Origin of the sequence: Psychrobacter sp. 2Y5 (genome assembly GCF_051847375.1) — a bacterium.
GTDB lineage: Bacteria > Pseudomonadota > Gammaproteobacteria > Pseudomonadales > Moraxellaceae > Psychrobacter.
Genome location: NZ_JBPYDA010000003.1, coordinates 1 through 230,686, shown reverse-complemented (window position 1 = coordinate 230,686; position 230,686 = coordinate 1). Strand labels below are relative to the sequence as shown.

Here is a 230,686-nt window from a genome sequence, read left to right as displayed (position 1 = left end):
TCGCCGCTGTCAGCAAGTCAATACTTGATAAGACTCGCAATATAAACGATTTGGGACCACCTTATGAAAAACCAGCCTAATGATATCGCGGCGCTAGGATCATTGCTGCCTTTGTCAAAAGAGCAATTATCACAGCTGTCTGATGGCTGGCAGAGCAGCACGGATGCTACTGCTGAGCAAATCACCCAATTTTATAAGACGATCAGCTCTTTTTTGACTGAGGCTAATGCGCCTAACTATCTCCCTAAATACTCGCCAACTGAACCTCTAAAGCCGAAACACTATCAGCAGTTGTTGACCGGATGGCGTCAGCAAGTACAGCAACTATTAAATACCAACACCAACGAGCCTGCAGCCTTAGCCGCGCTCGCAAAAGCTTGTCATTACTTATGGCAAGGTGTGGACTTGTCTCAAGAGCATCATAGTAAACAGCAGCGCTTATGGTATTTAACGGAGCTTTGGCTACATAATTTAACTAACAATCAAGCGCCCTTACCACAAGACTACGTGCCACTATTATCAGGATTAGATCAGCTGCTTGAGACGAGCTATCAGCAGACTGCCGCCCAGCAAGAGAATGCGAAAAAGAAAGGTACTAGCGCAGTAGAAAGCTTAGACAATCGCTCTTTTGATGCTTTACTCGATAAGCTATTGGTGACGGTTTATATTAATATAAGTTCTCTTGCCACACTAGATGACTCATCGCGCGCACTGATTGACAAGTTGTCCGCGCAAATGACGATGATGCATAACGCTAAGAGCGATGATGCTGATATTAGTTTTGCTAATACTGATGTTACAAATGCTAATCAGGACCGCTTCGACGACGATGATTCAGTAGCCTTGACAGCTTGGCAAACGGCAAGAGCGCAAGTGCAGCCTGATGTTTTCGATATGAATGAAGAGATCCGCCAGATCTTTATCGAGGAGGCCACAGAAAGTGTGGCGGAGTTAACGAGCTTATTACCTGTTTGGCAACAAGATATCGATGACTTGACGCCATTAACAGCGATACATTATAACTTTTACACCCTCAAAGGCTCAGGACGGATGATTGGCGCTTTTAGCATCAGTGAGACGGCGTATGCTATCGAAAATCTACTGATTCATCTACTAGACCAGTCTTTGCCAGTGAACGATGAGGTCGTCAGCTTAGTGGCGCAGGTGGTAGAGCAGCTACCGACTTTGATTGCTAACTTTAGCGCCGCTCAGCCGCCGCAATTCGATCCTGCTTTGATTATTTTGCAAAGCCATAACTTACTTGCCGGCTTGCCGTTATCTCATGGTATGGAAGCGCAAGATGAGCTTAAAGAAGCCAATGTGACAGAGTCATCTGCTCTTGAGTCAGAGCTGCAATTTCAATCACAGCAACCAGTAACCACCGAGGCTGACCAGACTGCGGCGATAGAGATACCGGCTGTGCTTCTGCCTTTTGTAGAAAAAACAAAACAGTTGCCTGCGGACGCTGATGACGCTGACCCCGATATCAAAGAGATTTTTATAGAGGAAGCCTATGAGGTCTTAGAGGAGATTGTGCCACTTTATGATAATTGGCAACTAGACGATACAAATATCGCTAGCTTAACTGATATTAGACGCGGTTTTCATACTCTAAAAGGCTCAGGTCGCATGGTAGGTGCTAACTACAGCGCTGAGCTTGCTTGGGCATTAGAGTCTATGCTTAATCGATTCTTAGATAAGAGTCTGACACCATCGAAAGATATGAAGCAGTTGGTTGCTGATGTCTTAGCTGCTTATCCTGAGATCATTAACACTTTTGCGGAAGGCAAACAGGAATATCCGGCTATGGTGCCACTATGGATCGCTGCTGCAAACGCTTATAGTCAGCAGTTGGGCGATGAGTTCAGTTATAGTGCGCTATCTTCTAAAGGAGTGTCAGCGACAAGCGCTGCAGCTATAGACAATACTGCTACTGATGAGGTCGCGGCGGTAGACGGCCCTGTTGTTATGAATGATATTGATGATAAGAATATTCAAGATAAGCTGGCTATTCATGAGGTCAGTAGCGCTGAGACGATGTTAAAAAACATCCACTCTATCAACGATATGATGACCGAAACGCCTATCGTTATAGCGGCACAAAGCAGCGAAGAGCGCGAAATATTGGATATATTTGTAGAAGAAGCTAAAGAGTTATTGCAGCAAATTGATGACTTTATCAGCACTCATCAACACCAGCCGTGCGTACAGGTAAGTGAAGAGATCGTTAGGGCTTTTCATACGCTGCGTGCCGCTTCGGGTTCTAACGCATTAGCAGCCATTAGTGACGTTAGTGCAACTATTGAAAAAAGCTTAGAGCATTTGCAGCAGCATGACACCCCGCTCAATGCTCAGCATATAGAGGCATTAGCGCAGTCGGTAGCGCTAATTAAAGGTTATCTACAGGCTTATGAGGAAAATATTCAGCAGCATTCTTCGGCAGCGACTAGCCAAAGTAAGCAAGATGTAGAGTCTCTACAAGCGATGCTAGATATCTCAGAAGAGCCAAGCACACAAACCGATAACGAGTTGAGCATAGAGCAGCTACTAGCACTAGATATTGATACTTTGTTAGATGCGGAATGGCAATTAGAAGAGGCATTCACTGAGCTTAGCATAGAACCGCTTAAGGCTTATATCGAGCAAATAGCACAGCAGATTGCACGCTTAGCAAACCGTACCTCGGAGTCGCCAAAATTTACAGCGATACTAACCGCGCTAGCCGCCAGTTATAGCTATCTTACTAGCTCACCCCAAGCGAGTAATGATACCCATATTCAAGCTGCATTATTAGCCGCTCATACTCATTTAGTGGCTTTATTTGATTCGCTTGCGGGCCGTATGTCGTTTAAGGTGAATCACTCAATACTCGATGACTTACAAGCTGCTATCAGTGGTCATCGTCAGCATCATGCCGGTGATATCGCCGCTACTAGCGAGAATTTTACTGATAATAAAGCGCGGTTATCAGCAGCAAGTGAGACTTTGGATGTACAACCTGTCGTCGAAAGCATCTCGGTGGAAGAGTTACAATTAGAGGCAGTCAATACCGACGTCGAACTATTGGAAATCTTTTTAGAAGAGGCGCAGGAGCTTGATAGCGCTATTGCCCAAACCTTTAATCAATGGCGTCAAGACGTCACTGATATTAGCACGCTAAAAGTACTGCAGCGTCATTTGCACACCATAAAAGGCGGCGCACGGATGGCGGGTATCCGTAGTATTGGCGATCTGACGCACGCTGCTGAAAGTATCTATGAAGCATTTATCACTGATAAAGTAGCAGCGACGCTACAATGGGTCAATGTCATGCAAATGATACAAGATACCCTGTCATTGCAGCTCGAATACGTCGCGCGTTATCAGCAGTCATTTTGGACTCGTGAGCTCATCGAGCAGCTAAATGAGTTTGAGCAACATAGCGTGCTACCGCAAACAGTTACTCTAAAACTACCGATTCTCAAGAATCCTGCGCAGACGACAACGCCTGACAGTGAGGAACAGGTAGATCCAACCACCGCCGCTGAGTCTATCAGCTTAGAGTCGTTAATAGTCAAGTCTTGGTCAAAGGGCTTACCTGATGCTGATATTTTGGAGGTTTTCTTAGAAGAGGCAGAAGAGCTGGTCGAAAACAGTCAAAAATATCTGCAATTATTCTTAAATAACACTAGTGATGTGGCAGCCGTACAGACCCTACAGCGAGACTTGCACACCATCAAAGGTGGCGCGCGTATGGTAGCGGCCAATGGTATCGCTGATCTTGCGCATCAGATGGAAAGCGTCTATGAGTCTTTAGCGATTGGGCGTCGTCCAGCGACCAAGGTTATCTCTGAGCTGTTGATTAGCTGTCATGATTGGCTAAAAGATGCGGTATTTATCCTCAAACATCACGTCAATCCTCCTATGCCAACGGCGCTGATTGACGCGTTACAAGACTTTAGTAAAGACACACTGTCCTCTAGGCATATACCCGCCGAGTCGTTACAGACAGAAATTAGCGCGATATTAGCCGTGCAAGCCAAGCAGCGAGAGGTACGCGGCGACATAGATATCAGTCAGATGCCTGCTATGTCCGGTAGCTTTGCTGAGCCTGAGCGTAGTATGGATAGTAGTGATGAGATGATCCGTATCTCTGGTAGTCTAGTTGAGCATATGATTAACCTATCAGGGGAGTCTGCCATCAACCGCGCACGTATCGATATGGGTATGAGCAGCCTGACTGGAAGTATCGGCGAGATGAGCGCTACGGTCCAGCGTTTAGCTGATCAGCTGCGCCGTATGGAGATTGAGCTTGAGGCACAGATCTTATCGCAAATTGATGAAGAGTTAATCCAGTCTGAGGATTTTGACCCACTCGAGATGGATCAGTACTCCTCACTCAATCAGTTATCAAAATCATTGTCAGAGTCCGCTTCAGATTTAATCGATATTAATAATACATTGCTCGAAAAAACCCGAGATAACGAAAACTTGCTGCTGCAATTATCTCGTACCCAAACTGAGCTGCAAGATAGTCTTATGAACTCGCGAATGGTGCCGTTCCTACGCTTAAAACCACGCTTAGATTTAATTGTAAGGCAAACTGCAAATGAGCTGAATAAGTCGGTAGACCTATCGATTATTACTGCGGATGATGAGCTAGATAGAACCATCTTAGAACGTATTACCTCGCCTTTAGAGCACATGCTACGTAACGCGGTGGATCATGGCATTGAGAGCCCACAAGAGCGCTTAGCGACAGGTAAAGATCGTAGCGGTCATATTACCCTAGAGGTATTACGTGAAGGTAGCGAGGTGGTTATTCATCTCACCGATGATGGCCGCGGTATCGACGTTAATGAGGTTCGCGAAAAAGCAGTCTTAGAGGGTTTAATCAACCCAAGCGAGTATCAATATACTGATCTAGAGATTATGCAGTACGTCTTCAATGCTGGGGTAACGACCTCAAAACAAGTCACTCAAATCTCTGGACGCGGGGTCGGCATGGATGTAGTCGCCAGCGAAATTCGCCAGTTAGGCGGAGCCGTCTCTGTTAGCTCCAAGACCGGCGCGGGCACACGCTTCACTATGCGCATACCATTGACGGTAGCGGTCTCTGATGCCTTAGTCGTCCGAGCAGCGGATCGCTACTATGCTATCCCGCTGATTCAAATCGAGAGGGTAGTCCGGGTTAATCCAGAAGTGCTATACGACTATTATCACTCCGCTAAAGACACCATGCAGATTGAAGATAAAGACTACCGTGTTCGCTATCTCAATGAGCTAATATCAGGTAGTCAGTTCAATGAGCTGATGATGAACACTAACACTAGCTTACCGGTGATCATCGTAAAAAATAGCTCAGGTCAGAATTTAGCGTTACAAGTTGATCAGATTGCCGGCTCCCGTATCGAGGTGGTGGTTAAACCTATGGGTCAACAGCTGTCGCACTTAGCAGGAATCTCAGCCGCTACTATTATGGGTAATGGCTCAGTTATGCTGATATTAGATATTATTGCATTGTTACGTCAATCGAATATTAAAACAGTGACGACAACTAAAGCTGCTAAGCCAAAGGCTGATCTCGAGGCGGCAGAGCGCAAAGCGACTGTCTTAGTAGTCGATGACTCTGTAACGGTACGTAAGGTGACTTCTCGATTCTTAGAGCGCCAAGGTTTAAGCGCTGTAGTCGCCAAAGACGGGGTCGATGCTATGGAGATTCTGCAACAGTCTACGCCTGATCTGATATTGCTCGATATCGAGATGCCGCGCATGGATGGCTTTGAGGTGGCGACTCAAGTCCGCAATAATCAGCGTTTGCAGCAGATTCCTATTATCATGATTACCTCGCGTACTGGTGACAAGCATCGCACGCGAGCGTTCGAGACTGGCGTTAATGACTATATGGGTAAGCCTTTCCAAGAAAGCGAGCTGCTAGAAAAAATTCAGACATTGCTAAATATAAAAATCGATGACAAGCAACAGGTATAAGGCTTATATCTACAGCTTTAACGACTGATAATTAGCGATAATAACTGAAGAAAACCAGAGCCTTTGTTAAGCCTCCAAAGGCTTAATTTGACGCTTATTAAGTAACCTATCTACTGTGAGTGATGTATGAGTCAGATAAAGAAACATTCCTTCGAAGCGGTTAGTCTATTGACTGCCGCTAACGGTATGCTTGAAGCTACTATTATCCCGGCGATGAATCAACCAGACTGGATCGTACCAAGCTCACTGATACTAGATAGCGTAGATTATAATGAGGATCATAGTGATGCAGCTCAGAGCAGCAGCGAGGAGTCTGTTGAGACTTATGCTTGGCAGCAGCAGTCAGTTGCGGTATTTCATTTGCTCGCTAAAGATCAAGTGCCAGATAAGGTGGTTATATTGGAAGGTAATACGGCACAGGAGCGTTTAGCTTTATACACCAAAGGTGAGCTACGCCGTATTGAAGTCAGTATCTCCGAGGTTCAAGATAGCGAGTTACCCACAGAGTATGCAGAAGATAGCGTCATGGATAAAAGCGCAGAAGCAAAAGATGGGGAGGTAAGTGAAGAATCAATCACCTCTTATTTGTTTCAAGCGATTGTCATTGAAGAGACGGCCTATATCGTACCAGATCTAGACAAAATCGCGCATCAGCTTGTCACTGTCAGCCAGTAAGTCTTTTAAAAGTATCGTCTATTTTATTTAATCTATGTAGAGTGATGACAGTAACAACGCTAACAGAGAACCGAAAGGATGATAAGTCTGGAATTAATAAACTTAAAAATTGATAAAAACAGCGCTAACAATAAAGCCCTAAATACTTGTATTTAGGGCTTTATTGTTAGCGCTGTTATCGCTATTTACAGAATGCTTAGAGTAAGTCAGCTAACAAGATCAGCGCTTGTGTTCAGGCAAATTAATATTCATCTCTAAGACATCAAGGCTGTCTTCAGAGCGGTGATTGATATTGACATCATCTATCTGAACGCCATTGACGTATTTATTGACCACTTCTAGTATTTCACGTTTCATTTTTTCGATACGGTCTGTAGTCAACCGACTATTTAAGCGGTTTTCACTAGCAACGATTACTTTTAATCGTTCGGTGGCCATATTAGCACTGCCGGCATTGCGGTTGTCTTCTGTGCCAAATAAACTGCTCCAAAATCCTTTCTTTTTACTCATCCTTAACCCCCAAACCAGCGCTGTAATAAACTCTTCTTCTTCACATCAATATGACGTAGTGGTCGCTCTTCTCCTAAGAAGCGCGCAACAATATCGTCATAACATTGACCTGCTACCGAATCGGTGTAGTGAATGACCGGCTCGCCGTGGTTAGAAGCTTCAAGTACAGAATGACTCTCAGGAATAACGCCAAGTAAAGGCACTTTTAGAATGTCGTTTGAGATAGTATCAATGTCCATCATTTCATTGGCCGCCGCACGTTCAGCGTTATAGCGACTGATGATAAGATGCTCGCGCACTGTTCCTTGATTCTCTTCAACTTTCTTAGTGCGACTTTGCAATATACCGATGATGCGATCAGAGTCGCGTACTGATGAGATCTCAGGATTAGTGACGATGATGGCTTCATCGGCATAGTACATGGCTAACTGTGCTCCGCGCTCGATACCGGCGGGAGAGTCACAGATAATATAATCAAATTGTTTAGACAGCTCAGCCATCACCTCAGCGACGCCTTCATCAGTAAGCGCATCTTTGTCACGAGTTTGACTGGCAGGCAATATATATAAATTTTCAAGCTGCTTATCTTTGACCAAAGCTTGTGATAAGCGGGCGTTACCGTTAATGACATCAACGAAGTCATAAACGATGCGGTTTTCACAGCCCATGATTAAGTCTAAGTTGCGCAGGCCGACATCAAAATCAATGACCACTGTCTTATAGCCACGTAATGCTAAACCGGCGGAAAAAGAGGCGCTAGTCGTGGTTTTGCCGACACCGCCTTTGCCTGAAGTGATTACAACAATCTTTGCCACAGTGGCACACTCCTATGAATGAATGAAAGCTAGAGTCCACTCTAGACCCTAATAAAACAGCTATTGAATAAATTTTAACTCGCCACGCGCTTACAGTTATTGGAACCACTAATAATGTTTGAAACTTAAGATTTATTTACAGTCTGCGCTCGTAACCCTAACATAAATCGATAGAGAGTTACAGTTGCTACCGTTATTATCCTTTAAGCTATATTAATTCAATGTTTATAAATAGTATATAAAAACAACTAACTATAATGGCGGATTAATAAGGTTATGATAGCGCAATTTTGTTACTGTAAATTACCGTTATATTTCTTATGAGTCAATACTCTCTTCTAAACACTTACTGACAGTAGGAATTAGGCACCATCCATAACCGTAAATACTAAGCCTTCACCTTCTACAAAACGCACCTGCACTGATTTGTCGATGATATCTTGTGGTAGGTTGTCACGTAAACAATAAGTGCCGGCGACCGAGACTAACGATGGGTTAAATACTTGGCAGAATATACGAGCGTCTTTGTCGCCTGTTGCCCCAGCGACCAGGCGCCCTTGGGCACGGCCATACACGTGTAAGCTATTATCAGTGATAGCTTCAGCGCCACTGTTGATACTATTTGTCAAGATTAAGTCGCCACCAACGTGATTTAGGCTCTGACCTGAGCGTAGCATTTGATCATAAATCATACTGGTGATATGTTCAGTAGGCAGCCAAGATTCGGAGTCTGTCGCTGTTATAGAGTAACTAGCTTGAGGGTCAGGTGTTACCGAATCTGCATCATTGCTAGTGCTATTATTAGAATTATCAGTAGCTTCAACACTGCTGTCGGCTACTGGCTGCGTGACGGGCTTTTTAACAGGTAAAATCCGTTCAATACGCTTACCGTCAGCAGGAAATATGGCCAGACGCTGCGCGCGCGCTTGCTCTTCGAGTATGCCAGTGACTACGCCGATAGGCTGTAGCCCCCATGACCACAGAAACTCAACCAAAGCAGGCAAGTCTTGTTCGACACTACTATCGATAATCACGGGTATATTACTAGTCTTATTACTAAGCGTAGTAGCCAGTTGTGCGTCAATCAGGCTCAAGTCGTTAGTGTGTAGTTGTAAGCGCGAAAACGTCAGCATTTTGCCATACAAAGTCATAGCAGGAGCAGCCGTTTGACTATCAGTATCCGTCATGGTCATTATATAAATCCTTAAAAGACTAAGCTTAAAACACTACAGGGTAAGAGTAACAGAGTAAAATGACGTTTTTGATAATTGTCAGACATTTACTATTATTAAGCTGACAGTGTACTAAGGGTAGCTAGAGATTAACAAGCCTTTACGTATAAAAATTAGCAGGTTCAACAGATTCGATTATTCTTGCTATAAAAGCGCCCACTTCTGCATTTTTATAAAAGTATCAATCAAGAAACTACTAATAAAAAACAGCATTAATAAAAAAAGTACCCATCAAAACCTCAGCATATCCTGATGTTTCCATTGCTGTACTTTTACTTGTGCTTCAAAGGCGACTAAGCTGTCACTGATAATTTTTGCTATCAGGGTGTTTAGAGCGGGATGGTCAATATCAAGCTGTGCCACTCCTTTGGCAATAGCAACCATGAGAGGATCTAGGTTTTTATCAGCAAGCAGACGCGCATTGAGTGAAGCGGCTGTATTGACGCCAATATTGTGCCCGATACTTTGCAGCTGCGACTCGATAAGACTGCCAGCGATAGGAATTAAACGTAGCAAACGATGCAGCTCAGGAGTATTGGCGATGCCGTCTTGGATAGCATTACCGACCTCTTTGGCTATAATATCCTCACCAGTGGATTGGTTATTAATTTTGCGTAGCTGTGGTACCAGCTCAGAGCGCAGCAAATCTAGTAGTACCGCTTCGATATCATCGCGATTGCTGCCTAGGCTTGATTCGATAAGTGATTTTTGGGTAGTCGGGTTAGTGAGCTGTTGCCGATAGTTGTCAATAGCGGTCAGTATCACCCGATCTGACAACTCTTCTAATACTAAGTCGATATAAAACTTAATTCGATTCAACCAAGGCTGAGGCAATACTTGATAGCCAAGCTGATAGAGACGACGACCGATAATCACGACTCGAAACAAACGCAGCGCCCGCAATTGCGGGAAACAACCAAGCACTTCATACCAGTGAACAAAGGGGAAGAAAAACCAACGATAATAGATCTTTTCTTTGATAGCAATAGCCCAGCGCACTAGCAGCTCAAAAATCAAAAACAGCGTAAAAAATCCACCCAAAGTACGTAGTGGGTCGTGCAGCACTTCTTTATACCAGCTCAGCGCTTCCGTTAGTGACAGCCATCCTGCAACATTACTACTAAAACTACTCATCAAGATAGCATCGAGACTAATCAAAAACAGATCGATACTGATAACGATAATCATGATGATATCGTAAGTTAGCTTGAAGCGATTGGGCTTGGGACGATCTGGGGATAGCTTTGGGTCTATAGTTGGCTTTTCAGCGCTATGAAGTGCGGACACAGTTATCCCTTTTTGTTAAGTAGTGAGTGCATAAAATCTGCGATGGTTAAGACTTAGTATTGCCTTATAAAATCTAATCAAAGCAAGTTATGGATTAAGAGTTTAGCGTAGTTTGCGCCGCAGACACAAAATCATTTTCAGGGTTTTTTTCAAAATCGGCGAGCATATCAGTAATTCGCTGATCTTTTTGCTGCCAAGCCTGCTCAACCCAAGCAAAAAACTGCTCTTTTACCGCGGTGTTGGTTTGATAATCCTCGCTTTGCATATCGCTCAGTAGCTGTTTGGGTATGTCGATATAGCGCACATCGACTCCTAACCGCTTGATATTTCCTTTCCATAAATCACTATAAGTCGGTATGCCATCGGGATAAACAATGGTCATATCCAATATCCCATCAATCTCATCTCCTAAAGCATTGATAGCAAGTGATAGCCCTCCTGCACGCGGCTTGAGCAAATGCGTATAAGGAGCGTTTTGGGCATCGCGCTTCGCTAGAGTAAAGCGAGTGCCTTCTATGTAGTTGAGTAGGGTGAAGGGTTTGTTTTTTAGCAAAGCGCAAGCGCGTTTGGCCTCCTCAATGTCTTTACCTTTAAGTGCTGGGTTTTTGGCAATCGCCTCTTTAGAGTGCCGGCGCATCATAGGAAAGTCCAAAAAATAAAAGGCCTGACCGATAACTGGGATATAAATAAGTTCAAACTTGGTAAAAAAGCGCGTCAGTGGCAAACGGTTTTCACTAATATACTGCACAATGCTGGTATCGACCCACGACTGATGGTTACTAATCAGCAGATACTTACCCTCAGGGCTGACATCCTTAGGCAGGCTGATACGCCAATCTTTTTTAGGTAGGATATTATCTATCAGCGCGTTGTTACTATGGATCCAGCGATTGGTCACATTAATGACTGTCTTATCAGCTATCTTTGAGCCGGTAATGACTTTGGCGACCCCCATAAACCATACTGGTAAGCCTGCTGCCATACTAGTGCTAGTAATCACGCCAGTAGCAGTGGTCAAAGAAATCGCTTTACCAAGCTTTGGCGTGCGCTGATGGAGCTTTTGCATTAGTGTTGCTAATTTCATAAAGTATCCTTACTGCTCTTAAGTAGCGCCTACTCAGTGACGATGATTAAAAAATAGCATCGATTCTAGCAGTTTTTTCGCTGAGTGTACGAGTGTAAACGTAAATAATAATACAAAAACTGTCGGCACATTGACTCAATTACTACTATCGGTAACTATGCCAATAGTCGAGAAGTCATTAAGTTTGTATTATTTTATTGACTCTACGCGATGAATCTAGGTTTGTTCAGTAATAAGTGGAATCAATCAAAGACAATTCATGCAGTTCTTGTACAGAGGTATGACAAAATATTACACATAGAGAGCTCCGCCTGGTCATAATAGTATCGATTGTTATTGATAACTAGTAAGCTATTTTTTGTAATTGCTATGGTTTTTGCTTAAGGATAAGGTAAAAATATAATTAACTAGGAATATAGCTTTCAGAAAAGTTTAGCTGTTTGAACTAGCTTTTTAATCACTAGTTATCAGAATAAAATAGCAACGTTTTCAAGTGCTACTATATATTATATTATAACTATTCATTTAATTTGAGAGGAAACAATTATGCGTAACCAACTTATGATTGCAGCAGTAGCTTCAGGTCTAGCCTTAAGTGGTTGTACTACTGATCCAAATACTGGGCAACAGCGTTTGAATAAAACCGCTCTAGGTACTCTAGCCGGTGCAGCAGGCGGTGCGGTAGTTTCTAAAGCGACAGGCGGCGACAAAACAGGTCGTGACGCGGCTATCGGTGCAGCTTTAGGTGCAGGCGTGGGCTATTACATGGAACGTCAAGCCAAGCAGCTTGAGCAGCAAATGGCAGGGACTGGCGTGACTGTTGAGCAAAATCCAACGACAGGTAATATTGATTTAGTCATGCCAGGTAACATTACTTTTGGATTTGATGATGCGACTCTAAGCCCTTCATTCAAGCCTACGCTTGATAAACTTGCATCTACTATGAATCAATATAACCAAACTACTGTAAACATCGCAGGTCATACAGATAGTCGCGGTGCTGCTTCTTACAACATGGGTCTGTCAAAAGATCGCGCGTATTCAGTAGCGAACTATTTAAGCGCTCGTGGCGTATCTTCTAGCCGTATCAATGTAGTAGCTTATGGCGAATCGCGTCCAATCGCTAATAACAACACTGATTATGGCCGTCAGCAAAACCGCCGTGTTGAGTTAACTATTAACTCTCCACAGAGCATTAACTAAGCCATAAACTAAAGCTATAGCTAATATCATGGCTAGCGTATACAGTTAAAATCATTATTTAAAAGTCAGCTCACGCTGGCTTTTTTTTGTTTAAACAATATTCATAAAGAACATGGGCTTTGTATGAGATCAGCATAAGAGGAGATTGAAATCGAGCTAATTTATAGTTGATAATAGTTATCAATAACAATATAATTCGCAAACAGAATTATTTTATATTTACTAGGTCTTACTAAGGATGCCCATGACTATTAATACTGTGCCGAACCGTAGAATCCTGCCTACAACTTTAGCAGCGACTCTAGCTGGTTTATTGCTGCTATCGGGCTGCACAAAGCAGACCGATGAGGAAGCTGTAGCGACTGATGCGCAAACGACGCAGACAGAGACCACTAGCTCACAAGCAGCGACAGAGCAAGCGGGTATCGATAGACTACTTGTCAGCTATGCAGATATGGCGCATGCCGCTTATAAAGACTCGCTAGAGACTGCAAAAACCTTACAAAACGCAGTAAATACTTATGTTGAGACGCCAACTGAGGACAACCTAGAAGCGGCAAAAGCGGCCTATAAAGCAGCACGTCAACCTTACTCGCAGACGGAGATTTTTCGGTTCGATGAGGGCTTTGTCAGCGCTAATGATGAGCGTGAAATAGGTAGCGTCGATAGCTGGGAAGGGCAAGTCAATGCTTGGCCACTTGATGAAGCGCTAATCGATTATGTGAGCGACAGCTATCAAGGCGAGTACAATAGCAAAGACAATATTATTAATAGCGATAGCATCGCGGTAGGGAGTGTCAAACAAGATACTAGTACCATTACTCCTGAGTTGCTTGCTGAGCTGAGTGAAATTGGTGGTAGCGAAGCCAATGTGACTACCGGCTATCATGCGATAGAGTTTCTACTCTGGGGTCAAGATATCAATGGCGTTGGCGAAGGAGAAGGTATACGTCCTGTTAGCGACTATCTAACTGCGGAGGGTCAATGTACCAACGGTGATGCTGTCAATGCCGATGCTAGTGTATGCGAGCGCCGTGGTGAGTATCTAAAAGCAGCGACTCAGTTATTAGTTGATGATTTGAGTGCGATGGAAGCCGAATGGCAGCCTGAGAGCGAGAATACTTTACGCAGTGATTTACTAGAGCGCCGAGGCGACAATGCACTACGTCAAATCATGTATCAGATGGGCAGTTTAGCGCTTGGTGAGCTGGCTTCTGAGCGCATGCAAGTTGCCTTTGTCACTGGCTCCACCGAAGATGAGCATGAGTGTTTCAGTGATTTGACTCATTTGAGCTACGCCAATAACGCTCGTGGTATCCAAAATGTCTTCAATGGTAGCTATAAAACCGTCGCTGGCAAATCAGTTGGTGGTTATGGTGTCAAACAGTACCTCATTGATAAAGGTCATAAGTCCGAAGCAGACAAACTCACTGCTGACTTTAAGCGCGTAGAAGACGCCTTTAATGTATTAGTTGAAAAAGGCGAAAACGAAGGCATCAAAGTCGATCAAATGATAGCTACTGTTGGTCAAGCGACTAAACAGGGCGTCACTGCTGAAGAGCAAAACAAGCGCCGTGGTTGGATTGAGAATGGTATTAATAGCTTACAAGAGCTGACCGCTGGTATTGAAAGCGCGGCCAAAGCCGTCGGTATTGATAATTTAGATGCGGATGCAGGCTCACAGTTTTAGAGAGAAGATTTTGCTATACTTGTTTTATATATTTTGACGATACAACAAGCACGTTGTTAATGACTATTAGCAGCGTGTTTTTTTTTAAAGAAATTGTTAATCAAACAATTAGACAATCAGATAATTAAAGGTATTACCAATATCTCTATTATTCTTTTCTATCAAACGCTTATCAGCTATATCACAGTAAGCTTGTCCTGCTAAAGATAAATAGTACACAAGGTAACTCTATGAGTGTCATCCTCTCATCCTCTAAGCTTGGATCAGTACAGTCTCTGCGCTTTAAACGGCTCACTCTTAATGCTTTATCTCAGCAAACCGTATTAAAAATAGCGATAAGCTTAGTATCGGTAATGGTTTTGAATGCTTGCCAACCTATTGATAGCGTCTCAGATAAAGACGCTAATACCAAAGAATCAAAGCTAGAATCAGCGCTATCTGCTGAGCGCACGCAAACCATAGAAGCTATCGCTGGTGTACCGATGCAGACACTGGCTACTTTTGACCCACAAGAGATCAAGCAAGGCGGTGACACCGGTATCACTATCACCAGTAGCGAGAGCTATTCAAAACCGTCATCTAATTTGAGCGCCTCACGTAAAGGTGATTTTTTTATTGGTAATGCTTTTTTTAAACAGCCTTGGGTGATAGCGCCTGCTAGCACTGATAGCCGCGATGGTCTTGGGGCGCTATTCAATGTCGCCGCTTGTCAGTCTTGTCATGTTAAAGATGGCCGCGGTCACGCGCCGATGACTCGCGAAGATGACGCCGATAGTTTGCTGATACGCTTAGCTATGCCAGCGACTACTGATGAGGAGCGGCAACTTTTAGATCAATCCCTTATCGAAAAAGTTGCTCATCCTATGTACGGCGGTCAGCTGCAAGATCGCGGTATTCAAGGCGTGCCTGCTGAGGCGAGAGTATCGGTGAGTTGGGCGGATAAACCAGTCACCTTCGCCGATGGTCATATCGAGACTCTGCGTGCGCCAACCTTTAAGCTGACCCATCCAGGCTACGGTGATTTTGATGATGAGCTAATGGTCTCACCAAGGGTAGCTTTACCTATGATAGGGCTAGGATTGCTTGAGCAAATCCCTGATGCAGATATCAAAAAACAAGCCGATAGCGAGGACAAAAACAACGATGGTATTCGTGGCACTTTTAACTGGGTTATGGATCCGCAAACGGGCAAGACGGCACTAGGTCGCTTCGGCTGGAAAGCAGGGCAAACTAAGCTATTAACGCAAAACCAAAGCGCCTTTAATGAAGATATGGGTCTCACCTCAAGGATTCGTCCTACTGAGTCTTGTACACCGCTACAAACCGCCTGTCTTAATGCCACCACTGGCGCTGATGATCAAGGCGATGGTAAATCGCCTGTCGAAGTCAGTGATGAAGTGGCAAAATTCGTAGAGTTTTATACTCGCAACTTAGCCGTGCCGCATCGCCGTGATGCTGATAGCGAGCTAGTACTAGCGGGTAAAAAGCGCTTTTATGAGATGGGTTGTCAAAGCTGTCATACACCCAGATATAAGCTACCAAAAACGGACGATGATCATCTTGAGCAGCATGGACAAGTGATTTATCCTTATACCGATTTATTACTCCATGATATGGGCGATGATCTTGCCGATCGTACTATCGCCAGCAAGCTGCCACCAAAGGACTTACAAGTAGAATTCCTTGCCAACTCTTATCAATGGCGTACTCCAGCGCTATGGGGCATAGGTCTGGCACAAACTGTCGATCCGCAAGCAACATTTTTGCATGATGGGCGCGCGCGCACACTTATGGAGGCGGTGCTGTGGCATGGCGGTGAGGCACAAACGCAACAACAAAAAGTGCTGAAACTCGATAAACAAGGCCGAGCTGAACTTAATGCCTTTTTAAAATCGCTATAGTCGATAATAAATACAGTAAATTGAACTAAATATACCGAGAAAAATATGAAAAAAAACAAAGCTAATCCTACTTTAGTAATGGTTCTATCTGCTTTGAGCGCGGGTCTACTTATCAGCTGCGTTAAGCCTGCTGATGAAAAGCAAGCGACTGATAATGATAGTCAAAAAGTGGTAGAAGAAAATAGCGCGACTGCAGATACAACCGATGCAAATGCTATTGTTACAGCTGCCATTGTGCCTGTAAATATTAGCGTAGAGACCGAAAAAACCTATCTAACTCATGTCGCTGATGATCTTATCATTCCCGCTTACGCTAATGCCGCTAAGCAAAGTGCTATCTTGCATGATTTAGCCCAAAAGCATTGCAAAAGCGCTCCTGTTAGCGGTGAAGCATTACAGCAGCTTCGTGATCAGTGGTTAGTGTTAGCGCAAGCGTGGGCAGAGGCTGAGATGATCAACTTCGGCCCAGCAAGTGAGAGCATGAGTAACTTATATATCAACTACTACCCCGATGAGCGCGGCTTAGTGCATAGTGGCGTCGCCGATCTTATCGCTGCCAATCCTAATCTCACCAAAGAGCAGCTCGCTGACGAGAGTGCTATTGTGCAAGGCGTCCCTGGTCTAGAAGAAGCCTTGTATGCCAATGAGAGCTTAAATGCAGCGCAGTGCGCTTATGTATTGAGTGCCAGCGATGCTCTAAGCGCGCGCCTAACAGAAATTGAGAATAATTGGCAAAATAATGCGACTGAGCTGCTCGCTATTGATAAAACTGCAGATAGCGACCAAGGCCTCAATCAATGGTTTAACTCTTTACTATCAATGATTGAGACCACCAAATCGAGCGCTATTGACCAGCCGTTAGGTCTCACCGGTACAGCTAAAGGTCACGTACCTGCCGCTACGGCTGGACAAAGCCGCGCGATTATCAATGCTAAGCTTGCGACCTTAAACAAAGCACTGACAGATCCTGTGCTGAGTGCTATCTTAAATAGTAATCAGGAGAGCGTCGTCGGTAATAATTTATCGACTATACTAGCTCAGACGACGACCTTACTAGCGCAAATGCCGGAAGATATCACACAAGCGGATAAAGCCGAGCAACAGCAATTGCTTGAGCAAATGGCAGAGATTACCCGAGTTATCAAACGTCAATTAATTCCGACGCTGGGTATCCGTGTCGGCTTTAATAGTACCGATGGTGATTAAAAAGTTATTCTTGGTGTTTAGATAAGAAAATTATAGTTTGTATAAATGGTGACTCAAAGGCTTATGATGGCTGACCATAAAAAATACGAGAAAATATCGATGCAAAGTAAAACGTCAAACGATGTTTCTAGTGCTTTTTTAAGTACTCTATCAGCGACTGTGACTGCCACAGTCGCTTTAGTGTCTATTCATCATTATTACCGCAAGCAGCAACAGCCAGAAGCTCGTTTACAAGACTACGTGGTTGGCATCAACGCTAAGCTGAATTCATCAGCACCACTACCACGACTACAGCACGCTTATCAACAAGCTAAATTAGCTTATCAAAATTACCCTGAAGATAGTGTTCATGATGCGGTTGTTGATGCTGCTGTTATTCAGGGTAAAGTCAGTGGGGTAGCCGAGCGTCATACCACTACTATGTTACCGCGTGCGGTCTGCTGGGTGAGCGGGGTGGCGGCTATACCCAAGCGTTTGATCTCGAATGACGGTAACGAGAATGATTTTGGGGTAGTCGGTATCGATGCCGATCGGCAAATCGTTTGGCAAACGACCATGCCCGAGCGCGTGCATGACATCGTGGTGCAGCCTCTTTTTAGCAGTCGTGAGAAAACTGAAGCTCGCGATGTCGTGGTCATGGGTCGCCGTCCTAGTGAAAGGTTCTGGGTGCTAGATACCGCTACTGGTCAAGTAAAGTATGCTATCAAAGCCGCCACCGATCGCCATTTTTATGGTCATGCTTGCTATAGTTTGGACGGTACGAAACTATATATTACCGAAAACGATACTGTCAGTTTAGACGGTAAAATTGGTATATACGATGCGATTAATAACTACCAAAAAATTGCTGAATTCGACTCACATGGCATTGGTCCGCATGAGCTAATTATGCACCCTGATAGCGAGACTTTGATCGTTGCTAATGGCGGTATCAAAACCGAACAGGCCTCACGTGAGGAGCTGAATCTAGATAGCATGCGTCCATCTTTAGTTTATCTCAAGCGTCATACTGGAGAGCTACTAGAACAAATAACACCTGAGCATAATCAGATGAGTATTCGGCACTTGGCTATGCATGATGATGGTACGGTGATGATGGGAATTCAGTTCCAAGGCGAGAAGCATATTAATGTGCCATTAGTGCTGACGCATCAGCGCGGTGATATTGAATTTACCCCGCTAACTATGCCAAATAATCAATGGCAGCGTTTCCATCAATATATCGCAAGCGTCGCGGTCGATAGCGAGCGTGATCTACTTTGTGTAACCACGCCTATTGGGGGCTGCGCGGCTATCTACGACTTAAACACTTATGAGCTTATTGATTCGATTGCTTTGCTTGATTGTGCTGGAGCCTCAGTGAGTGTAGGCGAGCAAGGCGGTTTTATTGTTAGCGATGGGCAAGGGCAGTTAACAACTCTAAGTGTCGATAAGCAAAATAGAATGATTACCAGCGATCAGCGACACCATAAAATGTCTTTTGATAATCATTTGCAGGCGCTTTGATGAGAGCACTCTATGCCTAGCCAAAACCTTGCTGCTAAAAATATGAATATGACGCCTTTATTACAGAGCGCTATTGAGCGCTTGGCGGCAGCTAATATTAAGCTGCAGATCAGCAAAAAACGTGTTAAAAATATTAATTTCCGGCTAAAGCCCAATCTACTAACCGTTTCTGTTCCCACATCCATCAGTACCACTCAAATGGCGCAATTTGTCGATAGACGTGTCTCGTGGGCGCTGGCTCACCATCAGCAAGTGCTAGAGAATTATCAGCGTAAACAAAACCAGCACCCACAATCTAACTCAGTAAAAAAAGCTGAACCGCTTTGGTTATGGGGAGATAAGCAAACCTTTACGCTTAATCATGACAAAAAAATCGCTCTTTACCGTCAGCAGTTATTACAAGTTATGCCTGAGCTGTTTGAAAAATGGCAGCCGATAGTCGGGACTAAAGCGACAGAGACGCGTATCAAAAAGATGCACACGCGCTGGGGCAGTTGTAATATGCGCGTCGGCCGTGTTTGGCTATCGGTATACCTGCCTGCTTACCCTATCGAATGTACCGAGTACGTCATTGTCCATGAGCTATGTCATTTGCATCACGCCAATCACAGCTCGGCATTTTGGCAAACGGTAGAAACAGCGATGCCGGAGTATAAGCAGTGGCATGATAAGTTAGCGGGTAAAGATGGGAAGTTGGATTAATTTCCAAAACTTTTTTTAAATGAAAAAGGATAAGTTATGGACAACGTTAATCAAGCCAGGTTTTGGCAGCAGCGCTACGAGACCGATAGTATTCAATGGGATATGGGCGAGGTATCGCCGCCGCTCAAAGCTTATATCGATCAATTGCCTGAATCTGCCAAGCATGATGCTATCTTAGTGCCAGGAGCGGGCAATGCTTATGAAGTCGGCTATCTCTATCAGCAAGGCTTTACCAATGTCACGTTGGTTGATTTTGCGCCTGCGCCAATTAACGACTTTGCCGAGCGCTATCCTAGTTTTCCGTCTGAGCAGCTAGTCTGTGCGGACTTTTTTGCATTATCACCTGAGCGCTATCAGTTCGATTGGGTACTGGAGCAGACGTTTTTTTGTGCGATAAACCCGCAGCGCCGTAATGAGTATGTACAGCAGATGGCAAATTTATTAAAGCTAAAAGGCAAGTTAGTAGGTGTGCTGTTTGATAAGGATTTTGGCAATAGTCATCCACCGTTTGGTGGTGATAAGCAGGAGTATAAGCGACGCTTCGAGTCGCACTTTGATATCGAGATCATGGAGCCTTGTTATAATTCACATCCCGCGCGCCAAGGTAGTGAGCTATTTATCAAACTATCAGCGAAGTAATCTCCCGTCCAATATTCTCACGAGCCTGAACTTCTAACCGCTGATAGTAATAATCGCTGAAATACAGTCTTGGATGAGCGAGCAAGCCTGCTAATACCTCAGTGCGTCCCATGCGATACTTTGCTTCTGCAACCTGACTATACTCCTGCCTTACTGCTTTGGCATACTGTTCGTATTCAGACCAAGCCGCACCTAGAACAGATAAATCCATATCTAATAAGTAGGCGGCGTCGCTATTATTGCTACTATTAGGGTCACTAATATCAGCGTCATTTAATTGATGATCTGCAGTCATTATTATCAGCTTATAAATACCTTCAATTTGAGCATCTGTTAAATACTGACTTAATACCTTCTGTGCATAGTCAGCGCTTTTAAGCTCGTTATCTGCCCTTGTCGGCTCATAAATCACATCATGATAGAACAGCGCCAAGGCAATGATAGACGGCTGCTGTAGCTTATGCTTAATCTGCTCAAACTGACTAAAAAGCTGCTGTAAATGCTCTAGCGTATGATAAGCGCGCCTAAGCTCATTATAACGAATAGCGATATCTTGCCAAAGCCCGTTAACTTGCGCTGGCTTGATATCGCTATTCGTAACCGATAATAAATGCTGCTCAAAGCATTGACTAAGACGAGAGCTGGTTTGCAAGAGGTCGGTCATATTTGCTTAGCTCTTATTGGCCGCTTCTTCTAATGCTTGTTTAAACACATTACCCAACAAATTCACATCATCGACACGGGCATAATTTAGGCGAGTGACAAAGGCGATATGACGATGCGGACCTGCCTCGCTTAATGGAACAGCGACCGCATTTTGGTTGTGCAGATGCAGCTGATCTAGCGCCATCTCGGGGACTAGTGTTGTGCCCATATTAGCTAGCGCCATCTGAATAAGCGTGTTCAAGCTGGCATCAGAAAAGCTCGATTTCATCTGTTCACGATCGAAATGACAGACGGATAAAGTTTGGTCGGTTAGGCAGTGTCCTTCGCCCAATAGCATCAGATTAGCGGTCGCTAGCTCATCAGAATTAATGCTATCAAGCTTGGCATGTACATCGTCTTTGGGGAATACGGCAAAAAAATCTTCCGACCAAAATTCAAAACTATGTAAACCATCGACCGCATAAGGCAGCGCAATAATAGCGGTATCGATATGACCGTAGCGCACTTGTTCGAGTAAGCGCTCGGTCTGCTGCTCGACTATGGTCATGCGAAATTCAGGGTGGTGTGCTCGAAGCGCGGGCAAGACCTTAGGCAGCAAGTACGGCGCGATAGTCGGAATGATACCAACCGTCATCGGGTAAGCCAGCGGCGCTTGATGGCTATGAGCGCGAGTCGTGAGATCATTGACCTCAGAAAATATACGCTGTGCGCGAGTCAAGATATCTTGGCCAATAGGGGTGATCAGCACTTGCTTGTTATTGCGCTCAAAAATCTGTGTATCGAGTTGCTTTTCTAGCTCCGCTATACCTAAGCTCAAAGCTGATTGCGAGATATTGCAATCTTCAGCGGCGCGTTTGAAGTGACGATGCTTGGCAACAGCCAAGGCAAATTCGAGTTGACGTAAAGTAATCATAGAAGCTCTCTAATGCAATTTAGAAGTTTTGTAAAAGTATTGGTTTTATCTTATCGCTCGCAAATCGATAGAGATAGGCGCTTTACGTATTATTATTTAATGAGTAATAGCGATAGAATAGTTTAACAAGATTAATAAAACAAAACATCAAATTAAAAACTTTTAACTGGATTAACCATAGAATTCGCGTATAGTTTGTCTTGTAACCCAGATAGGTAAAGCCAATAGCAAGATTTATTGCACCATTAAAAACGGCAATTAATCGCAGTTAGCGTGGTAGGCAATATTAATGTAGACAGCTTCATTATTTTAGCTACTTTATAGTAACCTATCGATTTAATCACTATTATTTTTATAACCACAAACTTAACAAAAAAGGAGCCACTCATGGCCGCTATTATTAATCAAGAAATCCCAGAGTTTTCAACCGAAGCATATGTAAACGGTGAATTTAAAACCATCACTTCAGAAGACGTCAAAGGCAACTGGGCGATCTTTATGTTCTATCCACATGACTTTACGTTTGTTTGCCCAACTGAGCTTGAAGATATGGCAAACCATTACGAAGAGCTAAAAGGCCTTGGCGTAGAAGTATATTCAGTATCGACTGACACTCATTTCGTACACAAAGCTTGGCACGATTCTTCAGAAGCCATTGGCAAAGTACAATATCCAATGCTAGGTGATGGTACAGGTAAAATCACTCGCGGTTTCAACATCATGATCGAAGAAGACAACGCCGCTCTTCGTGGTACTTTCTTAGTGGATCCAGATGGTCTTATCAAAGTCGCTGAGATTCATGACCTTGGTATCGGTCGTAGCGCAAAAGACATGGTACGTAAAGTAAAAGCAGCTCAGTACGTTCGTGACAACGACGGCGAAGTATGCCCAGCCGCTTGGGAGCAAGGTCAAGCAACTCTAAAACCAAGCCTTGATTTAGTTGGTAAAATCTAAGTCATTGCTTGTTTAAAAGTAGCTGATTAGCTATTTAAAATAGTAAGCTACAAATAGTAAAGCCCTCATCAGCATTGTTTGATGAGGGCTTTTTTATCGTTATCTACTGTTCTTTATGTCTACATAAAAATCAATATTGGTTTTGAGTCATGATTAGGCATGTGACTGTAATTTGTTCTTATCAATGATTCTATAAATCTCATCTTTAAGCTGTAACTTTCGTCGTTTCATCTGTTCGATCTCATCGTCCCAGCTCGCTTGTGTAACGCGGTCTTTTTCTAGCCTATTAATTTGCTCATCAAGCTGAGTGTGTTCATCAAATATCACCGCGAAGTGGCTGTCTTTTTGTCTAAGCTCGTCAACAATCTCTCTATTATCTTGCAGGGTATCAGTCTTTCTCATGTTTTCATCCTTGTTAGTAAGCGTAAAGTCGTCATGAACGACTAGCGACGCATCGTGATTAAAACTATTAATGAATTTAAGACTCTAAAGCGCTAAGAGTTACGGTTATAAAAGCCTTTTATTTACCAGAGTAATTGCTCTTAAAACCAGTTGTTTTTCTTAGCACTTCTCTCGATTGTAGCGAAATAAAAGGCTAGGTTCTAGGGTGTTTTATTAATAATAGGTTTAAATTACTAGATTATATTGATTTTATGATTTGTTTTATAAAACATATAGTTTGGATTTATCCGCTTGTTCATAGCTCTGAAACGTCCGATAATAGCTCTATCAAAAGTTGGTAGCCTAAGGGCCACAGCGTATTAGCGAGCTAAAATTAAAGCTACATTAAGCCCGATACTCTAACTTAAACCGAATTTACTCTCTTAGTATTTTTTGTATTATAAAAATAAGGATTGATTATGATTGACCAAAGTTTATTAGACGCAGTAAAAAGCTATAGCGAAAACATGACTCGTCCTATTAGTTTCGTATTAGGGTCAGGCGAGCACGAAAAACGTAGCGAGCTAGTCAACTTTTTAACAAAGATTGCTGGAACGACAGATAAGATTAATTTTGAGCTGGACCAAGCGGACTATGTTGACAGCAGCTTACCAAGCCCAATCAGCTTTGCGGTGCGTAGCCATATCGATAACGAAGTCGTTGATAACGGTATTGTTTTTAGTGGTATTCCAGGCGGTCACGAATTTACTTCGCTTATCTTAGCTATTTTGCAGGCTGGCGGTCATACGCTCAAGCTCGATGAAGGCATCCAAAAATTAGTGAAGCGCTTTAATAAACCGCTTCAGTTTCAGACTTATGTGTCGTTATCTTGCCACAGCTGCCCAGAAGTGGTACAAGCCTTGAACCAGTTCGCCATACTGAACGACGATATCAGTAACGAGATGATCGATGGTGCGCTGTTCCAAGAACAAGTCGAAGCCAATAATATTCAGGGCGTGCCGGCGGTATTCTTAAACGGTAAGCCTTTTGCTAATGGTCTTATCGATACGGCTAAACTGATCGAAAAGTTACAAGAGCAGTTCCCTGATCTGTTAGCGGAAGGCGATGCTGATGCAGAACAACTAGAGCAGCAAGATGTCACTATTATAGGTGCCGGTCCTGCTGGGGTGGCAGCGGCGATTTATACCGCGCGTAAGGGTCTAAAAGTGACCATGGTTGCCGATCGTATTGGTGGTCAAGTCAAAGATACACAGGATATTGAAAACTTAATCTCGGTACCTTTGACCACAGGTACTCATCTATCAGCGGACTTTGAAAAGCACCTGCAAGAGTATAATATCACCCTTAAGCAGCATGTGACGGTCAAAGAGATTGATGAGACTAAGGAAGAAAACTACAGTATCCATCTCAATACTGGCGAGCAGTTTGAAACCCGTAGTATTATCCTTGCGACTGGCGCGCAGTGGCGTAAGCTTGGCGTCCCCGGCGAGGAAGAAAATATCGGTAAAGGCGTAGCTTACTGTGCGCACTGTGATGGTCCTTTCTTTAAAGATAAAGATATCTCAGTGATTGGTGGTGGTAACTCAGGTATCGAAGCGGCGCTTGATTTGGCCGGTATCGTCAAACACGTGACCGTTCTTGAATTTGCCGACGAATTAAAAGCCGATCAAGTGCTCATTAATAAAGCCAAAGAGAAATCAAATATCGAGTTCATCACTAGCGCGGCAACGCAAGAGATCAAAGCGACTGACGGTAAAGTAAGCTCTATCGTCTTTGAAGATCGCAGCACAGGTGAGACTCATGAGCGCGATTTGGCAGGGGTGTTTGTACAGATCGGCTTAGTACCGAACACGGAGTTTATCAAAGGCTTTGTCGATCTAAACCGTTTTGGCGAGATTGAAATCGATGAAAAATGCCGTACCGATCGCAAAGGTATTTTTGCTTGTGGTGATGTGACTACTGTGCCGTTTAAGCAGATTAATATTGCTATGGGCGAAGGGTCGAAAGCGGCGCTAAGTGCTTTTGAATATTTAGTAATGCAGTAAGAGTTTTATTCATTAAGCCTCAAAAAGACCATCTCACATATGAGGTGGTCTTTTTTTATGGAAGGTCGCTCTAGTACGATTTAAGCTAGTTTTTATTGCGAATAACCGCAATCACTGGAAGAGCAACTAAATACATCAGCACGCCATAGACAGCAGCAGGTAGCGCGATAGCAGGTAGACCCGCTGCTGCTCCCATAATAATGGGCGCTAAAGTAATAGCGGTAGTGCTGTTTTGAATACTGGTCTCTATCGAGATGGTCTTAGTATCGAACCAATTCAGTTTGAAGGCTCTAGCTATTACCATACTTAGCACAAATAATATAATAATAATTGAGATAAGCTCGAAGCCGATTGCCGTCGCTTGTGATTTGAGTAACTCCCAGTTAGACGCTACTGCCGCTAGGACAACCAGCACAAATAAGAGGCTAGCTATAGCGTTTAGAATATTACTTTTACGCTCCATAAAGCCTGTGAATTTGCGGCGAGCGAGCATACCCAAAGTCACAGGCAGCGCCGTCAATAAAAACATTACTAGACCTATTTTTACCGCGCTAACCGTGCCTGCTTGGTCCTGCATAAAGTGATCAAATGCTAAAGTAATTAAGATAGGCAAAGTGATGACTGAGAGCAGACTGACGACACCGGTCAATGCGATAGAGAGCGCCACATTACCTTTGGCATAAAAGGTCAGCATGTTACTGGTCACACCACCTGGACAGAAGCTGATTAGCATAATGCCGAAGGCGATAGTTGGCGGCGGCATAGTGATTAAGACTACTGCTAAAGCCACTAACGGCACTAAGATAACTTGATTTACTAACCCGACAAAAAAGGCTTTGGGATGGGCGACAATCACTTTAAAATCGCTTAATTTTAGTCCTGTACCCAAGGTGAACATAATATAGGCAAGCGCTAGAGGGAGTAGGGCTAAGGCGATACTATTCATAAAACAGTCCTTGTAAGATCACTTATCGTATGCGACTGAAGATAACACAAGCTAATGATATTTTACTAATACTATCCTTGTTTTATTAGTTGTTGAATTTTATAGCATGTATCAAATTTTATCTTAGGTACTATGAAAAGTGTGTGTGATCTTAAGTAGTCTTGCTTTGATTGTCTAATCTTTAATTACTTAAGGTTTATCAAACAATAAAATAGGTATCAAGTAATAAAAAACGCCCATTCAGATTTGAAAGGGCGTTTTGTTATCAGTAATAGAGTAAGGCTATCTTAATCATCAAACATTAGTCATCTAATAAATCCATCTGCTTAGCGGCTTCATAAATGCCTGTTGAGCGATTACCGGTACGGCAGAATATCAAGATCGGCTGCTCGGCTTGATTAAAGAAATCCGCGAATTCTTCGACGTGATTTTGACTGAGCTCATTACCGGCAAATAGCACTTCTTTATAAGCCAGTCCTGCCTCCTTTGCCGCGGCCTCGATATCAGCGTTGACGGGCTGGTTGGGTTCTTCGCCATCAGGACGATTGTTAATAATGGTCTTAAAGCCGTTTTCGGCGATCATTGGCACTTGGTCAGGGGTGATTTGACCGGTAATACTGATTTGATGGCTCATACGAGCTCCTTTTTTATTATTGATACAAAGGGTTTGGGAGGTGAAACATTCAATAAGTAGGGTAGGATGAAACGCTTTAGAATAAAAGATAAGCTATGTAAAGTTTATAGCAGACCTTGCATCAGGGCGCTTTGATATAAGAGTTTGGCGCGCGCGCCCGTTCCACAAAACATCAATATTGGTTTGGGGAAGGCGTGATAAAAGCTAGCGAATTGCTCAACCGTCATCTTACTTAGACGCTCATCATCGAATGGCAAATGCTGATAGGCCAAATTGGCTTGCTGACTAGCACTTGCCAAATCAAGGCTCGTCGGCTGTGTGATATGCTCATCATCAGGGCGAATATTGATGACTGAGCGATAGCCAAGCTCCGCAAGCTTCGCGCATTGCGATGGATATATTTGCTTATAAATTGTGAGGTTGTCAGTCATAAATTCAGTCGGTTATCTCAAGAAAGTTAAAAGGGTTTAAACGTGGTAAGTAACGGTTCATTGTAAAACGATATGCACTAGATACATAAGAGATAAGACTATAATAACAATAAAGTATCGTCATTACTAAAAAATTGAGTGGTTACAGATCTTTTAGAGCATTTACCGCCGCGTTGGTACTTAAAAACACTTGCCCTGATAGCTCCGTGATCAGCGGCGTATGCTCAATCTTATCCATCACCGGGCCTTTGATAAAGCTAAAATGCAAATGCTTACCATCGGCGGCAAGCTCTCTATTTAAGGTAATCAGCATCTCTTGCGCGGTGAGATCAATGTGATTGACCGCTGACATAATCAGGATGATCTCATGAGCGTCGCTATAGTCTTTGGTCGCTTGCAGAATGCGGCGATGAATAGAGTCAGTATTACCAAAGAACAAACTCTCATCGATACGTATCATTAACAGATGCTCATAAGTGACTACGCTATGGCGATGGATATTGCGGAAGTGCCCGGTCTCTGCCAGTTGACCGACAATAGCCACGTGTGGATGACTCGATTGCCAAATCAGGCTAGCAAAAGACACCATTAGACCGATGACTAGACCAGTATTGAGACCAAATATCAATACCCCTGCAAACGCAGCGATAAAGCTAGCGGCATCCAAGCGATCGCGCTGCCAAGCCGACTTCAAAGTTGCGATATCTATTAAACCGATGATAGAGGCCATGATGATTGCGCCAAGAATCGCGTAGGGTAGGGGCGCAAGTATATGACCAAAGAATATCAAAGCCGCGACCATGACTGCTACTGTGACGAAGCTTGCCAACTGCGTCTTAGCCCCTGAGTCGGCATTAATCGCCGTACGCGAAAAACCGCCAGCTACCGCAAAGCTCTGGAATAGACCGCCTGCAATATTCGCCAGTCCCAAGCCGGTCAGCTCGCGATTGGCATCGAAGCTCTCATCGCGCAGTCGGGCATAGGTACTAGCGACTGAACTACTAGAGACGAACACAATCAGCGCCATTAGTCCTGCGGTGGGTAGCAGGTTTGCCGCTTCGCGTAAGTCTGGCAGATGCGGTAGCGTCAAGCTGGGCAAGCCTTGTGGAATGCTACCGATAGTGGCGACGTTATGAGCGGACCAGTGGCTGACCACGCTGAGTAAAATAGCGATCATTAATAAAATAAGCGGAAACAGGCGCTCAGCCCACTTGGCATAAGCCGCCGATAGCCAAGAGCGCCAAAGCCATTTGCCGCCATAACGATTGGCGATTAGTAATAAAAAAGAGACGATACCGATAGCCAAGGTCAGCGGGTGCAGCTGCTGCGCGAACTGCTGTAAGCTGGACAAGTAACCTATCAAGCTATTACCAGTGACTGGGATAGCGGTGAGGTATTTGAGCTGACTGACAAAGATAAGTACGGCCGCGCCGCTGATGAAGCCTGCGGAGACCCCGCGACTGATAAACTGCATAATCCAGCCAAGCTTTAGCCCGCCTGCAAGCCATAATAACGCGCCTACCATTAGGGCAAGCAGGCTTGCCATCAGTACATATTGCTCAGCTCCTTGATCGCCATAAGTGCTCAAAGCACTAGCGGTCATAATCGCAGTGATCGCCACGGGGCCGACCGCTTGTACATTGCTCGAGCCGATCCACGCATAGACGATAACGGGCACAATAGCCGCGTACAAACCGTAAACAGGTGGTAGTCCTGCAAGCACCGCATAACCTAAGCTTTGCGGTATCACTAAGATACCGACTACTAGCCCAGCAATCACATCAGCAGGCAGAGCCGCCAACTGGTAGTGACGCAGCCAAGCCGGTATCAGACGAGTGGCAATAGAGGACATATCAGTACGTCTATCCTAATACAGTTTTGCTTGTTCAGTGGCAAATGAGAGCTATAAAGAGCTTAGAATTCATCAAGACTCTTAAAGCTATTTGACACAAAAGCGCTGATATAGCAGCTGCAACACTGCCAAGGCATCGTCGCTGGCGATGCTATAGTAAATCTGCTTACCTTCGCGGCGCGTCGCTACTAGCTCGTCTTTACGCAAGATGCCGAGCTGCTGCGATAGGCTCGGTTGACCGACACCGACTAAAGTCTCAAGCTCGCTTACGCAGTACTCGCCTTGGGTTAATTGACAAAGTAATAATAAGCGATCAGGATGCGATAGTGACTTGAGCAACTGGCTGGCTTGCTGTGAGGACTGTTGCATTTGCTTGGCTAAGTCAATAGCTGCCAAATCCTGCGTGGTGTCATCCCCTGTATGGGTCGATGACCTCTTATCTAAGGTAGAAGTAGTCAGAGTAATCTCCTTGGAATATCACGGTTATCTTATTGATATAAATTTTGGCCCTATTACTAGGGCACGCCCTAATAGTGGCTGGCAGTATTTGGCAATGACTAACCGCCTTCAAAGATTAATTATCAGTATTCTAACATTCAATAAGCTAAGACGCTTTATAATAAACTATATTATCATAAATTACATTATATAAATTTATAAATAGTAGTATAGATGTTATATTAGTGCTATAGAGTTAAGCGTTATAAAAACAATAAATTCTAAGCTTAGAATAACTGAATCATCAATAAAACGAGGTAAGCATGCAAGTACATTCTTTTTTACATCAGGATACCGAAACTTATACTCATATCTTAGCAGATAGCGATCAGCAGCTATGTGCGATTATCGACCCGGTATTGGACTTCGATGCCAAGTCGGGTAGGACGAGCACAGACAGTATCGATGAGGTGCTTGAGTTTGTGCGCGATAAGAGCTGGCAGCTGGTTTATATTATCGAAACTCATGCTCATGCCGATCATTTATCCGCAGCCATCCATGTCAAAGACGAGCTTGGCGGCCAGTTGGTCATCGGCAAATATATTACTGAAGTACAAAAGATATTTAAGCAAGTTTATAACTTCGATACCAGTTTTCGCACTGATGCCAGCCAATTCGATATCTTGACCGATGAAGATAGTGTTTTACAGTTGGGTGGTATCGAAATAAGCGTTCTACATGTACCAGGGCATACACCTGCAGATATGGCTTATGTGGCTACTGATAATGAAAAGAGCGTCGTGTTTGTCGGCGATACCATCTTTGCCCCAGACGTAGGCACGGCTCGTTGTGATTTCCCAGGCGGCGATGCCAAGACGCTCTACCGATCTATCCAAAAGCTCTTGTCTCTACCAGAAGATACGTTGATTTATCTGTGTCATGACTATCCTAGTCAAGGCCGCAAGCATTGCCCTAGTACCACCGTTGCTGCGCAAAAGCTAGGCAATATCCATGTCAAAGACGGGATCAATGAAGCGGAGTTTGTACAGATGCGTGAGCGCCGCGATGCGACCCTTGCCATGCCAAGACTGATTATTCCCTCAGTACAGGTCAATATTGATGCAGGGCAGTTGCCAAAGCCTGAGGCCAATGGCATTCGTTATCTAAAAGTGCCTATTAATGCGCTAGGCTAATCGCTAAAATGACAACTTGCCAAAGCTAAATTGAGGAAGAACGCCATGAATATCTATCAGCAATATGTACTACCGAAGATGATCGATATGGCGTGCGGTACCGGACAAGTGATGAAAGCACGTGCCAAAATTGTGCCGCAAGCGACAGGGGAGGTGCTAGAGATCGGCATAGGTAGCGGTCTTAATTTAGAGTTTTATGATGCCAGTCAAGTCAGCTCTATCATCGGTATTGACCCTGCCGCGCAAATGCAGGCATTAGCTTATAAACGTGCCGCGCAAATTGCTATTCCGATTGAGATCATCGCCGCTGATATATATGAGATTGATGCAGAAAGTGCGCGTTTCGATACCATCGTGATGACCTTTACGCTATGTAGCATTGATGATTCGATACCGGCGTTAATAGAGATGGCAAGGGTACTCAAGCCTGAGGGGCGGCTACTGTTTTGTGAGCATGGTCTCGCACCAGAGGCGAGCGTAGAGCGTTGGCAGCGCCGTCTGACACCGCTATGGAAACCTATGGCGGGCGGCTGTCATTTAGACCGTGACATTGCTGCGCTGATTAAAACGGGTGGTTTTAGTATCGAGGAGTTGAGCGAAGAATACTTACCTGGGCCAAAACCTATGAGCTACGTTTATAGCGGCTCGGCTAAGAAAAAGCTATAGAAGATACTGCTTAAACAACTTAGAATAATAAATTGAGCTAAGTTTTTGCATTGGTAATATAAACAAATCAATGAAAACATAATAAATAAAGAAGGACTAATTTTATGAGTACCGATAGTTTGCATATCATCTGTCCCAACTGCCAAGCGACCAATCGTCTGCCAAGCGATCGTCTCAGTGCCGCGCCTAACTGCGGCAAATGTGGACAGTCTTTATTGACAGCAAGTCCGCAAGAGCTGACGGCGCAAACCGTAGCTAAGACGATTCAAAAGAACGATGTGCTTACTATCGTAGACTTTTGGGCGAGCTGGTGTCAGCCGTGCTTGATGATGGCGCCGCAATTCAAAGAGGCGGCCAGTCAGCTGCCGCAAGTGGTGTTTGCCAAACTGCAAACCGATAAATACGAGCAAGCGGCCGCGCCTTATAATATTCGTAGTCTACCGACGATGGTGGCTTTCCGAGGGGGTAAAGAGGTCGCTCGGCAATCAGGAGCGCTGCCTAGGGATCAAATCGTGCAGTGGGTGAAAAGCTTGCAGTAATAAGGTTCATAATTAGATGAATAACAATAAAAAAGCCAATACGTTGATAGCGTATTGGCTTTTTAGCTTTAAAGCTCATTATGGAAGTAAAGCAGCTTTAGGGTTTTTTAATAAGTACTAGTACTACTCACCATAGATCTTAATACCATTCGCGAAGCTACAGCGTTTTATACGCGCGGTTTGAATGATAGCGTCCGCTTCGCCGTATAGACGCGATAGCTTGGCATCACGCGCTTTATTATCGTTACTTCTACCAACGCCAAAGCTGATATTAGGTGAGATACCCCAGCGTCCTGCAGAGACGCCAACGCCTACTCCTGAGGCAGATAAAGTCGACTGCTGCTTTTGCGTAGCGTTAACGTAGCGCTCAACGCGATTGTACTCTTGGCTCAGCGCTTGACAGTCGTAGCTTTGATAAGTGCTTGGCGGTACATATTGCGGGGTTAGGTTGCCACTGGTTGCACAGCCTGAAAGAGCAAAGATGCCAGCGGTTGCAAGTATAGCCGTTGCGGTAAAGGTTTTCATAAAAACTCCGTTGAACCAGTAGGAGGTATTTAAGATAGCAAATATAAAGCGTCTATGATATTAAAAATAGCGCACTCACTGATATTAAAACAAATTACTGGGTTTTGCGTAAGCTAAGATAACAATACCTATATAAGCGACACCGGCGATAAGAATACCGATTTTACTTTGACTTGGTGCAGCATTGACGTTGAAAGCTTTGACGCTAGCGCTGATCGCCGCGACTAACAATATAATTTTGGCAAATACCCACTGTACAGGCGCGTTAACACTCATCAGCTGTATCAGCATCCAAGCACCTGAGAGTATCACTAAGGCATATAAAATATGGTTGGCAATCTTCACCGGACGCGGGGCGCGACGATTAGCGCTTAACACCAAAAAGCTCTGGTAGATAAATAGCCCGATTAGTATAAATACCAGTAGCGTATGCAGATGTTTCATTTAATCCTATTCCTTGTAGAGTAACGCTCAGCACTAGTCAGTCTAAGCTCATTTATCACAGTGATAGCGTCTATTTATTTTGTCCTGCACACAGGGGACTCTCAGGGCTTTGGGTTTGCTGTTGCCACTCAGTAGGAGTATAAGCGTGAATCGCTAGCGCATGCACAGTGCCGCCTTGAGAGGTCAGTAGCGGATCTACTAGCTGATAGACCAGCTGATGACGCGCCACTAAACGCTTAGCTGTAAAGGCCTCACTAACTACCGTTAGCTTGAAGTGGCTTTCTTTACCCTCAAAGTAGCCGGCGTGATTCATAGATTCATTGATCAAGTCCAGATATTGCGGCTGTAAATCCTGCAAAACTTCTTTAAGCTCGATAGCAGTAGGTCCGGTAGTGGTCATAACAGTCCTTCAACAGTCAGTAATGTATAGACTTGATAAGTGGATAACAAAAAACAGAGAAAGCTATTATAACAGAGCCAAGCTAGCAAGTGCTAAACGCTGTCGTTGTCAGAGCCTTAGGATGCTTATCTTTATCACAAAAAACATTCGCCATAAAAAACAGGGCATGAATATATATCCAAACCCTGTTATTGAGGCTATTAATATTAGTAATTAGCGGCGCGCTTTTTGATACAGTGGCATCACTTTAGGCATTAACGCTTGCATCTGCGAGATTCGTGTACCACTAGTCGGGTGAGTGCTTAAGAACTGAGGTGGCTCGCCTTGGCTAGCGCGTTGCATCTTCTGCCATAGCGTAATAGCGGCTTGCGGGTTGTAGCCGGCACGTGCCATTAGCTCAAGCCCAATCTGATCCGCCTCAGACTCTTGGGTGCGGCTATGCGGACGGCTCAAACCTAGATCACCTGCGAGACCAGCTAGCTGTGCTTGACCTTGCGAAAGACCGAAGACACTGGCAGCAAGTCCGATACCTGTCTGCGTGGCATATTCCCGCGAGATACGTTCGCGCGAGTGCTCACGCAGCGCGTGCGATATCTCATGCCCCATAATGGCAGCAATCTCATCATCGGTTAAGTTGAGACGATCGATAATGCCAGAATAGAATAGGATTTTCCCACCTGGTAACACTGAAGCATTGAGCTGTTCTGACTTAATAGTATGAACCTCCCAGTTCCACTGAGCAGCGTCAGGACGATAAACACTCACTTGACCTACTAAACGATTGGCAATTCTTTTTAGACGTTGAAGTTGCGCTGGATTGGTATCCAAAACTCTCTCTTGACGCGCTTTTTGCAGCACTTGATTATAGCTTTTAGCAGAAAGTTGCAGAACCTCTTCATCAGATACTAATAACAACTGCTGACGATCGACGCCAACAGCGCCTGTACTAGTGGTACTCGTGCAACCGACAAGCCCAAGTGTTGATAATGAAACCGCCATCAGTGACGTAGTAAGCAATTTTTTCATGGTAAACATCCTCGCTGTTAATAATTAATACTAATGATTAAAATCAAAATAAAACAAATATAAAGCCAAGCATATCTAGTCTAAGATATGCAATAGTATAATAAGCCTACCGTAACAAGACCAGTGCAGTAAAAGTAACATTACTACGTGCAAATGTAAGTAAATCTCTAGCGTAAGCAATGTTTGACAGCAGAGCTTAAATTTATAAATTAAATCAAAGCCAAATCTCAATAGTACATGGTTCAATAAAAGCCAAATTATCAAATAGATAAACGAATACCTGATAGTTTTGCAGCGGCGAAAGCTATTAAATTGAGAAAAATTCAAAAAAATATATTGACACCGGCAGAATAGTTGCTAAAATAGCCAACCTATCGAGACGTAGTAATTAATATAAATTAATGATACGCTTTGATCTATGCGGGATTAGCTCAGTGGTAGAGCATAACCTTGCCAAGGTTGGGGTCGAGAGTTCGAATCTCTTATCCCGCTCCAAATATGGCTACTGTATCTTATAGATATTATCTATAAGATACATAGCAAAAACCCTCACTATTATATCGATAGTGAGGGTTTTTTTTGTCTGCATTTTTTGAGCGTTAATCATTGAGGTTGAGCATTAAGTAACGATTTGCAAGCGCTTAGCGAGGGGTAGCGTGTTTTTTTCAAAGTCCTCAACCATACGATTTAACTCCGCAATATTATCTTTTTCTTCTCTTAGAGTGTTACCGTCTTTGAGCAGCAGTTGGCCGTTTTTTTTCAGCGCTTGCCAAGCATAATCAACCCATTGTTCCCGCGTGTTTTTACCTCGAGTGTAAGCGTGCAAGAATATCAAAGGGAAGCGGCTATAAGTCAGCGCACTACCAGTCAATGGACTTACTAAGGCGTTGAGCTCGGGACTCACTAGACTTTGCTGCATGACATAGGCATTAAGCTTATTGCAGCGCTCTCGCACCTTGTCGATGGTATCGTCATCTTGTAGCAACACGATAGCGCCTTGGCTGTATAAAATCGCCAAAGACTCAAACAGCCAACTTTGCTGAAAGTCATCTGGCAGTTGCTGCTGTAGCGACGCTACTTGGTGAATTTGATAGTCACTAAGTAAGGTGATGATCTGTTTATAAATATCCTCACGTAGGCTGATATTACCAGCCGCGCCATTCACTTCATATTTGATATCTTCGGCGCTACTGATCATCATAAAGCGTAATTGGTGCCACGTTTGTTCTAATTTGGCCGTAGACACTTTACGCGCGCCTTTTACCCAATAATCGCGCCGAAACTGCTTATTGTGCATATAGTCTTTGACGCTTTGGGCGAACATAGGGTCGTCTAAGCTTTCTATAAAGTTGAGCTGCTCGCTGTTATAGCTACTAGGCTTATAGTCTTCCAAAAAATTGGCAGAACAAGCAAAGCTAGTCTTAGTCGGAGACAACCAATCTGCCATCTCAGAAAAATACATCGGCTGCCAATCGCGGTTGAAGTACTCATGAGCTAAATAATTGGGGTTTTGCTGGCTGATATCGTCTAAGCGCTTGGGTATAGAAGGCACTTGTTGAACGAGCGGCTGACAAAGCGTCAATAGCTCTTGGGTGAACTTAATGGAAGCTTCGACACGTTTTCCCATTCCTTGTCCGCGGCTACCATGCATATGATCGTGCTCGGTGAGCATATGACGTATAGGAGAAGCGGCTGACCAACCTGGCAAAGTGTTATAGCTGATATAGAGGACGCCGCCAACCTTTAATTTGCGGCGAATAAAATCAGCGATAACTTCGCGGTTCTCGTTAGAGACCCAGGACCAGATCCCATGCAGGCCAATAAAATCAAAATCGGGCAAATCCTCACGGTTGCAGAATTCGCTAAAAGACTGATCAAACAGATGCGCGTTGCTTGTTGAGATATTAGAGAGCTCTTTGGCAAAGCTGGCTTGTGAGGGATTGAAGTCGGTGCCATACCATTCGACGTCTGAGGCTGCGGCATGAGCATTAATAGACATACCTTGACCAAAACCTAGCTCGCAAGCAGTCGTGAACTTAGGTGCATCTAGTCCCGCCATTAGAAAGGGGATTTTGACACTATTAGGGTTGAGCTCTGAATAATAGCCATAAGTATAGTTGATATCGCTGATATAGCCTTCTGACCAGTTTGCCATTTTACATCCTTGTTTCATCGGTGAGTTTATGGAACGCTTGAAAATCTCATGCTAGAGCGTGTTGAACGCGCCCTAATTATCATACTGCCACAAATACTAGGGTACAAATCTAATATATCGCGTTTGCAGCATACTAAAAGGCTGCGCTGTGACGTAATAAGGTTACAAAAAGTCAGTCAACTTGCCATATCTACTTGAGGTTAGCACAGCATAATGAATTGTGTAATCTTTAAGCGATACTTAAAGTATAAGTTTTAGACTAATAAAATTAAGATAATCGTCACTGCAAGTTTACCCAAGCCTAATAACAAATCATAATTAAAATAGGAGCATTTTTTATGCCAGAATTTAAAGATAAAACGTTTAACGAGCTATTTGACCTATCAGGCAAGATCGCTATCGTCACCGGCGGCGCTAACGGTATCGGTAAAGCAAGCGCCCTACGACTGGCGCAAGCGGGCGCTAACATTGTCATCGCTGATCTAAAAATAGACGATGCCAAAGCCGCTGCCCAAGAGATTGAAGGCTTTGGCGTTAAAGCCCTAGCGATCGAGTGTAATATCTTAAAAGATGATGACCTAAAAGCCATGGTAGAGCAAGCGGTCAGTGAGTTTGGCACGGTCAATATCTTGATTAATAACGCGGGCGGCGGTGGTGGCGGTAAAGAAAATCCATTTAAGATTTCGGTAGATGACTTTCGCCGCGATTTTGAGCTAAATGTCTTTAGTGGCTGGCGCTTATGTCAGTTATGCGTGCCGCATATGAAAAAATCAGGCTATGGCTCTATTGTCATTACCACATCAATGTCGAGTGTCAATAAAGATCCTAATATGAGTGGTTATGCTGCCTCCAAAGCAGCGGTCAACCATATGGTTGCGAACTTAGCACATGACTTCGGCCCTGAGGTGCGTATTAATGCGGTCGGGCCAGGAGCCACGCGTACCGATGCGCTAAAATCAGTGCTGACGCCCGAAATTGAAGAAAAAATGCTCTCACATACGCCAATTAAGCGCTTAGGTGAAGCGGACGATATCGCAGGCGCTATGCTCTATTTTGCTGCGCCAATCTCAGAGTGGGTCAGCGGTCAGACCTTGTTTGTCAATGGCGGCGGCGTGCAGACTCTGAGTTAAATAAATGACACTTTATCAGCTCCTATATTTAAAACTACAGTAGCTGATGTTAAGGCAAATAAAAGCGCGATCTTGCTAGCAAGATCGCGCTTTTTTGCTTATTTAGCCGTAATAAAATCTTTGCAAAGATGAGACGCTGGGCTAAAGCAAAAGCCGTAGCTTTGTATCTAAGATAGAACGCTCTAAGCCGTTTGCTTATTCTTACCACCCATTAAGCTATTGACCACCCAAGCTGGGCCAATTAATAAGAACTGTAAGTCTTCAAAGAAAGAGGGCTTTTTACCTTCGATCTTATGACCGACAAACTGGCCGATCCAAGCGACCACGAAGATGCTGGCCCAAACCTTAAAGCCGATAGGTAGCGCTGCCATCACTGATAAGCAAATCAGGATAAACATGCCCATCGCTAAAAATAATGGCGTTGACAGCTGCATATAAAACAGCAGTACTAAAGCGCTTAGTACTAAGGTAATCCAAACCGATAGCGACATACCCATGCCTAAGATACTAACAAAAATAGTCGGTACTGCCATCCAGTGGATCTTCTTATTGATTAAGTTTTGATGGCTGACTGCATATTCGCTAAGCCATTGCTCAAGCGAGCGTTTTGACATTTTTTGCTGCTTATGAGATTTAGAGTTAAGAGACATACTAACCTCCTTGTTGTTGTCTATAAAATACCGTTGGTTTATGAGGTAAAACGATAACCATACCCTTAGTTTTAGCATTATTTAGCGCGCGCTACCACTTTATCGAGTAAACCCTAGCGTCATAAGGAGATGCTTTAAGCGTTATCATCTCAAAACTATCGCAAAGTGATGCACCACTTTCTAGCTCCAACAAGCTTTAGTTTTGGATTTAAGTTGATCCTATTTACGTTGTACTTTCACTAAGTCTTGCTCGCTGCGATACCATTCATAAAGCCCGACAAAGGAGTTGACTTGATAGACCATGGTTTGAATCGCAAAGATGTAATTGCCCGTCATGAGATTCACCGTGAGCCATACGAAGTTGGAGATAATCCATAACCACCAGTTAAAGGAGTAGCGCAAAATCATCGCTGCTTGCGCGGTGATAGAAAGAATAAAGGCGATAACGTTAATCCAGAAAAAAGAGATCACGCCCAAAAATAAACTACTATCGTTTTCGACAACTGCATAACCGTAGCTTGCCAGTAGCCTGTTGACAGTAGGGAAGAGCGCTAGGCCAATGACCATAAAGGTAATGGTAATGAGCCAGACCCACTTGTTCGCTGATTTGGGTATCATGTTGCCGTCAGCGTCGGTATTCTTTGACCAATAAAATAGGCCATAAAGGTGAGTGAAAAAGTTAAACAAAGGCGCTAGCATCAGCCCGACTGAACCTGCTGTGCCTTGTACCACCACTTCACCGGCGGTTGCCGCCATACCAAAACCATTACCGGCGACGTTTTTGCGAAACGATAAAGACACCACGCAGATCAGACCAATAAAAGAGACGCCCAAATAAAACCAATCTAGAGTGCTATGCTCAGTGGTGAGCCAAAACCCTGTACTTAGCGCTATGACCCCTGAGATAAACCAGATAATAATCCATTGTAGCGACCACTTGCCAGTGATGTCGTCTAGTAACTGAATGCGCATAGGGTAGTTATCCTTTAAGTCTTGCGTTTATTGGAGTTGTGGGGTTATCGATGTCTAAGCGTTATGCATGATACTTGCTGCTATTTTATTTATTCTAAAATGTTTTGCCGTAGATATGCTTATCGATAAACTCAACGGCCTGTCGATAACGCGTGTCATAATCTGGCGCGTCGATAAGGTGCGGCTCGATATTATGTCGAGCAAAAATATCTAAAAGACGCTGCTCGAAGCGACCGCGAGCCTCTGCGCTACCGAGCGTGCGCATACCGTCATCGACCCAAGGCGTATTATTATCGAGCATCACCGTATAGTCTAAACGAAACTCGTTAATACAAGCGCCAACGAAAGGGTGAGTACGGCCTTCATACTCTTCACAAAAAGCTTGGGTAGTCACAAAGTCAGTATCGACGATAGTCACAGGTGCGGACGCATTGATCTTAGCTTGGCGGATAGCCTCAGCATGATCGAGCGCGATAGGGCCATAATCGCTATATTGCAGGCCGATCTCACTACCGCCCAAATCGGTGCCGACATAAATTCTACCCATCTCTAAAGCAAAGCTAGCGCCGTAATAGTTAGCAAGCTTATGTACCAAAGTGGTCTTGCCTGAGCTCTCGCCGCCGACGATAGCGACAGTCTTGGTATAGTTGGCGCGCGCCTCTGGATGAATCGCGGCCCAATGCGCGATAGGGTTACTTGCGATGGTATGAGAGTCAAACTCTGGCTGTAGCGGTGTAGTTAATATGGGCATGTTGAGCTGGGATTTGACCTCGCTTTGCGCTATAGGGTGATTATCCGCGACGAATAACGCGGTATCGCTAGCAAGCTCTAACTCATTGACGATATGGGTGAGCTTGGCATTAGTTGTGGCTATATCGATAGCAACATCGGCAAAGCTATCATGAATAGGCAGCGCAATCTCTTGGCTAATATGCAGGTGAATAAAGGGCAAGTCAGCACAAGCTATCTGTAGCCAGCGTGCTTTATCTTTTAAGGTGATATCGAAATCTGGATGCGGCTCAGGATACTTTGTGATGACAATATGCAGACTTTTTGCTTGCCCCGCTGCAGCCAAGATACTGCGCATCTGACCTAAATGTAGCGGCTGAAAATGCCCAATCATTAAACCCGTATCAATCATAATCTCTCCTGCATGACTCCGTTATGCAAACGGTGCTGTTTGTGCGTTAAATTAATAGCATGGTATAAAGCTTTGGACGTAGATACAGGTGAGTTATTGTAAAAGTTTAAAAAAACAACAGCGGGAGGAGGCAAGTCATTGAAATCAATAATGATTGTCAGGGGTAAGGGTCTTAGTAAACTGAGCGAAAAGAACCAGTAACATCGCTTCCCTTGAAACATTTTGAAATAACTATTTAAAATCAGGCAGTTACCACACTTTACGACAGGTTACGGCAACTTTGATTATCATAAAGTCACAAAGCACGCTTAAAGCATCAACAGATAAAGAGTAAATACTTGTTATACTTATTTATAAGTTAAATCGCTCGAGAAGGAGTACAAACTTTGAGTAAGTTAGTTAAGTTACACCGCTCGCAAAATAATAAAATGATCGCTGGAGTTATGGGTGGTATCGCTCAGTATTTAGGATGGTCACCAACTTGGGTAAGAGTATTATTTGTTATTATCTCTTCACTAAGTGCTGCAGTCCCAGGGATTTTGATTTACATCATATTGTGGATCGTTATGCCAAAAGCAAATAGCCAGTCCTACCAGTAGTCAGCGGTGATAAATGAAGTATTAAATTTAAAATAATTTGTAAAGCTTAAATACATAATAATAAAAACAGTTTCTAGAAATAGTAGCTTATAAAAAACAAAAAGCCTGACGCAACAGGATACCGGTATCACACTTTTCCTCCTGCCCAAATGTTTACGCATTTGGGTATTTTTTTTGTTTTGTAGCGTCTGCTGAGGTATGAGCTTATTCTTTTTGGTCAAATATAGACAGCTTTGGCTCTGCATGCGCTAAATCTAGTCAGTATAAATATCTTTGTAAATATAGTTACTATAAATCAAATACTATAAATATAGTTACTGTATATATGGATAAAATGGCCATTTTTTAGTAAGGTAAGCAAGTTAATAGAGACGTAGCCCAACAAGCTAGCAGAGCTTAACTATTTTTAGTTAAGCTCGCTCTAATCCTACTTATTTCATAGTGATTTTTTTATGACCTCCCAAGATAGTACTTCTAATAATGAAAATTCCCCTAAAGACTCTAAACCTTTGAGCTTTCAAGATTTGATCTTAACCCTACAAAACTATTGGGCATCTAAAGGCTGCGTGGTATTGCAGCCTTATGATATGGAAGTCGGAGCAGGGACGTTTCATACCGCGACTTTTTTGCGCTCGTTAGGGCCTGAGCGCTGGAACGCCGCGTACGTACAGCCTTCACGTCGTCCAACCGATGGACGCTATGGCGATAACCCAAACCGTTTGCAGCATTATTATCAGTTTCAAGTGGTGCTCAAGCCCAATCCGCCCAATATCCAAGAGCTGTATTTGGACTCATTAAAGGCCATCGGTATCGATCCTTTAGTACACGATATTCGCTTTGTTGAAGATAACTGGGAGTCGCCTACTCTTGGTGCGTGGGGTTTAGGTTGGGAGATTTGGCTCAACGGTATGGAAGTCACTCAGTTTACCTACTTCCAGCAAGTTGGCGGTATCGAGTGCTTCCCAGTCACCGGCGAGATTACCTACGGGCTTGAGCGCCTAGCGATGTATGTGCAAGGCGTCGATAGCGTCTATGATTTGGTTTGGGCAGATGGTGAGTTTGGTCGCGTGACTTATGGCGATGTGTTTCATCAAAATGAGGTGGAGCAGTCGACTTATAACTTTGAGCATGCTGATGTGCCGAAGATGGGCGAGCTGTTTGATTTTTATGAAGCGCAAGCGGACAAACTGGTGGCTGCAGGCTTGCCATTGCCTGCTTATGAGATGGTGCTAAAAGCTTCGCATGCTTTTAACTTACTCGATGCACGCGGCGCGATTTCGGTCACTGAGCGTCAGCGCTTTATTTTGCGCGTACGTACGCTAGCGCGCAAGGTCGCTTTTGGTTATGTCGAAGCACGCGCTAAGTTAGGTTTCCCATTAGCAGACGCGGAGCACCGTCAAGCCGCTATTGATAAGTATTTGCCAAAAGAAGACATGGCAGTGGCTACTGAAAACTCTGCTGAAAATCAGCCTACCAGTACTAATAACAATGACAGTACTAATACTGACGCTAATAAATAGGAGCATCCCATGAGTACCATCTTATTTGAACTGGGGTGTGAAGAGCTGCCTCCCAAGAGCCTAAAACCGCTTCGCGATGCGCTGCAAGCTAGCGTTACTGAGCAACTAGATGAGGCTGATATTGGCTTCGATAGTATTAAAGCCTTCGCTGCACCGCGCCGTTTGGCGATTCAGATTCAAGGTATTAGCGATAAGCAGCCCGATCGCACCGAGCAAAAACGCGGCCCTGCAATAAAAGCGGCCTATGATAGCGAAGGCAATCCCACTCGTGCAGCTATGGGCTTTGCCAAAGGCTTAGGCATAGAGGCCAGCGAGCTGACGACTATCAATACTGATAAAGGCGATTACGTCGGCTATGAGCAAACCATTCACGGTCAAGCGACGACTGAGTTGTTACCTGATATTTTTCAAACGGCGCTCGATAATCTGCCGATTGCTAAACGTATGCGCTCCGGTAGCGGCCGAGAAGAGTTCGTGCGTCCGGTGCAGTGGGTGGTCTTGATGCAAGACGATCAAGTCATCGATGCGACCATTCAAGGCCATCAGACTGGCGCAAAAACCCGTGGTCATCGCTTTCATAGCCCTGACTATTATGAGCTAGATCATGCTGATAACTATGAGTCGCTGCTTGAGCGCTTAAAAGTGATCGCTGATTTTGATAAGCGCCGGATGCTGATCAACAATCAGGTTAAAACTTTAGCCGATCAAGTCAATGCCAATGCTATTGTTCCGGCAGAATTATTAGATGAAGTGACGGCGTTGGTTGATTTGCCAATTGCGCTAAGAGCGAGCTTTGAGCCCAGGTTTTTGCAAGTGCCGCAAGAAGCGCTTATCTCGACCATGCAAGCGGATCAGAAATATTTTTGTCTGACCGACAAAAATGGCAAGCTGCAACCGTACTTTATCTTTATCACTAACATCGAGTCCAAAGATCCCAATCAAATCATCGAAGGTAACGAGAAAGTCGTACGTCCGCGCTTAGCCGATGCAGAATTTTTCTTTTTGCAAGATCAAAAGCAGCCCTTATTTGCGATGACTGAGAGCCTGAAGACGCGCGTGTTCCAAGATCAGCTTGGGACGATTTGGGAGAAGTCTGAGCGTATTGCCAAGCTTGCTGGCTTTATCGCTGGGCTCATGCAAGAGCAAGGACAGAGTATTGACCTTGATGAGACGGTACGCGCAGCCATACTAGCCAAAGCCGATTTGGCAAGCTCTTTAGTCGGGGAATTTCCAGAATTGCAGGGTATCGCCGGGACTTATTATGCGCGTCTAAATGACGAGCCGGAGGCGGTCACCGCTAGTATCGAGGAGCAGTACTTACCTAAGTTTAGTGGTGACGTATTACCAAAAACGCCGATCGGTATTTGCTTAGCTTTGGCAGATCGTTTGGATACGCTAGTTGGTATTTTTGCGATCGATCAAGCGCCAACAGGCTCAAAAGATCCGTTTAGTTTACGCCGTTCGGCTATCGGTATTTTGCGGATTTTGATTGAAAAGCAGTTGCCTATTAATCTAGTGGCGCTGGTTGAGCAAGCGATTAAGAATTATAGCAGCAGCGAGGGCAGTAAGATTGCGAAGATGGGCGATACCTTCACCCAAGTGATGGCGTTCTTAAATTCGCGTTATCGCGCGATGTATACTGAAAAAGGCGTCAGCGTCGATACCATCCAAGCGGTGCAAGCTATCAATCCGCATATGCCGCTTGATTTTGATCAGCGTATCCGCGCGGTACAGACCTTTAGTGAGCTACCGCAGGCGCAAAAGCTCGCGGATTCTAATAAGCGCGTAGCTAATATCATTGCTAAGTCAGAAGGCGCAGTCGCTGATAATGTCGATGAGTCACTACTGACTGAAGCCGCTGAGAAAGACTTATACGCTAAAGTGCAGCAAGCGCAGCAGCAAATCGCGCCGCTGTTAGAGCAGGCGAATTATACTCAAGTCTTGCAAACCTTAGCCAGCTTAGATGAACCGCTAACGCAGTTTTTTGATAACGTCATGGTCAATAGTGAGGATGCCGCGCTAAAAGCTAATCGCTTAGCACTATTAAAGCAAGTCCGCGCGCTGTTTTTAACGGTTGCTGATATTAGCGAGCTACAACTCTAAAAGTCATCGTTTTACTTACTAAATCAATATAAACCAAAAACTGGCTTTATTAAGCCAGTTTTTTTGTGAATGATTCCTATGCGAAGCGCGTAACTTACCGTAAAATCTAGAGATGAAGATTTAAGACCCTAATATCCAGAGCGTTGCCCGCTACTCAAAGGAGCCTTGCCGTGTTCGCTGTTATTACCACTATTATTATCATTTGGATCTGTATGTGGCTGTTCTATAAAGTCATGTATCCGCGCCCGCCCAAAAGCATGATGCCGCAAGCAGGCGATATCACCACCCCGCGCACCTGTAACTTCTGTGGCCATAGTCTTGCTGAGTATCGCGGCGTGCTCGAAACTCAGCCTAATACCGAAGCTACGCTAGCTGCAGATGACATGACGGCTGATACGGCTACTAAAAAAAATCAACCGCTATTTTTCTGTAACTACGAACATCAGGCCGACTTTCATGCCGGTAAAGTCTATAAGGCTCACTCCTAGGCGTGCTTTGGTTTAGAGAACCGACTGCGCTTCTTGCAGGATTTTATTTAATAACTGCTCGTTTTGTTTGCTTTGCTGCTGACGCTCAGCTGCTGAGGTTTTATGAGCGTTGATTTGTTCATATAAATTCAAGCAAGACAAGACTAACAGGTTCTCTTGGTTCAGCTTAGGCGCGTCTTTTTTGATAGCAGTGGCAAAGTCATTGATAAACTTTTCAGCCGCTCTTAGCTCTTGCTCTTCATCAGCAGGACAAAAGATAGGGTAGCTGGCACCAGCGATCACGATATCTATCTTTTTGATTTCCTGTTTTTTGCTTTCCGGATTTTTATTCTCTGGTTTTTTGTTTTGCAGCTCTGTGGTTTTGTTGACGGATTCACTATTAGTCATATCATTACTTTTGCTATGGTCAGTTGTTTTAGTCAAGTTATTAGCATTAGCCGATGGGCGTGCCGCTTTGCTTTCAACTACTCGGCTTTGCGTGTTTGCGTCTTGAGGCTGAGTCGTCGGTATATTTGGGCTATTATCAGTTTTTACAGTACTATTCTTATTACTAGTGTCGCCACTTTTACTAATCGTTTCGAGCGCTGATTTTTGCGAGTCAGTACGGTTATCAGTCATAAAAAATCCTACAAAATAAAGGTTTGAAATTGACGTTAAAGCGCTTAGCTATCCATCTGATCAATACGGGTCAAGCGCTGCAGTACCACTTGAGTACGCTCAGCAGCCAGTTGGTTTTTTTGCTGTAAATCGCTATTTTGTTGCTTGATATCGTCGAGCTGCTGATGCGCTTCTTGGTTTTGCTGCTCTAAGCGCTGATTGATCTGTTCAAGCTCACTATTTTTTTGTTCTAAATCGCTCAGTTGCTGCTGTAGTTTGTCTTGCTCTTCTCCTATCATGTGATGAGCCTCGGCCAGACTTTGATAGCGTTTGTCTAGATCGCTCAGCTGCTTTTTGGCAGTATCGCGCTCATTGGTGCTACTACTGAGCTGGGTTTTTAGAGCGGACAGCTCTTTTGGATCAGGATGGGGCTGTTGTTTTAATTGACTGAGCTCGCGACTGACCAGTTGATGCTGTTTTTTTATATCTAGTATCATTTTTTCTAAATTTTTTAATTGATCATACATAGTCAGTTTTTATCCCTAATAAACGTTATGTGAATGAATTGTCTTTATGCGTTTAATAATGCCATAAGTGACCTCATAATATCTATATCAACAAAGTAATTGCCGCTGATTGTCTAAGCGGGCGTTTTTATGCAAATTTATACTTTGTAGCCATTATTTAACCTTAATTTATTTTGAATCAGGATGTATTTATGAATGATAATATCTCAGGCTGGAACACTTGGTCGGATGCGTTTGCAGATTGGACGGATGTGACTATCAGTGAGATACATGGCTTGATGACCGGCTTGATGACCGCCTGTAACGCGCCTGATGAGGCAGGTTGGGCGGCTATCTTGAGCGAGCTTAGCTTTGAAGCTCTGCCCGAAGAGGCGCTAACTTTATTGACCGAAGAAAGCGAAGACACGGTATTTCAGCTAAAAGATAAAGATGATGCTTACGCTTATACGCCTCTAGTTCCCGATGATGAACATGATTTGTACGAGCGTGTAATAGCGCTGAAACAGTGGGCAAATGGGTTTATGACCGGTTTTGGCATTACTGATTGTAGCCTCAGTTCTGAGGAAAATGAGATGCTCTCTGATTTGGCTAAGATCGGCGCGATTCGTTTGGCAGAAGATGACGAATTTGAGGGCGGTGAGGAATCCTATCTTTATATTTATGAGTTTGCACGTATGGTGCCCGTCAGCTTTGCCACGCGCAAACGTAAATCGGTAAAAGAGTTGGCGATAATTGCTGGCCTGCCGATAGATGCTAAAACCACTAAAGAGCTACAAGCTGAGGGTAAGCTGCCCAAGCCCATGCCACCGGTCATGGATGTTATGAATCAAAACAATCCTTCATAGGCAAAGTGAAGATTTGTTAATATTTTTATCGTTGATAAGATAACTGCAAGGTTTAGCGATAAATGCTGATTAATAAACACAAGGGAAATAATATGATAACGGATGAAGATAAGGTTCATTTACGACGCTGCGTTGAGCTAGCAGCTGAGGCTCTCGAAGCCGGCGATATGCCATTTGGCAGCGTATTAGTCGATGGTGATGGTAAGGTATTACGAGAAGATCGCAACCGTATTAACAGTGTCGATGCCACTTACCATCCGGAGATTGCGGTAGCGCGCTGGGCGGCAAAAAATATGACTGAAGAGGCGCGAGCCAAAGCCACCGTTTATACCTCAGGCGAACACTGTGCGATGTGCTCTGCTGCACATGGGCTAGCGGGGTTAGGCCGCATTGTATATGTCAGTTCCGCTAAGCAATTGGGCGAGTGGATGGCGGAGATGGGCGTAGACTCGCCCCTGTCGATTAATGCGTTAGCTATCTCAGAGGTTGCCCCTGATATCCCTGTCGATGGGCCAGTCGAAGGCTTAGATCAAGAGGTCAAAGAATTGCAGCGCCAGGCTCAGCAAAGAGGGTAATAGTGGCTGCTACTATAGTCAGCTGAAAATAAAATTGTCATGGCTTTATGGAACGCGCTACTGGTATAAATTTTACTTGCGTGTTGTGTTGTTGCAGCCAGAGGTTGCGCAAAATTCATTCCAGTATCGCTATGGCACTTTTAAAGTATATCAACTATATTATTTCTAAAATCGCTTTTATAAGATAAGGATATCCCATGTCTACCCAGACAGTTACTCATAGTAACGATCAAATAGATGCTACTCATTATCCTAAGCAAAGTATCGATTGGCTGACGCGCCTGATTGGCTTTGATACGGTCAGTCGCCATTCAAACTTAGCATTGATTGAAGACGTACAAAGCTACTGTGAGCAGTTGGGTTTGAATGTCAAGCTAACTTTTAATGACGAAAAAAACAAAGCCAATCTATTTGTCACTGTGCCAGCGGGTCGTAATGCTGAGCAGATAAATGGCGGCTTAGTATTGTCAGGGCATACTGATGTGGTGCCTGTTGATGGTCAAGACTGGAGCTCTGATCCGTTTAAAGCTGAGATTCGCGGTGATAAGCTCTATGGACGCGGGTCTTGTGACATGAAAGGCTTTATTGCTTGTGCGTTAACTATCCTACCCACAGCGGTACAACTATCTAATAGCGGTCAATTGCGTCGCCCGCTACATTTGGCACTATCGTTTGATGAGGAAGTCGGCTGTTTAGGAGCCCCTTTGATATTGGCCGACCTAAAAGCATGCGATATCACTCCTGATTACTGCATCGTCGGTGAGCCCACGAATATGACAATGGTCGTCGCGCATAAGGGCATTGCGGTCTATCGTTGTCGCGTCCATGGCAAATCTGCGCATTCATCCTTGACCCATAAAGGCGTCAACGCCATTAGCTATGCTAGTCGCTTGATCGGTTATGTCGATAGCTTAGCGGATGAATTCACCAGCCGTAAAGATAACGATGAGATGTTTGATGTGCCGTATTCGACCTTATCAGTCGGTACCATACAAGGCGGCACTGCGACTAACATCGTGCCGAACCTATGCGAATTTACTTTTGATTATCGTAACTTGCCGCATATGACTCAAGACGATATGTTAGCGCCTATCAAAGCTAAAATCGCTGAATTAACTGCTCAGATGCAGCAGCGCGCTCCTGAGACGGGTATTGAGCTTTTACAAGAAGAGGGTGTACCGGCAATGACCGATAATACCAGTGATGAGCTACAACAGCTCATCGCCGCGCTCACGGGCGATCATGAGCGTCACAAAGTCGCTTATGCTACCGAAGGCGGTCAATTTACCAATAGCGGTATTCCAACGATCATCTGCGGCCCGGGTAGTATCGAGCAGGCGCATAAAGCTGATGAATTTGTGGCGCTGAGCGAGATTGAGCGCTGTGATGGTTTTTTGCAGAAATTGTTAGACAGTTGTACGGTTAACTAGCTATTTAATGATAAGACAATTGTAGCTTACGTCCATAAGTTGGAAGCGTTTAGAGTATAATCATGATTAATAAAACACCGTCTTAATGGCGGTGTTTATTTTTTGGTTTATCGCTCATAAGCTGAATTTTAATAAATAAAGTTGCAAATAGTAGGGGTTGTTGATGTCTTGGCATCTATTTACGATATTCTTTGTCAGTACCTTTTTTATCTCCGCCACCCCAGGGCCTAATATGTTGTTAGCCTTTCAGTACGGGCTAAATTATGGTGTAAGGCGTACGCTGTGGACGCTGGCTGGATTAAGTCTTGGCTTATTTATCTTATTGCTCTCAACCTTGCTTGGACTGGATGTGATTAGTCGTCAACAGCCTTGGTTATTAGAAGTTATCAAAACCGTCGGGGCAATATATCTCATTTATTTAGGTGTCCTTTCATGGCGCGATACGGGTCATAGCAGCTTGATGGCAGAAGCCAGTGCAGTGAGTGAGGAAGTCGCTAAACTTGATTATTTTGAAACATCTGACAGCTCATATAACGTACAGCAACCAAAACCGCGTAGCTTATCTAGTGCAGCGGTCAAGGTCATTCCTAGCAATTCAAAGCTATTTCGTACCGGCATTTGGGTTTCGTTATCCAATCCCAAAGCGATTCTGTTTTTTGCCGCCTTCTTTCCGAAGTTTATCAATTTTAGCGCGCCGCTTTGGCCGCAGTATATAATGCTGACTTTTGGCTTGTTCTTAAGCGAAACCATTTGGCAGATTATCTATACGCTTGGTGGGAAGCAGTTGGCTGGCTGGCTCGATGTTGGCGATCGTTTGGCTTGGCTGAATCGTGCTTGCGGCGTGATATTTATGTTGATTGCCGCCGCTTTATTGGCTGAGGTGGCTAGTCATTTTATAAGTTAAATAACACTATTAGTTACTCATTAGAATACTGACTGATAGTCACTTACAAAAAAGCCGCTCGCTAATGATAGCAAGCGACTTTTCTTGTTTTACATTATTGGGTATGCCGTGCTTAGAAAGCACCCTACGACTGAAGTGCAATCAATCTAAGCTAACACTTCGATTAGCTCACCTTTAACCATATGCGGGCTGACAAAATCAGTCACTTTTACGCTGACGATTTTACCCAGTAGCTCATCCATTTTATCGACATCGTATTTGAACATCACCGTACGCGTATTGTCCGCGGTACCAATTAAGCAATCAGGATGGCGATTGGCGACTTGTTCAACTAATACGCGAGTGGTAGTGCCGACCATCTCATGCGACTTAGCTAGCGTGGAGTCGATAATGACCTTTTGGAATTCAGCCAAGCGTTCCTTTTTAGTTTTGAAGCTGACATCATCTGGCAGCTCTGCCGCTGGCGTGCCAGGACGCTTAGAGTAAATAAAGCTATAAGAGTGATCGAAGTTTAGCGCTTTGGCTAGATTAAGCGTATCTTGGAAGTCCTGATCGGTTTCCCCTGGAAAGCCTATAATAAAGTCACTTGATAGATGAATATCGGGGCGAATGGCTTTGAGCTTATTGATCTGATTAATATAAACATCGATAGTATGGTTACGCTTCATCGCAGCTAAGATAGCATTTGAGCCACTCTGAACAGGTAGGTGCAAGTGCGAGACCAGCTCAGGCAACTGCGCGTAAGCATCGATAATATCATCGGTGAATTCTAGCGGATGGCTGGTGGTATAACGAATACGCTCAACACCATCGACATGTGAGACATAGTGCAACAGTTCGGCAAAACGGCAAATGCTACCATCGTCTTTTTCACCGCGATAGCCATTGACGTTTTGGCCTAGTAGGTTTATTTCACGAATGCCTTGCTCAGCTAAACTATCAATCTCGGCGAGTACATCATCTAATGGACGCGATAACTCTTCACCGCGGGTATATGGCACCACGCAAAATGAGCAATATTTTGAGCAGCCTTCCATGATAGAGACAAAGGCCTTATAGCCTTCGACTTTTGGCTCAGGTAAGAAGTCAAATTTCTCAATACTAGGAAAAGAGATGTCGATAGTACCGATGCGGTTTTTGGGCGCGATATTACGCTGCTCATTTGATTGATCATACAGCTCTGGCAGACGGTGCAAGGTCTGCGGGCCAAAGACCATATCGACATAAGGCGCACGTTTTTGGATATTATCGCCTTCTTGTGAAGCCACGCAGCCGCCAACACCAATGACTAAGTCAGGACGTTTTTCTTTGAGTTTACGCCAACGGCCCAGCTCTGAAAATACTTTTTCTTGCGCTTTTTCGCGGATAGAGCAGGTATTCATCAGGAGCACATCAGCCTCATCGATATCATGAGTGACTTGCATACCGTGCGAATCGCCGAGCACGTCAAGCATCTTGTCAGAGTCATAGACATTCATCTGACAGCCTTGGGTAGTGACAAAGACTTTTTTGACAGGAGCGGCTGCAGAATGGGTCTCTTCAAGCGCTGTTGCTGCCTGCGCAGCAAGGGTCGTTTCAGCAGTAGAGCTCGTACCGGTAGTATCGATACGTGGGTCAAATACAGTAACACTCATAACAAGAAGTCCATGGTTAAACAGATTGGCGGGGCTAAGCGCTGAAGACTAAACGCTGCAGACCAAGCACTGAAGATAAGTCGCGTATTTTATCATAATCAGTCTGTAAAGTGAAAAGTAAGCATCAGCGAATGTCATTCATCTGCTAAATTATTTATAATAGTATCAATTGCTTATCATTCGCTCATTAATGACTTACCATTGTTTAAGCGCTCAAGGCTAAAGCAGTGGTGCTAGCTTGCAACTGTATGCTATTAATACGCGCTATCAAAAGGCGAGCAATATCATTTTGTTGTTACTGGGCACTGTCCTAATTATGGATAAATGGTAAAGCTATTGGTTGAAAGTTAAGCAAATATAGTATGATAAGTTGTCTTATCGCAGCGGTATGCACCAAATCGCTATGCACATGCCAGTATTCACCTGCTACTAACTTACCTGACACTGAAGAATATAAAGAGAATCCGTATGACAAAATTGCGCGTTGCTCATAACAGCAAAGATAAAACGACTACCGAGCACACTCTAAGTCTACAAACATTAAAGAGCGTCAAAAATAGCAAGCTGCGAGTGAGTGCATTGAGCTTAGCGACCGCTATGGGGGCGCTTGGATTATCACAAGTGGCTTGTGCTGAGCTGACTTGGGGTGATGGCGAGAGCTTTGAGCAAGAAGGCAGCTACTATTCAGGCAATAGCTATCAGCAGGGCAGTAGCGGCGTGGACTATTTTAATGCCGCCGCTCAGGCGGAAAATAGAGGCGATATCAGCGGCTTGTTCAACTATGAGCAGCTGATGAGTGGCAGCCTGTTTGCCATGTATCCGACTTATTGGCGAATGAATTTGGATCTTAATTCGCAAAGTTCAGCGGCCGTCTCGCAGTTCGTCCGCCAATACCCAGGTACCGTTATGGCCGAAAAGCTCGTCGCTGATTTTGCAGAGACCAAAGCAGGCGCTAATGATTATGCCTCAGTGCGTCAAGTGGCGAACCTGATTACCAATGCTGATAGATCTGAGCGCTGTGCGATTGCCCTTGGGTTCAATAATGGCGGCGATACTATGCGCGCCTTGGCAGAGAAGTCTGAAGTTTGGCTAACCACCAAAAAACAGCCTGCCTTGTGCGAGCAGTTGGCAATGGAGATGAATAACAACGCGCTTATTAGCAATAGTGACCGAGTCTCAAGACTGAAACGTATGCTGCGTGTCGGCAAGACAGGCGATATTATGGCGCTATCTTCACGCTTGGGGACGCCTATTCCTTATTCAGCACTGAGCGAGATTCAGCTCAATCCTTCCTCGTTTCTTAGCCGATTCACTAGAGAGCCCAACAGTCAAACCAACCAATACCTCTATCTGTACGCGATGGGTCGCCTCGCGGATAAATCCTATCGCGAAGCCGCGCTACAGTTAGACTTCGATATCAAGCAGGACAATCAGCGTAGCGCCCGTTTATTAGATGATGACACGCGTCGCTATGCTTATCGTATTATTGGCGTCAAAAGGATGAATTATAATACCGATGATGGCTTTAATAGTGAGGCAGTAGACTGGTTCCGTAACAGCCTAGACGATGATTTTAATTTTGAAGAAGCCGAAGATTATGCGATGGCTGCTATCCGCTTTAGTCGTTGGGATGATGTCGCTGAAGCCATCTCTAAGATGGATAGCGAGACCCAAAGATCAGATCAATGGCAATACTGGCTGGCGCGCGCTTACGAGCAATCGAGCGATGCTAATAAGCGTACTACCGCCAAAAGAATGTATCAGCAGCTAGCAAAAAGTAATGACTACTATGGTCTAATGGCCAAAGACAAAATCGGTCAACGCTTCGATGCCAGCCGTTTAGGCGGCAATAACTTACCTAACATTAGCAGCGCCGATCGCGCTCGTGTGATGCAAGAGCCAAACTTTGCACGTGCCTTTGCTCTTTATAACTCAGATGCCAATCGCTCGTTTGCCAACCGCGAATGGAACTGGGCGGTCAAGCAAGCTCGTGATAAGCGTGATGATAATCTGATCATTGCCGCCGCGCGGGTAGCGCATGATATGGGCTGGCTCGATCGCGCGATTTATGCGGTGGATAATACCGATAGAGTGGACAGCTTAGCGCTATCGCATCCGATGCCGCACCAGAGCGCAGTGGTACGTTATAGCCGCGAGGCGGGCATTGATCCGGCATGGGCTTATGGCATTATGCGTCAAGAGAGCCGCTTTGTGACCTCGGCACGCTCGAACGTTGGCGCTAGTGGCCTGATGCAAGTCATGCCTGATACGGCTAAGTACATCGCACGCAATCTAGGCGAGAGCTATAGTGCCAGCCGCGCCAATAGCGGCGATACTAATATTCGTTATGGTACTTGGTATATGGGTGATATCTTGGGTAAGCTCAATTATCAGCCTGTCCTTGCAACCGCTGGTTATAATGCCGGCCCTAACAATGCCAAACGCTGGCAGCCGGTCTATGGCTCGCTCGCTGCCGATCAATATGTGGAGTCTATTGCTTATCCTGAAACTCGCAATTACGTCAAGCACGTGATGGAAAATGCGACTATTTATGGTAGTTTGTTAGGCCGTTCGCAAGCGATTACTGACCGTATGGGAGTAGTACCAGCTGCTTTTTAGCAGGTTCATTGCTTAAGAATAGCGTTTGATGTGATTAGTAGCGCAGTTTTATAGCAAAAGCCATCAACATAATAATGTTGATGGCTTTTTTATAACCCTCTTAAAAGACAAAGGTGTAGATGAGACTTTCACTAGTCGCTACATTGTTTTCTATATCATTGACTAGAAGTTTGTTATGCTAACTTACGTTTTTGCTATAGATTAAACAAAGTGTTTTGTTAGTATTAGACTAATCTGTCTAAATGTTATAGATTGCTAGCCTTTTATTTAGTTAGCGTCCAAAATTGGAATAATAAATACTTGTTTTTTAATGCTTGCTCCTACTGTTTGATAACTGTTGAATATCCTTTTGACTATGATAAATAAATATTTAAATTTTACAAAGTATCAAGCAAACGGCCGTCAATCGTCTGTTTGGTTCCGAATGTCTGCTACCTCAGCTGAGCCACAGTCCATAAAGCTAATAAAACTTACAAAATCCTCACAACACCCTAAGCTAAACCCTTCTTTACGGCATAAGCAGGCTTTACAACAGTCATCTACTATTCCTTTTAGTAATCGACAAGACCTGCAAAAACTGTCAGAGGTTTATTTATCTAAAGTTGCAAAGCTAGCAGGGCTAATACTATTACCTAGCGTCTTTATAGCGCCTGCACAAGCGGCAAGCGCAGTCAAAAATGGTCAGCGTGTACTTATGGTTGAGATGACCCCTGCGCTATGTAGTCTACAGCCCACGCGTGCGCGTATGCGTCAATGTTTAGAAGGCTATTCTTTTACTATATCCGGCCTAGATTTAGGCTATGGTGAGCGCTGCGGCCGTGGTAGTGAGCCGCGTCTGACCCCGCTGCAGCTTAAAGTCGTCAACCGTATTATGCCGGATACGACGGTGCGCAGCCAAGTGTGGCATCGCTATGGTACTTGTAGCCCACTAAGCGCTAATAGTTATTTTCGTCAAATTATCAACTATGCTGGAGACCTAAAGCTACCCAGCGAGCTGACAACGGGTAACAGCTATACAGTGTCGAAATCGAGCTTTCTCAAGCAGATGACGAGCCTCAATCGGGGTATGAGTTCGTCTGACATCGATCTGATATGCCAAGCGGGTAGTCGCCGCCAATCCATTTTGACCGATATTAATATCTGCTATGAAGGCAATAATTTTGCCAGTTGTAGCAATGTTGTCGATAGTTGCGGCAAAAAGTTCATCATCTCCGGCGGTCAATAATAAATCGCGTAAACAAGCAGATAAAAAAGTCCGCTAAGTGTGCCCGATAAATATAAAAAGACTAATGTAATGGACAGCAAGATTATCATTAAAAAGTTCTTAGCTATAAGGTTAAAAGCTTTTTCTAATATTGTTTTATAGCGTGTTTTGAATGAGTGGTTAACTTCTTTTTTAGAGTTTTTATCCTGACTCATTTTGTACTCTATTCATTTTAAATTGATTTTTAGGGGGCACAGAGAGTTATCGTTTATTTATTCACTGCTATCAATATTCACTCTAGTTGATAATACTACAGTAGAATTAGCATAAAATGTAACAATATAGCCCGCAAAACTTCAGCTTGCCTGCTATTGTTCCTAGACGGTTCCCTAAACTAGGTGCTACACTAGCTCTCGTTTTATGCGCCTTTTGCATAAAAGCCGTGTTTAATTCGAACCATTATGACTGAAAAAGCGACTACTTAATAAAGATATTGTCGAACAAGATACTGTCTAATAATCAATTGGAGAATACTCTATGAAACAGCCTGTACGTATTGCCGTCACTGGCGCTGCTGGTAATATCAGCTATGCTATGCTATTCCGTATTGCTTCTGGTGAGATGCTAGGTAAAGATCAGCCCGTTATTTTGAATTTACTTGAAATCACTCCAGCACTTGACGCCCTAAAGGGTGTGGTTATGGAGCTACAAGACTGTGCTTTTCCGTTATTAGTAGATATCGTGCAAACTGATGATGCCAAAGTTGCTTTTAAAGATGTGAGTTATGCATTATTAGTAGGTTCGCGTCCACGTGGCCCAGGCATGGAGCGTAAAGACCTATTAGAAGCTAACGCTGCTATTTTCTCAGCCCAAGGTAAAGCGTTAAATGACGTCGCTAACCGTGATGTCAAAGTTTTAGTCGTTGGTAACCCTGCCAATACTAATGCCGTTATCGCTCAGCGTAATGCACCAGATCTAGATCCACGTAACTTCACAGCGATGACTCGCTTAGATCACAACCGCGCTATTGCACAGTTGGCTGAACAGACTGACAGCACTGTTAATGATGTGAAGAAGATGATCATCTGGGGCAACCATTCCTCGACTCAGTATCCAGATCTAACTGCTTGTACCGTCAACGGTAAGCCTGCTTTAGATTTAGTCGAGCGCGACTGGTATGAAAATACTTATATTCCAGAAGTACAAAAACGCGGCGCGGCAATTATTAAAGCGCGCGGTGCTTCTTCAGCTGCTTCAGCTGCTAATGCCGCGATTGACCATATCCGTACATGGGTAATGGGCACGGATGGCGACGATTGGGTCTCTATGGCGGTCTACTCTAACGGCGAATACGGCATTGCAAAAGGTTTGATCTACTCGTTCCCTTGCACTTGCAGTAATGGCGACTGGTCTATCGTTGAAAATGTTGATGTCTCGTCAGACTTTTCAAAAGAGAAAATGGCCGCCACTGAGCAAGAGCTTAGTGAAGAGCGTGACGCGGTATCTCACTTGCTGCCATAAGCGCTATTGGTGTAAGTTCTGATTAAAAATACAAAAGCCTTGCTTATCGAGCAGGGCTTTTTTATGCTTGATTCGTTAACACAACTGGTAAGCTTAGATAAACATTGACTAACAGCTTTTATAAGTGGGCTTGCTACAATGAAGACGTTCGCTAAAAAGTACTAAAATAGCACTACAAAGAAGTCATATAATAAAATAACCCTGTTAAAGCTCGTATTAACATTAAGGAGAAGTACTATGTTAGGTGAAGTCGATTACAATATGAATGAATTATTCGCTCAGTTAGGGCTAGAGAATTCAGATGAGGCCATTGATAAATTCATTGCGGATAATCAGTTAGGAAAGGATGAAGAGCTAAAAAAAGCAGATGTTTGGACGGATAGTCAGCGTATGTTTTTGGAAGAAGAATGGAAAAAAGATGCCGCTTGGGTAGAGGTTATTGATGATTTAAATGTCCGCATGCATCCTGATGCTTAGTAGTTAGAACTTAATAAGTCATCCATCGAAAAAGCCACTTTAACGATTGTTAAAGTGGCTTTTTAGTTGACAGTTGAAACTCGATAATCTTTCTTAGCCTAGCTGCTGCTCTCGCCAAGCTAGCAAATCAGTTACGTCTTGGTGAATACCTTTTTTTAGAGCCTCTAAACCTTCATAGTTACGCTCGCCGTGCAAGTAGTGCAAAAAGCGTACTTGCAAGGTCTTATCGTATAGATCAGCTTTAAAGTTTGGGAAATGGACCTCTAAGCGCCACTCTTGCTCTTTGGTCACTGAAGGTCGTGTACCAATATTTGCGGTACCAAATAGACTATGCTCTCGTAGTCCTGCTACGCCCGTTTGCCCTTCTTCTGCAAGAGCGCTCAGACCATCCACTACAACATGACCTTGTTCATCGAGGCGGACCACATCGACTGCAAAGATACCATGTAAAGCAGGCTTTATTCGAGCAAGCTCAATATTGGCAGTTGGAAAATCCATAGTCCGGCCGATTTTATCACCGCCAACCACCTGCCCCATAATCGTATAGTCGCGGCCTAACAAGCAATTGGCTGCATCAAGCTCACCGGTTAATAGTAAGTCGCGTACGCGGGTTGAGCTGATGCGATCATCTTGCTGCTCTTCATCAGTGACAGTTTGAAGATCGGTCACTTTCAAGCCATAATTCTGCAAAAACTGACTGTCGCCGGTGCGATCGTGACCAAAGCGGAAATCATCGCCTAAAACTAGCGCTTGTACGTTTAGGCGCAGTGCTAACAGATCGGCGAAAGCAGTGGCTGACAGCGCTCGAAAATCACTATCGAAGCCGGCTACAATTAATGTATCTACTCCAAACTCCGCTAGCAGTGCTTGCTTTTCTGCTAAAGTCGTCAGGCGAGCAGGAGCTTTTTTCGGGGCAAAAAACTCTCGCGGCTGCGGCTCAAAGATCATCACCGCTGCGCTAAGCTTTTGCTCATCAGCCAGTGTACGCACTTTTGCGAGCATCGCTTGATGGCCCAAGTGCACCCCGTCAAAATTGCCAATAGTCAGTACACAAGGCGCTAAGTCATTAGCGTTAGTCTCTTTATTAACAATATAAGGCGGCGCGATCAGTTGTTCTAAATAATAGGTATTCATAATTTACAGCTATGATAGGAGCGGTTAAATAAAAGACACACATAATGAATCTACGAGCATAAAGGGCTTCAAGGATTGCCATTATAAAGTAAAATAGTCGAACTCACACTGCAAACTATAGACCACGAACTATCTCAAGGAGAGCTATGTTACAGAATGCCATCAGTCATCATGCGCAGACGACCGCGGCCTTATTAAACCCAGTCCCATTAGATGATAAATTTGTTGTGCAACGTGCAAGTATCGATGATCTAACGGCAATATTGGATATCTATAATCAAAGTATCGCCGGTAAGCAAGCGACTGCTCAATTAGCACCCGTCACTAGCGCTGAGCGCACCAGTTGGTTCGATGAGCACCTAAATAATTCAAAACGGCCCATTTATGTGGTAACCACGAGATCAGCGATATCAGTTGACTCGCCAGCTGTTATCGTCGCTTGGGGCAGTTTTAGCGATTTATACGCGCGTACGGCCTACCATATCAGTAGTGAGGTCAGTATTTATTTGCATCGTGATTATCACGGACAAGGCTTAGGTCGCCTGTTAATCCAATGGATGCTGAGTCAAGCGCCAAGTCTGGGTATCCACAATATCGTGGCGCTTATCTTCGCTCATAACACCCCAAGCTTAAAGTTGTTTCGCAAGCTTGGCTTTGAGCAATGGGGCTATATGCCGCAAGTTTGTGATATGCAAGGTTTTATCGCCGACGTAGTAATGCTTGGCATAACGAACCAAACTACCAGATCTCCAAACCTTTAAAGGTTTATCGGTAAGCTAGTATCAGTATATATAGTTTTGACTTATCTGTTAGTTCTCTAGCCCAAAATCTTCCACTGACCATTGACTTTGCGTAGCTGATAAGTCAAAGGAGCCGGCTCGCTTTGACCTTTGAGTCGCAGCTCTCCTGTGATAGTCGCTTTCGTTTTATCGACACTATATTGAGTATTGGTTATCGTCACGCTCTCGACCGTTTGCTGAAACGCGCTTTGAGTGTTGGCAAGCTCTTGCTCAAAGTTTGCCATATCGACTTGATAGTAGCCGACCGCATCTTCGACATCGCCATAATATAGCGTGTTAAGCGCTTGCTTGACCGTATCTTCTGGAGTATTTGGCTCAGTAGGGTTCGTGACTAAGCTTGGCTGATCAGGGGGAGTGGTCACCGGATTAATGGTGCTACTAGGCATGCTAGTCTCGTCCGCTACTTGGTCAGCGCTAACTTGCTCGCTATCATCGGCAATCACACCGTCAGTATTAGCTGCTACGGCTTCTTCCACCGGACCATTGGTATTGGCAACGACTGTCTGTTCGCTGTTATCTGCAGTTGCTTCCACATCGGTGTTGTCATTATTACTACAGCCAGTAAGCAATAAACTGGCTGTCAATAAACCAGTCGCCAATAATAGTGGCTTTGATACTAGAGTGGTTGTCATGGTAGACCTCAACATTGGTGAATATAGGACTTTGGTAAATGAATCATTATGACGATTCTGCCTAGTATTGACAATCGGTACTTATATCGCTGCTGCGCCTCAAGTTAGCCATGCTTGAGCTGACGCGGACGAAACCCTGTCACTAATAGTACAACGCCATAGACTGCTGCCCCAATCGCGCACATAATCAACAAAGCCACAATGCGTCGCCACTGCGCAGAATCGGTTGGGAAATAGGGCAGCATCACGTAGAGCGCTGCCACCATAGCGCCAGTAGCGATGATAAACTGCGCAAACAGTTTTTTCCAATGACTATCAAAACGGAAAATACCGCGCTTATGTAAGAAGTAGTACAGCAAGCCGGCGTTGACGAAAGCGGCTCCCGTCGTTGCTAGGGCTAGGCCGCCGTGCAGAGGGATCTCAAGGAAGTAAAAAATACCAATAAACAGCACGCTAAATATCATATTGGCAAAGACCGAGACAATACCAATCTTGACCGGGGTTTTGACATCTTGGCGTGCAAAAAAGGCAGGCGCAAATATTTTGATCAGCATAAACCCTAAGATGCCGCCGGCCATACTTCGTAGCGCCAGACCGCTCATTTCAGCATCGCGCAGCAAGAACTCACCGCGTAAAAATAGTGCTTGCATCATCACATCAGAGAGGATAAATAGCGCGGCGGCCGCTGGTAAGCCCACTACAATAATGAGACGCGCCGCCCAGTCTATGGTTTTTTTGAAAGTGACATCGTCTTTTTTGGCCTCGCTGGCGGAGAGACTGGGCAAAATCACCGTACCAATCGCCACCCCAATCAGTCCTAATGGCAGCTCGCTCATACGTTCAGCAGCGTACAACCAAGAGACGGAGCCGCCGATCATTAACGAAGCAAAAATGGTATTGAGCAATAAGTTAATCTGGGTAACCGATACCCCAAAGATAGCGGGTAGCATCAGCTTTAAAATACGCTTAACACCTTCATGCTGAAAATCAACTTTAGGCGCGACCAGCAGCTTTTGTTGCCATAGCTGCGGCAGCTGAATCAAAAACTGCAACAGTCCAGCGATAGCTACTGCATAACCTAATGCCATAATCGGCGTATCAAACATGGGCGCAAATATTAGTGCCGCGCCAATCATACAGAGATTCAATAATACAGGCGCAAAGGCGGGAGCGGCGAAGCGTCCATAACTTTGGAGAATACCACTAGCAAAAGCGGTCATCGAGATAAACAGCAAATAAGGAAAGGTCAGACGGAGTAAGTCCGCAGTAACCGCAAACTTATCGGGCTGATCGGCAAATCCTGGCGCGAATAAGGTCACCACCCAAGGCGCTAATAAAATGACCACTACCGTCAGCATCGACAAGATCAGTAGTAAAGCGCCAGAAGTACGACTGACCAACAGTTGTACTTGTTGCAGGTTATACTTCTCTTTATATTCAGATAGTACGGGGACAAAAGCTTGGCTAAAAGCGCCCTCAGCAAATAGACGCCGCAGAAAATTTGGGATTTTAAATGCGACCAAAAACGCATCCATCAAGCCGCCAGCACCAAACACACCTAGCAGCACGATGTCACGTACTAAACCCAAAACACGTGATAGCATAGTCATACTGCTGACGACCATCGTGGAGCGGAACAAGCGACTTTTTGCCATGAGAACCTATTTGCTAGTTTGCTGATGAAGGTAAGGTTAAAAATTGACGGATTATAGCATTTTCAGACGCTTGATAAAGGGATTGACTGTGAAATCTAGTCTATTATTAAAGGGTTATTACTTATCGATTTTTTTGGCTACCATCGAGCGTAGTCGTGCCCAGTCAAAATAGTCACCCGGATCGGTTTTACGGCCTGGGGCAATATCGCTATGACCGGTCAGATGCCGGCGGGTCTTCGGATAAGCCTTATACAGTGCCACAATAACTTCACTTAACATCTGGTACTGAGTATCGGTAAAAGCGCTAAAGTCTGAGCCTTCAAGCTCAATGCCGATGCTATAGTCGTTACACTCAGGACGCCCCAAGTAGCTCGACCTACCAGCGTGCCAAGCGCGCTTCTCGAAATTAACGAACTGGGTGATAGCTCCATCGCGCTCTATAAATAGATGCGCCGATACTTCAGCGCCTTTGATGGTTTGAAAATAAGGATGGGCGTCCCAGTCCAGCTGATTGGTAAATAGCGCTTTGACATAGTGGAGACCGCTGATATCCGTCTGACCAAACGCATCGGGCGGCAAGCTAATATTGTGGATAACAATCGTATCAATATAAGCTGTATCTATATCTGCATTGGTATCTGAGTGGCTATCGTTACTATTAAGCTTATCGGGACGCTTATTTTGATTAGGGGAGTATAGCCAAGTGGCAGAAGATAATTGACCGCTGGAGATAGTCATCGGCGTGGTGGACATAGTAGTCTCTGCTATAATAAGAATAGGGTATAAAAATTATTGATAAAGTCAGCGCTTAAAGCCAGTTGATTATAAAAAATTATGCTTAATAGTCAATTTAAGATGACATATCATACACGCTAGCCAAACCAAAGATAAGCGAGTGCTTATTATTAGTCATCATTTATCACGGGCTAGTACAAAAAGCTAATGCAGCATAATACGAGAGACTATTTCATGTCTATAAATCCTAACCTCAAGGCTGTGGCTGAGAGTTCAAAATATCTTACCAAGCCCGCCCGCCTGCCACTAGCCGTTGTTGGGTTGTTATTGAGCGCGCAAGTCTCTGCTTTTTTGCCGACGCCATCGTCAGTGGTCGAGGATGAGCCACTATTAGCTAATGCGGCGATTAAGGATAAAATAATTGCTGCGGATGCAATAGCGCCTACACCTATATCAAGCGAATCTTTAGTAGTGGCGTCCGCTCGCAATCCTAGCGCTACTCTTAGCTTGGCAACTAAAGCGAGCAGTGCTACTACCCTAATTGCCGATGCGCAAAATAATAGCGCAAATCTAGCAGCAGAGCAGCTATTAGCAACTTGGCGTCAGCAAGCAGCGAGGCAAAACCTTGCTCAGCATAAAACTTGGCGCCGATTGTTATATTTTTTAGACGATAAAAAAGGACTGTTTGGTAAGGCTAAAAACCAAAGCACTATTGATGATCCCTCGTTTTTTTTAACGTCAAATGGCCACAAGGACTCAGCTGCTGAGCTCGATGCTACGCTTGCCGCCTTAGCGAAGCAAATCACGACACCAAACCAAGCCGCCGCTGCGACCAATGATTCGGTTATATGCCGTTTTCCTGCGCGAGTAAACTGGCTAGCTGAGCAGCTAGATATCGATAAGTTGTCTCTACAAGCCGACTGCCCAGAGCTAAAAGAGTGGATGGCTATGCTAGCGCCTGAGCAGTTATCTATTATGTTCGCCGAAGAGTATTTAGATAATCCCATCTCAGCCTTTGCTCATACGCTACTGCGTATCGACTCCAAAGCTAGCGCCGCTGACTTTACCAAAATCAATCACGCTTATGCACTCAATGACACTGTCGATGGTGATCCTGATGATCCCTTTGTGCTTTACGCTATCAAGTCGGTCAGTGGCGCTTATGATAATCGGATTGAGATTGACCCATATCCAGAGAAGCTAGCGAAGTATCTCAAAGACGATGAGCGCGATACTTGGACTTATCGGTTGGATTTGACGCCAGCGGAAGTACAGCAGATCATCGCGCACGTTTGGGAAACTAAGAATTTAGAGATTCCTTATTACTTTACCACTGACAACTGTGCTTCTGAGATTTTACGCCTGATTGATGTTGTGCATCCGCAGCAAAGTCTGTTAAGTCAGCTGCCTTATGTGGTCGTGCCTGCTGATGTGGTCAATCTTTTAAATGATGAAAACTTACTAGCCAGTAGTCGTTACACTCCAGCAGATAGCAGCGTTAGGCAAGCACAGCTTAATCAGGCGCAATTATCGGCCAAACTTGGCTACACGACTCTCAGCAAAGATGAGCTCAATAATATTAAATCAGAAACGGTCAATTCAGCCTCCAGTATGTCAGCCGATGAGCAAACGCTGCCAATCTTGCCGATTGCTACGGCAGATAATAATCCGCTGGATCGTCATCGGCTGCAGCGCGCTCATATTGGCGTTGGTCAACGCGGTGATAATAATTATATTGAACTTGGCGTGCGCGCAGGCTTTCACGATACCCTTGATCGGCCTAGCGGCTATCCGCAGTTTTTTGATTTAGAGGGGCTCAAAGCCTCGCTACGGGTTTATGATACTGAAGATGATGATGCCAATAATGATCGGGTTGAATTGCAGAATTTGACTTTGTTTCGGGGTCGCTCGTTTAACCCGGACAATGCCGCTAAGAAAGGTCAGACTTGGGGCGCTAGCATAGAGGCGACCCAAATCAACGACGGCTCTCAGCAAGACGGAGCGGCACATTTAGTCGGTAGCGCTACTTTTGAGTATGGCAAATCCTGGGTATTTGGACAGCCGCCTGCTATGACTGTGGACGCTGACGCTAGTAAGCTGACAGGTGAAATGCCACAGCAGTTATGCTACACCTTAGCGACAGGGATGCTACAAGGCGGCCGCGGTATCAATAAGGGTTTTCGTATTGGTGCTGGTATCAATGCCGGTTGCCGCTACCAGCTTAACAATCGGTTACGCCTGCAAGCCCAATTGCAGCTGCCATATTGGTATCATGGCGACAGTAGTCTGTCTGAGGTACAAGCCAATTACTGGCAACCGATTAGCACTATCGGCGTGCAGTACGATATCGATAAAAACCAAGCGTTACGCATGAACGCCAGTTACGATTGGCAAGATCGCGTTGAAGATAATGAGGATATTCAGCTATCCTATATGCGCTATTTTTAACCACTGTCTGCAATAATAATGGCTAAAAGTTATGCCAAAAAGGAGGCGTTATGGCTACGCAAAATTTGCTGATTATTGGTCAAGGTGATATCGGTCTGCCGGTCACCAATCAACTTGCCGCAGACGGTGTGCCCGTTACTGGTCTGGCCCGTAGTGAACGCGAGCATTATGATTTGGATGATCATACCAAGTTTATGCAAGCCGATGCTTTGAGTTTGACCAGCGATCAGCTACAAGTGTTTAGCGCTATTGCTATTATCGTTACTCCGGATGAGTATTCTGCTAACGGCTACAGCAACAGTTATCTAGCTATTTGTAAACATTTAGCATCTTTGGCTGACGAATTGTCTCAGCTTGATCGTATTGTTTTCATTTCCTCAACGGGCGTTTACGGGCAAGATGATGGCGCATGGATTGATGAGCATACCTTACCCGTGGAGCCTGAGCGTGAGGCCTCAAAGATAATCTTACAAGCAGAGCAAGCGCTACAGCAAGGGTTTGAAGATAAAGCTATCATTATCCGTCCAAGCGGTATTTATGGACGCGAGCGCCTGATGCGCTTGCGAAAAGCGCAAGAGACTAATAAAGACGCTATTGCCGCGGAGCACTGGAGCAATCGCATTATGGATCGTGACTTAGTGACGATCATTGCGAAAGTGCTAACTTTAGATACCACAGATGCCGAGCAAGCAAAGCTATTAAAGCCGCTTTATATCGCGACTGACTATCTGCCTGTGACCACACTTACGCTTGATGCGTGGCTCAGTAAACAATTAGGCGTTACAGCTGCAAAAATTGATGATAATAAAATCTTAGCTACTGGTAAGCGCCTACACAGCAACATTCCGTTAACTTGGCTTAGCTATCCTGATTGGCAAACCGGTTATCAAGACATTTTGCAGCATCAGTAAAGCTAAGTTTTTTTATTCTGATAACGAATGTTTTATTTTTCTATCTATTGAACCTCAACTTAACTGTTTGGAGCCGCTATGACCCAGCCATTTACTTCTGATACGAGTTTACCGAATGCTCAGAGCAGTGCTGAGCCGGACAAGCTTGCAGACAGTAAGGCTGAGGTCGCGCAGACCGCGAGCTGCGAGCAGCCTGCTATTGTCCATCCTAATTTTGACCCTAGGCAGACGCCACTTGATCCAGCGCGGCCTTTGACTGATATTCCAGAGCCTGCACGGCGGGTCAACGGCCAACTGCAAAGGTTTTATGGTAAGTCAGCGCGTTTTAGTGCGCCGAAAACACAGTCGTTATCCAAGTGGCAGTTAATGGCCTCAAAGCCGTTCGCGGAACATTTATCGCTACTTAGTGCCGCAAAGCTGATAAAACTGCCGGACAGCTTTTATCGTCGTTATCCTAAACAGGATAGTGAACAACCATTACCGCCTTCGTCAGCTAATCGTTTGCTGTCGTCACTAGACGATATGAATTTGCTTGATATGGCAGATATTCAAGACGCTATTGTTTATTATCCTCAACTTAGCCGTTATGGGTTTTTAGCAGATAAGTCGCCTTTAAATACCGCTTCAAATACTGCGGCTTCGTTACGTACACTGATTAAGCGTTATAATCCTGATGAGCTGCTCAGTAGTCTTTACGCTGATGACTGGCAAGTGATTTTGCAGCCGCAGGATTTTGAAATGGGCGAGGGCAGCTTGGCGACAGATATTTTGGCTTGTAGCGTGGCAGTGCATGCCTTAAAGCAATGCGCGACTCGTAAAAGTATCAATCAAAGCTATAGCGCTGAGCAAATCTGCCATTATGTGCGCAGCTACTTGCTAAGCCAGCTTTATCATGCACCGGCTAGCCGTTATCATTATCGGCAGATCCGCCTATTTGCCGGTCACATTATTGTCGCAGCGCATCATTTAGGCTGGGATATGCAAGTCAGCCACGACGGTCAAGCGTATTTTAATATCTCATCACGCTGTGGTTTGCTAACTCGTTATGCCAACATGAATGACTATACGATTAACGGCTGGTCGAGCTAGCGTCACCTACTCATTTGCTGTTGTCTATTTTTTATTATCTTTACCGATTATCTGCTACTAATTATTAACTACTAACAGGAACGCTCATGCCCATTGCCAACACCGCTCAAAACGCTACACAGGCCTCTTTTTCAGCGCAGCAATTTATCGAATTAGCTCTTGAGAATAAAGTACTCAAATTTGGCGAGTTTGTACTCAAATCTGGACGAATTAGTCCTTATTTTTTTAATGCCGGTTTGCTTGCATCAGGTGAAATGCTGTCATTATTAGCTAGAGGTTATGCAGATGCATTGGTTGAGCAGTTGGCGGTTAATGAGGCTGATAATACTGATAACTCAAATACTCGCGATGACACGCTAGTTATTTTTGGTGCCGCTTATAAAGGCATACCGTTTGTAGCAGCGACTGCGCAAGCGTTGTGGCTACATCATGGAGTTAACGCGGATTGGGGCTATAATCGTAAAGAAGTCAAAACGCATGGAGAAGGCGGCAATTTGGTCGGCACTGATGTGCAAGGTAAAACGGTCTGGATTCTCGATGATGTGATTACCGCCGGCACTGCGATGCGAGAGGTGATAGAGATTTTACAGCAGGCAGGCGCTAGCGTTGCTGGTATCCTTGTCGCCCTAGACCGTAAAGAAAAAGGCCAAAATGAGCAGTCTGCTATTCAGGAGTTAGCCGCGAATTTGCAAGTACCAGTACGCGCTTTAGTCGATATTGATGATTTGATCGGTTATCTAGCCGATGATAACAGTCAGTATAAAGATGCTCAGCAATTAGCAAAAATGCAGCATTACCGTGAGCAATACGGAGTCTAGCATTTGCACCTCAGTTTAAGAGAATTCTTATCTAAACAATAATAAAAATAGTGAGCCCTATTATGAATATGAAAAACCAAACAGCTACAAAACCCCTAAATATACTAGTCATCATGGATCCTATTGAACTTGTCAATTATAAAAAAGATACCAGTCTTGCGATGATGTGGGCGGCGCAAGATCGCGGCCATACATTAGGCTATTGTCAGATTCATGACTTATGGCTAGATCGGGGTCAGCTGATGATAGACTCGCAGCCAGTCACAGTGTATCGCAACCCTGAGCACTTCTATAGTTTAGGCGAGAAGACGACTGCTCCGGTTAGTGATTATGATGTTATTTTGATGCGTAAAGATCCGCCGTTTGATATGCGTTTTGTTTATGCCACTTATATGCTCGATCATGCCAAAGCGGCTGGTGTGTTAGTGGTTAACGATCCAAAAGCGATTCGCGATTGTAATGAAAAGCTATTTGCGACTTGGTTCAGCGAGTACATGAGCCCGACGATTGTCACGAGCAAACAAGCCCATATTCGCAAGTTTATTACTGAGCAGCAAGACGTTATTGTCAAGCCTCTAGACGGCATGGGCGGCACCGGCATCTTCCGCCTCACTGCTGATAGCGCTAATATTGGCGTTACCCTTGAGATATTAACGGAGCTTGAGACGCTGCCTATTATGGCGCAGCGTTATTTACCGGAGATTAAAGAAGGTGATAAGCGCGTGCTTATCGTTGATGGCGAAGTGGTCGATTACTGCTTAGCGCGTATTCCGGTCAAAGGCGAGACTCGCGGTAACTTAGCTGCTGGCGGTAGCGGTGTGGCGATGCCGCTGACTGACACCGAGCGCAAAGTGGCGCAAGCGGTTGCCCCTATTGTCAAAGAAAAAGGGCTGATGTTTGTTGGCTTGGACTTAATCGGCGGCCGTATCACGGAGATTAATGTCACGAGTCCCACTTGTGTACGCGAGATCGATGATCAATGCGGCACAGATATCGGTGTCGATTTCATAATCGCTGTTGAAAACAAGCTGGCTATTTGATATTTAAGACAGATCAGTAATAAAAGCGTGATGAATAGCGAACTTAGCAGCACAGTTGCATAAAGGCAGTTGTGCTAAGCTATATTGCAATAAGCTAGTGGCATATTGAAGCTTTAAACGCTGAGGCAGTATTATCTAAGTTTTCAACCACAAGGACGTAATATGGACACATTTACCAAATCATTGGTACTCACTGTTGGCTTAGCCTTTAGTCTTAGCGCTAGTGCAGCAGATCAGCTAAATAATACCAAATGGACTACTTATAATGATAATGGTCAGCCCGATGCGGTATTGAGATTCTCTGAGAACAACGGCAAGCTTTCAGCAAAAATCGTTGAGATACTAGACCCCAGAGCCAAAGACAAAAAAGTCTGTAATGAGTGCAAAGGTAAGTTTAAAAACAAGCCTTTGGTGGGTGCGACTGTGCTTTGGGATTTGGAAACAGATCCTAATGATGCTAATAAATACATCAAGGGTTCAGGGATTGAGCCAGAAACCGGAAGAACGTTTTCTGGAAAAGCTGAGTTGACAGGTGATACGCTGAAACTTCGAGGTTATAAAGGTATATCATTACTGGGCAAAACTCGGATTTTAAAGCGCCGTTAAGCTTTGTTTTTCTATTTTTATATAGCAGTCAACTATAACACCGAGTTGTGATTATTCACGGCTTGGATTTTTGTTATATACCAGGTAGAAAGCACTATATATCAGATAGTAATTTCCTCTATACTATGCGAGGTTTTATAGTGCAAAAATGTCTCGATACGGGCACAACGGCAAAACAATAACCCCTTCATATAAATAAAGTAAAGATAGGCAGACGTGCATGAAGACTCCGCATATATTAATGATGGCTGCTGGTACTGGCGGGCATGTGTTTCCAGCGCTTGCCGTAAGCGAGGAGTTGACTAAGCGCGGTGCTATTATTCACTGGCTAGGTACGCCAAAGGGTATGGAGAATGGTTTGGTTGAACCCCTTGGTTATCCGTTTCATGCTATTGATATGCAAGGTCTACGCGGTAAAGGCATTGGGCGCTTATTGAAACTGCCCGTGACTTTACTGTCAGCGACGATGGCGGCGATGAAAGTGATTCGTAGCAATCAGATTGATATGGTAGTGGGCTTTGGTGGTTACGTAACTGCTCCTGGTGGTATCGCGGCGCGTATGACCGGCACCCCGCTTATTATCCATGAGCAAAACGCCATTGCCGGAATGAGTAACCGTTATCTGGCCAAGGTGGCGACCAAAGTCTTGCAAGCTTTTGAGGATACTTTTGGCAACAGTCAGCAAGATTCTAAGCTTGAAACGGTGGGCAATCCGGTACGTAATACGATTACTGGGGTAGCCGCTCCTACAGATCGGTATGATATCGATGATGATTCGCCGCTACGCTTGCTAGTCGTTGGCGGCTCTTTGGGTGCGCAAGTGCTCAATGATAATGTTCCCAAAGCCTTGGCTTTGATAGATAGGCCTTTTGCGGTGCGGCATCAATGTGGACGTAATAACGAGGCAGCCACCCAAGCGGCTTACGATAATGAAGACTTGAGCCGTCATAGCACGCAAGTTCAGCCGTTTATCGATGATATGGCTGCCGCTTATAATTGGGCGAATGTGATCGTTTGTCGCGCAGGAGCACTCACAGTGACTGAGATTCAAAACGTTGGTATCCCAGCCATATTTGTACCGCTGCCACATGCTGTCGATGATCATCAGACTGCTAATGCGCGTACCTTAACCGATCATGGTGCCGCTATTTTATTGCCGCAATCTGAGCTGACGCCCGAACGTCTGAGCAATGAGCTAAGCGCCCTTGACCGTGCCAGCTGTCTAGAGATGGCAGAAAAAGGCCATGCGCTTGCCAACCGTAGTGCTACTAGGCAAGTGTCTGATATCATTTGGGATTCGTTGTAAGTGTTGTAGTCTTGCTACCACTTTTTATTTCTGACTCTTAGCTTTTAATCTTTATATATTTACTTTTTCTATTGAGACCCTTTTATGCCTACCTCTACTAAAGCTCTGCCAAAACGCCTGATTGAGATCCCAGAGATGCGCCGTATTCAGCATTTGCATTTTGTTGGTATTGGCGGCTCAGGGATGTGCGGTATCGCTGAGGTGATGAATAACCAAGGCTATCAAGTCAGCGGTTCTGACATTAACGACAGCCTAGTGACTCAGCGTTTGGCGAGTATTGGCATCGAGATATTTATCGGTCATGACTCAAAGAATATCTCCAATGCTGATGTGATTGTGGTGTCATCAGCTATTGATCGTAGCAATCCTGAGATTGAAGCGGCGCTAAAAGCGCGTTTGCCTGTGGTACGCCGCGCCGATATGCTCGGTGAGCTGATGCGCTATCGTCATGGTATCGCCGTGGCAGGCGCGCATGGCAAAACCACGACGACCAGTCTACTGACGATGATGATGGCTGAGGGTCAGCTAGACCCTACTTATGTGATCGGTGGTAAGCTCAACGCGTCGGGCAAGAACGCCGCGCTTGGTAGTAGTCGTTATTTAGTTGCTGAAGCAGATGAGTCAGATGCTTCATTTTTGACCCTACATCCAATGTCTGCCATTGTCACTAATATCGATCAAGACCATATGGAAACCTATGAGAATAGCTTCGATAAACTCAAAGCCGCCTACATTCAGTTTTTACAAAACATGCCTTTTTATGGCCTAGCGGTAGTTTGCGGTGATGATGCTGAGTTATATGACATGATTGATGATATTGGCCGTCCGGTACTGACTTTTGGACTTGAGCCTTTTAATGATGTACAGGCGATTGATGTGGTAGCGGAAGGAACCAAAACCCATTTTACCGTATTACGCCGCGATCATGAGCCACTGCGTTTGACCCTTAATATTCCAGGGATTCATAATGTCTATAACGCGCTTGCCGCTATTACTATGGCAACTGATGAGGGCGTGGATGATGAAGCCATCACTCGTGCGTTGCAGAAGTTCGCTGGAGTCGGACGTCGTTTTGAGCAGCATGAAGCGGTCGCCCTTGATGAGGGTGATGTGTTATTGATTGATGATTATGGCCATCATCCTAAAGAAGTTGATGCCACGATTAAAGCCGCTCGCCAAAGCTTTCCTGAGCGCCGTTTGGTGATGATGTTCCAGCCGCATCGTTATAGCCGTACTCGCGACTGTTTCGATGATTTTGTGGAAGTACTCTCTAGCGTCGATGAGTTATTATTATTAGAGGTGTATTCTGCAGGCGAAAACCATATCAATGGCGCAGATACCAAGTCGCTCGCCCGTAGCATTCGTCTGCGCGGTGAAGTGGAACCGACTATCGTTGATAAAGATAATATAGCGCCAGTGATGCAGCGTTTGCTAAAAGCTAACGATATGCTTATCACCCAAGGTGCGGGTAATGTCGGGCAGATTGCGGTTGAATTGGCTGCTAATCAATTGTATTTAAAATAGCCTCTGAAATAGTCGGCTCTACCATGATAGAGCGCCGCGCTTAGCCTTCAAAAGAACGTTAGGAATTTATATATGAATCGTCAAAATAGTCAAAGCCTCACGCAAGATAGTAACGAGCACATTCATGAAGCCAATATAGAAAACCCAGAACCGGCATTAGCGGCAGCTCAAAGTGAGCAAGAGGCCAATGATAAGCAAGCGTTTGATAACGAACCAGTCGATAATGACCAAGCTTTAAGCGCTGCTCCGCTAGTCAAAGACGCCAGTGTGTTTGGCAAGGTTGCGGTAGTATATGGCGGCAACAGTAATGAGCGCACGGTCTCTTTAGATAGTGGCGCAGCAGTATTACAAGCGCTACAAAATCAGGGCGTTGATGCCGAGCATTTTGATCCAAAAGATCAAGACATCACTGAGCTGCGTGCTTATGACCGTGTGTTTAATGTCTTACATGGTCGCGGCGGTGAAGATGGGCTATTGCAAGGCGTATTGCAGTGGTTAGATATTCCGCAAACCGGCTCAGGGGTATTGGCTTCGGCGCTTGGCATGGACAAGGTACGTACTAAGCAGCTGTGGCAGGGTTGTGGTCTGTCGACAGCGCCATTCTCATTACTGACCGCGGATACCGACTGGCAGCAAGTGGTCAATATGCTCGGTCTGCCTTTAATCATTAAGCCAGTACACGAAGGCTCTAGCATCGGTATGACTAAGGTCAACCATTTAGATGAGCTACCAGCTGCCTATGCTACTGCGGTACAGTGCGGTGATGCGGTTATGGCTGAGCGCTGGATTACCGGACGCGAATTCACTATCGTTATTGTCGATGATGAAGCTTATCCAATCATTCGCTTAGAGCCTGCTGATATTAGCAACTTTTATGATTTTGAAGCTAAATATAATCGCAACGATACCAGCTACTATATCCCTTGTGGTCTGAGTGCTAGTGATGAACAGCATTTACAAGAGCTGAGCCTAGCCGCTTTTCGAGCGGTAGATGCTAAAGGCTGGGGTCGTATCGATGCGATGCAGGACAATAGCGGGAGCTTTTGGTTGCTGGAGATTAATACCGTACCTGGGATGACTAGTCATAGCTTAGTACCTATGGCTGCCAAAGCTCGCGGCATGGATTTTGATAGCTTATGTTGGCATATTTTATCGCAGACTTTGTAGCTTTGTAGGCTCAATTTAATCAAAGCAAATGACATGCAATAACCCGAGCTAAACTTGCTATAACATAGCTTAGTGTAAACTTGTGTAAATTCCTTAATCACAACTCGGGTTAGGCTATTGTTTAGCTAGAAAATACGTTAATATTGCAGTGATTGTATTGTTTTTGCTAGGATTGTCGCATTTTAACCCTAGCAGCACTCAGTCAAGCGCTCACTAATCGTACTGTTAAAAACAACTTTAAAATACCTTTGTAAATGAACGGACTACTGAAGCTCGTTACGCCAGTATTTAGTAAGATTTAGTACATATTAAGTGTAAAATCAATCGAGTATAGGGACGGATGCAATTATGGCTCAAACTGTCGATGATGTGGCTGAGCTCATGAATAGTAAACCGGATCGTCCGAAACGAAGCTTACCACTCCCAAATTCGGCTAAATATTTTTTTACGGCTATCGTAGTTGCCCTGTTATTATTGATATTAGCTATGGGTGCTAAGGCTTTACGCGACGCGCCGCCTGCTACGATACAGGTCAGCACTCAAGGACTGAGCGCGGTTCAGTATCAGAGCTTGCAACAGACGATGAGTCAGCAAACCGTTAGCAGCTTTTTTACCAATGATTTGCAGTCTTTACGTGATATCGCAATGAGACCCGCTTGGGTTGATCAGGTGAGTGTGACTCGAGATTGGCAACGCGGGATTGTTATAACCGCGCTCCCAAAACAAGCGATTGCCAATTTTGGTACTGAGCGACTAGTAGACGCTAAAGGCGAGGTGTTTGTACCTGCTGATAGTAGCGACTTGCGCCAACCTCAGTTTGCAACCTTGCAAGGCGCTATCGAGCAAGCACCGGTCATCATGCAGCAAATGCAGCAGATCAACGACTGGTATGCGCCGCTTGAAATGCAAGTTGAAGATATTATCTTGACGCCGCGTATGACGTGGTTGGTTCGTTTTGATAATGGCTTACGTGTGATTGTAGATAATGAAAATACCGCTCAGAAGTTACTAAGTCTGAGCCAATTATTGGCCGCGCAATTGCATGATCGTCGTAGTGAGATGCAGTCGATAGATCTACGTTACAAAAACGGCTTTACTATAGCTTGGCATGTCAAAGCAGAGAATGAGACGGCTAGCACCGACAGTGCAGCTAATCTTTAGCTTATATTTTATTCATCTTTGTGAAATGGATCTTTACTTTAGAGTTTTCTAAAGGATAATTTAACGAAACTCGTTAGATAGATTGCTTCGCAAGTACTTTTTAATGATTAATGGGAATGTGAAATCGTTCCCTGATTAGCGATAATTTGTCTGATAACATGAAAAATACTGAAAATCTAGTTGTTGTCCATCTTAGTGCCACTGCAGTTTATGCTGTGATTGGTAGTGTTGTCTCTGCAAAAGACATCCGTATCATGGGTGTCGGTCAAGTCAAAAACAATGACTTCTATCAAGGTCGAATCAAGCATCGCGAACGTCTACAAAGTGCGATTAAACAAGCCATCCAAGAAGCAGAAGATACCGCAAATTGCCGTGTACATAGCGTCTGGCTGACTTTAGCGACCCCTGAGTTACTTAGTAAGAATAGTACCGGACAGGTTGCTGTTGAAGAAGAGGTGGTGCTAGCTAAAGACATGGTACAGGCATTGTCCAACGCAAAAACTAAAGACTTGCCCTCTGATTATTATCTGATGCACTGTTGTCAGCAAGGTATCTATATTGATGATATGGACTCCATGGTCGATGATGCTATCGAGATGATTGCCAAAAACATCACTGTGCTTTATCACATGATGATGATGCCAGTGGCTAGCCGCCAAAATATTCAAAAACTCTTGCAAAGCTGCGATGTAGGTATCGACCATATCGTCTTTGATGCGGTCACTAGTGCAGAGTACAGCTTGATGAGCGAGGAGCGTCAACAGGGCGTCTGTTTGGTGAATATCGGTGCGAGCACCACGAGTATTTGTGTTTATAAAGAAAACAAGCTTATCTTTACCCATTGTATCGCTAGCGGTAGTCATGAAGTGACTATGGATATCTCAGCCGATGTGGGTATCTCGATGATAGAAGCTGAGAGACTCAAAAAGTCCTATGGCACCGTCGATACCAATAGTATAGACCCTAGCGCGTTCTTTTTGTTTAAGCCACAAGGCTCAAATGATGAGATCAATATCGGCATTTACAATTTAGCCCGCATTATTGAGGCGCGGTTTATTCAGATATTTACCGAAGTAGCGCGTCAGCTACATGACGCGGATTTGATAGGTTTTATCGATCGCGGCATCGTTTTGACAGGCGGTGGTAGTACGATTAAAGGTATGGTGCCTTTTGCCAAAAAATTATTAAAAATGCCTGTCGTCATGAGTAATACTCATCCGGCCATCAGCGCTTTTAATCATTTTGACAATGAAGATACCTTTAAACAGCTTAATACTCAGATTAATGATCGAGCTTATCATACGGCTTTTGGGGCTTTATTATATAGTCAGAGCGAGCAGTTTCGTCATAGTGAACAAAGCGAGCCCGAAGCTATTCAAGAAAGCCGAGTAAAAGGCACCTTCCAAAGAGTCGGTCAGCGTTTTACTAACGTCTTCAAAAAGATACTATGATAGTTTGAAAAGATAGTTTGAAAACTAAACTAAGATATACTTATACTCATTTTATTTAAATACATTTATATATAGTCAGTCGATATGACAGAACCTGCCTGCACTATGACGTGTCGACCCTTACGCTATTTGCAACTGGAGAACTCTTTTTATGTCAAAATATACCATGCCAGATGATAGTCAAGTTCAAGACAATGGCCAAGCGCGCTTCACTGTATTTGGGGTAGGCGGCGGTGGCGGTAATGCAGTGGAGCATATGGTGCAGCAAGGTATCAGAGGCGTCACTTTTGTCTGTGCCAATACCGATAGACAAGCGCTAGATCGGCTAACCGCTCCTAATAAGCTCCAGCTTGGCGCTAAGACTAATCGCGGTCTCGGCGCTGGTGCCAACCCAGAAGTCGGACGTGAGGCTGCGGAAAGCGAGGAAGAAGCGATCCGTGAGATGCTAGAGAACTCTGACATGGTATTTATTACTGCCGGTATGGGCGGTGGTACGGGTACAGGCGCCGCTCCAGTCGTGGCTCGTATCGCCAAAGAGTTAGAAGTGCTGACTGTCGCTGTAGTCACAACACCCTTTAAGTTTGAAGGTGGCAAACGCATCAAAGCGGCCAAAGCAGGCATTGAGCAATTGACCAACTTTGTGGATTCTATCATTACTATTCCTAATGATAAGCTGATGAGTATCTACGGTAATATCTCAATGCAAGACGCTTTCAAAAAAGCGGATGATGTTCTATTACATGCCGTGCAAGGTATTGCTGAAACTATCGCTCGTGAAGGACTTATCAATATCGATTTTAATGATATCCGTACGGCGATGACCGCTAAAGGGCATGCGATGATGGGTATCGGCCGTGCTAGCGGCGATGACCGTGCGCGTCAAGCCACTGAGAAAGCGATCAGATCACCTCTGCTTGACGATTTACGCCTAGAAAACGCTAAAGGCTTGCTAGTCAACGTCATCTCCTCTGAGTCGCTATCTTTAGACGAGTTCAGTCAAATCAGTGAAATCGTCGAAGGTATCACTGATAATGACGACGCCAATATCTTTTATGGTTCGGTCATCGATGAGAAGATGGGTGATGATTTGCATGTTACCGTTATCGCAACCGGTCTGACTTTGAATGAAGACATCCCTGAAATGCCAGTGCCTTCCGTGACTAGCACTCAATCAGTAGACCCAAGCACACATACGAGCGCTTTAAATAGTCAAAAACAAACTCAAGCACAGCAATATCAAGACACTGCGCCGCGTACAGTGCCGCAAGAACAGCCGCAAACTAAGACCAACAGTATCCAAGATTACCTAAAGCGTCAGCAAAATAAATAGACTGCATTTAATTACTTGCTCATTTGAGCCTGCAACGAAAAACCAGCGTATCAACGCTGGTTTTTTTGTTTAAAAATATGACGATTAGTATTAATAAACCCCAAAATTAAATTTCAATATTGGGTTTAATCGTTGAAAATATGTTGTGAGTGGTTAATATTATTGAGTAAAAATAAGGGTTTAGAGAAAGGTTGTTTATAATCAATGTCAAAGCTGTACACCTTGATTTATCTACTCTTAGCTAGCCTTTGATGAATAAATATAGTTAAAAAGACTATGACAATGAGTATTGTTAATAGCTTAAATATGGAAATTAGTGTTTTTTGGCTATAGCGAATTAAGGGGTAGTAATGGTACACTAGGGCAATTGTAACAAAATATGTGGGATTACAGCCATGAATCAAAGAACTATAAAAACAGCTTTAGCGGTCACTGGTACCGGATTACATAGTGGTCAGCCAGTGGATCTCGAGTTTCATCCACAGCCTGTTGACACCGGTGTTGTTTTTGAGCGTTCCGATATACTAGGCTCAGAACCGATTCCAGCCAGTGCCTTTTTGGTGCAAGATACTATGATGTCTTCTAATTTAGTGTTTGGGGGTACACGCGTAGGTACCGTTGAGCACTTGCTAAGCGCTATTGCTGGCCTTGGTGTGGATAATTTACTGATACGAGTCTCCGCAAGTGAGATTCCTATCATGGATGGTAGCGCTGCACCTTTTGTAGGCTTATTACTACAAGCTGGCTTTGAAGAGCAAGAAGCGGCTAAGAAGTTCCTAAGAATCGTCAGACCAGTACGAGTTAAGGTCGATGACAAATGGGCTGAACTTCGCCCTTATAATGGCTTTGAGATGAATTTCGAGATTGACTTCGATCATCCTGCCTTCGACAAAGACTTTCAACATGCCCAGTTTCACCTCTCTACTCATAACTTCATTGAGCAGTTAAGCGAAGCGCGCACTTTCGGTTTTATGAAAGATATCGAAGCACTGCGCAAAAATAACCTCGCTTTAGGTGGCAACATGGACAATGCTATTGTCATTGATGAGGCGAGAGTATTGAATGCTGAAGGTCTACGCTTCAACGATGAGTTCGTCCGTCATAAGATATTGGATGCATTAGGCGACTTATATCTCATCGGGTATCCTATATTGGGTCGGTTTAGTGCTTACAAATCAGGCCATGCTCTAAATAACTTATTGGTTCGCGAGATATTATCTGATCCAAATAACTTTGAAATTGTAACATTTGATGACAATGTAACTTGTCCTATCGAATATTTACCTCTTTCTGGGCTAGTTGTTGAAGGATAAATACACGAACATACAGGATGTATCGCAACATTTACGCAATATTACATAGTTTACGAAGTAAAACATTCATAATTTTGACTATATTAGAGTGTTAAAGCTAGATTAAATCGCTGAAAGTTAGATGGTATAAAAGCTAACAGCTATCAGAAAACGTCCAATGACGATGTCAAGTTAAAGACAATCTTCGTTGGACGTTTTTTTTTGTGTCAAAAATTCTAGAGAATGGGTTAGTCTTGATTATTTTTGAGGGGTTTTTTTACATAAGTTTACAATGTAAACTACAGATTTTCAGTCATTTACCAGCCGTAAAAGCGCTTTTTGCAGGTTTTTATCTGTGGTGACATGCTCCGCTGCCTGTGATATAGTCCGTTTTGTGTTTTGGCTAAGAGCCTGATTTATATTGGTTTGATCGGATTTTGAGACCACTGATTTTTCTGAAACTTTAGAATTATGAGCGGCAGTATGAGCTACCACGACGTTGATTTGCTTGAGTTGTTGAAATGTAATTGACTGCTCTGTTAACACCGATAAGTAAGCATTTTGTAAATAGCGAATGTGATTAGCAGCAGTTACTGAACCTACACTGAGTGTGAGTTGCTCATTAGTCAGACCGACAACCCAGCAGGTATTAAGAATCTCTTCTGGTAGACAATCTACCAATAGTTTTTTTATCTCAGTGGTTGCTTGGATAAACACACGCATATTATCGCTCAAGCTCCGAGGTAGCGCGTTACCAGCAAATGCTTGATGATCGATAAGCTGGGCAAGTCGATTGGGTTGTTTTTTTGACATCGTATTGCTCATTGCTAGATATAAGGTTGAAGCGGACAATCTACGAGGCGGATGACAGGACTATTAATGATGCTAGTGTCAGGCGCTTAAGACTAGAGGGTTAGCTGCTACACCTAGGATTTTATCATGATTGTTTGATGGTTATATCCTTTAAATTAATTGATGCTTCGTTATGGATGACGAGCGATCTTGTATTAACAATAGGTAGTAAATTTATGAAACAAGCTTTATTAATTTTGTCAGTACTGGGAATGGGCATAGCACAAACAAGTGGTGCTGTAGAAACGACCTTTCAATCAAATAATACCTTGACTCATACCATCACTAATATCTCTGCTGCTTCGAACTACGGTTCTAGCCAGAACATCTACAGCACCAACAGTGGTGCTCATGTTTTTAGCAATGACGAAATCAGTCAGGCTATCGATAACCTAAGCGCTCATGCGAAGCAAAAAGAATATCAGTTAGCGTCGCTAACTAGCCGTTTATCTTACGAAAGACAACAACAAATTCGCAATAACATCCCAGATAGTAACTCAGCTCCTGCTCTCGCTGCTGCCCGTGCTTCAAGAGCAGCATTGTCTAGAAGCTCTGGTTACTGCGCTCGTTATGTCCGTAAAGCGCTACAATCTGCCGGTTACGAGTTTACGCCCAACCCATCCGCTTATCAGTATGCCACACGCGGTACGCTAGCTAATGCAGGTTTTACTAAGATCAGCAACGACATGCAGCCGCAAGTCGGTGACGTTGTTGTTTTTAATCGTACTTCAAGCCGCCCACATGGTCATATTCAGATTTTTGATGGCAATGGCTGGGTCTCTGACTTCCGTCAAAACAGCATTAATCCATATAGTGGCACGCACAGCTATACCACATGGCGCGATTCGCAATATGTTGATGATGCCTCAAACCGTGGTATCTACTTAGCGATGGCTGACGAGTAAATGCTTCAGCACTTGCCATAGTGAGTTATGATCTAACTGTCGTCAGTTAAGCAAATAAACCCAGTAATGTCATCTAGATCATTACTGGGTTTTTATTGTACGCCTATGAGTTTTCGCTACTTTATAGCTGTTTATCAAGTTGAAGGTATGACCAATGCTGGCGCTGATGAAAATCAGCTGGAGAGGTATGATAGGGTGCGAAATAAAGCGGAATCTCATTAAAATAAATAATGACGCAAGGATGTATCAAGGCAGTAGGGTCAGGATTCAATATAGGGTAGGGCAGCTTATCTAATGAGATTGAGAATCGGCGCTGTTTGGTTAAGATATCGCTACTTGCCAATGCGGTATCGTGCCATTGAATAGCGGCAGGGTGTTGGCTGTCTTTTATCAATAAAGGAGTGGGTGGCAGCGTAGCAGGGGTACGGTAGTCTGCAAACTGATAGACAGCGTATTGACCATTTGGACTGGCATTGATCTCAACATAGCTTGCCGCGTTATTGGTTATAAAGCATTCTAGGCAAGTTTGCTCCCATAAATAATCCTTGAAGCCAACTTTCTCTTTATTCCATAGTGGCCACTGCAGCTGCTCAAGTAAAGTTATAGAAGGTAGCTCAATCTCATACCTGAGATTTAAGCTGGTATTGACTGCGCTACTCTTTGCGTTTAACTCATCACTATCAGTATTAGCCAAATCTGCAATGCTAGCCGTCACCGTAACTGCAATTTGCTGTAACTGTGCAGCGGACACGCCAATCTTGTTGGCATCATTAATTAAGTTATCGGTGGCAAGCTTGAGGATAAAAGTCTGGCTCATGTTAGGGATTGCCTTACAGTTCATAGGTTAAATGATTAAAACGAGCTGAGCGGCCAGCAAAACAAGATGGCAAAAGTAGAAGCGTGAAAATGACAAAAGCCGCAAGTCTAATAAGCTGCGGCTTTTATTATAAGCTAACCTTCTACTATAAAGTCAGTAGTGGCTATCGATTAATTAGCATGACGAGCTAAGTTTGACAGCTTAGGGTTGGCGTTTGGGTTTTGGCGTAATAACAGCGCCATACGGCCGATAGTGTGAATAACATTCGCATTCGCCGTGGTCGCAATCTCAGTGCTAACGATATCACGCTCATGCTTACTGCCTGCTGGCAGCTTAACCTTAATCAACTCGTGATCGGTTAAAGCTCTATCGATCTCTTCACTAATAGCAGGGGTGATGCCTTTATTGCCGATCATAACGATAGGCTTGAGCTCGTGGCCAATGCTCTTTAGGCGTTTGATTGTTTCATTATCAAGTTGCATAACATTCCTTATATCAATAAGTTTTAGTGCCTGCATCAGCGACAGAGCATTCTGAGGCGACCCAGACAATATCATCAAAAAATTTAATCAGTATTATAAGCAATATAAGTCTATCTTGCTTGAATTCGGTAGGATTTTGGACGATTTTAAGTGAGGGAAATGTTAAACTGAGCCTATTGTTGCATTATAGAGCCGCTTGGCTTCGGTTGATATAGCTAGCAAACAAAACAGCATTATAATGTTAACTTTATAAGCTATATTTCATAAAATTAAATCAATAAAAGAAAACGATGCTAGAACTGGTTTTTGCATAGCTTTTGTCATCAGATCATCGTTGTCACTAGAGGAGCAAGCATCTTGGCTACCCGTATCGAAAATAAAAAACTTTCCAAAAGTAGCCGTGCTTGGATGAAAGAGCATCTCGATGATCATTATGTCAAGCAAGCGCAAAAAGAAGGTTACCGTGCCCGCGCAGCTTATAAACTGTTAGAAATCAATGAGAAAACCCAGATTATCACCAAAGGTATGACCGTAGTGGATTTGGGGAGTGCTCCTGGTAGCTGGTCGCAGGTAGCGAGCAAGCTAGTAGGCGACACAGGTACTTTGATTGCCTCGGATATTTTACCGATGGATGCTTTGGCTGATGTCACCTTTATTCAAGGTGATTTTCGCGAAGCTGAGGTTTTTGACGCTATTATGGCAGAAGTCGGCGATAGCCAAGTCGATGTGGTCTTATCCGATATGGCACCCAACACCGCTGGTAACAGCGCCGTTGACCAGCCGCGTATGATGTATCTGTGCGAGCTGGCAGTAGATTTTGCCTTAGCGACCCTACCCAAAGGCGGCGCGCTGATTATGAAAGTTTTTCAAGGCGAGGGCACACAAGAGCTAAGGCAGCAAATGCAAAGTGACTTTAGTAAGGTTCGCAGTATTAAACCCGCCGCTTCCAGACCACGCTCAAAAGAGATGTTTTGGATAGCGATTAGATAGTGGTTTGATAAGTTTAAGTGCTGCTAGGCTTGCTACAATAGTTAACTGAAAAATGATACCTAGTGGTTGAATTGTACCGATTAAAACCATATATCGTGGTATATTAGCTTTGTTTTAAGCAATCATTAAAATGAAGTCGTCTAAGAATAACTGTTTATTTATATTGGTTTTTATCTTTTAATCGTGGCGTTTAGTCACCATATACTATATATAGTCAACATAAAGACTGAAATAAATAATGGGTTAACGCTTTGAAGGCGTCACGTGTCGAGTTGACACACCAATAAGTAGGGATGGGAAAGCTTGTGAGCGACATGGTAAAAAATACCTTATTGTGGCTGGTGGTAATCGGCGTTCTAGTGCTAGTGTTTAGCGGCTTTGATCAATCATCTGAGCCAGATAACCTTAACTACTCTGAGTTTGTGACCGCAGTGTCAGAAAATCAAGTAGCTAGCGTTGAGATCGACGGTGAACAAATCACTGGTGAGAAGAAGAATGGCTCAACGTTTGAGACTATTAGACCTGCAGTGGCTGATGAGCAGTTAATGCCAATGCTACGTGAAAATCAGGTCGAGGTTGAAGGCACGGCACCAAAACGCCAGAGTATACTGATGCAGCTATTGATTGCCAGTTTCCCAATTCTATTGATCATAGGTCTCTTCTTATTCTTCATGCGCAATATGCAAGGTGGCGCTGGCGGTAAAGGTGGCGGACCGATGAGCTTTGGTAAGTCAAAAGCGAAAATGCTGAGTGAAGATCAGATTAAGGTTAATTTCAACGACGTCGCTGGCTGTGAAGAGGCCAAAGAAGAAGTCGTAGAAGTGGTTGAGTTCCTACGGGACCCTGATAAGTTCACTAAGCTTGGTGCGACTATCCCTCGTGGTATCTTGATGGTCGGCCCTCCGGGTACTGGTAAAACCTTGCTAGCCCGAGCTATCGCTGGGGAAGCTAAAGTACCGTTTTTCTCAATCTCAGGTTCTGATTTCGTTGAGATGTTTGTCGGTGTCGGTGCTTCGCGTGTTCGTGATATGTTTGAACAAGCGAAGAAGAGTGCGCCTTGTATCATCTTTATCGATGAGATCGATGCGGTCGGTCGTCACCGTGGCTCAGGTATGGGCGGCGGTAATGACGAGCGTGAGCAGACGCTGAACCAATTGCTCGTTGAGATGGATGGCTTTGAAGGTAATGAAGGGGTGATTGTTATCGCCGCGACTAACCGTGCCGACGTGCTAGATAAAGCGCTATTACGTCCAGGCCGTTTTGACCGTCAGGTACAAGTCGGCTTACCGGATATCAAAGGCCGTGAGCAAATCTTAAAAGTGCATCTCAAGAAGCTGCCGAATACTATTAGTGTGGATGCGCGTGCTTTAGCTCGTGGTACGCCTGGCTTTACCGGTGCTCAGCTGGCTAACCTTGTCAACGAGGCAGCACTATTTGCCGCGCGCCGCAATAAGCGTAGTGTCGATATGAATGACTTTGAAGACGCTAAAGATAAGCTCTATATGGGTCCTGAGCGCAAATCGATGGTGATTCGTGAAGAAGAGCGCCGCGCTACGGCTTATCACGAATCAGGCCATGCCTTAGTTGCTGAATTACTACCCGGTACTGATCCGGTGCATAAGGTAACGATTATGCCGCGTGGTTTTGCTCTAGGGGTCACTTGGCAGCTGCCTGAGCATGATCAAACCAGTATGTATAAGTCGAAAATGCTCAATGATATCGCTATCTTATTCGGTGGCCGTATCGCAGAAGAGGTATTTATCGATCAGATGTCAACGGGTGCTTCCAACGACTTTGAACGTGCGACCAAGATGGCGCGGGCGATGGTGACTAAGTATGGTATGTCAGACGCGCTCGGTATCATGGTCTACGAAGACGATGATAGCTCGCAAGGTTACTTCGGCGGTGGTGGTCGGACGATTTCTGAAGCTACGCAGCAAAAAGTCGATGATGAAGTACGCCGAATGTTAGAAGAACAGTATGATATCGCGCGCGAACTGATTGAGGCTAATCAAGATAAAATGCATGCGATGGTAGACGCTCTTATGAAGTGGGAAACGATCGATCGCGATCAGTTACAAGATATCTTAGCCGGTGAAGATCCACGTCCACCGAAGATTTATCAGCATAACGAAGTTAATTTATCGAAGGATAGAGGTAAGCCTGAAGGCACTATTCCACCGCCATTGCCAGCGATGTAGCTTCGATAACGTCTTTGATGAATACCGACTAGTTAAATAATAAAAGCCCTTTTTATAAAGGGCTTTTTTGGGTTAAAATTTAGAGATTTCATTCATCAGTGACGTTATTTTGGAAAAAAATCTGCGCTCAGTTTTAGCCGTCTCAAAGGTTTGAGAGACTTTAGGTATACCGCTAATTTACTGATATGATAAGCTAAAAATTTGAGTTAAGAATTAATAATTGTTTATCTGTAAATCGTTATCTATATGGGATTTATTATGCCTTTGTTTCAGCCTCTACCGGCTTATAGTATCAGGGTACGTCACAAAACTTTAGACTTATCGAAGCCGCAGATTATGGGTATTTTGAATGTTACCCCAGACTCGTTTTCTGATGGTGGCCAGTTCAATGCTATAGATAGTGCCCTGAGTCGAGCGCAGGAAATGATCGCAGCGGGTGCGACTATTATCGATATTGGCGGTGAGTCAACACGCCCGAACGCTGAAACGGTAGCGACAAGTGCAGAGATTGAACGCGTCATACCAGTAGTCAAAGCCATTCGCACACACTGTGGTGATGAGATATGGCTGTCGATTGATACCAGCAGTCCACAAGTGATGGAAGAGGCATTCGCGGTTGGCGCAGATATCTGGAATGATGTACGCGCTTTAAAGCGTGAGGGCGCTGCTGCCATGGCCGCTCAGTTGCAGCTGCCGGTGATGCTGATGCATATGCGCGGTGAGCCAACTACTATGACCAGCTTAGCGCAATACGATGATGTTATTAGCGAGGTTATAACAGAGTTAGCAGCGCGTGTAGAGGATGTGGTCAGTGTCGGGGTCAAACGTGCTAATATCATCCTTGATCCAGGCTTTGGTTTTGCCAAAAACTATGAGCATCATTGTGCGTTGTTGACCCAACTAGCAAGCTTACAAAGCTTAGAGCTGCCGCTGATGTTTGGCGTTTCACGCAAGCGTTTTTTGGCAGAAGTCCTCAACCATAGTAATATTGAAGCAGTGCAAAACTCACCAGCTATCGAACGTGATACGGCAAGTACTGCTGCGGGTTTATTTGCGCTGCAACAAGGCGCAGGTATTATTCGTACCCACAATGTGGCGATGATGCAGCAAGCCGTAGCACTTTGGCAGCAGCTCACAGACTATAATAATTTATCAGCTTAGCTTAAACGAACGATGCTTAATATTTTTGTGAGACAGAGATAAACTAAGTTCGTTTTCGAACAAACATTCATCATACAATTAACAACCGCTTAAGCAATAACCGCTTGTTAACGACTAAAGAGTTATCTATGACTACCCAACCAGAGCCTACCACTGAGCAACGCCGTATCATTTATCAAGCCCGTCGCGGCCTCAAAGAGTTAGATTTTTATATTGATCCTTATGTTAAGGAGCTTTATCTGACGGCTGATGTTGCTGAGCAAGCCACCTTTGCTGAAATGCTCACTTACGAAGACCCTGACTTACTAGATTACTTTACCAATCAAAGCCAACCGGAAGATGCCGCAGTTTGGGAGTTAGTGAATAAGATAAAGACTTGGCGTCATAGTAAGCACTTAATGTAGCAGGTACTTAGCTGCGTTTTATAAGTACCAACTGCTTGTCGCTATTTTAATTAACGTACTGGATAATCAGATGGCAAGGTCGTGCTTATCGCTACGGATTGATACCCCTATACAGCCTACTAGTTATTTACGGTCTTTATCGTATGGCAGTTTGGCGGCTATCATTGTTCTATTGGCATGGTTAGCGAAATTATGGCTTTGGCAGTATGTGCTGATTTTGCTCGTAGCTGCTGCTGTTATTAGTTATTTGGCCTTATCTAAGCCAATCTTAATACATCTCAGCCAACCTCCTATTAGTCAGCGCGTCGATCTTGGTTGGCAGCTGCTGATGCGTACGGGGCGCGCTGATGAGCTATGGCAAGCTAATCTGTCTACAGTTCATCAGTTTTCATGGTTAATACATTTAACACTCGTTATGACTGAACCTTATCAGCGTCCCTTTACAGTAACCATATTTCGCGATCAAGTGGGCGCTGAACAGTGGAGACAACTGTGTATTTTGGCTAACAGTATCGATGGCACTACTCAAAGCGACTAAACCGCCAAGCTGCTCTCAAGTAGGTAATCGATTGCAAACCCTAGATCTATAGTCAGTTCAAAATAAAGTTGTTATAAATTTGAACGCGCTACTGGTATAAATTTTACTTGCGTGCTGTTATCACAGAGGCTGCGTAAAATTCATCCCAGCAGCGCTATGACACTTTTAAAGTAATTCGACTATATAAAATACTAGACGATACAAGCCATAACAAAACAACCCTCTAGCGGTAGAAATGGATTTGTTATATTAAGGAGAAGTAAAAAACACCATAACAGGAGAGTTTTATGAGTTTATTAGGGAATTTAGTCTCACAAGTTGCCCGTAGTGCGATGGATCCAAACGATGCACAGCGTAACCCAGTCAATCAGCGCACAAGCCCGCGCCGTACTGGCGGTCTTGGCGATATATTAGGCAGTGTGCTAGGCGGAACGGCCGGCGCTAACAACCAAGCCGGAGGCTACAATCCGCAGCGATATGATCGTCAGCCAGACAATGGATTTGGTTTAGATGATCTATTAGGCGGCTTGACTGGCGGCAGTCAGCGCGGCGGTATGAGCTCAGGAGCAGGCGGCCTTGGCGATATCTTGGGAAGTGTACTAGGCGGTTCTCAGCGTAGCCGAAGTGGTTTTGGCGGTAAAGGGATGCTGATAGCAGCGCTTATGCCGATGGTGCTTAGCTGGATACAGCGTAATGGTGGCTTAAGCGGCGCCTTATCGAAAATCACTGGTATGGGTCATGAGGCGCAGGCGCGCTCTTGGCTGAGCAATAGTGAGCTCAATGATAATTTAGATCCTAATGAGGTCAATCAGCTGTTTGATGAAAGAGAGATCCAGCAAGTAGCCGCGCAGACTGGTGCTAACGATAGCGAAGTGCGGCAAGGATTAGCAGAGCTACTCCCTGAGGTGATGAATCAGCTAACACCAAATGGTAATTTGGATAATGAAAAAGAAGCCAATCAAGAGATTGATGCAATTATTGGTCAGCTATCCAATCGCTTAGGGACGCTAAAATAATTGTCGGCTTAGCTAGTGGCAATGCCTTTTAAAGCAATGTGTTTAAAAGAAATGTCTTAAAGGATAAGGTAGCTGGCGACAATCTGGTTGTCGATAATATAGCGATTAAGTATAAAAAAGGAGTACTTTTTGGAGTGCTCCTTTTTTGCTAGTTGTATTCTAAAACCTCTCTTCTAGAGTCTCTAGCGTATAGTTAAGCGCCTGAAAGCAGACATCCATCTGAAAACCGCGATACTGCAAAAACCTGAGCTGTTTAGCTTTGTCTTTTTGTTCGACAGGTATATCATCACCATACTTCTTAGTGCGAGCTTCTACCGCAAGCTTAAGCCAGTCAACACCTTCAACTAAACTGTCAGCTTCTGCTACAAACTCCCGAAACTCTTCAGACTCTGCATTTGCAATATCGATGAGCTCATCGATATTGCTTGGCATAGCTATTTTCTTCTTATAAAACTCCTGCTTGATACGCTGACGGCCGCGACCTTTACGAATGTTTTCGCGAATGAGCATCAAGGTAGTGCGATAGTCACTTTGATAGCCTTTTTCTTCAAACTCAGCGAGTAATTTATCGATACTATCTGGATCTTGCTCTTTATCGATAAGCTTTTGTTTGAGCTCCGCTTTGCCATACTCTCGGCGTGAGAGATAATAAAAAGCCAGCCAACGCAAACGGCTTTCGGCCTTGATAGCATCGATCTCGGCCTGTTTTTGTGCAGGCGTACGCAAGTAAGCTTTTAGCGCTGAGGGTAGGTTGTCCATCTCACTAGCACTTAGTGCCGCTATAGCTTGGGTAGGGTTATTGTCACTAGCTATTAGCGTAGCATTGGTGGTGGTTTGTCTAATACCAGAGTGACCGCTGTTGTCTTTACCATTAATAGGGTCAGCGCGGTTAACTGGCTTATCTGTATGAACTTCACGCTTAACCTCAGCTAGCATCTGCTGGATAGTTTGTGAGTCTGGTGGTACATAGGCGGGCGCGTCGTTAGGCTCAGCTATAAAGGGCGCTGCCGCATGGAAACGTTTTTTACGCTTTTTGCGCTTGGTAGCTCTTGGCTTAGAGGGCTGATTAGCATCAGAGCAGTCATTAGCGAACAAGCTATCCTCGCTATCGTCTAACGAGGCGTTATTTGTTTTCTCCTCAAAGAGTGTATCGGAGGTATTTTTAGCAAAACTGTCTTTAGTAGAGGCTTTATCTAAGCGCTGCGCTTTTTTTGACTTTCTGCGATTAAATAACTCGCTCTGCGTAAGCTTGGCAGGTTTTGAGGTTGTTTTGGATGGCGATTTACTTTTATCGCCAGCAGAGCTAGCCGAATCGGAGTCCGATTCGGCTAGTATTTGGGCCAATGTTTTAATCTGCATTTTTAACCTATAAGATAAGATACTAATAAGTTAGCGATTGTCGATAGGCAAAGCTACTGTATAGGATCAACCTGTAGATCTTGCGCCTCATTGCTATCTGCGGCTACCTCATCTTCCTCGACTCTGTTATATCCCGGTACACCAAGCTTTTCAGCGCGTATCTTAGCTTCGATCTCCTCAGCCACGGCAGGATTTTCTTTTAGATAAAGCACCGAGTTAGCTTTACCTTGACCGATTTTTTCGTCGCCATAGCTATACCAAGAGCCTGCTTTTCCTACTGCGCCAATCTCAACGCCTAAGTCGATGACCTCAGCTAAATGGTTAGTTCCTTCCCCATAAGTAATTTCGAACTCAGCTTGACGGAAAGGGGGCGCCATTTTGTTTTTGATGACTTTGACACGGGTTTGGTTACCGATGATCTCATCACCGTTCTTGACCGCACCAATACGGCGAATGTCCATGCGCACAGAGGCATAAAACTTTAGCGCATTACCGCCAGTAGTGGTCTCAGGGCTACCGAACATCACGCCGATTTTCATACGGATTTGGTTAATAAATACCACCATACAGTTGGAGCGCTTGGCATTACCGGTGATTTTGCGTAGGGCTTGACTCATCAAGCGTGCTTGCAGACCCATGTGCGAGTCGCCCATCTCGCCTTCAATCTCAGCGCGCGGCGTCAAGGCGGCAACCGAATCAATAACAATCATATCGATAGCGCCTGAGCGCACCAACATATCGGTAATCTCAAGCGCCTGCTCACCATTGTCAGGCTGTGAGATCAACAAGTCATCGGTGTTGATACCAAGCTTACGTGCATAAACCGGATCAAGCGCATGCTCAGCATCGATAAAAGCACAGGTCCCGCCTTGCTTTTGACACTCGGCAATAGTTTGTAGCGTCATAGTGGTTTTACCTGAGCTTTCAGGGCCGTAAATCTCAACAATACGCCCTTTAGGTAGGCCGCCGATTCCTAGTGCAATATCTAAGCCTAGAGAGCCTGTCGAGACCACATCGACATCCATAGCAACGGAATCATCACCTAAATGCATGATAGTGTTTTTACCAAATTGCTTTTCGATTTGTCCTAGTGCTGCTTTGAGTGCTTTAGCTTTGTTGTCGTCCATAATGGACTCCTTTTAGTAATGAATGATGTACAAGTAATGTTTTAAGATATAGGAATTGCTAAATGAGTAGGGGTAGTCTTTATGAGCCCAAAATAGTCGAAACGATTAGGACCACGACTTAGATATCTATCTTTACTATACAGTAAAAAAAATAGGCTTAGCAGTAAAATTAAGTTTAGGAGGCTTGAGTAATAAGCTAGCTAAATCATTAAATAATCGCGGCTCATCGGCTTAATTAAAATCTTTAGCTAAAGGCTCTTAGCCAATAAAGTCAAAAACAGTTTTAGAATAGAAAGTGCTGCTTGTGGTTTGTTTCAATTTTTGTTAGTGAATTAGATAAGGCTATTATAACAAAATCCAAGTCAAATAATGAGTTTGCCTAAGGCTAGACGACAATAGATGTCGCCTAGTTTTTGTAATTTTAGGGTGCTTTTATACCGACTAAATCACCCTTAACTCTGCATAAACCAAGAACATTTTTGCCCCGTTTTGTCAATAGCAAACCGAGTTGTCCACAGCAAAAAGATAATAAAAATCTGCTAGCTGTGAAACATGAGTCGCCATTAAATTATTTCTTAAAATAATTAAAAATAAATTTTTATAGTTTTGAATTAGTCGTAATACATTGATTTTATTAATAAAATAAATTGTATGAAAAATAACCAATTTTACCTAAAGCGTTAAGCTATCGACTCAAACTCTTGTCAAGTACCTAGTTATCCACAGGGTTATCCACAGCTTCTGGGGAGAACTCCGCAACCCCTTGTACTATCAATGTTTGCGCAGATTCTAAAATTAGCAGCGACTAATAAGTAGCCACAATAACACCTAATATATCTCCGATATACAGGGTCGAGAGTCCTTCCATTGCAAGGTTTCACATGTAGTGAATCCTATGATTAAGCTGTTTTTTAATAAAGATTTTAATACTCTTAGCTATTTTGACTTAAGCTTTCGATAGAATAGCCTAAAATGAAAAAACGACTGTTAGTAACAGTCGCTAAGGGTATTCAAATAAGATTCGAAATGATAAATTTAAAGAGTCTGATGACGGCTAGTTCTTAGTATAAATCAAATCCCATACGCCGTGATCACGGTCGATACCGCGGCGCTCAAACTTAGTCATCGGCCGGAAGTCAGGGCGAGGAGTAAAGTTGCCTTTGCCAGCTTGATTGCTAAGTTCTGCAAAGTTATCGAGTACCTCAAGCATCCAAAAAGCGTAATGTTCCCAGTCCGTAGCGGTATGAAACCAGCCAGCGGGTTTTAAGGTGCGAGTGACAATCGCCATACGCTCGGTACTGACAAAGCGGCGCTTAAAATGACGCTTTTTGCGCCAAGGATCTGGGAAGTAGAGCTGAATGCGATCGATATGATTCTCAGGGAGTTGTTTGAGTAGCTTTATGGCATCGCCGTTAATGATCTTGATATTAGTCAAGTTTTGTGTGCCTGCCATATAAGCGCATTTACCGATACCAGGCTCATGCACCTCAACGCCGATGAAGTTACGAGTCGGATCGGCTATTGCCATTTCAATCAATGAATCGCCTAGCCCAAAACCTATCTCTAGAGTAAGCGGCGCAGCACTACCGTTTGGGCTATCGGCGAATAAAACGCGCAAATCGTCAATGCCGTCAAGATTGCCATCGCCAAAGCTGTTATTGACTAGATACTCTGCAAACTTAGGATCAGTTAATGCTTGTTCCGCGTTTTTATTCATATGCGTGCGGCGCTTCATAAAAGTATTAACGATACGAATATGCTTATCGTTATTTGCCTCTAACTCGTCAGCTGTAGATGCAGTATTAACGACTTCAGAAGGGTTATCGTTGGTATTCTCTAATGAACTATCTACTGGGCTGGCAACTGGAGTATCGATAGGGTTATCGGAGGGGGTTTGTGGACTCATAATATAACTAAGACTTTATAAAAAGTAGACAGGTATTATAAGTTAAATCTATGGGGTTTTTAAGTGAAATATAGCTAGCAGAAAACCAAACATCATCTACAAGGTTTGTAGTGGTATTAATAGGAATTGCATGGGCTCAAAATGCATACCTCAAAACTGACTATCATTTGACTAGCGGGTACATCCAATTTAGCAATATAGTCAATTGAAAATAAAACAGTTATAGATTTAGACGCGCTACTAGGATAAATTTTACTGGCGTGCTGTGTTCCCAGAGGCTGCATAACCTATATTTAAAAAAAGCATCCGGTAGCGCTATCCCATTTTTAAAGTTTGCCAACTATATCTTATAATAACTACGGACAATGCTAGTTAGCTTAAGTCATGTCCTAAATTATCTTTCTTTTTATGAAGGTACCTGTTAATACTATCTTTTGCTCTTTATTCAAAAGCCCCAATTCTTAGAAAACAATAGAGCCACTACTATGTTATTTCTCGAAAAGGATTCGCCACCACCCTTTTATCAAGAAAAGCTAACTGCTGCTCGGCGTAAGCAGCTGGATCAATGGTTCATTGGTCATCGTACCCAAGACTATTATCTCAAGCGCTTTGCACAGTTCGATGAGCAAGGTTATTTATCCCCTAAATGGCATTGGGCAGCTTTTTTTATTACCTTTCCTTGGCTGCTCTATCGCAAGCGTTATATGGATGCGATTGTCTATAGTGTCGCGGGTTGGTCCTTTATTCAGCTGACTATTACGATTGTTTTGGTGTTTTTTGAATTTGCGGCGATGTCCTTCATTCCGGATGCTTATCAGATGCCAGTAAGAGTTGCGATAGCGGCTATAGTTTGGTTTTATTGGTCGTTTATAGTGGCGCGCTGGACGGATGCCTATTATTACCGAATGGCAAGGCGTGAGATCGCCGATGCTTTAGATAATCATCCGCGTGATGAAGCGGCGCAAAAAGCGATGCTACGGCGTGAAGGGGGCGTGAGCTTATTTGGCTTAGGGCTGGGCTTTGCTATTTTTGCTTTTGCTTTGACTGTCATTAAGGTGCAGTTTTTGCCCATTATCGCGAAGCCAAAAGAAAATGAAGTCCTGTTCGATGCTTATGACATAACCAAAACCGCGCAAAATCAAGTGGCCTTAGCTTATCAGCAAACAGGGCGCTGTCCTACTGAGCTGCCAATAGCTATTAGCAATCCAAAAATAAAAGTAGCCATTAATACGCAAACGCCAAGCGTACCAGAGACCGACTGCGCAGTGACAGGCACTATTCAAAACGTTAGGTTTCCACTGCGCTATTTGAACGGGCAGACACTAGTGTTTTACCATCTGCCAAACGAGGATAACTGGCGCTGTACTAGCTCGTTAAATGAAAAACAAGCGCCTGCTTATTGCGTGGCTAATTAATCATTAGTTTTTTGAATGGGGTAGAGGTTCTTGATTTTTATCAATCGGTGTGGCTTGGTTTTTAAGCTCTTCATAAAACTCGCTTAGATCCATTGTGCGAGCCTTACCAATATCCTCATCGAAGAGACTCTCAAGTTCTGCCATTGCCGATTGCGCCGATTCGATCATACTTGCTTCGTCGTCATAGATGGCTTGCTGGCGTTCTATCAAATCATCGTCATAATCGCGGAAAGTCTGTACCGTTTCGCGTGCTTTTTCAGGGGATATACCCAATAGCTGCAATGATTCACGTGACATATCTAAGGAAGACAAATAAGTCTCGCGCCAAATATGACGGACCCCAACCTCACGCAAACGGTAATAGTGCTGCCTGTCTCGCGCTCGCGCTAGGATAATCAAATCTGGATAATTCTTGTGTAAATATTCAGCAGTCGTGATAGAGCGCTCTAAATCATCGATAGCTAGAATAAACAACCTTGCTTTATTGATGCCAGCGGCGCGTAGAATCTCGGGGTTTTTGGGGTCGCCGTAATAGACTTGGTTACCGAATTTACGTACAAAATCTACTCGATTCGCTGAGCGTTCAATGGCGGTAAATTCAATATTATGCATGCGCAGCACTCGACCAATAATCTGTCCGATACGGCCAAAACCGGCGATAATGACTTGATGCTCATGATCAGGAATGGTGTCGTACTCTCGCCTAGGCTTACTCTTAGCGAATAAAGGTTCGCCTGCTTTTTCGAGTAATAAAAACGCGAGCGGCGTTAGCGCCATGGAGATAGTCACCACCAGATTAAGTGTGTTGGCCAGCTCTGACCGCAAGACATTTTGCGCGCTTGCTACACTGAATAATACAAAGGCAAACTCGCCGCCTTGCGCTAAGGTCACCCCAAGCCGGATGCTCGTCGGCCAGCGATTACCTGAGATTTTTGCGATAGCCGCTACTACGCCAAACTTGATGACCATTAACGCTATAGCACAGCCAACGATAAACACCGGTTTGGCGAGGATAAGCTTGACATCAGTCAGCATACCCACCGACATAAAGAATAGGCCTAATAATAAGCCCTTAAAGGGCTCGATACTGGCTTCTAACTCGTGACGATACTCTGAATCCGCCAATAGCACACCAGTCAAAAACGCGCCTAACGCCATCGAGAGTCCGATCTGCTCCATCAAAATAGAAACGCCCATGACGATAAATAACGCTACAGCCGTTAGCAGCTCAGTTGCGCCGCTAGACGCCACGAACTTAAAGAAAGGTCTGACGATATAACGACTAGAAAAAATCAAACCAGCAAAGACGGCGAATACTTTACCAAAGTAAATCAGATCATAGCTTTGTTCACGTACCCCAGATAAAAAAGGAATCACGGCGAGTAGCGGAATAACCGCAATGTCTTGGAATAATAGAATAGTAAAAGCTTCGCGGCCATGCGTGCTGGAGAGTTGCTGTTTTTCGGTCAAAATTTGTAGCACAAACGCGGTAGAGGAGAGCGCTAAACCAAAGCCGACAATGAAGGCTGTATCAAGCTGTAATGAGAAAAACTGATATAAAATCGCCATTAACACTATGCCGGTCAGACCGACTTGCAGACCACCTAACACAAAGATTGAGCGGCGCAGGGCCCATAGACGAGAAGGCTGCAATTCAAGACCGATGATGAACAGTAGCATCACCACGCCAAATTCAGAGAAGTGTAGTAAGCTTTCAGCATCACCCGCAACATCTAACGCGCTTGGGCCTAATATCAAGCCGGTAATCAGATAGCCCAAAACCGTAGCGATACCGAAACGTTTACCAAGCGGTACAAACAGCAGCGCTGCTCCCAAAAAAATAGTCGCTTGTAGCATTAAGTTTGGAGAGCCGGCGGCGGCTGCGAACATAGTAAATCCTTAGCAATCAGTATCAAGGGTATCAACATGGTTAAATAAAATAGCAAAAAGGCGATTTATTTTTTTCGATAAACTTTCCATACTGAGTTGTCCGCAATTGGGTTGCTATAAGCGTCATTGCGGCGCTTACGCGGTGTCTGCCGACTATCCACGATCTTAAAATCTGGCAGTGCATGGACAATCAGGCCGGTACGATAAAAACGAACGCGCTCAGGCTCTAGCATCTCGCCTTTGTTATCGCGGCAAAACACATAGGCTCGTAGATCGATAAACTCTCGATGGGCAACTAACCTAGCTTCATCATCTGCCTCGAATACGGCAGTCATACGCTCAATCTCTTGCGCAGTATAATCACCGCATTTATCAATCAAAGCGCTGACTGAGCCAAAGCTTTTGGATTCTTTGGCACGGGTTTTGGTCAGATGTAAGCGCTGCACGCTAAAAATAAACTGCGGAATCTCAAGGCTGGCAGGTAATGGTAAATGGTCAGGGGGCATATCCGCGGCAGGATAGAATTCCTTAGCACGCTGCAATAGGTTTTGCCAGCGCTGCTGATAAGCTTGTACCTCATTAAGGTTACCCTCAAAGATAGGCATATCGCGAATTTGCCGTAGAATATCAGGTGGAAACTGCTCATTACGAAAGCTGGAAATATCTTCTTGTAGCGTTGATAGCAGAACTTTAGCCTGCTTTTTGCCGTCTTTTGAGACAGGATCATCGATGTAGTCGGGAGCAACAAAAGGTGCTGAGCGTCTAGACATGGCAATAGCTCATTATTAAGAATTGATAAAGCTGCGATCACTACTAAATAATAGCAAAAAGCGGCTCATTATAGATATAATTATCATTATTATAACCACATAAACGGCTATAAGTTTAATTTAGTTCTAAATTTAAACCTTTATAATGATTGATATAGTCTATTCACTTTAAAAATGACATAGCGCTACTGGATTAGCAATCGCTAGCAAAATTATCATGAATATCGTCCGTACCTTACTCATATCTATATTAGCATTAGCCTTTGGGTTTTGGCTCGTTATGGCATCAAATATGGGGCCAGCTTATTTGCCACAGGTAATGAATGGAAGCTTAGATATTTGGATAAGAATGCTGTTATTGGTATCTGGCTTAGTGATTTGGTTAACCATTGTCATCTGGTTGATAAGAATTATTTACCGCTACCTTGCCAAACTGATTAAGACAGTTAAATAAATTTTGCTAGCTAAATTTTTGTTCCCAGATTTTTAGTTAATGATTATGACCAATATGTCCAGTATCACTCAGTGCACGCTCAGAGATATCGCAGACTAGCGTGTCGCTGTGAGCCATAGTCTGAGGATGCGATAGGCTCTCGACCTGAATGGTCGCATGACTAATCCCCAAATCCTGCAAGCGCTGTTCAAGCTCGCTAATTAGCACACTAGCCTCAGTAATGCTCATCTCACCATTGACCACCACATGACAAGATAAGGCATTCAGACCGCTAGTAATACTCCAAATATGCAAGTCATGAATTCTTTGGACTTGCTCATGATCGAGCAAGCGCTGTTCAACCGATTCTAACGAGATACCTTTTGGTGTGCCTTCCATCAGAATATGCACCGAATCACGCACCACTCGATAACCGCTGATCAATATCAAAACAGCAACGATGACCGAAGCGAGAACATCAGCCCACAGCCATCCAAATCCTATCATCAGTAGCGCGGCAATAATAGCAGCGACTGAGCCCATCAAATCACTTAAGACATGTAGATAGGCGCTTTGCATGTTCAGATTGACAGGCTCTTTAGCGTCAGAAGGGTTTTGTTTTTCTCCATGACTATTTCCGTTATGACTGTGTCCGCTATGGCTATTTCCGCTATCGTCACTACGGCTACCACGATGCATCAGCCAAGCCACTAATATATTGACGAGCATACCGATAGTAGCGATGATCAGCATGCCTTGGCTAGCGATTTCGGTCGGGGTGTTGAAGCGCTTGATGGCTTCCCAAAAAATCATCAGCGCAATAATCACTAAGGTTGCGCCATTGACACCAGCGACTAAAATCTCGAAGCGCTTATAACCAAAAGTCTTTTGATGAGTCGCCGCTTTTTCACCGATTCTAAAAGCCATCAAAGTCGCACCTAGCGCTACTGCATCGCTGAGCATATGACCGGCATCTGATAATAACGCTAAGCTACCCGTCAGTAAGCCGCCAATAACTTCGATAAGCATATAACCGGTAATGATAATAAAACTAATCAATAGCGTGCGCTGATAGCCTTTGGTATCTCGCGGCGCGGTAGTCTGCTCTAGATGCTCGTCATGATCATGCTGGTCTTCATTGTTGTAGAGATAATGTTCAGCCTCATTATGAGCCTTACTGTTAGCACTATTATCAGTATAAGGCTTATGTTTAGGGTTTGAATGGTCGGCACTCATTAGTCTTCTCACACTCAAAGCATTTGATGGGAAATCGATGACTTAGAATTTAGCATAACTGACAATAAGAAGCTGTAACGCTGCCGTAACGGCTAAACCTTATACAATATAAAAAACAAAGAGGTATGGAGAAGATAAGGTAGACAAGACACCACAAACGCATTAAAAAATCACCAACCGACAGGATCAATATCTAAGGTCAGCTTGAGATATTTAGTACTAGGTAAAGCCAGCACAGGCTGCCACCAGAGCTTGAGAATGTGATGCAGCTGCGCCCGCTCTTTGGCTAATAATAACAACTGCGAGTGATAACGGCTGTTCTTTTTACTCATCGGCGCATCAATAGGGCCGAGAACCGCCAACTTATGACCTGTGGGTAAATGTGCCACGGCGTCTTTTAGCGCTTGCGTGGTCGCCGCCAAAGTCTTGCCTTCACAGCGAATTAAGGCGGCATGACTAAAGGGAGGTAAGCCCATCATTTTGCGCTCTTGTAATAGCGACTGCGCAAAGGAATAATAGCCGTCCTTGACCAGCTTAAGCAGTAGCGGGTTGTCAGGTTGTAGCGTTTGAATTAATACGCGCCCGGCCTTGTCGCCACGACCCGCTCGACCCGCGACTTGAATCATCAGCTGCGCGGTATGTTCAGGCGAGCGAAAATCCGCGGACAAAAAGCCTCTATCGGCATTGGGCAAGCAAACGAGCGTCACATTAGGAAAATGATGACCTTTAGCGACCATTTGCGTGCCGACTAAAATCGACGGTTTACCTTCATTAATACGCTGATAGATGTTCTCCCAGCTGTCTTTACCCCGAGTGGTATCACGATCGATTTGAATAATTGGGTATTGTATTTTACTGGTTTGCGGATTAGCAAACAGCGCATGTAAGTTTTCGCTAAGTCTTGTCGTCCCCATACCTTTGGTATCTAAGTTTTGACTGGCGCAATCAGGACAACTGCTTGGAATATAAGCCTGCCAATCACAGTGATGACACTTTAAATAAGAGTTTCTCTGATTTTGGCGACTGTAATGCACTGTTAAATGCGCATCGCAGCGTGGACAATCTGCTTGCCAGCCACAAGCGGCGCAAAGTAACACGGGGGCGTAGCCGCGACGATTTAGAAATATTAAGACCTGATCGCCAGCTTCGAGCGTTTGCCGAATAGCATTGATGAGATCGTGGGTCAGACCAGTATCATAGTTTGCGCCATCGTCTCCAGTTTGCTGATGAGTAGTTTGCAGGCGAGCATCAATCAGCTGCATGGCCGCAGGTGTGGCACTGCCGGGGCGGGACGTTAGCTGAGACTCTGTCAGTTTGCCATCTGCCACGAGTTTTAGATGCTCAAGCGTTGGAGTCGCGGTTCCGAGCACTACGGGGATCTTACACTGAAGGCCGCGGTATAGCGCCACATCTGCGGCATGATAGCGCAGCGTATCTTGTTGTTTATACGAGCCATCATGCGCTTCATCAACAATGATCAGTCCTAAATTGGCAAAAGGATACAGCACAGCTGAGCGCGTACCGATGATGATTTGTGCGTGCCCAGTACGGCAGTCTTGCCAACCTTGCAGTCGATAAGTATTGGTCATACCTGAATGCAGCAGCACAATTTGCGCGGCAAAGCGACTGGCAAAACGTGCCCGTGTCTGCGGCGTTAAGCCAATCTCTGGCACCAGTATCAGTACCTGCTTACCAGCTTCTAGCACCGCTTGCATCGCTTGTAGATAGACTTCTGTCTTACCGCTACCGGTAATACCATTTAGCAAAATACCTTTATACTGCTCAGCGCTATGGGCGGCAACAATAGCCGTCACTGCGAGCTGCTGCTCATCATTAAGATCAAGCGGCATCTTCGCTAAACTCACTGGCTTAGGCGCCGATTTGTGCTCAATGTAGCGCTCGATTAAGCCTTTGTCTTCTAGCGTCTTCAAAAAGCTGCGCTGCATTCCTTCTAATAGCAACACATCTTCGCTCGCCCCGTGCTCGCCATGCAGCTTTAGCATATCGAACTGCTGTTTTTGCTTGACCGCATTGGCATGAAAGTCAGCATCAGTGACGTGCGGCAAGATCCGCCAATGGGTAATCAGTAAGTCGAGCGGCTTACCTTGCCGTACTAAAGTTGGCAGCATTACAGCGAGTACATCGCCTAAAGGGTAATGGTAATAACTCGCGAGCCAGTGCGCGAGGCGAAGCATAGCACTATCGACGATAGGCTCAGCATCTAAGCACTGAGTAATAGGTTTGAGCTTACTTGCCGGAACATTGCTATCTGCTTGTACAATTTGCGCAATGACGATACCGATGAGGGTCTGCCTACCAAAAGAGACTTCGACACGGCTACCGATTTTGGGCAAGGATAAGTCTGCAGGCACGCTATAGTCAAAGACTCGATAAAGAGGAACTGGTAGAGCAACTTGGACTAACATAAACGACGCTCGCAGCCTTATTAATAGTTAAATTATGGGGATTGATTGCTAAAAGTTAAGTGAAAAATACCAATAGATGAGGCGCTAATTTTACTTTTACGTAATATAAGCAGCAGAAACAGGTAAGCCCAAATTGCCGTTATCGATAACCGCGCTTTGGGCTTAAGCTTTTTTAACTTTATAGGGCTGGCTTTGGCCTTATGACTTTAGCTTTAAGGGTTTTAGCCTTGATGATATCAGTTATTCTATATACATAATCGACTCAATCTCGACTACACCGCCTTTAGGTAGGGCGGCGACTTGTACCGCAGCGCGAGCAGGGTACGGCTCGCTTAGATTAGCAACGAACACTTCGTTTAGCGCCGCAAAGTCGTTCAAATCGGTCAAGGAGACATTGAATTTAACGACATCATTGATAGTACCACCAGCCGCCTCACAAATCGCTTTTATGTTTTCAAAAACTTGCTTAGCTTGCGCCTCAAAGCCTTCTTTTAGCTCCATCGTCTCCGGGTCAAAACCAAGCTGTCCTGAGATGTAGACGGTATTACCAATCTTTACCGCCTGTGAATAAGTGCCAACAGCAGCTGGGGCTTTATCAGTTTGGATAGTTTGACGGCTCATGCTCATTCCTTATATTAAGTCAATAGTGGTGAAGTTATTTGGATAAATTTGTTATAGCTGATACAGCCGCATAATATTAGGGAAACCTAACAGCGATCTGAGCTCACGTATACCTTGGGCTAAGTGCACACGGCTGCGAACAACTACATGGACGATAGTATCACTATTACGCACATCGATCGTTTCTACACCGATGTTTAACTGGCGCAGATGATAAACCACTTCGCTGATTTGCTCATCGCTTAGCGAAATGGAGAGCTTGAGATAAGCTGGAAAGCGTATCTTATTACTGACATCATCAGATTCGTTTTGTTTAATCGCTTTATCATCGCGCCACCTTAGCTGAATGATTTGGTAAGGATTGTCCTTACGTATATCATCTAGCGAAAAACACTTATGCCGATGTGCCACTAATCCATGCCGTGATAAGTGGCCAACAATAGGGTCGCCATAAATAGGATGACAACAATTGGCAAAATCAAGCTCAACACCAGCAGTATTGACGATCAGTTGTTGCGGCTGCGAGGCTTCATTGCCAACCGCTTGCAAACTTGCCATCTCATCGCTGAATAAGCGTGATACGACGAGCTGCGGCAATAAGGTGCCAGAGCTTATTTGCTCAAACAGGGTGTTTTTATCGTTGAGACCACGCCACTCAAGTAGGTTATCCCACTCACAGTCGTGCAAGTCATCTAAGCTTTTATTATAAGTTTTTAGTGCGCGATCTAGCGCTTGTTGTCCATGACGCTGTTTTTCACTCGTTGTTAAGTCTTTAAACCAGCGTAGAATTTCTTCACGAGCCTTATTAGTTACCACAAACCCAAGCCACTCCGCTTTAGGTTCAGAGTCACTATCGACTTCGATTTCGACTAACTGTCCGTTTTTGACTACTGTACCGAGTTTGGCTTTTTCATTGTCTATATTAGCACCGACTGCGACATTACCGACCATGGGACCGACGGCATAAGCAAAGTCGAGCGCGGTTGCGCCTTGCGGTAGCTCATAAGCCCGACCTTGCGGACTATAGCAGAGGATCTTACTAGAATGTAGATAGTCCATCAGCTCATTAATAGTAGACACCGCGGCCGTAAAGTCAGGGTTATTCTCACTTAAGGTTTCTTCATCAACCAGCTCTTTCATATTGCGTAGTGAGGCCTGAATCACCGATTGACTGACATCAGAGGCGTGCTCAGCGCCGATCACGCCTAGACGTGCTGCATGCTGCATCTTTTTGGTCATGATGATTACTTTGATACAGTCATTGTCACGCTCATAAAACAAGGTCAAAGATTGATTGCCGCCTGGCAGTGGGCGGCGAATATTGTCTTGAATATGGGCGTCTTCGATTTGATATTTTTTGATAAGGTAATAAGCCAGCTTGTCACAAGCCTCTACTGTATCGAGGACAATCTCAAAGGAATAATGTCGAAGTAAGGCACTAATCTCACCGCGGTTACGAAAGAATTGACGGTACATCGTCACACGATTGTCTAGAATCTTGACGTGACCATTTAATTCCAAATTGTTTAATACCACAATCAGATAACGGTGGATAGCTTCTTTTTGAAAATTACGTCCAAGACCATGTTGCAACAGCTTATCAGAGAGCTTGTTATACATCACTGGATTAAGATTACGGTAGCAGAGCACCTCAATATAATCAGCAATATCGTTGATACCCATTAAGCGTGCGAAGGGCACATAAAAATCTAAGGTCTCTTGCGCGGTGGCACGCTGCTTTTCAGAGCTGACTGCATCGAGCGTTGACATATTGTGCAGACGATCGGATAGCTTGATAATTAAGACACGCGGATCTAACAAGGTGGCAGTCAGGATCTTATGAAAGGTCGCCGCTTTGTTTTGCTGTTTGTTATATTTTGAAGATTTAAGCTTAGTGACACCATCAACTAATTTAGCGACCACTTTGCCATAACGCTGCTCAATCTGTTCGCCAGTTACGTCGGTATCTTCAACCGTATCGTGCAAAATCGCGGCAATAATCGTATCTCTGTCTAAACGAAAACCCGCCAAAATCTCAGCAACAGCAATAGGGTGGGTAATATAAGGCTCACCTGATTTGCGTTTGTCCTTGATATGAGCGATATCACCGAACTCACAAGCATCGATAATGTCACGGCGATCGTCACTACTTAAGTACCCAACCGAGCGCAGCAAATTATATTGAGCCTCGTCCACTAAACGATGACTGAGCTTGGGAAAGGTTTGGCTCATACAGGATTGTCCTATAACTGAGCGCCTATCATTGGGCGCCTATAGCTTGGCAATGGATTTAGCGGCTATTGTTTTGCTAAACAAAAAGACCAGAAATGAATAAAATAAACTCCAAGACGAGTTTGGTTCTCCACCCTCTAATTAATCGTAAATTACCTACAATGTCAACCACTAAGCGCATTCACTCTGTAAATAGCAAAAAACAGTTTTTTAAATCATAAAAACCACAGCTTAGTACTGTGGTTTTATAGCGCTATGCGGGTGTATCAGCAGCTATTTTAGCTTAAAAAAGCCTATCTTTATAAGATTTTTTAAAAGCTATGATCGCCTGATAAAGCTAGATCCAATGAGCTAGTGGCAAAGCTATGCTCAGGTTGGTTTAGGATATCGCGGGTGATTTTGCCAGCGGCGATCTCACGCAGTGCCAACACCGTTGGCTTGTCATTATCGACTTCAACGAGTGGCTCAGCAATACCTTTTGCCAGTTGGCGAGCGCGTTTGCTAGCGACAAGTACCAGCTCAAAACGGTTGTCTACATTCTCTAAGCAATCTTCAATCGTGACACGTGCCATAGTTAATTACCTCAGTGATTTATGATTAGCAGATAGTATCGATGTTATAAATAATATACCAATAGGTCGCCTGCTAATGTATAGGAGCAGAAATATAGAAAGATATAGGGGAAGTAACTGGCTATTATAGCATTTTTTCGCCAGTCGCGTCATAGCTTTTATACTAGGTTATCGAAACCTTAAAGTCGCTATTATCACTTAAGCTATTATTACATAAGCTGTTATTACATAAGCCACTGATACGTAAGACACTAACAATTAGAATATTAGCACTTGAGCCGTACTTAAAAGCGGAGCTAAGGCTATACTTCACTCTCATTAGTCAGCAAAGCGTTGATAATACGGCGATGATGGCGTTGCTGACGATTAAGCGTTTGTCTGTCAGCGACGATTATGGCTTTAAGCTCAGTTAGCGCCACTTCAAAGTTATCATTAATAATCACGAAGTCAAAATGTACATATTGCGCCATCTCAGTAACGGCGCCGGCAAGACGCTGCTCGATTACCTCAGCGCTGTCTTGAGCCCGGCCCGCTAAGCGCTGGCGTAGGGTTGAGAGGCTAGGCGGTAAGATAAAGATCATAGTGGCATCGGTAAATATCTTTTTGACTTGCAGCGCCCCTTGCCAATCAATCTCCAATATCACATCGATACCCGCCTCTAGCTGTGCTCGTACGCTTGCCTCTGCAGTGCCATAGTAGTTGCCAAATACCTCAGCATGCTCTAAAAATTTGCCTTCGCCAATAGCGGTAGTAAATACCTCTTTGTCGATAAAATGATAATGATGACCATCGATCTCACCTGGACGAGGCGCACGAGTAGTGTGAGAGATGCTGACAGTCAAGTCATTAGTGGTCGCAAGTAGCTGCTTAACCAAAGAGGTTTTACCGGTACCAGAGGCCGCGGTAATAATAAACAGTGAGCCTGTCATAAGTATCCCAATAAAGTAATGATAAGTGTTTTTTTCAATAGAGTAGATAATAGCGTCGGCAATTATAATACTGATACGATAGCATTTTAAAGCGTAATGAGAATATATTATGATAAAGTAGGGGTGGGTGCGTTGAATCTATGTATTTGTGCCCTGATAACAACTATAAGCAATGATTTAAGCACTAATTTAAGTTTGAGCACTGATCTTAAGTGCTAAACCACTGATTCTAAATTATCTAATGATAGGCTGTCTTATGCAAATTTATCTTGCCAATCCACGCGGGTTTTGTGCTGGCGTGGATCGCGCTATTGCGATTGTCAACGAAGCGCTGACTCGTTTCGAGCCGCCCATTTATGTGCGCCATGAGGTGGTGCATAATAAGTTTGTGGTCTCAGACTTAGCCAATCGTGGCGCGGTATTCGTCGAGGAGCTAGATGAGGTGCCTGATGGCGCTATTGTAATCTTTTCTGCGCATGGGGTGTCAAAAGCGGTCGAAGATGAAGCCAGTCGCCGCGATCTTACTGTGTTCGATGCCACCTGTCCGTTAGTGACGAAAGTACATATCGAGGTGGCGAAGTTCGCCCACGAAGGGATGGATGCGGTACTGATTGGGCATGCAGGACACCCAGAAGTTGAGGGCACTATGGGCCGCTTCAATCGAGGGCATGGTGGCCATATTCATCTGGTAGAGGATGAAAAAGATGTCGAAGACCTTAGCGTAAGAGACGCTGAGCGCTTAGCTTTTGTCACCCAAACGACCTTATCAATGGACGATACCGCAAGAGTGATAGACGCGCTTCGCAATAAGTTCCCAAGCATTCAAGGGCCGCGAAAAGATGATATCTGCTATGCCACTCAAAACCGACAAGATGCAGTCAAGGACTTAGCGGGTCGCTGTGAGGTAGTGCTAGTCGTAGGCTCGCCCAACTCATCGAACTCCAACCGTCTACGTGAGCTTGCCGAGCGCATGAATTGTAAGGCCTATCTCATTGATAACGCTAGCGAAATGAAGCAAGTTTGGTTCGATGGCGTAGAAGCGGTAGGGGTGACGGCGGGCGCTTCAGCTCCTGAAATTCTCATCCAAGAGGTACTACAGCAATTACAAGATTGGGGCGGCAAGCAGCCTGATGAGCTCTCTGGTATTGAAGAGAATGTCACTTTCAGTCTACCAAAAGCTTTACGTATTCCAGTGACTGAGGTCGGGAAGTAAGAGCCAACGGATAGTAGTTGTAGATAACCGTTCATAACCTTTAACTACTTAAAAAATTAATAAAAAGCAATTCAAATCTTGATAAAGAGCAAATAGGATGAAAAAAGGTAGAGCGAAATTTGTATTGGCGGAAGCTAGTCTCGCTGAGGTCAATAAGCAACTAAAGATCAACTGGTTGGTCACAGCGGTGGTTATCGCCATACTTGCGATGAATATTATTCAGTTTATGCAAGTCAAAAGCTTCTTTTATGCGGCGCTAACGGCACTGATGATATTTTTACTTTTTTTTATTACTAAAGCGCGTCATATTCTCAAATTAAGGAAGCAAGAACTTAGTCAATAAGGTACTAAAGGCACTAAAATACAGGTGCCGTAATAGCCAAACGGAAATGCAAATAAAAATATAGGACAGCTATGTCAGCGTATTACCACTTTAGCAAACGCGAGCAGCAGCCAGATGGCACTTGTATCGCTTATTATCAACCGACCAAAAATGTTCAAGGCGCTTGGAACGAGCATGAACAGCACATGGCGCCAGCGACAGGGCTGCTCACTTATGAGCTGAACCATTTCAATCCGCAAGACAATATGCGTATCGCCCGTATTAGTCTTGATATTTTGGGATTGATTCCGCTTAGCGACTTTACGATTACCACCCGCTGTATTCGACCCGGCAAAACCATTGAGCTTATCGAAGCGGTGATGACTAGTCGCGGCCGCGATTGTATCATTGCGCGCGCTTGGCGACTACTCACCCAAGACACTAGCGAGATCGCAGGTCTTGAGGATGCGCCAGCCATGCATCAACCCGAAGCGCTGCCAGTTTGGGAAGGCATGAAACAATGGCCGGGTGGTTTTATTGAAACGGTTAGTTTGGTCGCCGAAGCGGATCGCCGTTCTGGCAAAGGTATGGTGTGGATCACTAATGAGACTGATATGATCGAAGGCGAGGCGACCAGCGATCTAGTGAAGCTATTAGGCATGGTCGATACGGCTAATGGTGTGGTACAAAGACTGGGTCTTGGGCTGACAAAGCTTGAATGGATATTTCCTAATACCGATCTGCAAATCCACATGCACCGAGCGCCAAAAGGAAAGTGGCTTGGGATCGAAGCGGTACAACAATATGGCGACGATGGTATTGGCTTAACTAGCGCGGTGCTGCATGATGTGCATGGTCCGTTTGGTCGTAGTGAGCAGATTCTCACTATTCGTCCGATGCCCAGCTAATGCGATGACTGGTTCGTGATAGCTAGCTGATTTTAGCGGCTGGGCTACTAAATTTTATCTTATATCAGTACCCTGTTAATACCCTAAAGGATGGCTTCTACGCTGTCCTTTTTTATGCGGTTAAGTAACTGAGCGTTGATGCTAATTGAGAAACGCTCTAACATGATGATTATTAAAATAAAACTAAAAGATACAATTAATTCATTATACAAATGAAAGTGGTTCAGGTGTAATAAGCACTAGCAACGAGTTTCTAAGCAAGCGTTAGAAAGCATAAGAGCGCTTATACTTTGACTAACTATTTAAAGGAATAATCCGATGAGTGATAAGAAATGCCCCTATAGTTCAACGCCGCTGACCATGAGCAATGGCGCCCCAGTTGTTGATAACGAAAACAGTAAAACGGCTGGTAAACGCGGCCCGCTTTTAGCAGAAGATTTATGGCTTAACGAAAAGCTTGCTGATCTCAACCGTGAGATTATCCCGGAGCGCCGTATGCACGCCAAAGGCTCTGGCGCCTTTGGTACTTTTACCGTGACGAATGACATCACGAAATATACGCGCGCTGGAATCTTTGATGAAGTCGGTAAACAAACACAGATGTTTGCGCGCTTTAGCACCGTAGCTGGTGAGCGCGGCGCCGCTGATGCTGAGCGTGATATTCGCGGTTTTGCCTTGAAGTTCTATACTGAGCAAGGTATCTGGGATATGGTCGGTAATAATACGCCGGTATTCTTCGTGCGTGATCCGCGTAAGTTCCCTGATCTGAACAAAGCGGTAAAACGTGATCCGCGTACTAATATGCGCTCGGCAACGAATAACTGGGACTTTTGGACTTTATTGCCAGAGTCATTGCATCAAGTAACCATTACTATGAGCGAGCGCGGTATTCCAGCCTCTTACCGGAATATGCACGGCTTTGGCTCGCACACTTATAGCTTTATCAATAGCGCTAATGAGCGCTTTTGGGTCAAATTTCATTTCGTCACTCAGCAAGGTATTAAGAACCTAACCGATGCTGAAGCCGCTGATATCATCGCGAGCAACCGCGAAAGCCATCAAGAAGACTTGCTCAATGCTATTGATAACGGCGATTTCCCAAAATGGAAAATGTATGTGCAAATCATGCCAGAAGAAGAAGCGGATAATGTACCTTACCATCCGTTTGATTTGACCAAAGTCTGGCCAAAAGGCGACTATCCACTCATCGAAGTGGGCGAGTTTGAGCTCAATAAAAATGCTGACAACTATCATCTCGATGTTGAGCAAGCGGCGTTTGCTCCAAATAATCTTGTGCCTGGTATCAGTGCTTCTCCAGATCGTATGTTGCAAGCACGCTTATTTAGCTATGCAGATGCTCAGCGCTACCGCGTCGGGGTCAATCATAAGCAGATTCCAGTCAATAAAGCCACATGCCCTGTACACAGTAACCACCGTGATGGTCTGATGCGTGTCGATGACAACTACGGCGGTCGTCCGCACTATACACCAAACAGCTTTGAGCAGTGGCAAGAGCAGCCGCAGTATGCTGAACCGCCTTTAAAAGTTGATGGCTATGCCGAGCATTATGACTTCCGTGAAGATGATAACGACTACTTTAGTCAGCCGCGTGCGCTATTTAACCTCATGAATGAGGAGCAAAAGCAGGTATTATTTGATAACACGGCAAGAGCGATGGGCGATGCGCTAGACTTTATCAAGTATCGTCACATTCGTAACTGCCATTGGTGTGAGCCGGCTTACGGCGAAGGCGTTGCCAAAGCACTAGGTATGAGCGTTGAAGATGCGCTAGCCGCTCGTGATAGCGATCCTGCTCGTGATTTGCCAAGCTGCTTGTAGTTGATTATTAGCTTTTGAATCAAAATATTTTAAGAAGTAACCACACCGCTTAAGGAAACTTAAGCGGTGTTTTTTTATCTAACTTTTTTATAACAAGGCTTTTAAACTTGAAATATTTGGTCGCGACCCTATTAGTATAAACAGCCTAGCGTTATTTGAGACTATCATTTAGTGCTACTGTTTTACGTTAATCTCAATTTCCAATAAAGGAGTTTTTTATGAGTGAAGATAACAACCCAGAATTAAAAAAACATAGTTTTGAGGCGGAAGTGGCGCAGTTACTACATTTAGTGACGCATTCGCTGTATTCTAATGCCGACATCTTTGTGCGTGAGCTGGTCTCAAACGCTTCTGATGCTTGCGATAAGCTGCGTTTTGAAGCCACCAACGACGACAGCTTGTACGAAGACGATGGCGAGTTAAAGATTCGCATCACTGTAGATGAGGACGCTAAAACCATCACCTTTATCGATAACGGTATCGGCATGAATGAGGCCGATGCGATTGAAAACTTAGGAACAATTGCCAAATCGGGTACCAAAGCGTTCTTAGACAAGCTCTCTGAATCACAAAAGCAAGACGGTCAACTGATCGGTCAATTCGGCGTGGGCTTTTACTCAGGTTTTATTGTCGCAGATAGCATCACGGTGGAGTCGCGCAAAGCGGGTGAATCGGCGGAGCAAGGCGTACGCTGGATCTCTGATGGCAGCGGTAGCTTCACGGTTGAGAATATTACTAAAGAGACTCGTGGCACTAGCATCACTTTGCATCTAAAAGAAGAATATACCGAGGGTGAAGACAGTTATCTAGATCGAGCGAAGATTAAGCGCTTGGTCAATAAGTACTCAGATCATATCAGTCTGCCGATTCAGATGCGTAAAGAAGTCTGGCAAGAAGATGTTAAAGAAGAAGGTGATGATAGCGACGCGCCAGCTGGCGGCGAGATGGTTTTGACCGACGAGTGGGAGACCATCAACAAAGCCAGTGCGCTATGGACTCGCTCCGCCTCCGAGATTGAGGATGACGAGTATGTCGATTTTTATAAAAACATCAGTTATGACATGGATGAACCACTCACTTGGACGCATAACCGCGTGGAAGGCCGCGTGCAATATACCCAGCTGTTATATGTACCCAAAAAAGCGCCGATGGATCTCTACACGCGTGAGCAGCAGCATGGTCTCAAGCTCTACGTCAAGCGTGTGTTTATCATGGATGACGCTGAACAGTTATTGCCAACTTACTTGCGTTTCGTTAAAGGGGTGATTGATTCAGCTGATTTGCCACTCAACGTTAGCCGTGAGCTGCTACAAGAGTCGCGCGATGTCAAATCTATCCGTGATGGTAACGCCCGCCGCATCTTGACGATGCTGGCAAGCCTAGCCAATAGCGAGGACAGCGATAAGCAAGACAAATTCGCCCAGTTCTATAGCGAGTTTGGCGATGTGATCAAAGAAGGTCTAGGCGAGGACATGGGCAATCAAGAGCGTATTGCCAAACTGCTACGCTATGCCACCAGCACGGATAACAAAGTTGCGACCAGCTTTGAGGACTATAAAGGCCGCATGATCGAGGGTCAAAAAGCCATCTATTATCTCACCGCTGATAACTTAGCCGCTGCCAAAAATAGCCCGCAACTTGAGCTATTTAAGAAAAAAGGCATCGAAGTCATTCTCATGACCAGCCGTGTCGATGAGTGGGCAATGAACTTCTTAACCTCATTCGATGAGACACCACTGCAAAACATTGCTAAAGGCGCGGTAGACTTAGGCGACCTGCAGGACGAGGAAGAAAAGGCAGAAGCCCAAAAGGCTGAGGAAGCCATGAAGCCGGTGGTTGAAAAGCTAAAAACTGCCCTAGATAAGCGTGCCAAAGACGTGCGCGTCTCTAATCGTCTCGTTGATAGCCCTGCGATTTTGGTAACTTCAGAAGGCGATCTGTCGCCGCAAATGATTCAGATGCTGCAACAGATGGGTCAAGAAGTACCAGACACTCAGCCTATCTTGGAAGTCAACCCAGAACATCCGCTGATCAAAAAACTCGATAGCAGCGAGCAATTTGATGACCTTGCGCAAGTTATCTTTGATCAAGCATTACTAGCTGATGGCGGTCAGCTAGAAGATCCAGCCGCTTATCTAAAACGCGTCAACGAGCTATTGATGCGCTAGTTTGACAGTAGTTGAATTATCGGTGTTAACTAAAAAGGAGATCTCATTTGAGGTCTCCTTTTTTGTGGATGGTTTTTATGATTAGCTTTTATGGCTGGTTTTTACGACTAGGTATGATTGGTAACCACGAAGGCTATTAAGGTTTTTACAAATCAGCCTTATGGTCTGAACGGACAATCCGTTACAATTGCGTTATGTTAGAAAGCTAATAAGCCATCAATTATAATTTGTACATCCTATCTTATTTTATCCGACTCGATAGAGGTTTAAGTCTTTGTCACTCTCGTCTCTAAAAACCGTCTCCCTTCAGCGCTTCTCTCTTAATTTTGCGGCCAATATTATAGCCGCTTTTTGGATGCTGATAGGCTCTACGCGAGCCTTTTCTTGGGTGAAACCGACCTTTATACAGTTTGCCTGGTTTGCTCTATTGGCGCTTGGGAGCAATGTGCTTTTTTCTTGGTTAGCGGCGGAGAGTGGTAGCGTTTTTAATGAGCAAGGCTTAGTCAGTTACTTGATTTGGCCGGTGATTATTCTACTAGCGGGTATCATTCTAGCGCGCCGCGCGGGCAACCAAGGCTTATTATTCGTGCCAGCCGTATTATGGCTAGTGGCAGATAGTATCTCAGCACTACTACAAAGCCTAGTGCAGTTTTTTGGCAGCCGCGGCTGGTTACCGGATTGGAGCTATTCGTTTTTACCAATATTGTTTTTAATATTGTTTTTATGGCAAACCCTAGCGCTGTTATGGATCTTCTCTCAGCGTTTGCGCACACCTTGGTGGGAGCGCATTATCGTGCTGATAGGGGCCGTGGCCTTACTCACTATTTGGCAAAAAAACGTCGCTGATCAGCCTATTTTCAAACCCATACCAGTAGAACCAATATTAGAAGAAGCGGCTATTTATAAACAGCCTGAGCTACTACAAAACGCCTTAGCTAGTATTGATGCTAGTATCTTGGGTAAGACGGAATGGTACTTTATGGGCGTCGCAGGATTTGCCGGGCAGGATGTCTTCCGCTCTGAGATTAATAATGCCCGTGAGCTATTCGATGTCCGTTTTGGCACTAGTGGGCGCTCTTTATCTTTAATCAATAACCGCTACAGCTGGACGGACGAGCCCATAGCGACGAAGACAAGTATTTTACGAGGCCTAAAAAAGATCGGCCAACAGATGAATAGCGATGAAGATGTATTGCTGCTCACCTTATCATCACACGGTAACGAAGATATCATTCAATTGGCAAACGCGCCTGTGGCGATGGATGATTTGCATCCGGCTTGGCTGCGTGAAGCCTTGGATGAATCTGGTATTCGCTGGCGGGTCATCGTCGTGTCGGCTTGCTATTCAGGTTCTTTTATCGACGAGCTGATGTCTCCAACCACAGTGGTTATCACCGCGTCAGCAGCGGATAAAATGTCATTTGGCTGTACCAATAGCGCTGAGATGACTTATTTTGGACAAGCCTTCTTTGCTGAAAGCCTACGTGAAAACACCAGCTTTGCCGCCGCCTTTAAAGATGCGAGCTTACGCATACAAGAGCGCGAAAGGTTCATGGGGTTTGAGCCATCAGAGCCGCAAATGGTAGTCGGTAGCCTGATGAAGACGGCTCTACCCGCTTTTGAGCAAGTATTATTTGATCAAAAGCGAGCGCTGCAGCCTTCTGCTATGGTGGATACGAAATAAAAGTGTCACGCTCTAATAAGTAAGGCTACGATATCACCACCCCTTAACAAAGAGCTAAAGAAAGCCAATAGATAGTCTGCAGATAGTTTGTATAATAGGGATCAGGTCTGTCCTTACTTATTATGTGAGTAATAAGTTTGCTTTTCACAGCACTTAAATAACACGATGAATATAACGTATTTGTTTTATTTAGAATTAACTATAATTAGTTCACTTCAAAACCGATACAGTGCTACTGGGATGAATTTTTTGCAGCCTCTGGAGTGCGAAGCGTACAGCAAGCAAAGAAAATTTGTACCAGTAACACGATGATATTAACGTATCGATTTTATTTCGAATTGACTATATATAACGATAAAAATGGTAAATATAAAAGGATATCAGTGATGAGTCATTATTCTAATCAAAAGTTATCTGTCAGCTCAAAATTGACGCAAGTCAGCGCTAATCGCTGCTTCGATGGCGAGCAGCACTATTACCGCCATGAGTCATCAGTGACTAACACGCCCATGACCTTTAGTATTTATTTGCCAGACGAGGCACTCGCTGGTCAGCGCTGTCCGGCGATACTGTATTTATCAGGACTGACTTGTAATGCTGACAACGTCACGCATAAAGCGCACTTTCAACAAAAATGCAGCGAGCTTGGCATTATCTTTATTGCGCCAGACACCTCGCCGCGTAGTACCGATGATATTGATGTACCAAATGATGAGCGTTACTTTGTCGGACAAGGCGCAAGCTACTATATCGACGCGACACAAGCGCCGTGGTCAGAGCATTTCAATATGCAAAGTTATATCGTTGATGAGCTCTATGATCTGCTGCGTAATGAGTTCCCGGTGAACAGCATCGGTATTACCGGCCATTCTATGGGCGGTCATGGCGCGTTGTTATTGGGGTTTAAATATCCTAGTAAGTTTGTTAGTGTTTCAGCGTTATCGCCGGTGTGCGCAGCGAGCGAATCTGCTTGGGGGCAAGCCGCTTTTAGCGAGTATTTCGGTGATGATAAGTCGTTATGGCAACAAGCCGATGCCGCTAAGGTTATCAAAGAAGCGGGGCAGCAATATGCCAGCTTATTAGTAGACCAAGGCGCTGCCGATAACTTTTTGGCGGAAGGACAGCTGCAGCCCGAAAAGCTACAACAAGCTTGTAAAGAAGCGCAGCAGCCTTTGACGCTACGCTATCAAGCCGGCCATGATCATAGTTATTATTTTATTCAAACAGTAATCGAAGATCATATTTGGCATCATTATCGCCAAGCGCAGCTGAGCTAAATAAGAAAGCAGCCCTTAAGTTAAATAACAAATAAGGCAAACCTTATGAACCAAACGCTAGCGGATACAGAGACTCAGTCGTCATTAGCGACTATGAAAGCCGATATGACAGCAGCATTAGCGCAAAAGCAGCTAGAGGATGAGCAGCAAACTAATGCTGCTCATAGTGCTGAGCAAGCGGTAACAGCCGCTCAACCAACCGATGCAGACGACAATATAGTGCTAGACGAAGTGCAAACTTCAAGGGTCATCGAGATGGCATGGGAAGATAGAACGCCATTTGCCGCGATAGAGCATAGCTATGGCCTTGATGAAACTGCAGTTATTAAACTGATGCGTCAAGAACTAAAGCCGTCCTCCTTTCGGTTGTGGCGTGAGCGGGTAACGGGCCGCAATACTAAGCATGACGCCAAACGCGACTTCAAGGTTGGCCGCGCTTATTGTAAGACCCAATATAAACCGCGTTAATACTTCTTAAATTATTTCTTATTTTTAATGTCCATTAACTAGGTAGCTCTCCTATGATTTGTCCTGATAAGCAGTATTTAATCGCCCCTTCTATTTTGTCCGCTGACTTTGCTCGTTTGGGCGAAGAAGTTGAATCCGTTGTGGCAGCAGGGGCCGACGTCATTCACTTCGATGTCATGGACAATCACTACGTGCCCAATCTAACCTTTGGTAGCATGATCTGTCAGGCATTACGCGACTATGGTATCGAAGCGCCTATTGATGTGCACTTAATGGTAGCGCCTGTCGATGGCATGATTGAGCAGTTTTTAGCAGCGGATCCTAACGTCATCACCTTTCATCCTGAAGCTAGCGATCATATCGATCGTTCACTGCAGCTGATCAAAGACGGCGGCGCTAAATGCGGCTTAGTGTTCAATCCAGCAACGCCGCTACATTATTTAGATTATGTCATGGACAAAGTCGATCAAATTCTGCTTATGAGTGTGAACCCTGGTTTTGGTGGGCAGTCCTTTATTGAAGGCACGTTAGATAAAGTACGAGAAGTACGCCAGCGTATCGACGCTAGCGGCCGTGATATTAGGTTAGAGGTGGATGGCGGTATTAAGGCCAACAATATTCGCGCTATTGCTGAAGCGGGCGCTGATATGTTCGTTGCTGGCTCGGCTATCTTCAATCAAGACGATTATAAAGTCGCTATTGATGCCATGCGTGCCGAGCTTGCTATGACAAATCAGTAGTCTCTATTAGCTTTGACGCTTGCTTTTACAGTGGTAAGCCTCCATAAAGAAAGGACTAGCTAAAACCATAACAAGTTGTAATCGTACTGCTAACTGAGGTGATTTATGGACTCGCAAATGAATTCTCACAATCCGAGCATACACTCTGAGTCAACTTCTAAGGAAGCAACTTTGAGCGCGCGCAGCTTAGTACCCAAAGGCATCACCATTGGCCTAGCGGTGTTTGCATTGATTCTAAGCTTAGCCGGTTATGGCTTTCGCTTGATAGCCGGTCACGATGTCAGCGAGGTCATGCTTCATGCGGCAGTGCTAGTTCCCGCTTTTGTTATGGGTATCCCCTTACTGTTTTGGTTGGGCTCGAAGCTGTTTAATAAGATCAATGGTACGCAAATAGAAGGCTGGAATGCGATAAGTTTGGGATATTTGACCTCTTGCATTTCACTATTATGGATTATGGGCACTTATAGCTAATCTTGTCTTACGCAATAATTTTTTCCTATCTTCGATAAGCTATTACTAGCTTAGACCATAAAAACGACTGAGTTTTTTGTATGCAAATCATGCCCACTCGCATTGCTGATACTATTTATCCTAAAGAGTTACCAAACGGTCTGTTCACAAGTCTTATTATCGCCTGCTTACTGTTAGGGCTCGCGGGGTTGAGTAAAGGCACGGGCTTAGAAGGTTGGCTCAATGTGATAGAGAACTGGCTGTTGATGCTGCTAATACTGCCAACAGCTACTGCTGCAATAGCCTTACCTTTTAAATACCGCGATCCGACTTTAGAGCTCAAGCTTATGTATTATCTGGGGATGTTTGTGGCGTTTTTATTCACGATAGCAAAGTTGCGCTACTGGCGTTGAAGATTTGCCCTTGAAATTGACAACTAAAGCGTCCATTGTATGAAGTAACGAAGATTTTACCCGAGCGCTGTAGAGAATTAAATCATTAGTTTTAAGGCAGTAACTTACGGGATAATAAGGAAACATATAATGCCATACGACATTGATAATGAGATAGAAGTGGAGACTGATAATACCGATCCGTTTTCAGGATTTGCCAAAGAGACGACTCTTGAGCTTGTAGAGTCCGATGATGGTACGCTGTTATTGCGTGATTCAGATAAAAATGAAGAAGCGCTAATGACGATTGATTTCTCCGATAAGCTAAAAGACTTACTGGGCAGCGATACGCAATCTATCGGTCAGCACATGATTCATGCCGCTATTCAAGTCATTATGCAAAAGCAGATGAGCCAGTGGCATGCCCATGTCTACGACAAAGAGCCCACGCATTATAGCTAACTGAACACTACAGTTGATTTAACTAGCATTTAAGTTAACTAGCACCAAACAATAAAACGTAGCGCACAAAAAAAAGGGTTTATCATCTGATAAACCCTTTTTTTATTTAAATATCAGCGATTAACATAAACGAAGATTATTTGATTTTAGCTTCTTTAAAGATCACATGCTGGCGAACTTTAGGATCAAACTTTTTGATTTCCATTTTGCCAGGCATTGTGCGCTTGTTCTTAGTCGTCGTATAGTAATATCCAGTACCAGCAGTTGATACCAACTTGATTTTATCTCTCATGATAATTTTCCTTTAAAAGTGGCAGAGCACTAAGTTTAAATGTGGCTTAAACTTTTTGACCTTGTGCGCGCAAATCTGCTAGCACTTTATCAATACCTAGTTTGTCGATAGTACGCATACCTTTAGTAGAGACACGTAGACGGACAAAACGGTTTTCAGATTCTACCCAAAAACGATGGTGATGAAGGTTTGGTAGGAAGCGACGACGGGTTTTGTTGTTCGCGTGCGAAACATTATTACCCACCATAGGGCGCTTTCCAGTCACTTGGCAAACTCTAGACATGGCGAACTCCTAATCTATGAGGTATGGGGGATTCCCACACCAGTCTGGGCAAGTTGCGCGAATATGCGGCATGGACACAGCAAGCGGCATCTTTGCACCAAACAAAACTATATGAAGGTTGAGCTGGCATTACTGTTATCTAAAGGCAAATAACAGAGTGACCAATTCAGAAAATTTTAAAGGCGACATTTATACCATAAAATAGCTAAATACTCAAATTATTTTACAATAATAGTCGATCTCAATGGGCGCTATTATACCTTGAATTTGCATCTATAGGGGAGTGATTAAATGACTTTAAAATCTAATTATCGATTGTAAGTTCCGATAAAATTCAGTAAAGTTACTGTGATAAATTCAATACAAACTATTAATATGTAGTATATTATTGCATTCTTAGTTTATCTTTGCCTATAGACCATAGGTTACCTCATTCTTTGTGTTTGCTTTGTCAAATAAATTGTCGCTTGTGCGGAGTTCCAAATATGTTCTATAGCTCACTACCTCTCAGCTCTACATTATTTAAGTTCACGGCGCTGAGTCTCGCGTTATCTTTGGCAGGCTGCGGTGGCGGTGATGGGGGTGGCGATACGATTGCGCCTGAGCCCGATTTAGGGGTGCAACCAGACAATGGTAGTGGCGATAATGGAAGTAACGATAATGATGGTGAGGAACAAACGCCAGTTGAAGAGCCTGATTTCTTTCTTCAAAAACTCACCGTAAGCCCGACTGTCATAGAGCTAACAGATGAAGAAACTGTGTTTACGGTAACGGTGAAGGCAGTACAAAAAGCAACTTCTGCGGCAATGATTAATAAAGAAGTTAGCTTAACGGTAGAAGGGTCTGAGAGCAATGGTGTCACTATTGAGGGCGCTAGTACTGCGGTGACAGATAGCGAAGGTAATGCTGTTTATAAGCTGAAACTCAATCCGCAAGCTATTACTAATGAAGAAGCGCTGTTAACCAACGGTTTCAAATTAATAGCCACGGCTAATAAGGACGATGGCGGTCAAGTTACTCAGACTAATACCGTGCGTGTTAGTAAACAAGGTAGCGGCGATGGTACGCAAGTCGTCGAAAGTGAGCTTGATATCAGCACGTCGTTGACGACTAGCTCTGTCTCTAATAACGTCTTAAATGTATACGGTGATACCGCGACTCTCAGTGTCATTGCCAAAAATAGCAAGGGCGCTCGCGTTAAAGACGTAGCGGTAGGCTTAGGTATTGCGAACGTCAAAGGCGTCGCCATCGTTGGTGGCAGTACAAAGGTTACTGATACTAATGGTCTAGCTACCTTTACCATTCAAGTAGATGACAAGTTATCAGTTGCTGATCGTACGGCACTAGTAGGTAAAACCATAGCGTATGCTATCAATATTGCAGAAAACAGTGGGGCGACAAAAGAAACGAAAGGTGCATTCAAAGCAGCGCTACCTATCTCTGATTATGCGGTGAGCGTGACTGCTAGTCCTAGTCGACTTAGCGCTTACGGTGACAGCCAAACTATTGCTATTAATGCTACTGCCAAAAACACCAAAGTACCGACAACTATTAATGGGTCGACTGCCACCATCAAGCTCAATGACGCAGTAACTGGCGTGAGTCTAAGCGCTAATAAAGTAACTCTAAATGCTCAAGGTCAAGCCAATGTAACCTTAAATGTTGCTAATACTGTGAGCGCAGATGACCGCAAAACGCTTATCGAAGAAGGCATTAGTTATACGGTCGTCTTAACAGAACCTAACCGTTCAACAACGCCAAAAACAGCTACTAGTGCAGTCTATTTACCAGTTGCAGAGTATAAAATTAACTTTAATGAAAGCAATAAAAAACAGCTATCTAGTTCGGGTGGTAGTGCGGTTATTAGTTTCCGGGTCAATGACAAACGCGGCGGTATCATTGCAGGCCAAAAAGTCACCGCAAGCTTGCCTGAAGATTTAGCCAAGGCTGGTCTGTTAACACTGCAAAATAATTCTGAGCAAACCACAGATAATAATGGGGAAGTCAGCTATACCGTACGCGTTCCTAATAATTTAACAGACGCACAGAAAGCACAATTAGAGAATTCAGGTATCGATAAGTTAGGTAACTTTGTATTGTCTGCAAGTATAACTGAAGCATCAGGAGTACTAAGCACTGCCATTAGTGAGCGTATTGGTATTGGCTCTGATATAGGTCAAAGCGACATTAAGCTGTCAGTACAAAGTTCATCAGGAGTCGTTAGTGCACTAGCAGAACAGTTCAAATTACAAGTCGCTGGCAAGCGTAAAGATGGCAGTGCAGCAGCAGATCGAAAAGTTAAACTAGTGCTAACTAATGGTAATAGTACTGGCATCACCATTATTGGTAATGAGCTGATTACTAACAGTAATGGTATCGCAGAGTTTGATATTGCTATTAGCAAAAGCTTAACGCCAACGCAGCGCAATAATTTGATAAAGTCAGGAATTGGTTATACTGCAGTACTAACTGATAATGACGGCACTCAGTCTAGGTTGTCAGGGAACATTAAAGTTCAACAACCAGCAACTAGTATTGAGTTTGCTTCTATTGCTACCCCAAGTATTAGCGAGTTTGGTGGTGACGGCAACATCAATGTTAAGCTGACAACGAAAGGTAATAATGCTAAACCAGTGACAGATAAAAATATCACTATCCAATTGGGCGCCAAGGCGCTTAGTTATGGAGTCACTGTTACGCAATCAGCGACGACAGACTTTAGTGGTAACGCGATATTTGCGGTTAAAATACCAAGTAATCTAACCGCCGCCCAGCGTGCTGACCTCAAAAAGACTGGGATTAATTATCAATTATCTTACGTCGAAAATGGCGTTGTTTATAACTCTGCTGCTACCAAAGTCACTATTATTACTCCTGCGGTCAACTTAAATGTCCTGAATGCTACTAGTAATATCGACAATCAAGCCGGTTATATTCTCAATAACGTTGGTAGCAGTGCTAGTATACAAGCACAACTAAGCGATCAAGACTCTGGGGACCAAATCGCTAGTCAGCCTATCCGGTTGGAATTTGCTAACAAAGCTTTAGCAGGGTTGTTGACAGTAAACGGCCAAATCGGCTCATCAGTAATTGTAGCAACTACTAGCGCAAACGGTCTGGTCAGCTTCAATGTAGTCGTACCGAATGATCTGAATGCTGAAGAAAAGGCTGCGCTAAGCAGAGCGCCACTAACAGCGACATTGACGGAAACGCTCACGGGTAAAGAGCAACAAATCAAAATCAAAGTACAGTCTATGACTTCCGCTGTCTCCTTATCGGCGACGTCATCAAAACTGCTGAATTTAAATGGCGGCGAAACTCAGATTGAGGTGATTGCCAAAGATAGTAAAGGCAATGTAGTAACGGGTCAAAAAGTTTTCTTAGCACTGCCAGCAACCGCGGCTAGTAATGGGGTAACGCTAGTATCAGGAGGTAGTCAGACTACTGATGATTCTGGTAGAGCTACCTTTACCCTTGCTGTGCCTAATAATCTAACGGCTGAGCAAAAGACGGCTATCAGTAAAAGTTTTGTCGTTGGTTTATCTGCGGCTGACGCTAGTGGCAACATTACCACACGAAGCGCTACGGTGAGCACAGTGACACCAGATATCAAGGGTACTAAAGAGAGTCTAACCATTGGCGCGAACAAAGTGGTGAATACTAAAGGCGATACCTTTAAAGTGTTCGTTCGCCTCAAAGATGATGAGGGCAGTATTGCTAGTCGCGTGGTACGCTTAAACGTTGATGACCCTATCAAAACAGGTGTCACCATTTCGGGCAATGGCACCGCTACAACTAACAGTGATGGGGTGGCTACTTTTAATTTAACGCTAGAGTCAGGTGCTAATGTTAATCAAGCTATTTTAGAAAATGGTATTAAGCTTACTGCGACTACTACGACTGCCGAAAACACTACATTAGTGCAAAATTATATTGTAGCAGTCGACACCTCAACCATTGATAGTTATCAGATTCTGGTCTCTTCTGATAAATCTACTCTAAATACTGGTGGTGATCAGACTAATGCAACCTTTATAGTTACAGACAGTAGTGGCGGAGTATTAACTGGTGTGCCCGTACAGTTAAGTATAGAAAACTTAGAAGCGAGTGGCGCTGCATTAACTACTCCAAGTATAGTAACGACTGATACTAATGGTCAGATTGATGTTGGTGTATTGCTGGCCGCTAATACTATAAATGCTCGTCTAAATCACAGTGTAGTCATCAATGCTAGAATTGTCACACCACAATACGATGCGAACGGTAAGGTGACTATGCAAGTACGCGAAGAAAAATCGCTAAGCTTATCAGCGGTAGGCACAGTAATTACGCTTGAAGCAACAGTAACTCAGCTACAGGACAACGCCAATACTATCGTCACTACAAAGATAGTAGATGGAGCAGGACGACCTATCGCTAATACTGAAATGCAATTAGTAAACGCTAATGATGTGGTTATTTCGTCAAATGCTGTTGCTACTACTAACGCTAATGGAGAGGTGAGCTTTAATATTCAGGAAAGTAATCTAACCTTTGACAGTAACGGAAATCTACGTATCTTTGCGAAAGCAGTAGGCGAAAAGCAACTAGTGACTCAGCGTAGTACTAACAGTATTGATCTGCTCAAAATATCGCGCGCGGGTATAAGTTTTGTCAATATTCAAGAGCTTTATGATGTTAATAAACCTCAAACAATCAATGTGCAAATACGTACAGATACAGCAGCACAAGCTAGAGCTTTAATTGGCAAGTCTCTAGAAGTTCAAACAACACTTGGTAAGTTTGATAATGGTAGAGTTATCACTACCAAAACTATTATTACAGACAATATTGACAATAATGTCATAACTATTCCGGTTACTTTAACCTCTCAATCTGCAGGTACAGCAGTATTGCAAGCAAGAGTCTTGGGAGTATTGAATGGAGGTGCCAACAGTGGATTGAAGTATCAAACTACTGTAGACACCCGTTTCAGAGCGACTACACCTGCGAAGATGCTGTTTCAAGCCGTGAAATCTGTCATTACTCCAGGGAATAGCACTGAGCTTGTCGCTACGGTCAAAGATAAAAACGATGTACCAGTAGAAGGACAAACGGTCGTCTTCAGTCGTACCTCAGATTCATCAGCGGGTCGCCTATCGGCAGCTACTGCAGTTACGGATAGTAAAGGTGAAGCGCGTGTCGTTTATTTAGCCAATGCAAGCTCTCCTATTGGCGGAGTGGTAATTAATGCTCGTTTATTAGAAGATAACACTGGAGTGGCTCCAAAAGAGGCGAAGATTACCGTATCAGAGGAAGCGGTCTATACCACTTTAGCCTTTGCTAATAAACTATCATCAGATGATATATATTATACGGTACGTGGCTCAATATCAGTAATGGATGGTTCGGGGCGTGCCGTTCCTAATAAAGAAGTCTCTATCAAATCTTATGCTATTGAATATGCTCAAGGTAAAGTTTGTTTGTTAGATAGTAATGTCTCATACACAGACTTAGCTTTTGCCAATACTACCTTCTCTGAGCAAGTGCCTATCCTGTTCGAGTCTGGTTGGAAAACTACAGAAGACCCTGACTATAACTATACGTTAGATCAGGATGATGACGTCAACAATAACGGTACTCTTGAAACTATAAACCCTGTTGCTATCATTGGTGGTCAACTATCTGATGATGACGGCTATTCTTTCGTAACCAACAATGAAGGTCGAGCTGACTTTGAAATACGCTATCCTATCCGTTATTCAAACTGGGTGAAAGTACGATTTGATGCTTCAACCTTATTAAATGGTAGTGAGAACACGCAGAGTATCAACTATGGCTTACCCTACTTAGCGGATGATTTAAGAGTAGAGGAGACAAACCTCTTTAGTCCTTGGGTAGGTAATAGCAGTCCATTTGGCAGTGGCGGAGCTAATTGTGTTAATAGTATGAGCGTGACCGTCAATGCTCAAGAAGACTCTACAACTGTATCTCTTTCACCTTATAGACCAAACTATTCAGTCTCTATTGATGGGGTAACGAGTAATACGGCTAGCACAAATCAAGATTTCTATATCGTTGATTTTGATCAAGCCTTTGATATTGGTGCTAGAATAAATGTAAGTAGTAATGGCTTTAGCTTTTCTAGAGTACTTAAAATAGATTAAAAGCTAACCTAATATAAACTTTATAAACTCCTAGCGACTAATGCACTGGGAGTTTTTTATTTATAAAAGTAAACAATTGACAGTCTTAAAAATAGAGCTGCCAAACAATACAATCAGTCAGCAAAAAATCACAAAATCAACTAAATACGCCGTTTATTAGCCTAATACGATTGAGAGGTAATAGCTTAATCTTTTATTGGGCTTATCAACCTATTCTTAGATCAGGTCACTTATGTTAGACACTACCCAAAGTATTACTAAGCAAGCGCCAAGTCACCATTCTAATAAAACCTTAGCGGTGACAACTATGACCGACACCGCCACCCTACTCATAAAATGCCGCGACCAAGCCGGCATCGTGCAAGCGGTGTCCGAGTTTATCCATCGCTATGGCGGTAATATTATCTCCCTCGATCAGTACTCAACGGCTCATGAGGGCGGGCAGTACTTTATGCGTTTAGAGTTTGCTTTAACGGAACTGAGCGATATTATTGATAACTTTGAGGCCAGCTTTGCACATACCGTTGCCAAGCGCCATCATATGACATGGCGACTCCATAACAATGCCGTTAAGACCAAAGTCGGTATCTTAGTGTCGAAGTTTGACCATGCCCTGCTGGACTTATTATGGCGGCATCAGCGCGGCTTGCTCGACTGCGCGATTACTTGTGTCGTCAGCAATCATACTGATCTTCGCCAAGCAGTTGAAAACTTTGGTATCCCTTTTCATCATGTGCCAGTGACTAAGAGTAATAAGGAAGAGGCAGAAGCGCAAATAGATAAGCTGATGGCGGATAATGATTTATTGGTGCTGGCGCGTTATATGCAGATACTATCCTCGGACTTCGTGAAGAAGTGGCCTATGCAGATTATCAATATTCACCACTCATTCTTGCCCGCGTTTGTAGGTGCAGATCCGTATCGACAAGCGTATGAGAAAGGTGTCAAGCTTATTGGCGCAACCGCTCATTATGTGACCGCAGAGCTCGATCAAGGCCCTATCATTGAGCAAGATGTGCACCGCGTCACTCACAGACAAGGTGTTACAGAATTACGCGCTATTGGCCGCGATATCGAGCGTAATGTGCTAGCGCGCGCGGTGAATTGGCATGTACAAAATCGAGTCATAGTCGCCGGTAATAAAACGGTGGTGTTTAATTAGGAAGGCTTTGTTGCCGCTTCAATGGCCGATGCTTTAACTGGACTTTACAATACGAGCTCCAACACAAACTTACTGCCAATAAAGCCAACGGCTAATAGAATAAAAGCATAAATAGCGATATTGGCCGCGCGCTTGCCGCGTAGGCCGCCGCGCCAACTCCCTATCAACAGTAAGCCAAATAATAACCATGACAGGACGCTGAATACGGTTTTGTGGGCGATATGCTGCGCCATAAGATCTTCAACATAGATAAAACCGATACCTAGCGCTACGCTAAGCAGCACAAAGCCGACTAAGATCATATCGAATAATAGCCCTTCCATACTTTGTAGGGAGGGTAGTTTATTGACCCAAAAGCGGTGGATGGTTTTGTGCTTAAGCTCACGAATTTGCAGACGCAAAAACAGCGCTTGTACCGCCGCCATTAGTAGCACGCAGTACGCGGCGAACGATAAGATAATATGCGCTTCAAGTCCTACACTGACATTAGTCAACGGCTGGTAAGGAGCGCGCCCAACATAACCCATTGTCATCCCCAGTAGGGCTGTTGGCGCAGCCAAAATGCCTAAGCTGATGATAGGGCGGTATAGCGAGAACAGCACATAGAAAAATAAGAAAAATAAACTGGTTAGACTAACGACGTTAAATAGATTAAAATTTAAGCCATAAAGGGTGACAATATAAGGATATAACAGCGCCGCGTGAGCCAACATGCCCAGCAGCAAAATGCTCAAGCTAACGGATTTATGGATAACCCTATTCGCCGTCAGCGCCCAACCGATATACAGGCAGACCGCAATATAAGCCGTACTGGCAATCACAAACGCAAGTAACACAGGCATGCCTCATGAGGTAGCAGGAGCGCAAAACTATCGCTATTATGACTTAGCGGCGCTCAAGTGACTGCTAAAATGATATGATTATAATAATCGTTCAATTTATCATAAAATGGCCCCTAATTGAGAATCATCTCATTTATTCTTTTTGCAATAAGCCTTGAAACCTTCATTTTAGTCTCGCTATATGACTTTTATGTTGAGTCGAACGAGCAATTGCTTATTACCGCTGATGCACAAAGCTAGCCTATAAAGCCAAAACCCTATTTATTAATAATTTGCCTGTTATAAATCACAGAACACAGAACACAGAACACAGAACACAGAACACAGAACACAGAACACAGAACACAGAACACGATAAAACATTCACTGAAATACGAGAAATACTTATGTTTGATACCTTAACCGAACGATTATCATCGAGTTTGCGCAATATCGCTGGTACCGGACAGCTCACCGAAGACAATATCAAGGACACGCTGCGCGAAGTGCGCATGGCGCTATTAGAGGCCGATGTGGCGCTGCCAGTGACTCGCGATTTCGTTAAACGCATCAAGGAGCAAGCACTAGGTGCTGAAGTGCTCAAAGAGCTAGCGCCAGGCCAAGCCTTTGTCAAAATCGTCCATGACGAGTTGACCGAGATGATGGGTAGCGCCAATCAGCAATTAGAGATGACAGGCAAACCGCCGGTAGTTTACTTGCTCGCCGGTCTACAAGGCGCAGGTAAAACCACCACCGCCGGTAAGCTAGCCAAATATCTACAAGAGCGGCAAAAGAAAAAAGTCATGCTGGTCTCAGCCGACGTCTATCGTCCAGCAGCGATTAAGCAGCTCGAGCAAGTGGCCGGTCAAGTGAATGCTAAGTTTGTCAACTCTACGGTTGAAGAAGATCCGATTGATATTGCCAAGCGTGCGATCGAAGAGGCAAAAATTCAATATCAAGATATCTTAATCATCGATACCGCTGGTCGTCTAGCTATCGATGAGGCGATGATGAATGAGATTAAGGCCCTGACTGCGGCGGTCAATCCGTCTGAGACTCTGTTTGTCGTTGATGCGATGACCGGGCAAGATGCGGCCAATACGGCTAAAGCCTTTAATGATGCGCTGCCATTGACTGGTGTCATCCTCACCAAAACCGATGGTGATGCGCGCGGCGGTGCGGCCTTATCGGTACGCGCTATCACTGGTAAGCCGATCAAGTTCTTAGGCCGCGGTGAGCAGTTGGACGCGCTTGAGGCTTTCCATCCTGAGCGTATTGCTCAGCGTATCCTTGGTATGGGCGACGTACTGAGTTTGGTTGAGGAAGTCGAGCAAAAAATTGACCGTGATAAAGCCGAAAAAATGGCGAAAAAGATGCAAAAGGGCGGCGACTTCGACCTTGAAGATCTACTCACTCAATTTCAGCAAATGAAAAGCATGGGCGGCATGGCGGGGTTCTTAGATAAGATGCCAGGTATGGGCGGCTCGGATATGCAAAAGGCCGTCGAAGATGCTAAGCCTGAAGAAAAAGTGCGAGAAATGGAGGCGCTAATCAATTCGATGACGCCGTTTGAGCGTAAAAACCCTAGTAAGATTAATCCTAGTCGTAAGCGCCGTATTGCTGCAGGCTCAGGCCGTGAGATTCAAGACGTCAATCGTTTGCTTAAGCAGCATAAGCAAATGGCTAAGATGATGAAAATGATCTCTAAGCCTGAAGGTATCGGCAAGATGATGAAGTCTATGCAAGGTTTGATGGGCGGTGGCGGCGCAGCGGGTGGCGGTGGTCCGTTATTCGGCGGCGGTGGTAATTCTAAAGGACAAGGCGCAGGCGGTATGAAAAATGTCAACCAAGCCGAGATGGCTAAGCAGATGGGACTGGATCCCAATAATATGCCAAGCGCGGAAGACATGCAAAAGCAGATGCAAGAGATGCAAAACCAAATGCCAAAAGGCTTTAAAAAGCGCTTTTAATAAACGTTATAATGATGCATAACAAAGCCTCAAAGCTAGCTTTAGCTTTGAGGCTTTGTGTTATTATAAGTGCTGTTTTATAGCTGCTAATTTGCCAGCGAAAAATCTAAGTCTTTAAGAGAAGCCGAGGTTATCATGTTTTTAGCTATGGATACCGTGTTTGATCAATGTTCGGTCGCCATATTGGATGGCGAAGGTAAAGTTGTCTTTAACCAAACCGAAAAAGGCAAACGTGAGCAAACGCGGCAGATACTACCGATGATAGAAGCGGCCTTACAAGCTAGCGACTCGCAGCTTAGCGATATACAAGTTTTGATATTCAATCGCGGACCAGGCGCTTTTAGCGGTATTCGTATCAATACGGCCGTGGTACAAGCGTTATCGGTCGCGCATGATTTACCGTGTGTTGGCGTATCGAGCCTGCAAGCTATCGCACAGACTACATATAAGCAATACGGCTTAACGCACGTTTACAGCGCTCTTGATGCACGTATGCAGCAAGTGTACTTTGGTGAGTATGTGCTAGCAGATAACGACAGTGATAATCCCATGATGCAGCCCGTATTCAATAGCATTGACACTGGTGTAAATGAAGAAAACAGTACAGAGCGCTTAATGGATTATGAGCGTCAAACTGAGAATGATTTACCAATAGTAGGCAATGGATCAAGACTGCTAACCTTGCATGCGGATCAAGTCACTCACGAGGACGTTTGGCCAGATGCGTCGATCATTGGGCAAATGGGTATCGTCCAATTTATGGCGAATGGCGGCACCGAAGCGGCTGGTGCCTTGCCAAAGTATCTGCGTAATCAAGCTTGGAAGACTTTAAAAGAGCAAGGCAAAGCTTCAGGGTCTTAACGGTTATCTATTTGCCTTTTTTAAACAAAAACAATATTTAATATAAAAGATTCAATATAAAAATGTTGTAGCGCTATTGGGATGAATTTTGTGCAGCCTCTGTGTCAGCAGCACGCAAGGAAAATTTATACCAGTAACGCCTTTCAATTTATGTCAGTTTTATTTTTAATTGACTATATCATCACATCAAGCAGACACTAAGTCTGTGGTTAGGAAAGCGTACGTGGATATCATTTTATTACTTCAAGCTGTCATCATGGGTATCGTTGAAGGTATCACTGAGTTTTTACCCATCTCTAGCACCGGCTATCTGATTCTATCCGCTGATATCATGAGTTTTTGGACTAAAGAAAAAGTCGATCTTTTCGTCGTCGTTGTGCAGCTAGGCGCTATCCTTGCAGTCATCTACGACTATTGGGGCAGACTCTGGCAAGCGCTTATGGGGCTGATAACCGGTCAATCAGAGACAATGGCAAATCCGCGTCAGCTCGGACTCAGTCTGATTATCGCCACCATTCCGGTGATGATCGTCGGCTTTACTTTTGCCGATCAGATCAAGGCGTATCTGTTTAATCCTATCGTCGTCGCCATTATGCTGATTATCGGTGGTTTGCTCATCTTTTATGTCGAAAAGCGTCCCAAAACTATCGTCGCAAAAGAGGCGGAGGACGTCAGTTTTAAGACCGCGCTTATGATAGGTTTGTTTCAATGTTTAGCTCTGATACCGGGCACTTCACGCTCGGGCGCAACTATTATCGGCGCGCTTTGGCTTGGCGTCTCGCGTAAAGCCTCGGCTGAGTTTTCTTTCTTTTTGGGTATCCCAGTGATCGTTGGTGCAGGCTTGCTTGATTTGCTTAAGCATCATGAGGTGTTGACTAGCAGTGAGGATTGGCTGGTATTAGCGATAGGCACGGTCGTATCTTTTATTGTAGCGCTACTTTGTATTCGCTGGCTTGTGGCATGGGTCAGCCGCCGCGACTTTACTATTTTTGCTTGGCTACGCATTGTCACAGGCGTCGTGGTATTGCTAGCGGCTTGGGTGTTTGGGTATCAGTTTGCAGGATAAAGCGATAAAACTACTTTATGTTGATGGCTCGCAGCTGTCAGCTATTGAGCGCTTACGGACCTTAATCGCTGACAATAAACTACCGATAACTCTCGATTTAGAGTTCATGGAAGGCAAAATAAAACAGCGGCTAGCCGAATTAAACAATGAGGGCGATAAAGCCGCTTTGTTACTGGATAATAAAAACAAACTATCCTTATTAAGCGCGGCTCTCAGCGTAGCGCCTGAGTGGGATAAATTACAGCGGCGCGTAGTGAGCGCAGGGCGCAAGTCGGAGTTAATCCTAAAAGCCGCAAAAATTAGCGCAGACAGCCAAGTGCTAGATGCAACCGCAGGTTTTGGTCATGATAGCTTGATACTAGCGAGCACGGGCGCACAAGTGATGATGCTAGAGCAAGAGCCGCTGATGGCACTGTTATTATTGAGTGAGCAGCAGCGCATGAGTGCGCAGCCCAATTGGCAAAAGCTGATGGCACGGTTGACTATTATCAATACTGACGCGCTAAGTTATTTTGCACAATTGCAGAATGGCACTACTGGTCAAGCAGCAGGAATTAATGTCGTTTATTTGGATCCGATGTTTCCTGAGGACAGCTACCAAGATAGTAGCACCGGCAAAGGCGCAAAGGTAGGCAAGCAGATGCAAGCGCTGCATCACCTCGCTCGTCCGCCGACTTTAGATGAAGAGATGGCTCTACTAAAAAATGCGCAGGCCGTGGTGGCCGATAATCAAGAAGAACGAGGACGGGTTATCGTCAAGCGTCCGCAGCAAGCACCATTTTTGGCTCAGCAAAACCCCGATGAGAGTTGGCATAATGCAGCCGTCCGCTTTGATGGTTATTTCGTTTAGTGGGATATGAGTTATTATATTTATATTGATCTTTAGTAGCAGTCAGCTTAGGGGAGAGCGATGTTAACTATCATAGTTTGGGCGGTAGGAGCCGCATTATTATTGATAAATATATTTTTGCGCACTCGTATTTTGCGTTTAGAAGGTGAGCTTAAAAAGCTGCGCAGTCCGCAAGAATATATGACCTATCTACGTCAGCAAAACGTCCAAGACAATAAAGTTGCAGCAATCAAGGCATTGCGTAAGCAGTATCCTGAGTTGTCATTAATCGAAGCTAATAGTCTGTATGAGAACCTATAAAGAGCATCAAAGTTATGAGTAGTACGCCCTTAGAGTTAAGCCTAAAAGACAAGCTGCACGCTTATATGCAATTAACGCGCTTTGATAAGCCGGTCGGTATTGAGCTCTTGCTATGGCCGACGCTTTGGGGCGTGATGCTAGCGGCGATGGGTCAGGCTCAGCAGCAAGGCGCAGTTGCCGGTCTGCCAAGTTTGCGCGTGTTCATTATCTTTGCGCTTGGGGCTATTTTGATGCGGGCGGCAGGCTGCGCGATTAATGATTTTGCTGATCGTAAAGTGGATGGTCATGTGACGCGTACAAAAGGTCGTCCACTTGCCGATGGTCGGCTTTCTGGTCGTGAGGCGATAGCAGCGTTTTTAGTATTAGTTGTCCTTAGCGCTTGTTTGTTGTTCTTCTTACCGATTCAAGTATTTTATTGGTCACTTGGTGCGATCGTTCTGGCCTTTATTTACCCCTTTATGAAGCGCTTTACCCATTTGCCGCAAGTGTTTTTGGCCGCGGCTTTTGGTTGGGCGATACCGATGGCTTATGTCGCGGTGCAAGGCGCGCCTGATATTTGGTGTTGGTTACTGTTTATCGCTTATATGTGTTGGACGGTTGCTTATGACACCCAGTACGCGATGGCGGATCGCGAAGACGATCTAAAGATAGGGGTTAAATCCACTGCGATACTCTTTGGTCGGTTCGATATCGTGATCATCTCTATCCTGCAAGTGCTCTTTTTATTAATAATGGGCGTGGTATTCTGGCATTATTTTGCGCCAACGAGCTTGAATATTATTCCTATCTTTGGTTTGGCGTTAGTGGCGATGATGTTCGCTAAGCAAAACAGTGCTTGCGCTAGCCGTCAGCCGATACCTTGCTTTCAAGCTTTTTTGGCCAATATCTGGGTCGGGCGTTACGTCTTTGCCTTAACTGCTATCTCTTGTCTATGGACGACCTTTAATGGGTAAATTATCTGAGTCACTAAAGCGCTACTCAACCAAAAACCCTGCAGCGAATGAGGTACAAACGGCTTATGAGATAAACCTTGCCGAGCACGGGTTAACCCGCGAGCAAGTCATTGCCACTGAGCGCAAACTCGCCAAGTTCGCTAACACTATGGATTCTGTGGTGCGCATACCTTTCACTAAGCAAGGTCTAGGCGCGGATGCGGCGCTGTCAACCATTCCGCTAGCAGGCGATATAGCGGGGCTGATATTGACCAGCTATGCGTTTATTTTGGGTCGACAATTAGGCGTTCCTGCCAATAAAATGACCCCAGCGGTGCAACTAGCCTTGGTCGACATGGTAGTCGGCATAGTGCCGGGCATCGGCACTTTACTCGATATCTTTATTCGCCCGAGTCGCAAGACTTTGACTATCGTGCATCAGCATTTGCAAGACGAGTACGGCATTACTGAGACCACCCATATGGATCGGCCGTTTCTACATCAAAGCCTAGAGGATAAGCAGCGGCAAAGTGGCTTTTGGCGTAATTCTATTGTTGCTTGGCTCTATCTGCATATTCCTGATATTTTAGGGCTCATTATTATCGTTTTTGTAGTGTTAGGACTTTGGACAGTGATTAAATGGTTAATTGGTCTGTTTTAGTAAGCTGAATATTGCTTAGACTTAGTGTTTGTTATTTAATTAGCGCTATGCCCTAAGGCTGAGTCACCACTTCCGCCTCAGCGCTAGTCGCTTCATAACTCGTGGTTTTACCATTCTGCAGCACATCTATACTACTACCACCGCCATGGCTGACCAGCTCTATACTACCGTCCTTAGAGCGATAAGTTGGGTTATTGCCTTGGCCTTCAGGCGCACTTAACGTCATTCTGGGCTTATTAGGCAAAGTGACGATAGCATTTAGCACGCCTGTCGCTGAAGTCTCAAAAACTACGGATAAGCTCTCACCTGACGCACTTCGATACTCTACATCCGTAATCTGCGTACCCTTTATCGCCTGCTCAGGATTAGGGGTCGTTGTTTCAGCATTAGGAGTTACTCCTGCTGCACCAAGATTATTCTCAAGTGACTTAAGCTCAACATCGCGCTCGCTTGGCGTATCTTCTATAGTTGTAGCCTCAGTTTGTTGATCTGTTTCATTATTGACGACGGTTTCTGTATCAGGAGTGGTTACAGGTGCTGCTGATTCTTCTACCACTACAGTGTCAGTTTCCGGCTCTTGTTGACAAGCTATCAATGTGAAGCTTGCTATACCTAAACCCATAATAGGTAGCAGGCGAGTTTTAGCTTGAATCGTAGATGAATTTTTCATAGTTGATATCTTATTATTAATAATAGAAACGCTGTAACTCGTAAAAGATTACTTAAATTTAAACACGCTATCATTGAGCTAACCATTTATTTATCTAGCCATTTTTCTTTGTATAAACTCAACTGCTGACCGTAATAACGACTCGGCGCGAGCCTCCATAATCCCTATGCTCACACAAATAAATCCCTTGCCAAGTGCCTAGCCCTAATGATCCATTCATTAGCGGTATGGTCAAGCTCACGCCAAGCATCATACTTTTAAAGTGTGCCGGCAAATCATCAGAGCCCTCAAGCGTATGACGATACTGAGGTTGATCGGCGGGCGCTATCTTATTGAGCCAATCCTCGGTATCCCAGCGCACATCAGGGTCGGCGTTTTCGTTAATAGCAAGACTAGCTGAAGTATGCTGCAAAAATAAATGCACTAAGCCTATTTTTGCTTCACTAGAGATAAGCTGATCGATAGCTTGGTTAATCTGCGGCGTAATGATATGAATACCGCGAGCGTAAGCGGGTAGGGTCAAGGTGGTTTGTTGATAAGGCATCAGATGGTCTCGCTATGAAGTTAGTGGCGTCTGCAGGCGAGCACGATTCGGCGATAACTTACTAAGCATCTCGCTCGATAAAGGCGCAAATGCTCCTAGCATGATATCAGCCAAAGCTTGCGCGCATATGGGCGCAAAGGCATAGCCTTTCGCGCCCATCGCACTCATGACCCATATGCGCTTACTGCCTGCAGGTTGTCCAACCATAGGATGATAGTCCGGCGTCTGCGTGCGTACGCCTGCGCGTGCTTGCCAAGACTGCGTATCGCTCGGAATAATGGGCTCAAGCTCAGGAATAGCTTTGATTAATTTATCACGGCTGACCTCATGCTCGTCTATCCGTATACTAGTATCGATATCATTACGTACAAAGCTTGCGCCCAATAAAAACTGCGGCTGATGTTCTAGCACAGGGTTTAAAGTACTATCGCCAGCTTTTGGAGTAAAAAGGGAGCAATAACCGCCATATTTAAGTGGTAGTTTTGGCAGGCTTGCAAGCTGCTTAGGAGTTGGCGTAAACCAAGACAGTTGCCCGCGTATCTTGCGACAATCAAAGATACGCTCGTCTAAATAATGGCTCTCAAACGCGGCGCAAATCACTACATTATCTGCTTGCAGCGTTATCTTGTTGGCACTTTGTTCTTTGTTATCATGACCGCTAACGCTGATATAGTCTTTTTGCTCATCAATCTTAGTCACTGCCAATGTCTGAAAACTAATCAGCGGATGACTCAGAATAACGTCTTTTAAAGCTTGCGGATTGACTAGCCCTGATTGCGGTAAATACAGGTTTTCGGTCAAGTCTTGCGCCGTTAATCCTGATAATACCTTTGCCTCGCTAGCCGGTAAGGTCGTCGCTAAATCATCAGGATAGTCGGCAATTTGACGGCTATCGATATTGGCCTTCAATAATAAATCAAGCGCCGCTGTTGGCTCGATAATAGGCGTAAAACCCTGCTTTTTTGCTTGCTCGTTAAGCTGATGATAGAGGCGACTACTGTAGAGATAACCGATCGTATGCAGGTGTTCATCGACATGATGGAGTGGCGTCATCTTCGGCGCGAGTAGGGCGCGGGGATTACCTGATGCGCCTGCTAATGGTGCGACTTTATCAAGTAGAGTAACCTCAATACCGCGATTGGCCAGCGACCAAGCCATCATTAGTCCCGCAACCCCAGCACCGATAACAAGATAGTGGTTATTGTCTAGACTAAATGTAGAGTTTTGCGAGGTCTTATCCTGAGTAGGACTTGCAGGTAGATCCTCACTGACTCTCGCAGTCAACATCTCACGCTTACGCCCAAAGCCTTTGACTTTTTTTATAGTAAAGCCATGCTCCTGTAAGCCACGTTTGACCACCCCGGCACAGCTATAAGTCGCTGCGGTAGTGCCAACCGTTGACAGACGCTGCAATTGCGCAAAGATAGTCGCTGCCCACAGCGATTCATTGCAAGAAGGGGCAAAACCGTCTAAAAACCAAGCATCCACTTGCGGGTTGTGGCTGTCAGTTTCAGTATCTCTAATATCCGTCGCTAGTTTGGCTAAACTAGTCTGGGCCTCACCAAGCCAAATATCGACTGTGAGATTATCTTCCTCAAAATGCAGACGATGACAGCCTTCGATAAGGCTAGGGTATATAGATAAAAAGCGCTCAATGTTTTGCGCTAGCTCAGGTGCGCGCACGCTCCATAAGCCCAATATCTGCCGTAAATCTTCGAGTAGAATAGGGTGTTTTTCGGTGGTGATAAATTGCAGCCGCGCCGTTGCTAGGTTAGTATGAGTACTTCGCAGTTGCTGCCATAATTGCCAAACGGCTAGCAAATTAAGACCGGTACCAAAACCTAATTCTGCAATGGTAAAGCACTGATTAGCTCTAAGATTTGCCAAGCGCTCAGCAAGCTGATTGCCCTCAATAAAGACATAACGCGACTCTGCTAAGCCATCGGCATGGGAAAAATATACATCGCCAAACTCGCCAGATATCGGCACTCGGTTACCGCTATCATCCGTCTGCCATGTTATATTGGCAGGAGTAATGACGTTTGCATAATCGCTGTGGCTAAAAGGAGGAGTAGACATACAAAGCTCAATAACTGAGAGGGATAAAAGAGGAGATAGCTGATATAACAATCGATATCAGCTTAATTCATCAAATAGCATAGCAGGGTTAGCAAGAGATAGGGACGCTCAAAGTTATCAAAGTTATCAAAATTATCAGAGCTACCAGCGCTCTCGGCGTACAAACACCAGCCAAGAGATAAAAATACCGACCAATAAACTAATCAAAACCGTAAAGGCGCCGTATAAAAACAGCTGACCTTTGCTCTCATAAACTAAGACATTGGCCTGCGTCTGCAAGTCATTGACTTGGCGTTGCAATTGCGCATTACGGCTGAGTAGCTGTTGGTTAGCGGCTGAGAGTGCTTTATCTGTTGGCTGTAACTCGGCAGCTAGCGTCGGCTTACCATCGGCATCTAGAGTAGCAGCTGGGCGCACCGTCGATGTCGTTGTAGCCTCAGTTGGCGCTGTTCTGGTTTGGGCTGTTGCCGGTTCTGTAGAAGGTACGGCGGATGCAGCTTGCACACTAGCAGCGCTGAGAAGTAAGGATATAGCCAGTAGACCGAGCAAGGCGCACTTAATGGCATAAGCTGGCGCTAAGGACGTTTGACTCACGATGAGACCTTATCACTAGGTAGGGTGTGAATAAAAGGTCTGACATCAACATGGCTATAAACGCCATCGCGTAGATACGGCTCAGCGTCGACCCAAGCTTGCGCTGCTTCCAAAGACTCAAAATCAGCGATAATAACACTGCCAGACATCGGCTCAAGACCGTGCTCGATAGGCGTGGGACCAGCGATAATCAAACGCTTATCGCGATCCAAGGCTTGTAGGCGCTCGACGTGTTCTGGCCGCGTGATCTTACGCTGGGCGCTGCTATTTGCCACATCGTGACCAATAATTACAAATAAGGACATCGAACTTCCTCGAAAATAAGTAAGAATAAACAATAATAACGACTAATCATTATCAAAATCGGCATTTAGGTCAGGGCGATTTTTATTGTAATTTAATCAGCACTATTTAGATTTTTGATCCGTTAAGGCAGGATTGATATGGTTTTTTAATACCGCGAATTGCGCGATAATAAATACCAGCATAATAGGTATCCAGCCGTAGGTTTTAAAATTAATCCAAGCCTCATCAGACATGGTAAATGCCGTGATATAATGAAGCACTCCCATTAATACAAAAAATAAAGCCCAAGCGACAGTCAGCTTTTTCCAGCCGCTCATTGTCAGAGTGAAGACCTCTTTCATCGCCATTTGCATCAAGGGTTTATTGATAGCAGCACTGACAAACAAAGTTAAGGCGAAGATGCCATTAATAATAGGAGACTTCCAACGCAAGTAGATATCGTCACGTAGTAGCAGAGTGCCGCCACAAAAGACGATAGTCAATAATAAAACCACCCACTGCTGCTTATCGAATTTGCCTTTTTGGCGAATAAAGTGGATGGCATAAACCAGCACCGTAGCGATAAGCAAAGCGCCCGCCGCTGCCAAAATACCATTTTGTCTGGCGACAATAAAGAAGGCAATTAAGGGAATAAAGTCTAGTAAGGCTTTCATAGCAAATGAGATGTCCAACAAAAAGTAAAGTGTAGTTTACACGTCTACTGTGCTAAAAAAAAGCAATCAGGGCGGCAATCACCTATATAAGTAACCATTATAGTCATTCTGTATAAAAAACATAGCATAGGAACTGAAGATTGGGTTGCTCAATTCGCCTCAACCCTTATCGCTGTTAAATGAAGGTTTTTAATAGCATTTTTTAATACCATTAAGGCCAACTTTATGAAAATAGATTTACATTGTCATAGTACTTGCTCTGATGGCACTTATGCGCCTACTGAGGTCGTGCAGCGTGCTCATAGCGCTGGTGTTGAGGTATTGGCTTTGACCGATCACGACACGCTGTTGGGTATTGATGAAGCGAGAGCAGCGGCTACTGCTTGTGGTATGCAGCTGATTAACGGCGTTGAGATCAGCTGTGAGCACACGCTAACGGGTGGTTATGGCAAAAACAAATCCACCAACAAGATCATTCATGTGGTGGGGCTTGATTTTGCTGATCGCGCGCAGATGCATGCCACCTTGCAACAATTACAAGACAGCCGTGCTACGCGTGGTCAGCGGATCGTCGAAAAACTCAGTGAGCTTTTGGATATCGATTATGAGGCGCTGTGGCAAGACGTCCTAGCCAAAGCGGGCGACAATCCGCAAGCAGTGGGGCGCGCGCATATTGGGCAAGTGTTGTTTGAGCGCGGCGAGGTCAAAACGGTACAGAAGGCATTTGACAAATATCTAGCAGATAACAAACCTGCTTATGTCGCTATTGAGGCACTGAGCATGGCACGCGGTATCGAGCTTATTCATGCTTGCGGCGGTAAAGCAGTACTCGCGCATCCTACCCGCTATCAGCTTTCAGCTACGCGAGTGCGTAAGCTTATTGCTGAGTTTGCCGAGCTTGGCGGCGATGCTTGTGAGTTGCCGGCGAATAGTGAGCCTATCAGCACACGAAGAATGGTCGATCGCACTATCGCTGGGCATCAGCTAGCCACCTCTATAGGTAGCGACTTTCATGGTAGTAATATGCCTTGGCGACGCCTTGGTGATGTGCCTACTTTGCATGAGGAGCAGCAAGGGATTTGGCAATCCTTTGACTCATTATCTCGCTAGTACTAGCGAACTCTTCAAAGCTATTAAGGGTTTATAAGTGCTAGGGTCGAATGTTCAATAAACCCTAAACGTAGGTCTGCTGAATTTTTACGCTATTAAGCGTTTTATGATTGAATCAGGGCGTTACATTCGATAATATCAATAAAAAACTCGATTTATTTATACCAACCTGCCTGCGGCTGCGTATCCATGGCTATTTCGATATATCAATTAGGCTATAAGAAGCTCTCTCAGATTATATTTGAATGGCAAGTAGCGGATCGTACCTCGCTACTGGCATTATTTATCTTTATAGAAGTTGCTCTACATTGGTTATGGTTTTTAGTGGTATGGTTTTGCCGAGATACCGTTGGACCTTATGTCGATATGCAGTTGTTTTATCCGCTTTGGCTAGGTGTTACGGTCACTGGGGTGCTGTTATGGTGGATGATTGGCTATTTGGCGCGCATAAAAAGTAACTATAAACGATTACTGCGCTGGCAGCTTATACTGGTGCTACTCTACACGGTTTATATCACTTCTATCATCGTCATGGTCGGCTACAGTAGTTTGGTCGCTGGCGTATCGCTGATTGGCGGTGCTATTTTGGGGATGATGCTCATAAAGCGTCGTTATGTTTGGCGCATATTTTTATTGCAGATATTTTTAGTACTATTGGCCATTATCTCTCCTTACTTTGGAATTAGTTTGCCTAATTTGCGGCAAATGCCTGTCATCTCTCCGCTTATCGATATTTATAGTGATCTCACTTATAACGAGATTATGACTATTGAAAACGCTATTGCCGCTTTTATTTTTACGAAAGAAACTTTAGGTTGGGACGATATTAGTGAGCTACAGCGTTCATCGACTTTTTTTTGGCGCGCAACTCATGTCTATTTGGCGCTCCCCAAAGCGCTTTTTACCGTCTATATTTTTCGTAAGCTGTTATATATCTTGGATGAGAGTAGAAAAGAGATTTTGGAGCATGCTCATAAAGATGAGCTAACTACTTTAGATAACCGCCGTTATGGCTTGACGCAAATGCAGCAGAGCTTAGCAGAAGCGACAAATACGCAAGATTATAGTGTGATTTTATTAGATTTAGATCTTTTTAAAGAAATCAATGACAGCTATGGACATCAGGTAGGCGATCAGGTGTTACGAGAAGTGGCTGAAGTTTTAATCGCTTCACTAGCAGCGACTGACGCTATCATCAGTCGTTATGGCGGTGAGGAGTTCTTGATTTTTCTCCCTAATACAGCGCATGCCGAGACTCTAAGCATCGCTGAGCAGTTGCGAGAAAGCATCGCTGAACACATCATCCAAACCGAGGAAAAAGCTAGCGTCAAAGTGACTGCGAGCTTAGGGGTTTATACCTTAACGGCTGATGAGCTAGCGGTGATAAAAGAAGAGTATGTCTTAAAACAAAAAGCAGTACTCAGCTCGCAAGCGAAGCAAACGCGCCCGCGACTACCAGCATTTAGCCAAAATAACGTAAGCGGCTCTGCTAATGCCTTATCTGACATTCAGCAGCAGCTACCCAAAGATATTTGCCAATACTTGATCAGTAGCGCTGACAAAGCACTATACGAAGCCAAAGATAGAGGGCGTAATGAGGTAGTCAGTGCTAATGATTTACTAGCAGTAGAAGTATAAAGTCGCAATCTTTATCTTTGTAGTAAGCAATAGGCATTTAAACGTTTATAAGCTATCGCACTTTTAGATGCTCAACCAAGCTTGCTAATACGCTAGTGGCAAAACTGCCGGTGGTTAGGGTAAAGCTTAAAACTAGCGTTTGTTCATCGCTTTGCTCATGTATCCATTGCCAACTCAAATCCTTAACCGGTAGCCGCAGCGCTCGTCTTTGCGCTTTTATCTTGCGCTGCTCAAGTCCTGTTGCCAATTCAGCCAATAAAGCATCTTGCTGTACTATTGTGTTTTCTATGTCAGCGGCATCGCCTGTTACTTTATCATTGCTCACACCCCACATTACTGCTGTCGGATGAATATCACCGCTAGCCACTCGCGCTTGTAGGGTTTCATCAAGGTGCTCGCTGGCAAATACCGAGCCTGAGCCATCTAAGTTAAACACTTCGCCATTTACCCCGGTATTCCAACTACCATCTCGTACTCTAGCCGCTAATATCTCATTAAATATCAGGCTTCGCGCTGCTGATAGCTCCATCGCGTTTTGTTCTCTTGGTTTACGTTTGCTTTTTTTCTTTGCAGATGGGGTGTTTTGCATGGGTCTGGCAAATAGAGTTAGCGCCTCGCGAATATTATTACCGCCAAAGCCAAAACGCTGCGGACCAAAATAATTAGGCACGCCTGTATCGCTAATACTCATTAGATGCTGCTCAACGAGTGCTTGATTATCTACAAGCGTTGAGCTATCAGCAAACTCTAATTCTCGCAGAGTAACCTCTCGTAAAGTAATGATAAATTGATTGGCGTTATGCGTACCGCGGTTCAGTTTTTTATTATGCCAATGCTCAGCGAGGATATTGACCATTTCATGCTCTTTTATATCTACAGGGGCAAAGTCGCTAGCGGGTTTATGCTTTTTAGGAAGTCGCAGACTAAACCATTGCTTGGTTAAAGCTTGACGATCTTTAAGTCCCGAATAGCCAACATCACGCAAGGGAATCTCTGCCCATTCGGATAACAGTTTGGCAAGGTAGGCGGTATTCACCCCTGATTTTTCTATATGTAGCCATAAATGCTCGCCTTCATCGGTAAAGTCTACCTCTAACCGCTCATTAACTACAAAGTCTTCAGGCTTAGCTTTATAAAGAGCCTGTTCGATGGGCGGCGTTATCGGCTGCGGTAAATTTTCAGTATTCGTTATCGCCGCAAAGTTGGTAGTCGCAGGATCAAAATTTGGGTTATCTATAAAAGTCATAAAATAGTCATTTGATAAGTGATAAAGAAGTGAATAAGGCGTTTTGATTTAATAAATAAGTAAAGTAGCATAAATTGTTAACTCTTAAACCATCAGGTTTTAAGATAACTGCTGAAAATTTACGATTTGCAACGCGCTAGATATACAAAAAAACAGCGCAGGCTAAGTGGTCTTGCTACTATTGAATATAAGGCTATTTTAATGATACTTATTTATTTGCGTCATTATAAAAGCATAGCTTCACAATCAGCTAAGTATGGTCAATTCGAAATAAAATCGATAGGCTTATATGGTCGTGCTACTGGGATAAATTTTGTGCAGCATCGAGGAGTGCGAAGCGCACAGCAAGCAAAGAAAATTTGTACCAGTAGCACTTTAACGGTTTTAAAGTGAGTCCCTACAGATTCAACTACTATCAACATACAATAATGAACGAGCAAACGTTAAGGATAACTTATGACTAACAATAACCAGATCACTATTAGCACAGAGGGTATCAAAGATGGCGGTATGAAGTCGTTTAAACAAGACGACGATAGTATCATTTTAATCACTCGCGATGGCGACACCTTTAACGCTTTTGATGGTAAATGTACTCACGCAGGCGCAGACTTGGGCGAAGGCTTACGCTGCGGCAATCGCGTGATATGTCCTTGGCATCACGGCACCTTTGATAGCACTGATGGATCACTGATAGAGCCAGTCGCTATGAAAGGTTTGACTCGCTATAACGTTATAATAGAAGGCGATAATTTAATCGTTGATACTGCTAACAATCTCAACGAGCGAGCAGATAACGATAAGCTTAGCGAAACGCACACGATCATTGTCGGTGGCGGCGGTGCTGGGTTTATGACCGCCAATCAGCTGCGTCATACCGGCTATGGCGGTAAAATCACTATCATTAGCGCCGATAATAAAGCCCCTTATAACCGCCCTTTACTATCCAAAGCGTTTTTAGCCGGGCAAATGGACGAGAGTAAACTGATCCTAGGCGGCTCAAATTGGGCGGACAGAAACCATATTGAACTGCGCCTAAATCAAAGCGTCAGCGAAGTGCTACCCAATGAGAACGCTATTATTATCAAAAATAGTAACGGCGATGACGAAAAGCAAAGTGCCGACTTTTTAGTCGTTGCCACCGGTGCACAGCCAAAGATACCGCCGTTCAAAGGCGCGCAGCTTGAAGGCGTGTTTACGCTACGCAGCATGAGTGATGCTAAGGCCATCAAAGAGGCTAGCCAAGATAAACACGTAGTCATTGTCGGTACCGGCTTTATCGGTATGGAAGCCGCAGCGGCGCTATCGCAGGCAGGCGAGGCCGCTTCTATTACCGTCGTTGGTCGCAGTCCTCGGGTGATGAGTAATATCGTTTCCGAAAGCGTCAGTAATACGCTAATAAAAATGCATGAAGACAATGGCGTAAGCTTTGCCTTTGGCGCGAACGTTGCTGATATTAATGGCGAAAATGAGAGTAATAAAGTCACCGGCGTTACTTTAACTGATGGCAGTAAGATAAAAGCTGACGTGGTTATTTTGGGTACAGGGGTAGCGCCGCGAACCGACTTGCTTGAAGAGGTTAATGATCCTGATGGCGTGCAAGTGGATAATGAGTTACAACTGCGTGATGGGGTTTACGCGCTAGGCGATATTGCCAAAGCCAGCAATCAGATGGGGCGTATGCGTATTGAGCATTGGCGCGTGGCTTTGCAGCACGGTATCGTTACCGCAGGCGCTATCTTAAATGATGATAAAGTCAGTAGCTTGGAAGAGCGTATTCCTTTCTTTTGGACGGCGCAATATGGTAAAAGTCTGCGCTATAGCGGTCATGCGGCGACCCCAGATAAAGGTATCTTGTTTGGCTCTCCAGACGATTTAGATTATATCGAGTACTATTTTGATGACGAAGGTGAGAATACTCGCGCTAGTGCAGCAAGCTCCTTAGGCCGTGATAAAGAACTGGTTGCTTTTAGCGAATTATTGCGCCGGGGTCACGCGCCAACACGGGCGCAAATTAACGCCGGATTTGACATTATTGAGCAAGCTCACGCATTATCGAGATAGACTAATCAGCGCTGAATAATTATGATAAGGGTTGGCCTAAAGATTTAGGTCAGCCTTTTTTATGTGAAAGAAGTGTTAAGACTAGAGGATAGCATGATGACTAACGACGCTAAAAATACAGATGCTAAAAATAGAGATAAAGTATTTTTACGCCAAGCTGAAGCTGATGATGTGAGCGCTCTAGAGCAGCTATTAAACCTCTGCTATCGCCAAGACCAAGGCTGGACCAACGAGGCTGATTTGGTCGGAGGTATTCGCACTACGCAAGCAGAATTAGCTAGCGTTATTGCCAATCCTAAGCATTATGTTTTTGTTTATCCAAAGACCGATACAGGTGAACGCGGTGGGAAAGAGACGGGCGAGCTATGGGGCTGTATCGCCGTCGATATAAAAGTCGAGGTAGGCTTAAATAAAAAGGATCATAATAACAAAGCTTATATCGGTATGTTTGCCGTACATCCAGAGCTGCAAGGGTGCGGCGTAGGCAATGTGATACTACAGGCGGCTGAGACTTTTGCGGAACGGCATCTACAAGGTAACGATCGACCCAGCCGACTTACTATGTCGATCTTAAGCCATCGTCCTGAATTATTGGCTTACTATCAGCGCCGTGGTTATCAGTTGAATGGTAATAGTATGCCGTTTCCTGTTGATGGCAATAATGGTGAACCTAAGCGTCAAGACTTAGCGTTATTGGAACTTGAGAAAATCGTCAACGTATAAACGCTGGTTTTATGAGCCCCAAAAATGCCCAAAGGTCATAAATAAGCCAATGCTGAGTAGAATAAATGCCACAGTGATCAAGCGCTTAAACCAATTAAAAGCGGGCAAGCGTGTGGCATTGTCATCAGACATCAGATAAGCAAACAAGAACAGTAAACTTGCCGCCAGCGTCATAATCCCTATGCCTACGGGTAAGATGTAGAGGTAGACTTGCCACACAATTATCTCGCAACTTATTAGAGTATTAGCATAATATCAGTAACGCTGGCACGCTGTCTGTAATAATAAAAACTAGTATGCTTCGCTTAAGCTGATTTAATCACAGCTTTATGCTGGCAAAACTAAATTTAAGAAATTATGTTGGGTTTTTACTGCCGCTTAGGTATACTCTAAGCACCTTTTAAAGTTCTGAGATCAACATGAAAAACTTGAAAAAACTAGCCTTTATAATACTGCTTACGCCGCTATTCACCGCTTGCTCTAATGGTCCGTCCGATAGCGATGTAGAAGAGCTGATTCAAGCCCAGTATGATAAAGCGGGTAGCATGATGGATGATGCCATGGCGCAAGCGGGCGATGATGAGATGGCAAAAACTATGAGCGGTATGATGGCAGGGATGATGCCGACCCTTGAGAGTGTCGATAACATCAGCTGTGATACTACCGAGGGCGACAACACTTATTTGTGCACCGCTGAGGTAACGCAAACGATCGGCGGTAACACACGTACCGATAGTGGCGCTTTTAAAGTTAATGATGTAAATGGCAAATGGGTGCTGACACCATAAAATAGCTGCTTTTGCCGTGAATAATTAGCAAAAAAGGAATGCACAAGTGGCACTCCTTTTCTGCTTTATACTATCTGCCCTAAACCTTTCTCAGTTCACCTAACGCATAGTCACAAATTCTTCTGCACCCGTTGGATGAATGGCAACGGTATTATCAAAGTCGGCCTTAGTCGCGCCCATCTTAATCGCTACCGCAAAGCCTTGTAACATCTCATCGACACCGTAACCGATGCCATGCAAACCAATGACTTTTTCTTCTTCGCCTAAGCATACCAGCTTCATTACGCACTTTTGGCGATGCTGCGTCACCGCACTATACATCGAGGTAAAGGTTGAGGTGTAGCATTTTATATTTTCTTTACCATGTAACTCAACGGCGTCAATCTCAGATAAGCCAATAGTACCGATAGCGGGATGAGTAAAGATAACCGTCGGTATCAAATCATAAACCAAATGCTCATCATGCTTTTCGTTAAATAAGCGCTCTGAAAGCCTGCGACCTGCAGCGATAGCCACTGGCGTTAGATCAATACTGTTTTCGATGATATCACCGACTGAATAAATACCCTCGACATTAGTATTCTGGAATTTATCGACTTTGATTTTGCCGTTATCCGTTGTCTCCACACCTGTTACTTCTAAGTTAATAGCGTCGGTAGAAGGTGCGCGACCAATTGCCCAAATCAGGCAATCTACCGTATCAAGCGTACCGTCTTTGGTACATAACTCTAAGCTGCCATCTTCATTTTTATTGACTTCAGTGAGTGTCGTTTCGGTATGCAATTGGATACCATCTTGCTCCATCTCTATCAGCAAGGTCTCGACGATAGTATGGTCAAATGAGCGTAGCGGCGAGTGCTGACGAACATACAGATGCACCTCTGATCCTAAGCTGTTAAGCACGCCTGCGATTTCAACAGCAATATAGCCAGCGCCAGCGATAGCGACCCGTTTTGGCAAATGATTCAATTCAAAAAATCCATCAGAATCGATGCCGTGCTCTGCGCCTGGAATGTCAGGGAGAATAGGATGGCCACCGGTCGCAATCAAAATATGGTCAGCGGTAATATGTTCGCCATTGACTTCAACCGTATTGGTATCGACGAATTTAGCAAAACCCTTTATGACTTCAACGCCGTTTTTTGCCAAATTATTATCATAAGAGCGATGAATGTTTTGGATATATTGTTGGCGGCTATTGACCAATTTTTGAAAGTCGAAGTTCTTTAATTCAACATCAAAGCCGTAGTCTGGCGCATACTTCTCAATGGCTTCAGCCACTTGCGCGCCGTACCACATCACCTTTTTGGGTACGCAGCCCCAGTTAACACAAGTGCCGCCTAATTGTTCCGCTTCGATAATCGCGCATTTTTTGCCATAGCTTGCCGCGCGGTTGATTGACGCGATGCCGCCGCTACCGCCACCAATAGCGATATAGTCATAATGTTTACTCATATAGGCTCTCTTAATTTAGTTTTTATTAGGTTTTTTTGTCACGTATAGTCATAGCTACTTATAAACTTATAGGTATAACGCATCGCGCAATGTGTGCTTGATGATACCATGAAGCGTGAACCACGTTAATAAGGAAAACTTATGCATATAGTTATCTTGACCCTGACTTTCTCACTGCCTGGCTGCAGCTCACTAAAAGAAAAACGCCAACGTATGGGCGGCTTGCATGCACGCTTTGGTAATACGCCAAGTGTCGCGGTATGTGAGAGCGGCGAACGTGATCGGCATGACGCTAGCGAGTGGACGTTTGTAATCGTCGGACTGACCAAACGTGAGGTTGAGTCGCAGTGTAGTCAAATCGAGGAGAAAATAGAGCGCACGGTAGATGCGCGAGTGATGAATATTGAGCGAGAATTTATTTAAGTGGGGTAGGTTTATCTCCTACCATGCAAGGCACTCAAAACCCTATCAAGCAAAATCAAGACTGATTTCAACACCTAAATTAGCATTTATATTTACCAATGCATCTAGGCTAAATTTGCTAATTTTGCCTTGTAATAAGTCATTAAGACGAGGTTGAGTAATTCCGCAAAGCTTAGCAATCTCGCTTTGCGTACCTGACATATCTTTAATAATGTCTGTAATATGATGCATAAGTTCAGCACGCAATTTTAAATTAGCGCTTTGAGTAGGCGTATCACAAAGGGCGTCAAATGCAGAGGTGTATTTAGTCATTTTTTAAATTCTGTATGAGTGATTTTAGTCTTCGCTTAATATTAATTAGCTGAGAGTCTTTCTTCTTATGGTTTTTGAATAAATCAGGATTATTTAACTCTTTCACAGTTAATAAACCTTCCGCAGTTGGATGCTCAAAATAAAGCTTGTAATAGGTGACTTTCGTACCTTTTAATAAAACATCCTTACCTATATATTTTTCTAAGTCGAAATGGAATAATGTGTCTTCGTATTTGTTTTGAATGTAGACCTTTTTTAGATTTTCGTCTATATAAGTAATAATACCGTCGCTTAAATCTGGACCCATTGTCATCTCTATAGCTTATTAATAATCCTTTTCAAAAGTAACTAGCTTTTGCATCGTGCTCTCTACGCACCGATTGGATAACTTACAACCCCCGAAGCGCTCGCGTCGCATCGTCAAAAGCGACTTTCGCATCCTCAATCTCACCTGCAAACATCAAAAACAAATGCGGCATGGTCTCATAGACTTTTAGCTTGGTCTTTATGCCTGCGTCTTTGAGTGTATCAGCATAAGCCACACCTTCATCACGTAGCGGATCAAAGCCGCCGACCATAATAACAGCAGACGCAACGCCTTCTAAATTGCCAAAGATTGGCGATACCATCGGGTCTGTCGTATCGGTGTCATCGTTTATGTATTTTTCCTTAAACCAGCGCATCTTAACGCGCTCCAAAAAGAAACCCGTCGCAAATAACTCATACGATTGATACTCACGGCTCATATCGACCCAAGGCACCCATAACAGTTGTAGTTTTGGCGGATGAGCATCGTCTTTGGTTTGCTGCGCGACGACCGCGGCTAAGTTACCACCTGCGCTGTCACCACCGACCGCCAGACGCGTCGCATCAACACCAAACTTATCGGCATTATTGGCAACATGACGGAAAGCTGCCAGTCCATCATTGACAGGAGTAGGGAAGGGGTGCTCAGGCGCGAGGCGATAGTCGACTGCGATGACGGTACAATTACCATCTGCCGCCAAATGCTGACAGACCAAATCGTGTGATTCAAGCGAGCCTGCCACATAACCACCACCATGATAAAACACCAAAGCAGGCTGATTATTATCTTTGACTTTGCGATGTCGATAACGACGTAGCGTAATGCTATCACCGCCTGATACGTCGAGGGGAAAGTCATCGCTGATGATATCTTTGTGTTCTGATTGCGCTAATAAAGGCCCTTGTGCATCGATCTGTCTGCGCGTGCTGGCAACGCTCGCAAGGTGATTGGGCGGTGGACCAAATAGCTTTAAGATGACTTGTACTGAGACATCTAAAGTCTGACCGTCGATAACAATGGGCTTACCTGCGATTTTGCGTAGAATGGGCTTGGGTAGGTGGACTATTTTTCTGACGATAGTTTTTTGTGCTTTGAATGCGAGTTTTTTTAGCTTTGGGTGGTTTTTGATTTTCATTGAAGATGTCCTTATCTTGAGTAATGAATGATAAACCGTTACGCCTTAGTTTTATGTCTACAAACCTTACGCAATACGGGTCATTTGCGTAAGATTAGAGTCTTCAATCATCTCCTTTGTCACCTTTATAAAGTTTTTAAAGTGCGCGCTTTGTCCATGCTGCTCCATAAGCTCCTTATTTTCCCACACCTCATAAGTGATAAAGTGATTCGGATTGTCATTATCTTGATGGATATTATAGTGGATAGCGCCTTGCTCAGCTTGCGATGCCTCGGCCAGCTTAAGTAGCTCAGACTTAAGGCTTTCAGCGTGTTCAGGTTTGGCGGTGATATTAGCAACGAGGGTGATAGCTTGTTTTTCTTGAGTGTTCATAATGGTGTCCTAAGGTTAGCCTTGTAGTGATTGTAGTAACTCTTGAGTTTGGCGTTTAAGCTCGGCAATAGCGTCTTTATTTAAAGCATTAGCATGCGGTTGTCCGAACTCGCCTCTGGCATCACCGTGCACGCCGTCTTTGATGTCATTGTCAAAATACTTGCCGGTATCATCAGCGAAATCATCGGATATGGCAAGCTCGGTTAGGATGTTCGCGCCTTTATCTGCCGATGACCAGTATTTGCCATACGCTTCATTAACCATTTTGGTATTAAGTAGTGAGCCTGGATTGACCGCGATGACATTGATATTATCATCTGTGACAGCCTCCGCTAAGTCCATACTCCACATGGTAAGCGCCAGCTTGCTTTGCGCGTAAGCGTCCTTGTCATCGAGACGCTCACTCCCTGTAAATGCAGGATAATATATCGGCGCTTGCGCCGCTGAGCTTAGATTGATAATGCGCGCTTTATTAGACTTTTGAAGTAGGGGTAATAGGGCGTTGGTTAACTCGTGAGGTGCTAAATAATTGACCACAAAACGCACGTCCAATCCGTCTTTGGTAATTGGCGATGCGGTGGTATAAATTCCTGCATTGTTAACAAGTACATCAAGCTCTGCTAGCTTGTCATTCACTTCTGCTGCCATTTTGTGTACCGCATGTAAATCTGAAAGATCAGCCACAAACCCGTCGATGTTATCCGCCGCTGCGCTAGTCGCTGCCGCTTTAACCTCCATAATGACCTTGTCGAGCTTATCAGCGTCTCTGCCATGCAAGTACACTTGATGTCCCGCTTTTGCTAAATTTAAAGCGGCAAGCTTACCAATGCCATCGGTGCTACCGGTAATTAAAATAGTCTTTGTCATGCGTTATCCTTATGGTGTTCGTTGTTACTTAGACTTTGGATACGCTTTCTATTTTATCTATCGACATGCTGCTGATTGTAATGAAAGTGTTGTGATTGGAGACGTGGCTGTAATTGAAGACGTTTTGATAGTATCTTGGAATGGGTGAGCTTGGTGGGTGAGATTACTTTACTAAAAAGCATGGTTTTAGATTTTAGAGCAGTGGTAAAAATCTATGATAGAAAGATTTTCTATAACTAACATAGTTAGAATGATTCTTCTGTTTTACAAGCTGTTTTTTAAATGTTTGATACTCAACATAAGTGAGTATAGTAATGTGCTTCCCACGCACCTTTTGCTATTGCAGTTTTACAGGTGCGTGGAGTACATTCCATAAAAACTAATATTCAATTATATAAAATTATTGCTTACATTAATTCTGCTAAGAATTATATATTTTTGTTTACTATTTTAAAGTTAATTATTGCAATATATTTTCAAATGTATAGAATGAGTATGAAATAACTAACACTGGTGTATTTAACAATGAAAACTTTAAATATTTGTTTGCTTAGTGCTTCTATCACTTTCTTAACTGGCTGCGGTAGTGACTCTGATTCTTCATCAACAACTTTCGAACCTTCTCCAAGTTTACCTACACCAGATACATCTATCCCTTCAACTCCTCTTCAACCTGGAAATAATATCCCAGTCGCAATAGCAGGTATTAAACAAAACGTTACTTTAGGTGATTTAGTTTATTTAGATGGCTCTAACAGTGTTGATAAAGATGAGGATTCATTAACATACAAATGGACAGTAAATAAAAAGCCAGCAGGAAGTAAGGTTGTATTATCTGATTCTTCAATAGTAAATCCAACATTCAAGCCTGATATGCAAGGTACATACATTATAAGTTTATTAGTTAACGATGGGAAAATAGATAGTAAAGAAAGTACTGTAGAAATTAACGCAGTTAAAGGGAATGCAGCTCCTGTAGCTGTAATTAAAGAAGTCTCTGAAGAAGTGAAGGTTGGTAAAAAACTTATCTTAGACGGCTCATTAAGTAATGATAGTGATGATGATACGTTGAATTACAATTGGACAGTTGAGTCTAAACCGTCTGATAGTGCTGCACAGCTGTCTATGTCAACATCCCAAAATCCAAGTATAATTTTTGATAAGATAGGAAGTTACAAGGTTGGGCTTGTCGTTTCAGATGGCCAGCTAAATAGCGATAAAACAACCATTACAGTAAAAGTTGTACGTGGTAATTCTGCTCCATTAGCTAATGCTGGGCTACCTCAGACTATAAACCTAGGTAATACTATTACATTAAATGGCAGCAAGAGTACAGATCCTGATAACGACAAATTAAGTTATAAGTGGTCTGTAAGTTCTCTTCCAGCTGGAAGTAAGGTCACTCTTAATAGTACTGTTATTAATCCTGTCGTAACACCAGACGTGTCTGGAAACTATGTGTTTAATTTGAAAGTTTCAGATGGTTCTTTAAGCTCAAGTAGTAACGTGAATATCACTGTTCAAAGTGCACCAGAACTTATTTTAAGTACTACTGGATTTTTTGGAGATACTGTTCAAAAACTCCCTTACGTTACGTCATCATCGTTTAATACAAGTTCTACGTGTGTCGGAAGCTGTGCTAAAGGAGTTTCGATAGAAGAATTTTCTTTGGAGGCTCAAGGTGCAGATTTCACAATCACTAATTTGAAAGCAACGTCTAGTAATAGTAGTTATCCAGCGTTTTTCGAAAACTTAAACGATAATCAGGTTATTAAAAAAGGTGAAAAACTTAAATTCGACTTAAGAGTAATGCACACAAAATATAATACAGTTAGATTAAATTATTCTTTTACAGTTAAAGAAACTGGACAAACTTTTTCATACACAGCGAATGGTTCTACTAACTAATATAAATTAAGTTAATATATAAAAAAAGAGCTAACTTTGTTAGCTCTTTTTTGTAATGGGACTATAGTAAGGGCTATGAGAAAATATCATTTACACCAACGTAAAAATATTAAGTTGGTTGGTTTCAATAATTTTTCTATTTTCCATTAAATAATGTGTTGTAACTTCATTTGTAAAATAGCACGATGGATTGTATAACCGTCTAAAGTAACGTTAATAACTCTATTTCTAGCAGATTAAACCCCATTTAGCAAAAAAGGCCACCCCAAAAGAGTGACCTTTAAATGACAACCGAAACTAAAATACTAACTCGCCTCCGACATAGCCTGTTCCAATACCGGCTTCAAAAACTCACCCGTAAACGAGCCTGCAACTTCCGCCACTTCTTCAGGCGTACCTTCCGCGATAATCATCCCGCCACCTTTACCGCCTTCAGGGCCAAGATCAATCACCCAATCGGCAGTTTTGATGACGTCTAAATTATGCTCAATCACCACGATGGTATTACCTTTATCACGTAGCGCATGCAGGATATTGAGTAGTTTATCGATATCATGAAAATGCAAACCTGTGGTTGGCTCATCCAAGATATACAGCGTTTGACCCGTATCACGCTTGGCAAGCTCACGCGCTAGTTTCACCCGCTGCGCTTCACCACCGGATAGGGTAGGCGCAGATTGACCAAGGCGAATGTAGCTTAGTCCCACATCCATCAACGCTTGCAAGCGACGATAAATCGCTGGTATGGCAGAGAAGAACTCAGTGGCATCTTCTACGGTCATATCGAGCACGTCAGCGATGGTTTTACCTTTGTAGTGAATCTCAAGCGTCTCACGGTTATAGCGCTTGCCCTCGCAGGTATCACAGGGTACATACATATCTGGCAAGAAGTGCATTTCGACTTTGATGAGTCCATCACCTTGACACATCTCACAGCGACCGCCTTTGACGTTGAAGCTAAAGCGACCGGCTTTATAACCACGCGCGCGCGCTTCTTGCGTTTGTGCAAACATTTCACGCACAGGAGTAAATACGCCGGTATAGGTTGCTGGGTTGGAGCGCGGCGTACGACCGATTGGGCTTTGGTCAATATCAACCATTTTGTCTAAATGCTCAAGCCCGCTGATACTGTCGTGTTTATCGGCGATTAAAGTTGAAGCATTATTCAACTGAGTCGCGGCGATGGGCATTAAAGTACGATTAATCAGGGTTGATTTGCCAGAGCCGGATACGCCAGTAATACAAGTCATAATGCCGACTGGCAAACTTAAATCCACATCTTTTAAGTTGTTACCTGACGCGCCTTTTAGTTCAATCGTCATAGGTACTTTTTTGGGTTTGGCTTTACCTTTCGCCTCGACCTCTATGGTTTTGGCCTTATGGCGTACCGTTGGAATCTCGATACGCTTCTCACCTGACATGTATTGCCCAGTGAGCGAATCTTTAGTCGCCATAATCTCATCGACCGTGCCTTGGGCGATGATATGACCACCATGTACGCCTGCGCCAACTCCGATATCAATCACGTGATCGGCTTGGCGAATCGCATCTTCATCATGCTCAACGACAAGGACAGTATTACCCAGATCACGTAAGCGCGTTAAGGTTTTAAGCAGACGATCATTATCACGCTGATGCAAGCCAATAGACGGCTCATCAAGCACATACATCACGCCCATTAGACCGGCACCGATTTGGCTAGCAAGCCTGATGCGCTGCGCTTCACCGCCCGATAGCGTTTCAGCAGAGCGTGCTAAGGTTAAATAGTCGAGTCCAACGCTCACTAAGAAGTTGAGACGCTCATTGATCTCTTTAAAGATTTTCTCCGCGACTTCGCCTTTATGACCGCTGATTTTAAGGCTTTTATAATAGTCAGCCGCATCACCGATAGAGAGTTTGACGATCTCAGCGATGGTTTGCTCATCGACGCGCACGTTACGCGAAATCTCATTGAGACGCGCGCCATCGCAGACGTTACAAGTGGTATCGGCAAGATATTTGGCTAACTCATCACGCACCAGATTGCTTTGGGTTTTGGCATAGCGGCGCTCAAGATAGGGTAGTACGCCTTCAAAGGGAATGGTCTTATTAGTCTTACGGCCGCGCTCATCAGTGAAGTTAAAGGTCAGCTTCTCTTTACCTGAGCCTTGCATAATAAGCTCTTGCTGCTGCTTAGATAAATCCTGCCACGGCGTATCCATATCGATATTGAAATGCTTACAAACGGTAGTTAGCAAACCAAAATAATAAGAGTGGCGTTTATCCCAGCCGTTAATCGCCCCCTGATTTAAGGATTTTTCATGATGAGTAATCAGCTTTTCAGCGGCAAAATATTGACGTTTGCCTAAACCGTCACAAGTCGGGCAGGCACCATACGGATTGTTAAAACTAAACATCCGCGGTTCCAGCTCAGATACGGCGCGATCGCACACTGGGCAAGAGTGTTTAGCCGACATCACTTGGTTGGTATCGCCGCCTTCTTTCGGATTACCATCCATGAAGTGCAGCGTGACTAGGCCTTGACCCAGACGCAGCGCCGTCTCTAAGCTTTCAGCGACGCGGTTGCCTAAGTCATCGCGCACCTTAAAGCGATCAACGACGACCTCAATCGTGTGTTTTTTCTTCTTATCGAGGGTCGGTAGCTCATCAGTATCATAGACGTGACCATCGACGCGTACGCGCACAAAGCCTTGCCCGATTAATTGCTCAAGCAAAACAGTATGCTCACCTTTACGCTCTCGAACCACCGGCGCCAAGATCATAAGCTTGGTCTCAGCAGGCAGTGCCATGACTTGATCAACCATCTCCGTCACAGACTGTGCCACCATCGGCTCGCCGTGCTCAGGGCAATAAGGCGTCCCGATACGCGCGTACAATAGGCGTAGGTAGTCATAAATCTCAGTGATCGTGCCAACAGTTGAGCGCGGATTATGGTTGGTCGATTTCTGCTCAATAGCAATGGCAGGCGACAAACCCTCGATACTATCGATTTCAGGCTTTTCCATTTGCGATAAAAACTGACGCGCGTATGCTGACAGACTTTCAACGTAACGGCGTTGCCCTTCAGCATAGAGGGTATCAAAGGCTAAAGAGGATTTACCAGAACCAGATAAACCAGTAATGACCACAAACTTATCACGTGGGATATCAAGATCAATATTTTTGAGATTGTGCGTACGAGCGCCGCGTATTGCGATATGGTCATGTGCCATCGGTAAGGGGTTTCCTATTTTTTAAAGTGGGTTAACGATTATTAAAGATAACCAACATTTGTAAATTTAAAAGAGTAGATAAACTTAAATAATAATAAAATAGACAAATAAAAAGAAAAGAGAGTAAAAGACTTAACTACTTTTTAAAACCTATTTATTTTTATCAATTAACAAAAGTCTATTTATAGGAGTTAAGGTCAAATAGCTAACCGGTATTTATATTTTTACGATAGCTATTAAGCGAGTTTGCCACTGCTGCAACTTATGAGTAAAAAAATGCTATATGAGCAAAAGAACAATGCTATCAACGCTTTACTTTATAGTCACGATTAAGCGATTATTCAAGTCAGGGAGACGTATTAAAGAAGGTTAGTAACAAAACTATAGAGATAAAGGCAGCAGAGAGCGCCTTGTGATAAAAGTCTCGGCAAGAAAATGGCGAATGTCTTATACTAGGGAGCTTGATTTGGAGCTGAAGCTAGCGCAGATATAATAACGTCATGCGGTGCTTGAGGTCTCTAAGCCAGCTTTAATCAACCTTTGTAGGATCAGGCTTGGAGATCAATCCACTTAAGTGGTCTGCAAGCTGTAGCTATCAGATGTTATAAGATGAACCAGTGAGGCAAGTATGAATAGCGTAGAGAAACGGGCAATCTTAGGGGTAGGTGGTATTTTTGCTCTGCGGATGATTGGCCTGTTTATGATAGTGCCGGTGTTTTCTGTTTATGGCAGCACTTATGCGCATGCGACGCCTTTTTTGATTGGTTTAGCCGTCGGGATTTATGGTCTGGGTCAAGCTATTTTTCAGATTCCGATGAGCCTTGCTGCCGATAAGTTTCCGCGTAAGCCTATTATCATGCTCGGTCTGATATTGTTTGCGCTTGGTGGTGTTATTGCGGCCAACGCCACAGATATTTACGAGGTTATTATCGGTCGCGCACTCGCGGGTAGTGGGGCCGTATCGGCGGTACTAATGGCGCTCTTAGCCGACGTCACGCGCGAGGAGATGCGCACCAAAGCGATGGCCACTATGGGTTTGACCATTGCCACCTCTATTATGCTCGCCTTTGCTTTTGGACCATTATTAGTCGGCTCGCTTGGGATGTCAGGGCTGTTTTGGTTGACCGCAGGCTTTGCCGTACTGGCTATGTTGCTATTGTTCGTAGTACCGACGCCGCTACGGGTCCTCAAACATAACTTAGATAACAAATCGATCGGTGAACAGCTAGCGACGGTGCTCAAAATTGGCGATCTAAACCGGCTGCATTTCGGTATATTTGCGCTGCATTTGACGCTTACCGCGATATTTGTCATCTTGCCGCATCAGCTAACGGAAGTCATGGGCTTGTCGGTGCGTCAGCAAGGCTTAGTGTATTTGCCGCTGTTATTTATCGGCTTTGGCGTCGCGATACCTTTTATTATTATCGCTGAAAAGAAGCGTAAGATGCGCCAAGTCTTTTTGGCTGCTATCGCCTTAATGACCGCCGCATTAGTATTATTGGCTTTAGGTAGCCAAGTCGGTGTCGGTATTATCTTAGGGTTACTGCTGTACTTTATGGGCTTTAACTTACTTGAGGCCACCATTCCGTCTTGGATCTCTAAGCGCGCGCCAGTCGCGAACAAAGCCACGGCGATGGGGCTGAATTCATCAAGTCAGTTCTTCGGTGCCTTCGTTGGCGGCGCGATGGGTGGTCTGTTACTCAGCCAGCCTAATATGTTGGCATGGGGTATTTTGGCGGTAATAATGGCTGTGGCACTACTAATCATTCTGCCCATCTCGCAGCCGCCGTATCTATCTAGTACCACAGTGACAATTCCGAATAACATCGATGTTCAGGATTGGTCGCGACAAATGATGGCAATCAATGGCGTCGATGAGCTAGTCGTCATGGCAAAAGAGCAAGTGGCTTATCTAAAACTGGATAAAACCCAGCTAACAGATGAAGCAAAGCAAGAGCTTGCCAAGTTAGCACAAAGCCCTTTAAATATATAATTGAGCTATTAAGATCCGATACGATTGCGATAGTATTGACTGTACTGAAAGTATCGACGGTTATATTAGGCTAGCTAGCACACAAATGTATGATAGTAAACGACATGAACTGTCGTCTATAAATAAGTGTGTCTAGATATTTACGAAAAAAACGTATAAAGTGAACCTATAATATTAATTGAAAATTAGGGTTGATAATTATTGACCTTATAAAAATAGATTAAAGTAAGCTATTTAGGCTTTTATATAAGAGCTTAGCGCTTATCAACAAAATCATCTATAAAAGGAAGACATTATGCGCGGAGTTAATAAGGTCATCATCATCGGCAATCTTGGTGCGGACCCCGAATCACGTCAATTCAATAATGGCGGTAGTGTTACGAATATATCAGTAGCCACCTCTGAGCAATGGACCGATAAACAAAGCGGCGAAAAAAGAGAAGCCACTGAATGGCATCGTGTCTCACTGTTCAATCGTTTGGGTGAAATTGCCGCTCAGTACCTACGAAAAGGCAGTAAAGTCTATATCGAAGGTAGCCTGCGCACTCGTAAATACCAAGCTCCTGACGGCAGTGATCGCTATGCTACCGAAATTCGCGCCGATCAAATGCAGATGCTAGATGGCGCTAGCGGTGGTCAAGGTGGTCAGCAAGGTGGCTATAGTAACCAAGGCGGTGGACAAGGGTTTGGTGGTCAGCAGGGTCAAGCTGGTGGTATAGCAGCGGCAGCACAAGGTAATCAGCAAGGTGGCTATGGCAATCAAGGTACACCTACTCAGAACAACAATCAATTTAACCAACCAGCACAGGCATCGCAGTCTAAACCTAACGCCATGCCAGACGGTCCGGTCGATGATGATATTCCGTTCTAACTTATACAATAAATAAATGTTGTATTTATAACTATATAGCTCATTGATAATAATATCATTGAGCTATTTTAATGTCTAAAATATATTGCATTTTTATTTAATAACTTTGTATAATAGTATTTATTGTATTTACTTAGAGTAGTAGCCTGATGTCAGTCCTAAAGAGAAAAGAGTTTATTGAGACAAGTGGTGAAAGGTTTTCTCTTCTTGTTGATGAAAATGGTATTCCTGACTTTTGGATAACGTTATTCATGACTACTGTTGTACGATCTTATACGCACTCAACTCAAAGAGCATATATTAATCACCTATATCATCTCAGTCTTTGGGAAGCGAAAATAAAATCTCGTCTGTCTGATAGGATAATTACAGCATCACAAAATAAAGGTAGTAGTGATATTCGGTTTTTCTCACATTCCGAAATTCAATCACTTGCTGAGCATTGTAAGCTTCAAACAAAAACTGCTCGAAAGCTAAATAATTCAAATAATAAAGTAACTCAATTCAAGAAACCTACATCTAAAGCGCCATTGCTAACTGTATCCATTGCCCAACAAAATCAAAGAATTAAAGTGGTTGCTGAGTATTTTGAATTCTTAGCAAATAACCTTCTCAGGAATAAAGCAAGCTTTTCAAGCTATGTTGAGATCATTAAAGAAACGAAAGAGTGGCTTTTAAGTAAAAAGCCTAAAGGTGGTAGTCGTAGAACAACGTTCGATCCTGATGCTAAAGCCCCACCTCCAGAAGTGTTCTTTAAGGTCATGGAGTTGGTAAGACCGCTCAATGACCAGAATCCTTTCACTGAGTTGGTTAAAAATCGAAACTACCTTTTGTTCAGATTACTTTATGAGACAGGTCTGAGAAGTGGAGAGATTCTTCAGCTAAAGATAACTGATATCAAATTTTCTCAAAATATAATCGAAGTTCGTCGTAGACATAATGACCTTGAAGATACTTATAGGTCAATCGAACCTAATGCTAAAACTCTTGAGCGTGATATCTATATAACACCTGAATTATCTGAAGAGATTAGAGCATACGTTATTAAAGAACGTCCGCTTATGCGTAATGCAAATAAGCATAGTTTCTTATTCGTATCCAATAAAGGGAAAAGTGCAGGAAATCCCATTTCTCTAATACAGTTCTCAAGAATTGTTGAAAAAGTTGCAGAGGATGAAAATTTAGCTGACTTTATCAAAAAGCATGGGTTTAATGGCGCAAGGAGAATAACTAGGCACGGTTTTAGGCATGATTTTAATAATAGGCTATCCATTAGTATTGATAAAAACAACGAGAAGGCAAGAGAAGAAGGACGCTTACACGATATCATCTCAGAAAAGCAAGAACTTGAGCGTAGAATGTATCTTATGGGGCATAAAAATGAGAGTTCTTCGAGTATTTACAACTTGAGGCATACTAAAAAACAGGCTGAATCACTACTGTTGCAAGAAATGCAAAACATAGATTTTCTTATTAACCCTAAGGATGATTAATTGAGATGAACACTGCACAAGTATTGAGTGATTATGTAGAAGACTTTGAAATTTCAGACGCTTTTACTATTAGATCCAAGGCAGGCTATGAATCAAGTTTTCAAGATGATGTTTGGAAATTGGATAATTCGTACAGTATCAATTGGGGTAATGTAGGGAATGTTTCAGGTAGTGTTTTACAAGGGTTTAAGCTCACTACTGCACGGATGGCTGAAGAGGTCTCCGCAAAGCATACTCAAAATTGTTGGCATTATTTTAAGCAATATTTGTTAGATCCCAATATCTACACAGGTGGCAAAATTAGCTCAGAGCTAATTTTGAAGTATAAATCAACTTTAGACTCTGAAAATGAGTATAAGTTGGGAACGATTCGCTCATTACTGAGAAATTGGGTTGAGTGGAAACATCCAGGGGTTAATAGTGATATATCAGATACACTTGATCGGCTAGTCTTAAAGGGAAATGTAAAAGGTAAAGCTGTCTTACATCAATGTCCTCATACGGGCGCTTATACGCTCACTGAACAGCAATCATTATTAATATGGGCGGGTAACGCTTTCCAAGAGAAAATCTTGTCTTTAGAGGAGTTTACATGGCTCTATTTGATATATGCAACAGCTAGAAGACCAAGCCAAATCAGAGCGTTAAGAATATGTGACGTTACTCATAAAGTGGTCAATAATAGAAATATATATTCTATTAATATCCCAAGAGCGAAACAAAGAGGTGGTAAATTCCGTTCTGAATGCAGGTCTTTAACTATTACTGAAGACTTATATTTGATTGTAGTAAATCAAATTAATGAGGTTAAATCCTTTGTTTCTTCTAAATTGCCTATACTTGACGATAACGATATTGAACAGTTACCTATTTTTTTGAATCGCGATTCATTGGGAGAAATGAAAGTAGGCGACTATAAAGACGTTGTTGTAAATACTCCTGATTATTTACATCTATCTGCGACTGACGTTCATTATATGGATAGACAAATATCTCGTAAATGTGATGCTATTTCTGAGCGTACAGGCGACTACATTCACTTTACACCCATGAGGTGTAGGAGAACTAGAGCGACCAATCTTGTTAGGAATGGTATTACAGGTGTGCAGCTAGCCTACTTGCTTGATCATTCAGATACTCAGCAGTTAAGTGTATATACTCAGCATACAGGTGAGTTAGCGCTGAGAATTTTTGACAAGATGAATGACGCAATGGAATTGTTATCTGCAAAGTTTGAAGGGCGACTTATTCGTTCTGAAGATCAGGCATTAAGAGGTGATGATCCTAACAGCCGCGTATTCCAATCTACAAACTCTCAGGTAGGTAACTGTGGAGGCTCTCCTGCCTGTAATAGTGGGCTAAAAGCCTGCCTTTTGTGCAGTCAGTTTCAACCTCTACTAGATGCTCCTTGGGAAGATGTTTTGCTTGATTTAGTCGAAGAGGTTGAACATAAGCAAGCTATGGGAGCTAGCGATTTGATTTTGCAATCGTTTAACCTTCAGCTAGCCCACGTTAAAGCTATTATGAACGCATGCGATAAAATCAAGCTAGAAGAGGTTCTCTGATATGACACAGGTTATTCCCTTTAAGCCAAAGCATGAAGTTGAGTGCGAAAAGAACCTTCTTGATTTTATTGAGAGAGCCAAACATGACTTGAGTATCTATAAAGATCAAGGCGGATTCAATAGCGACAACTGGAAGATTATATATAAAAATGGTCGTACCTCATCTATGCATTTTACTGGGCCAAAATCGCAAGGTAATAAGACTGGGGAGTTAATGTTACAACCGTTTAGAGACTTTGCAAAAGCATATATAAGAGATTTGCAAACATGGAAGGAAAGAAATCCCGCAAGTTATATGGTTGTACTAAAAACTATTTATGAAATGTTAATCGAAACTAATGAAAGGGCTGATATTCTTGATTTCAATGGTATAACACTACGAAAAACTACTGAGAGTTTAGAAAACCGTCTATCTGCGGGTGCATTATATCGTGCGGGTCAAGCGCTTGAAAGTTTATTGGATAGTATTCGAGAGTATAAAATAAACCTAACGATACCAACATGGAAAAATCCTTGGAAACGCCCAAATGAAAAGGCTTCAGGAACTTCGCACGAAGATAGAGCTTGGCAAGAAAATAGATTGTTAACCAGTCATCAAATCAGTTGTCTAGCGGATGCTTTTCGGTTAGCTAAAACGCCTTATGAACATTTTTATTCATCTCAAGCTGTACTATTAATGGCTGCTCCAAGCAGAGGTGGAGAGTTGCATTTTTTGACTACAGACTGTTTGTTTGAAACAACAGCATTTAAAGAGGTAGTTGATGACTCGGGTAAAGTCGTTAAAGAAGAGCATACTATTTTAAATATTCGTTGGGTTGCTGCTAAAGGTGGTGGGCTTATACCAAAGCCTGTACACCCTCTAATTGAGCCAACGGTGAGAGAAGCAGTACAAAGGCTCATTGACATCGGAGAGCCTGCTAGAAGAGCTGTACAGTGGTCAATTAAGCGCCCTAATGAGTTCTATCGACACGATGGATGTATTACCAAAGCAAATCACCATGAAGATGATCCACTGACGATTCTGGAGTTTGCAGCAGCTATGGGGCTTTCACAGGATAATATACCGAGTGATTTTGCTGAATCTATAGAAAGAAGTGCTTTCTTGACGTTCTACAAGCAAAAGTGGATTCAAAATCTTTTCGAAATAAAAGACTATGTTACTTATCGAGATTTAGCTGCTTATACTGTAGAAAATTATAAAAAGTCGTTCCCTAAGTTTCCAAATCTTTCGGAAATTAATAAACCTATATCAGACATGCTATGTATTGTTAGAGACAATGAACTGCATAGGGAGTTTCAGTCTAAAGGTTATAGTTTTACTGCTCCTACTATAAATCAACTAAACAATGCCTTAGGGGCTATTCATAGCGGGTTAAAGAGCAAAACAGCACAGTCGTTATTTACATCTGTGGGACTAAAGGATGAAAACGGAGATAATTTAGTAATTACTTCGCATCAAATTCGTGTCTGGTTGTCTACAATGGCTGAGCGTGGCGAAATGGAGTCATTAGACTTAGCAATGTTTGCAGGACGTAGCCGTATTCAAGACAACAGAGCTTATGATTTACGTCCTATGGAGGAATTGGCAAAGGAGTCAAGAAAGCTAATTAGTCTTGGCCTAGAGGCTCACGATGCGACTAAAGCTCTACAAGCTGTAAAGGTTAATGTGCCCGTTACTTTTGAGATGCTAGGTCATAAAGATCGGTATGGTGTAGTTCAAGCTTCTGGGTTTGGATACTGTGAGCATGATTGGACTATGTCACCGTGTTCGAAAGCAGGTGAATGTGTAACTTGCAAAGAACACTCTTGCATCAAAGGTATGCCAAATACTAAAGAGCGGTTATCAGAATTAGAACAGGTGGTCAAACGTGAGCTTAATAGAGCAGTAGAGGCTGATAATAACGATTATTCAGGTGCGAGTAGTTGGGTCATTTACCAAAGTAAGAAACTTGCAATAATCAAGACTTTATTGACATATTTAGATGACGATGAATACCCTGAAGGGCTTATTATTCGCGTTCCAGAAGAGCTAGATGTAAGCTTAACGCGAATAGCGCTGAACGAGCTTGGATATTCTACAGAGGTCGCAGAGAACTCAACCTTAAGTGAAAAGATTACTATGACAGCAGAGTCTAACTTTCTAGCGATTTTACAGGGTGGGTTATGAAACCAAAACTTATAAGTGAAAGTGAATTGGATTTAGTTGATGACATCTTAAAAAAATGGTCAGGTAAACTGACATGGGATAAGTTTGCTGTCCGAGTTGCTTCTACTTTAGGGAAAGATTCAGTCTCTAAGTTTACTCTAATGCGCTACCCTGAAGTTAAACAAGCATTCAATAGGCGTAAGCAAACGCTTAAAGAGGCAAAGTCACAAGTCATTGAGACGATGGGCGATGTGACTATTGATATGCTTATAAACGAAAATGCTGAGCTAAGAAACCAAATCCATCATTTAGAACAGGAACTTAAAGCAAAAGAAACGCTATGGGCAGCGCAGTACCGAAGGTGGCAATATAACCTTTCTATGATGCCAAATGTAGATTTATCTAAACTCGACCAACCTCTTCCAGCTAAACAGAATTAAACTGCTGTGGTCAAAAAATTTTAGATTGAATATAAGACAAACGATAGCAGGTGTTCAGCTATATAAGTCGAAAAGAGCAATTTTTTTAATCAAATTACTAATTAAAGAAGACTAGTTTATGTCATTAAATAAAGCACAACTTGAAAATCTAACGAATGAAGTATGGAAAGGTGCGATTAGCTTACGTGGTAAGTTCAAAGCCAAGGATTACCCAACCATCATACTGCCTATGATAATGATTCGTCGGATTGAATGTGTACTTGAGGCAAAAAGAGCGGAAGCTAAACAAGATATTATTCAAAAAGATGCCAGCTTATCTGATGAGAATATCAATGCGCTACAAGAGCAAGATATCGAAAACAATACTGATAATGCATCGCAAAAGCGTGAGCAGTTGGCTAAAAGGTTGAAGCGTACTGAAAGAGATAAGTTTGACTTTTATAACACTACTGACTGGACGCTTAAAGGCATACTTGACGAAAGCTCGACATCGGTAGAAAAGAACTTTCGTGATTTTCTCAACGGCTTTAGTCCAAATGTTTTAGAAATAATTGAAAAGTTTGAGTATCAGCAAGCCGTTACTAAGATGGTTAAAGAAAAAAGACTGTATGAGATTATAGAGCTGGTTGCAGAAGAGGACTTTAGCCCACAGCGCTTGTCAAATATTGAAATGGGTTATGTCTATGAAAACCTGTTGCAAAAGTTCTCACAGGACGATGCCAAAGATACAGGTGAGCATTTTACACCTCGTGAGATCATTCGCATTATGGTTGATTTGATGGAGATTGATTTTGATCCAGAAGTGAGTAAGGAGGCTATTTCAATCTATGATCCAGCTTGCGGTACAGGCGGTATGCTGTCAATTGCTAAAGAGCACTTAGTTGACAAAGCCAAGACGGATGAAGGTATTGCTAATGCTGAAGATCTTATCTTATTAAGTGGTCAAGAGCTGTTGGCGCAAAACTACGCTATGTGTAAAGCGGATATGCTACTAAAAGGTGAGACTGGAAGTAATATCACTCATGGTAATTCGCTGATTCCACATCTAGAAATGATCGATGATGATGGTGACCAGCACGCAGGTAAACAGTTTGATTATATGATCTCAAACCCACCTTTTGGAGTTGATTGGTCACCATACAAAAAGCACGTTGAAGAACTCAAATCTACGCGCTATTCGGTAGGTATGTCACCAAGCAATGATGGTGCATTGCTATTTTTATTGACAATGATAGAGAAGATGAAGCCTGCTAGTGAAGGCGGCTCAAAAATAGTTATCTTGTTTAATGGCTCGCCGCTTAGTAATGGCGATGCAACCCAAGGTGAGAGCGAGATACGTCGTCATATACTAGAGAATGACCTATTAGACAGTATCGTCATGCTTCCTGATCAGATGTTTTATAACACGGGTATCTATACCTATATTTGGGTGCTGAATAATAATAAACCTGCGCATAAAAAAGATCATGTACTGATTATAAATGCGCGCAACCATTATGAAAAAGAACCAAAGTCGTTTGGTAATAAGCGTAACAGAATCTCTGACAGGCATAGAACGTGGATACATGAGCAGTTTGAGACATGGCAAGACACTGACGAGAGTAAAAAGTTTCATGCCTATGACTTTGCATTTCACAAGGTCAAAGTCGTCTTCTGGCAGGAGGATGAACACGGCGAGCAGATGTGGATAGATGAGCCGTTTACTATTCAGCTTAATAATTCTAACGTAAAAAAAGCGTTTGAGTTTTATGGTGATTTTACTATGGATGTCACGGTCAACGATCAGGCTTATCACTTCACGTTTGATGACGAGAAGCCCTTTGAAACCTTGCTTGCTCAAGCGGTAAAAGAGAAGGAAGTAGACCTAAAAGACAGCTCGTTGAAAGAGATTAAAGCATGGATTAAAACAAAAGAGATAACGGCAAATTACAATCATCGCCACTACATACAAGACAACGAGTACATTCCTTTTGATCGTAGTGAGGATGACAAAACCGCATATATCGATGCTTTCTTAGCCAAAGAAATTGATTATGAAATCATCGATTGGGAAGAGTTTGAAGAGCTGGGCTACGAGATATTACCGAATAAGTATTTCTACAAGTACCAAGAGCCTGAGAATAGTGATGCACTGATTGAGCAGTTTTGGCAATTAGAAGAAGAGGCGACCCAATTGCTAGCCGAAATTAAAGCATTAGAGGGCGAATAAGATTATGAAGGCATACAGCTACACAGACAGTGGTTTTGATGTGTTAGGAGAGGCTCCTAGTCATTGGAAAACTAAACGGCTAGTTAATATATGTGATTTTATTAGAGGAAACTCTTGTTTTGGAAAAAATGATTTACTATCAGAAGGAAAATATGTTGCCTTACAATATGGAAAAACATACAAGGTTGAGCTAGTTGATAAACAATTTAATTTCTATGTAAATAATGAGTTTTATAAAAGCTCTCAAACAGTAGATTATGGAGATGTAATATTCGTCTCAACTTCAGAGACAATGGAAGATTTAGGCCACTCTGTTTTTTACAATAGAAAAGATATAGGGTTAGTTGGGGGCGAACAAATATTATTAAAACCTAACAGAAATATTTTAGATGGCAAATATTTATTTTATGCTTCAAAAGTGTTCGGTAGTGAGTTGAATAAGTTTGCAACTGGAATAAAGGTTTTTAGGTTTGATGTGTATGATTTGAAAACAGTTTATATCAATCTTCCTCCTTTAAAAGAACAAATAAACATAGCTGAGTATTTAGATAAGGCGACTGCTAGAGTTGATAGTGTCCTTAGTATCAAAAGAGCACAATTGCACAATTTATCTCTACAAAGAAAAAGTATAATCCATGAAGCAGTCACAGGAAAAAGTAAACTTAATATAAATTGTGAAACTAAAGATAGCGGAATCGAATGGCTAGGCGAGATTCCTAGTCATTGGACTTACGATAAATTGTTTCGTCTATGTGATAATGTTGGAAGTGGTGGCACTCCTCAAAGTACTAATCAAAGCTACTATGATGGTGATATTTTTTGGGTTCAAAGCGGTGACCTGACAGATAGCTATGTTTATGATACTAAGAAAAAAATTAATGAATTAGCGATACAAAATTCATCAGCAAAGGTATTTCCTGAAAATACGTTATTAGTTGCGATGTATGGTGCAACAATAGGTAAAGTCGGGATTATGACTTTCGAGGGAGCGATTAATCAAGCATGTTGTGCGTTGGATTTCTCTTCAAAAATCAATCCAAAGTTTTCATATTATCTCATGTTAAATGCAAGAGATTATTTAATAGCTCAGGCTTATGGTGGTGGGCAGCAAAATATATCACAAGAGACATTAAAACAGTTGCACCTATTCTATCCACCCGTTGAGGAGCAAAAAGCAATCGTCGATTACTTAGATATCGTCTTAGAAAAATCTTTAAAGCTAGAAGAATATATCAACGCTCAAATTAAAACTCTACAAAACTATCGCAAAAGCCTAATTCATGAGTGTGTCACGGGTAAAAAGCAAGTTACTGATAGGGTTGAGTAGATAGGTAAAAAGTATAACTAAAATAAGGAGGCCTCATGCCAAGCAATAAAGAAAAACTGTTTCAAGATCACATTTGTGACTTTTTGCGAAACACGCATGGCTATGAGGCGATCAAGGATAGTAAGTCAAAGCCTTTTGCGATCAAAAAAGATCGTAAACAAGACTGGCACATTATCGATAGTGACCTCATTGAATTTATCAAGGTGACCCAAGCAGATGAATACGCTGAGTTAGAGAACCTCTACCATAGCGATACTGATAGCCAAATTATCAAAGCGTTAAGAGAGCAGGTTAGCAAAAAGCCGATGTGGCATGTCATGCGTAATGGCTTAAACGTCAAAGGCATTACCTTCAAGCTATACGCACAAAAGCCGCGCTCATACACCAGTGATACGCAAGAGTCTCACTATCAACAAAACAAGTTTAGCTACCATGACGAGCATTATTATAATGTAGATTCAAAAGAGCGTATCGATCTCGTTATTTGGCTAAATGGTCTGCCTATTATAGTGATAGAACTCAAGCACGAAGACGAAGGTCAGAGCGTCGATGACGCCATACAAAAAGACTTTTTGGGGCGTAATCTAAATGATCAGATATACAAATTACCTTTTCTATATATTGCACTCAGCAACGTAGAAGCCAAAATTGCCACTGACCCTAGCAGTTATGATAACTTTCGCTGGTTTAATGCAGGCTTATATAATCAGTCAGAGACCGAGGGTGAGTACCCTGTAGAGCATGTCTATCGGCACGCACTATCGCCTGAGAACATTACTAAATACTTAGAGCATTATTTATTGTTGGTAGAGCCAAAGAGCAAGCATGGTAAACAGATCAGTGATGGCTTTACTATTTTTCCGCGTTATCATCAGCATCGTACCTGTCAAAACCTTGCAAATGACGTATTAGATAACAGTGAGCAACGACTGAACCTGCCACAACGACTTGGTGATAAGTACCTAATAAACCACTCTGCTGGGTCAGGTAAAACGCTTACGATGGCATGGATGGCAGACCAATTAGATAGCTTGTACACCTCTGATAATCAAAAGGTGTTTGATAATATTATCATTCTGACTGACCGTACCGCTTTGGATAAAAACATAACAGACGATCTAAAGCTATTTAGTCACCTAAGTAAAAAAATCAACTTTGCTAAAAGCTCTACCCAACTTGCGAAGTTTCTTGAAAAAGATCGGGATATTATCGTATCTACCATTCACAAATTTAGCTACATTCAAGATAAACTACAAAATGACGAATCGCTTCGTAACCGTAAAGTCGCATTTTTGATAGATGAAGCGCATCGCTCACAAGACGGTAAGTTATCGCTTACCATGCGTCAGTTCTTCAATGACAGTGATACTAGTGATGACCTTGATGAAGCCAAAGCTGAGCAAGCAGAAACAAAAGCAGTCGATGAGTTTGAAAAGCTTAATATCAGCAATCAAATATTTGTAGCCTTTACCGCGACGACCACGCCAAAAACGGTGGCGTTCTTTGGTGAACCATTTGACGTTTATACCGAAGAAGAGGCAATAACAGAGGGCTATATCTTGGATGTAGCAAGTAACATCATTGCCTACAAAACAATGTATCACTTGCAAAATAAGAGCTTGGCTCGAACGACAGATGAGTATCCTGTCGCTGTACTTAAAAAGCTCATGCAAAACATAGCATTTGAAGACGATGAGATCATTCAGTACAAAGCCAATATAATAGTAGATCTTTTTGAGAAAAAGACCTTGCACTCTATTCAAGGTAAAGGCAAGGCTATGGTTGTAGCCAATTCACGTGTAGCAGGTTTAAAGTACTATAATCACCTAAAAAAAATCTTAAAAGAGAAGGGTCTAAACGTGGGTGTGTTATACGCGTTTAGTGACTTTACGCATCCAAATACTAAAGAGAAAATACAAGAAAACAAGTTAAATGAATTAGGCAAAGCTACGATAGAGGATGAGTTCGAAAAACCAATAAATCGTATTTTGGTTGTTGCTAATAAATTTCAAACAGGTTTTGATCAGCCGCTTCTATCCTCAATGTTCTTAGACAAGGTGGTCAATGGAGTTAACGCAGTACAGACTGTCTCACGCTTGAATAGAAAACACCCAGATAAGCAGCAAAGCGAAATATTAGTGGTCGACTTTACTAATAACACAGCCAATATTTTCGACGCGTTTAACAAGCATCGAAAAGGCTCGCCTTATCAACAAACAGAGCCAACGAGAGAAGTTTTGGAAGCACTATACAAAGAGATCGTTGATGAAAATGTGTTCACTGAACAGCAAATAGTTGATTATGTAAAAGCTTATCAAGAAGCCGAAAATAAAGCATCTCAGGATCAGTCTGCTTTAGATGCTATCTTAAGTAATATTAACGTCAGATATAAAAAGATAGTTGAGCAGAAGCTGCCAAACCTTGAAAATAGAAGAGAGTACGTTTCGCTGCTATCTCGATATAAAAAGCAGTTTTATTTTATCGCTAGTTTTTATCAGTTAGATCAGCAGTTTAAAACGCTTTGCTCGTTTGTCGAAGCGGTTGAGCTAAGTTTGTTTAAGAGTAATAGCGAGTCTCAAATAAAAAAAATACTTGAAAACATAAAACTGGTTCGAGGCGCAGTACCTTATTTAGGCGAAAAAGTAAATGAAGTTGTTAGTAAACCACCATCCCCAAAACCCCCATCTAATCCTAAGCCAAAAAGCGGTCAAAGCGGCGGTATGAAAAAAGCGACCATAGACGATGCTCTTGACGATATCAAAGATAGATTCGATATAAGCGATGATGAAGCTATTGTCATTCGTGAAGTTTTTGAGACCGTGTTAAAAGACAGTATTCATAAAGAGACTGTTGTTGCAAACAGGAATGACGAATACTATCTAAGCACACGGGCTAGACCAAATATTCATGATGAGGTTTATGACGTGTACGATAGTAAGTATGAAGAAAAGTTGTATGAAGCTATGTACACTGAACAAGGTGGTATTATTGATTTGATCAGTGTTGCCGTTATTGAGGATTTTATTAAAGACGCTGCGTAATATTGGTAAGTGTATAACGTTAGCTTACAAGACTAAGATAATGGTCAGAACGGTTTTTAGAAGCAATCGTAGATCAGAGTGTTTAGGTTGAATAAAAGTTGTATTTATAGAGATAATAATAGCTATATTGAGGCATTTAAAATATATTTAAAATTATGTTGTATTTATCTGCTTTAAGTGTATGATTATGAAGTATTTATAATATGTAATCCTTTATATTATATACTTAACCGTTTTGATGAATACGTAATCTAATAGTGTTGATTAAATCAGATAGAGCCTATGCAAATAGGCTCTTTTTTTATTTGGCTATTGTTATCTTGATAGGTAAAGATAATGTGTTTTTAGTTTAATGTCTTAATTATAAAAGATGAAAATAAAATATAGAGATATATTTTTGCAGCATTTTATACTCTAGTAGCATCGTATGCTTTTATATTTAATACTCTATAAGAGAAAAAGAACTTATGTTCTTTTTCTAAAAAGTAACGCTATCTATAATGAATTATAAATAGACTATTATAGTTAATAGAGTTTGTTATAATGCAGATAGTTAATCCAATCTGTATTTAGATTGAATTAATCACTTTGTATTTATAATCGAATACTCGCATCGCTAATTATGGACCAAGCTATTAAAGACAATGTCGACCAATGGATTATAAATTTTAGGCTATTAAGTCTATTCCTTATAATGAACACTTTTATACCGAGGCTACTATGAAGAATAACACCCCTATTGATTTAGAAAACTTGGACGTCGATCAACTGCGTGCAATTACTGAAAATGCCCAGCAGCTTATCGATCAAAAACAGCATCAGCGTTTGTATGATGCTTATATGCAATTTGAAAAAATCGCTGAAGACGCCGATAGCAGCATTGACGAGATTCTAAAAGCTGGTGAGAAGCTTGAGAAGAAGCGTAGCATTAAGTATCGCAACACGGACAACAGTGAGGAGACTTGGACAGGACGTGGTCGCAAGCCGACTTGGCTTGTAGAAGCTATGGCAGCTGGCCGTGAATTAAACGAGTTTGCTATTTAATAAAGCTATAAAATCAGTACGATAATCGGCGCTAAGCTTGAGCAAGAAACCAGTATTTTTATTTAAGAATACTGGTTTTTTTATATCACCTATAGCGGATTATTTGCTATGATAATGAGCTTTTAACCCCTTTAAAAGAGTCTTTTATTCGTGCCAAAACTGTCTACATCGTCCAATAAACGTCCGCGTAAGCTCTGGTGGCTGGTGGGTATGGTGATGTTTGCGCTATTTGCAGTACTGCAAATGCCAGCGGCATGGATAGTCGAAAAATATGCTCCCAATTCGCCTTATGTGCAGCAAGTATCCGGCAATGTCTGGCAAGGCGCGCTTATTTGGCAGTTGCCACAAACGAGTACGGCGCTGACCGGCTCGGCCAATTGGACTTGGCAGCCGTGGCAGTTATTTTTGGGAAAGCTTGGCGCTGACGTTGAGATTACTACCGGCCAAACGCGCTTAGAGGGTCAAGTCAAAGTAGGGCGCAACTCATGGCAAGTGGATGATATGAGCGGCAAGATCGCTCCGGAAACTTTGGCAAGTGTTGTCAATTGGCAATTACCAAATACGCCTATTCAGCTCAATAACGTCTCTTTACAGCGTCAGTCAGCGGCGGGAGAGAAGAGCGCAGGTTTCCATAAAGCGGATGGTCAGCTGACTTGGGTTGGCGGTGAGGTGGGCTATCCCAATGCTAGCAAGATACTCTACATTACGATGCCGACCATGCGAGCGCAGCTCAGTACGGAACAAAAAAACGATAACCACCTATTGCATGTCAATTTATTAAATAATCAAGACAAACGCTTAGGCGACTTGTATCTAGATGGCGACAATATGCTAGATGTCAGCCTGACCCAGCGCCTACTCGAGAACATGCCAGAATATAAAGGCCAAGCGCCGCAAGATACCCCAGTCATTAGTGTGCGTCAGCCGTTATTAACCGGCTTAGGGGCAAATTGATAATGAGTATGAGCGCGCGACTAAAGCCGGTGATGGATACTCTCAATCGCTTTTCAGCTTGGCTGTTATTATTAGCGATTATTTGGCTGTGTTGGGTAGCAGCACGGTTATTGTGGCTTATATTAGCGCCGCCGCTAGCCCCAGCCTTACCGCTGCAAGCTATTCAAAATAACGCAAATAGCTCCGTCGATAATAGCAATTTGTTTGCCATTTTTGCAGATCCTGAACCTGTCGCGGCAGCCGTCCAGCCGCCGCCGAATGTAGAGCTAAAAGGAGTGCTACTCGCCATACCTGATAGCTTGTCGTCAGCGCTGTTAGACGTCAACGGTGAAGTCAAAAACTATCGTATCGGTGATCGCTTGGAAGATAGTGGCTTTACGCTTATCAGTGTAGATTGGAACGCGGTTATTATTGCGGACGCCGCCGATCAGCAAACCGTCATCGAGATGCCAGAGGCGCTACCACTTGATCAGCGAGGGCTGGATGATAACGCTATTGGCAATCAGCGCTTACCTAATACTAATAATTCAAGCAATACGCTGCCTTTGCCAACCCAAAGCCCGCCGATAGCCACTGATAATCCGCTAGCAGAAGAGGGTGAACCTGCCGACACGAGCACCGCTATCGATGAGGCAGTAAGCGCGCTAAAAGAAAACCCAGCCAGTTATCTAAGCCGTATGGGCGTCATGGCGTCAGGTGAGGGCTATCAAGTCACCGCAGCTATGCCATCAGGATTACGCAATCGTTTAGGGCTCGAGGCTGGAGACAAAGTGCTGACAGTCAACGGGCAGACGGTTGGTAGCAGTCCTGTGCAAGATGCGACTGTCTTGCAACAAGTGCAGCAATCGGGCGAGGCGCAGATTGAGGTGCAACGAGGCGAGCAGGTGATTACTATTCGTCAGCAGTTTTAGGGTAGCGCGAAGATATTTTTATCATAATTTAGTTTTATCAGTTTATCGTACACAAGTTTTACCGCGTTAATTTATAACTGCCAGTTAGCAGTATGTTAGCCTGTAGCATCTTGTACCTCACAAGTGACATCATAATGGGTAATCATAACCATGGTAAGTTTGGATAAGTTTTCAATGACATCTTTACGTCTTTCTATACAGCGGTTGCTGCGTCTGTGCCGGCCTTTATATTTGGCGCTGCCATTATGGGCGGCGTCTTGTGGTCTTGCGAGCGCTGAGAGTTGGAAAGTCAATTTGCAAGATGCCGATATAAAAGCTTTTATTAACGAAGTGGCTACTATTACCGATCAAAACTTTGTCCTTGATCCACGTATCAATGGCAATGTCACTGTCATATCCAACCGTGCTTTATCGCGTGATGAGATTTATCAGCTGTTTTTGAGTGTGATGCAAGTCAATGGTATAGCAGCGATAGACTCGGGTACCACAGTCAAGCTAGTTCCGGATAATGTCGCTAAGCAATCGGGCGTGGCGGTAGATTTGCGCGGTGATAGCGTTGGTGAGTCATTGGCCACCCGAGTGATTTATCTGACCAATACTCAAGCCGCTGAGATCTTAGGCGTTATTCGGCCTTTGATGCCGCAGTCCGCTCATGCTGCTGCCGTACCAGGCGTCAATGCGCTCGTTTTATCTGATCGCGCCGATAGCCTAAACCAGCTTACTGCGCTGATTCGCGACTTGGATAGCAATGTCAATGATAGTCTGCAAGTGATACCGCTACGCCATGTCGACTCTGAGCGGATGATGGATCTAATTAGCGCTCTGGTGAGCACTGGCGGCGGTCAGGCAGCAGGCGGCGATCAGCTCAAAGTCATTGCCGATAGCGCAAGCGATAGATTGCTAGTCAAAGGCAGTCCGGAGATGATTGCCAAGGTACAAGAGATGGTCAATCAGCTCGATACCACGCCATCGCGGCGGCTTAGTGGTCTGCGTGTGTTTCGCTTGAAGTACGCCAGCGCCGCTCATATCGCTGATATGTTACGGGGCTTGTTGGCTAATCAGTCTCTTAATAGCTCAGGGGCAACCTCCACTCTAGAGTCGGCCTCCTTGACCGGCGCTAGTAGTACAGGTGCTACGCTTAATGGTGCTGCCAATGAGCTGATCAATACTGCGGCTAATAATGCCAGTACCCCTTCGACAACTAGCGGCACAACTGGCGGCGCGAACGATAGTACCACCGGTCGGCCTTTTAGTATTATTGCTGATGAGACGCAAAATGCCGTCATCGTCAATGCCGCGCCTGAGTTGATGTTTGAGATTGAAGAGGCGGTCAATCAATTGGACAATCGCCGCGCGCAAGTGCTCATTCAAGCGGCTATCGTGGAAGTATCGGGCGATGATGCGACCCAGTTGGGTGTACAATGGGCGCTTGGTAATGCCAATAGCGGTTTGGGAGTCGTGAATTTCAATAACGTTGGGGCTAGCGCGACGTCCTTAGCGGCAGCTGCATTGGCAGGTGGCGGCGCGGCGGGTGCTGCTGGGCTCAGCGCAGCAGCCAATTCAATCGTTGGCGCTTTGATAGGGATTGGCGATAGCCGCAAAGACAGCCAAGGTAATACCGAATTTTATGGTGCTATCTTACAAGCGCTTGACTCCTCGACCAGTGCTAATCTATTGTCTATGCCTTCTATTTTGACCTTAGATAACGAAAAAGCGAGCATTCTAGTCGGACAAAACGTGCCTTTCGTCACCGGCTCTTTTACCACTAGCGGTAATGACTCGAATAACCCTTTTCAGACTATTGAGCGCCAAGATATCGGTATTAATCTCAATGTCATTCCTCATATCGGAGAAAACGGTACCGTACGCTTGGAGGTTTCGCAAGAGGTCTCATCAGTAGTACCAGGAAGCGTTGGCAACTCAAGTGGAATCATTACCAATAAAAGCCTGATTAACACCACTATTTTGGCAGACGATCAGCAGACGATCGCCCTAGGTGGCCTGATGCGTGATAACTCGACGACTCGCCAACAGAAAGTCCCAGGTTTAGGTAACGTGCCAGTGATCGGGCGCTTGTTTCGCTCAGATAATGACAGTACCCAAAAGAGCAATCTAATTATATTTTTGCAGCCGACGATTTTGCGTGACGGCGGAGCGGTGGCAAGCGTCACTGAGCGCAAATTCAATCAAATGCGTGTATTACAGCTGGTTATCGACAAGAATGGTACGATTAAGCAGCTGCCTCTTAGCGGTACCAAGGGCTGGAATGGTGACGTCAGTAAAGACTTTGAGCTCATGCCGCTCAACCCGCTAATCCCCAAGCGCGATCAGACGCCAAAACAAGTGACGCCGCCATCAGGGTTTACGCGCGTTGATAGCCCAAATGCAGGTATCACTACTTATCCCATTAGCCAGTAGTTTTAAGAGTGGTTATAAGTTATAAACTTAGTGGTCGTCATAACTTAGTGGTCGTCATAAAGGAGCGTTATGAATAAGAAAAAATGGCTTACATTAAGCCTTATCGGGACGGCTCTACTCTTAATACCTCGGCGTAGCAGTCGGCAGACGCATCCGAGCGCCAACCGTCTTTTCAATGAGCAGAGTCGCGCCTCTGATCAAAATGCTAATGACACGCAGAGCAAGCAGATGGCGCAAAATAAAAACGGCGCGCAATAACTTGGCATCATTCGAAGCACTATCCTAAGCCTTTATACTATGGAGACTTTGCTCAGCGTTAAAGTTATCACTACGTAATATTGTCGAGCATCACCAAGCATTGTGTTATTATTTTAACCAGTTCTTTACTGTAGCTGACTCCATGAGACGCCATCACGACACACACATACGTGTAAACTCTTCCGTCATTTCCTTGATGTTCTTTTCTAGGGGATTCGTTTTGATGCGGTTCATGTCGATGGCGACAGCGGTTGTATTGGCTAGCACTATTTTGTTAGGCTGTGCGCCGCAACCTGAGTCTATGTTCGAGAAGCAAGCGGAGGAGGAGGCAGCTAATGAAATCGGTGTTCATAGTACGATAGAGAATCATAAATCCTCCCAGTCTAGTACTGCTAACACCGCTAACTCTTTAGACAAGACAAGCCATAAGCAAGCGTCGCCTATTAATATCAGTAAACAACAAACCATCGCGCGCCAACCTGACTGTGATGCGCAGCAAACGAGCTGTCAGTATTTGGAACTCAACACCTTAACCTTTACGCCGCCTCAACCTTGGCTTGCCAACATCATGTGGCAAACTGTTGCCAGGACCTTATCGCCAGACACGCCTTTTACCAGTCAACAACAAGTGGCAAGAGACTCCGTATCAGCGCTGTTAAAACAAATAGAGTTTCGCAGTGAAGGAGTCAGCTCACAGCCTAACTATCAACGTATTGATACCGACTTAATCCTCAACCAAAGCTTGAATACTGACAGTGCTGTAGCGAACTCTAATACTGACGACGCTGTGATGACTGGTTATCTGTTGGTCGAATCGACTCAGCAGCGCAGCGAGGATCATCAGCAAGGGCGCCGCGACTACGTGATGCTAGATATGCAAAAAAAGCTACAATTGACCGTAGAGGATATTTTATTACCGGACGCCGATACCCAAAAACTACTATCGGCTTTCAATGCAGTCAAAAAGCAATGGCTCACTAAGCAAGGGGTTGAGCAGCAGGATCTAGAACAATGGCCGCTCCCCCTATCTGAGCAGTGGTATATAGATCAGCAAGGGCTGCATTTAGTCTATCAATCCGGAGAGCTGCTCAATACTCAGCTTCAGGAAGTGGATTTCGTGGTTCCCTTCACTCAGCTACAAGATATCGTGAAGCCGAGTTATATGGTGACGCTTTCAACGAGTATGACGTCATCTTAAGTGTTAACGATATAGATGTTTAAACAGTAAATAGCAGGTCAGTCCAATCCACTGATGCTCGTACGCCACAACATATATTGAAAATAATAGTGATATTAATAAAAACTAGCCTTGCTAAATAATCGCAGATTAGTGATAGTAATAAGTTAGTGTAAGGAGGCTGTTTATGGCTGATACCATCCAATCGCTAACGGATAATAAAGACATTGTTCGTTACCCTTTAATTGATACACATACCCATTTTGATGCTCCTGTATTCGATGAAGATAGAGCGCGACAAGTACAGCGCGCTTATCAGAGCGGAGTCGAGCATTTAGTGCTAGTGGGTTATCTGTATCGTCACTTCGACCGGCTTTATGAAGTTCAGCATTTTTTTGATAAGCGTGAGTTTGCAAGCAACGCAGCTGATTCGGTAGACATTGATGGCAGCTCCATCCCTGCAGCTCATATTGCGCTAGGGCTACACCCTTTTTATATAGAGCAGCATACCGAAGCGCACTTAGATGCAATGGCAGAGATGCTAGATAAGCAGCGTCCTCTGGCCATTGGTGAGATTGGGCTCGATACTTTTACTGCAGAGATGAAAGAGCCTGAGGTCTTTGCTAAGCAGCAGCGCTTTTTTAGCGCTCAGCTTGATATGGCGGTGGCTCATCAATTACCGGTGATGCTACATATTCGTAAAGCTCATGCTGAGGCTTTAGCGATATTAAAAAAACACGCTTATGATGCCAAAACCTTAGGCGGTATTGCTCATAGCTTCAGCGGCGGTGAACAAGAAGCTAAGGCTTTTGTGAAGCTCGGTTTCAAGCTTGGCGTGACCGGACAAATCACCAACCCTAATGCCAAAAAGCTGCGCCGCGCGCTGCAAGTCGCCGTTGCTGAGTACGGTATCGGCTGCTTAGTGATAGAGACTGACTGCCCAGATATGACGCCGATTAGCTGTCAGACTTCTAACGATAACGCCTCCGCTTTAGGCAAAAACCAAGGTCAAAGCCCAGATAATGTTTGGGAGGGTGACGAGGGTAATGACAGTCATAATCGCAACGTGCCCGCTAATTTGCCCCTTGTGTTAGCGAGCTTAAGCGAGCTACTGGCAGTCGATGAGGCAAAACTTGCTCAGCAACTATGGCAAAATAGTATCGATAGTTTAGGTCAGTCGTGGTCTTATCCTAGCGCTAATTTTGGTACTGATTCTAGTAATTAAAAGCCTGCCCCTGCGCAGTGAAGCGACGCTGCGAGTAGTGCAAATCATTTATCATCGATATCAGTATTGTCAATAAATAGCGTCAATAAATAGAGTGTTAATGCATGAAAGATCAATCCACCATAACCGATAGCAAAGTCGCCGATAGCGAGCGACCTGAAATGATGGCGACAGTAGCTGATGATAGTCAATATCAGCGCCGCTTTCAGGGCACACGAAAGCTGTATGGCGCTGATGCTTTTACAAGCTTTGCAGCCGCGCACGTCTATGTGATTGGTGTTGGCGGAGTCGGATCTTGGGTGGCTGAAGCTTTAGCGCGAACCGCTGTCGGCTGTGTGACGCTAGTCGACTTAGACGTATTAGTCGCCTCCAATGTCAATCGGCAACTACCAGCGCTTGACAGCAGTTTTGGTCAGAGTAAGATTGCCACTATGGGCGCGCGTATGCGCGAGATTAATCCAAACATAGAGCTGCACTTAGTTGATGACTTTTTGACGCCTAATAATGTCGCGCAGTTATTACCTGATCGCGCCGCCGCTAAGCAAGCTATGGCGCAGAATCGGCCAATTATTATCTTAGATTGCGTCGATGATATGAGTGCTAAGCTTGCTATTGCCTTGCATTGCCGTTTTAATAAGCTAAAGCTTATCTGTGCAGGCGGGGCAGGCGGCAAAATAGATCCGCGCCAGATCACGGTTAGCGACTTAAAAGACAGCTATCAAGATCCTTTACTGGCAAGACTACGTAACAAGCTGCGTCATGAAAAAGGTATCAATAGCCAAATGAAAGAAAAATTCGGCATCAAATGTGTCTATTCAACTGAGCCGCCGCGCGTCGAAAAGATAGGTCAGTCCGCTGGCTTAAACTGCGGCGGTTATGGTTCGGCAGTGGCGGTAACCTCAGTCATTGCTATGGTTATGGTAAGTGAGACTCTACTTATACTCAGCAAGCAAGCGGCTGCTACAGCGGCTACTTTATAATCGTTTTGGAGAAGGCATGTCCACTTATCCGCAAGCAAAAGATGAACAAGCACGCATCGCTAAGCTACAAGAGTATCAAGTCCTCAACACGAATGTTGAGCCAACTTTTGAGCGCCTCTCTGACTTGGTGAAAACCTTCTTTGACATGCCTATAGTCGCCATTACTTTTATGGATGAGGATACCCAGTATTTAAAGTCACCTCGCGGGCTTGGCGATACTTGCACCACCACTCGTGGCGTGGCGGTTTGTAATTACACCGTGCTCTCTGATGAAGTATTTGTTGTTGCCGATTTATCGATAGATGAGCGTTTTATTGATAATAGCTTAGTCACCACCGATCCCAATTTACGCTTTTATGCGGGCGCACCTATTATCTTGCACGAAGATAACCATATCTATCGTCTAGGCTCATTGTGCCTTATGGATACCAAGCCACATTATGACTTTAGCGAAGAGCAAGCCAAGCACTTAACGCAGTTTGCTCAGATGGCAGCTGATGCGCTGCAGCTACAAAAAAAGCAACGTCTTGCCAAGCATGCCAACGATATGAAGTCAGATTTTTTGGCGAATATGAGCCATGAGATCCGAACCCCTATGAACGGTATCATCGGTATGGTCGATATGCTTGATGAGACGGCTTTGAGTGCTGAACAAAAAAACTATGTCGATAATATAAAAGTATCGACAGATCATCTACTGGTCATTATCAACGGTATTTTGGACTTATCAAAAGTTGAAGCCGGTAAAATGGTCATTGATACGGTACCGATGAGCTTAGCCACTATCTGCAATGAAGTAGTGACTTTATTTACTACCAAAGCTACTCAGCGTGGGTTGACTTTAGAATACCACTACGATGATACTCTAAACTCCTACGTAGAAGGCGATCCAGTACGGCTTAAACAGATTTTTTCTAATCTGATCAGTAATGCTATTAAGTTTACTCGCGAGGGCGGTCACATTGTCTTTGATGTTAGACCATCCAAAGATAGTGATTTGGAGGCGTTTAATGCTCAAAGAGAAGTCTCGGATGCCACTGATCACCCTATTAACCATGACGATATGGCTTTTTTTATTACCGTCTCAGATACTGGAGTGGGGATAAAAAGGGAGTCGCTGAATGCGATCTTTGACGCTTACAATCAGGCGGACAAATCAACGCATCGGTTATACGGTGGTACCGGTCTTGGATTGTCGGTCTGTAAGTCACTAGTGGCGCTAATGGGTGGTCATATTTGGGCGGATAGTATCGTCGGTGAAGGCACCACCTTTAAGCTATTACTCCCTTTGAAAGTAATCGATAAACCGCAGTATGCCGCCTGGCAACAAGCCAATCATATCGATATCGAACCTGAATGGCATTATAACGGACATGTGCTGTTAGTTGAGGATGATAATGTCAATGCGATGATCGCTCTAAAGGCCTTGCGTAGTAGCGGCCATGAGGTCACGCACGTCACTGATGGACAAAAGGCCATTGACGAGTTTGTCGCGAACCCCAAACGTTACGATGTGATTTTGATGGATCATCATATGCCTATCATGGATGGAATACAGGCGACTATTAAGCTGCAAGAGATGTTTGATGCCGAAGATCTGCCACCTATCATTGCTCTAACTGCCAACGCTATGGACGGCGAGCGCGAAAAATACCTGCAAGTGGGTATGCAAGACTACTGTAGTAAGCCCTTCAAAAAAGAGCAATTAAATGCCTTAGTTCAGTATTGGCTGATGTATAAACAGTCAGTTAATGCGTAAGCTCAAACGCAAGCAAACTCACATGCAATCTTAAAAAAAGGCTTAATCGCTACCCGATTAAGCCTTTCTTATTCGACTCTTATCAAGACGACAGGGAGTTAGCTTACGCGAGTTTGATAGTCACCCGTACGTGTATCAACACGTACCACTTCACCTTGCTGCACAAACAAGGGTACGCGTACTACAGCGCCAGTCTCTAAAGTTGCAGGTTTGCCGCCGCCACCAGAAGTGTCGCCGCGAACGCCCGGATCGGTTTCAGTGATCTGTAGCTCTACAAAGTTTGGCGGCGTGATAGATAAAGGCACGCCATTGAATAGTGTGATCACGCAAGTGGCATTGCTGTTTTCTTTTAGCCACTGCGGGGTATCGCCCATTGCCGTTTTGTCCGCTTGGATCTGCTCAAAGCTCTCAGAGTCCATAAAGTGCCAAAACTCACCATCGGTATACAGATAATCCATCTCCGTATCGATGACGTCAGCGGCTTCTAAGCTATCTCCTGATTTAAACGTTTGCTCAAGTACCTTACCGCTACGCAGGTTACGTAGCTTGACGCGGTTGAATGCTTGTCCTTTACCGGGTTTGACGAATTCATTTTCCATAATGGCACAAGGGTTGCCATCAAGCATGACCTTTAGACCTGCTTTAAATTCATTAGTAGAAAAACTTGCCATAACAACAAACTCCTAGTAGCACTGTCTTGGGTTTAAGAAATTGGGCTATAGTAACTATATAATAGTAACAATATATAGGCGCAAATAGATAAGGGATAATAATATAGGCACAAATAGATAAGTAACCATATACAGTAATTATGATTGCTATATTTTGCTAGGTTACTAGCACGCCACAGTGATAAGCGTATAATGGCGACTTTTGGGCATAAAGTATTAGGGTGTTATGATAAACCATTTAATCCTACAAAAAAACTGGCAAACTCAATTATCCGAGGCCATAACCTCTATTGATGAGTTATTAGCAGTATTAGAGCTCGAATCGCTAAGATCGCAGATATATGTGCCAACGCATTTTGAGCTACGAGTGCCACGCGCTTTTGTGGCCAAGATGCAAGTAGGCGATGCTAATGATCCTCTGCTTAGACAAGTGCTACCGGATCAAAGAGAGCAAGTAGCTGTGACGGGCTATGTCGCAGACCCTTTAGCTGAAAACTCACAAAATCCGCTGACCGGTCTGCTGCATAAGTACCAGTCTAGAGTGTTACTGACGGTGACTGGAGCCTGCGCTATCCATTGTCGTTATTGCTTTCGTCAGCATTTTGACTATCAAAGTAACCTACCAAAAGCGTCGGTGCAGGATGCTATTATCCGCTATATCCATGAGCACCCTGAGATCAATGAGGTGATATTAAGTGGCGGCGATCCCCTTAGTGTCTCAAACCGTCGATTATTCATTTGGTTAGATATCTTAGAGGCTATCCCGCAGCTAACGACGATAAGGTTACATACGCGTCTACCGTTAGTTATTCCTGAGCGCTTAGACGATGACTTACTAGAACGATTGGCTAGCAGCCGTTGTCAGATCGTCATGGTTATCCATTGCAATCATGCCAATGAGATCGATGAGACCACCGCGCAGCATTTACAACGAGCGCGCGTAGCGGGTATTACCTTACTCAATCAGACCGTGTTACTGCGTGATATTAATGATGATGTAGACACACAAGTGGCACTTAGTCAGCGCCTCTTTGCCGCCGGTGTGCTGCCTTATTATCTACATTTATTGGACAAAGTGGCCGGTGGCGCTCATTTCGATAGCTTAGATAGCGAAGCTATTGCGCTATACTGGGCGCTATTAGAGCAGCTTCCTGGCTATTTAGTACCCAAACTGGTGCGCGAGTTACCCAATAGAGCGTTTAAGGTGCCGATTGACCTTTATAAGCCCTGATAAAGGCTATATATCTGAACGCTTTAGCCAATATGATTTTATGCTTATTCATATTTAGTTATGCTAGTATTAGCATCTGATGCCATAAATGGCGACTAGTCATAGCTTATCTGGTCATACAGATCTAGTGACAAAAAACTAAGTACCTCGATTGCCATCGTAAGATTTATGAGGATTTTTATGCGAACCGATACCACTCTGAATTTATTAGTCATAGACGATGATCAGCTATATGCGGAGGGTTTGATAAATTTATTAAAATCCTACTATGCAGAGGTAAATTTAGGGTTCTTGGATGACAAAGAAGAGCTGCTCAAGTCATTACGTCATAGCTGGGATGTTCTAGTGTTTGGTAGCGCCTATGATTTGAGCTTCACCGATGTCGTGGCTATTATTCAAGAGCATAATATTGATCTGCCCATCATCGGTCTAATGAGCGATGAGCTCGCAGACAACGGTCGCAACCAAGATGGGTTGCCGATTATTATCGATGGTACCATGATCAAGGCATTAGTAGCCGATCGCGAGACGCAAGTGGTCATGGCGATTCGCTTATTGCACGCCAATTTGCGTACCCGCCGACAGGTTGGCACTTTACAACAAGTGCTGACTGAGTCGGAGCAACGAGCTAATCTGCTGATAAAGAACTCCAAAAGTGCGGTCGCTTATATCGATCAAGGCATTCATATTTTCGCTAACGATCCTTATCTCAAGATGTTCAACTTCGAGTCGATGAACGATATTATGGGCTTGCCTGTTATTGACTTGATAGCTGGGTCTGACAATATAAAAGACTTCAAACAGTTTCTACGCCAATTTGATAAAGGCAATCGGCAACAAGTCGAATTCAACTCTAATAGTAAAACTAAAGACGGTGAGATCTTTGAAGTCAAGCTGCAACTGGCTACTGCTACCTTAGAGGGCGAGCCTGTGACGCAGATCATCATTCAGCAAAGTGGTCCAAGTAGCGCCGATATCGATAAGCAGCTAGCGGCAGCAGAGCGGCTCGATAGCTTGACTGGGCTAAGTAACCGCCGCGGCTTTGAGGAGCGGCTTGAGAGCTTACATCAGCAAGTCTTAAATAATAAAAGCCACGCAGGGCTATTATATATTCAGCTAGATAACACCGGTAGGATTAGCAGTAGTTTGGGGTTAGAGGGAGTGGATGCCACCGTCAAGCAAGTGGCCGCGCTGCTCGATGAAATCGTTGCCGATTATCCGGTTAGCCGCTTTAGTGACACCTCATTTACTGTGCTTGCCAATGATATTTCAACCCAAGCGCTCAAGGAATTGGCTGAGCGTGTGCGGCTAAGGATTAGTGAGATGCTCATCAACGTCGGCAAGCGGACGATGAGCACCACCGCGAGTATTGGGGTGGTAAAAATCGACCAAAATGCTCCTGCACCTAAGGTGTTACTAGAGCGCGCGCTGGAAGCTATCAATCATATCGGTATAGAGACTAGTAATCAGGGCGATGCTTATCATTTTTATGATCTGAGTAAACATGTGAGCGAAGATGATAATGCTTTAGCTGAATACTTAGTCAATGCCATTACTAATAATCGCTTTGAGCTGATGTTTCAACCCATCTACGATATCACTTTTGATCGCAGTGATTTTTTTGAGGTTTATTTACGTTTGCCGCTAGGGGATGCTGAAAACACCGTACTCTCCCCAAATCAGTTTTTATCAGTAGCCAAATCACACAATCTACTTGAAAAGATAGACCGCTGGGTACTTATCAATGCTTTTAAACAGCTAAGCGAGGTGCGTAAGTCGCATCCAGAAGCGCGGCTCTTAGTGCAATTAACCAGTGCGTCATTGGTTGATAAAAAGCTTGCGAGCGTAGCCAGTCAAATCATCAAAGCCGTAGGGGGGCCAGCAGGCGCGCTAACCATACAGTTCAATGAGCAAGATATTCGCAACCATCTAACCATAGCAAAATCTCAGTTTTCGGCACTAAACCAAATCAACTGCCGACTGTGTATTAATAACTTTGGTAGTACTACAAAGTCTCTCGATACCGCTGAATTTGTACAACCGCATATGATACGCATCGCGCAAAGCTACGTCACCGATATTCATACCGATAACAACTTAGACACCATAAAATCTTTAATCACCGAAGTGAATAAAATCAATGTCGATGTGTTAATGCCTTATATCGAAGATGCCGCCACTATGTCGGTGTCTTGGAGCGTAGGGGCGCGTTATCTGCAAGGCTACTATTTAGAAGAGCCAAGCCGCAGTATCAATGTGGTCTAAACGTGGTGTGACTGTTTTATAAGGCCGTTTACTAACAGAGGCATTGTTAGCATAGACGGCCAATGATATCGTTTTTTATTAAAAGAAGTTTTTGTCAACATGTCTATGGTTATGCGTCAAATAAGTGTTATTTTTACTGCTGTCATTTTACTCAGTGCGTGTGGTGAGCCTATTCCGCCTGATAGCCGTGCTGCAGTGACTCTGCCGGTATATGAGCAAGGGGATGCAGACAACGGCGCTTTGATCTATCAAGACGCTTGTGGACAATGCCATCAGCTCACTCCAGGGCTGAATAAAAAAGGACCGCAGCTGATGAATATTTACGGGGCTGAGGCAGCTCAATTAGCTGATTATGAGTATAGCGAAGGTCTTAAAACCTCGGGCTGGGTATGGGATGCTGAGACGCTCGATCCTTATATTGCAGATGTTGAAACAGCCATGCCTGAATCAAAAATGCTCGCTGATCCGATGCCTGACGCGAGCGAACGTGCTGATGTTATCGCCTATTTATCGACGCTACGTGCTCCCGCAGCTTCACCGGATGCTGATGCAAACATAACAGACAATCAGCCCAGCCAGATGAGTAATGAGCCTGTTGATATAATAGACGAGGATAAGGATCAGCCTGCCGCTGACTTTCAACCCTAAGCTTAACTGTTACTCTTAGCCAACTGACACCTTTAGATGGTAGCCTTTTATAATACAAACTTATGATCCTAAGCCTATGACTGTAGAAGTAGCCCCTTTACCCGTAAATGCAACAGCTGATAACTATGAGCGTAATCAACAGCAAATCGCTCAGTTGCTCGTGCAGCTGAACAAGGTGGTCCTTGATAAACCACAAGTGCTCAAATTAGCACTTAGCTGCGTACTCGCTGGCGGGCATTTACTGCTACAAGATCTGCCTGGCATGGGTAAGACTACGCTAGCACAGGGATTGGCGCAGTTGTTAGGTTTGAGCTTCAGTAGGGTGCAATTCACTAATGATATGCTGCCTGCCGATATCTTAGGTATGACGCTCTATGATCAGGGCAAAATGGCTTTTGAGTTTAGACCTGGGCCGATATTTACTCAGTTATTATTAGCTGATGAGATCAATCGCTCAAGTCCCAAGACCCAAAGCGCGCTACTCGAAGCCATGGAGGAGCGGCAAGTCACCCAAGATGGGCAGTCATACCCTTTGCCAAAGCCGTTCTTCGTCATTGCTACCCAGAACCCTTTGCAGCAAGCAGGGGTCTATCCGTTGCCTGAGTCGCAATTGGACCGGTTTTTAATGTGCTTGTCGCTCGGTTATCCCTCTCCTGAGGCGGAGCGAGCACTATTGCGCGGGCAAGATCGCCGTGAGTTGCTGAGTCAATTAGAAGCCATACTTGATAATAATGAGGTGCTATTAGCACGCCGAGGCGTACAGCAAGTCTATGTGTCAGATGCCTCTTTAGACTATCTACAGCGCTTGGTTGCTAAGACGCGTATCAGTCAGGACTATCATGGGCTATCGCCGCGTGGCGTGCTGTCACTACAAAGTGCCGCGCAAGCTTATGCTTATGTCTCAGGTCAGCAAGAAGTGACGCCGGAAGATATTCAAGCGGTATTTGCTGCGGTCACTGACCACCGGCTAGGGCAGCGTTTTGTGCCTGCTAATGCCGTCAGTGGTCAAACACCGCCGACTATCGCTCAGCGTATTATGGCCGAAGTGGCAGTAATCGTTTGATAGCTTGACTACCCCTGACAAGTGATAGGGCGACTATGACCATCTTACCTCAGACCATAAAGCAACCATTGACCGCGATGTTCAGTCGCTGGTTTGCCAAACGTGCCCCTAGAAGTGACAATGCTACTCTCAACTTGCGTAATGTTTATATCTTCTTTAGCCGCGAGGGACTACTGTTTGTACTGCTGCTGATTATCACCTTTATTGCAGGTGTTAATTACGGTAATAACTTAGTACTAGGGCTGTGTTTTTATTTGATTAGCGTTTGGCTCATCAGCTTCCATATCACCTTTGCTCATATATCAGGACTACAAGTCAGATTGCTTGAGGTGACGATGGCAGAGGCAGGCGAGCCGGTTTGGGTGACCTTACAGCTACTGAGTAATAGCCGACAACCTAGGCGGCAACTATCTATTGGCTTCGACTCACAAGACAAGAAGTTCAACAAACGAAGCTCGGTAAACCCGCCATTAAACTCTGCGCAAACCTCAGTGCTACTGCCACGTCTCAAAGATGAGCAAATTATACGGCTGCCCGTCGCAACTCATAGACGCGGTAAACTTAAATTACCGCGTTTACACATTAAAACGGTCTATCCTTTAGGCATTATGCGCGCTTGGTCTTACGTTTACTTTGCCCGTTCAGCTTGGGTATATCCGCAGCCGGAGGCTTTCGAGTGGCAAGCGCGATATTTAAGCGCAAATAGCGCAGACCTACCTACAGGAGGACAGTTCACCCAAGGTCAGGACGATTTTGAGCGCCTCGATAACTATGTCGCCGGCGAGTCTCTAGCGCGAGTCTCTTGGGCACATGTGGCGCGCGGGCAGGGCATGTTTACTAAGCACTTCGCTGACCCTGTCGGCTACGAGCAGCGCTTAGCTTATGAGGATATGCCGGCGATAACTCATGAGCAAAAACTGGCGCAATTGGCTTATGGTGTGCTAGCTTTAAGCGAGCTTGAGCTACCGTTTCAGCTACAACTGCCGCATGAAGCGCCTAGTACAGGCGAGATAGGCCAAGGCGAAGCATTCGGGCAAGCTTGCTTACTAAGGTTGGCGCAAGCATCATGAGTCTATTTAAGCGTAACGCAAAGCTATCAAACTCAGCTAAAGCAGAGGCAAGTACACAGTTAGAGGCGCCGCGTACTTCGACGGCAGCTGCTCAGGACAGCTACGCAAGCTTTGAAAAACTAGCTTATGGTCAAGTGGCGTCTACTAGCTTGTCTGATAGGCCGCTTAATGATAAGTCCGCTGGTATCAGCAAAAGCTATCAGCGCCTATTATCGTTGCCCGCTTATTATTGGGTGCTAATCGCGCAGCTGTTTGTCATCCTTCCTCATGCCGCCTATTTACCCTTATGGTTAATAGGCTTTGCCATTATCACTATCATCGCCCAACTGCCAAGCATCAAATCGAAGTTCAAACCCACTCGGTTAAAGCGCCTTTATCAAGTCATGCAGATGCTAGGGTTTTTATTGGGTTTAGCCGGTTTATCGCTCACTTATGGTACGGCTTTTGGTTTAGATATGGGCGTTGGGTTTTTAGTATTGTGCTTAGTCAGTAAGCTGTGGGAGCTTTATAAACGCCGTGACGCGTATGTGGTACTGAATCTATCACTATTTGTTATCGCAGGCTTATTTTTATTAGATCAGGGTCTTGTCACCACTTTGCAGGCTATCGCGGCTACTATTGTCGTGTTATTGGCTTTTATAACGCTCAACGATGATAGTAACACTAGCGGTGATGGCCGCATGCGTACCCTTGGTGTATTAGGCGTATCGGCGCTGCCTTTATTAGTGGTGCTATTTTTATTTTTCCCGCGCTTGCCGCCGTTATGGTCAGTGCAGCTGTCCTCGAGCCAAGCAACTACTGGCGTCTCTGATAGTATGTCACCAGGCGATTTTGCCAATTTGAGTCAATCCACAGAGCTTGCCTTTCGTGTTGATTTTAAGCAAGCTCGTCCTGCGCAAAGTGAGCTGTACTGGCGCGGTTTAGTTTTTAGCGACTTTGATGGCGTCACTTGGCGTCCCAACCGGCGCATACAGCAGCAATGGCAATGGCAGCCTAAGCGCCAACCACCTAAGTGGTTTGAGCAATCATTAGCGACGGCTAGCGATGCGGTCAAGCTCGATCCTAATTACTATGAGATCACCTTAGAGCCCACCCAGCAGCCATGGTTATTTGGTCTAGATTACCCCTTTACCCAAAATCAAGATATTAACTTAACCTCAGATTTTACCTTAATCAAAGAGGAGCCTGTTAGTGAGCAGCTGCGTTATGAAGTGCTACGTTATGCGCCTATGCAGATTGACCCTATCCTCGATGATGTCAGCCGTGCGGCTAATCTAATGCTGCCTAGTGCAGGTAATCTACAAACGCAAAACCTTGCCAAGCAGCTATTTGCTCAATCAGGATCAGACCCCGAGCGTTATATACAAGCTATCCAGCGCTGGATCAATCAGACTGAGTTTCGCTATACCTTATCGCCGCCGCCACTGGATGAGAACCGTATTGATAGCTTCTTATTTGAGACCAAAGCCGGGTTTTGTGAGCATTACTCCTCAAGCTTTACTTTTATGATGCGCGCTGCAGGCATTCCAGCGCGCGTGGTCGCCGGCTATCAAGGCGGCGAGATGGGCCGCGGCGGTAACGTCTGGGAAGTGCGGCAAATGGACGCGCACGCTTGGAGTGAGGTATGGCTTGAGGGTCAAGGCTGGGTGCGCGTTGATCCGACAGCCTTTGTTGCTCCTGAGCGGGTCGAGCAAGGGATGGACGCGCTAACCCAGTCGCGAGGCGCTTCACTGTTCGGTGAGGGAGCGACCGCTCAAGTCAGCTATCAGCAGTATCAGATGCTACAAGCATTAAGACGGCTATCAGATCAAGCCAGTTACTATTGGCAAAAAGACGTCGTCGGCTATGATCAAGATAAACAAGCCGGATCGCTGCTCAAATGGTTTAACATTCGCTCTATCTCTGAGCAAATCGCTTGGCTAGCAGCGAGCGCTATCACGGTAATAAGCCTACTAGTATTTATGATCTGGTATCGCCGGCGCAAACAGTGGCATCCGGCAGATAGACCGCTGATAAAGCTCTCTAACAAAGTAGCTAAAAACGATAAAGCTTTGGCTCGCCACGATAATGAAGGCGCTTTGGCCTGGCTTGAGCGCTTACAGAACAGCCAAATGAGTCATAATAAGCTGAGCAAGCAACAGATAGCGGATATCAAAAAATACTACCGACAGCTTCGCTATGGACGCTTAAGCGTCGCCGAAACTCACAGTCAAGAGTACCAACAAGTACTCAAAGCGCTCAAACGCAGTATCAGTCAACTGTGATAGCCGCTATTAACGTAACAATAGAATAGGCGACAAGGTTTTGGTAATGATTTTTGTGGTTGTGCTACCGATAAAGAGCTGTTGAAACTTCGAATGCCCATAAGCGCCGATGACGATCATGTCGATAGCATTATTGGCTTGAAACTCAACCAGTCCCTCAACGACATTGTCGTAAGGCAAATGATGAGCAGTAACGGTAAACCCTGACGAGCTTAACTGCTCAGTCACGGCCGCTAAGCTGTTCTTCGCCGTATTATTATCATTACCGACCATCACGATATAACCTCTCAGCCCTTTTAACAGCTCGCTAGCCGCGACCATCTGCGCCGCTTTTATTGCGGTCTTGCTGCCATCAAAAGCAACTAAATAGGAGCTTGGTGTTTTGAATGATTCTGAGCAGATGAGAATAGGTTTATGGGAAGCACGGGTCACCGTTTCAATTTGGCTACCGATATTGACGCGGTCATTTTGATGGTCTTCTCCGCGTCGCCCCAGCACGATCGCGCGGTTTTCACTATCGAAGTGCTCGATGGCAGGCAGCAGTTTGCCGCGGCGTCTATAAGTTTTTATCTCAACATCAAAGCGGCTATTAATATGGCTTTTCGCATCTTCGATTAGCGCATTGCTATAGCTGTTAACCACCTTAGCTCTTTGCTCATCTAGCTGCGTCAACTCTTCTAGTAATATCTGCCGACTGTCGACCCCTATCGTTCCTGATAAGTCGCGTCTAGAGGAGACAGGAATATCGACCACATTGAGTAGCGCCACCGCTAGATTGAGCCGATTGGCGTACCATGCCGCATAGCTACAAACGGACTGAGTGACTGTAGAGCCATCAATACAAGCTAAGACATGCTGTTCGCTAGACATAAAGTCTCCTCAATATAGAAGTTATCGGCTTTTGCTGTTGCTACACGGTTATCTGTACTATAACAAATTATAAGATCGCATAAGTAGAGCATAAAAAAGCGCTCTAAAAAAGTCTTCTAAAGCGCTTTCGCTTATCGTAGTACGTTAATTATGAGCCGCAGTTACAGCATTTAGCGCACATATCACACTTATTGCAAGTGGCTTCGCTAGTACAGCTACATCTTGAGCAGCTACAGGTTTTGCTGCGAATGGATAAGTAGCTTAAATGAGTGTTATTAGTCAATGACATAAGTAATCCTTATTACTGATAAGTGATAATTTATACTGTCATAGAGAGGATAAGCATTCAGTAATTATCTTGTGGTCTTGATGCAGAGGTTTATTAGAGAAAAAGTAACAGGGTATTAGTCTGTCGTTATAAGCATTGTTATTATGAGCGCTGAATCGACTTACTAACGCTCGCTATCAAGGTCACCATAAGCATCCCCGTGATCACTAGTACCGCTGCCATCAGATGCGCCATCTCATAGTTCAGCGCTTCGACTTGCTCATAAATAGCGATAGAAATGACCTTGGTTTCCCCAGAGATGCTACCGCCTATCATCAATACCACGCCAAACTCACCAATGGTATGGGCAAAGCTTATTAAGCTACCTAAAATAATGCCAATACGCGCTTGCGGTAGCGCTATAGTGATAAATCGTCTGAGGCGACTGGTTTCTAATAATTGCGCCATTTCTGTGACGCTTTTAGGAATACGTAAAAACTGCGCGTAGACTGGCTGGACATAAAAAGGCAAAGAGTAAATGATAGAGCCTATCACTAAGCCCTCAAAGGTAAAGACTAAGCTGCGAATATTATGTTCATTTAGCCAATGACCAACGAGCGAGTTGGGGCTCATAAGCAGTAGCAAATAAAAGCCAATAACAGTCGGCGGCAGTACTAAAGGCATCGCTATAACACCTAACAAAATGACTTTAAGGCGACTAATAAAACGATGACGACTAGGACGCGCTAGCCAATAAGCGAGCGGAGTCGCGAGTAATAGCAGGCATAAGGTAGTGACGCCTGCAAGCTTAAGGCTTACCCAAAATGGCATTAGCATCTCTGATAAGACGGAAGGATCGGCCATAGCTCTACAACTATCACATCGGAAGGGGAGTAACGGTACTAATCAGCCATTATTACTTAGCCGTTGTTGCTTAGCCATTTGGGCGACTCATTATCATAATATTCTTGCTTCCAGACGGGAATGTCGGCTTTGATGGTATCGAGTATCCAGCGGCAGGCATCAAAAGCCGGGTAACGATGCGTGGAGACCACACCGATCCAAACCGCGATATCGCCAATCTCTAACGCGCCAATACGGTGAATAGCCACAGCGTGCGAAATCGCAAACTTCTCTTTGGCTTCGTTAATGATTTGTCGACCTTGGTTAATCGCCAAATCTTCATAGCCGTAGTAAGTCAAACGCTCAACAGAGCTGGCATTATTATGATTGCGCACGCGACCTTCAAAGCTTGCAAAAGCGCCACAGCTATCGTCATCGAGCATAGCTCTGAGACGAGCCTCATCGATAGCCACATCTAATAAAGCAAAGCCATCACGCTGAGCAATAGCGTAAGCTTCCTCACTGCTGCGTTTAATCTGCATCGATTGGCTATGCACGTCGGCTTTATTGCCAGATTTTGTATCATTGCTTTGATTGTCGTCAGTCATTTATAAACTCAAGTTTTTAGTAGAATCTGGTAATTAACGAAATTCTATTTAAAGAATTTCACTTGCAAAGCGAAAATTGCAGTTCAATTTTTAACGCTTTTCAGGGCTAAAGCCGCAGCCTACGTCAGCTTAGCTCTAGTATGAGAATTTATACATAAAAGCCAAATAAAATGAGCCTTAAAATAATATTTGCTAAGCTATGACCTATAACCTACGTTAATTTTTATATTAGTTAAAGACTTTTAACCGCCTGCTACTGGGGTAATAAAGACCACGCTGTCGCCATCATTGATAGGGTCGTCCCATTTAGCAAAATAATCGTTCACCGCCACGCGCAGATCGGCCTGCGGACGACTAAAGCGGTGCTTTTCGCTAAGCTGCGCATAAAGCTGAGCTAGTGAGGTAGCAGGATCGACCGCTACTGTTTCTTCCTGACAATTAGCTTCATCGGCAAGACTGGCAAAATAAAGTACGTTAATATTCATTAAGTTATTAGCATTGGTGTCATTCATTGTATTATCAGTCATATTTTTACCTATATCATTCGGTGCTGCTTGCAGTCGTTGATTCAACCATGAGTTAAATTATTCGCTCACTAAATAAACATCAAATCTAGATTATTTTACTTGATGGTTATAATCGGACTTGCCACCTGTCTTAGTCATGAGTTTAACTCCATCAATCACGATGTCATGCGATAGCGCTTTGGTCATGTCATAGATAGTCAGGCAAGCGACGCTTACCGCAGTCAATGCTTCCATTTCAACGCCAGTCTTATGGGTAACTTTCACCGTTGCATTGACCGTTATGCTACTGAGCTCATCGTCATAATCGAAGCTTAAGCCAATCTTATCTAGTGGCAATGGATGACAAAGTGGAATCAAATCATGAGTGCGTTTGGCTGCCATAATACCTGCGATATGCGCGGTTTGGGTGATGCTACCTTTTTTGGTCATACCATCAGCGGCTTTTATTTGGCTGTAAATATCCGCTGGAAAACGTACCTGACCGATAGCATGGGCTTCTCTAGTGGTCGCAGTCTTACCACTGACATCAACCATGTGAATATCGCCGTCGCTATCTAAGTGCGAGAGGGTAGCGACTTTGTTCTCTAAAGGTTTAGCGGTATTTTTATCAAAAGCAGACATAGGCATATCTTTTCTTAGCAATTAAATTTTTATGACAGCTTTGTTTATACGCAAGCAATTAATCATGACTCGGATTAGCGCGCATAAAGTGCGCGACGAAGTTACAAGGACGAGTGCGATTATCGAATTGCTCTTTTAGAATACTATTCCAGCCCGTGCGACAAGCGCCCGTCGAGCCAGGCAGACAAAATATACCTGTACCATTAGCCATACCAGCGATAGCACGTGATTGAATGGTCGACATACCGATCTCGTCTTTAGAGAGCAAACGGAACATCTCGCCAAAACCGTCAATAGACTTGTCAAATAAAACATTGACCGCTTCTGGCATACTATCACGGATAAAAAACCCAGTACCGCCCGTGGTCATCACCGCATGAATATTAGGATCAGCAATCCAGCCGCTAATAACGGCGCGAATCTTATAAATATCATCAGTGATTAATTGACGATCGGCAAGCTTATGACCCGCTTCAACTAAGCTATCGACCAAATATTGTCCTGAAGTATCTTGCTCAAGAGTGCGACTGTCAGAGACACAAAGGACGGCAATATTGAGTGGGGTAAATTCTGCGGCAGGCTTAGACATTTTTTTCCTTACTCTTAGATTATTTAATACTTGGTTTATAGTGGATACCAAACAATATGGATGCGCTATATCGTTTTTATATCGAGCATACTATATATTTTTAGAGCTTTAGAAGCTTTGCGATTTTTAGTTTTACAATGTAAAAATTATCAAACTTCACCAAAATAGTCTAACCGCCAATAATAGATAAGTTATGCATCATGCCACTATTAGACTCATGCAGATGATGATGTTCAGGTTTAATCGGCATAAAGCTATATAGGGTATCAATCAACCCTTGCACATCATTGTTTTGCAGATATTTTCTAATATCATAATTGCCTTCGTCAAACAAACACAGATGCACTTTGCCTTGGCTACTGACGCGCAAGCGGTTACAGTTATCACAAAAGTGCGCGGCATAGGGCGCAATCATACCGATACGACCGAGATAATCAGGGTGGCTGTATTCGATTGCAGGACCATCGGCGCTACCGCGATCATGCGACTGCCAACCGCGCGCAAGTAAGTAATCAGTAATCATATCGGCCTGCGCATGCTGAGCAAAAAACAAATCACTGTTGTCGCTCGTCTGCATAAATTCAATAAAGCGATAAGTCACAGGACGATCTTTGACGTAATCCATTGCATCGATCAGGTTTTGAAAAGCGGTCTCTGCCATTAAGATACTATTAATTTTAAGCTTGATATCAGTAGTCGCTAATAAGGTATCCATATCGCGCATCAGCTGCGGCTGAGTATTAAAACCTGTCATCTGATGGAAAGTATCGGCATCGAAACTATCCATACTGATGTTGAGCTGATTAAGTCCTGCTGCTTGCCAGTTGGCTAAATGCTTGCCAAGCTTATAGCCATTACTAGTCATCGCCACCATCTCGATACCGGCAGTATTTTTGATAGTATCGATAATCTCAACCACATCGCGTCTGATAGAGGGCTCACCGCCGGTGATACGTACCTTTTGGGTACCAACTTGCGCAAAGCCTTGAATTAGCGTTTTGATCTCAGCCACGCTGAGCTCATCGGAGGGACGCTTGCCCTGATAGCCATTTGGCAAGCAATACTCACAGCGAAAGTTACAAAAATCAGTAATGGACAGGCGCAAATAAGTCAGCCGCCGCGAAAAGCCATCGGTTAGTGGTTTATTATCAACTGCTAAGTTACTGGCTATCAAATTATCGGCACGAGCAGGATCTACAGAGGATAGCATTGAGCTATTCTGTGCTTGAGGGTCAAAAATTTCAGGCTTTGAAACAGGTGAATACAAAAAGGTACTCCCAATAATGGGGTCAAAGAAAAGTATAAGTGATTAAGGCTAGTTTTACCGTCAACGTTATGTATTTATTGCCTTAATTTAATTAGAATTATAGCAAATATGGGAGATTGTATTAGGGCATATTCAGGTATGGATAGAGGTTTGATAAAAGCGGTGCTACGAGTTTGCATGACGTGCAAAAAAGACTGAGCTAGAAATAATAAATCATTTTGCTCATTAAGCCGGTTCAATCAAGCCAATCTTGCTCTTTAGCATAAGCTAATTGTTTAGGAGTATCAATATCAAAGCTAAGCCGGTCATTGCTAATGTTAGCTATCGACTCGGCAGGTAACACTCTAATAAAATGCCGTAAACCTTTATCACCGCTCAGCGAAGACTGCCATGTGTTTAATAACTCATAATTGATAACTATTGGTAGACCAACGATATCACTCTTATTTTCATCAACAATAAAGTTATCATCTAAATAGCGATAGCGACTGGCAACGACTAAGTTGTCTTGTGTTAGAAGTTGCTTCAAATGCTCAGCCTCTAATAACACTTGATCCACACCAATAATCAATACGCGCTTGATAACTAAATCGTGCTGAGCTTTTAATGCATCAATAGCTAAAGATAAGCTCTGCGCCATGCCTGTCTCTGGCGCCGCATTATGGACTATCTCTATGTTTGGATTTTGCGGGTTTGGTTCATCGATAATAGTATCGAGAGTAGAACGGATAGCTAAATTTTGCTTAGGGATGACAACGATTATAGTTTGTGGCTGAGTCGCCAAAGCAAGCGCTGTCATATAACCGACTAAAGGCTTACCCTGCTTTTTTAAGAGTTGCTTGGGCTGACCTAGCCTGTGACTGAGGCCGCTAGCTAAGATAATGACCGCGTGATTTTGAGGTGCGTTTTGAGTCACTAAAGATCTATCACTCATAACTGGCTGCGTCGACTAACTGATTTGAGTTCGATGACAATTTTGGCTGGGCCAATTCTCTATTAACCGCAACTTGCTCATGAACCACCGCACTGATTTGGGCGATGATACTAAGTGCCAAGGCCTCAGGACCATCACCGCCTAATTTATAGCCGATAGGGTAGTGTAGTCGATTGATGCCATCTGCTAATATCGCAGGGTTTTCGCAGTTTGAGCTTATCTCCTCAATCAAGCGCTCAGTGCGATAACGCGGCCCCAACTGTCCAATGTAATTATAATGATTTGGACGTTGTAGCAAAGTAGCTAAACGCGCACGATCTTGACTGAGGCTATGCGACATCAGCGCTACCGCTGCATTTCGGCTTAATTTAAGTAAAGTGTCGCTATCTGCTAAGGGTACCGAAAGGACTGAGTCAGCTTGCAAAAAACGCTGCCGCGTCGCATATTGCGACCTGCTATCGATGACTGTGACGTGCCAATCCTGCAGCTTTGCCATCGTAACTAGCGGCATAACATCATTGCCGGCTCCGCAAACTAATAGTCGAATTTGCGGTTGTAAGCTTTGTATTAACCATTCGGTTTGTACGCTTGCGCTATCCTTATTTGCCATTGGGTTTTTTAGAACAAGATAATCAGCATTTTTTTTACTAACTTCATAAGTGGCCAACTCATCAATTATCGGCTGCGGTATTGCTTGTGAATCCGCGCTTTCACCCGAAAAACCAGTGCTTGAATTAACTCTAGTGCCAACGGTCATCTCAGCACTGTTAGCGCGAATTAGGGTAGCCACAGTAGCAGGTTGCCCACTTTGACGAACTTTTTGAATTAAATCCAGATAGGGCATAGCAGTAGTTAGACGCTCAAATAACACGTGAACTTTACCGTTACAGCCTAAACCAAAATTTAGCTCGTCCTCTAAGTCTGTATCAGTATCAACAGCAGCATAATTATTTAATGCATCATCCTGTTCGTCACTGTGCTCATCACCGGTTTGATAGACTTGCACGCTTGCATCATTACGGGTCAGCCAAAAAGCGCGCTTGATAATATGCGGCTCGAGGCAGCCGCCACTGATCATACCGACTGAACGACCATCTTCGCAAATGAGCATCATTGCGCCAGGTTTACGATAAGCCGAACCTTCCGTGCGCACTACCGTTGCCAAGACGGCATCAACGTTGTGCTGATGCGCATCGAAAGCGAGCTGTAGAATGTCTGCGACTTGATTCATATTTTTGCGTTTCTTTTTTATATTTTGAAAGATAAAAATAAATAAAACCTGCTTAGGATTAAAATTAATATTTAGCAGGTTTTATCTAAGAGATTTTTATACTTCGATAACGCTCATTACTCAGGCATATCGGCTAAGATTTTGTCTAAAGTAATAGGGAAGTCATAAACGCGTACACCAACGGCATTATAGATAGCGTTAGCAATAGCGGCCGCTGAGCCTGAAATCGAGGTCTCGCCAATACCTTTTATGTGCATCGGATTGGTATAAGGATCATCTTCTTCTAACAAAATTACCTCCAACTGCGGTACGTCAGCGTTGACCGGCACATGATATTCGGCAAGGTCATGATTACATAAGCGACCATCGCGCTTGTCATGAATAACCTCTTCCATCAAAGCAGAACCAATACCAAATATCATGCCGCCATAACACTGTGAAGTTGCCAACTTATGGTTGAGAATACGTCCTGCTGCATACACGCCAGTCATACGTTTGACGCGAATCTCACCGGTGACTCTATGTACCGCGACTTCAGCGAAATTCGCTCCAAACGAGGCTTGGCGATAGTTTTTGCCATTTTTACCTGGTTTGATCTGGCCTTTGGCGCTGATCTCTTGCTCGTCAAACTTAGCGATGATATCAGCTAACGCATAGGACTGATTATCATTAAAATCATATTGCTCGGTTGCTGATTTTAACTTTGATGCCGATTCTGGCAGCGGTATACCCGTTTTCTTTGACGCTATATCCATCAGATCTGCGGCTTTATCCATCAAATCTGAGACTTTATCAGCCAACTTTTCATCAACCAGCTCTGTGACTTTTTCTTTACCCGTATCTATGGCTACTTCTATTTTACTAGGCTCGTGCTCACCCGATTTTTTAATTTGGCCTTTATCTATACGAATGGTATCGGCATGAAGTCCTACTTTTTTGGCTAGCATGGCGCGTAGCTGCTCGCAAGCCAAATAGACACCACTACCGGCGCTGGCGGCACCAAAGCTACCACCAGAACCCGACGCTGGTGGCAAATCACTGTCACCAAGCTTCATCTCGATATGATCGATAGGCAGACCCAGTAGATCAGCAGCAACTTGAGTAAATACCGTGTAAGAGCCAGTGCCAATATCGGTCATATCCGTTTCGATAATGGCTTTGACGCCAAGCTCTTTTAAGCTATCGAGTTGCAAAATTGCCCGAGCTTCAGAGGGCTGCAATAGGTTACCGCGCGAGGTCCCAGACATACCGGTCCCTATCCACCAATCGCCTTCTAGCTGACTGGCAGGTTTGGGGTTATGTTGATCCCAACCAAACGCTTCAGCGCCTTTTTCCATACAGGCAACGAGCTGACGGGTGGAGAATGGAATCTCTTCGCTCGGGTCTTCTTCCGGCTCATTACGGCGGCGCAGCTCAATAGGATCAATCTCCAACTTGTTCGCCAGCTCATCCATCGCACATTCAACGGCAATCATACCGACCGCTTCACCTGGAGCACGCATAGAGCCTGATAAGACTTGGTTCATATCCACCATCTGATAGCTGACGCGGCGATTCTCTCCGCGATACAGGAAGTGAGTCGATAATGCCGTTGGCTCAAAAAATGCCTCACCCGGTAAATTACTGGTTGTAGTATCGTGAATAAAGGTATCAATAACGCCTTCTTTGTCACAACCAATAGCGATACGCTGTCGAGTGTTTGAGCGTCTTACTGTCGCCTCCATTACTTGCGGGCGCGTCATAGTAATCAGTACTGGACGACCAACTTCTTTAGAGGCAATGGCGGCAGCAATAGATTCTGGCGCAATACCCAGCTTACTCCCAAAGCCACCACCTACGTAGTATGAGATCAGCTCTACTTGCTCTTTATTCAAGTCTAGCGCGTCCATAATTTGCTGCTTACAAGAGGCGATCATCTGATTTGAAGAGTACATAATAAGCTTATCCTCTTCCCAATAAGCTAAAGTCGCATGCGGCTCCATAGCAGCGCTATTTTGACTGGGCGTGTGATACAAACTATCAAGGGTTACAGCTGAATCAGCCAAACCTTGTTCCGGATCGCCATGTTCAGCGTTCTTGTCTGAGCCTTTTTTCTCGTCAACATCATGAGCATTGGACAGCTGTTGGGTGAAATCCAAAGCCGCCTGCTCGGTCTCATCTTTATAGGTCACTTTGAGCGCATTGGCACCTTCAGTTGCTGCTTCAAAAGTTTCAGCGACAACAACAGCGATAGGTTGACCGTGATAAAAGATTTCACTTATGCCTTGAGTGGGGGCTTCGGTCTCGCCGCCTTGCTGTGAGTTACGTAAAAAGCGCTCAGGATCAGTAACGACTTTAATGATGCCCGGAATATCTGCGACCGAGTCGCTATCGATATTGTCAACCTTACCTTTAGCAATGGCCGCGCCAACCAGCACACCATACACTTTATTTTCGACCTCGATCTCTGCTGAATAATGGGCTTGACCGCTAACCTTTAACGAGCCCTCGACGCGGTTAATTGGTTTACCCACCAAATTACTCGCTGTTTTGTCGAATAAGGTTTCAACAGGCTCATTCATTTTTTCTTTATTGGTAGGCTCTGACGGTAATACTGAATCTAATAATGACATGATTATGCTCCCTCGCCCGCTAGTGCACGCTTAATGACTTGTTTTAGCAAACGGCGTGTTAGTGGTATTTTAAAGTCGTTTTGACCGCTACCTTTGGCATCTTTTAACAACAAATCTGCAGCCTGACTGATAGTGTCATCGTCGCCCTGCGTATCGATCAATAAATCTTCCACATCTTCATTGCGCCACGGCTGAGTACCAATTCCGCCAAATGCTAAGCGTACTGTCGCCAAATTACCATTATCATCAGCGTCTATCACAGCTGCACACGATACAAGCGCAAAAGCATAAGAGGCGCGGTCACGTACTTTGTCATAAGTGTGCATGCCTTTAATAGGTGCTGGCAGCACAACATGCGTAATAAGCTCACCTGACTCTAAAACGTTTTCGATATGGGGGGTGTCTTTTGGTAGACAATAAAAGTCTTTTATCGGAATCTGCCGAGTCGAGCCATCGGTTTTGGCAGTCTCGATGGTAGCATCAAGCAAACGCATAGCGACCGCCATATCGGATGGATGCTGAGCAATACAAGCGTCACTTGTGCCTAAAATTGCAAGGGAGCGGTTCTCACCATTGATGGCAGGGCAGCCGGTGCCCGGTTCACGCTTATTACAAGGGCTATCGGTATGATAAAAATAGTAGCAGCGCGTACGTTGCAGGAAGTTACCGCCAGTCGTCGCTTTATTACGCAGCTGTCCGGTTGCTCCAGCTAAGATAGCACGAGACAATACCGGATAATTGGCAATCACGCTAGGATGCGCAGCCAAATCACTATTGCTCACTAAAGTTCCGATACGTAGACCGCCATCGGCGGTGTCTTCAATCTGTTCGAGCTCTAAGCGTGTGACATCAACCAGTTTGGTTGGCGTTTCAATCTCAAACTTCATGAGATCGAGCAAATTGGTACCGCCTGCGATAAATGAAGCCTCTTTAGGGGTTGCAAACATTACCGCTTGCTGCGGTTCAAGGGCGCGGATATATTCAAAGCGTTTCATGAGCGGCCTCCTGCTGTGCTATTGGCAGTTTTATTATGGTTTACGGATTGGTTACCAAGTTGCGACTGACTGGGCGGTGGCGACCAAATACCCGTCACTGCCGAGTCTTGCAGCGAACTTGTAGTCGTCTCTTCACTAGAAGAAGCACGCTTAGCTGACACTTCGCTCTCAAGCACTTGTGAGATGGCATCCACAATGTTGGGATAAGCAGAACAGCGACAAATATTGCCACTCATGCGCTCAGCGATCTCTTGGACTAATAGCCCATTAGGGTTTTTGAGATCTGTCGTCACATAGCTTGGCCAGTTTTGTTTCACCTCTTCTATTAAAGCAGTGGCTGAACAAATCTGACCTGGGGTGCAATACCCGCACTGAAACGCGTCATGATCTTTAAATGCTTGTTGCAAGGTTGACAACGATTCGGGCATGCCGATACCTTCGATTGTCGTGATTTTATCACCATCGTGCATCACGGCTAAGGTCAAACAGGAATTGATGCGCTCACCATTGATGAGCATGGTACAAGCCCCGCACTGACCGTGGTCACAGCCTTTTTTGGGTCCGGTAATTTGTAGATGCTGACGACAAACGTCGAGCAGAGTGGTACGCGAATCAAGATCATCAAAGGAATAATTTTGGTTATTGATATTCAAAGTCAAAGTAGACATGCTGGCTTCTCGCTGGCAAAGGATAAGGGCTAAAATAAGGATAACTAATAAGTCATCATAAAATAGTAGAGGCAGCAGGCCAGTGAGTCTGTGTAGTAAATGTTATTCTAGGAAGGGAGGGAAAAGCTGAGGGGAGCGGCGATTTAAGAGCTTGGCGCTAAGCACAGGCCTTAGTAGTGACTAATCAAAAGTATGATAAGTTATATCGAGAGGTGAGAATAAAATCCTTTGGCGTACTGTTTACTTTTGCAACTGAGTCATTGAATAACTTAAATTATAAAAGTAACTAGAATAGCATTATCGGTTTTGTTTTACAAAACATTGTTTGCTGATTAACGGCCTCATCTACGTTTGCTACGGCGATCGATCTTTTGGTGCAGACGTTCAGGTTTATGGCTACTCATAGCACTTACAGAATGACTAACAGCGCAAAATAGATAAACAACCAGTGTCAATGAGACAATAAATGGGGTTAGCAGCCATATGATGCTATTAATAGTGAAAGGGAGTAGCAGACCATTAAAGATAGAGGTGTTGGGTATAAACGTGTCGCACAAGACATCCGTAATGCGCTTCGATATAGGAAACAATAAAGTGCTAACCCCTAATAAATAAAGGAGCTCGATAGAAGCATAGCCTTTAGCAAATATTATGAAGTAAAACATCATATAAAAGCTAAAGCTCAATAACCAACACTTGATAGAATAGCTGACTCGGAGCATATGCGACCTCATGACGCCAAAACGCGCTGATATCTGACATACTGGCATAATCAAACTCAAGCCTACGATGTGAGATAGAATTAAAGACAAATATGATTGAACTTATATCTACTAAATATAATCATAGCAAAAAAAATCTATACTGTTATCAATATATTCATTTTTTTACATATTTATTTTTAACGGCTTTTTTAACGATAAAAAACCCTCAAAGTGGTTAGCTTTGAGGGTCATAAAAGTAATATTGTTTTAAAGTTTAATGGCCGCTTTATACACCGCCTGCGCCTTTACTAGAAGCTTCGCTGTTCTCCACTAAGATAGCCGCTGCGGTTTTTTTGAGGGTATTCCACTGCTCATCATCGACATAAATGCCTTCTTTCCAAGCACGCTTATGCGTCTCATACAGCTCATCGGTCGATATCTTATGATCAAAATCTCGGCTTTCGTTATCAATATCGAAGTTAGCAGTAGCAAGCTCAATCACCATATCATCGGTGTTGTAATTGGCTTGAATCTCATTAAAGAAGTAAATATCAGGATAGGTAAAACCTTGATTTAGGGTAAACAACGTGTGCTTAGGGGCGCTGCCATTATCCCATTTGGCAAGGCAAGCGATACCTTTGGCCGATAGGTTGACCAGTTCGCTATAAGCCAGCCAGCGGTTGTGGCAGTTCTCGATATAGATTTTATAATGATCAAGATCGCCCATTTTCTCTAACGCGTAGTCCATAATAGTAGGCAAGTGACAGGCTAAGCTGCTGCTATGCAAATTAAAACGAATCTCATCGGCGCTCTGGGAGACGATATCGATAGGCGTATCTTGCTCAGTCAAAATGTAGGGGGTGGCATTATTGAATTGTTCAACACCATCAAGCCCCGCCATTTGTAATTCGGCGACCATAGTGGCGACTAGATCCGCTTCGCCGACTTCGCGGTGCATACCCGTAAAGGCTTTATACACGGTGCTGACAATCTCATTGCGTGAGACTATCATAGCTCTATCTCCTTCATCGCTTTATTTGCATAGTTAGGCACAATGGGCATAGTTGGCAGCGGTCCACTAGGCGCATCGGTAGCTAGCAGCGTTGTCTGCTCCGCTACAGACATCTTGCTCAAAGGTAAGCTTGGCAGTAGCGGAAACAGCCACTCATTGCTATGGACTTCATCGAACAGCGGCGCACCCTGAAATAAAGTCACCCGTACCCAGCGATCCGAGCGCGGATCGAATTTGGTTGCGCCAAACATCGATAGTTTGCAGCGCAGCAGATGAATAGGCAAAGTGTCTTTTTGTAGCACATTCATCTGAATATCGCCCATGCTCTTGTGACCCATCGTCCAAACTCGGCGAGCGATAGAGCGATACTTGGGCTGCTTTAACACAAACTCTGAGAGCAGCTGCTCAGGTTCGGCTTGTTTAAGCGCCACATACAAGCGATTCACTTGCCGGGCGATATCTAAAGACAGCTCACGATCATCGCCAGCTTCTACTCCGCGCACGCCCATCCGCGGCTCTTCTTTATCGACTGAGCGATACCAAAACCAATAACTGTTATCCGGCTCATTAAAGTCGATGTTGATTGCCCACTGATAACGGCTCTGTAATACTTCTAGCAAATCTGCAACCGTTTTACCTTTTGGTAGCGATAAGGTCTCATCGGCGTTGACCTGCTCTTGAAACGCATCTACTTGCTCAGGATATAGCTCCATCAAACAGGAGATAATGACCTCTTGGCTCTCATAACTTAGATCCTTTTGCGCGTGGAAAAAATCGTCCCAAGTCTGATATGTCTTTATACTCGTCAATAAATTATTGCGTAATAGCGTTAACTCTTTTACAGCGTTTTGGTTTAGCGCGGCTTGTGTCTCATCAATAGTGACAATTTCGGTAAAATGCTGAATAGCGCGGCTAAGCAGACTGGAGAAGTAAGCGGCTTTTTTTGAATTAATCTCATTGACTAGCGTCGCTTGTAGCGCCTCTTCTCGCATGGTCAGCCACTGATCGACAATGCAGGGATGATTAATCAAATAAGGCGCCATCCCAAGACCTGTGGCATTACCGATGCCCAAATAGCGCTTTATATCAGGATGTAGCGTGGTGGCCTGATCGCCGCCGCGAATATGTGCTAAATAGTCGACCCAATCGAGACTAAATTCACGTAGCAAATAAACCGCGCACATCTGCGCGCGAAAGGACTGATTAAAATCCTCGCTATGACCCAGCGGCTCAAAGTCATAAATACCAAATTTACCATTACCATAAACAGCCGTGGTACGCAGGATATAACCGACTTGCGCTAGAATATCGAGATCCGGCTGCTGACCCTCCGCTAAACGTGAGACTGTGTGCTCAAACACGCGCATACTCTTGTTCGCGCGCGCGAGCACCATGACCATATTGGAGTTGCGGCCCGCTTCTTGCAGCGGTACGTTAGCCTTAAGCTTATCTAGCAGTTCTTGCCCAATCTCACCATAGACTAAGCCAAATGTCACATCCCACTTCTGTGCAATAACCCTATCATTACGCTCGTCATCGGCCAGCTCATTGCAGAACACCACTAGATGATAAATATGTTCAGCGGTCTGCAAGCGGTAAATCACTTGCCCAAAACCGTTATCGTCTAAATCCCAAAGATAGGTGGTTAGTGTCCATTGCTCTCTATCAATCTTACGCAGCAGTGTACGTACAAAGCTAATGCGCGTCTGATGCATAGCGCCAAGCCTCTCAGCGTCCATGACGACATTGGGGGCACGTAAAGAACGTTTTGCCAGCTCAATGCCTGTCATACTATTATCATTTGCATGATCGAAATTCATAATGCCTCCATGGTCAGTCGTGTATTGAGCCGGTCAACTGGTATCGTATTGCGTGACCAAATGACCGATTATGTTGAGCTTTATTGCTTAAGGTTTTGAGATTAATCTCATTTTTTAACGGCCGCTTGTCTTTCTAACTTCTCCTCTTGAACGAGATAGTCAGTCTCTACGCGATTAGGACGATATAGGTCTTGATCGCGTGCCATCTGCTGAGCGATTTGCGGCCCATTCCATAATGAGGGCAGCAGAATAAAGGAGACGGGCACCGCGGTAATCACGATAAAAGATTGCAAGGCACTGACGCCGCCTGATCCTAAGGAGATTAAAACGATAGCAGTGATACCCATCATCACCCCCCAAAAGGTACGAATCATAGCGTTAGGCTCACGCTCGCCGCTGATAACCACACTAATAGTATAAGTCATCGAGTCGCCTGTGGTGACGATAAACACCGTAGTCAAAATAAGAAATAGTATTGAGATGATTAATGGGAACGGTAATGACTGCGTAACGGCTAGCAGGGCACCTGGTAGATTAAAGCCTTCAAAAGCGCTACTAACCACACCAGGATTGGCAATCTCAAACGCAAGGCCTGAGCCACCAACTACGGTGAACCAAAAGCAAGTCACCAGCGGCGCAATGATACAAACGGTGGTGATTAATTGGCGAATGGTACGACCTCGCGAGATACGCGCGATAAAGATCGCCATCATTGGCCCATAGCCCAAGAACCAGCCCCAAAAGAACACCGTCCAACCGCCAAGCCAGCCTTCATCACCGCGAAACGTCGCCATCGGAATGAAGTTTTGTACCATCGTACCGACGCCTTGGATGTAGCCATTAACAATAAAGTTGCTCGGCCCAAGGATCAAAATAAATAGCATCAGCGCAACGGCTAATATAACGTTAAAGCGGCTTAGCAATTGCATACCGCGCGCCAGACCACTGATAGCGGAGATGGTATAAAGTGCAATAGCGCCCACAATGATAATCAGCTGAGTGACAAAGGTATCAGGAATACCAAATAACTCGTTTAGCGCATAACTGGTCTGCAGTCCCAAAAAACCAATCGGACCGATGGTACCTGCAGCCACGGCAATAATACAGCAAGCATCGATAATAGCGCCGGTCTGCCCGGTCAACACTCGCTCACCAAATACCGGGTAGAGTAGGGTACGTGGTTTGAGCGGTAGACCTTTATCATAATGCAAATGCATCACGACAATAGCCGTCAAGCTACCAACGATCGACCACGCCAAAAATCCCCAATGCATAAAAGATTGCGACAAAGCATTAAAAGCGCGCTGCTGTAGATCAGCGGACTCGCCATAGACAGGCGGCGCGGTGACAAAATGGGCGATAGGCTCAGCTGCCGCCCAAAACACACCGCCGCCAGCGAGCAGCGTACAAAACAGAATCGCCATCCACTTAAAATTGTCCATCTCAGGCTTGGGCAGATTGCCCAAAATCACCCGACCCGTACGACCCGCGCCAACAGCTAGAGCAATGACAAAAGTAGCAAGGAGTAGTATCTGCCAAAAAGGTCCAAAAATATCAGCTGACCAAGTAAAAGCCGTGTTTACTACTACAGCCAGTTGTTCTTCAGCAAAAATGGCCATCATCACAAAGAGGGTAATAAAACCGCCGCTGTACCAAAATGCAGGGTTTTTTAGTCCTAAAGTATCGGTATTTTCTTCGATTAGTGTAGGCCTAGTGGAGCGTCCGAGCTCGTCTTGCTTAAGTCCCTTTAAATCAGCCATGGCTTGGCTTCCTATAGTTATCATGATAGTGAAGGTATCATGCGTTCATTTAGCTCAGAACTCTATTAAAAAGAGTAGAGAAGAGTACTCATACTCTGTTAGCTTGGCGGTTCTGAATAACGGTTAACGCTGAAAACAACTGATGTTTTAAAGCGTATTGAATTGTGTATAAATGCGACTTTATAAAAGCGTTTTAATTTAAGTTTTAAGCTCTAAGTTGAAGCTATAGGCTTGATGCCTTGCTCTAAAAAGTCGAACCAGTTCTGTCCGATGATTTTGCTCGCATCAGCTTGGTTAAAACCGTGTTGTAAAAGACCGTTATAGATATTTTCCATACCATCTTTACCTGCAAACCAAGGTAGAGTGTCGGGCCAGCCTGAGTTACTGGCACTGCCTTCGCCATAATCCATAGCTTTTGACCAGCGCCCATTACGCATCCATTCGAGCACGGATTTGGGCTGATTAAGACACAAATCACTACCGATGGCTAAATGCTCGACACCATATTTATTGGCGCAATTAGCAATCATAGTGCAGAAATCATCAAGGCTGCAGTCGCTACCGTTTGGCAGATGAAACGGGTATAAACTAAACCCTAACAAGCCGCCCGCTTCGGTTAAGGCGCTAATGACGGTGTCTGATTTATTACGCAGCGCATCATGAGCGGTAGTCGGATTGGCGTGGCTAATACAGATCGGGCGCGTAGAGTGCTCAATCGCCTCAAGGGTGGATTGCTCGGCGCTGTGCGACATATCAATAATCATGCCGACACGGTTCATCTCCGCTATCGCTTGCTGACCGAAACGCGTGACCCCGCTGTCTTTTGACTCATAGCAGCCGGTGGCTAGCAGGCTTTGGTTGTTATAAGTCAGCTGCATGATTAAGAGTCCTAAACGGCGCATGACGCTGATTAGGCCAATCTCATCATCGATAGGCGAGCAGTTTTGCGCGCCAAAGAAGATGCCAACTTTGCCTTCATCTTTCGCTGTCTTAATATCATCCACGCTATAGACGGGCGAGATTAAGTCGCTGTTTTGCTCGAAGTGCCTATTCCATTCAGCAAAGCGAGTCATGGTCTGACGCGCATCTTCGTGATAGACCAAAGTAGCATGTACCGCGTTGATACCGCTGGCCTGTAGCATCTTAAAATAATCACGATCCCAGTTACTATATTGCAAGCCGTCGATGACGATATGGTCTTGGTACATATCCGTGTCCTTTATGCTTTGGAAAAATTTACGGTTTTAAATGAAGTAATGTCGTATATTTTCATCTATAACTGGTATAAATTTTTTGGCTTGCTGCTCGCTTCGCTCACAGAGGCTGCAAAAAATTCATCCCAGTCATACTTTTTCTACGTCAACTACGATTTTATTTTTATAAAAAACTAATACGCCTTTTGATAAGCGGTCTTGACGATGGTATAGAACTCTTTAGCGTATTGACCTTGCTCACGCGGGCCAAAGCTTGATTGTTTACGACCACCAAAGGGCACGTGGTAGTCAGTACCCGCTGTCGCCAGATTGACCATGACGCAGCCTGCTTGCACTTGCTCTTTAAACATGGCGCTATTACGCAGGCTTTGGGTGATGATGCCGCCGGTCAAGCCAAAGCGCGTATCGTTAGTCATGGCAATCGCTTCTTCCAAGTTTTTGGCGCGTATCACACAAGCTAAGGGAGCAAACACCTCTTCTTGGTTAACATCCCAGCTATTTTCGGTCTCGGTAAACAAGGTTGGGGCCATATAATAACCGTCATGCTGCATCTCTAAACGCTCGCCGCCATAGGCTAGATTGGCACCTGCTTGTTTGGCCTTTTCAACCCAGTCCATATTGGCTGCCAGCTGCTTGTCATCGACCACTGGTCCCATAAAGATACCGTCATCTAATGCGTGACCAACCTTTAGGGTTTTCATGCGCTCGACCATAGCGTCGACAAAGGCATCGTGGACACTATCCATTACAATCAAGCGAGAGGAGGCGGTACATTTTTGCCCCGAGCCGCCAAATGCGCCCGCGATTGCGGCATCAACTGCGATTTGCATATCAGCATCATCAGCGATAACAAGAGCGTTTTTGCTACCCATCTCAAGCTGGCAACGCACAAAGTTTGGCGCGGTAGCGACCGCGACTTTACGACCTGTCGGCACTGAGCCGGTAAAGCTGACCGCGTCGATATCGGTTGAATGGATGAGCGTGTCGCCGACAGAGGATCCGCCACCTAATAGCAAATTAAACGTGCCCTCTGGCAAGCCTTGACGGTGAATAATTTCGGCTAAGGCAACCGCGCTGGCTGGCGTTAAATTGGCAGGCTTCCAGATGACGCTATTACCAAACGCGAGTGCTGGAGCAATTTTCCACACGGCAGTCGCGGTTGGGAAGTTCCAAGGAGAGATAATAGCGACAACGCCGACCGCTTCACGAGTGACTTCGACTTTGACCCCTGGGCGGACTGAATCTGCCAGATCGCCCATTTGACGTAGCACTTCGGCAGCGTAGTAATGAAAGAACTGACCGGCGCGATAAATCTCACCGCGACCCTCTGCGAACGGCTTGCCTTCTTCTAGCGATAACAATGTACCTAATTCGTCACAGCGCGCAATCATCTCATCGCCGATCGCTTGTAGGATAGATTGCTTCTTCTCAAGCGGCGTGGCTTCCCACTTCGGCTGCGCGGCACGGGCGGCTGCAATAGCGTCTTTGACTTGGTCGGTGCTGGCTTGTGCAAACTCGCCTAGATTTTCGCTAGTGTTTGAGGGGTTGATATTATCAACCGTATCGCTGCCCGCTTGCCATTCACCATTGATATAAAGTGATTTTGTTGGGTCTTGTTTTAGCGTGGTTTGTGCGATTTGAGTAGACATAAATGAATCCTTGATAAGATAGTTTGAATAAATGAGAAAAGTTGATTTAAGTATAATTATAATTATCGCCAATAAGGCGTATAGAGCTTAAGGCACAGCAGCATAAACTACCAGCTCAACCAGCATCTCTTCGCGAGCCAGTCCCGCTATTACGAGTGCGGCGCGATTAGGGTGAGGCGCTTTGAAGTACTCGGCATAGACTTGGTTAACGGTTTTGAGGTAGTCGCGATCGGTGACATAGATCAGCACTTGTAGTACTGCGTCCATACCAACGCCTGCACTCTGCAAGGTGTGCTTAAGGTTATCGAGCGTTTGCCGCGTTTGCGCTTCGATGCCGCCGCTAACGACTTCCCCTTTATCATCGATCGGGATTTGCGCGGTGTATAAGGTGCCATTATTGGTCACTGCCCACTCAAGAGGCGCTTTTGAGGCGTAAAGAGAAGTTTTTACCGCTTGTTTTGAGTGAGTAGACATAAAGCTCTCTTCCTTAGATAACATAAATAAATATCATAAACAGATATCACAACTTTAAATCGTCGTTTGATAGTTCTGATTAATAGTCCTGTGGTTAGCATTAATGCTACTCGGTTTAATATGACAAATCTAACTCATTAAATATTAATAATGATAGATTTAATTTATCATCTAAGCTAAGTTATAGGTCATATCGTTTTGGGCAGAACAATTATGAAAATACAACAGCTGCGTCATTTTTTATTAGTCGTAGAAGAGGGCGGTTTTCGCGCCGCCGCAGAACATGCGCATCGCACGCAAGCCGCGCTATCAGCTTCTATCAAGGAGCTAGAAAAATCGCTTGGTCAGCCCTTATTCGAGAGCGGTAACAAAGCCACCCTTAGCGCCTTTGGTGAGGTTTGTTTGCCGAAAATTGCGCAGTTTATGGCGGTGTATCAGGCGCTTGAGGAAGATTTGCAGTCAGTAGCGGCTGGCGATAAAGGCAAAATAAGAGTCGCAAGCGTACCGTCACTAGTGACCAAATTATTACCTAGCGTGTTAGCTGAGTATTCCAAAAAATATCCCGACATTGAGATTGTATTAATAGATGATAATTCGGTTGGGGTCGCCAATAGATTATTGGCAGGAGAGGTAGATTTAGCTTTGGGGAATTGTAATACTATCAATCAAGCAGATATCGACTTTACGCCTTTGATAGCGGATCCGATCGGCGTGGTCTGTCTGCGAGATAATCCGCTAAATGTTATTTTGAAGCAGTCGAAGTCAGCACAAGGACTGCGTTGGCAGCAACTCGTTGAGCAGCCATTTATCTATAATGGCACTTGTGGCCTGCTGGAAAATACCCCTGCTGAGGTGTTAAATCGGCAAGCGCGTTATACGGTTGAAAATATTACTTCCTTATTTTCCTTATTGCGCCACGACCTCGGTATCACCACTTTACCCAAGCTAGCCTTTCCGTCTAATGAGCCTGATCTGATTTGGCTGCCGCTACTCAGGCCAGCTTTGACCCGGCAAATAGGTATTTTCAAACGGGCAAACAAGACTATCTCACCTGCTGCGCAAACCTTTCATGACTGGTGCGTGGAGTATGTGCAAGGAACATACTTATTATGAGTCAGATAGCTATTTGTAATGAGCTATTAAAGAGAAGTTTGTAGATTAGGATTTGAAATGGTAGTGTTTGCAGCTCTAGCAGCGTCAACCTTATTGTTCGATACATTATTAGCTATCCCCAGTTGGCACTTAGCAGCCTTGTTTTTTGCAGGCATGTTGGCTTTTATCATATCTACCATATCAGGTGGCGGTGGTGCTTTGCTGTTGATACCGGTTACCTCTTGGTTATTTGGTGCGTCAACAGCCGCTCCTATTATCAATCTAGGCACTTTTATTAGTCGCCCTTCGCGGCTATATTTATTTTGGCAGGATATTGACTGGTCATTGATAAAATACTATGTGCCAAGCGCTATCATCGGCGCGTGGCTGGCGGCATTTTTGTTTAGTCGTCTTGATGGGAAATGGATCCAATTATTGGTTGGTCTATTTCTAATTTCGACTGTTTTTCAATATCGCTTTGGAAAAGTAGATAAGACCTTTTATATGCCCAAAATGGGGTTTATACCTTTAGGGTTTATCACGGCTTCTATAAGCACTATCGTTGGTGGTCTAGGGCCTATCCTCAATCCGTTCTATATGAACACGGGACTCCAAAAAGAAGACTTAATCGCCACCAAAACGGCCAACTCGTTTTTTGTAGGGTTGGCTCAGATTGGTAGTTATGCTTTTTTTGGTATCTTGACCGCCCAGCTTTGGATTTATGGACTGGTACTAGGACTGGGCGCAATAATTGGTAATATTATCGGTAAGCGCTTTTTAGCGGGCATGAGTGTGAAGCAGTTTCGAGTGATGCTTATTCTACTCATGGTCGTAAGTGGTTTGGTAATGGTCGTACAGAATGTTGGCTTATTGCTTGAGTCGTTGTCACTTTTATAAAAACAGATTCATAATCGATAAAAAACCTTACCGAATATAATACTCAGTAAGGGTTAACGGGTATCTTAACTATTTACAAAATCTAAGACAGTCTATTCGCCGTTTTACTCAATGCCGTCACTAGCGGATCTAAATATTTATAACGGGCTTTATGGGTCAAAGTGGCAGTCTCTAAGCTAACCTGTTTATCTATTTTCAAATGATCGAATAAGGCTTGCGCCGCTTGTTTACCCGAAGTCGCAGCTTGCTCCATCGTTGGGATTTTCCAGCGTCCAGTAACGGAAACTATCTCGCCAGCTAACACTATATTATCCCACTGCGTCGCGGTATCAATCAGCTCGTCATCGGCATTACGTACATAAATCTGAGCCAGATTGACCCAGCGCTTACCGTTCTCTTGCAAGATTCCCATCTCCGCCGTTTCGATATCAGCGTAGACTTGCCAGTCCTCGGTGTAGCGTAGATTGATAGCGTCAATAGTGCCGCCTTCTGCAATAGCTTTACGCTCAGCATCATCGGTAATACCTAGCTGATAAAGGATTTCCTCGGCAGCTTCCTCAGGACTGCATTCCATAAAGCGTTTGCCGAAAAGTGCGCCTTTATTAAATGGGGAGCTGCAAGTGGCCGATAGGTTATAATCAAAGCTATCTGGAAACTCAACATCCTGCCAAAAGCCATCACGGTGCTGAACTTGAAAGACGATATTCCACGGCGCATCAAAGCATAGGTTATAAGATTTACCCAAAAATGGCTTAAAAACTTCTGGCACTTCGCTCAACGGATACTGAGTACCAAACGACCACTCGTCGTTAAATGGCTTTTTGACTTGCGGCATAAGCCCAAGTTTCCACAATACTTCGTGCGGTAGGGCCATTACCGCCGCATCAAAGCGCTGTTGTGACAAGGTATCTATTTCAAGGTTATGGTCATTATCGGCAGTACTAGCTTGAACCTCAATACTCACTTTTCCATTATGATGATGCATATTTAACAGCCGCGCTTGAGTGATAACTTTTACCCCACGTGTTTTTAGCTTATTAACTAAAGCCTCAATCACCTCAGAGGTGGGACGATTAAAGCAATAGGATTTGGATGGCTCGCCCTCTGGCAGCACAGGCGCTTCACTCATCGGCAAAAACATCAATACAAAGCTGTCCATAATATCGACCGCTTTACTATGCATCCGAGCGCCTGTCAAAATCCCAAACCAATTGGTAATAAAGCGCTTAGTATGCTCATCAAAGTCATCGATACCGATTATGTCGCCTGCTTTTTCATGAGCCATAGCAGCGCGTTCTTCATCAGAGGCATTGACGTGGTGGACGATACGTTGCACCAGTTGTAGCATGTCTTTTTTATTGAGATTAAAGGTGGTTATCATCGACTCAATAGTAGTCAAATCTATCGCGGCTCGTCTATCAATAGCGACTCTATTGCCGCTATCTTTACTCGTTGTCTGTCCGTCATTAACTGCATTATTACTACTTTGATAAAACTGATAGTTATCGACTGGGGTTAGCATATGCAATAAGTTAGCTCGATCAAAGAGGTTAAATAATGAAAAGTAAGTCGAGCTTAAGGCACGAATAGAGTGCTCCTCAAAGCGCTGTTTATCACTATTGAAGTAGCCGATCATTTTACCGCCGCAGTTCTCTTGCGACTCTAAGATAGTGATATCCAAATTAGGATCTTCGGACAGCTCAAAGGCTGCGGTTAGCCCTGAGATACCACCGCCTGCGATCAGTATTTTATTAGTAGTAGACATAGTTATAACCTTCTTTTTGTCTTTATAAATTTTGTGTCACTGGCTGTGAAATCCTAAGGCCTATCAAGCACTAGGCACTTTACCACCATGTGCTTTGATCCAGTTTTGCATTTGCTTAATTTCTGACTGCTGAGCATCGATAACCTCTTGAGCCAATTGTAGCATCTCCGGATCTTTACCATACTCGAGCTGTACTTTAGCCATATCTACCGCGCCTTGGTGATGTGGCAACATACCGCGCGCAAAGGCCATATCGGGATTAGGGTCGGTAATACCAAGCGTCATCTCACCGTGCATAGCATTCATGCCAGTGGCATAAGCTTGCTGCATAGCCGCAGTGATAGCCATAGGCGCTGCGACATCGGGGTGGCTATTCAACCATTTTTGCATTTGCTCTATCTCGGCTTCTTGCGTATCGATGATCTCTTGCGCCAGTTGCAGCATCTCTGTATCTTTACCGTATTTTAGCTGAATCTTAGCCATATCAACGGCGCCCAGGTGATGACCTAGCATCCCTTGGGCAAAAGCTGAATCAGGGTCATTGTAGGCCATGCCGATCATCATCTCACTGTGCATCTTAGTCATAGAATCATTGTATTCTTGATACATAGGGGTGTTCAGCTCACTGTTAGCCACATCCTCGTCCATAGCTAAGTCTTTGCCACTCATATCGTGGTCATGATGTATATCTGAGGCGGCTGCAGCGTTTTCAGGAGTGGGGGCTGCTTGTTCATTGGCTGGTCCGCAAGCGCTAAGTGCTAAGGCTGCACTAAGACTGACGGTTACTACTGCTAAGCGTGAACGCTTAATAGCTATCATGGTACATCCTTACTTGAATAGAGTAATAAAAATAAAATTAGGGTAATAAAATAGATTTTGTCGAATTTCTTTATAGAGTGTTAAGAATAGAAGGGATAAAAGGATCAGCCATAAAGATAGGCAAGCCCGCTAAGACTTGCCTAATAGGTGTGCTAATAAAACTCAGCATCCTTTTAACAAACAATTTACAGTTACTTTTTATAATGATTTTTTATCGTATGTTTATAAGGGATAAATAACGATTAATGCATAAAAATTGATGCATATTTAAGTGTAGGATTATGAAGGATTAATATGACTCGGTTGGTACTGGTTTAAGGAGTTTTGCTACTTTTTATTATAGGCGTGTTTACTTGCGTAAAACTAGTGCTAAGATAAAGTCACCACTATCCGTTTTTAACTCATTTGTGCGCGAGGGTTGCTATGCGAAAAATTCCTATTTATTCTCATCCTGCTGCTGGCTGGCCGGCGCTAGTAGCCTCTACGCGTAAACTGATGGACTACAAGTCGTTTTTGCGCGGTAGCTTAAGCGTACTACAGAGCAATCAGCCAAGTGGCGGTTTTGATTGTCCAGGCTGTGCATGGCCGGATCATAAAACGCACAAGACTCTTGATGTTTGCGAGACCGGTATCAAGGTGCTCGCTAGCGAAACCATGTCAGTCAAAGCCGATGCCCAGTTTTTTGCTCGCCACACGGTAAAAGAGCTGCAAGGCTGGAGTGGCTATGAGCTTGAGCATAGCGGCCGTCTGTCAGAGCCGATGCGCTACGATGCCAAGCAAGATAAATACCTGCCGATCGCTTGGAATGACGCTTATCAAATCATTGCTGATCAATTAAATAAGCTTAACTCGCCTGATGAAGCGCTGTTTTATACCTCAGGGCGCGTCACCAATGAGCCGGCCTTCTTATATCAGCTATTTGTGCGCTGCTACGGCACCAACAATCTACCCGATTGCTCCAATATGTGTCATGAGCCCACCTCAGTGATGCTTGGCAAGCAGTTAGGCGTCGGCAAAGCGACGGTAATGCTGGAGGACTTTGAGCAAGCCAAGCTCATTATTATGTTCGGACAAAACCCTGCAACCAATCATCCGCGCATGCTTGAGATGTTAGCGCATGCCCATAAACAAGGCTGCAAGATTATCTCAGTCAATCCAATGCGCGAGCAAGGTTTAAGCGCTTTTAGAAACCCGCAAAAACCTAGCCATATGGCCGCGGGTCAAAGCGATGATATGGTCGATAACGTGGTGCAAATCCAAATCGGTGGCGACGCTGCCCTATTGACTGGATTAGCCAAATGGCTGATTGACAATAATAAAATTAGCGAGAGCTTTATCGCTGAGCACACCTCAGGCTACGAGCCGCTTAAAGAGTGGATTGACGAGCAGACTTGGGCAGATATCGAGCTTGGCTGCGGTATTGAGCAAGCGGAGATTATTGCGCTAGCCAAGCAAGTAGCCGCCAGTCCTAAGACGATTTGCACTTGGGGCATGGGTATTACTCAGCACGTACAGGGCGACGATAATGTAGCGATGATTACTAACTTGCTATTGATGATGGGCATGATCGGACTCGATGGCGCAGGCGCCTCCCCAGTGCGTGGGCATTCAAACGTACAAGGCGATCGTACTATGGGCGTGCATGAGCGTCCTAAGCAAGAGCTGCTTGATAGCTTGGAGCGCGTGTTTAAACGTAAAATGCCGCAAGAGGACGGTTTTGATGTGGTTGGCGGTGCTAAAGCGCTGATTGAGGGTAAGCTTAAAGCTTTTATTAGCATGGGCGGTAACTACGCAGTCGCAGCGCCTGATATGAGCGCAATTCAGCAGGCTTTGACCACCACTAAGCTCAATGTGTTTGTCGGTACCAAGCTCAATGGTACAATGCTTTATCCGGGCGCGAATAACATTATTTTGCCTTGTATTAGCCGTACCGAAAAGATTGTCACTGATAAGGGCGAGCAGTTTGCCACCACAGAAGACTCGATGTGCCAAATATCACGCTCGCAAGGCAATCTAAAACCTATCAGTAAGGATATCAAGTCAGAGGTGCAGATCATCGCTGATTTAGCAACGCATGTGTTAGAAGATAGCGATATCCCTTGGCAAAAAATGAGCCAAGACTTCGACATCATTCGTGATTATGTGGCGCAGGCTATCGATGGGTTTGAGGACTTCAATGAGCGTGTTCGCGCGGCCGATCGCGGTTTTCATCTGTATCATCCGGCGCGTCATCGGGTCTGGAATACCGATAGCGGCAAAGCGCAGTTTGAAGTGCCAAAGTATCCGATTACCTTTGTGGCGAAGCAAATGGCGGAGGCCACTGAAGACTTACGAGCCACTAGTGACTATGATAGCGATGACTCAAGCGATGACACAAATAATCACGCAGAGCAGCAAGTCTGGCAGCTCACAAGCGTGCGTAGTCATGATCAATTTAATACCATGATTTTTGGGTTTAAAGATCGCTATCGTCAGACTGAGCGCCGCGATGTGCTGTTTATGCATCCTGATGAGATCAGTCGTTTGGGCTGGCATAAAGGCGATAAAGTCACCATCTCCCGTCAAGATAGCCATGAGCAGATACGTACTTTAGGCCCACTTATCTTGACCGAGATGGATATCGCTGCTAACGCTGTCGCCACTTATTATCCTGAGTGTAATGATCTATTTGACTTAGATACTTTAGCGCCAGATTCGCATATTCCGGCTTATAAATCCTCAACGGTTATGCTGGAGCGAGTGAGTGAGAGTAATCTGGCCTCAGCGTAGTTTTTTGAAGATGCATATAGTGGAGGTAGGTGGGTTAGCCAAATATAACCCACCGTTTTTATCTGTAAACTAAAAGTGAGTTTACTGGCTGATGATAGCTAAAGATGGCGTTGATATGACTTTAGAGAACCTAGAAACAGGAACCGTCGCAGCCGCTGAGACATCTGTGAATCCAGCACCATTATCTCGCAGTCACCTTACCCAAAAGCATCAGTATTCTACTGCCAATAGCTCTCACAAACATCCTGATCCTCTAATAAAGCCTATCGTTATTGACAACCTGCCTGCGAGTCTTGCGGTAGAGGCTGCGGTAGCTATCGTTATTAATGGCATACATTACGCGGTACTGATGGCAAGCCCGCATCAGCTTGAGTATCTAGCGATTGGGTTTTTATTCAGTGAAGGGCTTATTGAGCACAGTTATGAGCTGCTTGATTGGGAGGTGACTCAGCTAACTGATGAGACAAAAATAACTGCTTTTAGGCAAGATGCCTTTGAGACAGATGAGGGTAATCCCAGTTTTGAGCATCTATTAGACTATGATATTTATCTAGTTGAGCTTGTGCTCAGTCAGCGCTGTCATCAGCGTATTCAAGCGCAAAAGCGCCAGCTAGCGGGGCGGACGGGCTGCGGGATGTGCGGTATCACAGGCTTGAGTCAAGCCTTGCCTAATCTGAGTCATTATACCCATAACAAAAAAGCTCAGCTAAGCGTGAAGCCAAGTTTAGAGTATCTGCTAAACCTAAAAGCAAAAGTCGATGCCATGCAGCATACCCATCAGCTAACAGGTGCGGTGCATGCGGCAGCGACTTTATATAATGAGCAGCTTTATCTATTTGAAGATGTCGGTCGCCATAATGCTTTGGACAAACTGATCGGTTGGCAATTATGCCAAACCGCTGAGATTGATTGTGTGGTGATGACTTCGCGCTTATCGATTGAACTGGTACAAAAAGCCATTCGTATACAGCTGCCTTGGCTGGTTGGTATGTCTGCGCCTACCAGTACTGCGGTGCGAGTGGCTGAGCGTTATGGGTTGGGGCTGGCGGGGTTTTTGCGCGCTAATAGAGTGACTTATTATTCCGGCTATAGTTGATACTAAATAAGCTCGTTCAGCTACATTTTAGACTTTTAGAATCAAATTGTTTTACAAGCAAGGTAAAACAGCGATCAACAGTTATAAGTGAGTACCCATTTTATGATTACCCTAGAAGACTTACAACAAGCTATCACTCAGCGTATTGAGGATTATAAGCAAACAGACTTCCCTTTAGCTCAGCGCGCGACCCAAACTATCGAATTACTTGAGAGCCAAAACCATATCTTAGCTCAGGATATTGCCTCGCCCTTTAACGTGCCTAGACAAAACGTCTCGGCAATGGATGGCTATAGTATTGCTGCTGGTAGCGCTCTTGATCAGGACACTCGTATCGAGATCGTTGGGGAGTCGCAGGCAGGTAGTCCTTTTATAGGAAGACTGACCGCTGGTCAAGGCATTCGCATCTTTACCGGCGCGGTGGTGCCAGATGATGGCGATACTGTTATCATGCAAGAGAATACTAACTTTGCTCAGATACGAGCGTCCATTGATAAGTCGCAGCCTTATGCCATAACGCTAACGCAAAGTGCCAAGACTGATGATAATATCCGTAAACAAGGCGAGGAGATTGCAGTCGGTGAGGTAGTACTGCAAAAAGGCAAACGTCTTAATCCTGCTGATATTAGCTTACTGGCCAATTTAGGCGTCGCAGAAGTCGAGGTTTATCAGCCTCTAAACGTCGGCGTATTAGCCACTGGCGATGAGCTAGTCGCTGTCGGTCAGCCGCTACAGAGCCTAGCGCAAATCTATAACTCCAATACCCCAACGCTGAAAACTTTATTAGCAGGATTGCCAGTAACTATCAAAGACTACGGTATTATCCCTGATAATTTAGAGCAGACCGTAGCCAGCGTCACTAAGGCTATGACAGAGTGTGATGTGCTCATCTCTACTGCTGGCGTGTCGGTCGGTGATTATGACTTTTTGACCAGCGTAATTGAGCAACTCGGCAAAATTAATCATTATAAAGTAGCGATGAAACCAGGCAAGCCTTTTGTCTTTGGTGAGTTATTAGGCGATAAGGACAATCGTCTTGCCAAGCCAGTATTATTTTTTGGTCTACCGGGTAATCCACTGTCTACTTTGGTAGGGACTTTACAATTGGTGATTCCCGCTTTATGGCGTTTATCTGGCGTCAATACCAATGATATGCCAATGGTTAGAGGTGTAGAGGCAACGCTTGAAAACGATGTCAGAAAATCAGTCGGTCGCAAAGAGTTTCAGCGTGGTTTTTTATCGCAGAATGAGGATGGCAAGTTTATGGTCAATAGCTTTGCCAAGCAGCAATCGCACCGTATTAAGCAGCTTAGTAAAGCCAACTGTTTAGTGGTATTAGCGCAAGAGAGCAGCGACTTATCCGCTGGGGATAAGGTGCTAGTACAGCCTTTCCCGTGGTCTTAGATAAAGTTAGTAGCGTTTTTGAGTTTAGGGTTAGTTCGATACAGCGAGGCTTTAGCAGCTATGACATTGGCAGGGATTGTGATTTTGGCAGGTGGTAACTCTAAGCGCATGGGCACAGCTAAGGCACTGCTTAGACTGCCGACAGGCGAGACACTACTTGATTATCATGTCAGGCAGGCTATAGCATTAAGCGTACCGATTATGATCGCTGATAATGAGCGTGGCTTTAAGGTTGATAAATCACTAGCCGATAAAGCCAATACTACTATCTTTCATATTGCGGATTATCATGCACCTGATAAAAAGGACATCCAAAATAGAGATAATACGGGCGGCGCCTTAGTCGCGATTGAGTCAGCATTACAAGCTTTGACTTTACTAAATAAGTCGAAGGTTTCTACAGCGATATCGTCTGAGTATCTACTAGTTATCAGCTGCGATAGCTTAATAAAGGCTTCTGAGCTTTGGCAGCAGTTGAGCATTTCTACTAACCAAAATGACGATGAAAAATCAGTGATTTGTCTCAGCGATAACAATCATCTGTACCCTTTATTAGCCTTGTATAAAGTAGCTATCGAACCTGAACTGCGCGCTTATATCGATAGTGGCCAACGCCGAGTGATGCGCTTTATAGAACCGATTTGCCAAAAAGTCGCTTTTGCTCCGCAGTGGCAACATTTAACGAATTTCAATACACCTGCTGACTTTAAAAAGGCTTATGTGGCTTTATCTAAGGCAACTTCACTTTAAAAGATATGCAAGATAGAAAAATGACCAAACTTAAATACCTCGCTCATTATCCTGAGTCCATTCAAGCCCAAGCCGCTCATCTTATCAGCACCGGCAAGCTTGGCGATTATCTGCATAATAAGTATGCAAACACACACCAAATCCAAAGTGACAAAGCGTTATATCAGTATATTAATGAGATTAAAAACGATTATATGCGTAAAAGTAATCCTTTATCGCAGGTCAGCTACAACTCAAAGCTACAAGTACTGAACCAAGCGCTAGGCATTCATACTTATCAGTCGCGGGTGCAGGGCAGTAAGCTTAAATCGCACAACAGCATCACCGTAGCGAGCGTGTTTAAGGAAGCGCCGCTCGAGTTTTTACGGATGATAGTAGTGCATGAGCTGGCACATTTTAAAGAAAAAGATCATAGCAAAGCGTTTTATCAGCTCTGCAATCACATGCAGCCTGACTACCATCAAGCCGAGCTAGATACGCGGCTATGGCTGCATTGGCGCGAGCTTAAGGAAACAGATCGTTAGGAAGAGCGTTATGAAAGTATTAGCTATTGGTGGTAGTGGTAGTATGGGCCGCGCTTGTGTGCGCGCCGCTTTAACTTTTGATTTTGTCAGTGAGATAGTGGTAGCTGGCATCGATAAGGAGCTCGCCGCGCGTTTTGTCGAGTCATTAAATGACTCACGTGCGCGCGCCAGCTATCTAGATGTCAATGACACTCAGCATCTACGAGAAGAGATACGCAAAGTCGATGTCGTGCTTAATACAGCAGGGCCATTTTTTCGTTTTGGTGTGCCTATTTTGAGTGCCGCGATTGAGGAAGCTAAGCACTACTGTGATATCTGTGATGATTGGCAGCCGACCGCCCAAATGCTCGAACTATCTGAACGCGCCAAAGCAAACAACGTCACCGCCATTATTGGTTTGGGCGCCAGTCCCGGTATCGCCAATTTGCTCTGTGTTAAAGCGGCGACAGCATTAGATGACGTAGAAACTATCGTCTCAGCTTGGAAGCTATCTGGAGCGGTCAACGCTGATGATGGTTTTAATGACAACCGATCTCACGCTCATGAAACTGATAAAGCCCCTGTTGATGCTGCTGCTGTGCATCTTATCTACTGTTTGGCGGAAGATATTCAAGTATTGCACGATGGTAAGATGGTTACGAGCAGAGCTTTGCAACATACGCAGCTTGATTTAGCGAGTTTGGCTAAAGTAGATGTTTGGTCGTTAGGGCATCCTGAAGCCATCACCTTAGTGAGGCGTTTTCCAGAGCTAAAAAACTGCTACAACGGTATGCTCGGTATCGGCAGTCAGGTAGAGAGCTTACGTCAAATCGCTGATGCGGTAGCTGCCAAGCAGCTGAGTATCGAGGTAGCAGCCCAGCTATTGATGACAAAAGAGGATAGTAGTGGCAAGAATAATGCAGAGGGGCAAGCTAAACAAAAACAGAGTAAAGATACAGATATTCCAGACATGTTTGCTTACGCCGCAGGTTACAAAGAAGAGCAGTTTACTACTAGCGCTGCTTTTTTAAAACGTTATCCCTCAGGCGGCATGGCGACCATCACCGGCATTCCTCTAGCGCTGTTTCTGCCACTATTGCAGCAAGGCCATCTAACAGAGCAGGGGGTATTTGCACCAGAAGAGGTGATTGACCATGAGGTGTTTTTTGAGTTATTTGATGCATTTTGCGGTGCGAAGGGTTGTGGTTTGACTGTGCTCACTTCGGACAATGCTTGCTAAGATACTACGGCTTTAACTACTGTTTTTTAGACTTTTATTAGTTAGAGTTAAGTTGAAATTAGGATAGAGTAATGATCTTATTACTAATAAAAGAGCCTGCGTAATAGCAGGCTTTTTTGTCAGAGCTAGAAGTTAACTTATGAGTTTAGCAGTACATCGCCATGCTCATCGCGTAAGTTGTTTTTCATCATCTTGCCAGCGCCGTTTAGTACAATATTATCAACAAACACCACCTTGTCAGGGATTTGCCAGCTGGCGACTTTATCTTGATAAAACTCTAAAATTTGTGCCTCATTTACGCTCGAGCCGTCCTCTTTTACCACAATCAATACCGGACGCTCACCCCACTGTTTATGATTGGCCGCGATAGCCGCTGCCATTTTTACCTCAGGATGACCGGCTGCTATGTTCTCAAGCTCAACCGAGGATATCCACTCGCCGCCCGATTTGATCAAGTCCTTAGAGCGATCGCGAATATTCATATAGCCATCCGCGTCGATGGTAGCGATATCGCCCGTATCAAACCAGCCATCGTCAGTGATAGCGTCTGGTCTGTGAGTAAAATAATCATCGATGACCCAGTGTCCGCGAATCTGCAAGCGTCCTTGTGACTCACCATCCTCTGCTACCGGCTGGTCTGGGTTTTCAGTATCCATTAGCCGCAGCTCAACCCCGTAAGGCGGACGGCCTTGTGATTTACGTAGCTCGTTGATCTCCTCACGGCTTAATGACTTATGCTTCGCTTTGATCTGATTCATCGTACCCAGCGGACTGGTCTCGGTCATACCCCAGCCGTGTATCGCATCGCAGTTAAAGTCCTCGCGAAAGGTCTTGATCACTGATGGCGGACAAGCGGCGCCGCCAACGATAGTACGCGTCATGCTCTCAAGTTTGCTACCGCGCTTTTTGGCGGCGTTCAATAAGCCCTGCCAAATGGTCGGTACGCCTAGCGCAATGGTTACTTTATAATCATCAATCACTGACACCAGGCTATCGCCATCGAGATTGGGTCCTGGCAGTATCAACGAGCAGCCCACTATCGCTGCGGCGTATGGCGTGCCCCATGCATTGACGTGGAACATCGGTACCACGGGCAGTAGTACATCTTGCGCTGATAAGGAGGAGACATCGGGCATGCATAGCGCGATAGCGTGTAGCACTGAGGAGCGATGCGAATACAGAATACCTTTAGGGTTGCCCGTCGTTCCTGAGGTGTAGCATAACGAGCTGGCGGTGGTTTCATCAAGCTTTGGCCAATCAAATTGCGGCTCTTGCTCAGCAAGCAGCTCATCAAAGAATAGCGCATCCGGCAGCTGCTCTAATACCTTTTCGTTGCGATCGCCTAATAGGATGAAGTGCTTGATGCCTTTGATATGCTCTTTGATAGCGGCGATAAGGGGCAAGAAGGTGATATCAAAGAACAGCACTCGATCCTCAGCATCGTTGATAATATAGCTGAGCTGCTCAGGAAACAGGCGCGGGTTGATAGTATGGCAAATCATACCGCTGCCGGAGATGGCGTACCAAGCTTCTAAATGGCGACGGTTGTTCCAGGCGAGCGTGGCGATACGGTCTGAGGGTTTAAGGTCTAGCTTTTGCAGGGCATTCGCTAGACGTTTTGAGTTATCTGAGATCGTGGCCCAATCGCTTTGGGTCATGGTGCCATCGACTTCTTTGGAGTAGACGGCAGTATCACCATGATATCTGGCGGCGTGTTCGATTAAGCTACTAATCAGTAGCGGTTGATACATCATTTTTCCTAACATTTTCATATCCTTGTCAGTGAGTGGTACTTATCCTTAGTCCATTTTTTTGACGCTTTATCAGTATACTTAATTATTCACACTCTAAAAGAGATTTTATGATAGAAAGTGACTATTTTGCGACAGCCGTTGTCGTATAAGTGAGTTTTGCTCTTGAAGTTTTTAGCAGGCGCTATCTACAATCCTTTATATAAGTAAAGTTACTTTTAGATACTCCCCTTTAGCTTTATGCACTCAAAAAAAGAGTCTGCCATGTATGCGCTTGTCGATTGCAACAGCTTTTATGCCAACTGTGAGAAGCTTTTTCGTCCTGATTTAAAGGATAAACCCGTAGTGGTACTCTCCAACAATGACGGCTGCGTGGTGGCGCGCTCGAGCGAGGCCAAGCTATTAGGTATCAAGATGGGCGTACCCTACTTTCAGGTCAAAGACTTCTGCGCTGAGCACAAAGTGACGGTCTTTAGCTCGAACTACACGTTATATGCTGATATGTCACAGCGCGTTATGAGTACGATAGAGACCCTGTGTCCGACGGTCGAGGTTTATTCTATTGACGAGGCTTTTTTGTATTTGGCCGATTATCCGTTAGCGATGCAAGACCTCAACGTTTATGGCGCTAAGCTTAAGACCATAATTGAGTGTCACGTGGGTATTCCAGTCAGTATCGGCATTGGTAGTACTAAGACGATGGCAAAGCTGGCTAATTTTGCGGCAAAAAAGTACCCGGCGACCAAAGGCGTCTGTGTGCTTGAGAGTCTAAGATGGATCCGGCGCTTGATGCAAATCACTGAGGTAGGGGAGCTGTGGGGCGTGGGCCGACGTTATAAAGCTCGGCTCAATCATTTAGGTATCTACACTGTTTATCAGTTGGCCATCTGCGAGCCTGCCAAAATTCGTCAGCATTTTGGCGTAGTATTGGAGCGCACTTGCTTAGAGCTCAACGGCCAATCGTGCTTAGAGATAGAAGAAGCCGCGCTCAAAAAACAAATCATCTCTTCACGCTCATTCTCCAGACGCGTGACATGCCCTGATGAGCTAAGCGAAGCCATCTGTAGCCACGTGGCAAAAGCGGCGAGCAAACTGCGACGTCAACAAAGCGTCTGTCATTATTTGAGCCTCTTTGCGATGAATAGCTCGTTTAGTCAAGCGCAGCCTTATACTGCTATCTCTGGTCAATACTGCTTTATTAGCCTAACTGCTGATACTAGGGTGATGATAGCGGCTGCTCGGCAAGTGCTAGCCAGTATCTATAAGGCTGAAGTTCACTATGCCAAAGCTGGCGTCATGCTACTAGGGCTATGTCAACATCACGAGGTACAACTAGACTTATTTGCTGAGTCAGACGAAGAGCGGCAAACCGCTGCCCATAGTGATAGCAAGGGCATGCATCGAAGTGCTCAAAAAACAGCCGCCATTATCTCGGTTATGGATGAGCTCAATAAAAAGTTTGGGCAAAATAATCAACAACAAGCCGCCGTCTTTATCGCTAGTGAAGGCATCAAAGAGAGACAAAACTGGCAGATGAGCCGCGCAATGCTATCGCCTTGCTACACTACTGATATCACCCAATTACCCAAAACCCATTAGCACAGGCCCGACTATGACTGTCAAAATAATAGGCAAACTTACTGACGAGGGCGAGCCGGTCTTGCTCTCCCTCTATAGCGATAGGGTCAAGGCAGGATTCCCTAGTCCAGCCACTGACTATGTGCAGAACCGCATCGATCTCAATACCCTGCTTATACGCCATCCAGCGACGACTTATCTAGTGGAAGTGGAGGGCGATAGCATGATCGATATCGGTATTTACCCCAACGACATCTTAGTGGTCGATCGCTCACTAACGGCTAGTCATAAGGATATCGTCGTTGCGCTAGTCGATGAAGGCTTTGCCGCTAAGCAACTGATACTAGGCGAGACTATTATTTTGCGCTCATTCAATGACAACTATACTGATATAGAAGTCAAAGGCTCGCTTGAGTTATTTGGGGTAGTGGCTAGTGGTATTCGCAGGTTTAAACGCTAGCCAAAACCAAGCTTTATAAAATAATAAACAGTTGTAGGTTTTAGATAAAGTATAGCGGCTATAGTCATCAAAAACTAAAGTCTCCTTGAACCCTTACAAAACTTTTTAGACTATTAGTTAATTTCATCAAGATAAGTAAAAGAGAAGTTCTATTATATTCAATTATTAACATATAAAGATAGGGTTAGATAGCTATGAAATCGTTAGTCATATCAACATTAAACAGATAGATGGTATTAATAACAAGATGAGCGGCATTGTTGAGTAGTTTTATTTTTAGTACTATTAAAGTAACTATAAATAGGTTTTTTAGTTTGCCTATTACTAAGTTTTATAAAACTGTTAACTATCATTCGCGATGATTTAAATGAGTTAATGCTTAGTGAATAGCCTGATTTGAGGTATAGCAGGGACGAATTGAGCGTTTTTTATCAACCATAAGCTCAGAATAATAATAGCTTTGGGGTTTGGTATTGGGTAAAGACAGATAGCCGTTAGCCATAGTTGAGTTAAGCATGATAGAAGCTGAATATAGTGCACATAGAAGTATGGTGCTTGCTGTAAGAGAAGCGGCGGTTTTATACTTACTGAATAACGATCGTCAAGAAGATATTTTTAAGATATCAGAGTGTTTTTCAGGAGTGGATAATTATCAGGGCGACAGAGTGCCTATCTCTGTTATAGTGAAAGAAGTCGACTACTTATGCCAGCTGTTACAAGATAATTATTTGGGTTTAAAGCTTCATTCCTTAGTCAATATTGAGTCGTTACCTTTATACAAGGCTATTAGTGACTGCGTGCGATCCTTTATTAATACCGGACACAAATTACCTTTTTTATTAATTAGTCGACTGGTCTATCGTTTTTTCTTTTTAATAACAGAATCTATCAAGCTTACGCTTATCCCAGAAAAGGGCTTGCTTCGATTTGATCTGCTGCCTAATAATCCAAACTTGATGAATAAACATCAAATCGATGGAATTATGGTAATCATCTACCGAATAATAGAAGCTTTTTGTCCAGGTCAGCTAAAAAAACTATATGTCGCACAGCGCAATAGCCCCTATGAATTAGAGTATTACCAAACAGTGTTTGCTGTACCTACCGAATTTGCTAATCGTTCAAGCTTGGTTTATGACTTGCAGTGCAAAGACTATTATAAAAATGCTGCCAAGTTATTGATAAAGTCTGAAGAAGAGCCTGGTAGAAGATTCTTTATCAATCCCTTATTTAATATGTTAGCTACTGACTTCTCAGCTTTTAGTTATAAGCAGCGCTGCGAGATAGTCATCGATACGATGATGGGGGTAAGCCCGCCAACTCGCGACCACGTCGCGGACTCAATGAATATCAGCGTGAGTACCTTACAAAGAAGGCTTAGTGACGAGGGCACTTCGTTTAAAGAGATATTGGACGTTACCAGAAGACGCTTGGCCAAAATGTATCTGACTGAAAAAAACCTATCCACTACTGACGTTGGTTATTTATTAGGGTATCAGTCGCATAGCCAATTTTATAGAGCTTTTAAAACTTGGTTTGCAGTCACCCCAAAAGCCTATCAGAGTAACCTTATCAATCATAGCGGTGCTTATAACTGATATTAAAGGTGTTGGGATAGCGGTATTTATAGTCGTTAAAACAGTGAGGGCTGTGTATTTTAATTAAATATAGCCATTAGTTACGATACTGCCAGTGCTACTGTTAACGGCTCAGGATGTTTTAAGCATTATGTGGCATTTCGGGTCAATCTTAGGCTTTCTTGTTCGTTTATGGGTTATTTTAAAAATAAGAGAGGATTAAGTAACCTTATATTATGTATAGTAGAACTTGAAACTTAGTTTTGGGCAATAATGTAACCAAAATAAAACGAGCCAGTTAAAATCTATTCATCTACTTAATAATACTTAATATATAACAATTAATTTAAAGAAATACTAAATAATATAAGATTTTTATGAGTCGCTTATTATTTTTAATCAACCGCTGAATCTCTACAGTTTTTAAGATTTTAATTAAAACGATATCAAAAATATGTATTTATAAAACTAATTTATATATTGCTTCTCTTAAGAGCAGTAGTTATAGATTTTATTTATATATACCCACTTTCTTTTAGCTAGTCTATGTAGGATATAAACGTTATGAATCGCAATTTTAAAGTTGTTTGGAACCGCTCATTAGGCTGTTTTACTGCTGTCGCTGAATATGCCAAAAGTCGTGGCAAGTCCTCAAGTACAACAGTGACCTCAGGTGCGAGTACATCCGCTACTGTAGTAACAGGAGGGGCGAAGGTATTGTGTTGGAGTGCACTCTGTACTGGTATGATCGCGGCAGGCTTTAGTATGCAAGCCAGTGCAGCTTGTACTGCTAGCACCACTTCATTTAATTGTGGCTCAGGTTCTTCTGCAAGCACTAATGGTGTCGCTATTGGTACCAACGCAACGGCCACAGCTAATCAAGCAATTGCTATCGGTGGCGGTAATGGAGGCAAGGATACTACTGCCAGCGGCGATCAGTCTATCGCTATCGGTGGTAACACATTAGCGCAAGGTAACTCATCTATAGCTATTGGGGGTGATGATTTAGACTCAGCTTCAAAAACTAACGTGAATGGAACAATAGCAAGTGACGATTTAAACAGTGGTAGTGTTAATACTATTTTTAAAGATATTTCAGGTCGAGATCTAGTTGATCCCACTAATAATACTACCCGTTATCCAAATACGGCGTCTAGTGGCGCCGCTTCTGTTGCTGTCGGGGTGCAAGCGGTATCTAAAGGTGCATTGTCTACCGCTTTTGGTACACAAACTAAGGCAGACGGTGTCGCATCAGCAGCCTTTGGGGTTTCTGCTCAAGCAACTAAAGATGGTTCAGTCGCGATTGGTGCAGGTTCTAGTACCCTCCAAAACGCTAATAATGTCACCAATGCGACGGTCAACGGCTACAACTATGGTAATTTTGCAGGCTCCACAGGCATATTAGCGGGTGATCAAGTATCGGTAGGTTCTGCGGGGCGCGAGCGTCAGATCAAAAGCGTGGCTGCAGGTAATATTACCTCTACCAGCACTGATGCCATCAACGGTAGTCAGCTATTTTCAGTAGCTAGAACGTTAAGTGACGCGCAGCCCGTAGTCTATACTGATACGAATGGCAATAGAGTCTACAAACAGGCTAATGGTAATTTTACTACTAATCCAGATGGCACAGGCACTACCGTCGCCAATAATAATGTGCAAACCTCTATCTTAGCTGCAAATGGTACTACTAATACGCCAACGAAATTGACTAATGTAGCAGCAGGCGCTATCAATGCGAGCTCAACCGATGCTGTCAATGGCAGCCAGCTTAATACGACCAATACTAAAGTTGCTAATAATACGACCGCTTTGGGTGGTAGCTACAATTTAGCTGGCACCTACACAGCGCCGGTATACAACATCGTAACCGACCCATCAAGCACGACGACTACACCATTCAATACAGTCAAAGGTGCAGTAGAGACCTTAAGCGGTGCGGTACAAACGCCCCTTACTTTCGCTGGCGACAGAGGTGATAATGTCACTCGTAAGCTTGGGACTACTTTGAATGTAAAAGGTGGTGCACCAGCTACCGCTACGCTGACCGATAACAATATCGGCGTAGTTGCTAATAATACTGATAAATCATTAACGGTAAAACTTGCCCAAAACGTTGATCTTGGTCCAAACGGTAGCGTCAAGACAGGCGCTACTACGGTTAATAATACTGGCGTTACCATCACGAATACAGCAACCCCTGCCAATAGCGTTAGTTTGACGAATACGGGTCTAAACAATGGTAATCAGACCATTACTAATGTAGCGAGTGGGGGCAGTACTACGACTAATGCGGCAAACATTGGTGATGTTAATACAGCTATCACAGGTTTAACCAACAAAGGCTTCACCATCAGTGTAGCAGGCGGCACTCAAGACAAAGTGAAGCTTGGCGAGAACGTCGACTTCACCAATGATGATGGCAACCTAGTCGTCACCAAAACGGCCGACAACACCATCAACTACGACTTGGCAGATAACATCACTGTCAACCAAGCGACCATTGGCAACCCTACAGGAGAGAACACCGTACTCACCAGCACCGCAAATGGCCTTGATGTGGGCGGCGACAAAATCACTAACGTCGCAAATGGTGACATCAGCACAGGCTCAACCGACGCTGTGAATGGCGGTCAGCTCAGTGCCACTAATGACAGAGT

General features: G+C 44.2%; 197 protein-coding genes and 1 tRNA gene (1 of these 198 cut by a window edge). 116 read left to right on the top strand and 82 right to left on the bottom strand.

Annotated elements, in window-relative coordinates; translation table 11 throughout:
• From ACS8E3_RS04650 to ACS8E3_RS04640, 3 genes are all read left to right on the top strand, one after another.
• Window positions 1–80: the final stretch of a hypothetical protein gene (locus tag ACS8E3_RS04650; RefSeq protein WP_439241728.1), read on the top strand. 85 nt of this gene lie to the left of the window's left edge; 80 of the gene's 165 nt are visible here — the last part of the coding sequence; the start codon falls outside the window, past its left edge; the stop codon is at window positions 78–80.
• Entirely contained in the window at window positions 64–5,970 is a 5,907-nt protein-coding gene (locus ACS8E3_RS04645; RefSeq protein ID WP_439241726.1) for an Hpt domain-containing protein, read from the top strand. Before ACS8E3_RS04650 ends, ACS8E3_RS04645 begins: the two co-directional genes overlap by 17 nt.
• Window positions 5,971–6,096: 126 nt before the next feature.
• Complete coding sequence (locus ACS8E3_RS04640; RefSeq protein ID WP_439241724.1) at window positions 6,097–6,645, top strand: hypothetical protein; 549 nt, start codon at window positions 6,097–6,099, stop codon at window positions 6,643–6,645.
• A 219-nt stretch (window positions 6,646–6,864) separates the two neighbouring features.
• On the opposite strand, the gene minE is transcribed toward ACS8E3_RS04640, so the two are convergent.
• The 5 genes from minE to ACS8E3_RS04615 form a co-directional block, all read right to left on the bottom strand.
• A complete protein-coding gene (gene minE / locus ACS8E3_RS04635; protein ID WP_439241722.1) occupies window positions 6,865–7,155 on the bottom strand; it encodes a cell division topological specificity factor MinE in 291 nt (96 codons plus the stop codon).
• A gap of 2 nt (window positions 7,156–7,157) precedes the next feature.
• Complete coding sequence (minD, locus tag ACS8E3_RS04630) at window positions 7,158–7,970, bottom strand: septum site-determining protein MinD (protein WP_439241720.1); 813 nt, start codon at window positions 7,968–7,970, stop codon at window positions 7,158–7,160.
• A gap of 362 nt (window positions 7,971–8,332) precedes the next feature.
• Window positions 8,333–9,163: a septum site-determining protein MinC gene (gene minC / locus ACS8E3_RS04625; protein ID WP_439241718.1), complete on the bottom strand. Its 831-nt coding sequence runs from the start codon at window positions 9,161–9,163 to the stop codon at window positions 8,333–8,335.
• A gap of 270 nt (window positions 9,164–9,433) precedes the next feature.
• Complete coding sequence (locus ACS8E3_RS04620) at window positions 9,434–10,489, bottom strand: hypothetical protein (RefSeq protein ID WP_439241716.1); 1,056 nt, start codon at window positions 10,487–10,489, stop codon at window positions 9,434–9,436.
• A 94-nt stretch (window positions 10,490–10,583) separates the two neighbouring features.
• Window positions 10,584–11,573, bottom strand: a complete 990-nt coding sequence (locus tag ACS8E3_RS04615) for an acyltransferase (protein WP_439241714.1) — start codon at window positions 11,571–11,573, stop codon at window positions 10,584–10,586.
• A 546-nt stretch (window positions 11,574–12,119) separates the two neighbouring features.
• Here ACS8E3_RS04615 and ACS8E3_RS04610 point away from each other — a divergent pair.
• The 7 genes from ACS8E3_RS04610 to ACS8E3_RS04580 all read left to right on the top strand — a co-directional run bounded on the left by ACS8E3_RS04610 (window position 12,120) and on the right by ACS8E3_RS04580 (window position 20,420).
• Window positions 12,120–12,776 carry an OmpA family protein gene (locus ACS8E3_RS04610; RefSeq protein WP_439241712.1) on the top strand — a complete coding sequence of 219 codons (657 nt, stop codon included), beginning with the start codon at window positions 12,120–12,122 and terminating at the stop codon, window positions 12,774–12,776.
• A gap of 244 nt (window positions 12,777–13,020) precedes the next feature.
• Window positions 13,021–14,466, top strand: coding sequence for an imelysin family protein (locus ACS8E3_RS04605; RefSeq protein ID WP_439241710.1), 1,446 nt, complete (start codon window positions 13,021–13,023; stop codon window positions 14,464–14,466).
• 353 nt (window positions 14,467–14,819) lie between these two features.
• Window positions 14,820–16,367: a di-heme oxidoreductase family protein gene (locus ACS8E3_RS04600; RefSeq protein WP_439241939.1), complete on the top strand. Its 1,548-nt coding sequence runs from the start codon at window positions 14,820–14,822 to the stop codon at window positions 16,365–16,367.
• A gap of 45 nt (window positions 16,368–16,412) precedes the next feature.
• A complete protein-coding gene (locus ACS8E3_RS04595) occupies window positions 16,413–17,573 on the top strand; it encodes an imelysin family protein (protein ID WP_439241708.1) in 1,161 nt (386 codons plus the stop codon).
• A gap of 66 nt (window positions 17,574–17,639) precedes the next feature.
• Complete coding sequence (locus ACS8E3_RS04590; protein WP_439241706.1) at window positions 17,640–19,079, top strand: DUF1513 domain-containing protein; 1,440 nt, start codon at window positions 17,640–17,642, stop codon at window positions 19,077–19,079.
• Window positions 19,080–19,091: 12 nt separating this feature from the next.
• Window positions 19,092–19,781 (top strand): M48 family metallopeptidase, encoded by a 690-nt coding sequence (locus tag ACS8E3_RS04585; protein WP_439241705.1) that lies wholly within the window; start codon window positions 19,092–19,094, stop codon window positions 19,779–19,781.
• Window positions 19,782–19,817: 36 nt separating this feature from the next.
• Window positions 19,818–20,420: a methyltransferase domain-containing protein gene (locus ACS8E3_RS04580; protein ID WP_439241703.1), complete on the top strand. Its 603-nt coding sequence runs from the start codon at window positions 19,818–19,820 to the stop codon at window positions 20,418–20,420.
• Here the strand turns inward: ACS8E3_RS04580 and ACS8E3_RS04575 are convergent.
• A complete protein-coding gene (locus ACS8E3_RS04575) occupies window positions 20,401–21,084 on the bottom strand; it encodes an HD domain-containing protein (RefSeq protein ID WP_439241701.1) in 684 nt (227 codons plus the stop codon). The genes ACS8E3_RS04580 and ACS8E3_RS04575 overlap by 20 nt on opposite strands.
• A gap of 6 nt (window positions 21,085–21,090) precedes the next feature.
• Window positions 21,091–21,999, bottom strand: coding sequence for a hydrogen peroxide-inducible genes activator (locus tag ACS8E3_RS04570; RefSeq protein WP_439241699.1), 909 nt, complete (start codon window positions 21,997–21,999; stop codon window positions 21,091–21,093).
• Window positions 22,000–22,386: 387 nt separating this feature from the next.
• Here ACS8E3_RS04570 and ahpC point away from each other — a divergent pair, with 387 nt between their 5' ends.
• A complete protein-coding gene (ahpC, locus tag ACS8E3_RS04565; protein WP_439241697.1) occupies window positions 22,387–22,953 on the top strand; it encodes an alkyl hydroperoxide reductase subunit C in 567 nt (188 codons plus the stop codon).
• 153 nt (window positions 22,954–23,106) lie between these two features.
• Here ahpC and ACS8E3_RS04560 read toward each other — a convergent pair whose 3' ends face one another.
• Window positions 23,107–23,355, bottom strand: a complete 249-nt coding sequence (locus tag ACS8E3_RS04560) for a YdcH family protein (protein ID WP_439241695.1) — start codon at window positions 23,353–23,355, stop codon at window positions 23,107–23,109.
• A 458-nt stretch (window positions 23,356–23,813) separates the two neighbouring features.
• On the opposite strand from ACS8E3_RS04560, the gene ahpF reads away from it, so the two are divergent.
• Window positions 23,814–25,400, top strand: a complete 1,587-nt coding sequence (gene ahpF, locus ACS8E3_RS04555; protein ID WP_439241693.1) for an alkyl hydroperoxide reductase subunit F — start codon at window positions 23,814–23,816, stop codon at window positions 25,398–25,400.
• A gap of 85 nt (window positions 25,401–25,485) precedes the next feature.
• Here the strand turns inward: ahpF and ACS8E3_RS04550 are convergent, their stop codons facing one another.
• From ACS8E3_RS04550 to ACS8E3_RS04530, 5 genes are all read right to left on the bottom strand, one after another.
• Complete coding sequence (locus tag ACS8E3_RS04550; RefSeq protein ID WP_439241691.1) at window positions 25,486–26,346, bottom strand: bile acid:sodium symporter family protein; 861 nt, start codon at window positions 26,344–26,346, stop codon at window positions 25,486–25,488.
• 301 nt (window positions 26,347–26,647) lie between these two features.
• A complete protein-coding gene (locus ACS8E3_RS04545) occupies window positions 26,648–26,980 on the bottom strand; it encodes a protein tyrosine phosphatase family protein (protein WP_439241689.1) in 333 nt (110 codons plus the stop codon).
• A gap of 104 nt (window positions 26,981–27,084) precedes the next feature.
• A complete protein-coding gene (locus tag ACS8E3_RS04540) occupies window positions 27,085–27,411 on the bottom strand; it encodes a protein tyrosine phosphatase family protein (RefSeq protein ID WP_439241687.1) in 327 nt (108 codons plus the stop codon).
• Window positions 27,412–27,553: 142 nt separating this feature from the next.
• Window positions 27,554–29,263: a SulP family inorganic anion transporter gene (locus ACS8E3_RS04535; protein WP_439241685.1), complete on the bottom strand. Its 1,710-nt coding sequence runs from the start codon at window positions 29,261–29,263 to the stop codon at window positions 27,554–27,556.
• Between the two features lie 87 nt (window positions 29,264–29,350).
• A complete protein-coding gene (locus ACS8E3_RS04530) occupies window positions 29,351–29,659 on the bottom strand; it encodes an ArsR/SmtB family transcription factor (RefSeq protein WP_439241683.1) in 309 nt (102 codons plus the stop codon).
• 365 nt (window positions 29,660–30,024) lie between these two features.
• Here ACS8E3_RS04530 and ACS8E3_RS04525 point away from each other — a divergent pair, with 365 nt between their 5' ends.
• From ACS8E3_RS04525 to trxC, 3 genes are all read left to right on the top strand, one after another.
• Complete coding sequence (locus ACS8E3_RS04525; RefSeq protein ID WP_439241681.1) at window positions 30,025–30,894, top strand: MBL fold metallo-hydrolase; 870 nt, start codon at window positions 30,025–30,027, stop codon at window positions 30,892–30,894.
• 45 nt (window positions 30,895–30,939) lie between these two features.
• Window positions 30,940–31,560, top strand: coding sequence for a class I SAM-dependent methyltransferase (locus ACS8E3_RS04520; protein ID WP_439241679.1), 621 nt, complete (start codon window positions 30,940–30,942; stop codon window positions 31,558–31,560).
• A 104-nt stretch (window positions 31,561–31,664) separates the two neighbouring features.
• Window positions 31,665–32,099, top strand: coding sequence for a thioredoxin TrxC (gene trxC, locus ACS8E3_RS04515; protein ID WP_439241677.1), 435 nt, complete (start codon window positions 31,665–31,667; stop codon window positions 32,097–32,099).
• A gap of 123 nt (window positions 32,100–32,222) precedes the next feature.
• Here the strand turns inward: trxC and ACS8E3_RS04510 are convergent, their stop codons facing one another.
• The 4 genes from ACS8E3_RS04510 to ACS8E3_RS04495 form a co-directional block, all read right to left on the bottom strand.
• Window positions 32,223–32,624 (bottom strand): hypothetical protein, encoded by a 402-nt coding sequence (locus ACS8E3_RS04510; RefSeq protein WP_439241675.1) that lies wholly within the window; start codon window positions 32,622–32,624, stop codon window positions 32,223–32,225.
• 84 nt (window positions 32,625–32,708) lie between these two features.
• Entirely contained in the window at window positions 32,709–33,068 is a 360-nt protein-coding gene (locus tag ACS8E3_RS04505) for a SirB2 family protein (RefSeq protein ID WP_439241673.1), read from the bottom strand.
• Window positions 33,069–33,138: 70 nt separating this feature from the next.
• On the bottom strand, window positions 33,139–33,468 hold the full coding sequence (locus ACS8E3_RS04500; protein ID WP_439241671.1) for a BolA family protein: 330 nt from the start codon (window positions 33,466–33,468) through the stop codon (window positions 33,139–33,141).
• Between the two features lie 213 nt (window positions 33,469–33,681).
• Window positions 33,682–34,494 (bottom strand): M48 family metallopeptidase, encoded by an 813-nt coding sequence (locus tag ACS8E3_RS04495; RefSeq protein WP_439241669.1) that lies wholly within the window; start codon window positions 34,492–34,494, stop codon window positions 33,682–33,684.
• Between the two features lie 420 nt (window positions 34,495–34,914).
• Here ACS8E3_RS04495 and ACS8E3_RS04490 point away from each other — a divergent pair.
• A tRNA-Gly gene (locus ACS8E3_RS04490) sits at window positions 34,915–34,989 on the top strand.
• Window positions 34,990–35,113: 124 nt separating this feature from the next.
• On the opposite strand, the gene ACS8E3_RS04485 is transcribed toward ACS8E3_RS04490, so the two are convergent.
• Window positions 35,114–36,649 (bottom strand): class I SAM-dependent methyltransferase, encoded by a 1,536-nt coding sequence (locus ACS8E3_RS04485; RefSeq protein WP_439241667.1) that lies wholly within the window; start codon window positions 36,647–36,649, stop codon window positions 35,114–35,116.
• A gap of 338 nt (window positions 36,650–36,987) precedes the next feature.
• On the opposite strand from ACS8E3_RS04485, the gene ACS8E3_RS04480 reads away from it, so the two are divergent.
• Window positions 36,988–37,779 carry a glucose 1-dehydrogenase gene (locus ACS8E3_RS04480; RefSeq protein ID WP_439241665.1) on the top strand — a complete coding sequence of 264 codons (792 nt, stop codon included), beginning with the start codon at window positions 36,988–36,990 and terminating at the stop codon, window positions 37,777–37,779.
• A 182-nt stretch (window positions 37,780–37,961) separates the two neighbouring features.
• On the opposite strand, the gene ACS8E3_RS04475 is transcribed toward ACS8E3_RS04480, so the two are convergent.
• The 3 genes from ACS8E3_RS04475 to nadR form a co-directional block, all read right to left on the bottom strand.
• Window positions 37,962–38,429 (bottom strand): Mpo1 family 2-hydroxy fatty acid dioxygenase, encoded by a 468-nt coding sequence (locus tag ACS8E3_RS04475; RefSeq protein WP_439241663.1) that lies wholly within the window; start codon window positions 38,427–38,429, stop codon window positions 37,962–37,964.
• Between the two features lie 219 nt (window positions 38,430–38,648).
• Complete coding sequence (pnuC, locus tag ACS8E3_RS04470) at window positions 38,649–39,401, bottom strand: nicotinamide riboside transporter PnuC (RefSeq protein WP_439241661.1); 753 nt, start codon at window positions 39,399–39,401, stop codon at window positions 38,649–38,651.
• 94 nt (window positions 39,402–39,495) lie between these two features.
• On the bottom strand, window positions 39,496–40,542 hold the full coding sequence (nadR, locus tag ACS8E3_RS04465; RefSeq protein WP_439241659.1) for a multifunctional transcriptional regulator/nicotinamide-nucleotide adenylyltransferase/ribosylnicotinamide kinase NadR: 1,047 nt from the start codon (window positions 40,540–40,542) through the stop codon (window positions 39,496–39,498).
• 386 nt (window positions 40,543–40,928) lie between these two features.
• Here nadR and ACS8E3_RS04460 point away from each other — a divergent pair, with 386 nt between their 5' ends.
• The 4 genes from ACS8E3_RS04460 to ACS8E3_RS04445 all read left to right on the top strand — a co-directional run bounded on the left by ACS8E3_RS04460 (window position 40,929) and on the right by ACS8E3_RS04445 (window position 45,252).
• Complete coding sequence (locus ACS8E3_RS04460) at window positions 40,929–41,141, top strand: PspC domain-containing protein (protein ID WP_439241657.1); 213 nt, start codon at window positions 40,929–40,931, stop codon at window positions 41,139–41,141.
• Window positions 41,142–41,593: 452 nt separating this feature from the next.
• Window positions 41,594–42,661 (top strand): glycine--tRNA ligase subunit alpha, encoded by a 1,068-nt coding sequence (gene glyQ / locus ACS8E3_RS04455; RefSeq protein WP_439241655.1) that lies wholly within the window; start codon window positions 41,594–41,596, stop codon window positions 42,659–42,661.
• Between the two features lie 9 nt (window positions 42,662–42,670).
• Entirely contained in the window at window positions 42,671–44,764 is a 2,094-nt protein-coding gene (gene glyS / locus ACS8E3_RS04450; protein ID WP_439241653.1) for a glycine--tRNA ligase subunit beta, read from the top strand.
• Window positions 44,765–44,934: 170 nt separating this feature from the next.
• The gene (locus ACS8E3_RS04445; protein WP_439241651.1) at window positions 44,935–45,252 is read left to right on the top strand and encodes a hypothetical protein; all 318 of its coding nucleotides are present in this window, start codon (window positions 44,935–44,937) and stop codon (window positions 45,250–45,252) included.
• Window positions 45,253–45,264: 12 nt separating this feature from the next.
• On the opposite strand, the gene ACS8E3_RS04440 is transcribed toward ACS8E3_RS04445, so the two are convergent.
• A complete protein-coding gene (locus ACS8E3_RS04440; protein ID WP_439241649.1) occupies window positions 45,265–45,870 on the bottom strand; it encodes a cell division protein ZapA in 606 nt (201 codons plus the stop codon).
• Window positions 45,871–45,914: 44 nt separating this feature from the next.
• The gene (locus ACS8E3_RS04435) at window positions 45,915–46,376 is read right to left on the bottom strand and encodes a hypothetical protein (RefSeq protein WP_439241647.1); all 462 of its coding nucleotides are present in this window, start codon (window positions 46,374–46,376) and stop codon (window positions 45,915–45,917) included.
• A 191-nt stretch (window positions 46,377–46,567) separates the two neighbouring features.
• Here ACS8E3_RS04435 and ACS8E3_RS04430 point away from each other — a divergent pair, with 191 nt between their 5' ends.
• The 4 genes from ACS8E3_RS04430 to ACS8E3_RS04415 all read left to right on the top strand — a co-directional run bounded on the left by ACS8E3_RS04430 (window position 46,568) and on the right by ACS8E3_RS04415 (window position 50,130).
• Window positions 46,568–47,221 carry a UPF0149 family protein gene (locus ACS8E3_RS04430; protein WP_439241645.1) on the top strand — a complete coding sequence of 218 codons (654 nt, stop codon included), beginning with the start codon at window positions 46,568–46,570 and terminating at the stop codon, window positions 47,219–47,221.
• Window positions 47,222–47,313: 92 nt separating this feature from the next.
• Window positions 47,314–47,796, top strand: coding sequence for a nucleoside deaminase (locus ACS8E3_RS04425; RefSeq protein ID WP_439241643.1), 483 nt, complete (start codon window positions 47,314–47,316; stop codon window positions 47,794–47,796).
• 197 nt (window positions 47,797–47,993) lie between these two features.
• Window positions 47,994–49,226: an acetylornithine deacetylase gene (gene argE, locus ACS8E3_RS04420; RefSeq protein ID WP_439241641.1), complete on the top strand. Its 1,233-nt coding sequence runs from the start codon at window positions 47,994–47,996 to the stop codon at window positions 49,224–49,226.
• A gap of 163 nt (window positions 49,227–49,389) precedes the next feature.
• Window positions 49,390–50,130 carry a LysE family translocator gene (locus tag ACS8E3_RS04415; RefSeq protein ID WP_439241639.1) on the top strand — a complete coding sequence of 247 codons (741 nt, stop codon included), beginning with the start codon at window positions 49,390–49,392 and terminating at the stop codon, window positions 50,128–50,130.
• 146 nt (window positions 50,131–50,276) lie between these two features.
• On the opposite strand, the gene miaB is transcribed toward ACS8E3_RS04415, so the two are convergent.
• Window positions 50,277–51,764 (bottom strand): tRNA (N6-isopentenyl adenosine(37)-C2)-methylthiotransferase MiaB, encoded by a 1,488-nt coding sequence (gene miaB, locus ACS8E3_RS04410; protein ID WP_439241637.1) that lies wholly within the window; start codon window positions 51,762–51,764, stop codon window positions 50,277–50,279.
• 468 nt (window positions 51,765–52,232) lie between these two features.
• Here miaB and ACS8E3_RS04405 point away from each other — a divergent pair, with 468 nt between their 5' ends.
• The 4 genes from ACS8E3_RS04405 to ACS8E3_RS04390 all read left to right on the top strand — a co-directional run bounded on the left by ACS8E3_RS04405 (window position 52,233) and on the right by ACS8E3_RS04390 (window position 57,585).
• Window positions 52,233–54,383, top strand: a complete 2,151-nt coding sequence (locus tag ACS8E3_RS04405; protein WP_439241635.1) for a lytic transglycosylase domain-containing protein — start codon at window positions 52,233–52,235, stop codon at window positions 54,381–54,383.
• Window positions 54,384–54,807: 424 nt separating this feature from the next.
• A complete protein-coding gene (locus ACS8E3_RS04400) occupies window positions 54,808–55,608 on the top strand; it encodes a T2 family ribonuclease (RefSeq protein ID WP_439241633.1) in 801 nt (266 codons plus the stop codon).
• A gap of 516 nt (window positions 55,609–56,124) precedes the next feature.
• Complete coding sequence (locus ACS8E3_RS04395) at window positions 56,125–57,108, top strand: malate dehydrogenase (RefSeq protein ID WP_439241631.1); 984 nt, start codon at window positions 56,125–56,127, stop codon at window positions 57,106–57,108.
• Between the two features lie 237 nt (window positions 57,109–57,345).
• On the top strand, window positions 57,346–57,585 hold the full coding sequence (locus tag ACS8E3_RS04390) for a DUF2789 family protein (protein WP_439241629.1): 240 nt from the start codon (window positions 57,346–57,348) through the stop codon (window positions 57,583–57,585).
• A gap of 93 nt (window positions 57,586–57,678) precedes the next feature.
• Here ACS8E3_RS04390 and ribF read toward each other — a convergent pair whose 3' ends face one another.
• A complete protein-coding gene (gene ribF / locus ACS8E3_RS04385; RefSeq protein ID WP_439241627.1) occupies window positions 57,679–58,719 on the bottom strand; it encodes a bifunctional riboflavin kinase/FAD synthetase in 1,041 nt (346 codons plus the stop codon).
• A gap of 146 nt (window positions 58,720–58,865) precedes the next feature.
• Here ribF and ACS8E3_RS04380 point away from each other — a divergent pair, with 146 nt between their 5' ends.
• Complete coding sequence (locus ACS8E3_RS04380; protein WP_439241625.1) at window positions 58,866–59,480, top strand: GNAT family N-acetyltransferase; 615 nt, start codon at window positions 58,866–58,868, stop codon at window positions 59,478–59,480.
• A 56-nt stretch (window positions 59,481–59,536) separates the two neighbouring features.
• Here the strand turns inward: ACS8E3_RS04380 and ACS8E3_RS04375 are convergent, their stop codons facing one another.
• From ACS8E3_RS04375 to ampD, 3 genes are all read right to left on the bottom strand, one after another.
• A complete protein-coding gene (locus ACS8E3_RS04375) occupies window positions 59,537–60,151 on the bottom strand; it encodes a hypothetical protein (RefSeq protein ID WP_439241623.1) in 615 nt (204 codons plus the stop codon).
• A gap of 104 nt (window positions 60,152–60,255) precedes the next feature.
• Complete coding sequence (gene murJ, locus ACS8E3_RS04370) at window positions 60,256–61,806, bottom strand: murein biosynthesis integral membrane protein MurJ (RefSeq protein WP_439241621.1); 1,551 nt, start codon at window positions 61,804–61,806, stop codon at window positions 60,256–60,258.
• Window positions 61,807–61,923: 117 nt separating this feature from the next.
• On the bottom strand, window positions 61,924–62,559 hold the full coding sequence (gene ampD, locus ACS8E3_RS04365; protein ID WP_439241619.1) for a 1,6-anhydro-N-acetylmuramyl-L-alanine amidase AmpD: 636 nt from the start codon (window positions 62,557–62,559) through the stop codon (window positions 61,924–61,926).
• A gap of 216 nt (window positions 62,560–62,775) precedes the next feature.
• Here ampD and ACS8E3_RS04360 point away from each other — a divergent pair, with 216 nt between their 5' ends.
• The 13 genes from ACS8E3_RS04360 to lpxC all read left to right on the top strand — a co-directional run bounded on the left by ACS8E3_RS04360 (window position 62,776) and on the right by lpxC (window position 78,705).
• The gene (locus tag ACS8E3_RS04360; protein WP_439241617.1) at window positions 62,776–64,989 is read left to right on the top strand and encodes an Lnb N-terminal periplasmic domain-containing protein; all 2,214 of its coding nucleotides are present in this window, start codon (window positions 62,776–62,778) and stop codon (window positions 64,987–64,989) included.
• 50 nt (window positions 64,990–65,039) lie between these two features.
• Window positions 65,040–65,900, top strand: coding sequence for an NAD-dependent epimerase/dehydratase family protein (locus ACS8E3_RS04355; RefSeq protein ID WP_439241615.1), 861 nt, complete (start codon window positions 65,040–65,042; stop codon window positions 65,898–65,900).
• A gap of 78 nt (window positions 65,901–65,978) precedes the next feature.
• Window positions 65,979–66,989 carry a hypothetical protein gene (locus ACS8E3_RS04350; protein WP_439241613.1) on the top strand — a complete coding sequence of 337 codons (1,011 nt, stop codon included), beginning with the start codon at window positions 65,979–65,981 and terminating at the stop codon, window positions 66,987–66,989.
• Window positions 66,990–67,075: 86 nt separating this feature from the next.
• Entirely contained in the window at window positions 67,076–67,807 is a 732-nt protein-coding gene (gene pyrE / locus ACS8E3_RS04345; RefSeq protein WP_439241611.1) for an orotate phosphoribosyltransferase, read from the top strand.
• Window positions 67,808–67,875: 68 nt separating this feature from the next.
• On the top strand, window positions 67,876–68,847 hold the full coding sequence (gene gshB, locus ACS8E3_RS04340; RefSeq protein WP_439241937.1) for a glutathione synthase: 972 nt from the start codon (window positions 67,876–67,878) through the stop codon (window positions 68,845–68,847).
• 162 nt (window positions 68,848–69,009) lie between these two features.
• Window positions 69,010–69,453, top strand: coding sequence for a DUF2147 domain-containing protein (locus ACS8E3_RS04335; RefSeq protein WP_439241609.1), 444 nt, complete (start codon window positions 69,010–69,012; stop codon window positions 69,451–69,453).
• 220 nt (window positions 69,454–69,673) lie between these two features.
• A complete protein-coding gene (gene murG, locus ACS8E3_RS04330) occupies window positions 69,674–70,759 on the top strand; it encodes an undecaprenyldiphospho-muramoylpentapeptide beta-N-acetylglucosaminyltransferase (RefSeq protein ID WP_439241608.1) in 1,086 nt (361 codons plus the stop codon).
• Between the two features lie 84 nt (window positions 70,760–70,843).
• On the top strand, window positions 70,844–72,283 hold the full coding sequence (gene murC, locus ACS8E3_RS04325) for a UDP-N-acetylmuramate--L-alanine ligase (protein WP_439241606.1): 1,440 nt from the start codon (window positions 70,844–70,846) through the stop codon (window positions 72,281–72,283).
• 72 nt (window positions 72,284–72,355) lie between these two features.
• Window positions 72,356–73,450 carry a D-alanine--D-alanine ligase gene (locus ACS8E3_RS04320; protein WP_439241604.1) on the top strand — a complete coding sequence of 365 codons (1,095 nt, stop codon included), beginning with the start codon at window positions 72,356–72,358 and terminating at the stop codon, window positions 73,448–73,450.
• Between the two features lie 348 nt (window positions 73,451–73,798).
• The gene (locus ACS8E3_RS04315; RefSeq protein ID WP_439241602.1) at window positions 73,799–74,611 is read left to right on the top strand and encodes a cell division protein FtsQ/DivIB; all 813 of its coding nucleotides are present in this window, start codon (window positions 73,799–73,801) and stop codon (window positions 74,609–74,611) included.
• A gap of 158 nt (window positions 74,612–74,769) precedes the next feature.
• A complete protein-coding gene (gene ftsA / locus ACS8E3_RS04310; protein WP_439241600.1) occupies window positions 74,770–76,062 on the top strand; it encodes a cell division protein FtsA in 1,293 nt (430 codons plus the stop codon).
• Between the two features lie 151 nt (window positions 76,063–76,213).
• Window positions 76,214–77,392 (top strand): cell division protein FtsZ, encoded by a 1,179-nt coding sequence (gene ftsZ / locus ACS8E3_RS04305; RefSeq protein ID WP_439241598.1) that lies wholly within the window; start codon window positions 76,214–76,216, stop codon window positions 77,390–77,392.
• A gap of 395 nt (window positions 77,393–77,787) precedes the next feature.
• Window positions 77,788–78,705, top strand: coding sequence for a UDP-3-O-acyl-N-acetylglucosamine deacetylase (gene lpxC, locus ACS8E3_RS04300; protein WP_439241596.1), 918 nt, complete (start codon window positions 77,788–77,790; stop codon window positions 78,703–78,705).
• 288 nt (window positions 78,706–78,993) lie between these two features.
• On the opposite strand, the gene ACS8E3_RS04295 is transcribed toward lpxC, so the two are convergent.
• A complete protein-coding gene (locus tag ACS8E3_RS04295) occupies window positions 78,994–79,497 on the bottom strand; it encodes a hypothetical protein (RefSeq protein ID WP_439241594.1) in 504 nt (167 codons plus the stop codon).
• A 215-nt stretch (window positions 79,498–79,712) separates the two neighbouring features.
• Between ACS8E3_RS04295 and ACS8E3_RS04290 the strand changes: the two genes are divergently transcribed.
• The gene (locus ACS8E3_RS04290; RefSeq protein ID WP_439241592.1) at window positions 79,713–80,441 is read left to right on the top strand and encodes a CHAP domain-containing protein; all 729 of its coding nucleotides are present in this window, start codon (window positions 79,713–79,715) and stop codon (window positions 80,439–80,441) included.
• A 121-nt stretch (window positions 80,442–80,562) separates the two neighbouring features.
• Here the strand turns inward: ACS8E3_RS04290 and ACS8E3_RS04285 are convergent, their stop codons facing one another.
• Together ACS8E3_RS04285 and ACS8E3_RS04280 are read right to left on the bottom strand one after the other, a co-directional pair.
• Window positions 80,563–81,258 (bottom strand): DOMON domain-containing protein, encoded by a 696-nt coding sequence (locus ACS8E3_RS04285; RefSeq protein WP_439241590.1) that lies wholly within the window; start codon window positions 81,256–81,258, stop codon window positions 80,563–80,565.
• Window positions 81,259–81,428: 170 nt separating this feature from the next.
• Window positions 81,429–81,740, bottom strand: coding sequence for a YhbY family RNA-binding protein (locus tag ACS8E3_RS04280; protein ID WP_439241588.1), 312 nt, complete (start codon window positions 81,738–81,740; stop codon window positions 81,429–81,431).
• 357 nt (window positions 81,741–82,097) lie between these two features.
• Between ACS8E3_RS04280 and ACS8E3_RS04275 the strand changes: the two genes are divergently transcribed.
• The 6 genes from ACS8E3_RS04275 (at window position 82,098) to ACS8E3_RS04250 (ending at window position 88,050) form a co-directional block, all read left to right on the top strand.
• Window positions 82,098–82,730: an RlmE family RNA methyltransferase gene (locus ACS8E3_RS04275; RefSeq protein WP_439241586.1), complete on the top strand. Its 633-nt coding sequence runs from the start codon at window positions 82,098–82,100 to the stop codon at window positions 82,728–82,730.
• A 305-nt stretch (window positions 82,731–83,035) separates the two neighbouring features.
• A complete protein-coding gene (ftsH, locus tag ACS8E3_RS04270) occupies window positions 83,036–84,931 on the top strand; it encodes an ATP-dependent zinc metalloprotease FtsH (protein WP_439241584.1) in 1,896 nt (631 codons plus the stop codon).
• 258 nt (window positions 84,932–85,189) lie between these two features.
• The gene (folP, locus tag ACS8E3_RS04265) at window positions 85,190–86,092 is read left to right on the top strand and encodes a dihydropteroate synthase (protein WP_439241582.1); all 903 of its coding nucleotides are present in this window, start codon (window positions 85,190–85,192) and stop codon (window positions 86,090–86,092) included.
• Window positions 86,093–86,220: 128 nt separating this feature from the next.
• Entirely contained in the window at window positions 86,221–86,496 is a 276-nt protein-coding gene (locus ACS8E3_RS04260) for an FAD assembly factor SdhE (protein ID WP_439241580.1), read from the top strand.
• A 70-nt stretch (window positions 86,497–86,566) separates the two neighbouring features.
• Window positions 86,567–87,034, top strand: a complete 468-nt coding sequence (locus tag ACS8E3_RS04255) for a protein YgfX (RefSeq protein ID WP_439241578.1) — start codon at window positions 86,567–86,569, stop codon at window positions 87,032–87,034.
• Window positions 87,035–87,321: 287 nt separating this feature from the next.
• Window positions 87,322–88,050: a YidB family protein gene (locus ACS8E3_RS04250; RefSeq protein WP_439241576.1), complete on the top strand. Its 729-nt coding sequence runs from the start codon at window positions 87,322–87,324 to the stop codon at window positions 88,048–88,050.
• A 159-nt stretch (window positions 88,051–88,209) separates the two neighbouring features.
• Here ACS8E3_RS04250 and ACS8E3_RS04245 read toward each other — a convergent pair whose 3' ends face one another.
• The 3 genes from ACS8E3_RS04245 to trmB form a co-directional block, all read right to left on the bottom strand.
• Entirely contained in the window at window positions 88,210–89,409 is a 1,200-nt protein-coding gene (locus tag ACS8E3_RS04245) for a regulatory protein RecX (protein ID WP_439241574.1), read from the bottom strand.
• 53 nt (window positions 89,410–89,462) lie between these two features.
• Window positions 89,463–90,536: a recombinase RecA gene (gene recA / locus ACS8E3_RS04240; protein WP_439241572.1), complete on the bottom strand. Its 1,074-nt coding sequence runs from the start codon at window positions 90,534–90,536 to the stop codon at window positions 89,463–89,465.
• 1,054 nt (window positions 90,537–91,590) lie between these two features.
• Window positions 91,591–92,442 (bottom strand): tRNA (guanosine(46)-N7)-methyltransferase TrmB, encoded by an 852-nt coding sequence (trmB, locus tag ACS8E3_RS04235; protein WP_439241570.1) that lies wholly within the window; start codon window positions 92,440–92,442, stop codon window positions 91,591–91,593.
• 485 nt (window positions 92,443–92,927) lie between these two features.
• Here trmB and ACS8E3_RS04230 point away from each other — a divergent pair, with 485 nt between their 5' ends.
• Entirely contained in the window at window positions 92,928–93,857 is a 930-nt protein-coding gene (locus ACS8E3_RS04230) for a DUF2628 domain-containing protein (protein WP_439241568.1), read from the top strand.
• A gap of 3 nt (window positions 93,858–93,860) precedes the next feature.
• Here the strand turns inward: ACS8E3_RS04230 and ACS8E3_RS04225 are convergent, their stop codons facing one another.
• On the bottom strand, window positions 93,861–95,747 hold the full coding sequence (locus ACS8E3_RS04225; protein WP_439241566.1) for a monovalent cation:proton antiporter-2 (CPA2) family protein: 1,887 nt from the start codon (window positions 95,745–95,747) through the stop codon (window positions 93,861–93,863).
• 65 nt (window positions 95,748–95,812) lie between these two features.
• On the bottom strand, window positions 95,813–96,517 hold the full coding sequence (locus ACS8E3_RS04220; RefSeq protein WP_439241564.1) for a hypothetical protein: 705 nt from the start codon (window positions 96,515–96,517) through the stop codon (window positions 95,813–95,815).
• A 217-nt stretch (window positions 96,518–96,734) separates the two neighbouring features.
• On the opposite strand from ACS8E3_RS04220, the gene ACS8E3_RS04215 reads away from it, so the two are divergent.
• Entirely contained in the window at window positions 96,735–96,971 is a 237-nt protein-coding gene (locus ACS8E3_RS04215) for a hypothetical protein (RefSeq protein ID WP_439241562.1), read from the top strand.
• 36 nt (window positions 96,972–97,007) lie between these two features.
• Here the strand turns inward: ACS8E3_RS04215 and ACS8E3_RS04210 are convergent, their stop codons facing one another.
• The 6 genes from ACS8E3_RS04210 to gmk form a co-directional block, all read right to left on the bottom strand.
• Window positions 97,008–98,186, bottom strand: a complete 1,179-nt coding sequence (locus tag ACS8E3_RS04210) for a cation diffusion facilitator family transporter (protein ID WP_439241560.1) — start codon at window positions 98,184–98,186, stop codon at window positions 97,008–97,010.
• Window positions 98,187–98,356: 170 nt separating this feature from the next.
• A complete protein-coding gene (locus tag ACS8E3_RS04205; protein ID WP_439241558.1) occupies window positions 98,357–100,612 on the bottom strand; it encodes a primosomal protein N' in 2,256 nt (751 codons plus the stop codon).
• Window positions 100,613–100,852: 240 nt separating this feature from the next.
• Window positions 100,853–101,233, bottom strand: coding sequence for a RidA family protein (locus ACS8E3_RS04200; protein WP_439241556.1), 381 nt, complete (start codon window positions 101,231–101,233; stop codon window positions 100,853–100,855).
• Window positions 101,234–101,284: 51 nt separating this feature from the next.
• On the bottom strand, window positions 101,285–103,465 hold the full coding sequence (locus tag ACS8E3_RS04195; protein ID WP_439241554.1) for a RelA/SpoT family protein: 2,181 nt from the start codon (window positions 103,463–103,465) through the stop codon (window positions 101,285–101,287).
• A 311-nt stretch (window positions 103,466–103,776) separates the two neighbouring features.
• Window positions 103,777–104,037: a DNA-directed RNA polymerase subunit omega gene (rpoZ, locus tag ACS8E3_RS04190; RefSeq protein ID WP_353102829.1), complete on the bottom strand. Its 261-nt coding sequence runs from the start codon at window positions 104,035–104,037 to the stop codon at window positions 103,777–103,779.
• Window positions 104,038–104,339: 302 nt separating this feature from the next.
• Entirely contained in the window at window positions 104,340–104,966 is a 627-nt protein-coding gene (gene gmk / locus ACS8E3_RS04185) for a guanylate kinase (RefSeq protein ID WP_439241552.1), read from the bottom strand.
• Window positions 104,967–105,222: 256 nt separating this feature from the next.
• Between gmk and ispH the strand changes: the two genes are divergently transcribed.
• The 12 genes from ispH (at window position 105,223) to ACS8E3_RS04125 (ending at window position 116,889) form a co-directional block, all read left to right on the top strand.
• Complete coding sequence (gene ispH / locus ACS8E3_RS04180; protein WP_439241550.1) at window positions 105,223–106,179, top strand: 4-hydroxy-3-methylbut-2-enyl diphosphate reductase; 957 nt, start codon at window positions 105,223–105,225, stop codon at window positions 106,177–106,179.
• A gap of 97 nt (window positions 106,180–106,276) precedes the next feature.
• Window positions 106,277–106,522, top strand: a complete 246-nt coding sequence (locus ACS8E3_RS04175) for a hypothetical protein (protein ID WP_439241548.1) — start codon at window positions 106,277–106,279, stop codon at window positions 106,520–106,522.
• Window positions 106,523–106,593: 71 nt separating this feature from the next.
• Complete coding sequence (locus ACS8E3_RS04170) at window positions 106,594–107,409, top strand: thioesterase family protein (protein ID WP_439241546.1); 816 nt, start codon at window positions 106,594–106,596, stop codon at window positions 107,407–107,409.
• A gap of 318 nt (window positions 107,410–107,727) precedes the next feature.
• Entirely contained in the window at window positions 107,728–109,248 is a 1,521-nt protein-coding gene (locus ACS8E3_RS04165; RefSeq protein ID WP_439241544.1) for a catalase, read from the top strand.
• A 218-nt stretch (window positions 109,249–109,466) separates the two neighbouring features.
• On the top strand, window positions 109,467–111,416 hold the full coding sequence (gene htpG / locus ACS8E3_RS04160) for a molecular chaperone HtpG (RefSeq protein ID WP_439241542.1): 1,950 nt from the start codon (window positions 109,467–109,469) through the stop codon (window positions 111,414–111,416).
• 274 nt (window positions 111,417–111,690) lie between these two features.
• Window positions 111,691–113,100, top strand: a complete 1,410-nt coding sequence (locus tag ACS8E3_RS04155; RefSeq protein WP_439241540.1) for a C13 family peptidase — start codon at window positions 111,691–111,693, stop codon at window positions 113,098–113,100.
• A gap of 386 nt (window positions 113,101–113,486) precedes the next feature.
• Complete coding sequence (gene fghA / locus ACS8E3_RS04150; RefSeq protein ID WP_439241538.1) at window positions 113,487–114,377, top strand: S-formylglutathione hydrolase; 891 nt, start codon at window positions 113,487–113,489, stop codon at window positions 114,375–114,377.
• 216 nt (window positions 114,378–114,593) lie between these two features.
• Window positions 114,594–114,845, top strand: a complete 252-nt coding sequence (locus tag ACS8E3_RS04145) for a TIGR03643 family protein (protein WP_439241935.1) — start codon at window positions 114,594–114,596, stop codon at window positions 114,843–114,845.
• A gap of 53 nt (window positions 114,846–114,898) precedes the next feature.
• Window positions 114,899–115,585: a ribulose-phosphate 3-epimerase gene (gene rpe / locus ACS8E3_RS04140; protein WP_439241536.1), complete on the top strand. Its 687-nt coding sequence runs from the start codon at window positions 114,899–114,901 to the stop codon at window positions 115,583–115,585.
• 117 nt (window positions 115,586–115,702) lie between these two features.
• Window positions 115,703–116,056 (top strand): hypothetical protein, encoded by a 354-nt coding sequence (locus tag ACS8E3_RS04135; RefSeq protein WP_439241534.1) that lies wholly within the window; start codon window positions 115,703–115,705, stop codon window positions 116,054–116,056.
• Window positions 116,057–116,136: 80 nt separating this feature from the next.
• Window positions 116,137–116,448 (top strand): hypothetical protein, encoded by a 312-nt coding sequence (locus ACS8E3_RS04130; protein WP_439241533.1) that lies wholly within the window; start codon window positions 116,137–116,139, stop codon window positions 116,446–116,448.
• A gap of 129 nt (window positions 116,449–116,577) precedes the next feature.
• Window positions 116,578–116,889 carry a hypothetical protein gene (locus tag ACS8E3_RS04125; protein WP_439241532.1) on the top strand — a complete coding sequence of 104 codons (312 nt, stop codon included), beginning with the start codon at window positions 116,578–116,580 and terminating at the stop codon, window positions 116,887–116,889.
• A gap of 136 nt (window positions 116,890–117,025) precedes the next feature.
• On the opposite strand, the gene rpmG is transcribed toward ACS8E3_RS04125, so the two are convergent.
• Together rpmG and rpmB are read right to left on the bottom strand one after the other, a co-directional pair.
• Window positions 117,026–117,181, bottom strand: coding sequence for a 50S ribosomal protein L33 (rpmG, locus tag ACS8E3_RS04120; RefSeq protein WP_010201403.1), 156 nt, complete (start codon window positions 117,179–117,181; stop codon window positions 117,026–117,028).
• Window positions 117,182–117,227: 46 nt separating this feature from the next.
• On the bottom strand, window positions 117,228–117,464 hold the full coding sequence (rpmB, locus tag ACS8E3_RS04115) for a 50S ribosomal protein L28 (RefSeq protein ID WP_339340655.1): 237 nt from the start codon (window positions 117,462–117,464) through the stop codon (window positions 117,228–117,230).
• A 485-nt stretch (window positions 117,465–117,949) separates the two neighbouring features.
• Here rpmB and ACS8E3_RS04110 point away from each other — a divergent pair, with 485 nt between their 5' ends.
• Window positions 117,950–123,610: a hypothetical protein gene (locus ACS8E3_RS04110; RefSeq protein ID WP_439241529.1), complete on the top strand. Its 5,661-nt coding sequence runs from the start codon at window positions 117,950–117,952 to the stop codon at window positions 123,608–123,610.
• Between the two features lie 307 nt (window positions 123,611–123,917).
• A complete protein-coding gene (purU, locus tag ACS8E3_RS04105) occupies window positions 123,918–124,772 on the top strand; it encodes a formyltetrahydrofolate deformylase (RefSeq protein ID WP_439241933.1) in 855 nt (284 codons plus the stop codon).
• A gap of 44 nt (window positions 124,773–124,816) precedes the next feature.
• Here purU and ACS8E3_RS04100 read toward each other — a convergent pair whose 3' ends face one another.
• Complete coding sequence (locus tag ACS8E3_RS04100; protein WP_439241527.1) at window positions 124,817–125,608, bottom strand: cytochrome C assembly family protein; 792 nt, start codon at window positions 125,606–125,608, stop codon at window positions 124,817–124,819.
• Between the two features lie 392 nt (window positions 125,609–126,000).
• Here ACS8E3_RS04100 and ffh point away from each other — a divergent pair, with 392 nt between their 5' ends.
• The 7 genes from ffh to ACS8E3_RS04065 all read left to right on the top strand — a co-directional run bounded on the left by ffh (window position 126,001) and on the right by ACS8E3_RS04065 (window position 132,233).
• The gene (gene ffh, locus ACS8E3_RS04095; protein WP_439241525.1) at window positions 126,001–127,563 is read left to right on the top strand and encodes a signal recognition particle protein; all 1,563 of its coding nucleotides are present in this window, start codon (window positions 126,001–126,003) and stop codon (window positions 127,561–127,563) included.
• 135 nt (window positions 127,564–127,698) lie between these two features.
• A complete protein-coding gene (gene tsaB, locus ACS8E3_RS04090) occupies window positions 127,699–128,424 on the top strand; it encodes a tRNA (adenosine(37)-N6)-threonylcarbamoyltransferase complex dimerization subunit type 1 TsaB (protein WP_439241523.1) in 726 nt (241 codons plus the stop codon).
• A 223-nt stretch (window positions 128,425–128,647) separates the two neighbouring features.
• Entirely contained in the window at window positions 128,648–129,490 is an 843-nt protein-coding gene (locus ACS8E3_RS04085) for an undecaprenyl-diphosphate phosphatase (RefSeq protein WP_439241521.1), read from the top strand.
• Window positions 129,468–130,340 carry a class I SAM-dependent methyltransferase gene (locus ACS8E3_RS04080; protein ID WP_439241519.1) on the top strand — a complete coding sequence of 291 codons (873 nt, stop codon included), beginning with the start codon at window positions 129,468–129,470 and terminating at the stop codon, window positions 130,338–130,340. The genes ACS8E3_RS04085 and ACS8E3_RS04080 overlap by 23 nt, the downstream gene beginning before the upstream one ends.
• A 60-nt stretch (window positions 130,341–130,400) precedes the next feature.
• Window positions 130,401–130,640, top strand: a complete 240-nt coding sequence (locus ACS8E3_RS04075; RefSeq protein ID WP_201609707.1) for a hypothetical protein — start codon at window positions 130,401–130,403, stop codon at window positions 130,638–130,640.
• Between the two features lie 14 nt (window positions 130,641–130,654).
• The gene (ubiA, locus tag ACS8E3_RS04070; RefSeq protein ID WP_439241517.1) at window positions 130,655–131,593 is read left to right on the top strand and encodes a 4-hydroxybenzoate octaprenyltransferase; all 939 of its coding nucleotides are present in this window, start codon (window positions 130,655–130,657) and stop codon (window positions 131,591–131,593) included.
• Window positions 131,586–132,233, top strand: coding sequence for a DUF4112 domain-containing protein (locus ACS8E3_RS04065; RefSeq protein ID WP_439241515.1), 648 nt, complete (start codon window positions 131,586–131,588; stop codon window positions 132,231–132,233). Before ubiA ends, ACS8E3_RS04065 begins: the two co-directional genes overlap by 8 nt.
• A 52-nt stretch (window positions 132,234–132,285) precedes the next feature.
• Here ACS8E3_RS04065 and ACS8E3_RS04060 read toward each other — a convergent pair whose 3' ends face one another.
• The 6 genes from ACS8E3_RS04060 to ispZ all read right to left on the bottom strand — a co-directional run bounded on the left by ACS8E3_RS04060 (window position 132,286) and on the right by ispZ (window position 137,079).
• Window positions 132,286–132,903: a hypothetical protein gene (locus tag ACS8E3_RS04060; protein ID WP_439241513.1), complete on the bottom strand. Its 618-nt coding sequence runs from the start codon at window positions 132,901–132,903 to the stop codon at window positions 132,286–132,288.
• Window positions 132,904–133,021: 118 nt separating this feature from the next.
• Window positions 133,022–133,447 carry a secondary thiamine-phosphate synthase enzyme YjbQ gene (locus ACS8E3_RS04055; protein ID WP_439241511.1) on the bottom strand — a complete coding sequence of 142 codons (426 nt, stop codon included), beginning with the start codon at window positions 133,445–133,447 and terminating at the stop codon, window positions 133,022–133,024.
• A 12-nt stretch (window positions 133,448–133,459) separates the two neighbouring features.
• On the bottom strand, window positions 133,460–135,526 hold the full coding sequence (gene mnmD / locus ACS8E3_RS04050; protein WP_439241509.1) for a tRNA (5-methylaminomethyl-2-thiouridine)(34)-methyltransferase MnmD: 2,067 nt from the start codon (window positions 135,524–135,526) through the stop codon (window positions 133,460–133,462).
• Between the two features lie 141 nt (window positions 135,527–135,667).
• Complete coding sequence (locus ACS8E3_RS04045; protein WP_439241507.1) at window positions 135,668–136,120, bottom strand: hypothetical protein; 453 nt, start codon at window positions 136,118–136,120, stop codon at window positions 135,668–135,670.
• Entirely contained in the window at window positions 136,117–136,425 is a 309-nt protein-coding gene (locus ACS8E3_RS04040) for a YciI family protein (protein WP_439241505.1), read from the bottom strand. The genes ACS8E3_RS04045 and ACS8E3_RS04040 overlap by 4 nt, the downstream gene beginning before the upstream one ends.
• 102 nt (window positions 136,426–136,527) lie before the next feature.
• Entirely contained in the window at window positions 136,528–137,079 is a 552-nt protein-coding gene (ispZ, locus tag ACS8E3_RS04035; protein ID WP_439241503.1) for a septation protein IspZ, read from the bottom strand.
• Between the two features lie 225 nt (window positions 137,080–137,304).
• On the opposite strand from ispZ, the gene ACS8E3_RS04030 reads away from it, so the two are divergent.
• Window positions 137,305–138,189 carry a PHP domain-containing protein gene (locus tag ACS8E3_RS04030; RefSeq protein WP_439241501.1) on the top strand — a complete coding sequence of 295 codons (885 nt, stop codon included), beginning with the start codon at window positions 137,305–137,307 and terminating at the stop codon, window positions 138,187–138,189.
• Between the two features lie 189 nt (window positions 138,190–138,378).
• The gene (locus ACS8E3_RS04025; RefSeq protein WP_439241499.1) at window positions 138,379–139,827 is read left to right on the top strand and encodes a GGDEF domain-containing protein; all 1,449 of its coding nucleotides are present in this window, start codon (window positions 138,379–138,381) and stop codon (window positions 139,825–139,827) included.
• A gap of 52 nt (window positions 139,828–139,879) precedes the next feature.
• On the opposite strand, the gene truD is transcribed toward ACS8E3_RS04025, so the two are convergent.
• Window positions 139,880–141,073: a tRNA pseudouridine(13) synthase TruD gene (gene truD / locus ACS8E3_RS04020; RefSeq protein ID WP_439241497.1), complete on the bottom strand. Its 1,194-nt coding sequence runs from the start codon at window positions 141,071–141,073 to the stop codon at window positions 139,880–139,882.
• A 456-nt stretch (window positions 141,074–141,529) separates the two neighbouring features.
• Here truD and ACS8E3_RS04015 point away from each other — a divergent pair, with 456 nt between their 5' ends.
• Entirely contained in the window at window positions 141,530–143,137 is a 1,608-nt protein-coding gene (locus ACS8E3_RS04015; RefSeq protein WP_439241495.1) for an FAD-dependent oxidoreductase, read from the top strand.
• A 96-nt stretch (window positions 143,138–143,233) separates the two neighbouring features.
• On the top strand, window positions 143,234–143,860 hold the full coding sequence (locus tag ACS8E3_RS04010) for a GNAT family N-acetyltransferase (protein ID WP_439241493.1): 627 nt from the start codon (window positions 143,234–143,236) through the stop codon (window positions 143,858–143,860).
• Between the two features lie 9 nt (window positions 143,861–143,869).
• Here ACS8E3_RS04010 and ACS8E3_RS04005 read toward each other — a convergent pair whose 3' ends face one another.
• A complete protein-coding gene (locus tag ACS8E3_RS04005; RefSeq protein WP_439241491.1) occupies window positions 143,870–144,079 on the bottom strand; it encodes a hypothetical protein in 210 nt (69 codons plus the stop codon).
• A gap of 200 nt (window positions 144,080–144,279) precedes the next feature.
• On the opposite strand from ACS8E3_RS04005, the gene ACS8E3_RS04000 reads away from it, so the two are divergent.
• Window positions 144,280–144,648, top strand: coding sequence for a hypothetical protein (locus ACS8E3_RS04000; protein ID WP_439241489.1), 369 nt, complete (start codon window positions 144,280–144,282; stop codon window positions 144,646–144,648).
• A gap of 99 nt (window positions 144,649–144,747) precedes the next feature.
• Here the strand turns inward: ACS8E3_RS04000 and gorA are convergent, their stop codons facing one another.
• On the bottom strand, window positions 144,748–146,103 hold the full coding sequence (gene gorA, locus ACS8E3_RS03995; protein ID WP_439241487.1) for a glutathione-disulfide reductase: 1,356 nt from the start codon (window positions 146,101–146,103) through the stop codon (window positions 144,748–144,750).
• 141 nt (window positions 146,104–146,244) lie between these two features.
• On the opposite strand from gorA, the gene ACS8E3_RS03990 reads away from it, so the two are divergent.
• The gene (locus tag ACS8E3_RS03990; RefSeq protein WP_439241485.1) at window positions 146,245–146,526 is read left to right on the top strand and encodes a DUF503 domain-containing protein; all 282 of its coding nucleotides are present in this window, start codon (window positions 146,245–146,247) and stop codon (window positions 146,524–146,526) included.
• 45 nt (window positions 146,527–146,571) lie between these two features.
• Here ACS8E3_RS03990 and ACS8E3_RS03985 read toward each other — a convergent pair whose 3' ends face one another.
• The 5 genes from ACS8E3_RS03985 to ACS8E3_RS03965 all read right to left on the bottom strand — a co-directional run bounded on the left by ACS8E3_RS03985 (window position 146,572) and on the right by ACS8E3_RS03965 (window position 149,519).
• The gene (locus tag ACS8E3_RS03985; RefSeq protein WP_435949491.1) at window positions 146,572–146,838 is read right to left on the bottom strand and encodes a helix-turn-helix domain-containing protein; all 267 of its coding nucleotides are present in this window, start codon (window positions 146,836–146,838) and stop codon (window positions 146,572–146,574) included.
• Entirely contained in the window at window positions 146,831–147,145 is a 315-nt protein-coding gene (locus tag ACS8E3_RS03980; protein ID WP_439241482.1) for a hypothetical protein, read from the bottom strand. The genes ACS8E3_RS03985 and ACS8E3_RS03980 overlap by 8 nt, the downstream gene beginning before the upstream one ends.
• Before the next feature lie 82 nt (window positions 147,146–147,227).
• Window positions 147,228–148,280, bottom strand: a complete 1,053-nt coding sequence (locus tag ACS8E3_RS03975; RefSeq protein WP_439241480.1) for an alpha/beta hydrolase — start codon at window positions 148,278–148,280, stop codon at window positions 147,228–147,230.
• A gap of 66 nt (window positions 148,281–148,346) precedes the next feature.
• Window positions 148,347–148,652: a putative quinol monooxygenase gene (locus tag ACS8E3_RS03970; protein WP_439241478.1), complete on the bottom strand. Its 306-nt coding sequence runs from the start codon at window positions 148,650–148,652 to the stop codon at window positions 148,347–148,349.
• Between the two features lie 15 nt (window positions 148,653–148,667).
• Window positions 148,668–149,519 (bottom strand): SDR family NAD(P)-dependent oxidoreductase, encoded by an 852-nt coding sequence (locus tag ACS8E3_RS03965; RefSeq protein WP_439241476.1) that lies wholly within the window; start codon window positions 149,517–149,519, stop codon window positions 148,668–148,670.
• Window positions 149,520–150,044: 525 nt separating this feature from the next.
• Between ACS8E3_RS03965 and ACS8E3_RS03960 the strand changes: the two genes are divergently transcribed.
• Entirely contained in the window at window positions 150,045–151,427 is a 1,383-nt protein-coding gene (locus ACS8E3_RS03960; protein ID WP_439241474.1) for a PKD domain-containing protein, read from the top strand.
• A 305-nt stretch (window positions 151,428–151,732) separates the two neighbouring features.
• Here ACS8E3_RS03960 and uvrA read toward each other — a convergent pair whose 3' ends face one another.
• Window positions 151,733–154,639, bottom strand: a complete 2,907-nt coding sequence (uvrA, locus tag ACS8E3_RS03955) for an excinuclease ABC subunit UvrA (RefSeq protein WP_439241472.1) — start codon at window positions 154,637–154,639, stop codon at window positions 151,733–151,735.
• A 628-nt stretch (window positions 154,640–155,267) separates the two neighbouring features.
• Here uvrA and ACS8E3_RS03950 point away from each other — a divergent pair.
• From ACS8E3_RS03950 to ACS8E3_RS03865, 18 genes are all read left to right on the top strand, one after another.
• Complete coding sequence (locus ACS8E3_RS03950) at window positions 155,268–156,632, top strand: MFS transporter (protein WP_439241469.1); 1,365 nt, start codon at window positions 155,268–155,270, stop codon at window positions 156,630–156,632.
• A 295-nt stretch (window positions 156,633–156,927) separates the two neighbouring features.
• Window positions 156,928–157,503: a single-stranded DNA-binding protein gene (ssb, locus tag ACS8E3_RS03945; protein WP_439241467.1), complete on the top strand. Its 576-nt coding sequence runs from the start codon at window positions 156,928–156,930 to the stop codon at window positions 157,501–157,503.
• 149 nt (window positions 157,504–157,652) lie between these two features.
• A complete protein-coding gene (locus tag ACS8E3_RS03940; protein ID WP_439241465.1) occupies window positions 157,653–158,996 on the top strand; it encodes a site-specific integrase in 1,344 nt (447 codons plus the stop codon).
• A gap of 5 nt (window positions 158,997–159,001) precedes the next feature.
• Window positions 159,002–160,561, top strand: a complete 1,560-nt coding sequence (locus ACS8E3_RS03935; RefSeq protein ID WP_439241463.1) for a site-specific integrase — start codon at window positions 159,002–159,004, stop codon at window positions 160,559–160,561.
• Between the two features lies 1 nt (window position 160,562).
• Complete coding sequence (locus ACS8E3_RS03930; RefSeq protein ID WP_439241461.1) at window positions 160,563–162,728, top strand: hypothetical protein; 2,166 nt, start codon at window positions 160,563–160,565, stop codon at window positions 162,726–162,728.
• Window positions 162,725–163,147 carry a hypothetical protein gene (locus ACS8E3_RS03925; RefSeq protein WP_439241459.1) on the top strand — a complete coding sequence of 141 codons (423 nt, stop codon included), beginning with the start codon at window positions 162,725–162,727 and terminating at the stop codon, window positions 163,145–163,147. Before ACS8E3_RS03930 ends, ACS8E3_RS03925 begins: the two co-directional genes overlap by 4 nt.
• Window positions 163,148–163,265: 118 nt before the next feature.
• Window positions 163,266–165,356 (top strand): class I SAM-dependent DNA methyltransferase, encoded by a 2,091-nt coding sequence (locus tag ACS8E3_RS03920; protein ID WP_439241457.1) that lies wholly within the window; start codon window positions 163,266–163,268, stop codon window positions 165,354–165,356.
• A gap of 4 nt (window positions 165,357–165,360) precedes the next feature.
• Window positions 165,361–166,683: a restriction endonuclease subunit S gene (locus tag ACS8E3_RS03915; RefSeq protein ID WP_439241455.1), complete on the top strand. Its 1,323-nt coding sequence runs from the start codon at window positions 165,361–165,363 to the stop codon at window positions 166,681–166,683.
• Window positions 166,684–166,718: 35 nt separating this feature from the next.
• Window positions 166,719–169,724 carry a DEAD/DEAH box helicase family protein gene (locus ACS8E3_RS03910; RefSeq protein ID WP_439241453.1) on the top strand — a complete coding sequence of 1,002 codons (3,006 nt, stop codon included), beginning with the start codon at window positions 166,719–166,721 and terminating at the stop codon, window positions 169,722–169,724.
• A gap of 720 nt (window positions 169,725–170,444) precedes the next feature.
• Entirely contained in the window at window positions 170,445–170,768 is a 324-nt protein-coding gene (locus ACS8E3_RS03905; RefSeq protein ID WP_439241451.1) for an H-NS histone family protein, read from the top strand.
• 150 nt (window positions 170,769–170,918) lie between these two features.
• The gene (gene gspN, locus ACS8E3_RS03900; protein WP_439241449.1) at window positions 170,919–171,722 is read left to right on the top strand and encodes a type II secretion system protein N; all 804 of its coding nucleotides are present in this window, start codon (window positions 170,919–170,921) and stop codon (window positions 171,720–171,722) included.
• 8 nt (window positions 171,723–171,730) lie between these two features.
• Window positions 171,731–172,633 (top strand): type II secretion system protein N, encoded by a 903-nt coding sequence (locus ACS8E3_RS03895; protein WP_439241447.1) that lies wholly within the window; start codon window positions 171,731–171,733, stop codon window positions 172,631–172,633.
• A gap of 150 nt (window positions 172,634–172,783) precedes the next feature.
• Entirely contained in the window at window positions 172,784–175,051 is a 2,268-nt protein-coding gene (gspD, locus tag ACS8E3_RS03890) for a type II secretion system secretin GspD (protein WP_439241445.1), read from the top strand.
• Window positions 175,052–175,120: 69 nt separating this feature from the next.
• On the top strand, window positions 175,121–175,309 hold the full coding sequence (locus ACS8E3_RS03885; protein WP_439241443.1) for a hypothetical protein: 189 nt from the start codon (window positions 175,121–175,123) through the stop codon (window positions 175,307–175,309).
• Window positions 175,310–175,532: 223 nt separating this feature from the next.
• On the top strand, window positions 175,533–176,507 hold the full coding sequence (locus tag ACS8E3_RS03880; protein WP_439241441.1) for a hypothetical protein: 975 nt from the start codon (window positions 175,533–175,535) through the stop codon (window positions 176,505–176,507).
• Window positions 176,508–176,673: 166 nt separating this feature from the next.
• A complete protein-coding gene (locus ACS8E3_RS03875; protein ID WP_439241439.1) occupies window positions 176,674–177,711 on the top strand; it encodes a TatD family hydrolase in 1,038 nt (345 codons plus the stop codon).
• 164 nt (window positions 177,712–177,875) lie between these two features.
• Window positions 177,876–178,691 carry a tRNA threonylcarbamoyladenosine dehydratase gene (locus tag ACS8E3_RS03870; protein WP_439241931.1) on the top strand — a complete coding sequence of 272 codons (816 nt, stop codon included), beginning with the start codon at window positions 177,876–177,878 and terminating at the stop codon, window positions 178,689–178,691.
• A 16-nt stretch (window positions 178,692–178,707) separates the two neighbouring features.
• Complete coding sequence (locus tag ACS8E3_RS03865) at window positions 178,708–180,450, top strand: GAF domain-containing hybrid sensor histidine kinase/response regulator (RefSeq protein ID WP_439241437.1); 1,743 nt, start codon at window positions 178,708–178,710, stop codon at window positions 180,448–180,450.
• 98 nt (window positions 180,451–180,548) lie between these two features.
• Here ACS8E3_RS03865 and efp read toward each other — a convergent pair whose 3' ends face one another.
• Window positions 180,549–181,121: an elongation factor P gene (gene efp, locus ACS8E3_RS03860; protein ID WP_439241435.1), complete on the bottom strand. Its 573-nt coding sequence runs from the start codon at window positions 181,119–181,121 to the stop codon at window positions 180,549–180,551.
• Window positions 181,122–181,347: 226 nt separating this feature from the next.
• On the opposite strand from efp, the gene epmB reads away from it, so the two are divergent.
• The 6 genes from epmB (at window position 181,348) to ACS8E3_RS03830 (ending at window position 189,662) form a co-directional block, all read left to right on the top strand.
• The gene (epmB, locus tag ACS8E3_RS03855) at window positions 181,348–182,352 is read left to right on the top strand and encodes an EF-P beta-lysylation protein EpmB (RefSeq protein ID WP_439241433.1); all 1,005 of its coding nucleotides are present in this window, start codon (window positions 181,348–181,350) and stop codon (window positions 182,350–182,352) included.
• 180 nt (window positions 182,353–182,532) lie between these two features.
• Window positions 182,533–184,617, top strand: coding sequence for an EAL domain-containing protein (locus tag ACS8E3_RS03850; RefSeq protein ID WP_439241431.1), 2,085 nt, complete (start codon window positions 182,533–182,535; stop codon window positions 184,615–184,617).
• A gap of 99 nt (window positions 184,618–184,716) precedes the next feature.
• A complete protein-coding gene (locus ACS8E3_RS03845; RefSeq protein ID WP_439241429.1) occupies window positions 184,717–185,265 on the top strand; it encodes a c-type cytochrome in 549 nt (182 codons plus the stop codon).
• A 76-nt stretch (window positions 185,266–185,341) separates the two neighbouring features.
• Complete coding sequence (locus ACS8E3_RS03840) at window positions 185,342–186,328, top strand: AAA family ATPase (RefSeq protein WP_439241427.1); 987 nt, start codon at window positions 185,342–185,344, stop codon at window positions 186,326–186,328.
• Window positions 186,329–186,363: 35 nt separating this feature from the next.
• The gene (locus ACS8E3_RS03835; RefSeq protein ID WP_439241425.1) at window positions 186,364–187,398 is read left to right on the top strand and encodes a hypothetical protein; all 1,035 of its coding nucleotides are present in this window, start codon (window positions 186,364–186,366) and stop codon (window positions 187,396–187,398) included.
• Window positions 187,395–189,662: a transglutaminase family protein gene (locus ACS8E3_RS03830; RefSeq protein ID WP_439241423.1), complete on the top strand. Its 2,268-nt coding sequence runs from the start codon at window positions 187,395–187,397 to the stop codon at window positions 189,660–189,662. The genes ACS8E3_RS03835 and ACS8E3_RS03830 overlap by 4 nt, the downstream gene beginning before the upstream one ends.
• A gap of 9 nt (window positions 189,663–189,671) precedes the next feature.
• On the opposite strand, the gene ACS8E3_RS03825 is transcribed toward ACS8E3_RS03830, so the two are convergent.
• From ACS8E3_RS03825 to ACS8E3_RS03740, 18 genes are all read right to left on the bottom strand, one after another.
• Window positions 189,672–190,532, bottom strand: a complete 861-nt coding sequence (locus ACS8E3_RS03825; protein WP_439241421.1) for a universal stress protein — start codon at window positions 190,530–190,532, stop codon at window positions 189,672–189,674.
• Between the two features lie 430 nt (window positions 190,533–190,962).
• Entirely contained in the window at window positions 190,963–191,664 is a 702-nt protein-coding gene (gene modB, locus ACS8E3_RS03820) for a molybdate ABC transporter permease subunit (protein WP_439241419.1), read from the bottom strand.
• 56 nt (window positions 191,665–191,720) lie between these two features.
• Window positions 191,721–192,251: a molybdenum cofactor biosynthesis protein MoaE gene (locus tag ACS8E3_RS03815; protein ID WP_439241417.1), complete on the bottom strand. Its 531-nt coding sequence runs from the start codon at window positions 192,249–192,251 to the stop codon at window positions 191,721–191,723.
• Between the two features lie 242 nt (window positions 192,252–192,493).
• Window positions 192,494–192,778 (bottom strand): MoaD/ThiS family protein, encoded by a 285-nt coding sequence (locus ACS8E3_RS03810; RefSeq protein ID WP_439241415.1) that lies wholly within the window; start codon window positions 192,776–192,778, stop codon window positions 192,494–192,496.
• Between the two features lie 90 nt (window positions 192,779–192,868).
• Window positions 192,869–193,399, bottom strand: a complete 531-nt coding sequence (gene moaC, locus ACS8E3_RS03805) for a cyclic pyranopterin monophosphate synthase MoaC (RefSeq protein WP_439241413.1) — start codon at window positions 193,397–193,399, stop codon at window positions 192,869–192,871.
• Window positions 193,400–193,457: 58 nt separating this feature from the next.
• Entirely contained in the window at window positions 193,458–193,988 is a 531-nt protein-coding gene (gene moaB, locus ACS8E3_RS03800) for a molybdenum cofactor biosynthesis protein B (RefSeq protein WP_439241411.1), read from the bottom strand.
• A gap of 169 nt (window positions 193,989–194,157) precedes the next feature.
• Complete coding sequence (moaA, locus tag ACS8E3_RS03795) at window positions 194,158–195,198, bottom strand: GTP 3',8-cyclase MoaA (RefSeq protein ID WP_439241929.1); 1,041 nt, start codon at window positions 195,196–195,198, stop codon at window positions 194,158–194,160.
• A gap of 292 nt (window positions 195,199–195,490) precedes the next feature.
• On the bottom strand, window positions 195,491–196,189 hold the full coding sequence (locus ACS8E3_RS03790; RefSeq protein ID WP_439241409.1) for a nucleotidyltransferase family protein: 699 nt from the start codon (window positions 196,187–196,189) through the stop codon (window positions 195,491–195,493).
• A complete protein-coding gene (locus ACS8E3_RS03785) occupies window positions 196,182–197,420 on the bottom strand; it encodes an XdhC family protein (RefSeq protein WP_439241407.1) in 1,239 nt (412 codons plus the stop codon). Before ACS8E3_RS03785 ends, ACS8E3_RS03790 begins: the two co-directional genes overlap by 8 nt.
• Window positions 197,421–197,536: 116 nt before the next feature.
• Entirely contained in the window at window positions 197,537–200,032 is a 2,496-nt protein-coding gene (locus tag ACS8E3_RS03780) for a molybdopterin cofactor-binding domain-containing protein (protein ID WP_439241405.1), read from the bottom strand.
• Window positions 200,033–200,034: 2 nt separating this feature from the next.
• Window positions 200,035–201,027 (bottom strand): FAD binding domain-containing protein, encoded by a 993-nt coding sequence (locus ACS8E3_RS03775; RefSeq protein WP_439241403.1) that lies wholly within the window; start codon window positions 201,025–201,027, stop codon window positions 200,035–200,037.
• Window positions 201,024–201,695, bottom strand: coding sequence for a 2Fe-2S iron-sulfur cluster-binding protein (locus ACS8E3_RS03770; RefSeq protein WP_439241402.1), 672 nt, complete (start codon window positions 201,693–201,695; stop codon window positions 201,024–201,026). The genes ACS8E3_RS03775 and ACS8E3_RS03770 overlap by 4 nt, the downstream gene beginning before the upstream one ends.
• Before the next feature lie 990 nt (window positions 201,696–202,685).
• Window positions 202,686–203,411, bottom strand: a complete 726-nt coding sequence (locus tag ACS8E3_RS03765; RefSeq protein ID WP_439241400.1) for a DUF3726 domain-containing protein — start codon at window positions 203,409–203,411, stop codon at window positions 202,686–202,688.
• Window positions 203,408–205,231 (bottom strand): hypothetical protein, encoded by a 1,824-nt coding sequence (locus ACS8E3_RS03760; RefSeq protein ID WP_439241398.1) that lies wholly within the window; start codon window positions 205,229–205,231, stop codon window positions 203,408–203,410. Before ACS8E3_RS03760 ends, ACS8E3_RS03765 begins: the two co-directional genes overlap by 4 nt.
• Before the next feature lie 107 nt (window positions 205,232–205,338).
• The gene (locus ACS8E3_RS03755) at window positions 205,339–206,991 is read right to left on the bottom strand and encodes a BCCT family transporter (protein ID WP_439241396.1); all 1,653 of its coding nucleotides are present in this window, start codon (window positions 206,989–206,991) and stop codon (window positions 205,339–205,341) included.
• A gap of 212 nt (window positions 206,992–207,203) precedes the next feature.
• Window positions 207,204–208,199 carry a membrane dipeptidase gene (locus ACS8E3_RS03750; RefSeq protein ID WP_439241394.1) on the bottom strand — a complete coding sequence of 332 codons (996 nt, stop codon included), beginning with the start codon at window positions 208,197–208,199 and terminating at the stop codon, window positions 207,204–207,206.
• A 179-nt stretch (window positions 208,200–208,378) separates the two neighbouring features.
• A complete protein-coding gene (locus ACS8E3_RS03745; protein WP_439241392.1) occupies window positions 208,379–209,854 on the bottom strand; it encodes an aldehyde dehydrogenase family protein in 1,476 nt (491 codons plus the stop codon).
• A gap of 87 nt (window positions 209,855–209,941) precedes the next feature.
• Window positions 209,942–210,328 carry a RidA family protein gene (locus ACS8E3_RS03740; RefSeq protein ID WP_439241390.1) on the bottom strand — a complete coding sequence of 129 codons (387 nt, stop codon included), beginning with the start codon at window positions 210,326–210,328 and terminating at the stop codon, window positions 209,942–209,944.
• A 213-nt stretch (window positions 210,329–210,541) separates the two neighbouring features.
• Here ACS8E3_RS03740 and ACS8E3_RS03735 point away from each other — a divergent pair, with 213 nt between their 5' ends.
• Together ACS8E3_RS03735 and ACS8E3_RS03730 are read left to right on the top strand one after the other, a co-directional pair.
• Entirely contained in the window at window positions 210,542–211,441 is a 900-nt protein-coding gene (locus ACS8E3_RS03735; RefSeq protein ID WP_439241388.1) for a LysR family transcriptional regulator, read from the top strand.
• Between the two features lie 57 nt (window positions 211,442–211,498).
• Window positions 211,499–212,317, top strand: coding sequence for a sulfite exporter TauE/SafE family protein (locus tag ACS8E3_RS03730; protein WP_439241386.1), 819 nt, complete (start codon window positions 211,499–211,501; stop codon window positions 212,315–212,317).
• Window positions 212,318–212,399: 82 nt separating this feature from the next.
• On the opposite strand, the gene ACS8E3_RS03725 is transcribed toward ACS8E3_RS03730, so the two are convergent.
• Together ACS8E3_RS03725 and copM are read right to left on the bottom strand one after the other, a co-directional pair.
• Window positions 212,400–214,082, bottom strand: a complete 1,683-nt coding sequence (locus ACS8E3_RS03725; protein ID WP_439241384.1) for an FAD-dependent oxidoreductase — start codon at window positions 214,080–214,082, stop codon at window positions 212,400–212,402.
• Between the two features lie 63 nt (window positions 214,083–214,145).
• Entirely contained in the window at window positions 214,146–214,901 is a 756-nt protein-coding gene (gene copM / locus ACS8E3_RS03720) for a CopM family metallochaperone (RefSeq protein WP_439241382.1), read from the bottom strand.
• Between the two features lie 423 nt (window positions 214,902–215,324).
• Between copM and ACS8E3_RS03715 the strand changes: the two genes are divergently transcribed.
• The 6 genes from ACS8E3_RS03715 to ACS8E3_RS03690 all read left to right on the top strand — a co-directional run bounded on the left by ACS8E3_RS03715 (window position 215,325) and on the right by ACS8E3_RS03690 (window position 222,663).
• Window positions 215,325–217,670 carry an FdhF/YdeP family oxidoreductase gene (locus ACS8E3_RS03715; RefSeq protein ID WP_439241380.1) on the top strand — a complete coding sequence of 782 codons (2,346 nt, stop codon included), beginning with the start codon at window positions 215,325–215,327 and terminating at the stop codon, window positions 217,668–217,670.
• 115 nt (window positions 217,671–217,785) lie between these two features.
• Entirely contained in the window at window positions 217,786–218,766 is a 981-nt protein-coding gene (locus ACS8E3_RS03710; protein WP_439241378.1) for a formate dehydrogenase accessory sulfurtransferase FdhD, read from the top strand.
• A 102-nt stretch (window positions 218,767–218,868) separates the two neighbouring features.
• Window positions 218,869–220,170 (top strand): molybdopterin molybdotransferase MoeA, encoded by a 1,302-nt coding sequence (locus tag ACS8E3_RS03705; protein WP_439241376.1) that lies wholly within the window; start codon window positions 218,869–218,871, stop codon window positions 220,168–220,170.
• A 60-nt stretch (window positions 220,171–220,230) separates the two neighbouring features.
• Window positions 220,231–220,920: a molybdenum cofactor guanylyltransferase gene (gene mobA, locus ACS8E3_RS03700; protein WP_439241374.1), complete on the top strand. Its 690-nt coding sequence runs from the start codon at window positions 220,231–220,233 to the stop codon at window positions 220,918–220,920.
• Between the two features lie 20 nt (window positions 220,921–220,940).
• Complete coding sequence (locus ACS8E3_RS03695) at window positions 220,941–221,444, top strand: YgjP-like metallopeptidase domain-containing protein (RefSeq protein WP_439241372.1); 504 nt, start codon at window positions 220,941–220,943, stop codon at window positions 221,442–221,444.
• A gap of 10 nt (window positions 221,445–221,454) precedes the next feature.
• Entirely contained in the window at window positions 221,455–222,663 is a 1,209-nt protein-coding gene (locus tag ACS8E3_RS03690; RefSeq protein WP_439241370.1) for a saccharopine dehydrogenase family protein, read from the top strand.
• 137 nt (window positions 222,664–222,800) lie between these two features.
• Here the strand turns inward: ACS8E3_RS03690 and ACS8E3_RS03685 are convergent, their stop codons facing one another.
• On the bottom strand, window positions 222,801–224,429 hold the full coding sequence (locus ACS8E3_RS03685; protein WP_439241368.1) for a long-chain fatty acid--CoA ligase: 1,629 nt from the start codon (window positions 224,427–224,429) through the stop codon (window positions 222,801–222,803).
• A 249-nt stretch (window positions 224,430–224,678) separates the two neighbouring features.
• Here ACS8E3_RS03685 and ACS8E3_RS03680 point away from each other — a divergent pair, with 249 nt between their 5' ends.
• The 4 genes from ACS8E3_RS03680 to ACS8E3_RS03665 form a co-directional block, all read left to right on the top strand.
• Window positions 224,679–226,013, top strand: a complete 1,335-nt coding sequence (locus ACS8E3_RS03680; protein WP_439241366.1) for a Y-family DNA polymerase — start codon at window positions 224,679–224,681, stop codon at window positions 226,011–226,013.
• A 13-nt stretch (window positions 226,014–226,026) separates the two neighbouring features.
• Window positions 226,027–226,452: a translesion error-prone DNA polymerase V autoproteolytic subunit gene (umuD, locus tag ACS8E3_RS03675; protein WP_439241364.1), complete on the top strand. Its 426-nt coding sequence runs from the start codon at window positions 226,027–226,029 to the stop codon at window positions 226,450–226,452.
• A gap of 515 nt (window positions 226,453–226,967) precedes the next feature.
• Window positions 226,968–228,050 (top strand): helix-turn-helix transcriptional regulator, encoded by a 1,083-nt coding sequence (locus ACS8E3_RS03670; RefSeq protein ID WP_439241362.1) that lies wholly within the window; start codon window positions 226,968–226,970, stop codon window positions 228,048–228,050.
• A gap of 543 nt (window positions 228,051–228,593) precedes the next feature.
• Window positions 228,594–230,686, top strand: a 2,093-nt coding sequence (locus ACS8E3_RS03665) for an ESPR-type extended signal peptide-containing protein (RefSeq protein ID WP_439241360.1), incomplete at its 3' end; no start/stop codon positions are given.

Coding starts and splice junctions, on each gene's coding strand:
- ACS8E3_RS04645 (WP_439241726.1), top strand. CDS start 64: ATGAAAAACCAGCCTAATGATATCGCGGCGCTAGGATCATTGCTGCCT.
- ACS8E3_RS04640 (WP_439241724.1), top strand. CDS start 6,097: ATGAGTCAGATAAAGAAACATTCCTTCGAAGCGGTTAGTCTATTGACT.
- minE (WP_439241722.1), bottom strand. CDS start 7,155: ATGAGTAAAAAGAAAGGATTTTGGAGCAGTTTATTTGGCACAGAAGAC.
- minC (WP_439241718.1), bottom strand. CDS start 9,163: ATGACCATGACGGATACTGATAGTCAAACGGCTGCTCCTGCTATGACT.
- ACS8E3_RS04615 (WP_439241714.1), bottom strand. CDS start 11,573: ATGAAATTAGCAACACTAATGCAAAAGCTCCATCAGCGCACGCCAAAG.
- ACS8E3_RS04610 (WP_439241712.1), top strand. CDS start 12,120: ATGCGTAACCAACTTATGATTGCAGCAGTAGCTTCAGGTCTAGCCTTA.
- ACS8E3_RS04605 (WP_439241710.1), top strand. CDS start 13,021: ATGACTATTAATACTGTGCCGAACCGTAGAATCCTGCCTACAACTTTA.
- ACS8E3_RS04600 (WP_439241939.1), top strand. CDS start 14,820: ATGGTTTTGAATGCTTGCCAACCTATTGATAGCGTCTCAGATAAAGAC.
- ACS8E3_RS04595 (WP_439241708.1), top strand. CDS start 16,413: ATGAAAAAAAACAAAGCTAATCCTACTTTAGTAATGGTTCTATCTGCT.
- ACS8E3_RS04590 (WP_439241706.1), top strand. CDS start 17,640: ATGGCTGACCATAAAAAATACGAGAAAATATCGATGCAAAGTAAAACG.
- ACS8E3_RS04585 (WP_439241705.1), top strand. CDS start 19,092: ATGCCTAGCCAAAACCTTGCTGCTAAAAATATGAATATGACGCCTTTA.
- ACS8E3_RS04580 (WP_439241703.1), top strand. CDS start 19,818: ATGGACAACGTTAATCAAGCCAGGTTTTGGCAGCAGCGCTACGAGACC.
- ACS8E3_RS04575 (WP_439241701.1), bottom strand. CDS start 21,084: ATGACCGACCTCTTGCAAACCAGCTCTCGTCTTAGTCAATGCTTTGAG.
- ACS8E3_RS04570 (WP_439241699.1), bottom strand. CDS start 21,999: ATGATTACTTTACGTCAACTCGAATTTGCCTTGGCTGTTGCCAAGCAT.
- ahpC (WP_439241697.1), top strand. CDS start 22,387: ATGGCCGCTATTATTAATCAAGAAATCCCAGAGTTTTCAACCGAAGCA.
- ACS8E3_RS04560 (WP_439241695.1), bottom strand. CDS start 23,355: ATGAGAAAGACTGATACCCTGCAAGATAATAGAGAGATTGTTGACGAG.
- ahpF (WP_439241693.1), top strand. CDS start 23,814: ATGATTGACCAAAGTTTATTAGACGCAGTAAAAAGCTATAGCGAAAAC.
- ACS8E3_RS04550 (WP_439241691.1), bottom strand. CDS start 26,346: ATGAATAGTATCGCCTTAGCCCTACTCCCTCTAGCGCTTGCCTATATT.
- ACS8E3_RS04545 (WP_439241689.1), bottom strand. CDS start 26,980: ATGAGCCATCAAATCAGTATTACCGGTCAAATCACCCCTGACCAAGTG.
- ACS8E3_RS04540 (WP_439241687.1), bottom strand. CDS start 27,411: ATGACTGACAACCTCACAATTTATAAGCAAATATATCCATCGCAATGC.
- ACS8E3_RS04535 (WP_439241685.1), bottom strand. CDS start 29,263: ATGTCCTCTATTGCCACTCGTCTGATACCGGCTTGGCTGCGTCACTAC.
- ACS8E3_RS04525 (WP_439241681.1), top strand. CDS start 30,025: ATGCAAGTACATTCTTTTTTACATCAGGATACCGAAACTTATACTCAT.
- ACS8E3_RS04520 (WP_439241679.1), top strand. CDS start 30,940: ATGAATATCTATCAGCAATATGTACTACCGAAGATGATCGATATGGCG.
- trxC (WP_439241677.1), top strand. CDS start 31,665: ATGAGTACCGATAGTTTGCATATCATCTGTCCCAACTGCCAAGCGACC.
- ACS8E3_RS04510 (WP_439241675.1), bottom strand. CDS start 32,624: ATGAAAACCTTTACCGCAACGGCTATACTTGCAACCGCTGGCATCTTT.
- ACS8E3_RS04505 (WP_439241673.1), bottom strand. CDS start 33,068: ATGAAACATCTGCATACGCTACTGGTATTTATACTAATCGGGCTATTT.
- ACS8E3_RS04500 (WP_439241671.1), bottom strand. CDS start 33,468: ATGACCACTACCGGACCTACTGCTATCGAGCTTAAAGAAGTTTTGCAG.
- ACS8E3_RS04495 (WP_439241669.1), bottom strand. CDS start 34,494: ATGAAAAAATTGCTTACTACGTCACTGATGGCGGTTTCATTATCAACA.
- ACS8E3_RS04485 (WP_439241667.1), bottom strand. CDS start 36,649: ATGGCAAACTGGTCAGAAGGCTATATCAGCGATATCAACTATACTTAT.
- ACS8E3_RS04480 (WP_439241665.1), top strand. CDS start 36,988: ATGCCAGAATTTAAAGATAAAACGTTTAACGAGCTATTTGACCTATCA.
- ACS8E3_RS04475 (WP_439241663.1), bottom strand. CDS start 38,429: ATGTCTCTTAACTCTAAATCTCATAAGCAGCAAAAAATGTCAAAACGC.
- pnuC (WP_439241661.1), bottom strand. CDS start 39,401: ATGCGCATTCAGTTACTAGACGACATCACTGGCAAGTGGTCGCTACAA.
- nadR (WP_439241659.1), bottom strand. CDS start 40,542: ATGATTGATACGGGTTTAATGATTGGGCATTTTCAGCCGCTACATTTA.
- glyQ (WP_439241655.1), top strand. CDS start 41,594: ATGACCTCCCAAGATAGTACTTCTAATAATGAAAATTCCCCTAAAGAC.
- glyS (WP_439241653.1), top strand. CDS start 42,671: ATGAGTACCATCTTATTTGAACTGGGGTGTGAAGAGCTGCCTCCCAAG.
- ACS8E3_RS04440 (WP_439241649.1), bottom strand. CDS start 45,870: ATGACTGATAACCGTACTGACTCGCAAAAATCAGCGCTCGAAACGATT.
- ACS8E3_RS04435 (WP_439241647.1), bottom strand. CDS start 46,376: ATGTATGATCAATTAAAAAATTTAGAAAAAATGATACTAGATATAAAA.
- ACS8E3_RS04430 (WP_439241645.1), top strand. CDS start 46,568: ATGAATGATAATATCTCAGGCTGGAACACTTGGTCGGATGCGTTTGCA.
- ACS8E3_RS04425 (WP_439241643.1), top strand. CDS start 47,314: ATGATAACGGATGAAGATAAGGTTCATTTACGACGCTGCGTTGAGCTA.
- argE (WP_439241641.1), top strand. CDS start 47,994: ATGTCTACCCAGACAGTTACTCATAGTAACGATCAAATAGATGCTACT.
- ACS8E3_RS04415 (WP_439241639.1), top strand. CDS start 49,390: ATGTCTTGGCATCTATTTACGATATTCTTTGTCAGTACCTTTTTTATC.
- miaB (WP_439241637.1), bottom strand. CDS start 51,764: ATGAGTGTTACTGTATTTGACCCACGTATCGATACTACCGGTACGAGC.
- ACS8E3_RS04405 (WP_439241635.1), top strand. CDS start 52,233: ATGACAAAATTGCGCGTTGCTCATAACAGCAAAGATAAAACGACTACC.
- ACS8E3_RS04400 (WP_439241633.1), top strand. CDS start 54,808: ATGTCTGCTACCTCAGCTGAGCCACAGTCCATAAAGCTAATAAAACTT.
- ACS8E3_RS04395 (WP_439241631.1), top strand. CDS start 56,125: ATGAAACAGCCTGTACGTATTGCCGTCACTGGCGCTGCTGGTAATATC.
- ACS8E3_RS04390 (WP_439241629.1), top strand. CDS start 57,346: ATGTTAGGTGAAGTCGATTACAATATGAATGAATTATTCGCTCAGTTA.
- ribF (WP_439241627.1), bottom strand. CDS start 58,719: ATGAATACCTATTATTTAGAACAACTGATCGCGCCGCCTTATATTGTT.
- ACS8E3_RS04380 (WP_439241625.1), top strand. CDS start 58,866: ATGTTACAGAATGCCATCAGTCATCATGCGCAGACGACCGCGGCCTTA.
- ACS8E3_RS04375 (WP_439241623.1), bottom strand. CDS start 60,151: ATGACAACCACTCTAGTATCAAAGCCACTATTATTGGCGACTGGTTTA.
- murJ (WP_439241621.1), bottom strand. CDS start 61,806: ATGGCAAAAAGTCGCTTGTTCCGCTCCACGATGGTCGTCAGCAGTATG.
- ampD (WP_439241619.1), bottom strand. CDS start 62,559: ATGTCCACCACGCCGATGACTATCTCCAGCGGTCAATTATCTTCTGCC.
- ACS8E3_RS04360 (WP_439241617.1), top strand. CDS start 62,776: ATGTCTATAAATCCTAACCTCAAGGCTGTGGCTGAGAGTTCAAAATAT.
- ACS8E3_RS04355 (WP_439241615.1), top strand. CDS start 65,040: ATGGCTACGCAAAATTTGCTGATTATTGGTCAAGGTGATATCGGTCTG.
- ACS8E3_RS04350 (WP_439241613.1), top strand. CDS start 65,979: ATGACCCAGCCATTTACTTCTGATACGAGTTTACCGAATGCTCAGAGC.
- pyrE (WP_439241611.1), top strand. CDS start 67,076: ATGCCCATTGCCAACACCGCTCAAAACGCTACACAGGCCTCTTTTTCA.
- gshB (WP_439241937.1), top strand. CDS start 67,876: ATGAAAAACCAAACAGCTACAAAACCCCTAAATATACTAGTCATCATG.
- ACS8E3_RS04335 (WP_439241609.1), top strand. CDS start 69,010: ATGGACACATTTACCAAATCATTGGTACTCACTGTTGGCTTAGCCTTT.
- murG (WP_439241608.1), top strand. CDS start 69,674: ATGAAGACTCCGCATATATTAATGATGGCTGCTGGTACTGGCGGGCAT.
- murC (WP_439241606.1), top strand. CDS start 70,844: ATGCCTACCTCTACTAAAGCTCTGCCAAAACGCCTGATTGAGATCCCA.
- ACS8E3_RS04320 (WP_439241604.1), top strand. CDS start 72,356: ATGAATCGTCAAAATAGTCAAAGCCTCACGCAAGATAGTAACGAGCAC.
- ACS8E3_RS04315 (WP_439241602.1), top strand. CDS start 73,799: ATGGCTCAAACTGTCGATGATGTGGCTGAGCTCATGAATAGTAAACCG.
- ftsA (WP_439241600.1), top strand. CDS start 74,770: ATGAAAAATACTGAAAATCTAGTTGTTGTCCATCTTAGTGCCACTGCA.
- ftsZ (WP_439241598.1), top strand. CDS start 76,214: ATGTCAAAATATACCATGCCAGATGATAGTCAAGTTCAAGACAATGGC.
- lpxC (WP_439241596.1), top strand. CDS start 77,788: ATGAATCAAAGAACTATAAAAACAGCTTTAGCGGTCACTGGTACCGGA.
- ACS8E3_RS04295 (WP_439241594.1), bottom strand. CDS start 79,497: ATGTCAAAAAAACAACCCAATCGACTTGCCCAGCTTATCGATCATCAA.
- ACS8E3_RS04290 (WP_439241592.1), top strand. CDS start 79,713: ATGAAACAAGCTTTATTAATTTTGTCAGTACTGGGAATGGGCATAGCA.
- ACS8E3_RS04285 (WP_439241590.1), bottom strand. CDS start 81,258: ATGAGCCAGACTTTTATCCTCAAGCTTGCCACCGATAACTTAATTAAT.
- ACS8E3_RS04280 (WP_439241588.1), bottom strand. CDS start 81,740: ATGCAACTTGATAATGAAACAATCAAACGCCTAAAGAGCATTGGCCAC.
- folP (WP_439241582.1), top strand. CDS start 85,190: ATGCCTTTGTTTCAGCCTCTACCGGCTTATAGTATCAGGGTACGTCAC.
- ACS8E3_RS04260 (WP_439241580.1), top strand. CDS start 86,221: ATGACTACCCAACCAGAGCCTACCACTGAGCAACGCCGTATCATTTAT.
- ACS8E3_RS04255 (WP_439241578.1), top strand. CDS start 86,567: ATGGCAAGGTCGTGCTTATCGCTACGGATTGATACCCCTATACAGCCT.
- ACS8E3_RS04250 (WP_439241576.1), top strand. CDS start 87,322: ATGAGTTTATTAGGGAATTTAGTCTCACAAGTTGCCCGTAGTGCGATG.
- ACS8E3_RS04245 (WP_439241574.1), bottom strand. CDS start 89,409: ATGCAGATTAAAACATTGGCCCAAATACTAGCCGAATCGGACTCCGAT.
- recA (WP_439241572.1), bottom strand. CDS start 90,536: ATGGACGACAACAAAGCTAAAGCACTCAAAGCAGCACTAGGACAAATC.
- trmB (WP_439241570.1), bottom strand. CDS start 92,442: ATGAGTCCACAAACCCCCTCCGATAACCCTATCGATACTCCAGTTGCC.
- ACS8E3_RS04230 (WP_439241568.1), top strand. CDS start 92,928: ATGTTATTTCTCGAAAAGGATTCGCCACCACCCTTTTATCAAGAAAAG.
- ACS8E3_RS04225 (WP_439241566.1), bottom strand. CDS start 95,747: ATGTTCGCAGCCGCCGCCGGCTCTCCAAACTTAATGCTACAAGCGACT.
- ACS8E3_RS04220 (WP_439241564.1), bottom strand. CDS start 96,517: ATGTCTAGACGCTCAGCACCTTTTGTTGCTCCCGACTACATCGATGAT.
- ACS8E3_RS04215 (WP_439241562.1), top strand. CDS start 96,735: ATGAATATCGTCCGTACCTTACTCATATCTATATTAGCATTAGCCTTT.
- ACS8E3_RS04210 (WP_439241560.1), bottom strand. CDS start 98,186: ATGAGTGCCGACCATTCAAACCCTAAACATAAGCCTTATACTGATAAT.
- ACS8E3_RS04205 (WP_439241558.1), bottom strand. CDS start 100,612: ATGTTAGTCCAAGTTGCTCTACCAGTTCCTCTTTATCGAGTCTTTGAC.
- ACS8E3_RS04200 (WP_439241556.1), bottom strand. CDS start 101,233: ATGAGCCGTCAAACTATCCAAACTGATAAAGCCCCAGCTGCTGTTGGC.
- ACS8E3_RS04195 (WP_439241554.1), bottom strand. CDS start 103,465: ATGAGCCAAACCTTTCCCAAGCTCAGTCATCGTTTAGTGGACGAGGCT.
- rpoZ (WP_353102829.1), bottom strand. CDS start 104,037: ATGGCACGTGTCACGATTGAAGATTGCTTAGAGAATGTAGACAACCGT.
- gmk (WP_439241552.1), bottom strand. CDS start 104,966: ATGACAGGCTCACTGTTTATTATTACCGCGGCCTCTGGTACCGGTAAA.
- ispH (WP_439241550.1), top strand. CDS start 105,223: ATGCAAATTTATCTTGCCAATCCACGCGGGTTTTGTGCTGGCGTGGAT.
- ACS8E3_RS04175 (WP_439241548.1), top strand. CDS start 106,277: ATGAAAAAAGGTAGAGCGAAATTTGTATTGGCGGAAGCTAGTCTCGCT.
- ACS8E3_RS04170 (WP_439241546.1), top strand. CDS start 106,594: ATGTCAGCGTATTACCACTTTAGCAAACGCGAGCAGCAGCCAGATGGC.
- ACS8E3_RS04165 (WP_439241544.1), top strand. CDS start 107,728: ATGAGTGATAAGAAATGCCCCTATAGTTCAACGCCGCTGACCATGAGC.
- htpG (WP_439241542.1), top strand. CDS start 109,467: ATGAGTGAAGATAACAACCCAGAATTAAAAAAACATAGTTTTGAGGCG.
- fghA (WP_439241538.1), top strand. CDS start 113,487: ATGAGTCATTATTCTAATCAAAAGTTATCTGTCAGCTCAAAATTGACG.
- rpe (WP_439241536.1), top strand. CDS start 114,899: ATGATTTGTCCTGATAAGCAGTATTTAATCGCCCCTTCTATTTTGTCC.
- ACS8E3_RS04135 (WP_439241534.1), top strand. CDS start 115,703: ATGAATTCTCACAATCCGAGCATACACTCTGAGTCAACTTCTAAGGAA.
- ACS8E3_RS04130 (WP_439241533.1), top strand. CDS start 116,137: ATGCAAATCATGCCCACTCGCATTGCTGATACTATTTATCCTAAAGAG.
- ACS8E3_RS04125 (WP_439241532.1), top strand. CDS start 116,578: ATGCCATACGACATTGATAATGAGATAGAAGTGGAGACTGATAATACC.
- rpmG (WP_010201403.1), bottom strand. CDS start 117,181: ATGAGAGATAAAATCAAGTTGGTATCAACTGCTGGTACTGGATATTAC.
- rpmB (WP_339340655.1), bottom strand. CDS start 117,464: ATGTCTAGAGTTTGCCAAGTGACTGGAAAGCGCCCTATGGTGGGTAAT.
- ACS8E3_RS04110 (WP_439241529.1), top strand. CDS start 117,950: ATGTTCTATAGCTCACTACCTCTCAGCTCTACATTATTTAAGTTCACG.
- purU (WP_439241933.1), top strand. CDS start 123,918: ATGACCGACACCGCCACCCTACTCATAAAATGCCGCGACCAAGCCGGC.
- ffh (WP_439241525.1), top strand. CDS start 126,001: ATGTTTGATACCTTAACCGAACGATTATCATCGAGTTTGCGCAATATC.
- tsaB (WP_439241523.1), top strand. CDS start 127,699: ATGTTTTTAGCTATGGATACCGTGTTTGATCAATGTTCGGTCGCCATA.
- ACS8E3_RS04075 (WP_201609707.1), top strand. CDS start 130,401: ATGTTAACTATCATAGTTTGGGCGGTAGGAGCCGCATTATTATTGATA.
- ubiA (WP_439241517.1), top strand. CDS start 130,655: ATGAGTAGTACGCCCTTAGAGTTAAGCCTAAAAGACAAGCTGCACGCT.
- ACS8E3_RS04065 (WP_439241515.1), top strand. CDS start 131,586: ATGGGTAAATTATCTGAGTCACTAAAGCGCTACTCAACCAAAAACCCT.
- ACS8E3_RS04060 (WP_439241513.1), bottom strand. CDS start 132,903: ATGAAAAATTCATCTACGATTCAAGCTAAAACTCGCCTGCTACCTATT.
- ACS8E3_RS04055 (WP_439241511.1), bottom strand. CDS start 133,447: ATGCCTTATCAACAAACCACCTTGACCCTACCCGCTTACGCTCGCGGT.
- mnmD (WP_439241509.1), bottom strand. CDS start 135,526: ATGTCTACTCCTCCTTTTAGCCACAGCGATTATGCAAACGTCATTACT.
- ACS8E3_RS04040 (WP_439241505.1), bottom strand. CDS start 136,425: ATGTCCTTATTTGTAATTATTGGTCACGATGTGGCAAATAGCAGCGCC.
- ispZ (WP_439241503.1), bottom strand. CDS start 137,079: ATGAAAGCCTTACTAGACTTTATTCCCTTAATTGCCTTCTTTATTGTC.
- ACS8E3_RS04030 (WP_439241501.1), top strand. CDS start 137,305: ATGAAAATAGATTTACATTGTCATAGTACTTGCTCTGATGGCACTTAT.
- ACS8E3_RS04025 (WP_439241499.1), top strand. CDS start 138,379: ATGGCTATTTCGATATATCAATTAGGCTATAAGAAGCTCTCTCAGATT.
- truD (WP_439241497.1), bottom strand. CDS start 141,073: ATGACTTTTATAGATAACCCAAATTTTGATCCTGCGACTACCAACTTT.
- ACS8E3_RS04015 (WP_439241495.1), top strand. CDS start 141,530: ATGACTAACAATAACCAGATCACTATTAGCACAGAGGGTATCAAAGAT.
- ACS8E3_RS04010 (WP_439241493.1), top strand. CDS start 143,234: ATGACTAACGACGCTAAAAATACAGATGCTAAAAATAGAGATAAAGTA.
- ACS8E3_RS04000 (WP_439241489.1), top strand. CDS start 144,280: ATGAAAAACTTGAAAAAACTAGCCTTTATAATACTGCTTACGCCGCTA.
- gorA (WP_439241487.1), bottom strand. CDS start 146,103: ATGAGTAAACATTATGACTATATCGCTATTGGTGGCGGTAGCGGCGGC.
- ACS8E3_RS03990 (WP_439241485.1), top strand. CDS start 146,245: ATGCATATAGTTATCTTGACCCTGACTTTCTCACTGCCTGGCTGCAGC.
- ACS8E3_RS03985 (WP_435949491.1), bottom strand. CDS start 146,838: ATGACTAAATACACCTCTGCATTTGACGCCCTTTGTGATACGCCTACT.
- ACS8E3_RS03980 (WP_439241482.1), bottom strand. CDS start 147,145: ATGGGTCCAGATTTAAGCGACGGTATTATTACTTATATAGACGAAAAT.
- ACS8E3_RS03975 (WP_439241480.1), bottom strand. CDS start 148,280: ATGAAAATCAAAAACCACCCAAAGCTAAAAAAACTCGCATTCAAAGCA.
- ACS8E3_RS03970 (WP_439241478.1), bottom strand. CDS start 148,652: ATGAACACTCAAGAAAAACAAGCTATCACCCTCGTTGCTAATATCACC.
- ACS8E3_RS03965 (WP_439241476.1), bottom strand. CDS start 149,519: ATGACAAAGACTATTTTAATTACCGGTAGCACCGATGGCATTGGTAAG.
- ACS8E3_RS03960 (WP_439241474.1), top strand. CDS start 150,045: ATGAAAACTTTAAATATTTGTTTGCTTAGTGCTTCTATCACTTTCTTA.
- uvrA (WP_439241472.1), bottom strand. CDS start 154,639: ATGGCACATGACCATATCGCAATACGCGGCGCTCGTACGCACAATCTC.
- ACS8E3_RS03950 (WP_439241469.1), top strand. CDS start 155,268: ATGAATAGCGTAGAGAAACGGGCAATCTTAGGGGTAGGTGGTATTTTT.
- ssb (WP_439241467.1), top strand. CDS start 156,928: ATGCGCGGAGTTAATAAGGTCATCATCATCGGCAATCTTGGTGCGGAC.
- ACS8E3_RS03940 (WP_439241465.1), top strand. CDS start 157,653: ATGTCAGTCCTAAAGAGAAAAGAGTTTATTGAGACAAGTGGTGAAAGG.
- ACS8E3_RS03935 (WP_439241463.1), top strand. CDS start 159,002: ATGAACACTGCACAAGTATTGAGTGATTATGTAGAAGACTTTGAAATT.
- ACS8E3_RS03930 (WP_439241461.1), top strand. CDS start 160,563: ATGACACAGGTTATTCCCTTTAAGCCAAAGCATGAAGTTGAGTGCGAA.
- ACS8E3_RS03925 (WP_439241459.1), top strand. CDS start 162,725: ATGAAACCAAAACTTATAAGTGAAAGTGAATTGGATTTAGTTGATGAC.
- ACS8E3_RS03920 (WP_439241457.1), top strand. CDS start 163,266: ATGTCATTAAATAAAGCACAACTTGAAAATCTAACGAATGAAGTATGG.
- ACS8E3_RS03915 (WP_439241455.1), top strand. CDS start 165,361: ATGAAGGCATACAGCTACACAGACAGTGGTTTTGATGTGTTAGGAGAG.
- ACS8E3_RS03910 (WP_439241453.1), top strand. CDS start 166,719: ATGCCAAGCAATAAAGAAAAACTGTTTCAAGATCACATTTGTGACTTT.
- ACS8E3_RS03905 (WP_439241451.1), top strand. CDS start 170,445: ATGAAGAATAACACCCCTATTGATTTAGAAAACTTGGACGTCGATCAA.
- ACS8E3_RS03895 (WP_439241447.1), top strand. CDS start 171,731: ATGAGCGCGCGACTAAAGCCGGTGATGGATACTCTCAATCGCTTTTCA.
- gspD (WP_439241445.1), top strand. CDS start 172,784: ATGGTAAGTTTGGATAAGTTTTCAATGACATCTTTACGTCTTTCTATA.
- ACS8E3_RS03885 (WP_439241443.1), top strand. CDS start 175,121: ATGAATAAGAAAAAATGGCTTACATTAAGCCTTATCGGGACGGCTCTA.
- ACS8E3_RS03880 (WP_439241441.1), top strand. CDS start 175,533: ATGCGGTTCATGTCGATGGCGACAGCGGTTGTATTGGCTAGCACTATT.
- ACS8E3_RS03875 (WP_439241439.1), top strand. CDS start 176,674: ATGGCTGATACCATCCAATCGCTAACGGATAATAAAGACATTGTTCGT.
- ACS8E3_RS03870 (WP_439241931.1), top strand. CDS start 177,876: ATGGCGACAGTAGCTGATGATAGTCAATATCAGCGCCGCTTTCAGGGC.
- ACS8E3_RS03865 (WP_439241437.1), top strand. CDS start 178,708: ATGTCCACTTATCCGCAAGCAAAAGATGAACAAGCACGCATCGCTAAG.
- efp (WP_439241435.1), bottom strand. CDS start 181,121: ATGGCAAGTTTTTCTACTAATGAATTTAAAGCAGGTCTAAAGGTCATG.
- epmB (WP_439241433.1), top strand. CDS start 181,348: ATGATAAACCATTTAATCCTACAAAAAAACTGGCAAACTCAATTATCC.
- ACS8E3_RS03850 (WP_439241431.1), top strand. CDS start 182,533: ATGCGAACCGATACCACTCTGAATTTATTAGTCATAGACGATGATCAG.
- ACS8E3_RS03845 (WP_439241429.1), top strand. CDS start 184,717: ATGTCTATGGTTATGCGTCAAATAAGTGTTATTTTTACTGCTGTCATT.
- ACS8E3_RS03840 (WP_439241427.1), top strand. CDS start 185,342: ATGACTGTAGAAGTAGCCCCTTTACCCGTAAATGCAACAGCTGATAAC.
- ACS8E3_RS03835 (WP_439241425.1), top strand. CDS start 186,364: ATGACCATCTTACCTCAGACCATAAAGCAACCATTGACCGCGATGTTC.
- ACS8E3_RS03830 (WP_439241423.1), top strand. CDS start 187,395: ATGAGTCTATTTAAGCGTAACGCAAAGCTATCAAACTCAGCTAAAGCA.
- ACS8E3_RS03825 (WP_439241421.1), bottom strand. CDS start 190,532: ATGTCTAGCGAACAGCATGTCTTAGCTTGTATTGATGGCTCTACAGTC.
- modB (WP_439241419.1), bottom strand. CDS start 191,664: ATGGCCGATCCTTCCGTCTTATCAGAGATGCTAATGCCATTTTGGGTA.
- ACS8E3_RS03815 (WP_439241417.1), bottom strand. CDS start 192,251: ATGACTGACGACAATCAAAGCAATGATACAAAATCTGGCAATAAAGCC.
- ACS8E3_RS03810 (WP_439241415.1), bottom strand. CDS start 192,778: ATGACTGATAATACAATGAATGACACCAATGCTAATAACTTAATGAAT.
- moaC (WP_439241413.1), bottom strand. CDS start 193,399: ATGTCTGCTTTTGATAAAAATACCGCTAAACCTTTAGAGAACAAAGTC.
- moaB (WP_439241411.1), bottom strand. CDS start 193,988: ATGTCTAAGCCTGCCGCAGAATTTACCCCACTCAATATTGCCGTCCTT.
- moaA (WP_439241929.1), bottom strand. CDS start 195,198: ATGCTATCCTCTGTAGATCCTGCTCGTGCCGATAATTTGATAGCCAGT.
- ACS8E3_RS03790 (WP_439241409.1), bottom strand. CDS start 196,189: ATGAGTGATAGATCTTTAGTGACTCAAAACGCACCTCAAAATCACGCG.
- ACS8E3_RS03785 (WP_439241407.1), bottom strand. CDS start 197,420: ATGAATCAAGTCGCAGACATTCTACAGCTCGCTTTCGATGCGCATCAG.
- ACS8E3_RS03780 (WP_439241405.1), bottom strand. CDS start 200,032: ATGTCATTATTAGATTCAGTATTACCGTCAGAGCCTACCAATAAAGAA.
- ACS8E3_RS03775 (WP_439241403.1), bottom strand. CDS start 201,027: ATGAAACGCTTTGAATATATCCGCGCCCTTGAACCGCAGCAAGCGGTA.
- ACS8E3_RS03770 (WP_439241402.1), bottom strand. CDS start 201,695: ATGTCTACTTTGACTTTGAATATCAATAACCAAAATTATTCCTTTGAT.
- ACS8E3_RS03765 (WP_439241400.1), bottom strand. CDS start 203,411: ATGATAGTCTCACGCAATGAGATTGTCAGCACCGTGTATAAAGCCTTT.
- ACS8E3_RS03760 (WP_439241398.1), bottom strand. CDS start 205,231: ATGAATTTCGATCATGCAAATGATAATAGTATGACAGGCATTGAGCTG.
- ACS8E3_RS03755 (WP_439241396.1), bottom strand. CDS start 206,991: ATGGCTGATTTAAAGGGACTTAAGCAAGACGAGCTCGGACGCTCCACT.
- ACS8E3_RS03750 (WP_439241394.1), bottom strand. CDS start 208,199: ATGTACCAAGACCATATCGTCATCGACGGCTTGCAATATAGTAACTGG.
- ACS8E3_RS03745 (WP_439241392.1), bottom strand. CDS start 209,854: ATGTCTACTCAAATCGCACAAACCACGCTAAAACAAGACCCAACAAAA.
- ACS8E3_RS03740 (WP_439241390.1), bottom strand. CDS start 210,328: ATGTCTACTCACTCAAAACAAGCGGTAAAAACTTCTCTTTACGCCTCA.
- ACS8E3_RS03735 (WP_439241388.1), top strand. CDS start 210,542: ATGAAAATACAACAGCTGCGTCATTTTTTATTAGTCGTAGAAGAGGGC.
- ACS8E3_RS03730 (WP_439241386.1), top strand. CDS start 211,499: ATGGTAGTGTTTGCAGCTCTAGCAGCGTCAACCTTATTGTTCGATACA.
- ACS8E3_RS03725 (WP_439241384.1), bottom strand. CDS start 214,082: ATGTCTACTACTAATAAAATACTGATCGCAGGCGGTGGTATCTCAGGG.
- copM (WP_439241382.1), bottom strand. CDS start 214,901: ATGATAGCTATTAAGCGTTCACGCTTAGCAGTAGTAACCGTCAGTCTT.
- ACS8E3_RS03715 (WP_439241380.1), top strand. CDS start 215,325: ATGCGAAAAATTCCTATTTATTCTCATCCTGCTGCTGGCTGGCCGGCG.
- ACS8E3_RS03710 (WP_439241378.1), top strand. CDS start 217,786: ATGACTTTAGAGAACCTAGAAACAGGAACCGTCGCAGCCGCTGAGACA.
- ACS8E3_RS03705 (WP_439241376.1), top strand. CDS start 218,869: ATGATTACCCTAGAAGACTTACAACAAGCTATCACTCAGCGTATTGAG.
- mobA (WP_439241374.1), top strand. CDS start 220,231: ATGACATTGGCAGGGATTGTGATTTTGGCAGGTGGTAACTCTAAGCGC.
- ACS8E3_RS03695 (WP_439241372.1), top strand. CDS start 220,941: ATGACCAAACTTAAATACCTCGCTCATTATCCTGAGTCCATTCAAGCC.
- ACS8E3_RS03690 (WP_439241370.1), top strand. CDS start 221,455: ATGAAAGTATTAGCTATTGGTGGTAGTGGTAGTATGGGCCGCGCTTGT.
- ACS8E3_RS03685 (WP_439241368.1), bottom strand. CDS start 224,429: ATGTTAGGAAAAATGATGTATCAACCGCTACTGATTAGTAGCTTAATC.
- ACS8E3_RS03680 (WP_439241366.1), top strand. CDS start 224,679: ATGTATGCGCTTGTCGATTGCAACAGCTTTTATGCCAACTGTGAGAAG.
- umuD (WP_439241364.1), top strand. CDS start 226,027: ATGACTGTCAAAATAATAGGCAAACTTACTGACGAGGGCGAGCCGGTC.
- ACS8E3_RS03670 (WP_439241362.1), top strand. CDS start 226,968: ATGATAGAAGCTGAATATAGTGCACATAGAAGTATGGTGCTTGCTGTA.